The sequence below is a fragment of the Ectothiorhodospira shaposhnikovii genome (assembly GCF_022227765.1).
Classification (GTDB): domain Bacteria; phylum Pseudomonadota; class Gammaproteobacteria; order Ectothiorhodospirales; family Ectothiorhodospiraceae; genus Ectothiorhodospira.
The window spans coordinates 168,573-399,258 of record NZ_JAJMLZ010000001.1 but is presented as its reverse complement, the minus strand read 5'-3'; the positions used below and the strand labels follow the sequence as shown (position 1 = coordinate 399,258).

General features: G+C 63.4%; 213 protein-coding genes, 9 tRNA genes and 1 CRISPR repeat array (2 of these 223 only partly in view). Of the genes, 79 read left to right on the top strand and 143 right to left on the bottom strand.

Annotated elements, in window-relative coordinates:
* Positions 1 to 670, top strand: the 3' portion of a protein-coding gene (gene narI / locus LQD11_RS01935; protein ID WP_238616034.1) for a respiratory nitrate reductase subunit gamma. Its footprint begins 8 nt before the window's first position; 670 of the gene's 678 nt are visible here — the last part of the coding sequence; its start codon lies beyond the left edge, outside the window; its stop codon occupies positions 668 to 670.
* Positions 671 to 894: 224 nt separating this feature from the next.
* Here narI and LQD11_RS01930 read toward each other — a convergent pair whose 3' ends face one another.
* The 4 genes from LQD11_RS01930 to LQD11_RS01915 form a co-directional block, all read right to left on the bottom strand.
* Positions 895 to 2,556, bottom strand: a complete 1,662-nt coding sequence (locus LQD11_RS01930) for an ABC-F family ATPase (protein ID WP_238616033.1) — start codon at positions 2,554 to 2,556, stop codon at positions 895 to 897.
* A 225-nt stretch (positions 2,557 to 2,781) separates the two neighbouring features.
* Entirely contained in the window at positions 2,782 to 3,096 is a 315-nt protein-coding gene (locus LQD11_RS01925) for an HNH endonuclease (RefSeq protein WP_238616032.1), read from the bottom strand.
* Between the two features lie 663 nt (positions 3,097 to 3,759).
* A complete protein-coding gene (locus tag LQD11_RS01920; RefSeq protein ID WP_238616031.1) occupies positions 3,760 to 4,026 on the bottom strand; it encodes a DUF2442 domain-containing protein in 267 nt (88 codons plus the stop codon).
* A gap of 122 nt (positions 4,027 to 4,148) precedes the next feature.
* The gene (locus LQD11_RS01915) at positions 4,149 to 5,063 is read right to left on the bottom strand and encodes a LysR family transcriptional regulator (protein ID WP_238616030.1); all 915 of its coding nucleotides are present in this window, start codon (positions 5,061 to 5,063) and stop codon (positions 4,149 to 4,151) included.
* Between the two features lie 88 nt (positions 5,064 to 5,151).
* Between LQD11_RS01915 and wrbA the strand changes: the two genes are divergently transcribed.
* The 19 genes from wrbA to LQD11_RS01820 all read left to right on the top strand — a co-directional run bounded on the left by wrbA (position 5,152) and on the right by LQD11_RS01820 (position 22,108).
* Entirely contained in the window at positions 5,152 to 5,751 is a 600-nt protein-coding gene (gene wrbA, locus LQD11_RS01910) for an NAD(P)H:quinone oxidoreductase (protein ID WP_238616028.1), read from the top strand.
* Positions 5,752 to 5,971: 220 nt separating this feature from the next.
* Positions 5,972 to 7,894, top strand: a complete 1,923-nt coding sequence (locus tag LQD11_RS01905; protein WP_238616027.1) for a methyl-accepting chemotaxis protein — start codon at positions 5,972 to 5,974, stop codon at positions 7,892 to 7,894.
* A gap of 29 nt (positions 7,895 to 7,923) precedes the next feature.
* Complete coding sequence (locus LQD11_RS01900; RefSeq protein ID WP_238616025.1) at positions 7,924 to 9,537, top strand: chemotaxis protein CheW; 1,614 nt, start codon at positions 7,924 to 7,926, stop codon at positions 9,535 to 9,537.
* Positions 9,538 to 9,580: 43 nt separating this feature from the next.
* Complete coding sequence (locus LQD11_RS01895) at positions 9,581 to 10,669, top strand: protein-glutamate methylesterase/protein-glutamine glutaminase (RefSeq protein WP_238616019.1); 1,089 nt, start codon at positions 9,581 to 9,583, stop codon at positions 10,667 to 10,669.
* Positions 10,670 to 10,697: 28 nt separating this feature from the next.
* Positions 10,698 to 11,324, top strand: coding sequence for a HEAT repeat domain-containing protein (locus LQD11_RS01890; RefSeq protein ID WP_238616018.1), 627 nt, complete (start codon positions 10,698 to 10,700; stop codon positions 11,322 to 11,324).
* 5 nt (positions 11,325 to 11,329) lie between these two features.
* Positions 11,330 to 12,175: a CheR family methyltransferase gene (locus tag LQD11_RS01885; RefSeq protein WP_238616013.1), complete on the top strand. Its 846-nt coding sequence runs from the start codon at positions 11,330 to 11,332 to the stop codon at positions 12,173 to 12,175.
* Positions 12,172 to 12,549 carry a response regulator gene (locus LQD11_RS01880; RefSeq protein ID WP_200176117.1) on the top strand — a complete coding sequence of 126 codons (378 nt, stop codon included), beginning with the start codon at positions 12,172 to 12,174 and terminating at the stop codon, positions 12,547 to 12,549. Before LQD11_RS01885 ends, LQD11_RS01880 begins: the two co-directional genes overlap by 4 nt.
* A complete protein-coding gene (locus LQD11_RS01875) occupies positions 12,546 to 15,203 on the top strand; it encodes a chemotaxis protein CheA (RefSeq protein WP_238616011.1) in 2,658 nt (885 codons plus the stop codon). The genes LQD11_RS01880 and LQD11_RS01875 overlap by 4 nt, the downstream gene beginning before the upstream one ends.
* Positions 15,203 to 15,445, top strand: a complete 243-nt coding sequence (locus LQD11_RS01870; protein WP_238616010.1) for a hypothetical protein — start codon at positions 15,203 to 15,205, stop codon at positions 15,443 to 15,445. The genes LQD11_RS01875 and LQD11_RS01870 overlap by 1 nt, the downstream gene beginning before the upstream one ends.
* Positions 15,446 to 15,450: 5 nt before the next feature.
* Complete coding sequence (locus tag LQD11_RS01865; RefSeq protein WP_238616009.1) at positions 15,451 to 15,825, top strand: response regulator; 375 nt, start codon at positions 15,451 to 15,453, stop codon at positions 15,823 to 15,825.
* A 9-nt stretch (positions 15,826 to 15,834) separates the two neighbouring features.
* Positions 15,835 to 17,103 (top strand): methyl-accepting chemotaxis protein, encoded by a 1,269-nt coding sequence (locus LQD11_RS01860; RefSeq protein ID WP_238616007.1) that lies wholly within the window; start codon positions 15,835 to 15,837, stop codon positions 17,101 to 17,103.
* 38 nt (positions 17,104 to 17,141) lie between these two features.
* Complete coding sequence (locus LQD11_RS01855) at positions 17,142 to 18,014, top strand: STAS domain-containing protein (protein ID WP_238616006.1); 873 nt, start codon at positions 17,142 to 17,144, stop codon at positions 18,012 to 18,014.
* The gene (locus LQD11_RS01850) at positions 18,011 to 18,406 is read left to right on the top strand and encodes an STAS domain-containing protein (protein ID WP_238616004.1); all 396 of its coding nucleotides are present in this window, start codon (positions 18,011 to 18,013) and stop codon (positions 18,404 to 18,406) included. The genes LQD11_RS01855 and LQD11_RS01850 overlap by 4 nt, the downstream gene beginning before the upstream one ends.
* Positions 18,399 to 18,809, top strand: a complete 411-nt coding sequence (locus LQD11_RS01845) for an anti-sigma regulatory factor (protein WP_238616002.1) — start codon at positions 18,399 to 18,401, stop codon at positions 18,807 to 18,809. Before LQD11_RS01850 ends, LQD11_RS01845 begins: the two co-directional genes overlap by 8 nt.
* An 82-nt stretch (positions 18,810 to 18,891) precedes the next feature.
* A complete protein-coding gene (locus tag LQD11_RS01840) occupies positions 18,892 to 19,275 on the top strand; it encodes an ATP-binding protein (protein ID WP_238616001.1) in 384 nt (127 codons plus the stop codon).
* Positions 19,272 to 19,856: a SpoIIE family protein phosphatase gene (locus LQD11_RS01835; RefSeq protein ID WP_238615998.1), complete on the top strand. Its 585-nt coding sequence runs from the start codon at positions 19,272 to 19,274 to the stop codon at positions 19,854 to 19,856. The genes LQD11_RS01840 and LQD11_RS01835 overlap by 4 nt, the downstream gene beginning before the upstream one ends.
* Before the next feature lie 10 nt (positions 19,857 to 19,866).
* Positions 19,867 to 20,940, top strand: coding sequence for a sensor histidine kinase (locus LQD11_RS01830; RefSeq protein WP_238615997.1), 1,074 nt, complete (start codon positions 19,867 to 19,869; stop codon positions 20,938 to 20,940).
* A 17-nt stretch (positions 20,941 to 20,957) separates the two neighbouring features.
* Entirely contained in the window at positions 20,958 to 21,329 is a 372-nt protein-coding gene (locus LQD11_RS01825) for a response regulator (protein WP_238615996.1), read from the top strand.
* Positions 21,326 to 22,108 (top strand): ParA family protein, encoded by a 783-nt coding sequence (locus LQD11_RS01820; RefSeq protein ID WP_238615995.1) that lies wholly within the window; start codon positions 21,326 to 21,328, stop codon positions 22,106 to 22,108. Before LQD11_RS01825 ends, LQD11_RS01820 begins: the two co-directional genes overlap by 4 nt.
* A gap of 24 nt (positions 22,109 to 22,132) precedes the next feature.
* Here LQD11_RS01820 and LQD11_RS01815 read toward each other — a convergent pair whose 3' ends face one another.
* From LQD11_RS01815 to LQD11_RS01800, 4 genes are read right to left on the bottom strand one after another with little or no spacing between them, the layout of a single operon-like run.
* Positions 22,133 to 23,044 (bottom strand): diguanylate cyclase domain-containing protein, encoded by a 912-nt coding sequence (locus LQD11_RS01815; RefSeq protein ID WP_238615994.1) that lies wholly within the window; start codon positions 23,042 to 23,044, stop codon positions 22,133 to 22,135.
* The gene (locus LQD11_RS01810) at positions 23,044 to 25,779 is read right to left on the bottom strand and encodes a response regulator (RefSeq protein ID WP_338081460.1); all 2,736 of its coding nucleotides are present in this window, start codon (positions 25,777 to 25,779) and stop codon (positions 23,044 to 23,046) included. The genes LQD11_RS01815 and LQD11_RS01810 overlap by 1 nt, the downstream gene beginning before the upstream one ends.
* 30 nt (positions 25,780 to 25,809) lie before the next feature.
* Positions 25,810 to 27,588, bottom strand: coding sequence for a CBS domain-containing protein (locus LQD11_RS01805; protein ID WP_276315645.1), 1,779 nt, complete (start codon positions 27,586 to 27,588; stop codon positions 25,810 to 25,812).
* Positions 27,589 to 27,637: 49 nt separating this feature from the next.
* Positions 27,638 to 28,252: a BMC domain-containing protein gene (locus LQD11_RS01800; RefSeq protein ID WP_238615984.1), complete on the bottom strand. Its 615-nt coding sequence runs from the start codon at positions 28,250 to 28,252 to the stop codon at positions 27,638 to 27,640.
* Between the two features lie 109 nt (positions 28,253 to 28,361).
* Here LQD11_RS01800 and gloA point away from each other — a divergent pair, with 109 nt between their 5' ends.
* Together gloA and LQD11_RS01790 are read left to right on the top strand one after the other, a co-directional pair.
* A complete protein-coding gene (gene gloA / locus LQD11_RS01795) occupies positions 28,362 to 28,904 on the top strand; it encodes a lactoylglutathione lyase (protein WP_420828241.1) in 543 nt (180 codons plus the stop codon).
* A complete protein-coding gene (locus tag LQD11_RS01790; RefSeq protein WP_238615982.1) occupies positions 28,901 to 29,590 on the top strand; it encodes an MOSC domain-containing protein in 690 nt (229 codons plus the stop codon). Before gloA ends, LQD11_RS01790 begins: the two co-directional genes overlap by 4 nt.
* A 28-nt stretch (positions 29,591 to 29,618) precedes the next feature.
* Here the strand turns inward: LQD11_RS01790 and LQD11_RS01785 are convergent, their stop codons facing one another.
* Positions 29,619 to 30,107 carry an LEA/WHy family protein gene (locus LQD11_RS01785; RefSeq protein ID WP_238615980.1) on the bottom strand — a complete coding sequence of 163 codons (489 nt, stop codon included), beginning with the start codon at positions 30,105 to 30,107 and terminating at the stop codon, positions 29,619 to 29,621.
* Positions 30,108 to 30,191: 84 nt separating this feature from the next.
* Here LQD11_RS01785 and LQD11_RS01780 point away from each other — a divergent pair, with 84 nt between their 5' ends.
* The 3 genes from LQD11_RS01780 (at position 30,192) to LQD11_RS01770 (ending at position 32,851) form a co-directional block, all read left to right on the top strand.
* Entirely contained in the window at positions 30,192 to 30,743 is a 552-nt protein-coding gene (locus LQD11_RS01780) for a DUF2058 domain-containing protein (protein ID WP_238615978.1), read from the top strand.
* A gap of 111 nt (positions 30,744 to 30,854) precedes the next feature.
* The gene (locus LQD11_RS01775) at positions 30,855 to 32,345 is read left to right on the top strand and encodes an ammonia-forming cytochrome c nitrite reductase subunit c552 (protein ID WP_238615976.1); all 1,491 of its coding nucleotides are present in this window, start codon (positions 30,855 to 30,857) and stop codon (positions 32,343 to 32,345) included.
* Between the two features lie 50 nt (positions 32,346 to 32,395).
* Positions 32,396 to 32,851, top strand: coding sequence for a NapC/NirT family cytochrome c (locus LQD11_RS01770; RefSeq protein ID WP_238615974.1), 456 nt, complete (start codon positions 32,396 to 32,398; stop codon positions 32,849 to 32,851).
* Between the two features lie 16 nt (positions 32,852 to 32,867).
* Here the strand turns inward: LQD11_RS01770 and LQD11_RS01765 are convergent, their stop codons facing one another.
* Positions 32,868 to 34,061, bottom strand: coding sequence for a BaiN/RdsA family NAD(P)/FAD-dependent oxidoreductase (locus LQD11_RS01765; RefSeq protein ID WP_238615973.1), 1,194 nt, complete (start codon positions 34,059 to 34,061; stop codon positions 32,868 to 32,870).
* Between the two features lie 287 nt (positions 34,062 to 34,348).
* Between LQD11_RS01765 and LQD11_RS01760 the strand changes: the two genes are divergently transcribed.
* Genes LQD11_RS01760 through LQD11_RS01750 form a run of 3 tightly spaced genes read left to right on the top strand, consistent with a single transcriptional unit; the run spans position 34,349 to position 37,010 of the window.
* The gene (locus tag LQD11_RS01760; RefSeq protein WP_238615971.1) at positions 34,349 to 35,245 is read left to right on the top strand and encodes a metal ABC transporter solute-binding protein, Zn/Mn family; all 897 of its coding nucleotides are present in this window, start codon (positions 34,349 to 34,351) and stop codon (positions 35,243 to 35,245) included.
* 11 nt (positions 35,246 to 35,256) lie between these two features.
* Complete coding sequence (locus LQD11_RS01755) at positions 35,257 to 36,066, top strand: metal ABC transporter ATP-binding protein (protein ID WP_238615970.1); 810 nt, start codon at positions 35,257 to 35,259, stop codon at positions 36,064 to 36,066.
* A complete protein-coding gene (locus tag LQD11_RS01750; protein WP_238615969.1) occupies positions 36,063 to 37,010 on the top strand; it encodes a metal ABC transporter permease in 948 nt (315 codons plus the stop codon). The genes LQD11_RS01755 and LQD11_RS01750 overlap by 4 nt, the downstream gene beginning before the upstream one ends.
* Here LQD11_RS01750 and kdsB read toward each other — a convergent pair.
* The 6 genes from kdsB to LQD11_RS01720 are packed head-to-tail and all read right to left on the bottom strand — an operon-like array spanning position 37,007 to position 41,864.
* A complete protein-coding gene (gene kdsB, locus LQD11_RS01745) occupies positions 37,007 to 37,762 on the bottom strand; it encodes a 3-deoxy-manno-octulosonate cytidylyltransferase (protein ID WP_008932722.1) in 756 nt (251 codons plus the stop codon). The genes LQD11_RS01750 and kdsB overlap by 4 nt on opposite strands.
* A 44-nt stretch (positions 37,763 to 37,806) precedes the next feature.
* Positions 37,807 to 38,001: a Trm112 family protein gene (locus LQD11_RS01740; protein WP_238615968.1), complete on the bottom strand. Its 195-nt coding sequence runs from the start codon at positions 37,999 to 38,001 to the stop codon at positions 37,807 to 37,809.
* Positions 38,002 to 38,008: 7 nt separating this feature from the next.
* Positions 38,009 to 39,016, bottom strand: a complete 1,008-nt coding sequence (gene lpxK, locus LQD11_RS01735) for a tetraacyldisaccharide 4'-kinase (protein ID WP_238615967.1) — start codon at positions 39,014 to 39,016, stop codon at positions 38,009 to 38,011.
* A gap of 18 nt (positions 39,017 to 39,034) precedes the next feature.
* Positions 39,035 to 40,819: a lipid A export permease/ATP-binding protein MsbA gene (gene msbA / locus LQD11_RS01730; RefSeq protein WP_238615966.1), complete on the bottom strand. Its 1,785-nt coding sequence runs from the start codon at positions 40,817 to 40,819 to the stop codon at positions 39,035 to 39,037.
* On the bottom strand, positions 40,816 to 41,235 hold the full coding sequence (locus LQD11_RS01725; RefSeq protein WP_238615965.1) for an ExbD/TolR family protein: 420 nt from the start codon (positions 41,233 to 41,235) through the stop codon (positions 40,816 to 40,818). Before LQD11_RS01725 ends, msbA begins: the two co-directional genes overlap by 4 nt.
* A complete protein-coding gene (locus LQD11_RS01720; RefSeq protein WP_238615964.1) occupies positions 41,232 to 41,864 on the bottom strand; it encodes a MotA/TolQ/ExbB proton channel family protein in 633 nt (210 codons plus the stop codon). Before LQD11_RS01720 ends, LQD11_RS01725 begins: the two co-directional genes overlap by 4 nt.
* A gap of 67 nt (positions 41,865 to 41,931) precedes the next feature.
* Between LQD11_RS01720 and LQD11_RS01715 the strand changes: the two genes are divergently transcribed.
* Positions 41,932 to 42,432 (top strand): acyl-CoA thioesterase, encoded by a 501-nt coding sequence (locus LQD11_RS01715; RefSeq protein WP_238615963.1) that lies wholly within the window; start codon positions 41,932 to 41,934, stop codon positions 42,430 to 42,432.
* On the opposite strand, the gene LQD11_RS01710 is transcribed toward LQD11_RS01715, so the two are convergent.
* Both LQD11_RS01710 and LQD11_RS01705 read right to left on the bottom strand, forming a co-directional pair.
* Positions 42,427 to 43,050 (bottom strand): LysE family translocator, encoded by a 624-nt coding sequence (locus tag LQD11_RS01710; protein WP_238615962.1) that lies wholly within the window; start codon positions 43,048 to 43,050, stop codon positions 42,427 to 42,429. The genes LQD11_RS01715 and LQD11_RS01710 overlap by 6 nt on opposite strands.
* A gap of 74 nt (positions 43,051 to 43,124) precedes the next feature.
* A complete protein-coding gene (locus LQD11_RS01705; RefSeq protein WP_238615961.1) occupies positions 43,125 to 45,419 on the bottom strand; it encodes a DNA internalization-related competence protein ComEC/Rec2 in 2,295 nt (764 codons plus the stop codon).
* A gap of 89 nt (positions 45,420 to 45,508) precedes the next feature.
* On the opposite strand from LQD11_RS01705, the gene LQD11_RS01700 reads away from it, so the two are divergent.
* Positions 45,509 to 46,060, top strand: a complete 552-nt coding sequence (locus tag LQD11_RS01700) for a DUF2062 domain-containing protein (protein WP_238615960.1) — start codon at positions 45,509 to 45,511, stop codon at positions 46,058 to 46,060.
* On the opposite strand, the gene lolD is transcribed toward LQD11_RS01700, so the two are convergent.
* From lolD to sfsA, 3 genes are read right to left on the bottom strand one after another with little or no spacing between them, the layout of a single operon-like run.
* The gene (lolD, locus tag LQD11_RS01695) at positions 45,968 to 46,747 is read right to left on the bottom strand and encodes a lipoprotein-releasing ABC transporter ATP-binding protein LolD (protein ID WP_238615959.1); all 780 of its coding nucleotides are present in this window, start codon (positions 46,745 to 46,747) and stop codon (positions 45,968 to 45,970) included. The genes LQD11_RS01700 and lolD overlap by 93 nt on opposite strands.
* 13 nt (positions 46,748 to 46,760) lie before the next feature.
* Positions 46,761 to 48,008, bottom strand: a complete 1,248-nt coding sequence (locus tag LQD11_RS01690) for a lipoprotein-releasing ABC transporter permease subunit (RefSeq protein WP_238615958.1) — start codon at positions 48,006 to 48,008, stop codon at positions 46,761 to 46,763.
* Between the two features lie 30 nt (positions 48,009 to 48,038).
* Positions 48,039 to 48,755, bottom strand: a complete 717-nt coding sequence (gene sfsA, locus LQD11_RS01685) for a DNA/RNA nuclease SfsA (protein ID WP_238615957.1) — start codon at positions 48,753 to 48,755, stop codon at positions 48,039 to 48,041.
* A gap of 112 nt (positions 48,756 to 48,867) precedes the next feature.
* Here sfsA and LQD11_RS01680 point away from each other — a divergent pair, with 112 nt between their 5' ends.
* Together LQD11_RS01680 and LQD11_RS01675 are read left to right on the top strand one after the other, a co-directional pair.
* Positions 48,868 to 49,161 (top strand): hypothetical protein, encoded by a 294-nt coding sequence (locus LQD11_RS01680; RefSeq protein WP_008932709.1) that lies wholly within the window; start codon positions 48,868 to 48,870, stop codon positions 49,159 to 49,161.
* Positions 49,162 to 49,189: 28 nt separating this feature from the next.
* Positions 49,190 to 50,221: an agmatine deiminase family protein gene (locus LQD11_RS01675; protein ID WP_238615956.1), complete on the top strand. Its 1,032-nt coding sequence runs from the start codon at positions 49,190 to 49,192 to the stop codon at positions 50,219 to 50,221.
* Between the two features lie 52 nt (positions 50,222 to 50,273).
* Here LQD11_RS01675 and mrcB read toward each other — a convergent pair whose 3' ends face one another.
* The gene (mrcB, locus tag LQD11_RS01670) at positions 50,274 to 52,601 is read right to left on the bottom strand and encodes a penicillin-binding protein 1B (RefSeq protein WP_238615955.1); all 2,328 of its coding nucleotides are present in this window, start codon (positions 52,599 to 52,601) and stop codon (positions 50,274 to 50,276) included.
* An 87-nt stretch (positions 52,602 to 52,688) separates the two neighbouring features.
* Here mrcB and LQD11_RS01665 point away from each other — a divergent pair, with 87 nt between their 5' ends.
* The 4 genes from LQD11_RS01665 (at position 52,689) to LQD11_RS01650 (ending at position 57,694) form a co-directional block, all read left to right on the top strand.
* Positions 52,689 to 54,254 carry a bifunctional aminoglycoside phosphotransferase/ATP-binding protein gene (locus LQD11_RS01665; protein WP_238615954.1) on the top strand — a complete coding sequence of 522 codons (1,566 nt, stop codon included), beginning with the start codon at positions 52,689 to 52,691 and terminating at the stop codon, positions 54,252 to 54,254.
* Between the two features lie 13 nt (positions 54,255 to 54,267).
* Positions 54,268 to 54,747, top strand: a complete 480-nt coding sequence (locus LQD11_RS01660; RefSeq protein WP_008932705.1) for a C40 family peptidase — start codon at positions 54,268 to 54,270, stop codon at positions 54,745 to 54,747.
* Between the two features lie 14 nt (positions 54,748 to 54,761).
* Complete coding sequence (locus LQD11_RS01655; RefSeq protein WP_238615953.1) at positions 54,762 to 55,259, top strand: DUF302 domain-containing protein; 498 nt, start codon at positions 54,762 to 54,764, stop codon at positions 55,257 to 55,259.
* A gap of 77 nt (positions 55,260 to 55,336) precedes the next feature.
* On the top strand, positions 55,337 to 57,694 hold the full coding sequence (locus LQD11_RS01650; RefSeq protein ID WP_238615952.1) for a putative bifunctional diguanylate cyclase/phosphodiesterase: 2,358 nt from the start codon (positions 55,337 to 55,339) through the stop codon (positions 57,692 to 57,694).
* 42 nt (positions 57,695 to 57,736) lie between these two features.
* Here LQD11_RS01650 and LQD11_RS01645 read toward each other — a convergent pair whose 3' ends face one another.
* From LQD11_RS01645 to LQD11_RS01635, 3 genes are all read right to left on the bottom strand, one after another.
* Entirely contained in the window at positions 57,737 to 58,048 is a 312-nt protein-coding gene (locus tag LQD11_RS01645) for a hypothetical protein (RefSeq protein WP_238615951.1), read from the bottom strand.
* 83 nt (positions 58,049 to 58,131) lie between these two features.
* A complete protein-coding gene (locus LQD11_RS01640; protein WP_238615950.1) occupies positions 58,132 to 58,572 on the bottom strand; it encodes a nuclear transport factor 2 family protein in 441 nt (146 codons plus the stop codon).
* Positions 58,569 to 59,348: an SDR family NAD(P)-dependent oxidoreductase gene (locus tag LQD11_RS01635; protein ID WP_238615949.1), complete on the bottom strand. Its 780-nt coding sequence runs from the start codon at positions 59,346 to 59,348 to the stop codon at positions 58,569 to 58,571. The genes LQD11_RS01640 and LQD11_RS01635 overlap by 4 nt, the downstream gene beginning before the upstream one ends.
* Positions 59,349 to 59,414: 66 nt before the next feature.
* On the opposite strand from LQD11_RS01635, the gene LQD11_RS01630 reads away from it, so the two are divergent.
* The gene (locus LQD11_RS01630) at positions 59,415 to 60,389 is read left to right on the top strand and encodes a MerR family transcriptional regulator (RefSeq protein ID WP_238615948.1); all 975 of its coding nucleotides are present in this window, start codon (positions 59,415 to 59,417) and stop codon (positions 60,387 to 60,389) included.
* On the top strand, positions 60,386 to 61,843 hold the full coding sequence (locus tag LQD11_RS01625) for a cryptochrome/photolyase family protein (RefSeq protein ID WP_238615947.1): 1,458 nt from the start codon (positions 60,386 to 60,388) through the stop codon (positions 61,841 to 61,843). The genes LQD11_RS01630 and LQD11_RS01625 overlap by 4 nt, the downstream gene beginning before the upstream one ends.
* A 40-nt stretch (positions 61,844 to 61,883) precedes the next feature.
* On the opposite strand, the gene folE is transcribed toward LQD11_RS01625, so the two are convergent.
* Entirely contained in the window at positions 61,884 to 62,465 is a 582-nt protein-coding gene (gene folE, locus LQD11_RS01620; protein WP_238616143.1) for a GTP cyclohydrolase I FolE, read from the bottom strand.
* Positions 62,466 to 62,516: 51 nt separating this feature from the next.
* Between folE and LQD11_RS01615 the strand changes: the two genes are divergently transcribed.
* The 10 genes from LQD11_RS01615 to LQD11_RS01570 all read left to right on the top strand — a co-directional run bounded on the left by LQD11_RS01615 (position 62,517) and on the right by LQD11_RS01570 (position 71,320).
* The gene (locus LQD11_RS01615; protein WP_238615946.1) at positions 62,517 to 62,696 is read left to right on the top strand and encodes a hypothetical protein; all 180 of its coding nucleotides are present in this window, start codon (positions 62,517 to 62,519) and stop codon (positions 62,694 to 62,696) included.
* A gap of 150 nt (positions 62,697 to 62,846) precedes the next feature.
* The gene (locus LQD11_RS01610) at positions 62,847 to 64,190 is read left to right on the top strand and encodes an NAD(P)/FAD-dependent oxidoreductase (protein WP_238615945.1); all 1,344 of its coding nucleotides are present in this window, start codon (positions 62,847 to 62,849) and stop codon (positions 64,188 to 64,190) included.
* The gene (locus tag LQD11_RS01605) at positions 64,187 to 64,936 is read left to right on the top strand and encodes a DUF1365 domain-containing protein (protein WP_238615944.1); all 750 of its coding nucleotides are present in this window, start codon (positions 64,187 to 64,189) and stop codon (positions 64,934 to 64,936) included. Before LQD11_RS01610 ends, LQD11_RS01605 begins: the two co-directional genes overlap by 4 nt.
* Positions 64,937 to 64,951: 15 nt before the next feature.
* The gene (locus LQD11_RS01600; protein ID WP_238615943.1) at positions 64,952 to 66,184 is read left to right on the top strand and encodes an SAM-dependent methyltransferase; all 1,233 of its coding nucleotides are present in this window, start codon (positions 64,952 to 64,954) and stop codon (positions 66,182 to 66,184) included.
* On the top strand, positions 66,181 to 66,672 hold the full coding sequence (locus LQD11_RS01595) for a DUF3833 domain-containing protein (protein ID WP_238615942.1): 492 nt from the start codon (positions 66,181 to 66,183) through the stop codon (positions 66,670 to 66,672). The genes LQD11_RS01600 and LQD11_RS01595 overlap by 4 nt, the downstream gene beginning before the upstream one ends.
* Positions 66,673 to 67,041: 369 nt before the next feature.
* A complete protein-coding gene (locus LQD11_RS01590) occupies positions 67,042 to 67,362 on the top strand; it encodes a high-potential iron-sulfur protein (protein WP_238615941.1) in 321 nt (106 codons plus the stop codon).
* Positions 67,363 to 67,507: 145 nt separating this feature from the next.
* Complete coding sequence (locus LQD11_RS01585) at positions 67,508 to 68,302, top strand: hypothetical protein (protein ID WP_238615940.1); 795 nt, start codon at positions 67,508 to 67,510, stop codon at positions 68,300 to 68,302.
* 94 nt (positions 68,303 to 68,396) lie between these two features.
* Positions 68,397 to 69,203: a proteasome-type protease gene (locus LQD11_RS01580; RefSeq protein WP_238615939.1), complete on the top strand. Its 807-nt coding sequence runs from the start codon at positions 68,397 to 68,399 to the stop codon at positions 69,201 to 69,203.
* A 180-nt stretch (positions 69,204 to 69,383) separates the two neighbouring features.
* Positions 69,384 to 69,692: a DUF485 domain-containing protein gene (locus LQD11_RS01575; protein ID WP_238615938.1), complete on the top strand. Its 309-nt coding sequence runs from the start codon at positions 69,384 to 69,386 to the stop codon at positions 69,690 to 69,692.
* Positions 69,689 to 71,320, top strand: a complete 1,632-nt coding sequence (locus LQD11_RS01570; RefSeq protein ID WP_276315644.1) for a cation acetate symporter — start codon at positions 69,689 to 69,691, stop codon at positions 71,318 to 71,320. The genes LQD11_RS01575 and LQD11_RS01570 overlap by 4 nt, the downstream gene beginning before the upstream one ends.
* Positions 71,321 to 71,376: 56 nt before the next feature.
* Here LQD11_RS01570 and LQD11_RS01565 read toward each other — a convergent pair whose 3' ends face one another.
* From LQD11_RS01565 to LQD11_RS01545, 5 genes are read right to left on the bottom strand one after another with little or no spacing between them, the layout of a single operon-like run.
* Positions 71,377 to 72,252: a transglutaminase family protein gene (locus LQD11_RS01565; RefSeq protein ID WP_238615937.1), complete on the bottom strand. Its 876-nt coding sequence runs from the start codon at positions 72,250 to 72,252 to the stop codon at positions 71,377 to 71,379.
* Positions 72,252 to 74,810 (bottom strand): circularly permuted type 2 ATP-grasp protein, encoded by a 2,559-nt coding sequence (locus LQD11_RS01560; RefSeq protein ID WP_238615936.1) that lies wholly within the window; start codon positions 74,808 to 74,810, stop codon positions 72,252 to 72,254. The genes LQD11_RS01565 and LQD11_RS01560 overlap by 1 nt, the downstream gene beginning before the upstream one ends.
* Positions 74,811 to 74,834: 24 nt before the next feature.
* Positions 74,835 to 75,785: an alpha-E domain-containing protein gene (locus LQD11_RS01555; RefSeq protein ID WP_040405789.1), complete on the bottom strand. Its 951-nt coding sequence runs from the start codon at positions 75,783 to 75,785 to the stop codon at positions 74,835 to 74,837.
* A 33-nt stretch (positions 75,786 to 75,818) separates the two neighbouring features.
* Positions 75,819 to 77,270: a circularly permuted type 2 ATP-grasp protein gene (locus LQD11_RS01550; protein WP_238615935.1), complete on the bottom strand. Its 1,452-nt coding sequence runs from the start codon at positions 77,268 to 77,270 to the stop codon at positions 75,819 to 75,821.
* 48 nt (positions 77,271 to 77,318) lie between these two features.
* The gene (locus LQD11_RS01545) at positions 77,319 to 78,002 is read right to left on the bottom strand and encodes a class I SAM-dependent methyltransferase (RefSeq protein WP_008932683.1); all 684 of its coding nucleotides are present in this window, start codon (positions 78,000 to 78,002) and stop codon (positions 77,319 to 77,321) included.
* 180 nt (positions 78,003 to 78,182) lie between these two features.
* On the opposite strand from LQD11_RS01545, the gene LQD11_RS01540 reads away from it, so the two are divergent.
* Both LQD11_RS01540 and LQD11_RS01535 read left to right on the top strand, forming a co-directional pair.
* The gene (locus tag LQD11_RS01540; protein ID WP_238615934.1) at positions 78,183 to 79,220 is read left to right on the top strand and encodes a hydrolase; all 1,038 of its coding nucleotides are present in this window, start codon (positions 78,183 to 78,185) and stop codon (positions 79,218 to 79,220) included.
* Complete coding sequence (locus LQD11_RS01535) at positions 79,195 to 80,601, top strand: alanine/glycine:cation symporter family protein (RefSeq protein WP_238615933.1); 1,407 nt, start codon at positions 79,195 to 79,197, stop codon at positions 80,599 to 80,601. The genes LQD11_RS01540 and LQD11_RS01535 overlap by 26 nt, the downstream gene beginning before the upstream one ends.
* A 57-nt stretch (positions 80,602 to 80,658) precedes the next feature.
* On the opposite strand, the gene LQD11_RS01530 is transcribed toward LQD11_RS01535, so the two are convergent.
* A complete protein-coding gene (locus LQD11_RS01530; protein WP_008932680.1) occupies positions 80,659 to 80,853 on the bottom strand; it encodes a hypothetical protein in 195 nt (64 codons plus the stop codon).
* Between the two features lie 142 nt (positions 80,854 to 80,995).
* On the opposite strand from LQD11_RS01530, the gene LQD11_RS01525 reads away from it, so the two are divergent.
* Complete coding sequence (locus tag LQD11_RS01525; protein ID WP_238615932.1) at positions 80,996 to 81,355, top strand: cytochrome b5 domain-containing protein; 360 nt, start codon at positions 80,996 to 80,998, stop codon at positions 81,353 to 81,355.
* 55 nt (positions 81,356 to 81,410) lie between these two features.
* Positions 81,411 to 81,965 (top strand): glutathione peroxidase, encoded by a 555-nt coding sequence (locus tag LQD11_RS01520; protein ID WP_238615931.1) that lies wholly within the window; start codon positions 81,411 to 81,413, stop codon positions 81,963 to 81,965.
* 55 nt (positions 81,966 to 82,020) lie between these two features.
* Here LQD11_RS01520 and pnp read toward each other — a convergent pair whose 3' ends face one another.
* The 8 genes from pnp to LQD11_RS01480 form a co-directional block, all read right to left on the bottom strand.
* A complete protein-coding gene (pnp, locus tag LQD11_RS01515; RefSeq protein ID WP_238615930.1) occupies positions 82,021 to 84,111 on the bottom strand; it encodes a polyribonucleotide nucleotidyltransferase in 2,091 nt (696 codons plus the stop codon).
* A gap of 49 nt (positions 84,112 to 84,160) precedes the next feature.
* Positions 84,161 to 84,430, bottom strand: coding sequence for a 30S ribosomal protein S15 (gene rpsO / locus LQD11_RS01510; protein ID WP_008932039.1), 270 nt, complete (start codon positions 84,428 to 84,430; stop codon positions 84,161 to 84,163).
* A gap of 104 nt (positions 84,431 to 84,534) precedes the next feature.
* The gene (truB, locus tag LQD11_RS01505) at positions 84,535 to 85,461 is read right to left on the bottom strand and encodes a tRNA pseudouridine(55) synthase TruB (RefSeq protein WP_238615929.1); all 927 of its coding nucleotides are present in this window, start codon (positions 85,459 to 85,461) and stop codon (positions 84,535 to 84,537) included.
* Positions 85,458 to 85,847 (bottom strand): 30S ribosome-binding factor RbfA, encoded by a 390-nt coding sequence (gene rbfA, locus LQD11_RS01500; RefSeq protein ID WP_238615928.1) that lies wholly within the window; start codon positions 85,845 to 85,847, stop codon positions 85,458 to 85,460. The genes truB and rbfA overlap by 4 nt, the downstream gene beginning before the upstream one ends.
* A gap of 41 nt (positions 85,848 to 85,888) precedes the next feature.
* Positions 85,889 to 88,624 (bottom strand): translation initiation factor IF-2, encoded by a 2,736-nt coding sequence (infB, locus tag LQD11_RS01495; RefSeq protein ID WP_238615927.1) that lies wholly within the window; start codon positions 88,622 to 88,624, stop codon positions 85,889 to 85,891.
* Between the two features lie 96 nt (positions 88,625 to 88,720).
* A complete protein-coding gene (nusA, locus tag LQD11_RS01490) occupies positions 88,721 to 90,226 on the bottom strand; it encodes a transcription termination factor NusA (protein WP_238615926.1) in 1,506 nt (501 codons plus the stop codon).
* 68 nt (positions 90,227 to 90,294) lie between these two features.
* A complete protein-coding gene (gene rimP, locus LQD11_RS01485) occupies positions 90,295 to 90,750 on the bottom strand; it encodes a ribosome maturation factor RimP (RefSeq protein WP_008932034.1) in 456 nt (151 codons plus the stop codon).
* Positions 90,751 to 91,069: 319 nt separating this feature from the next.
* Positions 91,070 to 91,564, bottom strand: a complete 495-nt coding sequence (locus LQD11_RS01480; protein WP_238615925.1) for a disulfide bond formation protein B — start codon at positions 91,562 to 91,564, stop codon at positions 91,070 to 91,072.
* 191 nt (positions 91,565 to 91,755) lie between these two features.
* On the opposite strand from LQD11_RS01480, the gene LQD11_RS01475 reads away from it, so the two are divergent.
* From LQD11_RS01475 to LQD11_RS01465, 3 genes are all read left to right on the top strand, one after another.
* A complete protein-coding gene (locus LQD11_RS01475) occupies positions 91,756 to 93,849 on the top strand; it encodes a protein-disulfide reductase DsbD family protein (RefSeq protein ID WP_238615924.1) in 2,094 nt (697 codons plus the stop codon).
* 63 nt (positions 93,850 to 93,912) lie between these two features.
* Positions 93,913 to 94,527 carry a thioredoxin family protein gene (locus tag LQD11_RS01470; protein ID WP_238615923.1) on the top strand — a complete coding sequence of 205 codons (615 nt, stop codon included), beginning with the start codon at positions 93,913 to 93,915 and terminating at the stop codon, positions 94,525 to 94,527.
* A gap of 108 nt (positions 94,528 to 94,635) precedes the next feature.
* Entirely contained in the window at positions 94,636 to 95,898 is a 1,263-nt protein-coding gene (locus tag LQD11_RS01465) for an MFS transporter (protein WP_238615922.1), read from the top strand.
* 15 nt (positions 95,899 to 95,913) lie between these two features.
* On the opposite strand, the gene mobB is transcribed toward LQD11_RS01465, so the two are convergent.
* The 28 genes from mobB to rlmE form a co-directional block, all read right to left on the bottom strand.
* Positions 95,914 to 96,444 carry a molybdopterin-guanine dinucleotide biosynthesis protein MobB gene (mobB, locus tag LQD11_RS01460; protein WP_238615921.1) on the bottom strand — a complete coding sequence of 177 codons (531 nt, stop codon included), beginning with the start codon at positions 96,442 to 96,444 and terminating at the stop codon, positions 95,914 to 95,916.
* Positions 96,445 to 96,548: 104 nt separating this feature from the next.
* Positions 96,549 to 98,153, bottom strand: coding sequence for a sensor domain-containing diguanylate cyclase (locus LQD11_RS01455; RefSeq protein ID WP_238615920.1), 1,605 nt, complete (start codon positions 98,151 to 98,153; stop codon positions 96,549 to 96,551).
* A gap of 380 nt (positions 98,154 to 98,533) precedes the next feature.
* Positions 98,534 to 99,115 carry an RDD family protein gene (locus tag LQD11_RS01450; protein ID WP_238615919.1) on the bottom strand — a complete coding sequence of 194 codons (582 nt, stop codon included), beginning with the start codon at positions 99,113 to 99,115 and terminating at the stop codon, positions 98,534 to 98,536.
* 75 nt (positions 99,116 to 99,190) lie between these two features.
* A complete protein-coding gene (locus tag LQD11_RS01445; RefSeq protein ID WP_476700530.1) occupies positions 99,191 to 100,483 on the bottom strand; it encodes an arsenic transporter in 1,293 nt (430 codons plus the stop codon).
* Between the two features lie 36 nt (positions 100,484 to 100,519).
* Positions 100,520 to 101,005 carry a CBS domain-containing protein gene (locus LQD11_RS01440; protein WP_238615918.1) on the bottom strand — a complete coding sequence of 162 codons (486 nt, stop codon included), beginning with the start codon at positions 101,003 to 101,005 and terminating at the stop codon, positions 100,520 to 100,522.
* A gap of 290 nt (positions 101,006 to 101,295) precedes the next feature.
* Positions 101,296 to 101,372 (bottom strand) — tRNA-Met (locus LQD11_RS01435).
* Between the two features lie 67 nt (positions 101,373 to 101,439).
* Positions 101,440 to 101,766: a DUF2818 family protein gene (locus LQD11_RS01430; protein WP_238615917.1), complete on the bottom strand. Its 327-nt coding sequence runs from the start codon at positions 101,764 to 101,766 to the stop codon at positions 101,440 to 101,442.
* An 11-nt stretch (positions 101,767 to 101,777) separates the two neighbouring features.
* Positions 101,778 to 103,214 (bottom strand): NADH-quinone oxidoreductase subunit NuoN, encoded by a 1,437-nt coding sequence (gene nuoN, locus LQD11_RS01425; RefSeq protein WP_238615916.1) that lies wholly within the window; start codon positions 103,212 to 103,214, stop codon positions 101,778 to 101,780.
* An 18-nt stretch (positions 103,215 to 103,232) separates the two neighbouring features.
* On the bottom strand, positions 103,233 to 104,747 hold the full coding sequence (locus LQD11_RS01420) for an NADH-quinone oxidoreductase subunit M (protein WP_238615915.1): 1,515 nt from the start codon (positions 104,745 to 104,747) through the stop codon (positions 103,233 to 103,235).
* Between the two features lie 57 nt (positions 104,748 to 104,804).
* Positions 104,805 to 106,805: an NADH-quinone oxidoreductase subunit L gene (gene nuoL / locus LQD11_RS01415; protein ID WP_238615914.1), complete on the bottom strand. Its 2,001-nt coding sequence runs from the start codon at positions 106,803 to 106,805 to the stop codon at positions 104,805 to 104,807.
* A gap of 3 nt (positions 106,806 to 106,808) precedes the next feature.
* Positions 106,809 to 107,114 carry an NADH-quinone oxidoreductase subunit NuoK gene (gene nuoK, locus LQD11_RS01410; protein ID WP_090204636.1) on the bottom strand — a complete coding sequence of 102 codons (306 nt, stop codon included), beginning with the start codon at positions 107,112 to 107,114 and terminating at the stop codon, positions 106,809 to 106,811.
* 149 nt (positions 107,115 to 107,263) lie between these two features.
* On the bottom strand, positions 107,264 to 107,857 hold the full coding sequence (locus LQD11_RS01405) for an NADH-quinone oxidoreductase subunit J (protein WP_238615913.1): 594 nt from the start codon (positions 107,855 to 107,857) through the stop codon (positions 107,264 to 107,266).
* Between the two features lie 18 nt (positions 107,858 to 107,875).
* The gene (gene nuoI / locus LQD11_RS01400) at positions 107,876 to 108,367 is read right to left on the bottom strand and encodes an NADH-quinone oxidoreductase subunit NuoI (protein ID WP_238615912.1); all 492 of its coding nucleotides are present in this window, start codon (positions 108,365 to 108,367) and stop codon (positions 107,876 to 107,878) included.
* A gap of 14 nt (positions 108,368 to 108,381) precedes the next feature.
* Complete coding sequence (nuoH, locus tag LQD11_RS01395; RefSeq protein WP_412852785.1) at positions 108,382 to 109,434, bottom strand: NADH-quinone oxidoreductase subunit NuoH; 1,053 nt, start codon at positions 109,432 to 109,434, stop codon at positions 108,382 to 108,384.
* Between the two features lie 27 nt (positions 109,435 to 109,461).
* Positions 109,462 to 111,846: an NADH-quinone oxidoreductase subunit NuoG gene (gene nuoG / locus LQD11_RS01390; protein WP_238615910.1), complete on the bottom strand. Its 2,385-nt coding sequence runs from the start codon at positions 111,844 to 111,846 to the stop codon at positions 109,462 to 109,464.
* Positions 111,847 to 111,878: 32 nt separating this feature from the next.
* A complete protein-coding gene (gene nuoF, locus LQD11_RS01385) occupies positions 111,879 to 113,159 on the bottom strand; it encodes an NADH-quinone oxidoreductase subunit NuoF (protein ID WP_008932000.1) in 1,281 nt (426 codons plus the stop codon).
* A 6-nt stretch (positions 113,160 to 113,165) separates the two neighbouring features.
* Complete coding sequence (locus tag LQD11_RS01380) at positions 113,166 to 113,672, bottom strand: NADH-quinone oxidoreductase subunit NuoE family protein (protein WP_008931999.1); 507 nt, start codon at positions 113,670 to 113,672, stop codon at positions 113,166 to 113,168.
* Positions 113,672 to 114,925, bottom strand: coding sequence for an NADH-quinone oxidoreductase subunit D (locus tag LQD11_RS01375; RefSeq protein ID WP_238615909.1), 1,254 nt, complete (start codon positions 114,923 to 114,925; stop codon positions 113,672 to 113,674). Before LQD11_RS01375 ends, LQD11_RS01380 begins: the two co-directional genes overlap by 1 nt.
* Positions 114,918 to 115,643, bottom strand: coding sequence for an NADH-quinone oxidoreductase subunit C (locus LQD11_RS01370; RefSeq protein WP_238615908.1), 726 nt, complete (start codon positions 115,641 to 115,643; stop codon positions 114,918 to 114,920). The genes LQD11_RS01375 and LQD11_RS01370 overlap by 8 nt, the downstream gene beginning before the upstream one ends.
* A 27-nt stretch (positions 115,644 to 115,670) precedes the next feature.
* Positions 115,671 to 116,147 (bottom strand): NuoB/complex I 20 kDa subunit family protein, encoded by a 477-nt coding sequence (locus LQD11_RS01365; RefSeq protein WP_008931996.1) that lies wholly within the window; start codon positions 116,145 to 116,147, stop codon positions 115,671 to 115,673.
* Complete coding sequence (locus LQD11_RS01360) at positions 116,138 to 116,494, bottom strand: NADH-quinone oxidoreductase subunit A (RefSeq protein ID WP_008931995.1); 357 nt, start codon at positions 116,492 to 116,494, stop codon at positions 116,138 to 116,140. The genes LQD11_RS01365 and LQD11_RS01360 overlap by 10 nt, the downstream gene beginning before the upstream one ends.
* Positions 116,495 to 116,874: 380 nt before the next feature.
* Positions 116,875 to 116,959 (bottom strand) — tRNA-Leu (locus tag LQD11_RS01355).
* A 115-nt stretch (positions 116,960 to 117,074) separates the two neighbouring features.
* Entirely contained in the window at positions 117,075 to 117,425 is a 351-nt protein-coding gene (gene secG, locus LQD11_RS01350) for a preprotein translocase subunit SecG (protein ID WP_238615907.1), read from the bottom strand.
* Positions 117,426 to 117,432: 7 nt separating this feature from the next.
* Complete coding sequence (gene tpiA, locus LQD11_RS01345) at positions 117,433 to 118,194, bottom strand: triose-phosphate isomerase (RefSeq protein ID WP_238615906.1); 762 nt, start codon at positions 118,192 to 118,194, stop codon at positions 117,433 to 117,435.
* Between the two features lie 75 nt (positions 118,195 to 118,269).
* Positions 118,270 to 119,622 carry a phosphoglucosamine mutase gene (gene glmM / locus LQD11_RS01340; RefSeq protein ID WP_238615905.1) on the bottom strand — a complete coding sequence of 451 codons (1,353 nt, stop codon included), beginning with the start codon at positions 119,620 to 119,622 and terminating at the stop codon, positions 118,270 to 118,272.
* Between the two features lie 53 nt (positions 119,623 to 119,675).
* Positions 119,676 to 120,482: a dihydropteroate synthase gene (folP, locus tag LQD11_RS01335; protein WP_238615904.1), complete on the bottom strand. Its 807-nt coding sequence runs from the start codon at positions 120,480 to 120,482 to the stop codon at positions 119,676 to 119,678.
* A 128-nt stretch (positions 120,483 to 120,610) separates the two neighbouring features.
* Positions 120,611 to 122,530 (bottom strand): ATP-dependent zinc metalloprotease FtsH, encoded by a 1,920-nt coding sequence (ftsH, locus tag LQD11_RS01330; RefSeq protein ID WP_276315643.1) that lies wholly within the window; start codon positions 122,528 to 122,530, stop codon positions 120,611 to 120,613.
* Between the two features lie 47 nt (positions 122,531 to 122,577).
* Positions 122,578 to 123,201, bottom strand: a complete 624-nt coding sequence (rlmE, locus tag LQD11_RS01325) for a 23S rRNA (uridine(2552)-2'-O)-methyltransferase RlmE (protein ID WP_238615903.1) — start codon at positions 123,199 to 123,201, stop codon at positions 122,578 to 122,580.
* Between the two features lie 194 nt (positions 123,202 to 123,395).
* Between rlmE and yhbY the strand changes: the two genes are divergently transcribed.
* Positions 123,396 to 123,686, top strand: a complete 291-nt coding sequence (gene yhbY, locus LQD11_RS01320; RefSeq protein ID WP_238615902.1) for a ribosome assembly RNA-binding protein YhbY — start codon at positions 123,396 to 123,398, stop codon at positions 123,684 to 123,686.
* Between the two features lie 46 nt (positions 123,687 to 123,732).
* Here yhbY and greA read toward each other — a convergent pair whose 3' ends face one another.
* From greA to hrcA, 8 genes are all read right to left on the bottom strand, one after another.
* On the bottom strand, positions 123,733 to 124,209 hold the full coding sequence (gene greA / locus LQD11_RS01315; protein WP_238615901.1) for a transcription elongation factor GreA: 477 nt from the start codon (positions 124,207 to 124,209) through the stop codon (positions 123,733 to 123,735).
* Positions 124,206 to 127,427, bottom strand: coding sequence for a carbamoyl-phosphate synthase large subunit (gene carB / locus LQD11_RS01310; RefSeq protein ID WP_238615900.1), 3,222 nt, complete (start codon positions 127,425 to 127,427; stop codon positions 124,206 to 124,208). The genes greA and carB overlap by 4 nt, the downstream gene beginning before the upstream one ends.
* Positions 127,428 to 127,509: 82 nt before the next feature.
* Positions 127,510 to 128,652, bottom strand: a complete 1,143-nt coding sequence (carA, locus tag LQD11_RS01305; RefSeq protein WP_238615899.1) for a glutamine-hydrolyzing carbamoyl-phosphate synthase small subunit — start codon at positions 128,650 to 128,652, stop codon at positions 127,510 to 127,512.
* Between the two features lie 142 nt (positions 128,653 to 128,794).
* Positions 128,795 to 129,607: a 4-hydroxy-tetrahydrodipicolinate reductase gene (gene dapB, locus LQD11_RS01300; protein WP_238615898.1), complete on the bottom strand. Its 813-nt coding sequence runs from the start codon at positions 129,605 to 129,607 to the stop codon at positions 128,795 to 128,797.
* Complete coding sequence (dnaJ, locus tag LQD11_RS01295; RefSeq protein ID WP_238615897.1) at positions 129,604 to 130,749, bottom strand: molecular chaperone DnaJ; 1,146 nt, start codon at positions 130,747 to 130,749, stop codon at positions 129,604 to 129,606. The genes dapB and dnaJ overlap by 4 nt, the downstream gene beginning before the upstream one ends.
* Before the next feature lie 125 nt (positions 130,750 to 130,874).
* The gene (gene dnaK / locus LQD11_RS01290; protein WP_238615896.1) at positions 130,875 to 132,809 is read right to left on the bottom strand and encodes a molecular chaperone DnaK; all 1,935 of its coding nucleotides are present in this window, start codon (positions 132,807 to 132,809) and stop codon (positions 130,875 to 130,877) included.
* 114 nt (positions 132,810 to 132,923) lie between these two features.
* Complete coding sequence (gene grpE, locus LQD11_RS01285) at positions 132,924 to 133,487, bottom strand: nucleotide exchange factor GrpE (protein WP_008931981.1); 564 nt, start codon at positions 133,485 to 133,487, stop codon at positions 132,924 to 132,926.
* A gap of 97 nt (positions 133,488 to 133,584) precedes the next feature.
* Positions 133,585 to 134,643: a heat-inducible transcriptional repressor HrcA gene (gene hrcA, locus LQD11_RS01280; protein ID WP_238615895.1), complete on the bottom strand. Its 1,059-nt coding sequence runs from the start codon at positions 134,641 to 134,643 to the stop codon at positions 133,585 to 133,587.
* Between the two features lie 120 nt (positions 134,644 to 134,763).
* Between hrcA and LQD11_RS01275 the strand changes: the two genes are divergently transcribed.
* Together LQD11_RS01275 and recN are read left to right on the top strand one after the other, a co-directional pair.
* Positions 134,764 to 135,645 (top strand): NAD(+) kinase, encoded by an 882-nt coding sequence (locus tag LQD11_RS01275; protein ID WP_238615894.1) that lies wholly within the window; start codon positions 134,764 to 134,766, stop codon positions 135,643 to 135,645.
* 129 nt (positions 135,646 to 135,774) lie between these two features.
* Positions 135,775 to 137,445, top strand: a complete 1,671-nt coding sequence (recN, locus tag LQD11_RS01270) for a DNA repair protein RecN (protein WP_238615893.1) — start codon at positions 135,775 to 135,777, stop codon at positions 137,443 to 137,445.
* On the opposite strand, the gene fur is transcribed toward recN, so the two are convergent.
* Complete coding sequence (gene fur / locus LQD11_RS01265; protein ID WP_238615892.1) at positions 137,446 to 137,886, bottom strand: ferric iron uptake transcriptional regulator; 441 nt, start codon at positions 137,884 to 137,886, stop codon at positions 137,446 to 137,448.
* A 107-nt stretch (positions 137,887 to 137,993) separates the two neighbouring features.
* Here fur and LQD11_RS01260 point away from each other — a divergent pair, with 107 nt between their 5' ends.
* Positions 137,994 to 138,335 carry an outer membrane protein assembly factor BamE gene (locus LQD11_RS01260; RefSeq protein ID WP_238615891.1) on the top strand — a complete coding sequence of 114 codons (342 nt, stop codon included), beginning with the start codon at positions 137,994 to 137,996 and terminating at the stop codon, positions 138,333 to 138,335.
* Between the two features lie 26 nt (positions 138,336 to 138,361).
* Here the strand turns inward: LQD11_RS01260 and LQD11_RS01255 are convergent, their stop codons facing one another.
* The 3 genes from LQD11_RS01255 to LQD11_RS01245 are packed head-to-tail and all read right to left on the bottom strand — an operon-like array spanning position 138,362 to position 140,511.
* Positions 138,362 to 138,676, bottom strand: a complete 315-nt coding sequence (locus LQD11_RS01255) for an RnfH family protein (RefSeq protein WP_238615890.1) — start codon at positions 138,674 to 138,676, stop codon at positions 138,362 to 138,364.
* A complete protein-coding gene (locus LQD11_RS01250; RefSeq protein ID WP_008931974.1) occupies positions 138,666 to 139,103 on the bottom strand; it encodes a type II toxin-antitoxin system RatA family toxin in 438 nt (145 codons plus the stop codon). The genes LQD11_RS01255 and LQD11_RS01250 overlap by 11 nt, the downstream gene beginning before the upstream one ends.
* Before the next feature lie 16 nt (positions 139,104 to 139,119).
* On the bottom strand, positions 139,120 to 140,511 hold the full coding sequence (locus LQD11_RS01245) for a sodium-dependent transporter (protein WP_238615889.1): 1,392 nt from the start codon (positions 140,509 to 140,511) through the stop codon (positions 139,120 to 139,122).
* A 167-nt stretch (positions 140,512 to 140,678) separates the two neighbouring features.
* On the opposite strand from LQD11_RS01245, the gene smpB reads away from it, so the two are divergent.
* The gene (gene smpB, locus LQD11_RS01240; RefSeq protein WP_238615888.1) at positions 140,679 to 141,161 is read left to right on the top strand and encodes an SsrA-binding protein SmpB; all 483 of its coding nucleotides are present in this window, start codon (positions 140,679 to 140,681) and stop codon (positions 141,159 to 141,161) included.
* An 18-nt stretch (positions 141,162 to 141,179) separates the two neighbouring features.
* Here smpB and dnaQ read toward each other — a convergent pair whose 3' ends face one another.
* From dnaQ to LQD11_RS01225, 3 genes are read right to left on the bottom strand one after another with little or no spacing between them, the layout of a single operon-like run.
* Positions 141,180 to 141,899 (bottom strand): DNA polymerase III subunit epsilon, encoded by a 720-nt coding sequence (dnaQ, locus tag LQD11_RS01235; RefSeq protein WP_238615887.1) that lies wholly within the window; start codon positions 141,897 to 141,899, stop codon positions 141,180 to 141,182.
* 9 nt (positions 141,900 to 141,908) lie between these two features.
* On the bottom strand, positions 141,909 to 142,352 hold the full coding sequence (gene rnhA / locus LQD11_RS01230; RefSeq protein WP_008931970.1) for a ribonuclease HI: 444 nt from the start codon (positions 142,350 to 142,352) through the stop codon (positions 141,909 to 141,911).
* Complete coding sequence (locus tag LQD11_RS01225) at positions 142,345 to 143,109, bottom strand: class I SAM-dependent methyltransferase (RefSeq protein ID WP_238615886.1); 765 nt, start codon at positions 143,107 to 143,109, stop codon at positions 142,345 to 142,347. The genes rnhA and LQD11_RS01225 overlap by 8 nt, the downstream gene beginning before the upstream one ends.
* 98 nt (positions 143,110 to 143,207) lie before the next feature.
* Here LQD11_RS01225 and LQD11_RS01220 point away from each other — a divergent pair, with 98 nt between their 5' ends.
* The 4 genes from LQD11_RS01220 to LQD11_RS01205 all read left to right on the top strand — a co-directional run bounded on the left by LQD11_RS01220 (position 143,208) and on the right by LQD11_RS01205 (position 147,295).
* Positions 143,208 to 144,833 (top strand): LysM peptidoglycan-binding domain-containing protein, encoded by a 1,626-nt coding sequence (locus LQD11_RS01220; protein ID WP_238615885.1) that lies wholly within the window; start codon positions 143,208 to 143,210, stop codon positions 144,831 to 144,833.
* A 128-nt stretch (positions 144,834 to 144,961) separates the two neighbouring features.
* The gene (locus tag LQD11_RS01215; RefSeq protein WP_238615884.1) at positions 144,962 to 145,786 is read left to right on the top strand and encodes a Stp1/IreP family PP2C-type Ser/Thr phosphatase; all 825 of its coding nucleotides are present in this window, start codon (positions 144,962 to 144,964) and stop codon (positions 145,784 to 145,786) included.
* Positions 145,787 to 145,810: 24 nt separating this feature from the next.
* A complete protein-coding gene (locus tag LQD11_RS01210; protein WP_238615883.1) occupies positions 145,811 to 146,506 on the top strand; it encodes an FHA domain-containing protein in 696 nt (231 codons plus the stop codon).
* Positions 146,507 to 146,527: 21 nt separating this feature from the next.
* Entirely contained in the window at positions 146,528 to 147,295 is a 768-nt protein-coding gene (locus tag LQD11_RS01205) for an FHA domain-containing protein (protein WP_238615882.1), read from the top strand.
* 21 nt (positions 147,296 to 147,316) lie between these two features.
* Here LQD11_RS01205 and LQD11_RS01200 read toward each other — a convergent pair whose 3' ends face one another.
* The 40 genes from LQD11_RS01200 to LQD11_RS01005 all read right to left on the bottom strand — a co-directional run bounded on the left by LQD11_RS01200 (position 147,317) and on the right by LQD11_RS01005 (position 182,999).
* The gene (locus LQD11_RS01200) at positions 147,317 to 148,987 is read right to left on the bottom strand and encodes an ABC transporter ATP-binding protein (protein WP_238615881.1); all 1,671 of its coding nucleotides are present in this window, start codon (positions 148,985 to 148,987) and stop codon (positions 147,317 to 147,319) included.
* 2 nt (positions 148,988 to 148,989) lie between these two features.
* Positions 148,990 to 150,189, bottom strand: coding sequence for an ABC transporter permease (locus tag LQD11_RS01195; protein ID WP_238615880.1), 1,200 nt, complete (start codon positions 150,187 to 150,189; stop codon positions 148,990 to 148,992).
* Positions 150,182 to 151,564 carry an ABC transporter permease gene (locus LQD11_RS01190; protein WP_238615879.1) on the bottom strand — a complete coding sequence of 461 codons (1,383 nt, stop codon included), beginning with the start codon at positions 151,562 to 151,564 and terminating at the stop codon, positions 150,182 to 150,184. Before LQD11_RS01190 ends, LQD11_RS01195 begins: the two co-directional genes overlap by 8 nt.
* A 40-nt stretch (positions 151,565 to 151,604) precedes the next feature.
* Positions 151,605 to 153,476: a peptide-binding protein gene (locus LQD11_RS01185; RefSeq protein ID WP_238615878.1), complete on the bottom strand. Its 1,872-nt coding sequence runs from the start codon at positions 153,474 to 153,476 to the stop codon at positions 151,605 to 151,607.
* 141 nt (positions 153,477 to 153,617) lie between these two features.
* Complete coding sequence (locus LQD11_RS01180) at positions 153,618 to 155,510, bottom strand: SurA N-terminal domain-containing protein (RefSeq protein ID WP_238615877.1); 1,893 nt, start codon at positions 155,508 to 155,510, stop codon at positions 153,618 to 153,620.
* Positions 155,511 to 155,627: 117 nt separating this feature from the next.
* A tRNA-Asp gene (locus tag LQD11_RS01175) sits at positions 155,628 to 155,704 on the bottom strand.
* Between the two features lie 21 nt (positions 155,705 to 155,725).
* A tRNA-Val gene (locus LQD11_RS01170) sits at positions 155,726 to 155,801 on the bottom strand.
* 12 nt (positions 155,802 to 155,813) lie between these two features.
* Positions 155,814 to 156,086 (bottom strand): HU family DNA-binding protein, encoded by a 273-nt coding sequence (locus LQD11_RS01165; RefSeq protein WP_238615876.1) that lies wholly within the window; start codon positions 156,084 to 156,086, stop codon positions 155,814 to 155,816.
* Between the two features lie 337 nt (positions 156,087 to 156,423).
* Complete coding sequence (lon, locus tag LQD11_RS01160) at positions 156,424 to 158,865, bottom strand: endopeptidase La (protein ID WP_238615875.1); 2,442 nt, start codon at positions 158,863 to 158,865, stop codon at positions 156,424 to 156,426.
* A 281-nt stretch (positions 158,866 to 159,146) separates the two neighbouring features.
* Positions 159,147 to 160,421: an ATP-dependent Clp protease ATP-binding subunit ClpX gene (gene clpX, locus LQD11_RS01155; protein WP_238615874.1), complete on the bottom strand. Its 1,275-nt coding sequence runs from the start codon at positions 160,419 to 160,421 to the stop codon at positions 159,147 to 159,149.
* Positions 160,422 to 160,525: 104 nt separating this feature from the next.
* Positions 160,526 to 161,176 carry an ATP-dependent Clp endopeptidase proteolytic subunit ClpP gene (gene clpP / locus LQD11_RS01150; RefSeq protein ID WP_238615873.1) on the bottom strand — a complete coding sequence of 217 codons (651 nt, stop codon included), beginning with the start codon at positions 161,174 to 161,176 and terminating at the stop codon, positions 160,526 to 160,528.
* Positions 161,177 to 162,487, bottom strand: coding sequence for a trigger factor (gene tig / locus LQD11_RS01145; RefSeq protein ID WP_238615872.1), 1,311 nt, complete (start codon positions 162,485 to 162,487; stop codon positions 161,177 to 161,179).
* 163 nt (positions 162,488 to 162,650) lie between these two features.
* Positions 162,651 to 162,735 (bottom strand) — tRNA-Leu (locus LQD11_RS01140).
* A 121-nt stretch (positions 162,736 to 162,856) separates the two neighbouring features.
* Positions 162,857 to 162,932, bottom strand: a tRNA-Lys gene (locus tag LQD11_RS01135).
* Between the two features lie 75 nt (positions 162,933 to 163,007).
* Positions 163,008 to 163,083: transfer RNA gene (locus LQD11_RS01130), tRNA-His, on the bottom strand.
* A gap of 34 nt (positions 163,084 to 163,117) precedes the next feature.
* A tRNA-Arg gene (locus LQD11_RS01125) sits at positions 163,118 to 163,194 on the bottom strand.
* Positions 163,195 to 163,221: 27 nt separating this feature from the next.
* Positions 163,222 to 163,298 (bottom strand) — tRNA-Pro (locus LQD11_RS01120).
* A gap of 99 nt (positions 163,299 to 163,397) precedes the next feature.
* Positions 163,398 to 164,162: a CDP-diacylglycerol--serine O-phosphatidyltransferase gene (pssA, locus tag LQD11_RS01115; protein WP_238615871.1), complete on the bottom strand. Its 765-nt coding sequence runs from the start codon at positions 164,160 to 164,162 to the stop codon at positions 163,398 to 163,400.
* Positions 164,162 to 164,797 carry a phosphatidylserine decarboxylase gene (locus LQD11_RS01110; RefSeq protein ID WP_238615870.1) on the bottom strand — a complete coding sequence of 212 codons (636 nt, stop codon included), beginning with the start codon at positions 164,795 to 164,797 and terminating at the stop codon, positions 164,162 to 164,164. The genes pssA and LQD11_RS01110 overlap by 1 nt, the downstream gene beginning before the upstream one ends.
* Before the next feature lie 110 nt (positions 164,798 to 164,907).
* Positions 164,908 to 165,924 carry a ketol-acid reductoisomerase gene (gene ilvC, locus LQD11_RS01105; RefSeq protein ID WP_238615869.1) on the bottom strand — a complete coding sequence of 339 codons (1,017 nt, stop codon included), beginning with the start codon at positions 165,922 to 165,924 and terminating at the stop codon, positions 164,908 to 164,910.
* Positions 165,925 to 165,981: 57 nt separating this feature from the next.
* Positions 165,982 to 166,476 carry an acetolactate synthase small subunit gene (gene ilvN / locus LQD11_RS01100; protein WP_238615868.1) on the bottom strand — a complete coding sequence of 165 codons (495 nt, stop codon included), beginning with the start codon at positions 166,474 to 166,476 and terminating at the stop codon, positions 165,982 to 165,984.
* 7 nt (positions 166,477 to 166,483) lie between these two features.
* Positions 166,484 to 168,199 carry an acetolactate synthase 3 large subunit gene (locus LQD11_RS01095; protein WP_238615867.1) on the bottom strand — a complete coding sequence of 572 codons (1,716 nt, stop codon included), beginning with the start codon at positions 168,197 to 168,199 and terminating at the stop codon, positions 166,484 to 166,486.
* Positions 168,200 to 168,351: 152 nt separating this feature from the next.
* Positions 168,352 to 169,512: an aldo/keto reductase gene (locus tag LQD11_RS01090; RefSeq protein ID WP_238615866.1), complete on the bottom strand. Its 1,161-nt coding sequence runs from the start codon at positions 169,510 to 169,512 to the stop codon at positions 168,352 to 168,354.
* A 52-nt stretch (positions 169,513 to 169,564) separates the two neighbouring features.
* The gene (locus tag LQD11_RS01085; protein ID WP_238615865.1) at positions 169,565 to 169,954 is read right to left on the bottom strand and encodes a beta/alpha barrel domain-containing protein; all 390 of its coding nucleotides are present in this window, start codon (positions 169,952 to 169,954) and stop codon (positions 169,565 to 169,567) included.
* 10 nt (positions 169,955 to 169,964) lie between these two features.
* Entirely contained in the window at positions 169,965 to 170,333 is a 369-nt protein-coding gene (locus LQD11_RS01080; RefSeq protein WP_238615864.1) for a hypothetical protein, read from the bottom strand.
* 32 nt (positions 170,334 to 170,365) lie between these two features.
* Positions 170,366 to 171,517: a radical SAM protein gene (locus LQD11_RS01075; protein WP_238615863.1), complete on the bottom strand. Its 1,152-nt coding sequence runs from the start codon at positions 171,515 to 171,517 to the stop codon at positions 170,366 to 170,368.
* Positions 171,514 to 172,626, bottom strand: a complete 1,113-nt coding sequence (locus LQD11_RS01070; protein ID WP_238615862.1) for a geranylgeranyl reductase family protein — start codon at positions 172,624 to 172,626, stop codon at positions 171,514 to 171,516. The genes LQD11_RS01075 and LQD11_RS01070 overlap by 4 nt, the downstream gene beginning before the upstream one ends.
* Complete coding sequence (locus tag LQD11_RS01065) at positions 172,613 to 173,719, bottom strand: lipoate--protein ligase family protein (RefSeq protein WP_238615861.1); 1,107 nt, start codon at positions 173,717 to 173,719, stop codon at positions 172,613 to 172,615. Before LQD11_RS01065 ends, LQD11_RS01070 begins: the two co-directional genes overlap by 14 nt.
* Before the next feature lie 62 nt (positions 173,720 to 173,781).
* Positions 173,782 to 174,933 (bottom strand): radical SAM protein, encoded by a 1,152-nt coding sequence (locus LQD11_RS01060; RefSeq protein WP_008932753.1) that lies wholly within the window; start codon positions 174,931 to 174,933, stop codon positions 173,782 to 173,784.
* 78 nt (positions 174,934 to 175,011) lie between these two features.
* Positions 175,012 to 175,452, bottom strand: a complete 441-nt coding sequence (gene gcvH, locus LQD11_RS01055; protein ID WP_008932752.1) for a glycine cleavage system protein GcvH — start codon at positions 175,450 to 175,452, stop codon at positions 175,012 to 175,014.
* Between the two features lie 103 nt (positions 175,453 to 175,555).
* On the bottom strand, positions 175,556 to 175,966 hold the full coding sequence (locus LQD11_RS01050; RefSeq protein WP_238615860.1) for a DsrE family protein: 411 nt from the start codon (positions 175,964 to 175,966) through the stop codon (positions 175,556 to 175,558).
* A 5-nt stretch (positions 175,967 to 175,971) separates the two neighbouring features.
* The gene (locus tag LQD11_RS01045) at positions 175,972 to 176,412 is read right to left on the bottom strand and encodes a biotin/lipoyl attachment domain-containing protein (protein WP_008932750.1); all 441 of its coding nucleotides are present in this window, start codon (positions 176,410 to 176,412) and stop codon (positions 175,972 to 175,974) included.
* A 5-nt stretch (positions 176,413 to 176,417) separates the two neighbouring features.
* On the bottom strand, positions 176,418 to 177,329 hold the full coding sequence (locus LQD11_RS01040) for a CoB--CoM heterodisulfide reductase iron-sulfur subunit B family protein (RefSeq protein WP_238615859.1): 912 nt from the start codon (positions 177,327 to 177,329) through the stop codon (positions 176,418 to 176,420).
* Positions 177,322 to 178,038 (bottom strand): 4Fe-4S dicluster domain-containing protein, encoded by a 717-nt coding sequence (locus LQD11_RS01035; RefSeq protein WP_238615858.1) that lies wholly within the window; start codon positions 178,036 to 178,038, stop codon positions 177,322 to 177,324. The genes LQD11_RS01040 and LQD11_RS01035 overlap by 8 nt, the downstream gene beginning before the upstream one ends.
* Before the next feature lie 46 nt (positions 178,039 to 178,084).
* Complete coding sequence (locus tag LQD11_RS01030; protein WP_238615857.1) at positions 178,085 to 178,885, bottom strand: hypothetical protein; 801 nt, start codon at positions 178,883 to 178,885, stop codon at positions 178,085 to 178,087.
* Between the two features lie 7 nt (positions 178,886 to 178,892).
* Positions 178,893 to 179,942: a CoB--CoM heterodisulfide reductase iron-sulfur subunit A family protein gene (locus LQD11_RS01025; RefSeq protein WP_238615856.1), complete on the bottom strand. Its 1,050-nt coding sequence runs from the start codon at positions 179,940 to 179,942 to the stop codon at positions 178,893 to 178,895.
* On the bottom strand, positions 179,942 to 181,360 hold the full coding sequence (locus LQD11_RS01020; RefSeq protein WP_238615855.1) for a heterodisulfide reductase-related iron-sulfur binding cluster: 1,419 nt from the start codon (positions 181,358 to 181,360) through the stop codon (positions 179,942 to 179,944). Before LQD11_RS01020 ends, LQD11_RS01025 begins: the two co-directional genes overlap by 1 nt.
* 52 nt (positions 181,361 to 181,412) lie before the next feature.
* A complete protein-coding gene (locus tag LQD11_RS01015) occupies positions 181,413 to 182,078 on the bottom strand; it encodes a 4Fe-4S dicluster domain-containing protein (protein WP_238616139.1) in 666 nt (221 codons plus the stop codon).
* A 133-nt stretch (positions 182,079 to 182,211) separates the two neighbouring features.
* The gene (dsrE2, locus tag LQD11_RS01010) at positions 182,212 to 182,679 is read right to left on the bottom strand and encodes a sulfur carrier protein DsrE2 (RefSeq protein WP_008932743.1); all 468 of its coding nucleotides are present in this window, start codon (positions 182,677 to 182,679) and stop codon (positions 182,212 to 182,214) included.
* 89 nt (positions 182,680 to 182,768) lie between these two features.
* On the bottom strand, positions 182,769 to 182,999 hold the full coding sequence (locus LQD11_RS01005; RefSeq protein ID WP_008932742.1) for a sulfurtransferase TusA family protein: 231 nt from the start codon (positions 182,997 to 182,999) through the stop codon (positions 182,769 to 182,771).
* A 481-nt stretch (positions 183,000 to 183,480) separates the two neighbouring features.
* Here LQD11_RS01005 and LQD11_RS01000 point away from each other — a divergent pair, with 481 nt between their 5' ends.
* The 5 genes from LQD11_RS01000 to soxB all read left to right on the top strand — a co-directional run bounded on the left by LQD11_RS01000 (position 183,481) and on the right by soxB (position 188,300).
* On the top strand, positions 183,481 to 183,792 hold the full coding sequence (locus LQD11_RS01000; RefSeq protein ID WP_008932740.1) for a hypothetical protein: 312 nt from the start codon (positions 183,481 to 183,483) through the stop codon (positions 183,790 to 183,792).
* A 92-nt stretch (positions 183,793 to 183,884) separates the two neighbouring features.
* Positions 183,885 to 185,273 carry a M48 family metalloprotease gene (locus tag LQD11_RS00995; RefSeq protein WP_238615854.1) on the top strand — a complete coding sequence of 463 codons (1,389 nt, stop codon included), beginning with the start codon at positions 183,885 to 183,887 and terminating at the stop codon, positions 185,271 to 185,273.
* Between the two features lie 164 nt (positions 185,274 to 185,437).
* Positions 185,438 to 185,905, top strand: coding sequence for a thiosulfate oxidation carrier protein SoxY (gene soxY, locus LQD11_RS00990; RefSeq protein ID WP_238615853.1), 468 nt, complete (start codon positions 185,438 to 185,440; stop codon positions 185,903 to 185,905).
* 56 nt (positions 185,906 to 185,961) lie between these two features.
* Positions 185,962 to 186,270, top strand: coding sequence for a thiosulfate oxidation carrier complex protein SoxZ (soxZ, locus tag LQD11_RS00985; RefSeq protein ID WP_238615852.1), 309 nt, complete (start codon positions 185,962 to 185,964; stop codon positions 186,268 to 186,270).
* 242 nt (positions 186,271 to 186,512) lie between these two features.
* Positions 186,513 to 188,300 (top strand): thiosulfohydrolase SoxB, encoded by a 1,788-nt coding sequence (gene soxB, locus LQD11_RS00980; RefSeq protein ID WP_238615851.1) that lies wholly within the window; start codon positions 186,513 to 186,515, stop codon positions 188,298 to 188,300.
* 4 nt (positions 188,301 to 188,304) lie between these two features.
* Here the strand turns inward: soxB and LQD11_RS00975 are convergent, their stop codons facing one another.
* Entirely contained in the window at positions 188,305 to 189,960 is a 1,656-nt protein-coding gene (locus LQD11_RS00975) for a methyl-accepting chemotaxis protein (protein ID WP_238615850.1), read from the bottom strand.
* Positions 189,961 to 190,276: 316 nt separating this feature from the next.
* Positions 190,277 to 193,636, bottom strand: coding sequence for an EAL domain-containing protein (locus tag LQD11_RS00970; RefSeq protein ID WP_276315642.1), 3,360 nt, complete (start codon positions 193,634 to 193,636; stop codon positions 190,277 to 190,279).
* 149 nt (positions 193,637 to 193,785) lie between these two features.
* On the opposite strand from LQD11_RS00970, the gene LQD11_RS00965 reads away from it, so the two are divergent.
* The 7 genes from LQD11_RS00965 (at position 193,786) to LQD11_RS00935 (ending at position 201,622) form a co-directional block, all read left to right on the top strand.
* Positions 193,786 to 194,823 carry a sigma-54 interaction domain-containing protein gene (locus LQD11_RS00965; protein ID WP_238615848.1) on the top strand — a complete coding sequence of 346 codons (1,038 nt, stop codon included), beginning with the start codon at positions 193,786 to 193,788 and terminating at the stop codon, positions 194,821 to 194,823.
* A 137-nt stretch (positions 194,824 to 194,960) separates the two neighbouring features.
* Complete coding sequence (locus LQD11_RS00960) at positions 194,961 to 195,224, top strand: hypothetical protein (protein WP_238615847.1); 264 nt, start codon at positions 194,961 to 194,963, stop codon at positions 195,222 to 195,224.
* A gap of 205 nt (positions 195,225 to 195,429) precedes the next feature.
* On the top strand, positions 195,430 to 197,301 hold the full coding sequence (locus LQD11_RS00955; protein WP_238615846.1) for a peroxidase family protein: 1,872 nt from the start codon (positions 195,430 to 195,432) through the stop codon (positions 197,299 to 197,301).
* 3 nt (positions 197,302 to 197,304) lie between these two features.
* Positions 197,305 to 198,195: a hypothetical protein gene (locus LQD11_RS00950; protein ID WP_238615845.1), complete on the top strand. Its 891-nt coding sequence runs from the start codon at positions 197,305 to 197,307 to the stop codon at positions 198,193 to 198,195.
* Between the two features lie 4 nt (positions 198,196 to 198,199).
* Positions 198,200 to 199,549 carry an NADH:flavin oxidoreductase gene (locus LQD11_RS00945; protein WP_238615844.1) on the top strand — a complete coding sequence of 450 codons (1,350 nt, stop codon included), beginning with the start codon at positions 198,200 to 198,202 and terminating at the stop codon, positions 199,547 to 199,549.
* A gap of 1 nt (position 199,550) precedes the next feature.
* Positions 199,551 to 201,161, top strand: coding sequence for a c-type cytochrome (locus LQD11_RS00940; protein WP_238615843.1), 1,611 nt, complete (start codon positions 199,551 to 199,553; stop codon positions 201,159 to 201,161).
* 17 nt (positions 201,162 to 201,178) lie between these two features.
* Complete coding sequence (locus LQD11_RS00935; RefSeq protein WP_238615842.1) at positions 201,179 to 201,622, top strand: hypothetical protein; 444 nt, start codon at positions 201,179 to 201,181, stop codon at positions 201,620 to 201,622.
* Between the two features lie 117 nt (positions 201,623 to 201,739).
* Here LQD11_RS00935 and LQD11_RS00930 read toward each other — a convergent pair whose 3' ends face one another.
* The 15 genes from LQD11_RS00930 to LQD11_RS00860 form a co-directional block, all read right to left on the bottom strand.
* Positions 201,740 to 203,293 carry a sensor domain-containing diguanylate cyclase gene (locus tag LQD11_RS00930; protein WP_238615841.1) on the bottom strand — a complete coding sequence of 518 codons (1,554 nt, stop codon included), beginning with the start codon at positions 203,291 to 203,293 and terminating at the stop codon, positions 201,740 to 201,742.
* 128 nt (positions 203,294 to 203,421) lie between these two features.
* Positions 203,422 to 203,562, bottom strand: coding sequence for a hypothetical protein (locus tag LQD11_RS00925; RefSeq protein ID WP_238615840.1), 141 nt, complete (start codon positions 203,560 to 203,562; stop codon positions 203,422 to 203,424).
* A 538-nt stretch (positions 203,563 to 204,100) separates the two neighbouring features.
* Positions 204,101 to 210,472: a CRISPR direct-repeat array (repeat unit 28 nt; unit sequence GAAACACCCCCACGGGCGTGGGGAAGAC).
* 47 nt (positions 210,473 to 210,519) lie between these two features.
* Positions 210,520 to 210,807 (bottom strand): type I-E CRISPR-associated endoribonuclease Cas2e, encoded by a 288-nt coding sequence (gene cas2e / locus LQD11_RS00920; protein ID WP_238615839.1) that lies wholly within the window; start codon positions 210,805 to 210,807, stop codon positions 210,520 to 210,522.
* Positions 210,785 to 211,660 (bottom strand): type I-E CRISPR-associated endonuclease Cas1e, encoded by an 876-nt coding sequence (gene cas1e / locus LQD11_RS00915; RefSeq protein ID WP_238615838.1) that lies wholly within the window; start codon positions 211,658 to 211,660, stop codon positions 210,785 to 210,787. Before cas1e ends, cas2e begins: the two co-directional genes overlap by 23 nt.
* 1 nt (position 211,661) lies before the next feature.
* Positions 211,662 to 212,375: a type I-E CRISPR-associated protein Cas5/CasD gene (gene cas5e, locus LQD11_RS00910; RefSeq protein ID WP_238615837.1), complete on the bottom strand. Its 714-nt coding sequence runs from the start codon at positions 212,373 to 212,375 to the stop codon at positions 211,662 to 211,664.
* An 8-nt stretch (positions 212,376 to 212,383) separates the two neighbouring features.
* Positions 212,384 to 213,508: a type I-E CRISPR-associated protein Cas7/Cse4/CasC gene (gene cas7e, locus LQD11_RS00905; protein ID WP_238615836.1), complete on the bottom strand. Its 1,125-nt coding sequence runs from the start codon at positions 213,506 to 213,508 to the stop codon at positions 212,384 to 212,386.
* A gap of 14 nt (positions 213,509 to 213,522) precedes the next feature.
* Positions 213,523 to 214,167, bottom strand: coding sequence for a type I-E CRISPR-associated protein Cas6/Cse3/CasE (gene cas6e, locus LQD11_RS00900; RefSeq protein WP_238615835.1), 645 nt, complete (start codon positions 214,165 to 214,167; stop codon positions 213,523 to 213,525).
* A complete protein-coding gene (casB, locus tag LQD11_RS00895; RefSeq protein ID WP_238615834.1) occupies positions 214,164 to 214,715 on the bottom strand; it encodes a type I-E CRISPR-associated protein Cse2/CasB in 552 nt (183 codons plus the stop codon). The genes cas6e and casB overlap by 4 nt, the downstream gene beginning before the upstream one ends.
* 4 nt (positions 214,716 to 214,719) lie before the next feature.
* Complete coding sequence (gene casA / locus LQD11_RS00890; protein WP_238615833.1) at positions 214,720 to 216,225, bottom strand: type I-E CRISPR-associated protein Cse1/CasA; 1,506 nt, start codon at positions 216,223 to 216,225, stop codon at positions 214,720 to 214,722.
* Positions 216,222 to 218,810 (bottom strand): CRISPR-associated helicase Cas3', encoded by a 2,589-nt coding sequence (cas3, locus tag LQD11_RS00885; RefSeq protein ID WP_238615832.1) that lies wholly within the window; start codon positions 218,808 to 218,810, stop codon positions 216,222 to 216,224. Before cas3 ends, casA begins: the two co-directional genes overlap by 4 nt.
* Before the next feature lie 279 nt (positions 218,811 to 219,089).
* Entirely contained in the window at positions 219,090 to 219,893 is an 804-nt protein-coding gene (siaD, locus tag LQD11_RS00880) for a biofilm regulation diguanylate cyclase SiaD (protein ID WP_238615831.1), read from the bottom strand.
* On the bottom strand, positions 219,886 to 220,281 hold the full coding sequence (gene siaC, locus LQD11_RS00875) for a biofilm regulation phosphoprotein SiaC (RefSeq protein WP_276315641.1): 396 nt from the start codon (positions 220,279 to 220,281) through the stop codon (positions 219,886 to 219,888). Before siaC ends, siaD begins: the two co-directional genes overlap by 8 nt.
* A gap of 30 nt (positions 220,282 to 220,311) precedes the next feature.
* A complete protein-coding gene (gene siaB, locus LQD11_RS00870; RefSeq protein ID WP_238615830.1) occupies positions 220,312 to 220,860 on the bottom strand; it encodes a biofilm regulation protein kinase SiaB in 549 nt (182 codons plus the stop codon).
* A gap of 48 nt (positions 220,861 to 220,908) precedes the next feature.
* Positions 220,909 to 222,909, bottom strand: a complete 2,001-nt coding sequence (gene siaA / locus LQD11_RS00865; protein WP_238615829.1) for a biofilm regulation protein phosphatase SiaA — start codon at positions 222,907 to 222,909, stop codon at positions 220,909 to 220,911.
* Positions 222,910 to 222,927: 18 nt separating this feature from the next.
* On the bottom strand, positions 222,928 to 225,225 hold the full coding sequence (locus tag LQD11_RS00860; protein WP_238615828.1) for a putative bifunctional diguanylate cyclase/phosphodiesterase: 2,298 nt from the start codon (positions 225,223 to 225,225) through the stop codon (positions 222,928 to 222,930).
* 110 nt (positions 225,226 to 225,335) lie between these two features.
* Between LQD11_RS00860 and LQD11_RS00855 the strand changes: the two genes are divergently transcribed.
* Positions 225,336 to 226,280: a class I SAM-dependent methyltransferase gene (locus tag LQD11_RS00855; protein WP_238615827.1), complete on the top strand. Its 945-nt coding sequence runs from the start codon at positions 225,336 to 225,338 to the stop codon at positions 226,278 to 226,280.
* Here the strand turns inward: LQD11_RS00855 and LQD11_RS00850 are convergent.
* Genes LQD11_RS00850 through LQD11_RS00840 form a run of 3 tightly spaced genes read right to left on the bottom strand, consistent with a single transcriptional unit; the run spans position 226,277 to position 228,716 of the window.
* The gene (locus LQD11_RS00850; RefSeq protein WP_238615826.1) at positions 226,277 to 227,761 is read right to left on the bottom strand and encodes a helicase HerA-like domain-containing protein; all 1,485 of its coding nucleotides are present in this window, start codon (positions 227,759 to 227,761) and stop codon (positions 226,277 to 226,279) included. The two genes, LQD11_RS00855 and LQD11_RS00850, sit on opposite strands and share 4 nt — an antisense overlap.
* Positions 227,758 to 228,327 (bottom strand): lipocalin family protein, encoded by a 570-nt coding sequence (locus tag LQD11_RS00845; RefSeq protein ID WP_238615825.1) that lies wholly within the window; start codon positions 228,325 to 228,327, stop codon positions 227,758 to 227,760. Before LQD11_RS00845 ends, LQD11_RS00850 begins: the two co-directional genes overlap by 4 nt.
* Positions 228,327 to 228,716, bottom strand: a complete 390-nt coding sequence (locus LQD11_RS00840) for a nuclear transport factor 2 family protein (RefSeq protein ID WP_238615824.1) — start codon at positions 228,714 to 228,716, stop codon at positions 228,327 to 228,329. Before LQD11_RS00840 ends, LQD11_RS00845 begins: the two co-directional genes overlap by 1 nt.
* 219 nt (positions 228,717 to 228,935) lie before the next feature.
* Here LQD11_RS00840 and LQD11_RS00835 point away from each other — a divergent pair, with 219 nt between their 5' ends.
* Positions 228,936 to 229,265, top strand: coding sequence for a high-potential iron-sulfur protein (locus LQD11_RS00835; protein ID WP_238615823.1), 330 nt, complete (start codon positions 228,936 to 228,938; stop codon positions 229,263 to 229,265).
* Between the two features lie 203 nt (positions 229,266 to 229,468).
* Positions 229,469 to 230,686 carry the 5' portion of a thiamine pyrophosphate-dependent enzyme gene (locus LQD11_RS00830; protein WP_238615822.1) on the top strand. It continues 414 nt past the right edge of the window, so the window shows 1,218 of its 1,632 coding nt (coding positions 1–1,218); it begins with the start codon at positions 229,469 to 229,471; its stop codon lies beyond the right edge, outside the window.

Below are 230,686 nucleotides of genomic sequence, written 5' to 3'. Positions count from 1 at the left end.
CATGCACGAACTCATATTCGGTTACTATCCCTACGTGGCCCTGAGTGTCTTCCTGCTGGGCTCCCTGATCCGTTTCGAGCGGGATCAGTTCACCTGGAAGAGTCAGTCCAGTCAGTTTCTGCGCACCGCCAACATGCGTCTGGCCAGCAACCTCTTTCATGTAGGCATCCTGCTGCTGTTCTTCGGCCACCTGTTCGGCCTGCTGACGCCACCCGCGGTCTACCATGCCCTGGGCCTGTCCACCGAAACCAAGCAGTTGCTGGCCATCATTGTCGGCGGCATTTTCGGCATCATCTGCTTCATTGGTCTGACCATGCTGCTGCACCGGCGTCTTACCGACCCGCGCATCCAGGCCACCAGTAGCAGGGCGGACAACTTCATCCTGATCCTGCTCTACGTACAACTGATCCTGGGCCTCATTACCCTGCCCATCTCCATGACGCACCTGGATGGCGCCAACATGGTCGCACTGGCAAGCTGGGCCCAGCACATCGTCACGTTCCAGTCGGGCGCCGCCGCCCTGATCGCCGATACCAACTGGATCTTCAAGCTCCACATTTTCCTGGGACTCACCCTCTTCCTGGTGTTTCCCTTCACCCGTCTGGTCCATGTCTGGAGTGCACCGGTATCGTACCTGGGACGGACCTATCAGCTGGTACGCAAACGCTGACAACCGCCGGTCTCGCCCTTGGAGCCCAGCACCAAGAACTGGTCAGAGCGGGCGCGGCGCCACTCTGTGCGCCATTCATCAAGCGACGCATAGCCGTTGGCTGCCAGATCGAACTGCGCACGAAATCGCTTGCGGCGGCGCTCCTTGATCGAGGCGATCTTGCCCTTGAGGTGGATGGCGGTGGCATTGAACTGCCGCGCCGTGAGTCCGATTTCAAGAGCCTGTTAGGCCACCACGCCCAACTCACGCAGATAATCATCGTAGGTACCATTGAAATCCGTCACGCCGTTTTCGTTCAGCTCGATGATGCGTGTTGCCAGGCTGGAAACGAACTCCCGGTCATGGCTGACGAAAATCAGCGTGCCGGGGTAGTTCTCCAGGGCCAGGTTCAGCGCCTCGATGGATTCCATGTCCAGGTGGTTGGTCGGTTCGTCCATGATCATCACGTTGGGTTTCTGCAGGATCAGCTTGCCGAACAGCATACGGCCCTGCTCGCCACCGGAAATCACCTTGACCGATTTAAGGATGTCATCGTTGGAAAACAGCATGCGGCCCAGGGTGCCGCGCACCAACTGGTCGCCGCCGAGGGTCCACTGCGCCATCCAGTCGATCAGGGTCTCGTCGTTCTTGAAGTCGTCGGCGTGTTCCTGGGCAAAATAGCCCAGATCAGCGCTTTCAGCCCATTTGACCGTGCCGGTCATCGGTGGCAGTTCATTCACCAGGGTGCGTAGCAATGTCGTCTTGCCGATGCCGTTGGGGCCGATGATCGCCACGCGCTCACCGGCCTCGATGTGCAGACTCAGGTTCTTGAACAGCGGCTCGCCGTCGAAACCCTGGCTGACCTTGTCGAGGATCACGGCCTGACGGTGCAGCTTCCTGTACTGATCGAAACGGATGAACGGACTGACCCGACTCGAAGGCTTCACCTCATCCAGCTGGATCTTCTCGATCTGCCTGGCGCGGCTGGTGGCCTGCCTGGACTTGGAGGCGTTGGCCGAAAAGCGGCTGACGAAGGTCTGCAACTCGGCGATCTGCGCCTTTTTCTTCGCGTTGTCGGACAGCAGACGCTCGCGGGCCTGAGTGGCGGCCGTCATGTATTCATCGTAGTTGCCGGGGAACAGGCGCAGTTCACCGAAGTCCAGATCCGCCATGTGCGTGCAGACGCTGTTGAGAAAATGGCGATCATGGGAAATGATGATCATGGTGCTGTTACGCGAGGTCAGAATGCCTTCCAGCCAGCGGATGGTGTTGATATCCAGATGGTTGGTCGGCTCGTCCAGCAGCAGCACTTCCGGATCGGAAAACAGCGCCTGGGCCAGCAGGACGCGCAGCTTCCAGCCGGGCGCGACCTCGCTCATGGGCCCGCTGTGCTGTGCCAGCGGAATACCCAGGCCGAGCAGCAGCTCACCGGCACGGGCTTCGGCGGTATATCCGTCCATTTCGGCAAATTCGGTTTCCAGTTCGGCCACCTTCATGCCGTCTTCTTCGCTCATGTCCGCCAGGGAATAGATGCGGTCGCGCTCGGCACGCGTCTTCCACAGCGCCTCGTGCCCCATGATCACGGTGTCCAGCACGCTGTACTTTTCATAGGCGAACTGATCCTGGCGCAGTTTGCCCAGACGCACGTTCGGCTCAAGCATCACCTGGCCGCTGGAAGGTTCGAGATCGCCCCCCAGGATCTTCATGAAGGTGGACTTGCCCGAGCCGTTGGCGCCGATCAGGCCGTAGCGGTTACCCCCGCCGAACTTGACGGATACGTTTTCGAAGAGGGGCTTGGCCCCGAACTGCATGGTGATATTGGCGGTGGAAATCAAAAGAAAGTCCTGCGGGAAAAGGATGGTGTCGCCGTCGAACGGCGATGAGGGCCCGAAAACCGGACCGAGCATGGTACGGGCTCCGGCCCGTTATTGACAGGGTGTAAGCGAAAAGCGTTCAGGTGGCGGGGAAAATCGGGCGTCGATCAGCCCTGGCCTTGTCCTCCGTTTGGAAATGGCAGGCGTAAATACCGCCCGCGCGTGGCTCCCCTTGCAAGTGAACTACGACCTGGCTCAGGCCAGGCAAGCACCCGCAACCTCCGATCCGGGCATTACTGAGTGTTTTAAGGATGATCCCTATAGACCACGCTTAATAGCCCGCTTTATGATTGGCGCCACTGTTTGTGGTGTAATACCTCGGTCCAGGCAATATTTTGATTTTAGCCAAGCCGAGAGCGGCTTCTGGCCTTTACTTGCATTGCAGCCACAGCAGCACAGAGCGATATTTTCACTGGTAACGATGCTGGCATCATTGATGATGTGCTCCCAACTTGCGGCAGACTTTCTTGAAACTTTAACAGAGGTAAATTCGCTCCCGCAGTAAACACAAACCGTATCCCTTTCGCGAACAACCTTCTCCAGCCAATCGGGAATATTCCAGTTGTTTGCCATTTCATTAAATCTACCTATCTATCGCTTAACGCGGCCACAACCTGAGAGAATGAAGCTCAGGACAACCCCATTCACATGCATGGCGTTTCTCAACTTCATATTTCGATCTCTGATGGCAACCCAAGAAACTTCACTTCACTTTTTATCCGTACCATGATCGACTCTTCCGAGCCCCATCGCGGTGCAAGCATCATACCCCTATCCGGAATGTCACAACAGGGTGATTGTTGCTCGTACAAGGCATTCATGATTGCGGCTTCAATTCGCTCCAGGAGTCGAGGAGCACTGCCAACATCAGCAACAAATACTCGAAATGCAGCGAGCTGACATCGTGCCGCGGTAACCAACTCACACTTGCGACGCTCGTAATTCTCACGTTTCTCCGACGTCCAACCCCAGCCATGCCATATCTCTTCGCGTACCCCGCGACTCATTGCGGACATATCCAAGATAGTATACTCTCCAGTCAGGTACTTTCTCGTGTGCTCTCGGAGCCTGACGGAGACAGATCGCCGAGTAATTCCGGCAGCATAAATAATGTAGTCACCCCCACATTCAAATGTCCATAGATAGACGCCAGGATGCACAGGAACTGCTGGCAGATCCGCGTCTATCTCAAATTTTGGCCAAGCATATGGGCCATTCCATTGCACTTCCATCCGATCATTTTCTCTTTGCCATATTTGGAAACCGTTCTGGGTGCTCAATGATTTCTTGCGTGAGATCCACATCAATATCGGGCCAGTAGAAATGCCTCGGAGAAAGCTCCTCGACATGCAAAATTACTTTTACCGGCTGATCCTTAAACCACGGAAAATCATCGTAGGACATGAATAACTCTTGGTCATGCGACAACAGCCAGATTCCATGACTAGAAATATTTGTTACTTCAACCGCCGAAGCAACGGCGCCATGCGCTGACAAGCTCATGATGGTGTTCCTCGATAAGTAATTCGATCTCTTTCAACTGTTGTCGATTGTAGCGGTGGGCTTTTTCAATGTTTCACCCGCACTCGGATCCGGCCTCTCCGGAGGCCGCTTTCACGCCGCCCCTACACCCCACCTTCAAACCGCGCCACCAGAAAATCAATCAACGCCCGCACCCGGGGCGGCAGCCAGCGTCGGTCGGCATACACGGCATATACGGTCAGTGTCGGTGCGTGCCAGGCATCCAGACAGGTGACCAGCCGGCCCCGCGCCAGGGCATCGGCGGCCAGGAAGCGGGGCATCAGCACCAGGCCCAGTCCAGCCTCGGCGGCGGCCACCAGTACCTCGCCGTTGTCCGATCGCACCGAACCGTGCACCCGGACCACCTGTTCATCCCCATCACGGCAAAATCGCCAGTCATGGCCGGCGGGATCGTTGGTGTATACCAGACATTCATGATCCGACAGGTCACGGGGATGGGCCGGAGTGCCCCGTTCCCGCAGGTAGCCGGGACCGGCGCACAGCACCAGGTCCACCGTGGCCAGCGGCCGGGCCACCAGGGTGGGATTGAGCTGGGAGGCCACACGGATCGCCAGGTCGAACCCGTCCTCCACCAGGTTCACGATACGGTCGTTGAAGGTCACGTCCAGTGACACCTGGGGATGTTGCCGCTTGAACTCGGCCAAGGCCGGCGCCAGATGACGAATCCCGAAACTGACCGGCGCCGAAAGACGCAGACGGCCCCGTACCGTGCCGGTTTCCAGGGCCAGGTCCTGCTCCGCCTCGTCCACCAGTTGCAGGATGCGCACCGCCCGCGGATAAAAGGCGCTGCCGGCTTCCGTGAGGGACTGGCGCCGGGTGGTACGCTGTAGAAGTCGCGTACCCAGATGGCGCTCCAGCTTGCTCACATAGCGACTGGGCTGGCCCCGGGCCAGACCCAGCCGTTCCGAGGCGGCACTGAAGCCGTCGCATTCCACCACGGTCACGAAGACCCGTAGGGCGCGCACAAGATCAAAATCCGGCAGATTGATGTTTTTCATGCATCGATATTATGCCGATACCCGGGTTTATCAAGCACGGTAGAAGGGTTTCAATCAAAGCACACACCCATCTTTCAAGGAGATCGCCATGAGCAAGGTCCTGGTCCTGTATTACTCCATGTATGGTCACGTCGAGACCCTGGCCCAGGCCATTGCCGAAGGGGCGCGCAGCGTGGAAGGCACCACCGTGGACATCAAACGCGTGCCGGAGCTGATGAGTGAGGAAGATGCCCGCAACGCCGGTGCCAGACTGGATCAGGCGGCGCCGGTGGCCAATCCTGAAGATCTGGCCAACTACGATGCCATCATCTTCGGCACCCCGACCCGCTTCGGCAACATGGCCTCCCAGATGCGCAGCTTTCTGGATCGTACCGGCGGCCTGTGGGCCCAGGGCAGGCTGGTGGGCAAGGTGGGCAGCGTGTTCACGTCCACCGGTACCGGTGGCGGCAGTGAAACCACCATCACCTCTTTCTGGCATACCCTAGCCCATCACGGCATGGTGATCGTCGGCGTTCCCTACGTGATACCGGAAACCACCGACATTTCCGAAGTGCGGGGCGGCAGTCCCTACGGCGCCGCCACCATCGCCGGCGGCGACGGCAGCCGCCAACCCAGCGACAAGGAGCTGACGATCGCGCGGCTGCAAGGCAGCCACGTGGCGCGAATCGCGGGCAAGCTGCGAGGCTGAGCCTGGTCTCCAGGCCGCCGAAATACCGTTGACACCTCCCCGTCCGGCCGCATGGCATCCATGCGGCCGGACGGCGTTGCAAATCCCATGTACGTCCATCCAGAATCCTGACGCGACTATCCAGAATTGCGCCTTCCTGCCGATACCGGGTCTAGACTCGTTAAAGCGTCATTGCATACGCCCCTCCCCTTTGGTTGGTCACCCTGTCCAGGAACGCGCCATGGCCCTCGTAAAAAAGACTCCCAGCACATCGCCCTCATCCCCGGGTAGCGAGGATTCCCGCACCCACGCCGCCGCGGCCCGCGAAGCGGAAGCCCAACGCAAGCGAGCCCGAACCCTGGCCAAGCAGCAGCAAGCCGCCGAGCGCATCGCCTCGGCCACCGCCCAGTTGGCTTCCGGCATCAATGAGGCGGCCTCCGCCGCCGAGGAACTCAAGCGGGCCTCCGATCAGATCGCCTCCGGCGCCGAGGAGGCTTCCGGTGCGGCCCAGGAATCCCTTACCGCCTTCAAACAGGTCAACCTCGCCCTGTCCCGTCAGCTGGAAAACGCCAATAGCGCCCAGGCCAGGGTGGAATCCCTCAAGGAACTGGTCACCGGGGTCGGTGGCGAGATCGACGGTTTCATCACCAATGTGGGTATCAGCGCCCAGCGCCAGAGCGAATCGGTGAAGATGGTCAGCGAGTTGGAGCAGCAGGCCGCCAATATCGGCGACATCGTCAAGGCCGTGGCTCGCATCGCCGATCAGACCAACCTGCTGGCCCTCAATGCCGCCATCGAGGCGGCCCGGGCCGGCAAGCACGGCAAGGGTTTTGCCGTGGTCGCCGATGAGGTTCGCACCCTGGCGGAAACCTCGGAGAAGAGCGCCAAGCAGATCCAGGATCTGGTCGCCCAGATACAGAAGGATGTCAAGCAGATCTCCGAAGGCATCAACACTTCCGCCGGCAAGGTGCAGCAGGAAGTGGAAAACGGCAAGCAGATCACCCAGCAACTGAAGCAGATCCGCGACGATACCGCCGTGATCACCGGCGGCATCCAGGAGATCGCCACCGGCGCCCAGCAATCCGAAAGCGCTGCCAGACAGGCCCTCAAGGGTACCGAGGAGATCGCCACCGCCGCCGAGGAGCAGTCCGCCGCCGCCGAGGAATCCGCCAAGACCGTGGCGGAGCAGACCCAGGCCCTGGGGGAATGCGAACAGGCGGCCCAGAGCCTGTCGGAATTGGCGGAGGAGCTGCGCAGTTCCACCGACATCAGCAAGAGCGCCGAGGAAGTCGCCTCGGCCGCCGAGCAGCTGTCGTCGGCGGTACAGGAAATCAACCGCTCCGGGGCGCAGATCATGGCGGCGCTGGACCAGATCCGCAAGAGCGCCCAGCTGCAGTCTTCCGCCACCGAGGAATCCTCCGCCGCCGTGATCCAGATCGAAAAGGGCGTGGAGATTTCCCAGCAACGGGCAACGGCCACGGAAGAGAAGATCCGCCACATCACCCAACTGCTCAAGACCAACCAGCAGAGCATGGAAGAACTCATCCGGGGCGTTGCCGAATCCGCCGACGCCTCCCGCGAGAGCCTGCGTCAGATCAAGAATCTGGAACTGGTGTCACGGCGCATCGACAAGATCGTGGATGCCATCACCACCGTTTCCATCCAGACCAACATGCTGGCGGTCAACGGTTCCATCGAAGCCGCCCGGGCCGGCGAATTCGGCAAGGGCTTCGTGGTGGTGGCCACGGATATCCGCAACCTGGCCCATGACTCGGCGGAAAACGCCGACCGCATCAAGGATCTGGTGAAGGCGGTGCAGGACCAAATCGACACCGTCTGGCGCGACCTGGAGGAAAACATCAACGCCGCCAATACGGAGGCGCAGAAGGCCAGGAGCATCACCGCCGGCCTGCAGACGGCGGAAACCGACGTGGCCACCGTACAAAAGAGCGCCCGTGAAGTTCTCAATGCCGCCACCGAGATTGCCACCGCCATCGGTCAGGTGAAAACCGGGGTCGAGCAGATCGCCGCCGCCGCCGAAGAGGCGGAAAAAGCGGCCGCCGAGGCGGCTTCGGCGGCCGGTCAGCAGGCCCAGGGGGCCGAGGAGCTGGCGGCGGCCATCGAGGAAATCGCCTCGCTGGCCGATGAACTGCAAAGCGCCTGACACCAGCCACCGTATTGCGGGAGATCGTCATGACCAACGAAACGGTCGCATCGTCCCCCCCGGGCGGGGGTGATACCCAGTCAACGAACCCGGATCAGGAGTCCGACGTTCGTCAATTCGTGATCTTCATCTGCGGCAGCGAGGTGTTCGGGGTCGACATGGCCCCGGTACAGGAAATCATCCGTGTGCCCGAGGTCGTCCGCGTTCCCATGGGTCCCCCCGCCCTGGAGGGACTCTCCAACCTGCGCGGCAAGGTGCTGCCCATCATCAGTCTGCGCCGTCTGTTCGACTTTGACCGCCGCGACAGCGATGACGCCTCCCGTGCCCTGGTGATCGACCTGGGTCAGCCCCTGGGCTTCGTGGTGGACCGGGTCAGCAGCGTGGTGGCGGTGGAACCGGAACAGATCGAGGACGTCAGCAACCTGAGCACCACGGTGAATACCGAGATGCTGTCCGGCCTGCTCAAGGATGTCGGCGGCTTTCCCATGGTCATGGTGATGGATTTCGAGCGTCTGATCAGCGCGGAATTTGCCGACATCGCCCGGATGGCCCGCGGCACCGCGGCCCATGCCCTGGCCCAGGAACACTCCGACGATGAGGAAGACGGCGAGGATGCACAGGACGAACTCCAGCTGGTGAGCTTCGAAGTGGCGGAACAGGAATACGCCATTCCCATCGAGCACACCCAGGAGATCGTCCAATTCCCCGAGCAGATCGTGAAAGTACCCCGTTCCGAGGCCCATGTGCTGGGGGTCATGAACCTGCGCAACCGTCTGCTGCCCCTGGTATCCCTGCGCTGTCTGTTCGAGCTGCCCGATCGAAGCGCCGATGAACAGAGCCGCATTGTGGTGGTACGGCTGGGCACCATCACGGTAGGACTGGTCATGGACAGCGTCAATGAGGTCCTGCGCGTGCCGCTGAGCGCCGTGGAAGCCATGCCCGCCATCCTCTCCAGCACCGGCAACCTGGGCGAAATCTCCCGCATCTGCCGCCTGGGACAGGACGGCAAACGCCTGGTTTCCATCATTTCCATCGAGCACCTGTTCCGGCATTCATCCATTCAGGAGGCGATCAATACCGTGAAAGACATGCAGGAAGACGACCCGGCCATCCTGGACAGTCAGGAAGAGCAGGACGACGACGAGGAACAGGTGGTGGTATTCCGCCTCGACAGGGAAGAGTTCGGCGTGCCCATCGACAGCATCCAGGAGATCGTGCGGGTCCCCGAGGAACTCACCCGGGTCCCCAAGGCCCCCCACTTCGTCGAGGGCGTCATCAATCTGCGCGGCTCGGTGCTGCCGGTCATCGACCAGCGTCGTCGCCTGGGACTGCCCACCACCGAACGCAACGACCGTCAGCGCATCATGGTCTTCCTGCTGGACGGCATGCGCACCGGGTTCATCGTCGATTCCGTGGCCGAGGTGCTGAAAATTCCCCGCACCGCCATCGAACCCTCGCCCCGGCTTTCGGAGGAACAGGCCCGACTGATCGGCCGGGTCGCCAACATGGAGAAACAGAAACGCCTGATCCAGCTGATCGATCCTTCACACCTGCTCGCCCGGGAGCAGCGCGCAGTCCTGGCCGGCCTGACCGAGCAGCAACAAGACGAACAGCAAAATGTGCAAGGCACCAGTGGCACCTGAATTTCGCCTCTCCTCAAAATATACAGAGACTTAAGACAAGACCGTGATCAAGCTGCTGATCGTCGATGACTCCGCGCTGATGCGCCGCCAGCTCAAGGCCATCTTCATGGCGGAAGGCGATTTCCAGGTGGAAATGGCCCGCCATGGCCAGGAAGCGGTGGAACTCAACCGCACCTTCGAGCCGGACGTCATCACCCTGGACATCAACATGCCTCAGATGGATGGCCTGACCGCCCTGTCCCTGCTCATGGCGGAACGTCCCGTGCCCGTGGTCATGGTTTCCTCCCTCACCGAAAAGGGTGCCATCGCCACCCTGGAGGCCCTCAACCTGGGTGCGGTGGACTATATCCCCAAGCCGGGCGGTACCATTTCCCTGTCCATCGCCGAAGTGGAGGCGGAGATCATCGCCAAGGTGCGGGCCGCCGCCGGGGCGCGCATCAGAAAATCCCGGGGTCTGGCGGCCCGCATCCGCGGCAACCTGTCCGTCCGCGAAACGGCCAAGCCTTCTCCCCGGCCAAGCACCAGCCCACTGCCCATGGGGGAAGAAGCGGACGGTGACGGCCTGGTCATCATCGGTGTTTCCACCGGCGGTCCCCGCACCCTGGAAGAGATCCTGCCCCTGCTGCCGGCGGATTTTCCCTGGCCGGTCCTGGTGGCCCAGCACATGCCCCCCAGTTTCACCCGCCCCTTCGCGGAACGCATGAACAGCCTCTGCGCCCTGGAGGTGCTGGAACTCCGGCGACCGCTGGAACTGAGGCCCGGGCAGATTCATATCGGTCGGGGCGGTGCCGACATCGTGGTCGTACAACGCGCCGGCAAGCGTCTGGTCAGCGCCCGTCCGGAGTCGCCGGAGATGCTCTGGCACCCGTCCGTGGAACTGCTGGGACGCTCGGTGCTGCAACACTGCAACCCGCGCCGGGTGATCGGCGTCATGCTCACGGGCATGGGGTACGACGGGGCCGAAAGCTTTACCGAACTCAAGCGCCGGGGCGGCCGCACCATCGCCGAATCCGAGCAGTCGGCGGTGGTCTTCGGCATGCCCGCCGAACTCATCAAACGCGGTGGCGCCACCACCGTGCTGCCGGTGGAAAGGATTGCGGAACAGATCATCAAATGGGTCCATGCCAGCTGACTCAACCTTTTAACCCAAGGATTGCACCATGGCGTTGAAAAAGGGACAGCCCACCCCCCCCTGCCATAGTCCCGGCGAGCGTCAGGAGCCCAGAAACCTGGAAACCCTGCTGCAGACGCTGCTGGACGAAGATGTCATGAAACGCCGCTGGGCCGCCCGGGACCTGGCGGAACATCCGGCGGCGGCGGAAGCACTGGTCACACGGCTTCGCCACGAAAAGGATGCCACCGTGCTGCAGGTGATCGTCACCTCACTGGGCTGCATCGCCAACGAGGTGGCCATTTGCGGGCTGATCGACTGTCTGTATTCGGAACACACCCTACTGCGCAACGCGGCCATTGAAGTGCTCAAGGAACTGCCCGAGCCGGTCGCTCCCCACATGGGAAAGCTCCTGCACGATCCCGATCCGGATGTGCGCATCTTCGCCGTGAACGTGCTCGAATCCCTGCGTCATCCCCAGGTGGAGGCATGGCTGCTGGAGGTCATTCTCAAGGACGAACACATCAACGTCTGCGCCACCGCCGTGGATCTGCTGGGCGAGGTGGGCAGCCCGCAGTCCCGGGATGCCCTGCGGGCACTCAAACAGCGTTTTCCGGAGGAACCCTATATCCAGTTCGCCGCCGATCTGGCCCTCAAGCGCATCGGGGCCGGGTGATGTCCATGCAGAAACCCAGCGTCATCAGCGACGAGGATTTTCAGAAATTCCGGGAATTCTTCTATCGCAAGACCGGCATGCTGTTCGAGGACAGCAAACGCTATTTCGTGGACAAACGCCTGCTTGAGCGCATGGCCGCCACCGCCAATGAAAGCTTTCGCAACTACTTCACCATGCTGCGCTTCCAGGCCTCCGGGGCCGAACTGCAGACCCTGATCAATGCCATGACGGTGAACGAAACCTACTTCTTCCGCGAGGAGTACCAGTTTCGCTGTCTGGTGGATTCCATTCTCCCCGAACTCGTGGCCCGACGCTCATCCTCGCGGCCCATCCGCATCTGGTCGGTGCCCTCCTCCTCCGGCGAGGAACCCTACGGTATCGCCATCTACCTGCTGGAACACTGGCCGCTGCTCGAACAGTGGGACGTGGAGATCATTTCCTCCGATATCGATACCCAGGTTCTGGAGCAGGCCCGCAAGGGACTGTATGCCAGCCGGGCAATCCAGCACCTGCCCACCAATCTGCTGAAAAAATATTTTCACCGGGCAGGCAGCCATTACCAGATCAGCCAAAGCCTGCGGGAAGCGGTGGAGTTCACCCGTGTGAACGTCCACGATGCCGCCGACATGCGAGGTCACCGGCAGTTCGATGTCATCTTCTGCCGCAACCTGCTGATCTATTTCGACGACCTGTCCCGCAAGAAGACCGCGGAGTCCTTTTTCGATGCCCTCAACCCCGGTGGTTTCATCTGCCTTGGGCATTCCGAGTCCATGAGCCGCATCTCCTCGCTGTTCCAGATCCGGCGCTTTCCCGAAGCCATCGTATATCAGAAACCCCTGGAGGCGAGATGAAACGCATTCTCGTCATAGACGACGCAGCCACGGTCCGGCTCTATCACCGTGAAATCCTCGAACAGGCCGGCTTTGCCGTCATCGAGGCCATCAACGGACTGGAAGCCCTGGAAAAACTGGAGATGGAAGGCCCCTTCGACCTCTACCTGGTGGATATCAACATGCCCAAGCTGGACGGCTACGGCTTTCTCAAGGCACTGCGCGAGAAGGACATCCCGCAGGCGCCGGCCATCATGATCTCCACCGAGTCGTCGCCCCGGGACCGTGAGGCCGCCCTGGTCGCCGGCGCCAACCTGTACGTCGTCAAGCCGATCAGGCCCGAACAGCTACTGCCTCAGGTACGGGGCCTGCTTGGAGAGGGGCATCCGTCATGAATCCGTTACTGGATCAGTTCATCAGTGAATCAAGGGACGCCATCCAGTCCATCGGCGAACGGCTCATGCAGCTGGAAAACACGCCGGATGATCATGAACTCATGGATGAATTGTTCCGACTGGTCCACACCCTAAAGGGCAATAGCGGACTGTTCGACTTTCCCGAGATGACCCGTGTACTCCACGGTGCCGAGGACCTGATGGACACCGTCAGGGACGGCCGCATCGGCTATTCCCAGTCGCTGGCGGATCCACTGCTCGAGGCGATGGATTTTGTCTCGGCCCTGCTCGACGAGATCCTCGCCGGCGGCGACGGCAACCTGCCCGCCGATGCCGAACGCACCGCGGCCGCCGTGGCGCTGACCGATTCCCTGCGTCGACTCATCACGGCTCGGGCCGAGCAGGACGAACCCGAGACAACCGCCGCCGAACCATTGACGGCCTCGACCCCGGCAACACACGCCCGCCCCGATGACCCGGCCGACGACGTGACAGACCCGACGACGCGGATACCTGAAGCCGCGCGCATGGATGCATATCGTCGCATGGTCCAGGGGCAGTCCTGCTCGTGGCTCAGTTATCGGCCCGAGGAAGAATGTTTTTTCAAGGGGGAAGACCCGTTCTATCAGATCACCCAGCTGCCCGACCCCCTCTGGCGCCGAGTCAGTGCCCGGGAACCCTGGCCGGCCCCGGACGCCCTGGATGCCTACCGCTGCCTGCTGCATTTCGAGTGCGTCATTCCCATGGATCCGCGGGAGCTGACGGAACACTTCCGCTACATCCCGGACCAGGTGGAGATCATCCCCCTTCAACCGGCAATGCTGGCCATTCCTACCGGGGAAACGCACGACGGCCTGCCCGTGGCGGAATACCTTGAGACCGCGAAGTCACACCTGGAATCCGGCAACCATGACGGTCTGGCCCGGGCCAGCCGACTGCTGCTGGAACTATCATCACCCGAACTCAAAGTAGCCTCGGCGCTGCGCTGGCTGCTGCTGGTACTGGGCACCCAGCCGGACGACACCCGGCTCCAGCAAAAACTGCTGGACGACATCCGCCGTGGAGCAGGTATCGGTGACGACACGGCACCCGTCCTCGAAGACACCGCCGCCCCCGATGCCGACATCATCTCGACCCAGGCCGAAATCCTCGCTCTGGAGGATACACCGCCCTGGCTCCCCGGCCGCCTGCGGGCCGTCGCCGCCAGCCTGCGGGCAGCCTTCACTCAAGCGGGACAGCAGGCCCGCCTTGAAGGCATGGACGAGGCCCTGCGGGCGGCGCTGGAGCAGAAGGCATCCTCGCCCCTGGCCCGATGGCTGGCGGACCATGTCACGCCGGCACCGGTCGGCGTCGATCCCGCACCGGCGGCGCCCAGCACCGTCGCCACCGAGCCCGCCCCCACCCCCGCCACGCCGGGCGCAACAACCGGCAACGGAGAGGCCCGCAAGTTCGGCCGCCGCCTGGAAGACAACTATGCCAGCCCCAGCGCCATCAAGGTGGATCAGGCCAAGATCGACCGACTGATGAACCTCATCGGCGAGATGATCGTGGCCAAGAATGCCCTGCCCTATCTGGCCGCCCGCGCCGAGACGGTATTCGGCGTGCGGGAGCTATCCCGGGAAATCAAGGGACAGTACGGCACACTCAATCGCATCGCCGATGAAATGCAGGACGCCATCATGCAGGTTCGACTGCTGCCGGTGTCCTTCGTGTTCCAGCGTTTCCCGCGGCTGGTCAGGGATACCGCCCATAAACTGGGCAAGGAAGTGCGACTGGTACTGGAAGGAGAATCCACCGAGGCGGACAAGAACGTCATCGAATCCCTGGCCGATCCCCTGGTCCACATCATTCGCAACAGCCTCGACCATGGCCTGGAGACCCCGGAGGAACGTCGCGCCGCCGGCAAGCCGATGGCGGGACGGCTCACCATCAGCGCGCGTTCCGAATCAGACCGGGTGGTGATCGAGATCGCCGATGACGGTCGCGGCATCGACCCCGCGGCGATCCGCCGCAAGGCCTATGAAAAGGGTATCATCGACGAACAGGCCCTGGAGCGGCTCACGGATCAGGAGGCACTGAATCTGGTCTTCGCCCCCGGTTTTTCCACCGCCGCCCAGGTGTCCGACCTGTCCGGACGGGGCGTGGGCATGGACGTGGTGCGCACGGCGGTGGCGCGGGTCAACGGCAGCATCGATCTGAAAAGCCGACCGGGCGAAGGAACCCGCCTGCGGCTCTCCCTGCCCTTGTCCATGGCCGTGACCAACGTGATGATCATCGTCTCCGCCGGCCAGCGTTTCGGCGTCTCCATGGACGCGGTGGCGGAAACCGTACGGGTGGCACGGACCGACATCCAATGCATCAAGCACCAGATGACCACGGTTCTGCGCGGCCGCGTGGTGCCGCTGGTGGCGCTCAATGACCTGCTGGCCCTGGACGAAGCCCAGGTTCCCAACGATGATGGTGAAATGGCGGTGGTGGTGGTGCGCATCGAAAACGATTTTCTCGGCATCATCGTGGATGACTGTCGCGAGACCGTGGACATCATTCTCAAACCCCTGGCCGGATTCCTCGGCAACCTGCGGGGTTATGCCGGCTCCGCCCTGCTGGGGGACGGATCGGTTCTGCTGGTGCTCAATCCCCGGGAGTTGCTGTGATGGGCATTGAAATCGATGACAACACCTTGCGGGTCACCGACATGCTTGGCGTCGAAGATGCCGAAATCCTGCTCGACTGGCTGCTCAAGCATCCCGAGGGCAACCTGGATCTGGCCGGCTGTACCCACCTGCATGCCGCCAACTTGCAGGTCCTGATGGCCACCCGCCCCCGGATCACCGCCTGGCCCGAAGACGCCCGGCCGGCAGACTGGCTCAGACACGCACTCAATCAAGAGGAATGAATTCCATGCCCAAGACCATTCTTGTGGTGGATGACTCAGTCACCATGGTCATGAGCCTGAAAACCAGCCTGCAGATCGCCGGTTTCACCGTGGAGACGGCCCACGACGGTCAGCAGGCCCTGGACAAGCTCAAGTCCGGCGTCAAGCCGGACCTGATCATCACCGACATCAACATGCCCCGCATGGGCGGGATCGACTTCATCCGTCATGCCCGCGCCCTGCCGGGCATGCGCTTCATCCCCATCCTGGCCCTGACCACGGAAAGCCAGCAGGCCAAGCGGGACGAGGCCAAGAAACTGGGTGCCACCGGCTGGTTGCTCAAACCCGTCAGTGGCGCCGACCTGATCAAGGTCATCAAGCAAGTCCTGCCCGGCGCCTGAGGACACCCCATGACGGTCCTGACCGAGCAGCGCCGGAAACTGGCCGAAGCCTCCCTGCAACAGGCGCGCACCCTGCGTCGCAACATGGCCGTCTCCACGGTGCTGGGCACCCTGCTGCTGTCCCTGCTGGTGTATCACACCCATGCCTGGCCGGCGCGGCTGTCGCAATGGCTGGGCATCAGTGAAGCCGCGGTACTGGCGATCATGGTGGCCATTGCCCTGCTGGGGACCAACTTCCTCGCCGGACTGGTGTTCTTTCGCACCAGCTACCGCAACGCCGGTTCCCTGTGCCGCACCCTGGAGGCGCTGGACGAGGAACTGGTCAAGACCGAGACACAACTGGCAGCCAGCCGCGATTCCATGCATGCCACGGCCGATATGGATCAGGCCTTTCAGGACGCGCTGCGGCAGAACCTGCAGGACAGCGAGACCTACACCCTGGGCATCATCGAACGCACCGGCCGGCTCAACGAGGCGGCCGGAAAGCTGCTGGACTATCTGCACCACTCCAGCACCAACGCGGCCACCATGGCGGTGGACATCCAGCAGGGTGTGGAGGACATGAACAGGATTGCCAGCTTTGTGCGCGAACTGCCGGACAAGATCCGTCAGGATGCCGAGGTGATTCACCACATCCTCCAGGAGGTCAAGCAATTGGAAGGGCTCGCCGCCTCCATCAAGGAGATCAGCCAGCAGACCAACCTGCTGGCCCTCAACGCCGCCATTGAAGCCGCCCGGGCCGGCGACTCGGGGCGCGGATTTGCCGTCGTGGCCACCGAGGTACGCGCCCTGGCCAATCGTGCCTCGACGGCGGCCGACACCATCGAATCCGGCCTCAATCAGGCCCTGATGGCGGTGGAAAACAGCCTGGCCAACAGCAACCTCGGCGACTCTCACCACCACCTGGAAAAGGCGACCCAGGTGGTTGATGCCTTCCAGGCGTTGCAGCACAGTTACGAGGACATGCGCCAGTTCTACAAGACCCTGTTCTCGGTGGTCACCCGGCACAATACCGAACTGGCGGAACAGATTGCCGACATGCTGGGGCTGATGCAGTATCAGGATGTGGAGGGACAGCGGTTGACCCGCATGACCGACACCCTGGCGGAGCGTTGCCGGCTCTATGCCGGCGTGGATCAGTCTCCCACGGGTTTTGCGCCCCTCCCGGAGGAGTTGCAGCAGCTGCTGGCCCGCTATCTGGAGGACGAGGCCCGTCACAGCCACCCCGACCACCAGACCACCACCCCCGATGCGGGACCGCGTATCGAACTTTTCTGATGCCGCGCATCGGCATCCGTGACCCGACGAGAATGCCCATGACCGTTTCCCTGTCACAACACCTGCAAACCCATCGGGATGAGATACTCGCCGAATGGTTCGCCAAGTGGTTGCCCGCCGATAACAGCGGTCAACCGGGCTGGGCATCACCGGCACAGACCCGACACATCATGCAGACGCTGTTTGACCAGATCCTGTCGGCGCTGACGACGGCCCCGCCGGATCAGCTCCCCGACCTGGACGAGCAGGCCCCCCTGTGCGTACATCTGCGACATCTGGCCGCCGAACAGGCCCGCAACCCGGAACAGGCCACAGATCCCTTGCGCCTGCTCTTCAGCCTTCGGCAACTGCTGCTGCGTCATGTCACGGCCTGGGACCGGAAGAGCGAAACACTCTCGATGGCGGAACCCATGCTTCGGCTGGATCGCTATTTTGACCGGATTGCACTGTTCGCCTTCAACAGCATACTCAGCCTGCGGGATCGCCATATTTCGGAACAGAATCTGTCACTGATGGAACTGTCCACTCCCGTGCTGCGCCTGTGGCATCAGATCCTGCTGCTGCCTCTGGTGGGCATCATCGATACCGGACGGGCCCGTCAGATCGCGGATCATCTGCTGGAGGCCATTGCCCGTCATGAAGCGCGGGTGACGGTCATCGACCTGACCGGCGTCCCCATCATTGATACCAGCGTGGCCCAGCACATCATGAAGACCATCGACGCCGCCCGTCTGCTGGGTAGCCGGGTGGTGCTCACCGGCATCAGTCCGGAAGGCGCCCAGACCCTGACCAAGCTGGGCATCCGCTTCGGCGATGTCATCTGCCGCGCCAGCCTGCGCGCCGGTATTGCCGAAGCCCTGATGATCACCGGCAAGCGCATCACCGCCATGGAGGATCCGGCACACCCATGAAAAAAATTCCCATCCTGCGTCTGGGGCGAATCCTGCTGGTCTCCATTCAGGAAGACCTCACCGACAACGAGGCCATGCAGTTCCAGTCCGATCTGGTCAACAAGGTCGCGGAGATCGAGGCCCTGGGCGTGGCCGTGGACATCACCGCGCTGGACGTGGTGGACTCCTACATGGCACGGGTCATCAACGATACCGCCAGCATGGTGCGCCTGCTGGGCGCGGAAGTGGTGATCTGCGGTATCCAGCCCTATGTCGCCATGACCCTGATCGAGATGGGCAGGGATCTGATCGGAGCCGACTGCGCCTTCAACCTGGATCAGGGTCTGGAGATGCTCAGGGAGCGCATCGCCCACCGCGGCGACATCCGTTTCACCGGTGACGGGGATGAATGAACGACGACCGTCCGTACGGCTTGCCATCGGCAACAGCAGCGACATCGTCACCGCCCGCCAGGCCGCCCGCGAGCTCAGTGCCCATCTCGGCTTCGGCAAGGCCCACCAGACCCGGCTGGCCACGGCGGTCTCCGAACTGACCCGCAACGTGATCCAGTATGCCGGGGCAGGCTCCTGCCTCATCGAAGACCTGTCGGACCCGGGCGAACGCATGATCCGGATCACCATCGAAGACCACGGCCCCGGCATTCCCGATCTCACCCTGGCCCTGCAGGACGGCTTCAGCACCAGCGGCGGCCTGGGCGCCGGATTGCCCGGGGTCCGCAGACTGGTGGACAGTTTTCATATCAGCTCGAACCCTGGGCTGACCCGCATCGTCATCGCCATTCGCAAGCCCGTCTGACATGTCACGACAGCCCCCGCCCCACACCCACTGCACGACTGCCCCCGCACAGATCATACCGATCCACGGTGAACAGGATGTCATGCAAGCCGCGCGCGCGGCCCGGCAGATGGCCGAACACCTGGGATTCGGCCGGGCGCAAGCCTATCACGTGGCCACGGCCGCCTCGGAGCTGACCGCCAACATGGCGGTACATGCCGGCGGCGGCACCCTCCACCTGCAGCCACTGACCGACAACGACGGCAGCATCATCGGGCTTGAAATGAGGGCGGAAGACCAGGGACCGGGCATTCCGGATCTTGATCTGGCCATGACTGAAGGGTACAGCACGGCAAGGCGGCTGGGCTGCGGTCTGCCCGGAGCCAGCCGCTTGATGGACGAATTCAGCATCAGTTCCACCTTCGGACAGGGGACCCGCATCAGGGCCATCAAATGGTGCCGTCACCGGCCCGTGGACAGATCATGAAATCATGCAGCGACAATCTGGGTCGAGCCATCCGGCCGATGCCGGGTGAAACACTCTGCGGGGACCAGGTCGGCTGCTGGCGGCAGGGCGAGACACTGTACATGGCGCTTGCCGATGGATTGGGACACGGCCCGGAGGCTCACCATGCCGCCCTCAGCACCATGCAGCATCTGATGGCGTTGGGATCGTTGCCGCCCACCCGACTCCTCGGCCGGTGCGACACCCTGTTGCGAGGCACCCGCGGCGTTGCCTTGGCCATGGCGCTGATCGATGATCAGGGGACACTGACCCACGTCGCCGTCGGCAACATCCGCGCCCTGCTGCTGCAACAGGATCGACTGACAAGACTGGGGGGCGCACGAGGCATTGTCGGTGCCGGTTTCCATCGTCTCTACGCAGAGCGTCATCTGCTGCGGCCGGGTGACTGGCTGGTCATGTTTTCCGACGGTATCAGCGAGGATATCCCCATTTCCGATGCCCTGAAGGATGCCTCGCCGACGGACCAGACCGCCCGGACACTGTTGCAACGCTGGGCACGGGACAACGACGATGCCGCCATCCTCCTCTACCGACATGCATGAATCCGCCGACTTGGATAGCGATGACGACATCACGGCGCGCTACACCCGGCTGCTGCTGCAGGCCGTCCTCACCGACGACCCGCTGACCACGGAGCAGGCCCTGACCGATGCCGCCGCCCTTGGCCGGGAAATGGTGAGTCGCGAACTTCCGCTGGAGGAAGTCAGCGAGATCCATCATGCCGCCCTGGTGGCGCTGGCCCAGGCACATCCGGAACTGACGCTGGCAACGGTGGCGGACAAGGTCACGGCCCCGCTCATGGAGGCCTACATGGCTTACAGCCTGGCCTTTCGCGAGCAACTGGAACATCGCACCCAGGCCATCCTGAGCGCCCGTCTCGATCAGCTCCGCCGTCTGGAGGCCATCGGCACCCTGGCTTCGGGCGTGGCCCACGAATTCAACAACATATTGGGCAGCATCATCGGTTTCAGTGAACTGCTCACGGACGAGGTACAGCCCGACTCCAGCGGCGCCCGGTATCTGGGCCATATCCTCAAATCCAGCTTCAAGGCCCGTGACCTGACCACCCGGTTGCTGGATTTCGCCCGCTCAATGCCCGAGATCCTTGAGCCCGTCAATGTGGTTCCCGTCGTCGGCGAAACCATCGAGCTACTAAGGGCTACCCTGCCCGTGCACATTCGACTGGTCATGGACGAGGGTCCCGGGCAGGCCTGGGTGATGGCAGAGCACAGCCAGATCCAGCAGATCGTCATGAATCTTTGCATCAACGCCGCCGATGCCATCCAAGGGCGGGCCGGGATGATACGGGTCGGCATTGATACCCTGCCGCGGACATCGGATCAGCCCGGCCCCATCGTCCGCCTGAGCGTCACCGACAACGGCGAGGGGATGACACCGGAGATCCAGGCACGTATCTTCGATCCCTTCTTCACCACCAAGCCCCCCGGCAGGGGAACCGGGCTGGGACTGTCGGTGATCCATGGCCTGGTGACCAGCCTGGGCGGTACGATCACCCTGGAGAGCACCTCCGGTGCGGGCACCCGGTTCAGCATCGACCTGCCCGCCCTTGGCGGACATACCCCGGGTCCGGGTCACACGGCTCCCCCCAAAGACCTGTCCCCATGACAGACACGGAAAAGACCATGACCACAATCCTGGTAGTTGATGACGACAACACTTTCCGGACCATGTTGCAGGAAATGCTGAGCAAGGAAGGGTTCCGCGTACTCGGCGCCGCCAGCGGCACCCAGGCCCTCACACTCCTGGAGTCCCATTCGCCGGACCTGATCATGACCGACATCCTGATGCCGGACGGCGATGGCATCGAACTGATCAATGCCCTCAATCAGCGCAACAGCCCCATTCCCATCATTGCCATGTCCGGCGGGCGCCGTTCCATCAGCCTGGAATTCAACCTGGAGTCCGCCGAACTGATGGGCGTGAAGGCCACCCTGCCCAAGCCCTTCACCCGTGAGTCACTGCGCCGGGTTCTTGAGGAAACCCTGCATCCATGAGCGCGGCGGGGGGAACGGGGCCCACCGTGCTGGTGGTCAGCAACCGCAAGGGGGGTACCGGCAAGACCACCACGGCGGTCAACCTGGCGGCGGAATTCGCCGCGACGGGCCGTCGCACGCTTCTGATCGACCTGGACACCCAGGGGCACTGCGCCCTGGGCCTTGGGGTCACGCCTTCCCCCACTCGACCCACGGTGCACCATCTCTTTCAGGACCACGACATCGGTCTGCTGGACGCACGCTATCCCACCTGCTGCCTGGGCCTGGACCTGGCCCCCGCCAATCCGGATTTTCAGCACGGCAGCGCCCCCGATGACGAGCAAGTGCTGGCACGGGCACTGGCGGATCCGGCACTGACATCCCGCTATGATCAGGTTGTCATCGACTCGCCGCCCTCCCTGGATCATCTGCTGCTCAATGCCCTGGCGGCCGCCCACTGGGCGGTCATCCCGTTCATGCCGCACCCCCTGGCCGGTGAAGGGGTCAAGCAACTGTCGAAGGTCTTTTTCAAGGTGGCCATGCGCAGCAATGCCAACCTGCGTCTGATGGGGGTGTTGCCGGTGATGCTGGACATGCGGGTCCGGCAGCACCAGACCGTCCGCGATCAGGTGGCCCGGCAGTTTGGCGAGGACCGGGTACTGGGCGGGATTCGCAACGACATCAAGCTGGCGGAATCCTTCGCCGCCGGGCGACCCATCCGGCTGTATGCGCCCCGCAGCCGCGGCAATGAGGATTACAGGACAGTCTTCGGAGTCATCGAACAACGCATGCGAGCCTGAAAGCCGGATCGTTCATTCAGGCGCTCACTCCATCACCCGGTCGCGCCCATGGGACTTGGCCCGATAGAGTGCCTGATCCGCCGCCTGCTTGAGTGCTTCCGCGGACGGCAGCGGTGCCGGGGCGGCATGGGTGGCAACACCAACACTGACGGTCAGGCAGGAAGAGACGCCGGAATACTCATGGGGAATCATCAAGTCTCTCACCGCCGCCACCATGCACTCCCCAACGTGCCGGGCACCCTGGGCATCCGTATCCGGTAGCAGGGCAACGAACTCCTCTCCCCCGTATCGGGCGACAAAATCCGAAGGTCTGGCGATACTGCCTTTCAGCACCTGCGCCACCCGGCGCAGGATGACATCTCCCGCGCCATGGCCGTAATGATCGTTGTAGGATTTGAAACAGTCGACATCGATCATGAGCAGGGACAGGCAGGAAGGGACATGACGGGACAGGCGTGACCATTCCTCCGCCAGTGTCTGGTCGAAATGACGCCGGTTCGGAAGCTCCGTCAGACTGTCCTGAAGCGATATCCGCTCCAGCTGGTCGGCCTTGAGTTTGTAATTGATGTGATTACGTACCCGGGCACGGACAATGGCCGGATTGAAAGGCTTGGAAATGTAATCCGCCGCCCCCAGGTTGAAACCCTTTTCCTCGTTGACATCATGATCCAGCGCCGTCACGAAGATCACCGGGATATGCCGGGTACGCGCATCTTCCTTGAGCCGATAGCACAACTCATAACCATCCATGTCCGGCATGAGCACATCCAGCAGGATCAGGTCCGGAGCCGGTTCCCTGCCGGCCAGGATCAGGGCCTTTTCCGCCCGGGTCGCGGTCAGAATACGATACTCACTGCTCAACAGATTGGCCAATACATGAATGTTGGCGGGCTGATCGTCAACGATCAGCACCGTGGCCTTGACCTCGTTCAACATCAGACTTCAATCTCCAGACCGGCGTCGCATGCCAGTTTCCGTAACAGATCAGCGGCCCTCTCGTGCTCAAGATCAGCCAGTAACTGCTCCAACTCCTTCACCCTGGCCTCGCCGACACGTCGCCGCAGGCAGTCGGTCACCCGATGTATGGTATCGGCGGCCACCCACTCGCCGGCCAACAGGGAGGCATGCACCCTCTGCATCAACACCCTCACGGACTCGGGGTCATCAACCGTGTCCCGTTCGACCACAGGCGCCACCGGCAAGGTGGTCAGACTTTTACGCACTTCGTTCAGGGCTTCGATGAACGAGGCACGCAGTCGCCGGGGAACATCGCCATCTTTCTCCAGGGCCTGCTCCATGGCCCTTGCGCGTCTCTGCAGACGATTTGCGCCCAGAGTTCCCGCCAGCCCCTTGAGGGTGTGAAGGCTGCGCCGCAACATTTCGGCATGGGGTGGCTTCAAAACCATATCGATATCGGAGAAACCGGTCTGCAGCTCCAGATTGAAACGACGCAGCATGTTCAGATACAAGGAGGCATTGCCCTCGAAGGTCCGCAGACCACGATCCAGATCGAACCCCGGCAGGTCGGAGGGCAGCGCGCAATCAGGAGACGAGGCAGCCGTGTCACCGGCCCGCATGGTATCTTCATGCAGCCAGCGCCTCAACATGGCAAACAGGGCCTGGGTATCGATCGGCTTGGCCAGATGGCCGTTCACGCCCGCCGCCCGGGCGCGTAGCCGGTCATCATCCATCGCCGCCGCGGACAACGCCACGACCGGCAACTCCGGAAAACGCTGACGAATACGCCGTGTCGCTTCAATACCGTCCATCACCGGCATCTGCAGATCCATGAGCACAAGATCGACAGGCTGCTGCTCCAGCAGATTGACGGCCTCCAGACCGTTACAGGCCACCATGACTTCGACACCGGTATTTTTGAGTATCTGCATGGCCACCTCCTGATTGATGGCATTATCCTCCACCAGCAAGATGGTCTGGCCGGGAAAGGTGGGGACCCTGCCTTTCCCGTGAATCAGACCGTTGGTGGTTGCTGCCTTGGAGACGTGGCCGGATAGAGGAAGCTGAAGTTCGAACTGGAACAGACTGCCCTGGCCGGGCGCGGAGTAAAGCGCCAGTTCCCCGCCCATCTGCGCCACCAGGCGACGACTGATCACCAGACCCAGACCGGTGCCGCCGTATTTGCGGGTGGTGGAAGAATCCGCCTGGGAAAAGGGAAGAAACAGCTTGGTCTGTTGCGGCTCGCTGATCCCGATGCCGGTATCCCGAACCTGGAAACGCAATCGCACCGAGGTACCCTCGTCGCCCAAGGCAAGCTGATGAATTGCCAGGGTCACCCGCCCCTGTTCGGTGAACTTGACGGCATTGCTCAACAGATTGCTCAGAACCTGGCACAGGCGCAGGAAGTCTCCCTCCACCATCAGCCCGCCATCGGTTTCCTGTTGCAGTATCAGCTCGATACCCTTGGTTTCCGCCGTGAGGGCAAACAGGGCTCGCATGCGATCCAGCAGTTCATCGAGAAGGAAAGGATGACAGTCCAGTTCCAGCCTGCCGGCCTCGATTTTCGAATAGTCCAGGATGTCGTTGATGATGCCCAGCAGCATGCGTGAAGCATCACGTATCTTCGCAAGATAATCCTGCTGCCGCTCATCCATGGGGGTGTTGAGCAATAACTCCGTCATGCCGATGACCGCGTTCATTGGCGTGCGGATCTCATGACTGATGTTGGCCAGAAACTCACCCTTGGCCCGATTGGCGCGCTCGGCCGCCTCCTGGGCCTGCCTGATGTGGGAAATATCCTGAATGATGGACCAGATCACTTCCCGCCCATCCTGATCCGTAGTCTTGAATCCATGGAGCAGTACCGGGTAGCGACTGCCGTCCTTGCGAATGTATTCCTTTTCGAAGGGACCGTAGAAGCCCGTCGCTTCCATGGAGGCCAGAGCCTTTTCTTCCTCGGGCAGGTAAGACGCGGGCGTCAGCTCCCAGTAGCTGAGTCGTCTGAACTCTCCGGGGGTATAGCCGGCAGGTTCGTTGATCGCCCGATTGAATTCGAGAAACTGCCCGGTCCTGAAATCATTCATGGCGATCCCGACCGGTGACAGCTCGAACAAACCTCGAAACTTGGCTTCCTGTGCCGCCAGTTCCCGGGCGGCCATGACCCGACCCGTGATGTCCTCGTTGACGCCGACCACACGTACCGCCTCTCCAGCCTCGTTGCGCCTGACCTGGGCCAGACCACGCAATGTCCTGTGTGCCCCATCCCGGTATCGCTGTATCTGGAACTCCACGTCGAAACGGACATCCTCCTTCAGCAGGCGCTCGAATGCCCCCAGCACGGTCGGGAGCGATTCGGGCAGGACCCGTGCCTGCCAGTCCTTGAAGCGACCGCCGAAGATCTGCTGATCCACGCCATAAACCCTGAACATCCCTTCGTCCCAGAGCAGCACGTCATTGGCGATGTCGTAGTCCCAGATACCGATATTGGCCGCCTCGGTGGCGAGCTTGAGCCGTTCCCTGCTCTCAAGCAGGTGCATTTCATTGTTTTTCTGCGCCGTGACGTCCCTGAACACCACCAACAGACAGGGTCCGGAACTCAATTCCATGGCAACCACGGAAATATTTGCATGGATCAGACTGCCGTCCTCGCGGCGCATCCGGGTTTCGAAATCATCTCGTCCCCGCGCCATGATCTTCGACACATGCGCCTCCACCTCATCCGGAGTTTCCAGGGCCTCGTAATCCTAGATACGCAATCGGGAGAACGCATCGGCGTCATAACCCAACGTCTGGTGAGCGGCGGCATTGAACTGCAGGGGCAAGGTGGTCTTCGGGTCGAGCAGCAAGACGCCGTCCGGATACAGATCGAACAGCATGCGAAACTTGCGCTCCTCTTCCTCCAGCGCCTTTCGGGTCCTGATCTCCTGGGTCTGATCCAGCAGGTACCCCCGCAGCATGAGCGGATTGCCCTCATCATCGTACTCCGGCACCGAGTATTCATAAAACCACTGATACCGACCGGCCTTGTTACGCAATCGATAATGCTGCTCGATGGCGGGCGCACGACCGGCCAGCTCCATGGCCGTGTCCCGTTCCAGTCGGGGCAGATCCTCGGGATGGACCAGATCCGCGAACAGAAAATTCGGCGCCAACATGGACTCGACCGAAAAGCCAAGCACACTCAGAACATTGCTGGACACATAACGCATTGGCCAACCTGGTCTGGGATGCCACACACAGACCATGACCGGCCCGCCCGTAAACAGCCTCAGCTCCCGCTCCAGCTGCCGGGAACGAACGACCGCGGCACTGACGTCCTGCAGCAGGAACAGGAAGTGACCGGATCCGCCCAGGGGCTTTGCCTTGAGTTCCACCGCCACCCCCAGACCATCCTTGCGCATCATCACTTCATCGCCCTGATAGGCCTGCCCCTGCTCCAGGCACTGCAATACCCGGCACTGGCCCCGGGGAATGAAAGTATCGGTCTGATCGCAATGCAGCCACCCTGACAAACCGGGCTCGGCGTCGTCAGGGTGGCTGCATTGAAAGAAATCCATCACGGGCCGACCCAGCATTTCCTCGACCCCATAGCCCAATAACGCCGATACCGCCTGATTGACCCGGATGACCAGCCCCTTCCCGTCGACAACAACCAAAGCCGCAGGCACCTCATCGGTCAGTGTCGTGAGCGCCTGGTTGATTTCCGCAAGCTTGCGGTTGAGCAAGTCCAGTTCTTGCTGATGATTCCTGAGCAGAGTGAACCAGCGGTTGTAATAGAGGCTGACCAGATCTTTCTGGCTGACAAGGCCGCTGAGGCGCCCCTTGGCATCCACGACAACCACCCGCTTGATCCGTCTTTCACGGCAAAACGTCAGTGCCTCGGCGATGGTGGCGTGCTCGTCCAGAGTCAGCACGGGGTGAGTCATGTAATCCGCCAAAGCCCCGTTCAGATCAGCACCGGATTGCAGCAGGCGAATCACGTCCCGCTGGGTCAGGATACCCACGGGCCTGTCGTGACGAATGGCAACGGTGGCGGTACATTTTCCCAGGTCCATCAGGCGCATGACATCCTTGACGGGCAGTTGATCATCCACCGCCAGCGGCTGACCACCCTGTAACAGCTCGCCCAGACTCTGGGTCTCGGCCAGCATCCTGGGGTCCAGGCTGGCAGCCAGATCGCTGTAACTGACAATGCCGGCCAGTTTGCCTCCCTGATCCACCAAGCAGACATGCTCGCAACGATTGCGTATCGCCTTGAGTCCGTCCAGAACGGAGTCTTCCTGATCAAGCATGGGAGCTTCGGGCAGATCCAGCGCCGACAGTGGCGTGGACATGGCCACACCCTTGACCTGGAATGACAGCAGCATGCTCGAAAGGATCAGGCGATAGCCATCCGCGGCAATAATCACCACGGTGCGGATGTTATGCCGATTCATGCTGTCGAGTGCGTCGGCCAGGGTGGCCGTGACGGGCAATGTCACCAAGCGGCGTGTCGCAACACTGTGCAGTCGGGGAAAGAACATTGGCCTACCTCACAAACGCGAAGCCCGAGTTCACGCCGAGGGACCCGGCTCAGATCCCCGCCGGATGCCTCACCGCCGCCAGTGCCGCTTCCGCCGCCTCGTCCACATCCGCCTCGCTGCCCGAGAGGGTAAGGCGACCGAAGGCACCGACGGCACGCACATCGATCAGGGTGATGTTGGCCGCCTTTTCCGCCTGATTGGCGGCGTAGACCACGTAACCCGCCGGTTCCGTTTCCAGAATGAACAGACTCTCCCCCGGCAGGATCATGGACCCCCGGCGGTTCTGTCGGTTGATCAAAACACTGTGATCCGGGGTGATGCCGCGGATGGTTTCCTGCCAGGCGACCCGGCAGGTCTCACGGTCTTCCTGGCGTGCCCCAAGGCGGGATAGCAGCACCCGGCCCGCCTCGCGCACGTCGCTCTGGTCCCGCTGGTGAATCACCATCGAGCCGTAGGCCCGCTCCACCACCTGCTGGGCCAAACGCACCCGCGTCGCCTTGAGGGCCATGTCGGTGAGCCGGTGCACCGCCATTCCCGGCGAGACCTCGATCCACAAACAGGCATCCCCCGGTACCGGCAGAAACCCCTGGGAGACCGTGGCCATGTAGGCCGCCAGCTGCGGCTGCAGGGAATCCATGAATACATAGGTTCTAAGCTTGATCATCTCGGGCGGGCGCCATCCGGAAGCGGGACGTAAGAATGTCTTAATGAAACCCGAGCCCTCCTGGCCCGGTCAAGTACACTGTACACCCAACAACCATGGAGCTCATCACATGGCTTTTGAAACCGAGCATGAACCCGGCATGACGGCCGCGCCCGCGCCCCGGACCGAGGGGTTTCGTCTCAACCACTGCATGTTGCGCATCAAGGCGCCGGAACGGTCCCTGGACTTCTACAGCCGGGTATTCGGCATGCGTCTGCTGCGCAAGCTGGACTTCCCCGAACTGGAATTCTCCCTCTATTTCCTGGCCCGCCTGGACCCGGACGAAGTCGTTCCCGAAGACCGGGACGAACGCACCCGATGGACCTTCAGCCAGCGCGGCATCCTGGAACTGACCCACAACTGGGGTACCGAAGACCAGCCCGATTTCAGCTACCACGACGGCAATGAAGAACCCCGGGGATTCGGCCACATCTGTTTTGCCGTGCCGGACCTGGATGACGCCGTCCGCTGGCTGGACGAAAACCGGGTTCCCTTCGTCAAGCGGCCCGAGGAAGGGGCCCTCAAGGACGTGGCCTTCGTCACCGACCCGGACGGCTACTGGATCGAGATTCTGGAACCGGCCCGTCTGGGCAAGCTGGGCAACGGCGCATGAGCGAGACCTGGCCCGCCCGGGGCCCCTTCCTGCGGGACCGACCGCTGATCGTGGAAGCCAGCGGTCGTCCTTCCGCCATGGACAAGCAGGCGACCGATACCCCGACCTGGCTGGACCGGGACGGGTTCAAGGGGGATCGGGTGGTCAATGTACAGCATCACGGCGGCCCCGACCGGACCGTGTGTCACTACCCGGCCCAGCACTATGCCCTGTGGATCCGGCACTACCCTTTTCTGGAGGGTGAACTGGCGCCGGGCGCCTTTGGCGAGAATCTCAGCACCGAAGGCCTGTCGGAAAGGGAGGTCTGCATCGGTGACTGCTTTCGCTGGGGCGAGGCGGTGATCCAGGTGAGCCAACCCCGCTCCCCCTGCAGCACCCTGGAGGCCCGGCATGAAGCACCGAGACTGAGCCGGCGCATGTCCCACAGCGGCGCCATCGGCTGGCTCTACCGCACCCTGGAGCCGGGATGGGTGGCGCCGAATGCACCACTGGAACGCATCGAGCCCCATCCCGCCCGGGTGAGTGTTGCCCGGGTCTGGGCGGTCCACATGGACACCGAGGCCGACAATGCCGGCCTCCAGGCCCTGGCCGAGCTGGCGCCGCTGGCGAAGGTGTACCGGGACCGGTTCCGCCAGCGACTGGATTATCGGCGCCGGCAGGCGGACCAGGGTCGCCTGTTCCCCTGATCCGCCCTCTCGCCGGCGGGGATGCGCATCACCGCCGCATCCCCGCCAGCGAGATCTCCCCCGCCTCCTCCAGGGTCAGGAACCGGCTCAGTCCCCCCGTGTCCATCCGGGCCTTCAGGGTGTAACGGAAGGTATCCCGCTGGGTCTGGCCGAGCAGGTCATTGAACAACCGCAGCCCATTGATGAGATCGATCCCCGCCTGCACCTCGATGAGCTGCTCCCCGTAGGCGGGCACCGTCTTCAGGTCACTGGCCACGCCGGTGATCAGCCGCCGCCCCTCCAGCTCCACGTGGTAGCTCATGCCCCGCAGGGGCAGCGGCGTCGGATTGGGATTGACCACCCGCAGCCCGATGAGAAACCGGGGCGAGAGGGAATCGGAAGGCAGGGGCCGGAAGGAGTCCAGCAGCAAGGACGGAGTCTCGTAGCCGGGCCGCATGCCGGCACAGCCGGATACCAGCAAGGCGCCGGCGGACAGAAGAAAAAGACGACGACGGGGCGAGAACGGATGTTTGCTCATGGGGCGGGCCTGTGCATCTGCACTTTGAGACGTGAGCGGGTAGAATAATCCACCCACTCCCATCGCCCAAATCCCGGAATTGCCATGGCCAACCCCTTTCAAGAACAGCTCCTCAAAGCGGGGCTGGTGGACGAGAAGCGTGTCAAGAAGGTGCGGCACGACGAGGCCCGCAAGCGCAAGGGCAAGGCCGGCCAACCGGCCGACACCCCCCCGGACCCGGCACTGAAGGCGGCGGAAGAGGCCCGTCGCCTTGAAGCGGAAAGGTCACGGGAACTGAATCGCCGGCAAAAGGAAGCGGCCGAGCGCCGCGCCCTGGAAGCCCAGGTGCGACAGCTGGTGGACACCCATCGGCAGTCCCGGGAAGGCGCGGAACTGCCCTACCACTTCCAGCACGGCACCACCGTCCGGCGCATCCTGGTGACCCGGGAACAGCGGGACCGACTGGGCAACGGCCGCCTGGGCATCGTCACCCTGGATGACGAACACTACGACATCGTACCCAGGGACGCGGCGGAAAAGATCCGCGAACGGGATGCCTCGCGGCTGGTGCTGCTCAACGAGCCGGCGCAAAAAACGCAGAAGGACGAGGATGACCCCTACGCCGGGTATGAGGTGCCGGACGACCTGATGTGGTAACGGGTCGCGGAGTGAAACACCTGCTATTCTCAGGGTCAAGGGCATTCATCCACCCCGCCGTGACAGCAGGTGTTCTGGGCCGTCCCGCGGGCATACCCTGGGGAGGGCGTCATGCGCAGTCTCATTACCCTGCTTGCCGTCACCGGCCTGGTTATCCTGCCGCCATGGCTCATGGCCGAAGACCTGGACCCGGGAGAAGGCAATGCCGCCTTCCGGCATCTGCCCCAGTACCAGTCCTACCTGGAGAACCGGGACGACACCCGGATGACCGAATTCGGCGGTTCCGTCCCCCATCGAAAACATGATGACTTCAATCCCCTGCCCAAGGGCTACAAGCACGCTCAGCCCTATCTGAAGAACCTCTGGCTGGGCTATCCGTTCATGTATCACTACGACCGCGCCCGCGGCCATACCTTTGCCCTGCGGGACGTCACCCATACCGACCGGGTCAACCGCTACGATGAACACGCCGGTCTGCCCGCCACCTGCTACAACTGCAAGACCAACGCCATGCCCCAGCTGCTGACCCGTTACGGTGACGACTTCTGGGCCATGAATTTCCACCGCTTCCGCACCGTCCTGGACCCGGACCGGCACACCATCGGCTGCACCAACTGCCACGACCCGTCGGATCACATGCGCTTGGTCATCACCAGCGTCCCGCTGACCGAAGCCCTCGAACGCCAGGGACGAGACTGGCGACAGGCTTCGCGGGACGAGATGCGCACCCTGGTCTGCGCCCAGTGTCACGTGGAGTACTACTTTGAAACCGGCGAACACGGGGTTGCCGCCAAGCCCCACCTGCCTTGGGATGAAGGCATGAATCCGGAAGACATCTACCGCTTCAAGTCTGCCGGAGACCCGGACCGGGACGGCTTCAGCGGTCAGTTCCGGGACTGGGTGCACGCGGTGTCGAAAACCCCCATGCTCAAGGCCCAGCATCCGGAATACGAAATGTTCCATGACAGCGTCCATGCCCAGGCCGGGGTCAGCTGCGCCGATTGCCACATGCCCCGGGTTCGGGTGGGACCGGCCACCATCACCTCCCATCACTGGACCTCGCCCCTCAAGAGCGAGGCGATGATCCGCAGCGCCTGCCTGGGCTGCCACGATCAGCTCACCCCGGCCCAACTCAGGGAACGCACCGAATACAATCAGGCCCGGGTATGGCGTCAGCTCAACATCGCCCAGGAAAAATCCGTGCGCGCCCATGAGGCCGTGCGTCAGGCCATGGAATGGCCCGGTGTGGACCAGGCCCTGCTGGCCCAGGCCAGGGAAAAGGTACGCAAGGGGCAATGGTTCTGGGACTACGTCTCCGCCGAGAACAGCGCCGGTGCCCACAACCCGGTGAAGGCCCTGGATACGCTGGCCTCTTCCCAGCAGTACAGCGACGAGGCGGTGCAGCTGGCGATTCGGGCCACCGGCCATGCCATCGCCGAATCCATGGACCGCCCCATCGGTGAACTGGTCCCGCCCATCCGGGAACACAGCCGCAAGCTGCAGCAGGATCCGGCCCATCTGGAGAGCCACCCCTGGCTCGGCTATCTGCCCCTGCTGCCGGAGGCAGAGCTGATCTGGGACGGTAACCAGCGTCTGCGTTGAGACCGAGACCACCGGCGGGCCGATCGGCCCGCCCGAGCGGGGAGGACAGAATGATGAAGATGTTCCGGACCATGGCCGCGCTCCTCATCCTGTTGGCATTGCTGGCCTTGGGGGGCACCGCCGGGCACCACATGACCACCACCGATGCCTTCTGCAGCAGTTGTCATGCCTATGAGAAGGTCTCCTGGGATCAGGGGCAACACCCCGAGGTGGGTTGTCTGGACTGCCACACGGGAGGCTTCATGCGGGACAAGGTGCAAGGCGCGCGCAAGATGTTCCTGGTCTTCACCGGACAGCGGGATCCCCACCACGACCGGCTGCCCTCATACCCCGAAAAGACCCAGGCCAACTGCAAGGGCTGCCACCTGACGGAGACGGCGGCGGTCCACCAACCCTTCTTCCTGGCCCGGCATGAGGGCTATATGGCGGCGACGGGCAGCTGCATGGCCTGCCATGAGTCGGGCCATGTGGCGGCGGTGAGGGAACAGCGCCATGGGCGACGGTAGGCGGGCCGGACGAGTCCTATACGCACTGCCCCGCCGCGTGGCCCGATGACCAGGCCCACTGAAAGTTGTAACCGCCCAGATGCCCCGTCACGTCCATCACCTCGCCGATGAAATACAACCCCGGCCGATCCCGGCAGGCCATGGTCTTCGACGACAGGGCCTCCGTGTCGACCCCGCCCACGGTCACCTCCGCGGTCCGGTAGCCCTCTGTGCCGGAGGGCCACACGGTCCAGCGCTTGCAGGCGGCCTCCACCGCCTCGATATCCCCGGTGGTGAGTTGCTCCAGCGGCTTGTCCTCCACCCAGCACTCGCACCAGCGCTGGGCCACCCGCCGGGTCAGATGCTGCCCCAGCCAGGTCTTGAGGGCCATTTTGGGCCGCTCCCGACGCAGACGTTGGAGATGGGCGGCCAGATCCAGCTCCGGCAACAGGTCGATCTCCACCGGCAGACCCGGTTCCCAGTAGGAAGAAGCTTGCAGCACGGCGGGACCACTGAGTCCGCGGTGGGTGAACAGGAGGTTTTCCTTGAAGCTGTGGCCCGCCACGGTCACCCGTGCCTCCAGGGCGATGCCGGAGAGATCGCGCACCCGTTCCAGGGTGCGTCCGGACAGGGTCAGGGGCACCAGGGCGGGCCGGGGCGGATGCACCGTCATGCCCAGAGAGCGCGCCAGCGCCATGCCGAAGTCGGTGGCCCCGAGGGTGGGGATGGAACATCCGCCGGTGGCGATCACCAGGGACTCGCAGCTCACCGGCCCCTGGGGGCAGAACAATTGATGGGGTTCGCCGATCCGCAGGTCGCTGACCGGACTGCGGGTCTCGATACGCACACCGCCGGCCCGGCATTCATCCAACAGCATGCGGAGAATATCCTTGGCGGAATGGTCGCAGAACAGCTGGCCGTGGCTGCGCTCGTGATAGGCGATGCCGTGACGCTCCACCAGGGCAATGAAGTCGGCCGGGGTATAGCGGCTCAGGGCGGATTTGACGAAATGGGGGTTACGGCACAGATAGTTATCCGGTCCCACATGACGATTGGTGAAATTGCAGCGCCCGCCGCCGGACATGAGGATCTTCTTGCCCACCTTGTTGGCATGGTCCAGCACCAGCACTCGCCGGCCGCGGGCGCCGGCGACGGCGGCGCACATGAGCCCGGAGGCACCGGCGCCGATAATGACCACATCGAAGTGGCGAGCCATAGGGGAATGATTCATGGGGGGCGATTCTAGATCAGACAGGCGGAAAAATGATAAGCCCCCCTCACCCAGGTGTCATTCCCGTGCAGGCGGGAATCCCGGTCGAATATGTGGGCAAGCAGGACCGGCACCGCGGTCATTCCCGCGAAAGCGGGAATCCAGGAACGAACCCAAAAGCCCCTGGGCTCCCGCTTTCGCGGGAGTGACAAAGGGGCATTAGAGCGACCAAAGGAGAACAACGTGGAACTTATAATGTGGAATAAGTCCAATTATCATAAAGCCAAGCCACCCAAAAGGATTGCCCCATGTTCCGCGCCAGCCTGCTCACCCTACTCGTACTTCTGATCGCCTGGACCGCCCCCGTCGGGGCACGGGAGGGCCGGGTGGTGGCCACCTTTTCCATACTGGGCGACCTGGTCAGGGAAGTCGCCGGTGAAGACATCACCGTTGACGTGCTGACCCCGGTGGGCGCCGAGGTCCACGACTGGGAACTCACGCCACGCAACTTCATGAGCCTGGAACGGGCGGATATCGTCTTCTACAACGGTTTGGATCTGGAACAGTGGATGCCTCAGGTGAAAGGCACCGTGCGCAACCAGACTCCCGTGATCGCTGTCGCCGAAGCCTCCGGATTCGAGACCCGGCCCATCATCACCGGTGAATTCGCGGGCGTGCCCGATCCCCACCTGTGGATGGACCCGCGGGCGGCAGCCGCCTACGGCCATGCCATCGCCGCCGCCCTGGCCGGACAGTGGCCGGAGCGGGCGCGGGATTTCCAGCAACGGGCCAACCGGCTGGAACAACGCCTTTTGGCCCTGCATGAAGAACTCGAACAGACCCTGGCCGACATCCCCGATGATCAGCGCCTGCTGATCACCAGCGAGGCCGCCTTCGTCTACTTTGCCGCCGCCTATGGTTTCGAGCATGACGGGGTCTGGGGGACCAATGCGGAAACCGAGGGCTCCCCCAGACAAATCATGCGCATCGTGGATCGGGTCCGCGAAAGCCGGCCCCGGACCCTGTTCTGGGAAAGCACGATTTCGGACCGGCATGTGCGTAGCGTGGCCGCCGACACCGGCGTGGCCGTGGCCGGACCGCTCTATGTGGACTCCCTGGGAGAACCCGGTAGCGGTGCCGAAGATTATGCCGCCATGATGCGCCATAATGCCGCCTTGCTGCGCCGGCATCTGGGCACACCATGAGGAAACCCGACGTGGTCCTGAGACTGACACCCAAACCCATGGCCGTCGAGGTGAAGCGCCTGAGCGCCGCCTATGACGGCCAGCCCGTGCTGGAGGATGTGGACATCGCCCTGCCCGCGGGCAAGTGGACCGCCATCATCGGCCCCAATGGGGCCGGCAAGTCCACCCTGTTCCGCATCCTGCTGGGGGTGATGAAACCGCTGCGCGGGGAGGTCACGGTGCATGGAGAGGACCCGGCCCGGCAGCGCCGCCTGGGGCATATCGCCTACATGGCCCAGCAGGAAGCGGTGGAATGGGACTTCCCCATCTCCGTGCAGGACACGGTGCTGACGGGACGTTTCGGCCACATGCGCACAGATCCCTGGTGGCGCCGGCTGCTGCCGCCCCGCTGGGCCGAGTCCCGTCACTGGGACGTGGTGCACCGGTGCCTTGAGGCGGTGAACATGCGGGATTTCGCCAGCCGCCCCATCGGCGCCCTCTCCGGGGGACAGAAAAAGCGCGTGCTGCTGGCCCGGGCCCTGGCCCAGGAAGCCCGGCTGCTGCTGCTGGATGAGCCCCTGGCCGGGGTGGATGCCGCCAGTGAACGGCTGATCCTGGACCTGCTGGCCCGGCAGCGGGCCGCCGGTCGCACGGTGGTGATGGTCACCCATGACATGGACAGTGCCAGACGCTATGCCGATCAGGTACTGCTGATCAATCGCACCATCGTGGGCATGGGTGCGCCCGACAACATGCTGGTGGACGAGATGCTGGCATGCACGGCGGTGGCCGGATGGCGCCCGGTGGCCCGGCGCGACCCACCCCTGGAGGCCTTTCCATGATGGAGATCCTGGAAACCCTGGGCATCGGGCTGATCGACGCCCTGCTGTGGGTACTGATGCTGGGGGTGGGCCTGCTACCCGATGCCCTGGCGGAACCCTTCAGTTACAGCTTCATGCAGCGGGCCCTGCTCACCGCCATCCTGGTGGGCGCCATCTGCGGCCTGCTGTCCTGCTTTGTGGTGCTCAAGCGCTGGTCGCTGCTGGGAGATGCCATCTCCCATGCGGTCCTGCCCGGCGTGGCCATTGCCTATCTGCTGGGCTGGCCCTTTTTCATCGGCGCCTTCATCGCCGGCGCCCTCACCTCGGTGGGCATCGGCGCCCTGGAGAGACACACCCGGCTCAAGGCGGATGCCGCCATGGGGCTCATGTTCACGGCGGCCTTTGCCCTGGGCGTGGTCATCATCGGCAAGATCGCCACCAACACCCACCTCATGCACATCCTGTTCGGCAACGTGTTGGGCGTCCAGTACCCGGCCCTGCTGCTGACCCTGTTCGCGGGACTGCTGGCATTACTGGCGGTATGGGCCTTCTACCGGCCGCTGCTGCTGTACACCTTCGACCCCATGCAGGCCCAGGCCCTGGGCTTCAACACCGGGCTGATCCATTACGGGTTGATCCTGCTGCTGACCCTGACCATCGTCGCCAGCCTGGAAACCGTGGGGATCATCCTGGTGGTGGCCATGCTCATCACGCCGGGGGCCACCGCCCACCTGCTGACGGAACGGCTGACCACCATGATGATGCTGTCGGTGGCCGTCGGCGTGACCGCATCGGTGGTGGGACTTTACCTGTCCTTCCGGCTGGACGTGGCATCGGGGGGCGCCATCGTGCTGGTGGCGGCGGCGCTGTTCCTGATCACCCTGCTGCTGGCACCCCGCCATGGACTGTTGGCGCGGTGGTGGCGTGCCCGACGTCTGCGGGCACCCTCCCCGGCCGCCGGCTAGGCCTGCCGCAGCACCAGGGTGACCCGCTCCACGTCCTCCTGGGTGTCCACCCCCGCCGGCGGGGTTTCCAGGGCCACGTCCACATGGATCCTGGCGCCATGATAGAGGGCCCGCAACTGCTCCAGGCTCTCAAGCCGTTCCAGGGCACAGCTCTCCATGCAGGTGAAGCGCTTCAGATACCCCACCCGGTAGGCGTAGAGGCCGATGTGGCGCTTGCAGACCTGCAGGGCCGGTGACACTTCCATATCCAGGGCATCCCGTTCCCAGGGAATCGGGGCACGGCTGAAATAGAGGGCGAAATCCCGGGCATCCCGCACCACCTTGACGGTGTGAGGATCATACAGTTGGGCAGCCCGGGTGATGGGGGTGCACAAGGTGGCGATCATGGCTTCCGGACGGGCGGCCAGATTCTCCGCCACCTGGCGCACGATGCAGGGCGGAGTCAGGGGCTCGTCCCCCTGCAGGTTCACCACGATGGCATCGTCCGGCCAGTCCATTCGCGCCGCCACCTCCGCGATTCGGTCGCTGCCGGAAGCGTGATGCACCGAGGTCAGGCAGACCCGGGCGCCGAAGGCCCGGGCGGCCGCCTCGATCCTGGCATCGTCCGTGGCCAGGACCACGTCCTCGGCTCCGCTGGCCTGGGCCCGCTCCCAGACATGTTGCACCATGGGCTTGCCCGCCAGGTCCACCAGGGGCTTGCCGGGCAGGCGCGTGGAACCGTAACGGGCCGGGATGACCACCTTGAAGGACATTCAGTACCTCTCCGTGACTGCAACCATGGATGATCCCCGACGGATCACTTGTCCTTCCACTTCTCCAGTTCCTCTTCCGTCAGCCGGCGGGCCTCGTCTTCCAGCATCACCGGAATGTCGTCACGGATGGGATAGGCCAGCCGGGCGCCGCGGGAGACGAGTTCGCTCCGTTCCTTGTCATGGATCAGGGGACCCTTGGTGACCGGGCAGACCAGAATATCGAGCAAGCGTTTGTCCATCGTTCCATTACCTCAAGCTGTGAAGGCGGTCCAGGGCCTGGACCGCGCGCAGTATTGCCGATGCCAGGGCCGGCTCGGGCACGGCGCTGACGGGTACGAACCAGTGTTCGGGGCCGGCCATGCCCCGGCATTTTACGGCATCCTTCTCGGTCATCAGTACCGGAAGACCGTCGTCAAAGCGTATCTCATCCACCGTGTAGGGATGATGATCCGGAAAAGCATGGGGGATCACTTCCAGACCGGCCGCCGTGAGCATGTCGAAGAAACGGGGCGGGTGCCCGATCCCCGCCAGGGCATGGACCCGCCGGCCGCACAGCGCCGCCAGGGCCATGACCTGTTCCGGCCGTTGCACCGACAGGGCCAGGGTGCCGGTGAGCTGCATGGCCCGCTCCCCGGGTCGGGGCGGACCGTTGACCACCACGAAGTCCACCTCGTCCAGTCGTCCCGGCGGCTCGCGCAACGGACCCGCCGGCAGGCACAGACCGTTGCCGAAGCGTCTTTGGCCATCCACCATGACGATCTCCAGATCCCGCCGCAGGGCATGGTGCTGCAGGCCGTCGTCGGCGACGATGATGTCGCAGTCATGGGCCGCCAGCAGCGCCCGCGCCGCCCGATTGCGATCCGGGTCCACGTAGACCGGACAACCACCGCGGATGGCGATCAGCACCGGCTCGTCTCCCACCTGAGCCGGATCGCTCTCCGGCGTCACCGGCTGGGGCCAGTGCCGGGCCTGCCCCCCGTACCCCCGGCTGACCACTCCGGGCCGGTAGCCGTGGTCCTTGAGCAGGCCACAGAGCCAGACCACCATGGGGGTCTTGCCGGTCCCCCCCACGGTCAGGTTGCCCACCACGATCACCGCCCGCACCGGCAGCCGGGGACGATAGCGGTTGCGGTGACGATGCCGGGCCCGGTTGAGCAGGACCACGGCGGTATACAGCAGCGACAGCGGATAGAGGGCCAGGGCGACCGGGTTGCGGTCGTTCCAGTAATGATCCAGGGATTTCACCGGCCCCATGTCTCCTGCCCCACACCCTTACAACCCATCGTCACTGAACTGCAGACGGTGCAGGTGGGCATACATGCCGTCCCGGGCCAGCAGGTCCCGATGGGTGCCGGTCTCCAGGATGCGGCCATCCTGCATCACCACAATGCGATCGGCCTTTTCCACCGTGGACAGACGGTGGGCGATGACCAGGGTGGTACGATTTTGCAGCAGGTGATCCAACGCCTTCTGGATGTGCCGTTCAGCCTCCGTGTCCAGGGCCGAGGTGGCCTCGTCCAGGATCAGGATGGGGGCATCCTTGAGCAGGGCCCGGGCGATGGCCAGGCGCTGACGCTGACCACCGGAGAGCAGGACCCCGTTATCCCCCACCAGGGTGTTGAGTCCTTCGGGCAGACGACGGATGAACTCCATGGCCTGGGCCGCCTCCGCCGCTTCCAGGATGCGGCGTTCATCGGAGGGGTCCACCTGGCTGCCGTAGGCGATGTTGTTGGCGATGGTGTCGTTGAACAGGGTCACGTGCTGCCCCACATAGGCGATCTGGCGACGCAGATCCGCCAGGCGGTACTGGCGAATGTCCACCCCGTCCAGCAGCACCTCGCCCCGCTGGGGTTCATAGAAGCGGGGCAGCAGGTTGACCAACGTGGTCTTGCCGCTGCCGGAACGGCCCACCAGGGCCAAGGTTTCTCCCGGGGCCACGTCAAGGTCGATCTGCCGCAGCACATCCCCCTTGGCGGCATCGTAGCTGAAGCTCACGCCCCGCAGCCGGATCTCGCCCCTGGCCCGATCCAGGGACAGGGTGCCCTGGTCCCGCTCCAGGGGCTCATCCAGCAGACCGAAGATGTTCTGTCCGGCGGCGATGCCCTTCTGCAGCATGGCGTTGACGTTCACCAGACGGCGAATGGGTGTCAGCAGGAGCAGCATGGCGGTGATGAAGGACACGAAGGTCCCCACCGACACATCCTGGAGCAGGGATTCGTGGGTGGCGATCCACACGATCAGGGCCAGGGCGATGGCGACGAAGAACTGGATGATGGGCAGATTGCTGGCCTGGGTGGCCACCATCTTCATGTGCAGGCGACGGTTGCGTTCGTTGATCTCGTCGAAGCGGGACTGTTCGTAGTCCTCGCCGCCGAAGATCTTGACCACCCGGTTGCCGTCCATCACCTCGCCGGCCACGTGGGTCACATCCCCCATGGAGGCCTGGATGCGACGGCTGATCTTGCGGAACCGGCGGGTCACCCGGTCCACCGCAAAGGCCACCGCCGGGGCCACGATGAGTACCGCCAGGGTGAGCTTCCAGTTCAGGTACAGCATCCAACCGAGCAGACCCAGGACCGTGACCGTATCCCGGATCAGGATGGTGATGCTGTCGGTGGAGGCCGCCGCCACCTGCTCCACATTGTAGGTCAGACGGGAGATGAGCTGACCGCCGGCATTGCGGTCGAAATAGGACACGGGCATCTGCAACAGATGCCGGAACATGCGCCCGCGCAGTTCCTTCACCACCTGCCGCCCCACCCACTTCATGGTGTAGTTGGACAGGAATTCCGCCACGCCGCGGATGAAGAAGATGCCGATGATGGCCAGAGGAATCCAGCGGATGGCATCCGGGTCCCGGTCCACGAAACTGCCGTCCATCAGGGGCCGCATGAGGGCGGCAAAGCCGGTCTCGGTGGCGGCGGTGATGAGCATGGCCACCAGGGCCATCAGCAGGTAGGGCCAGTATTTCAGGGAATGGGACAGCAGCCGGCGATAGACCTCCACGCCGGGGATCTGATACTGGGTCTGTCCGGGAAGTGATGAAGGACGGCTCATTCCGGCTCACCGCCCAAGGTGGCGATGGACAGGCGGGACACACCGAGGCGCCCGGCCACGTCCATGGCGGTGACCACGGACTGGTGCGGGGTGCGGGCATCGGCCCGGATCACCAGGGGAATGTCCTCCCGACCGCCGAGGAACTCCGTCAGTGCCGCCCGCAGGGTCTCGGGGCGGGTATTGATCAGCTCGGCGCCGTCGAGGAAATAGCGTCCCTGGGCATCGATCACCAGATCCAGGGCACGGGGCGGACTCTCCTGCTCCAGGGAGTCGGCCCGGGGCAGTTCCAGCTGCAGCACGGAATGACGGTCAAAGGTGGTGGACACCATGAAGAAAATCAGCAGCAGGAACACCACGTCGATCAAGGGCGTAAGGTTGACCCCGATCTCCTCGGTCTGTCGACGACGGAAATTCAAGACGGCTTCACCCCGGGGGCGGCCACCCGTTCACCCTTGAGCACTTCCACCAGCTTGATGGCCTCTTGCTCCATGTCCAGCACCAGCTCGTCCACCCGACCGCGAAAATAGCGGTGAAAGATCATGGCGGGAATGGCCACGGAGATCCCCGCCGCCGTGGTGATCAGGGCCTGGGAGATGCCGGCGGCCAGCTCGCCGGGGCTGCCCACGCCCACTGCCGTGATGACGGAAAACACCTGTATCATGCCAACGACGGTACCCAGCAGTCCCAGCAGGGGGGTGATGGCGGCAATGGTGCCCAGGGTATTGAGAAAGCGTTCCAGCTCATGAGCCACGCGACGGCCGGTTTCCTCGATGGTTTCCTTCATGACCTCCCGGGAACTGCGCCGATTCACCAGCCCGGTGGCCAGGATTCGCCCCAGGGGAGAACCTTCCCGCAGGGCGCGAATGCGGGCTTCGTCCAGTTCACCGGCCTGAATCCATTGCCAGATCTGCACCACCAGCTGGGGTGGGACGACCCGACGGCGGCGCAAGGTCCAGAATCGTTCGATCACGATGGCGAGCGCAATCACCGAACATGCGATGATGGGCAGCATCAGCCAGCCACCGGCCTTGACCAGTTCAAACACGTCTTGCGTCACTCCGGGTTGATTCGACTGGAGGGCATGATACTTGAAACAGGGGCTTGAAGGAAAAATGGAAAAACAGCAGAAGACCCTCACCATGAGCGTGCTGATGACCCCGGACATGGCCAACTTTTCCGGACATGTCCATGGCGGCGCCACGCTCCGGCTGCTGGATCAGGCCGCCTATGCCTGCGCGGCCCGTTACTCCAACAACTATGTGGTCACCCTGTCGGTGGACCAGGTCTTTTTCCGCGAACCGCTCAGAGTCGGCGAACTGGTGACCTTTCTGGCCTCGGTCAATTACACCGGCAAGACCTCCATGGAAGTGGGCATCCGGGTCATCGCCGAAGACATCATCAAACACCACAGCCGTCATGCCATGACCTCCTACTTCACCATGGTGGCGGTGGACGGAAACGGCCGCCCGGTCCGGGTGCCTTCACTTGACATCGAAACACCCACCGAGCGGCGCCGCTACGAGAATGCCGCCATGCGCCGGGAACTGCGCCAGGAGATCGAACGCCGGCACGAGCAGATTCGCCAGCAGTACCGGCCGACGCCGGCATCATGAAGCGGCACTGATCAGTTCCCAGCCTTCGTGGAGCAGCAGCAGGGCCAGCACCAGCAACATCCCGCCCAGGGCGCGCATGGTGTGGATGTAGGGTCTGCCGGAGAGCAACCGTCTTGATCGGCCCACCAGCACGGCGATGCCGATCTTGGCACCCACCAGCAGCAGATAAAAGCTGCCGATGAAGGCCGCCGCGGCAAACCAGGTCTGCTCCAGCGCCCTGACCGTCAGGGGGCCTCCCACGGTCAGCCAGAACAGGTAGGGATGGGGACTCAGGACATTGACCAGCACCGCCTTTTGCAGCGACCGCTCCCGGGGCGCCGCTTCCGCCCCCATGGGGCTGCCGGAAAACGTCAGTCCCTGCCAGGCCAGGTAGCACAGGAACACCCCGCCGCCCAGGGAGATCAGGCCCAGCAGGGTATCCAGTCCGGAAAGCCGGCTGAGTACGAAGAGGGTCAGCAGAATGATGGGAAGATCCGTCAGTACCGGCGCCAGGGCCACCTTGATCCCGGCGCGGGCACCATGTTGCAGGGTTTCGGAGATCACCAGGGCCAGCAGGGGACCCGGCGCCATGCCGGCGGAAAATCCCAGGATCATCCCGGTGCTTAGGCTGGTGATCATCGATGTGACCTTTTTGTTCCTGTATTCGATCAATGGATTCCCGCTTTCGCGGGAATGACGTATTCAAAAAAACCTCAGCGGTGCCAGTGGCGGCGGGCCGCGTGACGATGCCCCGACTGCACGATGACCCCCTCCCCCGGCACAAAGTCCACCCGCAGGGCGCCTTCATGGGCGGGGTCCAGCAGCGGAATGCCACGGACCCGAAGCCGTTCGAGGGTTTCTTCATGGGGATGCCCCAGGCGGTTTTCAAAACCGGTGCTCACCAGGGCCAGCCGGGGTGAAACCCGGTCCAGCAGGGCCTCCGACGAGGACGTGCGCGAACCATGGTGAGGCAACAGCAGCACGTCCGCGGACAGTCCCTCCCCTTCACCGCGCACCAGTACGGCCTCTCCCAGTCGCTCCACATCCCCGGGCAACAGCACCGAACCCCCGGGGCCGCTCACATGGAGCACACAGGAAGACTCGTTGTCATCCCCCCAGCCCGGCGGTGGATGCAGCATGCGGAACGTCACCCCGTCCCATTGCCAGGTCTCGCCCCGCAGACACTCCCGGCTCAGGGCATGGGGCAACCGCTCCGGAGACCGGCTCAGCACCTCGCCCACCCGAAGACTGTCCAGGATGGCCGGGGCGCCGCCGATATGATCGTTGTCGCCGTGGCTGACCACCAGCCGATCCACCCGCCCCCGTCCCTCGTGCCGCAGATAGGGCACCACCGCCGCCGATCCGGCATCAAAGCGCGGGCTGAAGCGCGGGCCCGTGTCGTAAACCAGGGTATGGTCACGGGTCTGCACCACCGTGGCCAGCCCCTGCCCCACATCCAGCACGGTGAGCCGAAACTCCCCCGGCTGCAGTGACGGCCTGGCCGGCCAGAGCATGGGCAGCAGCAACAGCACTCCCAACCAGCGGGCAGGCAGGGCTCGGGGCGCCAGGATCAGGGCCAGCCCCAGCAGGGCCGGCCACAGGGTCCAGAACGGGGGCGCCGCCCGCCACAGGGACCAGGGCCATGATCCCATGTGCTCCAGCAACGGCCACAGGAGGCTGACGGCCAGATGGGCCGCCAGCCAGCACCACTGGGCGGCCCAGGGGATCAGCGGGGCCAGCAACACACCGCCCAGGGTGAGGGGAACGACCACCACGCTGACCCAGGGCACGGCCACCAGGTTGGCCAGCGGGGAAACCAGCGAGCCATGCTGGAACATCACCAGGGTCAGGGGCAGTAGCCCGACCCCCGCCACCCACTGGATACGCAGCACCGCCCTGATCCCGCCGGGTCTTTGCAATCGACCCGTCATGGCATACAGGATCACCCCCACGGCGGCAAAGGAGAGCCAGAATCCGGCATCCAGCACCGCACGCGGGTCCAGCCCCAGCACCACCAGCAGCGCCAGCGCCAAGGTCCGGCCCGGCCGGGCCACGCGCCCGAGCCAAAGGGCACCCAGGGCCACCACGAGCATGGCCAGGGCCCGCTGGGTGGGGACGGCAAATCCGGCCAGGGCCGCATAACCGGCGGCGCAGATCAAGGCACCGATCACCGCCGCCCGCTGGGCGGGCAGCCTCAGTGCCAGCGCCGGCACCCGTCGCCAGCCCCAGAGCATCAAGCCGTATCCCATCCCCGCCATCAGGCCCACATGCAGGCCGGAGATGGCCATCAGGTGATTGGTGCCGGTATCGATCAGGGTGGTCCACTGCTCCGGCGCGATACCGGAACGGTCCCCGACCGCCAGTGCCCGCAGGATCCCGGCGTAGGGGCGCCCGTCCAGCCCCTGCCCCATCCGCTCGACCAGATCGGCCCGCAGGCGATGCAGCCGATGGATCGGGCGGTCATCCATGCCGAGCCGTAGTGCCGAGTCCGGCTCACGCACATAGGCGGTGGCACCGTAACCCTGGCGAAACAGCCAGCCCTCATAATCGAAACCACCGGGATTGCGAAACCCCGTGGGCCGGCGCAGGCGCAGGGTCAGCTGCCAGCGCTCCCCGGGTACCATGTCGGGAGACTGCCCGTACCAGGCCACCCGTACCCGTCGGGGCAGCCGCTCATCCGGGTCGTACATGCCGTCCGCCCGGCCTTCGACCCGAAAACCGAAGCGAACCCCGCGGTCCAGTGCTTCCGGCAGGGAGTCCACCACCCCAATCAGGGTCATGTCCTGTCCGGAGAGTCCCGCGGGCAGCCACGGACCGGCCACCAGATGAGTGTGCAACAAAGCCCATGAAAAGCCTAACAGGGCGATGGCCGGCCATCGCGCCAAAGGCATGAATCTGTAGAATAGGGGCACGGCCAGGCAGACAACGACCCACGCAAGCGTGGGCAGATGGGGAAGGCTGTGGAGGACCAGCACCCCGAGAAGAAACGCCAAGGCCTGGCTTTGCATCTTCCGCTCCCTGGAAAAGCATCCATAATGGGCGGCCCGCCCGAGGCATCCGCCGCGGGACCGTGGCCCCCCGAACCGTGCAAGAATCCATGGCAAAAAAGCTCATCAAGAGCCTGTTTCCAACCTACCACAAAGTACGGGAACATGAATCCCTGCGCTTCTTCGGCGCGGTACTCAATGATCCCAACCTGTGGCACCTGAACCGACGGTCCGTGGCCGGGGCGTTCGGCGTCGGCCTGTTCGTGGCCTTTCTGCCCATCCCGGCCCAGATGCTCACCGCGGCTGCCCTGGCGATCATCGTGCGGGTGAACCTGCCCATTTCCGTGCTGCTGGTCTGGATCAGCAACCCCCTCACCATGGCCCCCATCTACTACGTCGCCTACACCATCGGGCGTTTCCTGATGGGCGAGCCGCGGCGGGGATTCTCCTTTGAACTGAACCTGTCCTGGTTCACCGGGGAACTGGTGGTGATCTGGAAACCGCTGCTGCTGGGCAGTCTGGTGATGAGCGTGGTCGCCGGGCTGGCGGGGTACATCGCCATACGGTTGCTATGGCGACTGCACATCGTGCGCCGTCTGGACCTCAAGCGGCGGCGCCTTCCCCGGCTCGGACGCCGCGGAGGACCGGCGCAGGGGCCTTAGCCGCCCTTCTTCCAGCATCATGACCCGGTCCATGCGCTCCGCCAGTTGCATGTCGTGGGTCACCACCACAAAGGCGGTGCGCAACTGGCGATTCAGACGCAGCATCAGCTGGAAGATCTCCTCCGCCCGCCCTCGATCCAGATTGCCGGTGGGTTCATCCGCCAGCACCGCGTGGGGCTCGGTGATCAAGGCGCGAGCAATGGCGGCCCGCTGACGCTCCCCGCCGGAGAGTTCACCCGGCTTGTGGGCCACGCGGTTGGTCAATCCCACCCGCTCCAGCAGGCTGCGGGCACGGTCCGCCGCCACCCCCGGATTCTCACCACGGATCAGCAGCGGCATGGCCACGTTTTCCAGCGCCGTGAATTCCGGCAACAGATGATGAAACTGATAAATGAACCCCAGATGCCGATTGCGCAGTTTGCCGCGTCTGGCGTCGGAAAGGCGGGCCACGTCCTGGCCACAGATGCTCACCGTGCCCTGGGTGGGCAGATCCAGCCCCCCCAGGAGATGCAGCAGGGTACTCTTGCCGCTACCCGAGGCACCAACGATGGCCACTTTCTCCCCCGGCTGCACCTCCAGATCGACGGCGCTCAGGACATCCACCTTGAGTCCGCCTTCATCGAAGGTCTTGCCAAGGCCGCGGCACTGGATCACCGGGCCTCGGGTATCGATCTGCCAATCCACCATGAAAGTTCTCCCGCTACTCGTATCGAAGGGCATCGGCCGGCTGGGTGCGGGAGGCCCGCCAGGCCGGATACAGGGTGGCAATCACCGTCAGACCAAAGGCCAGCAGGCCCACCCGCGTGACATCGTGCAGCTTCAGGTCGGACGGCAGGTCGGAGATGTAGTACACATCCGGCGACAGGAACTTCAGGCCCAGCAGGGATTCGATGGCGGGAACGATGGTTTCCACGTTCAGGGCCAGCGTGACCCCGCCAATCACCCCGAGCACCGCGCCGACCACGCCGATCAGCGTCCCCTGGACCATGAAGACCAGCATCACCGAGAACGGTGTCATGCCCAGGGTGCGCAAGATGGCGATGTCCGACTGCTTGTCGATCACCACCATCACCAGAGTGGAGACGATGTTGAAGGCCGCCACCGCCACGATCAGCGACAGAATGATGAACATGACGGTCTTTTCCGTCTGCACGGCACGGAAGAAGTTGGCGTGCTGGCGGGTCCAGTCATTGACCCAGAAGCGTCCCTCCAGCTCGGAGGCCACCTGACGGGCAATCAGCGGTGCCCGCATCATGTCATCCAGCTTCAGACGCAGGCCGGTGACGGCATCATCCATCCGGTAGATCTGTTGGGCATCGTCCAGATGGATGAAGGCACTGCTGCGGTCATATTCGAACATGCCCACCTCGAACACCCCCACCACGTCCAGACGACGCATGCGCGGCAGCACGCCCACGGGGGTCACCGCCGCCTGGGGAGTGATCAGCGTCACCTTGTCGCCCACGCCCACGCCCAGCGCCAGCGCCAACTCCCGTCCCAGCACCACGCCGAACCGTCCCGGCTGCAACCCATCCATGCTGCCGAGGATGATGTGTTCACCCACCTGGGAGACACGGGCCTCCAGATCGGGCACCACGCCGCGGATCATCGCCCCGCTGACCTGCCGGCCACTGGAAAACATCCCTTCCGCCTCCACGAAAGGCGCCACGCCCACGACACGGTCGGCCCCTTCCACCTGGGCCATCACCTCGGGCCAGTGGCGCAGGCGGCCATCGAATTCGGCAATGGTGGCGTGGGACGCCATGCCCAGGATGCGCTCCCGCAGCTCCTTCTCGAACCCGTTCATCACCGACAGCACCGTGATCAGCGCGGTGACGCCCAGGGCAATCCCCAGCATGGAAATGAGGGAGATGAAGGAAATGAAGTGGTTGCGGCGCTTGGCACGGGTGTAGCGAAGGCCGACGAAGATCTCAAGGGGTCGAAACATGGGCGGATTAAATCACAGGCCAAGGTGAATTCATATGTGGATCGACAGGTCCACCGGCAGGGGACGCATGAGTTCAATCCCGCAAGGCGAGACCCGGGCACCCAGTGCCAGCACCTCCACCCCGGCCGCATGGGCCCGGCGCAGCCAGATCCCGTATTCCGGATCGATGGCATCCGCCGGACGGACACCGTGGACATCCTCTCGCTGGACGCAGAAGATCAGGGCTGCCCGATGCCCCGCCTCCACCATGGCGATCAGCTCCCGCAGGTGCTTGCTGCCACGACTGGACACGGCATCGGGAAACAGGGCCACGCCCCCCTCCTGTACGGCCGCCGTAACGTTCTTCACTTCCACGTAGCAGTCCACGCCGTCCAGATCCAGCAACAGATCGATGCGACTGTTGTGCAGACCGTACTTCACCTCCCGTCTCAGGCCGGTGAAGTGTGCCAACTCCGGCACCCTGCCGGCACGGATCGCCTCCTCCACCAGCGTATTGGCGCGACCGGTATGGATGCCCACAATGACCCCGTCGGCCTCCACCAGTTCCCAGGTATGGGGGTATTTCCGCTTCGGATCCTCGGAACGGCTGAGCCAGACCCGGGACCCCGGCGTCATGCAGCCCAGCATGGAACCGGTATTGGGGCAATGGGCGGTGATCGTCTCGCCGTCATCCATGAGCACGTCGGCCAGAAAACGCTTGTAACGCCGCTGCAGGATGCCGGAAGCCAGGGGCTGGGAAAAGATCATCGGACAAAGGGTCTCCATCGGGGAACGGGCGGGAACGAGCAGTATTTCCTCACCCTGGGTGCGGTGCTATATTCAGACACATCAAGCCAGTCCGGAGACCATGATGCCAAGAATGCCCGCCTTCTGTGCAGTCCTTGCCGGGGCCCTGTTCATGGTATCCACCGCGACCGCCGACATCCTCGTCATGCCCGACGGCACCCCCCGGGTGGTACAGCAACCGGAACAGCCCGTTCGTGGCATGCACAAGAACACGGTACTCCATCGCCATGGCGAACCCGAAGTCCGTCATCCCACGGTGGGCCGGCCTCCCATCACCCGTTGGGACTACCACGACTTTTCCGTGGTTTTCGAAGGCCGTTACGTGATTCACACCGTGGTGCGCGGCAGCCGAGCCCCGCATCCCTGATCCCCGCATAACCCCCGAAGATACGTCCATGTCCCGCACCCTGCTCCCCGAGTGGGCGCCTCAGAGCGCCGTGATGCTCACCTGGCCCCATGAAGACACCGACTGGGCACCGATCCTGGAGGAAGCCGAAACGGTCTTCTGCCGGATCGCCCATGAAGTCACCCTGCGCCAGGGCCTGGTGGTCACCTGTCAGGATGAGACCCACGAGGCCCATGTCTGTCGGCGTCTGACCGAGGCGGGCGTGGACATGACCCGGGTGATCACCGGGCTGGCTCCCGCCAACGATACCTGGGCGCGGGATCATGGCCCGATCACCGTGCTGGCCGACGGCGCCCCGTTGATGCTGGACTTCACCTTCAACGGCTGGGGCGGCAAGTACCCGGCGGAGGCGGACAACGCCGTCACCCGTCGACTGCACCAACAGGGAGCCTTCGGCAATCTGCCCCTGACCACGGTGGACTTCGTGCTGGAAGGCGGTTCCATCGAGTCGGACGGTCTGGGCACCCTGCTCACCACCCGTCAGTGCCTGCTGACGCCCACCCGCAATCCCGATCTGGACGAAGCCGGCATCGAGGCCGTGCTGCGGCGGGAACTGGGCGTGGAGCGGATCCTGTGGCTGAGCGAGGGTCATCTGGCGGGGGATGATACCGATAGCCATGTGGACACCCTGGCACGGCTGTGCAGCCCCGACACCATTGCCCATGTGGTCTGCGATGACCCCGAAGATCCCCACCATGCCCCCCTGGCGGCGATGACGGCGGAGCTGGAGGCCTTCAGAACCCCGGAGGGCAAGCCCTACCGGCTGATCCCCCTGCCCCTGCCGGCCCCGATTCATGACGAGGAAGGGCGGCGACTGCCGGCGACCCATGCCAATTTCCTGATCATCAACGGGGCGGTGCTGGTGCCGACCTATGGGGATCCAACCGATGCGGTGTCCCTCACCCGCCTGGCGGAAGCCTTCCCGGAGCGGGAGATCGTGGGCATCGACTGCCGCCCCCTGATCCATCAGTTCGGCAGTCTGCATTGCGTGACCATGCAACTGCCGGCCGCCATCGACTGACAAAAGATGGCTTATTGAGTCCCTGTGGGAGCCTGTCCGCCGGCGAACGGGGCTATGGCATCATCCCGCAGGGGGAATACTCCCGGGGGGCCGAGCCACGGATGAACGGCATCCAGCGCGCGGTCTCGCACTGCTCCAATGCCCGCAGACCGTAGGCCGGGTCCACCAGCAACCACTCGATCTCCTCCGGCGGGGTCTGCGACAGCCCCCGTCGGGCCACCCGGGCCATCACCTCGCCCCAGACCGGCAGGGCGCCGCTGGCACCGGTCAGCCCGGTGGGCTGGTTGTCATCCCGCCCCACCCAGACCACGGACAGGACATCCCCGCTGTAGCCGGCAAACCAGGCATCCCGCAGCTCATCCGTGGTGCCCGTCTTGCCCGCCACCGGCAGATCCGCCGGCAGCCGCCGCTGCAGGGCGCGACCGGTACCGCCGCGGGTCACCTCATGCAACGCCGCCGTCACCAGATAGACCGCCTCGGGATCCGCCGCCAGGCGCAGGGACAGGGGGTAACGCTGCAACAGTTGACCCTCCCGATCCACCACTTCCCGGATCGCCCGCAGGGGGACCTGGTAGCCACCGGAGGCCAGCCCCTGATAGAGGGCCGTCACTTCCAGCGGCGTCATGTCCACCGCCCCCAGCACCAGCGAGGGAAACGGCGGCACCCGACGCTCCAGCCCCAGGGCGTTGAGCTGATCCACCACGTTGGCGATGCCCAGATTCAGACCCAGCCGGGTCGTGGAGATGTTGTAGGACTGGACCAGGGACTCCTGGGCGGTGACCCAGCCATGGTACTGACGATTGGCGTTGCGCGGGGTCCAGGTATCGCCGTTCTCCAGACGCACGGTCAGGGCCTCGTCATCCAGCAGGGTGGCCAGGGTGAAACGTTCCGGCCGGGACAGGGCGGCCAGATAGACCATCGGCTTGATCACCGAACCCACCGGCCGACGGGCCTGCAGGGCCCGATTGAAGGCGGCCTGACGCATCTGCCGATCTCCCACCAGGGCCAGAACCTCGCCATTGTCCGCGCTGGTGACCACCACCGCCCCCTGCAGACTCCCCGCCTCCAGACGCCGCTCCCGCTCCAGCCGGTCCAGTTCCCGGGTCAGGGCCTGCTCGGCCGCCAGCTGGGCCATCGGATCCAGGGTGGTGAAGATCAGCAGCCCCTCTTCCCGCAGGTCTTCATCCCGATAATCCCGACGCAGCTGCTCCCGCACCAGCTGGATATAGGCCGGGAACGGGCTGACACCGGACGGGGCCTGGGCGCTGACATTCAGCGGCCGGGCCTGGGCCCCGGCCAGTTCATCCGCACTCAGATATCCCGCCTGTCCCATCAGTCCCAGGACCAGGTTACGACGGTTCATGGCCCGCTCCGAACGCCGCCTGGGTTCATAGAAATTCGGCCCGCGGATGATGCCCACCAGCAGGGCCATCTCCGCCACCTCCAGCTCATTGAGACGGCGCTGGAAATAGAACTGACTGGCCAGACCAAAGCCGTGAATGGCGCGCGCGCCGTCCTGCCCCAGATAAACCTCGTTCAGGTAGGCCTCCAGGATCTCGTTCTTGTCATAGCGCCGTTCCAGCAGCAGGGCCATGATGGCCTCGTCGAACTTGCGCGCCAGGGTACGGTCCTGCGTGAGGAAGTAGTTCTTCACCAGCTGCTGGGTCAGGGTGCTGCCCCCCTGCACGGTACGTCCCGCGCGCAGATTGGCCAGGGCGGCGCGGGCAATGCCCATGGGGTCGACCCCGAAGTGCCGGTAGAACTTGCGGTCCTCCACCACCAGCAGGGCCTGAATCAGCGCCGGCGGCACGTCTTCCAGGCGCACCAGCACCCGGTCCTCCCCGTGGGAGGGATAGATATTGGCGATCAGCGCCGGCTCCAGACGCAGCAGCGAGACGGGTCCGCCGGCGTCCAGATCCTCCAGGGCCGAGACCTGACCACCGCCGAAGCTCACCCGGACCCGCCGCGGCGGCTCATGACCATCGGCGAACGGGAACCCCCGGGTACGGATCACCAGGCTGTTCCCCTGACGTCGATACTCGCCTTCCCGATCCCCTTCCCGGTAGTGGAGCAGGCTCAGTTCCCGAACCAGGGCATCGGCATCCAGCGGCAACCCCACGTACAGCTCCAGGGGGCGGGCAAACACCCGCGCCGGTAGCGCCCAGCGCTTACCCTCGAACTGGGCCTGGATCTGTCGATCCAGTTGCACTGCGTGATGCCCCAGCAACACCCCTCCCACCACCAGGATCACCAGCAGCAGGGGCCAGAGCCGGAACCGACGGGGAGGACGGGACTTGCCGCCCTTGCGGGATGCGGTACGGGTACGCGCCTTGCCGCGGCCGGGGCGGCTGGAGGTGGAAGGCTTGCGGGTCTTGGTCATGACTCTGATCGACAGGAAGGCTGCGGTTTCGTGCCCTACACTATACCCTTGAATCCAGTTTCCCATCCGGAGCCTGTTCACACCCTCATGCACCCCGACCAGACGACGCAACAGACACTCATCCGGAGCCTGAAGCATCCGGCGGCCTATCCCCATCCCGTGGCGCAGGTGCAGTGCATCGAGACCCACATCTCCACGGTGCTGCTGGCAGGCGAGTTTGCCTACAAGATCAAGAAGCCGGTCAGCCTGGGATTTCTGGACTTTTCCAGCCTCGAACAAAGACGGCATTTCTGTGAAGAGGAACTGCGCCTGAACGGTCGTCTGGCGCCGAAGATATACGATGGCGTCGTCGCCTTTTCCGGCGATCCGACGCACCCCGCCTTCAACGGCACCGGCCCCGTCTTCGAATATGCGGTGCGCATGCGCCGCTTTGATCCCGACGATACCCTGGATCATCTCCATGACCGGGGGCGCTTGACCCCGGACCTGATGGACGCCATTGCCGCCCGGCTGGCTCGCTTCCACGCCGACATCCCGGCCACCCGGGACCATGGCCGCCCGGCGCAGGTACTGGCCCCCATGCTGCAGAACTTCGAACACATCCGGGGCCTGCGGCCGGTCGGGCTGGATCTTGCGCCGCTGGCGCGCCTGGAAGCCTGGACCCGGGCACAACACCGGGCACTCACCCCCCTGCTGGAGCAACGGCATCGGGACGGTTTCATCCGCGAGTGCCACGGCGACCTTCACCTGGGCAACATCGCCCTGGTGGACGGGGAACCCACCCTGTTCGACGGCATTGAATTCAATCCGGCCCTGCGCTGGATCGACATCATCAGCGAAGTGGCCTTTCTCACCATGGATCTCATCGACCGGGGCGCGGAAGCCCATGCCCACCGGTTTCTCAATGCCTGGCTGGCGTCCACCGGAGACTACGAAGGCATGCCCCTGCTGCGTTTCTACCAGGTCTATCGGGCCATGGTGCGGGCCAAGGTGGCCGCCATTCGCCTGGACCAGCCGGACTTGTCCGATGCGGAGGTCCGGACGACCACGGCAGCCTGCCGTGACTATCTGCAACTGGCGGAGCGCTTCACCCGGCCGGGCGCGGTTGCCCTGTTCATCAACCACGGCTTTTCCGGCAGCGGCAAGACCACCCTGAGTCAGCCTCTGGTGGAAGCCACCGGCGCCATCCGCATTCGCTCCGACGTGGAGCGCAAGCGCCTGGCGGGCATGGATGCCCACGAGCGCGGCAAGGACGAGTACCAGCAGGGCCTGTACAACCAGGACCGAACCGCCCAGACCTACGACCGGCTGGCGGCGTTGTCCACCTTGCTGCTCCGGGCCGGATACCCGGTGATCGTGGACGCCACCTTTCTCAAGGCGGACGCCCGCGCCCGGTTTGCCGACCTGGCCCGGGATCTGGGTGTTCCATTTCGGGTGCTGGATTATCAGGCGGACCCGGACTGTCTGCGGGAACGAATCACCCGCCGCATGACCGCGGGCGATGATGCCTCGGACGCCGACCTGGAAGTGCTGGAGATGCAGTTGCAACACCATGACCCGCTGGGACCGGATGAGCCCGTCATCACCCTCCGGGCAGACCACCCCCCACCGGTGAATCAGATACGGGAACTGCTGTATACCCCATCAAACTGACGAGGCAAATCCGATGAGTCCATGGCTTCGCCTTGCCCTGGTTGCCGCGACCCTGCTGCTGGGGGCCTGCGGCACCAGCCCGACACGTCCGCCCGCGGACCCCGAGACCCTGGACCCCCAGCGCTCTCAGGTCGTGTTTCATGCCCTGTCCATGGTGGGCAAGCCCTACCGATACGGCGGCACATCACCGGAGGACGGGTTCGATTGCAGTGGACTGGTGTGGTTCACCCACCATCACGCGGGCATCCCGGTACCTCGCACCACCACCACCCAGAGTGAGGGCGTACGGCGGATCTCGACTCAGGCACTGACACCAGGTGACCTGCTGTTCTTTCGCACCGGCCGTGCCGGTCCCGGCCATGTGAGCATCTATATCGGTGACGGACGTTTCGTACACGCCCCGTCCAGCGGACGGCCCGTCACCACGGAAGACCTGGATCATCCCTACTGGAGCCGGCGGTTCCTGCATGCCGGCCATTTCTACTCACCCTGAAGGAGCGCCCGACCATGATGCCGACGTCCGTCCGTGCCCTGTGCCTCGTCCTGCTGGGCTGCCTGACCCTGGGCCTGCCCGTCCAGGCCGTGGAGCCGAGGATCGTGAATGAACACCTGAAGGTCTATAGCATCGAGGGCGACTATGCCCTGTACCGGGAAGCCCTGGAGATGGCCATCATCGACCGCGGCATCGTCATCAACAATGTGGCCCATATCGGCGCCATGCTCTCCCGCACCGGAGCGGACATCGGCGGGGAAGCGATTTTCATCCAGGCCGAGGCCCTGGAGTTCTGCAGTGCCGTGCTGTCGCGGCGCATGATGGAGGCCGAACCTCACCACATCGTCTTCTGCCCCTACGTCATCAGCGTGTACGAGTTGGCGGATGCACCGGGCACCATCCACCTGGCCTACCGGCGCCCCACCCTGCCGGGTGACGCGCAATCCCGGGAGGCCCTGGAAGCGGTGGATACCCTGCTGGACGAGATCGTTCGGGAGGCGCTGGCGTTCTAAGCGGGGTCGGTATGGACACTCGGACAACGACGCAGGATACTGTCGGCATCAGTGGATCACCCCCCTCCGGAGGGCTCATGGATCGACTTGGCCCCCGCATCAGCCTGGCCATCGGCGCCCCCATCATCGCCTTCATGGTGATCGCCGGGATGGCACTCTTTGACCGGCAACAGTTCAGCCATGATGTATCCGAGGGCCTGGCTGTCGCCGGTCTCGCCCTGGAGAGCAAGCGACTGATCCACGCGCTGCAGGCGGAACGGGGCAGTTCCGTGGGTTTTCTGAGCGCCCGAGACAACGATTTCCAGATCATTCTGGAAGAAGCCCGCCGGAGCACGGATGCCGGCATGGCGCGCTTCATGCCCCTGGCAAGAGAAGCCCTGGATATCGAAGACCCCGTCCTTCAGCAACTGATGGGAAGGCTGCTGATCGATCTGGATCACCTGGAAAACCACCGCGTCGAGGTGGATCACCTCGGTTTGGAGCCTGTCGAGGCCCTGCTCCTTTACAACCGCCTGGTGGAGGCGACGATCCTGATCGCCACCCACATCCCCGAGACACTGCCCAACGCGGATATCCGAAAACTCATCACGGCCTACCGGCCATTGCTCCTCCTCAAGGAGTATTCAGGTCTTGAACGGGCATTGGGCAGCGCCTGGCTGAGCGCACGGGAACCGGATTCACTGGTGTTCCAGCATTATGTCAGTGCGGTTGCCATTCAGGGCAATCATCGCGGCCAGTTCATGGCGCTCGCACCACCCCATCTGGCCGACCGCCTCGTCACCATCGAGGCCCAACCGGCCAATCAGGAATTGCTGGCCGCGCGCGCGGCCATCCTCAATTACGGCGTGGCGGCCAAACCCGAATACCTGAGCGCCGTTCGATGGTTCAATGTCACCACCGAACGGATCAATGCCCTGCTGGAGCTTGAGATAACCCTGACCGGGGAAATCATGACCCAGGCCGGGAACGCCCGGAAACGGGCCCAGCATGAGGTCATCGTGCTGCTGAGCACGATTTTGTTGTTGCTGGGTCTGAGCCTGGGGCTCTCGGTCGCCATTGCCCGGGATCTCGTCCACCGATACAGGATGCATCAGGCATCCATGGACCGGATCGCTCACATGGCCCGCCATGACCCCTTGACGGACCTGCCCAATCGACGTTACTTCACCGAACTGCTGGAGCAAAGACTGCAATCCGCCAGGTCGACCCACACCCCATGCACCCTTTGCCTGCTGGACCTCAAGGGATTTGCGGACGTGAACCGGATCTGGGGCGAGTCGGTGGCGGATCAGGTACTGATGCAGGTGACCGACAACATCCGGGTCACCAACCCCCCCGACATACTGCTGGCCCGGATCTATGGTGACCAGTTCGCCCTGTTCACCGAACACCAACCGGGTTCCTGGGATTCAGCAGCCTTCGCGGAGCGGATTCTTAAAGTGCTGGACGCCCCCTTGAAGGTGGGGCAAAGACGGATCGACACAAGCGGCAAGGCCGGCCTGATCACCTGCCCGCCCTACCCCGAACACGCCACTGAACTGCTGGCCCTGGCCGGCTTCGCGCTGGAGCATGCCAAATCCGACCACCGGCGGCAGTTCCGCTCGTATGAACCGGTGATGCTGGCCAATCACACCGCGCTCAAGCAACTGGACCATGACCTGGAAAAAGGACTGAAGGAAGGGCAGTTCACCCTGCACTACCAACCCAAGATTGACCTGCAAACGGGTCTTGTCGTCAGTGTGGAAGCGCTGTTGCGATGGCATCACCCTGATCGGGGAAACGTCCCCCCGGACATGTTCATCCCCAGGGCCGAGGCTAACGGTACCATCATTGAAATCGGAGATTACGTACTGAGGGAAGCGTGTCGTCAGGCTCAGCACTGGCGGGAACACGGTCATCCGACACTGACCATGGCGGTCAACCTGTCCACCGTGCAGGTCTACCAGGCGGACCTGCTGGAAAGGGTGAAACAGGCGCTGACACAGTCGGGACTGCCCGCCGAAGCCCTGGAACTGGAACTGACCGAAAGCGGCCTGATGCAAGACATGGACACCGCGGTCTCCGTGCTGCGGCAGCTGGTGGAACTGGGTATTTCACTGTCCGTGGATGACTTCGGTACCGGTTATTCTTCCCTGGCCTATCTGAGACGTTTCCCGGTGGACGCCCTGAAACTTGACAAGCGTTTTGTACAGGATCTGGAAGCCGGGGCCGGAGAAGAAGCGGAAACCGTTGCCGAGGCGGTGCTGGCCATGGCCAGGAGCCTGTCCCTGATCTGCGTGGCGGAGGGCGTCGAGACCCCGGCACAGGCTGCCTGGTTGAAGGAGAGGGGATGTCAGCAGGCACAGGGATACCTCTACGGCCGGCCACTCCCCCCGGAGCAGTGTGAAAAACTGCTTGGCCCGCAAGCGGGATCATCCCTTTCCGCCGAGCCGTGATGACCACCCGCGCGAGCGGCCGTCACGGCCCGGGATTGGCGGCTATCTGACGGGGCGCTCCCGCAAGGCCGCGGCGCCGTCATGGGACTGGCGATCGGCCCCGAGCAGCATCGGCAACTCTTCCACCTCTTCGGTCATGAACTGATCGCCGTCCATCCAGGGGGGCGGGTTGCCGGGCCACATCTCCAGGGTCCGGGCCAGGGTGGGGCTCTCCATGCCGCTGAACAGATCGGCCATGGCGTCCTGTGACACGGGCGTCTGCAGGGTCAGCACCAGCCCGGTCAGCATCACCAGACCACCCAACAGAAAGGGGCGGTCACCGGAAAGGGCTTGGGAACGAATGGGGTCGGACATGATACCAGCCTCAAGCTTGAGTCGTTTGCAGGGTATAGCCGATTTGGACCCGGATTCAAGCCAAAGATTCCTCGCCCGCCGGCTCAACTCCCGATCCGGCGCCGCACAAACCGGAGCAGGCCGCCCAGCAGGGGGATCTGGTCATACAGGTATTCGGCCGGGTCCCAGTAGTCGATATGGCTGAAGACCTTGCCCTCGTCGTTGAACAACACCCGGCTGATGCCGTCCACGTCCAGATGTAGCCGGCCGTCGGCACCCTCGTCCCGGTCCATGAAACGCCAGTGGAAAAAGGCCGTATTGCCCTGGACGGCCCAGCAATGCACATAGAATCGCGGGGCCGGACACTGACGGAACATGTGCCGGAACACCGCGGCAATCTGCTCCAGCCCCGTCACGTCGTTGAAGGGGTCCTTGAAGCGGGCATCCGCCGTGAAGAACTCGTCCAGCCGGGCCAGATCCGGCTCCCTGAGCTGAGAGAAAAATTCGGCATACCGCCGCGCCCATGCATCCATTGATTCGCTCATCGGCCGTCCACCATGCGTCGGGTCAGCGCCAGAAAGAGGCGATGGGGCAATATTCTGAGGCTTTTCATGATCAGGGCAAAGGGGCGAGGGAAACTGATTTCGAAACCCTTGCCCTCCAGCCCCTTCATGATGGCGTCCACGGCCGCGTCCGACTCCATGAGAAAGGGCATGTGGAAGCGATTCTTGTCGGTCATGGGGGTCTTCACGAACCCGGGATTGATCACCCGCAGCTGCACCCCCCGCATGGCCAGTTCCGGTTGCAGGGACTCGGCCATGTTGATCACCGCCGCCTTGGAGGCCCCATAGGGCGCGGCCCTGGGCAAGCCCCGATAGCCGGCCAGGCTGGCGGTCACCAGGATCCGCCCCTCGCCCCGTGACAGCATGAAGGGCATCACCGCCGCCAGTCCGTTCACCACGCCCAGATAGTTGACCTCCATGATGCGCCGGAACAGGTCGGGATCGAAGTCCTCCAGGCCCATGGGCTCATAGTCGCCGGCGTTGAAGATGGCCGTCCCGATGGGACCCATCCGGGACTCGATCTGCGCGGCCACGTCGGCCAGTCCCCGGGTATCGGTGACGTCTCCCGGGAAGACCTCAATGGCACCGGGTACCGGTGATTGCTCCGCCAGCGCCTGCAACCGCTCGCGGCTGCGGGAGGTCACCGCCACGCGCCGACCGGTGGCGGCCAGACGCAGGGCCAGTGCCTTGCCGATGCCGGTGCTGGCCCCCACCAGCCAGACCAGCGGTGGGGTCGTTACGGTTTGTACCTGATTCATTACCGTCTTCCTCCTGTCCCGCAAAGGTCTACACAAATATTATACAACGATTGTACAATCCTGCTCATGAATCCTGCTCCGGCTCTCCCCATTCCCGCTTCGGACGAAGACGGGCTCTACCCCATCCGCACCGTGTCTTCGGTCACCGGTGTCAACGCGGTGACACTGAGGGCATGGGAGCGACGCCATGGGCTGATCTCGCCCCAGCGGACACCCAAGGGACACCGGCTTTACAGCATCCAGGACATCGAACGCATCCAACAGATACTAGCCCTTCTGGAACAGGGGATTTCCATCGGCCGGATTCGTGGTGTACTGGAACAGGACCTGTCCCCGGCCACCGCATCAACACCCTCCCCTGTCGTGACACCACAGACGGCCTCGCCCCGGATCACGGCGGATGCCTGGCGGGACTACCGCTATCGGATGGAACACGCAGTACGGCAATTCAGCACCCGGAGACTGGAAAAGGTCTATGGCGATGCCATGTCCCTGTTCCCCCCTCAACAGGTGATATGCCGCCTGATCCACCCGTTGCACCAGGCCCTGGCACAACACACGGCTCAAGGCGCCGAGGCAGAGGCGGAAAGCCGATTTTTCCAGGCCTGGGCCTGCCAAGCCCTGTGTTCCCGACTGCGTCATGAGTTGCACCACGGCTCCGGACCCTTGCTGGGCATTGCCCCCCTGCCCCATGAAGCCGATCACCTGGAATTGCTCATGCTGTCTCTGCTGCTCGCCATCCGTGGGCTGCGGGTCACGCGGCTCTCGGGCCCGGTCTCTCTGGCGGCCATCGAATCCCTATCCCGCCAGGTCGCACCGGCGGGCATGGTCCTGTGCGGACAGCACCCTCGGGCCGCGCAGCTTGAACCGTGGGCCACCACCCTGAGCATCCCGGTCTTCCTGGCCCTGACAGACAACGGACACCTCCCGTCGGCCTGGCATGGCCGAGGCATTCACCTGCTGCCCCCGGATCCCCAAGCGGCCGCCGAACACATCGGCAGTCGTCTCCAGCCATCGAACTCCCCCATGGAATCCCCATGAAACCCATCCTGCTGTGGCTGCGCCGCGACCTGCGCCTGGCGGACAATCCGGCCCTGGCCCACGCCCTGCGGACAGGGCTGCCGGTGATCCCTGTCTACATCCACGCACCGGAGGAAGAAGCCCCCTGGTCCCCCGGGGCCGCCTCCCGCTGGTGGCTGCATCACAGTCTGGTCGCCTTCTCCCGCGCCCTGGAGGCAGCGGGCTCACGGCTGATCCTGCGCCGGGGAGCCAGCCTGGAAACGCTCCTGCGGCTGGTCGACGAGACGGGGGCCGGGCAGGTACTCTGGAACCGGGTGTATGAGCCCGCTCTGATCGAACGGGATCGCCGGATCAAGGCGGCCCTGAAGGACCGGGGACTGGTGGCGGAGAGCTTCAACAGCGCCCTGCTGTTCGAACCCTGGACGGTCAGCAACAAGAGCGGCGAACCCTACCGGGTGTTCACCCCCTTCTGGAAGGCCTGCTGCGCCACGGGGCTCCCCGATGACGTGGAAACCACACCGGAATCCATCACGGCGCCGACATGCTGGCCCGACGGCGATCACCTGGAATTCTTTGATCTGCTGCCCCGCATTCCCTGGGACCAGGGCATGGCTGCCTGCTGGCAGCCGGGCGAGGACGGTGCCCACCGGGCACTGGAACATTTTCTGGCGGGCGCCGTCCTGACCTACAAGACCGACCGGGACCTGCCGGGACAACCGGGCACCTCTCGCATGTCGCCCCATCTCCATTTCGGCGAAATCGGCCCAAGACAGCTGATCCGGGCCTGCCGGCGCCTGCAGGCGCAGGGAGCGGGGGCCGCCGCCGGCGCCTCGCTGGAGGCCTTCATGCGGGAGATCGGCTGGCGGGAATTCGCCTTCCACCTGCTGTTTCATTTCCCCCACACACCCGAACAACCGCTGGATGAACGATTTGCGGATTTTCCCTGGCGTGATGCCCGGGACTACGCGGCGGATCTGGAAGCCTGGCGACGGGGTCGCACCGGCATCCCCTTGGTCGACGCCGGGATGCGGGAGCTCTGGCACACGGGCTGGATGCACAACCGGGTACGGATGATCGTCGCCTCGCTACTGGTCAAGAACCTGCGCATTCCCTGGCAGACGGGGGCACGCTGGTTCTGGGACACCCTGGTGGACGCCGACCTGGCATCCAATACCCTGGGCTGGCAATGGACCGCCGGTTGCGGGGCTGACGCTGCCCCCTACTTCCGGGTGTTCAACCCGGTGCTGCAGGGAGAGCGCTTTGATGGCCGGGGTGAGTACATCCGGCGCTGGGTACCGGAGCTCAAACCTCTGCCGGATCGGTATCTACAGGCTCCCTGGACCGCCCCCGCGGGCCTAGTGCCAAGGGAGTATCCGCGCCCGCGGGTCGACCTGAGGGAAAGTCGCAAGGCGGCCCTGGCGGCATGGGAGCAGCTCAAGGGCGCCTCGCGGTCCGAAGCATCGGGGACGCCCTGAATTCCCCGTCACGCCTCTCTCCCACGTGAACCCGTCACTCTCAGCCGCGACGGATCAGGTCCATGAACTCCGACCGGGTACGGGCATCCTCCCGGAAGGTGCCCAGCATCACCGAAGTCACCATGGTGGAGTTCTGCTTCTCCACCCCCCGCATCATCATGCACATGTGACGGGCCTCCGCCACCACGGCCACGCCCTTGGCACCGGTCACGTCCATGATGGCCTGGGCGATCTCCCGGGTCATGCTTTCCTGAATCTGCAACCGACGGGCGAACATGTCCACGATGCGGGCCACCTTGGATAGCCCCAGCACCTTGCCGTCGGGCAGATAGGCCACGTGGCACTTGCCGATGATGGGCAGCAGGTGATGCTCACACAGGGAATACAGCTCAATGTCCTTCACCAGCACCATCTCGTCGCTGCTGGAAGCGAACAGGGCGCCGTTGACCAACTCTTCCAGTGACTCATGGTAACCCCGGGTCAGGTACTGCATGGCCTTGGCGGCCCGCAAGGGCGTGCCCTTGAGGCCCTCCCGTTCCGGGTCCTCACCCAGACCCACCAGCATCTTCCGATAATGGTCCGCCAGGGCCTCGGCCGACATCAGCTTGAGCGGGGCTTTCATGGTGCCGTCTCCGGCAATCTGCGCAACTGGCTTCATGGTCTTGATCTCCTGATGATTCATGAAATGACCACCGTCCCGGAGGAAGTGGTGCGTTGCCTTTTTCAAACCATCTTCACAGGTGTTCCGGCTTTCCCGGCCTTGCTGATGCTGGCTTCCAGTGTTCTAGCAGCTATGCTCGCCAATGGGGCGTGCACGGCAATCGGTATCGTCGGCACGGATCAGGAACGTTGACGCGGCATCGGGTGTCGAACCACTCTGTCAGGCCCGGCCGAGGGCGGCACGCAGGCCGTGCAAACGTATCCCGAGTTAGCTTGTACAGCATTTTACAATCCTTGTACAGTTAATGTATAAGAACAATTCCAGATCTGAGGAAATGAGCACATGGCCCGTGAACGTATCGCCGTCGTTGGTGCAGGCATCTCCGGACTGGCCGCCGCCTGGCTGCTGTCCCGTCACTATGACGTCACCCTGTTCGAAAGGAATGATTACATCGGCGGACACACGAACACGGTGGACATACCGGGACGCAACGGCCCCCGCGGCGTGGACACGGGCTTCATGGTGTTCAACCACCGCAACTATCCGCACCTCACCGCCCTGTTCCAGCACCTTGGCATCACCAGCCAGCCCACCGACATGTCCTTCTCCGCCTCGGTGGGCAATGGGCGCCTGGAATATGCAGGATCGGACCTCAATACCCTGTTTGCCCAGCGCCGCAACCTCACCAGTCCGCGCTTCCTTCGGATGCTGGCGGATATCATGCGCTTCAACCGGGCCGGCAAGCGCCTGCTGGAAACCGGCACCAGCACGGACATGACCCTGGGGGGCTATCTGCTCAATGAGGGCTACGGACCCGGCTTCCGGGATGACTACCTGCTGCCCATGGCCGCGGCCATCTGGTCCTGCCCCACCCACAAGATGCTGGACTTTCCGCTGCTGTCCTTCCTGAACTTCTTTGCCAATCACGGCCTGCTGGACCTGAGCAACCGCCCCCAGTGGCACACCGTCACCGGCGGCAGTCGGGAATACGTGAGAAAGATGCTTGCCGCCCTGCCGGAGAATGTCCATGTGGCCCGCCGGGTGGTGGCGGTGCAGCGTCAGGAAGCCCGGATCCGCCTGATCATCGAGGATGGCTCGGAGGCCTTTTTCGATCAGGTCGTGTTCGGCTGCCATGCCGACGAAACCCTGGACATGCTGGAAGCGCCTTCCGAGGACGAAACCCGGATCCTGAAGGCCTTCCAGTATCAGCCCAACCGGACCATCCTGCACACCGACACCCGCCTGATGCCGAAGCTGCGCAAGGTCTGGTCTTCCTGGAACTACCTGGCCCGTCACCGTCTGACCGATGCCCCGGCCAACGAGGTTTCCGTCACCTACTGGATGAATCGCCTCCAGGCCCTGGACGAGCCGGAGGAATACCTGGTCAGCCTCAATCCTCTGGAAGAACCACTGCCGGAGAAGGTGATACAGGAGATCATCTATCACCACCCGGTCTTCGATCAGGGGGCCATGGACGCCCAGCGGATCCTGCCCACGATCCAGGGCCGTGACCGACTGTGGTTCTGTGGTGCCTGGACCGGCTACGGCTTCCACGAAGACGGACTGCGCTCCGCCCTGCAGGTGGCCGCTCAGCTCGGTGTCAATCCACCCTGGACCGTGGCGCCCCAGGCCGAAAATGCCCTGCCGGTTCGCACCCTGCCCCGGGTCGAGGCATCCGAGGTATGACGCAACCTCACCGCCTCTACCGCACCCGGGTCATGCACCGCCGGCTGTTCCCGGTGGAATATCGCTTCATCTACCGGGTCTTCAGCCTGTTGGTGGACGTGGACCGGCTGGATGATCTGGACCGATCCCTGCGCCTGCTTTCGGTCAACCGCTTCAACCTGCTGAGCCTGAATGTTCGCGATCACGGCCCCCGTGACGGGTCGCCCTGGCGACCCTGGGTGGATGCCTGCCTGGGCCGGGCAGGGATCGACCTGGAAGGGGGACAGGTGCAGCTACTGTGTTTTCCCAGAGTGCTGGGATACACCTTCAACCCGCTGAGCCTCTGGTACTGCCGGCACCGGGACGGCAGTCTGCGGGCCATCATCTGCGAGGTCAGCAACACCCTGGGAGACTGCCATCACTATCTCCTGCACGCCGACGGTGCCCCCATGACATGGCCGGTGCGCGCCTCACAGGAGAAGCTGTTCTACGTCTCCCCCTTCATCGAGATGGACGCCCGCTATCAGTTCCGGCTGTCGGAGCCCGATGAGGCATTGAATGTCCTGATCCACGAATACCAGGATTCCCGACTGATGCTGTCCGCGGCTCAGACCGGCCACGCCCGTCCCCTCACCGACGGTGAACTGCTCAGGGCGACGGTCGCCGTTCCCTTCATGACCCTCAAGGTCATTGCCGCCATCCACTGGCATGCCCTGAAGATCTGGTGGAAAGGTGGACAGTACTACAGCAAGCCGACGCCGTCCTGAAGAGGAGAAACACCGATGTCCCTGGAACAGACCCCCACCCAAGGCAGCACCAGCACCCTCGCCTCCCGCGCCCCGTCCCTGGCCCTGCGTCTGCTGCTGCGCCATCTTCGGCACCTGCATCAGGGGGATCTCACCATCGAGACGCCGGATGGCCATCGCTGGACCATCGAGGGCCGGCATCCCGGCGGCAGCGGAGAAATCCGCATCCACCGCCCCTTCGCGCTGGTACGGCGCCTGCTCACCCGAGGGCTGGTGGGATTCGGTGAAGGCTACATGGTGGGTGACTGGGACAGCCCCGATCTGCCCGCCCTGCTCAACATGGGCGCGGTGAACCAACCCCACATTCCCCATCTGGTGAACGGTTCAAGGCCGGCCCACCTGTGGGACAGCCTGCGCCATCGCCTGCGGGGCAACAGCCGTCCCGGCAGTCGCCGCAACATCGCCTTTCATTACGACCTGGGCAATGACTTCTACCAACAATGGCTGGACCCCACCATGACCTATTCCGCGGCCGTGTTCGAGCAGCCGGAGGAATCCCTGGAGACGGCACAGACACGCAAATACGCCCGGCTGCTGGAACGCCTGGAGGCCGCGCCCGGTGCGCATATCCTGGAGATCGGTTGCGGCTGGGGCGGCTTTGCCGAACATGCGGCCCGCCAGGGCTACCGGGTGACCGGCATCACCCTGTCCCGGGAGCAACTGGACTACGCCCGCCGACGCATCAAGGCCGCCGGACTGTCGGATCGGGTGGAACTGCGACTGCAGGACTACCGCGACCTGAAAGAGCAGTTCGACCACGTGGTCTCCATCGAGATGTTCGAGGCCGTGGGAGAACGGTGGTGGCCCACCTGGTTCCGGATCGTGCGGCAATGTCTGCGTCCCGGCGGCCGTGCCGCCGTTCAGGTCATCACCATCGACGTCAAGGCCTTTGACTACTACCGCACCCATGCGGACTTCATTCAGCTCTACATCTTCCCGGGAGGCATGCTGCCCTCGGTACCGGCCTTTGAACAACACGCCACCGAGGCGGGGTTGAAGATCAGGGAAACCGCCTTCTTCGGCCAGGACTATGCGGACACCCTGCACCACTGGTACCAGCGGGTGTGCGAGCAGGCACCGGCCATCCTGAGTCTGGGCGGTTATGACCAGCGATTCCTGCGCACCTGGCGTTTCTATCTGGCCTATTGCGAAGCAGGATTCCGCTCCCGCAACACGGACCTGATGCACGCCGTGCTGGAGGCGAAATGATGAAACCCGAAGACTATGCGAACACCACACCGGCCCTGGATCTGGAGGCCTATTTCACCGGCGACGTGCGGGCCTGGGGACTGTTCCAGGATCGTTTCGGCAAGGTCAGGCGCCAGTTCACGGTGGATATCCGGGGATACGTGGAAGACGGCGAACTGGTGCTGGAAGAGGATTTCGTCTACCTGGACGGTGAAGAGGACCGACGGGTCTGGCGCCTGAGACGCCTCGACGAACACACCTATGAAGGCCGTGCCGCCGATGTGGACGGGGTGGCCGTGGGCAAGCTTTACGGTCAGGCCTTCAACTTCCGTTACGTGCTGAACCTGCCCATCGGTACCCGGGTGGTGAAGGTCAATTTCGATGACTGGATGTTCATGCACGAGGACGGGGTGCTGGTGAACCGGGCCGTGATGAGCAAGTTCGGCATCCGCCTGGGGGAAGTGACGCTGTTCTTCCAAAAGCAGGACAGGGAACCGGAGTCTGCATGAAATGGAAAAACCGTGCCGTCGCTCTCTCTGCACTGCACCGTCGCTCCCGCGAAAGCGGGAGCCCAGACGCTTTCACTCCATCCCCTGGATTCCCGCTTTCGCGGGAATGACCGATCCGGCACATCCACGTTTTTTTTGACACACACCAAGCTTCCGGACTAGCCCTTGGCATCACAATGTTGGATACTACCGGCCGTCATATTCCGTTATATTTGTAAGCCCATCAGGAATGGCGACACACATTCTTGTCGGGATCTTCAGTGGCGGATCGATTTCCGCCACCTCCTGAGGCACAGACCAGGATCGGGCCATGTACCCGCGGCTGCGCCCCATGATGTAAACATCGCGAGACGTTAGGAGAAGACCATAATGAAGAAGCAAGACCTCAGCCGCAGAAGCTTCCTGAAGTTCGGTGCCGCCGGCCTGGCCGCCATCCCCGTCGTGAGCATGGGCATCAGCACCGCCGTGGCCGCCGAGCGCCTGGATGAGAACTCCCCCGAGGCCCTGGCCCTGAACTACAAGCATGACGGCGCCAGCGTGGACCACCCCTCTCACGCCGCGGGTCAGAAGTGCATCAACTGCCTGCTGTACACCGACCCCAGCGCCACCGAGTGGGGCGGCTGCGCCGTGTTCCCCAACAAGCTGGTGAACGCCAACGGCTGGTGCACCGCCTACGTGGCTCGCGGCTGATCCCGCCACGACCGCTGACGGTTGCAGGCGGCCCTTTCGGGCCGCCACCCGGAGAAGACCCGCCTTGCGCGGGTCTTCTCGTTTGCGGGGAATCTTCCCCGTCCGGTACAGTCGTAATGGTCATGACCCTTGGGGAGATCCACCCGTGACATCACCCTGCGCCGGACTGAGCAAGGCCCTGATCCTGACGCTGGTCCTGCTCCTGCCCGGGATCGCCGGAGCCGCCGTGCCCACTGCCCAGGTCATCACCCTGGAACATCGCCCCGCCGAAGAGATTCTGCCCCTCATCGAACCCCTGCTGGGTCCCCGCGATGTCATCACCGGCAGCGGCTTCACGCTCATCGTCCGCAGCCGTACCCAGACCCTGGCGGAAATCCAGCGGGTCATCGCCGACCTGGACACCCCGCCACGCAATCTGTACATCAGCGTGCGCAGGGGAAGCGCAAACCAGGATGCCGCCCCGGCACTGCCGATGGCGCCCGAGCCCCCCCGCATCGCCCGCCGTACCACCACCGACCGGGGCGTGGAGCATCAAACCCTGAGGGTCCTGGAAGGCCATGCCGCCTTCATTCGCAGCGGCGAATCCATCCCCGTGGGCAGCCAGCGCCTGGTTCCCGTGCCGGGCGGCTTCGCCCTGGAGACATCCGTGGAGTACCGGGACCTGGGACGCGGCTTCCTGGTGCGTCCCCGCCTGCTGTCCGGCGATCGGGTGCACCTGGACATCCGCACGGTGTACGAGCGGGAAAGTCCGACCGGCGGGGGACGCCTGGACCTGCAGGCCAGCGAAAGCACACTTTCCGGCCCGGTGGGTGAATGGATACCCCTGACCCATGCCGGCACCAACCGCAGGGAAGACGCCGCCCGCGTCAGCGGTACCCGACGACAGCAGGACTGGCAGGACATGCCGTTATTCGTGCGGGTGGACGTCATCCACGATTGACTCCCCTGCTCTCGGCCCGAGACCGGCGTGATTGACGCCCGTTTCCCCCACGCCTACTATGCCTAGCGACGCTTGAGCCGGACTCCCTCCCTTCATGACCTATTGCCTTGCCATCACCCTTGACGACGGACTGGTATTCGCTTCCGATTCACGCACCAACGCGGGTGCGGATCAGGTGGCGATGTATAGCAAGATGCACACCTTCGAACTGGAGAAGGAACGCGTCTTCGTACTGCTGACCGCGGGCAATCTGGCCACCTCCCAGGCCGTCCTCGCCCGAATCAAACGGGATATCGAGGACGAGGCCGAGGAGAGCCTGCATTCCGTGCGGGGGTTGTCCGACGCGGCCGCCTACCTGGGACGCATCAACCGGGAAGAACGGGAAAAGCATGAGGACACCCTGACCAAGGCCGGCTTCAGCGCCGATGCCTCCTTCATCCTGGGAGGGCAGATCGGCCGGCAGGCGCCGGAAATCTATCTCATCTATCCCCAGGGCAACTTCATCACCACGTCAAGCCATACCCGTTTCCTGCAGATCGGTGAAAGCAAGTACGGCAAGCCCATCCTGGACCGCATCGTCGCGCGGGAAACCTCGCTGGGAGACGCAGCCCGCTGCGCCTTGGTATCCATCGACTCGACCATGCGTTCCAACGTGACCGTGGGTCCGCCGATCGAGGTGATCGTCTACGAAAGGGACACCCTGGCCTTCGAACACTACCTCTGCCTGGACGCGGACGATGATTATCTGATGGATCTCAAACGGGCCTGGGACGACAATATCCGGCGGGCCTTTCAGGATCTGCCCCGTTTCGATTGGGAAGGCACCCGTGGCCAAAAACGTCGCAGCACGCAAATCACCACGTTGCGCAAAGCCGCCAAAAAGACGGTCAAAAAGGGCTGAGTCAGCCTCTCCCCCCTGTCCACGCCACCGGCATCCCTGTTTTCTGCGGACATTGTCTCCAATTTCCGCATTTTTTTTCCATGTTCAGTCGCATGTGGGTAAACTGCGCAACAGACTTTTTGCGGTGCAACAAAAAGTTATTTGATCATAACCAAAATCAACCTGATAGAGGGGAGGTCCATGGACCAAAGTACGATCGATCGTATCAAGGCGGATCCCGATTTCCAGACGCTCGTCAAGAAACGGGCAAGGCTGGCCTGGGGACTGAGCGCGCTCATGCTGCTGGTGTACTACGCCTTTATCATGCTGGTGGCCTTCGCACCCTCCGTGCTGTCCATCCGCCCCTTCGGCGACAGCATCATCACCCTGGGTGTTCCCATGGGCGTGGGCATCATCGTGTTTGCCTTCCTGCTGACCGGCATCTACGTCTACAAGGCCAACACCGAGTTCGACAAGCTGAGTGACAAGGTGAGGGAGCTGGCACGATGAAGATCCTTATTGCTCTGACGGCAGCCGCCCTGCTGATGGCCTCGGCCAACGCCTATGCGGGTGAAGGCATCAGCTATGCCTCCACCATCATGTTCCTGATCTTCGTGGTCGCCACCATGGGGGTCACCTACTGGGCGGCCCGGCGCACCAAGACCGCCTCCGACTTCTACACCGCCGGGGGCGGCATCACCGGCTTCCAGAACGGCCTGGCCATCGCCGGTGACTACATGTCCGCGGCATCCTTCCTGGGGATCACCGCGCTGGTCTACACCTCCGGCTTCGACGGCCTGATCTATTCCATCGGCTTTTTGGTGGGCTGGCCGGTGATCATGTTCATCATGTCCGAACGCCTGCGCAACCTGGGCAAGTTCACCTTCTCCGACGTGGTGTCCTTCCGCTTCCAGCGCACTCCCATCCGCGTGTTCTCGGCCTTTGCCGGCATCACCATCGTCCTGCTCTACCTGATCGCACAGATGGTAGGCGCGGGCGCCCTGATCCAGACCCTGTTCGGCCTGCGCTTTGAAGTGGCCGTGATCATCGTGGGTATGCTGATCATCGCCTACGTGACCTTCGGCGGCATGCTGGCCACCACCTGGGTGCAGATCATCAAGGCGGTACTGCTGCTCTCCGGCGCCACCTTCATCGCGGTGATGGCCCTGTATCTGTCCGACTTCAGCCTGGAAACCCTGTTCCGCACCGCGGCCGAAACCCATCAGAAGGGGGAAAGCATCTTCAATGTGGGTGGTCTGGTGAATGACCCGATCTCCGCTATCTCCCTGGGGATCGCCCTGATGTTCGGTACCGCCGGCCTGCCGCACATCCTGATGCGCTTCTTCACCGTGCCCAGTGCCAAGGAAGCCCGCAAGTCCGTGTTCTATGCCACCGGCTTCATCGGCTACTTCTATGTGCTGACCTTCATCATCGGCATGGGCGCCATCGCCTTCGTGATGGGCAACCCGGCCTACTTCGACGAAGCCGGCAACATGCTGGGCGGTTCCAACATGCCGGCGGTCCACCTGTCCCATGCCCTGGGCGGCGACCTGTTCCTGGGCTTCATCTCCGCCGTGGCCTTCGCCACCATCCTGGCGGTGGTGGCCGGCCTGACCCTGGCGGGTGCCTCGGCCATCTCCCATGACCTGTACGCCAACGTGATCAATAAGAACGCCACCAGCCAGCAGGAAGTGCGGGTATCCCGCGTGGCCACCCTGGTGCTGGGTGTGATCGCGGTGCTGCTGGGGATCGCCTTCCAGAGTCAGAACATCGCCTTCCTGGTGGGTCTGGCCTTCACCATTGCCGCCTCCACCACCTTCCCGGTGCTGATCATGTCCATGTACTGGGGCGGCATGACCACTCTGGGCGCGGTCCTGGGCGGCACCCTGGGCCTGGTCTCTGCCGTGGTGATGGTGGTCCTGGGCCCGAACGTGTGGGTGCAGGTGCTGGGCAATGAACAGGCCATCGTGCCCTACAGCAACCCGGCCCTGTTCACCGTGACCATTGCCTTCGTCGGCATCTGGGTCTTCTCCCTGATGGACAAGTCCAAGCGGGCGGCGGTGGACAAGCAGCTGTTCGAAGCCCAGTACATCCGTGCCCAGACGGGCATCGGCATCGACAAGGCCTCGCAGCACTAAGGTCGTTCCCTTCAAGGCCCTTCTCCTTCGGGAGAAGGGCCTTTTTTTGTGCCCGTCTACCCTTCCCGCACCACGTCCACCTGGACCTCCAGGTCGTGGGAGTCTCCGCCCCCGAACAGCACCCCCTTGACCGGGGTCACATCCGTGTAGTCCCGTCCCCAGGCCAGGGTGATGTGCCGGTCCATGGGAATCAGGTTGTTGGTGGGATCCAGATCCAGCCAGCCCTCGCCCGGTATGTAGACGGAAAACCAGGCATGGGAGGCATCAGCCCCTTCCAGCTTTTCCTGTCCCGGCGGCGGCAGGGTTTCCAGATAGCCGCTGACATACCGTGCCGCCAGCCCATGGCTGCGCAAACAGCCCAGGGCCAGATGGGCAAAGTCCTGGCAGACACCGCAACGATGACGCATCACCACGGGCAGTTCCGTACTCACGGAAGTGAATCCCGGCCGATACTCGAACTCCTGGAAAATCCGTCCCATCAGATCCGCCACCGCTTCCCCCAGGGGCCGTCCCGGCAATAGAGAGGCCGCACCATAGTCCCGCAATTCCGGCAACAGCGGCACCTGAGGCGACGGCAGGACATATTGTCGGGCGTCCAGGATCTCCGGCGTCACCTCCCGTTCCAGCCGGTCACGCACCGTTTCCCAGGACTGCAGACCAAGGGGCTCCACTCCGGACGGCTGCAAGGTCACTTGGCTGCTGGCGGTGATTTCCAGTTCCAGATGGCTCTGCTGGATACTGAAGTGATGGACCCGGTTGCCGAAGAAATCCACCCGCTCCCCCTGGTAGCCCGGCAATGGGCTCACCTGCAGGGCCAGGGATTGCAGGGACTGGGTCGCCGTATCCCTCGGTGCCAGGTGAAGCTCGTTGTGGCACAGACCCACGGGACTGGGATAGCGGTAGCGGGTGACGTGCCGGATGCGGTAAATCATCAAATCCCAGGCTCGGGCAGATTGGAAACCAGCAGATGCTGGCTGCGGGTGAAATCAAAATAGGATCGGCTCAGGGCATCGGAGGCGCTGCCGAGCAAGTGCTGCTGGCGCGCCAGACACTGATCCAGGGCCTGGCGATGACCTTCCGTGTCCGGCAGGGCCAGTTCACGCAGATGCAGGCGACGCAGTTCATTGCGCGCCTCCAGGATCAGACGCTCCGCCGGGGTCAGGCGCTCATCCCGCTCGGTCCGGGGCATGGCGGCGCCATGGCACTCCAGGGCGGCCAGCTGGAACCCCAGGGAACGCGGATTGCGTTCATCGAGGAGCAGACTGTCCAGCAGGGCCTCGGGACGCAGGGCGTGGGGATCGGCGGCGGTGTTCTCGGCATAGTTCAGGACCGCTTCCAGCAAGGCCGGCTCGTCCTCCGGGGCGCAAGGGCGCACCAGGGTGGCCCGCAGCAGGCCGGCCAGCATCAGGCCCCGCTCCAGGCGGCGTCCGGCATCCAGGAAAACCCAGTTCAGATGCCGGGGCGTGCTCTCCTGGGCCAGGCCGGACATGGCCAGCAGGTGGGTGATGAGTTCATCCAGGTGGCGCACCAGATGTTCCGGATCACGGGGTTGCCACTGCCCCAGGGCGTTGCTGCGCTCCCGCAGGGCCGAGATGACCCGCCAGCTATCACCGGAGATGCGATCCCTGAGTTCATGTCCGGCCCGCAGCAAGGACTGCAGGGTGAAGCTCAGGCTCCCGATGCGTTCACGGTCCAGGATCAGTGCCAGCAACTCCGGCGCCGGATCGGTCAGGGCGGTCTCCGCCCCTTCCAGGACAAAGCCGGGATAAGTGGCCGTCAGGTGGGTCAGTGCCCGCAGCAGGGTACGCAGGGTGGCATCCCGGGCACCGCTCCCGCCGGATTCCCTCACCAGGCGACGGCGCATCAGCACCACCAGCATGAGTCGCAGGGTACCCTCCGCCCGCTCCGCATAGCGCCCCATCCAGAACAGGTTTTCCGCCACCCGTCCCGACAACGATACCGGGGTACCCAGTCCACCCACCATGGGCATGGCCCCCACCAGGGCCGGTGACGGCTCGGCCTCGGAGGCCAGCACCCAGGTATCCTTGCTCACCCCGCCCGCCTGATTCGAGACCCAGGCAGCATCCCTGGCGCCGGCCACTCGGGACAGGCCGCCGGGCATCACCACGTAATCACCGTCCCGGGCACACAGATAGGTTCGCAACCAACCCCGACGGGGCTCCAGGTCGCCCTCGGGGCCGAAGGCCGGCAGGGTGGACAGTTCCAGACGCTCCTGGGCTACAAAGCCGCCGGGGTTGGCGCGGATGCGCGCTTCCAGGGATTCCCGTTCCGGTCGGGACAGCGCATCACCGAACACGGCGCTGCTGCGACCCGGTTCCAGATCACGGATCACCAACCGTTCCAGCCGGGACAGGACATGATCCCGTTGCCGGGGATCACCGCACCACCAGGTCTCCACCGTCGACAGGATCAGATCCTGCCCCAACAGGTGGCGGGCAATGGCGGGCAGATAGGCGGACAGGGCGGGACATTCCAGTACGCCACTGCCCAGGGGATTGACGATGGCCACCCTGCCCCGTCGCGCCACTTCCAGCAGGCCCGCCACCCCCAGCCAGGAATCCTGGCGCAGTTCCAGCAGGTCGCAGAAGCCGTCATCCACCCGTCGCAGGATCACGTCCACCGGCTCGGGGCCGTTCAGGGAACGCAACCAGACCCGTCCCTCGGAAACCACCAGATCCTGCCCCTGTACCAGGGTGTATCCCAGGTAGCCGGCCAGGTACACATGCTCGAACCAGGTCTCGTTGAGGGGGCCGGGGGAGAGCAGCACCACCCGCGGTTCATTCTGTCCCATGGCCGGTGCGCGCAGGGTGGCCAGGGTGCGGCGCAGGGTCTGGAAAAACCGGGTGAGCCGATGGGCCTGGGCATCCCGGTACAGGCTGGGGAATACCCGGGACAGAATCACCCGGTTCTCCAGGGCGTACCCTGCCCCGGAAGGGGCCTGGGTGCGATCTCCCAGGACCACGAAATGCCCGTCGGGACGGCGAACCAGATCGGCCGCGTACAGGGCCAGGGGGTTGGGGATGGCGGGCAGGCTGCCGACGCAGGGACGCAGGAATCCCGGATAGCCGTAGATCAGGTCCAGGGGCAGCAGCCCCTTGCGGATCAGTTCCCGGGGACCATAGAGATCCTTGAGGATCAGGTTCAGGAGTTCCGCCCGCTGGATCAGACCGGTCTCGATGACGGCCCATTCCTTGCTCTCCAGCACCATGGGCACCGGGTCCAGGGGCCAGGGCCGCTCCGCCCCCCGGGGATCGGAATAAACGTTGTAAGTGACCCCGCTCTCTCGCAGCAGACGCCCGATATCCGCAGCCCGTTCCGCCAGCCCCTCCGGCCCCAACTGCACCAGCGCCCCCATGATCGGCTCCCATTGCGGACGCAGGACACCCTCGGGGGTGAGCAGTTCGTCAAAACGGTTCCCGGACAGGGCATATTCCGGGGCCAGCAGCGACAGGGGCGTGGGGGTGGACATGAGACGGGCCGGGCGAAGGCCCGGTCAGGCAGCCCTGTCCAGGCTGAACCAGGTGTCGGCGATCATGTCGTGCAATTCGTTCATCTCCTGCTGCAGCTGGTCGATGAAGCGGTGCAGCTCATCCGCCTCCAGGAGCTTGTCCACATTGGCTTCCATCACATGACGCCGGACCTGAATCGCCAGTCGCAACGGTGTCTCGTTGCGAGGCAGGTTGGTCAGGCTGATTTCCACCTCGCCCAGGGCATGGGCCACGGCACGGGGAAACTCACGGTCCTGGAAGATGTATTTAAGCACATCCTCGCCGTTCACACGTCGCCGCACATGCTGGCGATACATCTGGAAGGCGCTGAGGGACTTGAGGATGTTCACCCACAACAGGCTCTCGAACTGGGCCATGGCGGCCTCGTCCTGGGGATCATTGCTCAAAAGCCCCATGGCGCCCACATCCAGCAGGCGGGTGGTCATGTCCGCCCGCTCCAGATTGCGGCCGGCGCGGATGAAGTCATAGGCGGCGTCATGGCTCATGGTGCCCGCCAGCATGCCGGTCAGCTGCTGGCAGTGGCTGATCACCTTGACCAGATATTGATAGCGCCCCCGTTTGCTCATCCCCGTGTCCAGGGCGGAGTCGGCGTGATGATACAGCTCGTTCACCGTCTCCCAGACCTCGCTGGGGACCAGATCCCGGGTGGTGCGCACGTTTTCCCGGGCCGCCCGCAGGGCATTGAGAATGGACCCCGGGTTATCGTCGTCCGCCAGCAGGAACTTCACCACGTTGCGCTCGTCGTACTTGCGGTAATTCTTCTCGTAGATCGATTCATTGCCGGTGATGGACACCATGCCCCGCCAGGACAGGCGCACGCTGCGCGGCATGTCCAGGGCCAGATGATTGAAGGCCGTGACCATGCGCGCGGTATTCTCCGCCCGCTCGATGTAACGGGCCATCCAGTAAAGACGTTCGGCAACACGTGAAAGCATGGTGTCAGGCCTGCAGGTTGGTAAGAAGCGGGTTCAATCCGTGTCCGTATCCACGATCCAGGTGTCCTTGCTCCCCCCGCCCTGGGAGGAGTTGACCACCAGGGAGCCCTTGCGCAGGGCCACCCGGGTCAGACCGCCGGCGGTCACATCGGTGCGCACCCCCTGCAGGATGAAGGGACGCAGGTCCAGGTGCCGGGGTTCGAGCCGGCCATCGCACAGGGTGGGCGAGGTGGACAACTTCAGGGTGGGTTGGGCAATGTAGTTGCGCGGATCCTTGCGGATCAGCTCGGCGAACTCCTGGCGCTGCTTGCGGGTGGCATGGGGACCGACGATCATGCCGTAGCCACCGGACTCGTTGGCGGGCTTGACCACCAGATGCTCCAGGTTGGCCAGCACGTACTCCCGCTCCTTGGGGTCCATGCACAGATGGGTGGGCACGTTGGGAATGATCGGGTCCTGATCCAGATAGTAGCGGATCATCTTGGGCACGAAGGCATAGACCACCTTGTCGTCCGCCACGCCGGCACCGGGGGCGTTCACCAGGGCCACGTTGCCCTTGCGCCAGGCCCGCATCAGCCCCCTCACCCCCAGCATGGAATCGGGATTGAAGGCCTCCGGGTCCAGAAACAGGTCATCGATCCGACGATAGATCACGTCCACCCGCTCCAGGCCCGCCACCGTGCGCATGTAGACACAGTCATCATCCCCCACCATCAGGTCGGATCCCTCCACCAGTTCCGCCCCCATGCGCTGGGCCAGATAGGCATGTTCGAAATAGGCGGAGTTGTAGATGCCCGGCGTCAGCACCACCACCTCCGGATAATCCAGCGGGCGCGGTGAGAGGGCCGCCAGCATGTCGAAGAGCTGGGAGGGGTACTCATCCACCGGGCGGATGCTGTAGTTGTCGAACAACTCGGGAAAGACCCGCTTGGTGACCTGACGGTTTTCCAGCATGTAGGACACCCCCGACGGTACCCGCAGGTTGTCCTCCAGCACGTAGAAGGTGCCGTCGGCATCCCGCACCAGGTCGGAACCGCAAATATGGGCCCAGACACCATGGGTGGGCTGGATGCCGATGCACTGCTCGCGAAAGTTTTTGGACTTGGCCAGGATCGACTTGGGGAAGACCTTGTCCTTGATGATGCGCTGCTCGTTGTAGAGATCGTTGATGAACAGGTTCAGGGCGGTGAGGCGTTGAGCCAGTCCCGCTTCCACCCGGGCCCATTCGTGGCGGGAGATGATGCGGGGAATGATGTCGAAGGGCCAAGCCCGGTCGATATTGCCGCCTTCGGTGTAGACCGTGAAGGTAATCCCCATTTCCACAATGGCGTGCTCGGCCGCCGCCTTGCGTTCGTGCAGCTCTTCATCGCTCAGGGAGCGCAGATAATTGGTCAGGGTGAGCGCGGCCTCGCGGGCCTGACCCGGGGCGGCGATGAGTTCATCATAGAATCCGGCCGGGTCGTAGGACTTCCAGTCGATGGTCATGGGGTGTTCCGTGGTTCCAGAATGGGACCCGCTGGTGACGGGCGTGCTTCAGCCGGGTTGGTCGGCGGCGGCCTTGACCGCGACCGTCTCCCCGCCCTGCAACGGCACCGGCGCATCGCTGCTGCGGTAATGGACCAGCTTCCAGTAACCGAACAGGTTGGTCTTGTGTACCGCCACGCGATGTAGATCCGGCCACTCCGGCAGGCTGTCCAGTTCCATGTCGGGACGAAAACCCATGAGGCGGGACAGCGGACGCAGCATCTGCTCCAGCCGCCGCAGGAAGGGATGGCGGGAGGCAAAATGGTTGATCACCACCACATCCCCGCCGGGCACACAGACCCGCCGCATCTCCGCCATCAGTTTGTCAGGATTGGGCACCACCGAGGCCACGTACATGGCCACCACCCCGTCAAAGCTGTTGTCCGGAAACGCCAGCGCCTCCGCGTCCATCTCCAACAAGGCCTCCACCTGGGGCAGCGCCCCGTCCCGGGCCCGTTCCCGGGCCAGCTGCAGCATGTCGGGGCTGATGTCGATGCCGACCACACGGGCATCCTGGCGATATTCCGGCAACGACAGACCGGTGCCGACGCCCACTTCCAGAATGCGTTGACCGGGGCCATTGTTGACCAGATGCACGGCCATGCGGCGGCCCCCGGCGAAGATCGGCCCGAACACCCGGTCGTAGTAGCGAGCATAGCGGCGGTAGGCACTGCGGATCGAGGAGAGGTCCATGGGGTCTGATCACAATTGGAGTGTTAGGCTGTTTTAACGAGTCGAGACGACAGATTCAAGTCGGGATACCATCTACCTCTCCTCATCGGGATGGGGACATCCGGATATGAGAGGGAACGAAGCAAAGCAGTAACATGACGCTGTTGAACCACGATGACACACGCCAAGGATTCTGGACCGATGCTGATCGACGGTGACTTTCGCCCCGCCTGGTGGTTGCCGGGTGCCCACCTGCAGACCCTGGCCCCCACCCTGATGCGGCGGCGGCCGCCGATCCCCCTGCGACGGCAACGGCTGGAGCTGCCCGATGGTGACTTCATCGATCTTGACTGGGCCCCGGAACAGCCCGGCCCCCGGGTGATCCTGTTCCACGGACTGGAGGGCTCAAGTCGCTCCCCCTACGCCGGGGGACTCATGCGACGGCTGCACGACCAGGGATTTCAGGCCCTGACCATGCACTTCAGGGGCTGCAGCGGCGAACCCAATCGTCTGCCCCGCAGCTATTTTGCCGGTGATACCGGAGACATGGCCTGGCTGGTGGATCATCTGCTGCGGCAGGAACCGACACGGCCGGTGGCCGCCATCGGCGTCTCCCTGGGCGGCAATGCCCTGCTCAAATGGCTGGGGGAAACCGGCCCGGACAACCCGCTGGCCGCCGCCGTCGCCATCTCCGTTCCCTTCGATCTTGACCGCTCGGCGCGACGCATGGAGCAGGGCCTGTCCCGATTTTATCAATGGTATCTGGTGGGGCGACTGAAGCGCTCGGCCCTGAGAAAGTGCCGGCTCATGCCCATGCCCCTGGACTGCGCCGCCCTGCCCCGACTGAGGACTTTCCGGGAGTTCGACGATGCCGTCACCGCCCCCCTGCACGGCTTCGCCGACGTGGATGATTACTACACCCGCTGCAGTTCCCGACCCTATCTGCGCGGCATCCGGTGCCCGACCCTGATCCTGCATGCCCGTGATGATCCGTTCATGACACCGGAGACGGTTCCCACCCCCGATGAACTTTCCCCGAGCATCCGCCTGGAACTGAGCCGGGCCGGCGGGCATGTGGGTTTCGTCGAAGGCGTGGGACGTTACTGGCCGGAGCGGCGGATTGGAGACTGGCTTGGAGACATCTTTTCGAGCACGCAGGATCAGAACGGCGTTACAACATTAACACCCCGAGGCCCCACAAGGAGAACAATTGATGCTTCAAACCTTGATCGACTTTAACAATTGGCTCAATGGGATCGTCTGGGGCCCTCCCTTCATGATTCTGCTGGTGGGCACCGGTCTCTATCTCACCTTCCGCCTGGGTTTTTTCCAGTTCACCCATCTGCGTTTTGCCTGGCAACGCACCTTTGCCACCCTGTTCCGTAGAAAATCCGACCAGGACAAGGGCGCCATCACCCCGTTCCAGGCCGTGTCCTCGGCCATGGCGGCCACCATCGGCGTCGGCAACATCGCCGGCGTGGCCACCGCCATCGCCCTCGGAGGGCCGGGGGCCGTCTTCTGGATGTGGATGGTGGCCCTGGTGGGCATGGCCACCAAACTGGCCGAGGCCACGCTGGGCCTGAAATATCGACGCGTGGACGATGACGGCCGGGTCTCCGGCGGCGTCTTCTATTACATCGAGAACGGCCTGGGCAAACGCTGGAAATGGCTGGCCATGGTCTACGCCATCCTGGCGGGACTGGCCGCCTTCGGCATCGGCAACATGGTACAGGCCAACACCATGGCCCATGCCATGGAAACCGGACTGGGCATCCCCAACTGGGTCACCGGCATCGGCGTCATGCTTCTGGTGGGCGCCGTCACCCTGGGGGGTATCAAGCGCATCGCGGTAACCGCGGAGCGCATCGTGCCCACGATGGCCCTGATCTATGTGATCGGCGCCGTCGGCATCCTGATCAGCTATTACGACCAGATCCCCGGTGCCTTCGCACAGATCATCAGCGGCGCCTTCACCCCAGCCTCGGCCATCGGTGGTTTTGCCGGCGCCACGGTGGCCGGCGCCATCCGCTACGGCATTGCCCGCGGCATCTTTTCCAACGAGGCCGGTCTGGGCTCCGCTTCCATCGTCCACGCCCAGGCCCGCAACAAGCCCTTTGCCCAGGGCCTGTGGGGCATGTGGGAAGTATTCATCGACACCCTGGTGATCTGCACCATGACCGCCCTGGTGATCCTGGTGACCGGGGTGATACAGACCGGCCAGACCGGGGCCGAACTCACCACCAGCGCGTTCTCCCTCGGCCTGCCCGGCCTGGGTGGCTGGGTGGTGCTGTGCGCCATCGTGCTGTTTTCCTACACCACCATGCTGACCTGGAACTTCTACGGGGAAAAGAGCTGGGAATATGCCTTCGGCAAACGGGTCATCCTGCCTTACCGCATCATTTTCATAGGGGTGCTGTATCTAGGTGCCATCGGAGGCCTGACCACGGTCTGGGATATCTCGGACACCCTCAACGGCCTGATGGCGGCGCCCAACCTGATCGCCCTCCTCCTGCTGGCGGGAGTGCTTGCCAAGGAGAAGGTGCAATACCTCAAGGAGCAGAAGGAGGAAATGCGCAAGGAGAAAGAGAACGGGCAGGACGAGAAGGAAGGCCCCGGCTGAAGCCGCAAGCCCCCTGCCCTTCACCCCTCTCCCCCTTGGGGAGAGGGGTTTTTATCCTTACTGACGCTCGATGGGGGCGTCCTCGCTGCGACCGTAGGCAAAGATGCCCAAGCCCACGATCATGACCCCCAGGTAGGGAGACAGCTGCCACAGCACCCCGAACATGCCCAGTTCCGGGGGTACCCTGGGCAGGGCGTAGAAGATGCCGGCCAGGCCGGCGAGAAAGACCAGGATTCCAATACCGATACGCACGACATAGACCCTCTTGTTCCGATGGCGCCCGTCACCCTAGCAGATCCGGCCCCGGGCATCCTTGCGCTGACGCATGGCTTTGGCAGGCAAATCGGTGCATGCTGGAGATGAAGCCTCCCTCCCTCAAAGAAAAAGGCCTGCCATGAGACTCCCGCACCCACGTCTTCCCTTCACGCTGCCGCCGATGCTCTGTCTGCTGGCGGCCATGGCCTTCACACCGGCCACGGCGAATGAAACCGAAGCCACGCTCCCCGTCTTCACCCTCGAACAGGTGGCGGAGCACCACAGTCCGGATGACTGCTGGATGGCCATTCACGGCAAGGTCTATGACCTCACCCCCTACGTGCCGAATCATCCCGGACCGGCGGGCATGATGCTGGTCTGGTGCGGGCAGGAGAGCACCGAGGCCTGGGAAACCAAGAGCTACGGCGAACCTCACAGCAGTCTCGCGGCACGTCTGCTCCAGCGCTATCTCATCGGCACCCTGGAAGAAACCGACTAGAGAACTTGGGCTTTGCGCCGGGGTCTGAAAGCTCACACCCATCCGGAGCCCCGCCATGCGTCGATTTTTTCTGACCGCCCTGCTGATCACCCTGCCCTGGGGTCCCGGCCTCCTTGCCCGGGAGGCGCCTGGCTATGGCGATCTGTTTGACCATGAACTGCGGCGCCTGCACTCCAGCGAGGTGGTCAACCTGCGGGAGCGGTTCGCCGGGCACCCCCTGCTGATCGTGAACACCGCCAGTCATTGCGGTTTCACCGGACAGTTTTCCGCTCTGGAGGCCATGCATCGCAAGTATGCGGACCAGGGGCTGAAGGTGGTGGGATTTCCGTCCAACGACTTTCGTCAGGAAGCCGATGATGAAGCGGACACGGCCCGGGTCTGCTTTCAGAACTTCGGCGTGAGTTTCGACATGTTCGCCCCCATCAGCGTGCGGGGTGACACGGCCCACCCCATCTTCCAGGAACTGGCACGGCAAAGCCGGGCGCCGAGATGGAATTTCTACAAGTACCTGGTGGACCGGGAGGGACAGGTGGTGGCCACCTTCTCCAGCATGGTGTCGCCGGATTCCCGGCGTTTTGAGGCGGCGGTGGAAAGACTGCTGCGGGAATAAAAGACAAAAAAAAGCCCCTCTCCCCTTGATCAGGGAGAGGGGCTTTGGGGACTTATCAGGAAGCCTCGTTGACCGCCTTCATGCTCAGGCGGATGCGACCCTGCTTGTCCACTTCCAGGACCTTGACCTTGACGGTCTCGCCTTCCTTGACACGCTCGGAAACGCTTTCCACGCGCTCTTCGGAAATCTGGGAGATATGCACCAGACCGTCACGACCGGGGAGGATGGTGACGAAGGCGCCGAAGTCCATGATCTTGGCCACGCGACCTTCGTAGATCCGACCCACCTCCACGTCGGCGGTGATCTCTTCGATCCGACGACGGGCTTCTTCACCGGCTTCCTTGTCCACGGAGGCAATCTTGACCACACCGCTGTCATCGATGTCGATGGTGGCGCCGGTCTCTTCGGTCAGGGCACGGATGGTGGCGCCACCCTTGCCGATCACGTCGCGGATCTTCTCCGGATTGATGCGCAGGGTGATGAAGCGCGGTGCATAGGCGGACATCTCAACCCGCGGCGTGCTGATGACCTTGTTCATCTCGCCCAGGATATGCAGGCGACCTTCCCGGGCCTGGGCCAGGGCGGTCTCCATGATGTCACGGGTGATGCCGTCGATCTTGATGTCCATCTGCAGAGCGGTGACACCCTCTTCCGTGCCGGCCACCTTGAAGTCCATGTCACCCAGGTGATCTTCATCACCCAGGATGTCGGTCAGCACCGCAAAGCGGTCGCCGTCCTTGATCAGGCCCATGGCCACACCGGCCACCGGTGCCTTCAGGGGCACGCCGGCATCCATCAGGGCCAGGCTGGTACCGCAGACGGAAGCCATGGAGCTGGAACCGTTGGATTCGGTGATCTCGGACACCACGCGCAGCACATAGGGGAAGTCGCCTTCCGCCGGCATCACGCCCTGCACGCCACGCTTGGCCAGACGGCCATGGCCGATCTCACGGCGCTTGGGCGAGCCCACCATGCCGGTTTCACCGGTGCAGTAGGGCGGGAAGTTGTAGTGCAGCATGAAGCGTTCGCGACGCTCACCCTCGATGGCATCGATGATCTGGGAATCCCGATCCGTGCCCAGGGTGGCGGTGACGATGGCCTGGGTCTCGCCGCGGGTGAACAGGGCGGAACCGTGGGTACGGGGCAGCACGCCGACGCGCACGTCGATGGGACGCACGGTGCGGGTGTCGCGGCCGTCGATACGGGGCTGGCCGTCCAGGATGCGATCGCGCACGATGCGCTTTTCCAGACCGTGGAAGATCTCCTTGACCTCTTCGGCCAAGGGGGAGCCTTCCTCGCCATCGGCAAGGCGGGCCACCACGGCTTCACGGACCTCGGCGATGCGCTGGGTGCGTTCCTGCTTTTCGGCCACCTGGTAGGCGGCGGTCAGGTCGGCATGACAGGCTTCGGCCACGCGGGTACGCAGATCGGTGTTGTCCTGCGCGGGCTGCCAGTTCCAGGCCGGCTTGCCGGCTTCGGCGGCCAGTTCCTGGATGGCCTGAATCGCCACCTGCATCTGCTCGTGACCGTAGATCACGGCACCCAGCATCACCTCCTCGGAGAGCATGGCGGCTTCGGATTCCACCATGATCACGGCGTTGGCCGTACCGGCCACCACCAGATCCAGGGCGGATTCCTTGAGTTGGGACAGGTCGGGGTTGAGGACGTACTGACCCTCCACATAACCCACCCGGGCAGCACCGATGGGGCCGGCGAACGGCAGGCCGGACAGGGCCACCGCGGCGGAGGCGCCCAGCAGGGCCGGGATGTCCGGATCCACTTCCGGATTCAGGGACATCACCGTGGCCACCACCTGGACTTCATTGGTGAAGCCCTTGGGGAACAGCGGACGCAGGGGGCGATCGATCAGGCGGGAGGTCAGGGTCTCCTTTTCGGAGGGGCGACCTTCACGCTTGAAGAACCCACCCGGGATACGGCCGGCGGCATAGGTCCGTTCCTGATAGTTCACGGTCAGGGGGAAGAAATCCCGGCCCGGCACGGCCTCCTTGCGACCGACGGCCGTGACCAGCACCACGGTGCCGGCCACATTGACCATGACGGCACCGGAGGCCTGACGGGCGATTTCGCCGGTTTCGAGGGTAACGGTATGCTGACCGTACTGGAACGACTTGCTTATTGACGGCACGTTGAATCCCGGTTTTGACTGGTTCTTGTTCGAAGGCTCCGGCCGAGACTCAGCGGCGCAGGCCGAGGCTGCTCACCAGCTCCTGGTAGCGTTCCTGGTCCTTGCCCTTGAGGTAGTCCAGCAGCTTGCGGCGCTGGTTGACCATCTTCAGGAGACCACGACGGGAGTGGTGATCCTTCTTGTGCTTGGCAAAGTGGTCCATCAGGTGCTGGATGCGTGCGGACAGCAGGGCCACCTGGACTTCCGGGGAACCGGTGTCGGAAGAACCGCGCTGGTACTTTTCCACGATACCGGACTTGATTTCACTGCTAAGGGACATGCTCTAAGACTCCTGGCATTGATCCCGGCACCCTCTTGGCCGGAATCGTTACATTCGTTGAAGGCCCGCGATTCTATCACGCGCCCCCTGTTTGGAACAGGGCCTTACCCTGAATTGGAAGGGATCATCAGCCGCTTGGGCGCCACCTTGCCGTCGTCCTGAAGCTCACCAATGCCCATGAAGCGATCGCCGGGACCATAGACCCGCAACCAGCCGGTGCGGGCAAGGCCCGGCACGAACACCGCCTGACCCTGGGCGAGATAGAAGGCGCTGTCCGCATCCAGGCGCACCTCGGGCCAGTGCATCAGGGCCTCGTCGGCCGGATGCAATACCGCATCCAGGGCCTCGGGACCCTGCTCGGCCAGGGCTTCAATCTGCTCCAGCGTCACCATCCGGGGGGCATCGAAGGGCGTCAGCCCCAGCCGCCGCAGCTCGATCACATGCGCCCCGCACCCCAGCGCCCGACCGATATCTTCCACCAGCGTGCGGATGTAGGTTCCCTTGGAACAGGAGACGTCCAGGGTCAGGGTGTCCGCGGTCCGGGCCAGGCAATGCAATTGGTGGATGGTCACCGGGCGTGATGCCCGTTCCACTTCCTGCCCCTTGCGAGCCAGATCATAAAGCCTCTGGCCCTGATGCTTGAGCGCGGAATACATGGGTGGAACCTGCTCGATGGGACCCCGGAACCGGTCAAGGACGGCCTCGATGCGATCATCGTCCAGTTCAGGTACCGGAAGGGTCTCGATCACCTCCCCTTCCGCGTCCGCCGTGGTGGTGGTCACCCCCAGGCGGCAGACGGTGCGGTACTGCTTGTCCGCGTCCAGCAGGAAGGCGGACACCTTGGTCGCCTCGCCGAAACACAGGGGCAGAAGACCGGTGGCCAGCGGGTCCAGACTGCCGGTATGCCCGGCCTTTCTGGCCTTGAATAGATACTTCACCCGCTGCAAGGCCTGGTTGGAGGTATACCCCATCGGCTTGTCCAGCAGGATCAGGCCGTGCACGTCACGGCGCTGGATTCTTGGCTTGCTCATGAAGGGTCGTCGGCATCATCCCGATGGCGGGCCTTGTCTTCGGCCACGGCCCGATCGATCAGCGCGGAGATGCGGGCCCCTTCGCGCTGGGTGTCGTCATAGTGGAAGTGCAGCTCGGGCACGGAGCGGATGCGCATGCGCCGCCCCAATTCCCGACGCAGAAAGCCGGCCGCCTTGCGCAGACCCTCGGAGGTCACCTTGATGGCCTCGTCATCCCCGAGCACGGTGAAGAAGACCTTGGCATGGGCCAGGTCCCGACTCACCTCCACTCCGGCGATGGTGAGCATCCCCACCCGGGGGTCCTTGAGCTCCTCGCGCACCAGCTCGGCCAGCTCCCGCTGGATCTGATCTCCCACGCGCTGGGCGCGGGAATATTCTCTAGGCATTTCGCAACCTCTCCGGGCCGTGGTGTATCAGGTGCGGACGATCACAGCGTCCGCGCCACTTCCACCCGCTGGTAGACCTCGATCTGGTCGCCGGGCTTCACATCATTGTAGTTCTTCACCGCGATGCCGCACTCGGTGCCGGTCCGGACTTCATTGACGTCGTCCTTGAAGCGGCGCAGGGACTCCAGTTCACCCTCGTAGATGACCACGTTGTCACGCAGCACACGGATGGGGTTGCCGCGGCGCACCGTACCCTCGATGACCAGACAGCCCGCCACCGCACCGAACTGGGACGACTTGAACACGTCCCGTACCTGGGCCAGACCCACGATCTCCTCCCGCAGTTCGGGGGAGAGCAGACCGGTCAGGGCCTGCTTGACGTCGTCGATGGCCTCGTAGATCACGCTGTAGTAGCGCAGATCCACTTCCTGCTCCGCCACCGCCTTGCGGGCGCCGGAATCGGCACGCACGTTGAAGCCGATGATGATGGCATTGGAGGCCTTGGCCAGGTTGACGTCGGACTCGGTGATCCCGCCCACGCCGGCGGCCACGATCTTCACCTTGACCTCGTCGGTGGACAGCTTCTCCAGGGAGTCGCGCAGCGCCTCGGCGGAACCCTGCACATCGGCCTTGAGCAGGATGTTGACCACCGAAGCGGCGCCCTCCTGCATCTGGCTGAACAGATTCTCCAGCTTGGCGGCCTGCTGGGTGGCCAGCTTGGACTCGCGGAACTTGCCCTGACGGAACAGGGCCACTTCGCGGGCCTTGCGCTCGTCGGCCACCACCAGCATGTCGTCACCGGCATTGGGCACACCGGACAGACCCAGCACTTCCACCGGGATGGAGGGACCGGCCGTCTTTTCGGGCTTGCCGTTCTCGTCGAACATGGCACGCACGCGGCCGAACTCCTGACCGGCCAGGATCACGTCACCCTTGTTCAGGGTACCGGCCTGCACCAGCACGGTGGCCACGGGGCCACGACCCTTGTCCAGACGGGATTCGATGACCACGCCCCGGGCCGGACCTTCCTTCGGCGCCTTGAGTTCCATCAACTCGGCCTGCAGATGAATGGCTTCCAGCAGACGCTCCATGCCGTCACCGGTCTTGGCGGAGACATGAACGAACTGGGTTTCACCACCCCATTCCTCGGAAATCACGTTGTGCTGGGACAGCTCGTTCTTCACCCGGTCCGGATCCGCCTCGGGCTTGTCGATCTTGTTGACCGCCACCACCATGGGCACTTCACCGGCCTGGGCATGCTGAATCGCCTCCAGGGTCTGGGGCATGACGCCGTCGTCGGCGGCCACCACCAGCACCACCACGTCGGTGACCTTGGCACCGCGGGCACGCATGGCGGTAAAGGCCGCGTGGCCGGGCGTATCCAGGAAGGTCACCCCGGTACTCTTCTTGAAGGGGACGTGGTAGGCACCGATGTGCTGGGTAATGCCGCCCGCCTCGCCCGAGGCCACCTTGGTGCGACGGATGTAGTCCAGCAGCGAGGTCTTGCCGTGGTCCACGTGACCCATGACGGTGACCACGGGAGGACGCGGCAGGGCTTCGCCCATCTCCTCGGTCTCCAGGGCCAGTTCCTCGCCCACTTCGGCCTCCTGCATGGGCTTGGCGACGTGTCCCATCTCCTCCACCACCAGGGTGGCGGTATCCTGGTCGATGGACTGGTTGATGGTGGCCATCACACCCATGCCCATCAGGGTCTTGATCAGTTCGGGCGCCTTGATGGCCATCTTCTGGGCCAGTTCGCCCACCGTCAGCATCTCGGGGATGCTGACCTCGCGCACCACCGGCGCGGTGGGGCGCTCGAAACCATGCTTGCCGGTCGGAGCCGCGGCGGAGCCGGCGCGTCCTGCCTTGCCCTTGCCACGACGACCACGCTTGTCGCTGGCCACGTGCAGTTCTTCCCGCTTGGACTTGCCGACCTCTTCGCGCTCCTTGCCACGGCGACGACGACGGGGATTGTCCGATGCCGGTGCCGCGGGGGTTGCCGCAGGAGACGCGGGGCCGGGGGCTGCCGCAGCGGCCGCCGCGGCAGCGGCGGCGCGCTCCAGGGCCTCCTTGCGAGCGGCCTCCTCGACGGCCTGGCGTGTCTGTAGCTCCGCTTCACGGCGGGCCATGGCCTCGGCTTCCCTGATCATTTCCAGCTCACGGGCCTTGAGGGCTTCCGCCGCCTTGCGCTCGGCCTCTTCGGCGGCGCGACGTTCCTCCTCGGCGCGGCGCAGCTCCGCTTCGGCGGCAGCCCGCTCGGCTTCCCTGGCCTGGATTTCCAGCTCTTCGGGGGTCGGCTGGGGCTGCGGCGGGGCCGGCGGCACCTCTTCCGCCACGGCCGGCGCAGCGACAGGCGACGCCGCATCATCAACGAGGGGCTTGACCACGGGAGACGGCGGTTGCGGTGCCTCGGCAATGTTCTCCATCGCCGGAGACTCGGAGGCTTCCTCAACCACCGCGGCCTCGGTCTCACCCTGCTTCACATAGGTGCGGCGCTTGCGCACTTCCACGCTCACGGTCTTGGCACGCCCCTGGGCGCTGGTCACCTTGAGTTCCGTGGTGCTCTTGCGCCGCAGCGTAATGCGCCGGGACTGGCCGGCTTCTGACGTCTTGCCGTGAACCTTGCGCAGATGCTCCAGGAGCTGCAACTTCTGCTCCTCGGTGACGGTCTGATCGGGATCCGCAACGGGCACTCCCGCCTCGGACAACTGCTCCAGCAGTCGTTCCACGGGCGTCCCCACTACTTCGGACAATTGTTTCACCGTAACGTCGGTCATGTGCCGTTACCTCCGATCTGAATGCTTCCGCGAACCCTGGCCGCGACCCGGGGTCGCGGGGCGTGCGCACGGCTGGCGCACGCCGGTCCAACTGTCTTATGCGTCTTTTGGCTGGTCCGCAAACCAGGGGGCACGGGCAGCCATGATCAGGCCGGCGGCCTGATCGGCATCGATCTGTGCCAATTCCACCAGGTCATCCACCGACTGTTCCGCCAGGTCTTCCATGGTGCAGACACCACGGGATGCCAGCCGGTAGGCCAGTTCACGATCCATGCCGTCCATTTCCAGAAGATCCTGCGCCGGCTCGCCCGTGGTCACCTTTTCTTCGGTGGCAATGGCCCGGGTCAGCAGGGCATCACGGGCCCGGCGTCTGAGTTCCTCGACCATGTCCTCGTCGAACTCCTCGATCTGCATGATCTCCGCCGTGGGCACGTAGGCCACTTCATCGATGCTGGAAAAGCCTTCCTGCACCAGAATGGCGGCCACTTCCTCGTCCACGTCCAGACTGGCCATGAACATCTGCTGCAGTTCGGCGGATTCGCTCTCGCTCTTTTCCACGGCCTGCTTTTCGCTCATGACATTGAGTTCCCAGCCGGTCAGCTGGGAGGCCAGGCGGACATTCTGCCCGCCGCGGCCGATGGCCTGGGAAAGCTTTTCTTCCGCCACGGCGATATCCATGACCCGGTTGTCCTCGTCCACCACGATGGACAGGACCTCGGCCGGAGACATGGCGTTGATAACGAACTGCGCGGGGTTGTCATCCCAGAGAATGATATCAATACGTTCGCCGGCCAGCTCATTGGACACGGACTGCACCCGCGAACCACGCATGCCCACGCAGGCGCCCACCGGGTCAAGCCGGGGATCCAGGGAGCGTACCGCGATCTTGGCGCGCATCCCCGGATCACGGGCCGCGCCCATGATCTCGATGAGACCCTGCCCCACTTCCGGCACCTCCAGCTTGAACAACTCCACCAGAAACTCGGGGGCGGTCCGGCTGACGAACAACTGGGGACCACGGGCCTCGGTGCGGACATCCTTGAGATAGCCACGCAGGCGGTCGTTGGGGCGCACGGACTCACGGGCGATCATCTCATCCCGGGGGATGAAGGCCTCGGCATTGCCCCCCAGGTCCAGGAACACACCGTTGCGCTCGGAGCGCTTGACCACGCCCATCACCAGCTCGCCGACACGGCTCTGGAACTCGTCCACCACCTTGGCGCGCTCGGCCTCGCGCACCTTCTGCACGATCACCTGCTTGGCGGTCTGGGCGGCAATGCGGCCGAACTCCACCGACTCGATGGGCATCTCGACGTAGTCACCCACCTGGACATCGGGGTTCTTCTGAATGGCGTAGGAGTACAGGATCTGCCGATCCGGGGATTCGAACTCGGGGTCTTCGTCATCCACCACCAGCCAGCGGCGAAAGCTCTCGTAATCCCCGGTGTCCCGATGGATGCTGACGCGCACGTCAATGTCGCCGCCGTGTTTCTTGCGCGTGGCGGAAGCCAGCGCAGCCTCGATCGCCTCGAAGATCACGGCCTTCTCGACGCCTTTCTCGTTGGAGACGGCGTCCACCACCAGCAAGATTTCTTTGTTCATCAGTACGTCTCCAAAGGACTGTCCCGCTGGGCCGGGATACAGCCCCCGCCGGACAGGACACGGATTGTCTAGAATTTGGGCACCAGGCGGGCCCGGGAGATGGCTTCCAGGGGCAGTCGCACGGGATTGCCCTCCACCTCCAGGATCACCGCGGCCTCCTCGACACCGGCGATCCGGCCACGGTAGTTGCGCTGTCCCTCGACCGGCCAGTTCAGACGCGCCCGAACGTCCTCGCCCTGGTAGCGGCGGAACTGTTCCGGGGTAAACAGCGGCCTGTCCATCCCCGGGGATGACACCTCAAGCCGGTAGGGCACGGGGATGGGATCTTCCACGTCCAGAACACCGCTGACCTGGTCACTGACCGCGGCGCAGTCATCCAGGTTGATGCCGTCGGGACCATCGATGAAGATACGCAGCAACGCACTGTTGCGCTGCACGCGGTATTCCAGCCCCCAGAGCTCGAAACCGAGTCCGGCAACGACGGGAGCAATCAACTGCTTCAGTTCCTGGGCGTCGTGACTCACGCACTCTCCACAAACAAAAAATGGGCCTGCGGCCCATTCAAGAATACTTGCCGGCCCGGCACCGCACCGGATGCCACCCTGCCATCCCGCCCTGTCGGACGATCGACGACATTACTGGCCAGCTAACAAAAAAACCCCCTCGGGGGCCTTGAACAAACAGTCACTCAAGACTCAATCCGGACCAAGCACCGGAACCATGACAGGGATCAACCTACCGGATTCATCGTGCTTGGCGCCGCCAACGGCCCGGACCCTTGATCTAAAGGCGACGCGATCAGGGATACGTATCCTAACGCACTTACACGCACCACGTAAAGGGCTATCGGCTGCGCCACAACGCCCAGGCCGCCAGACAGAATACCAGCAGATAGCCCGCCAACGCGGCATTGGCAAAGGAAATTCCCAGCCACTGCGGACCCATCTCATCACACAGGCCCGTGGCCAGGAACAGGGTGGGCACCTGCTGCCCCAACCCTTCCACCAGACGCTCGATCAGACCCATCTCGGGCCCCACGCAGGAAAATCCGAGATCCGGCGGCTGGCGTTCAAGCCAGCTCTGGTAGCCCGCCACCCCCATGCCCATGCTGGCCACGACCAGCACCAGCAGACCGGGAATCGCCCCGGCCAGGGATGCCCCGAACACCACGCCGGCCAGTGCCAACACCGCCAGCACCATGAACAGCAGGCGCTGGAAGATGCACAGGTGACAGGGATGCAGACTGAACCACTCGGTCAGACCGATGCTCAGCGCCGCGGACGTCGCCGAAAACAGGGCAATCAGCAACCAGATGGGACGAACCGCAGGTGCGTACATGCATGTCTCCCGTAGACGGGCCATGACCCTTGCTTGAACTTGCGGCACATGATGACCGAATCGGCGGACGGGGAAAAGGGGCGTGCCGGACACGGCACACCCCATGGAACCAAGAAGTCGCCATGGCACCAAAGACTCATGTGAGCACTGACCGTCGCACTGATCATCCACCAACCCCCATGGGATGCCTGATGACCATGCCCACCCGGCAACTGCCAATGCTCTGTCTGCTGCTGTGGCTCCTCCCGGGCCTGGCCATGGCCCAGACCGACACCGGTCCCGTGCATCGCGACCACATCGAGGTGGAACTGATCGCGGCTACCACCAGCGTGCAACCGGGAAGCACCCTGCATGCAGGGCTGCGACTGCTCCCCGACCCCGGCTGGCATACCTACTGGAAGAACCCCGGTGATTCGGGGCTACCCACTCGCATCCACTGGACCCTGCCGGAAGGCATCCAGGCCTCCGGCATAGACTGGCCCTACCCCGAAGCCATTCCGTTCGCCCACCTGATCAACTACGGTTATGAGGGCGAACACCTGTTGCCGGTGACGTTGCAGATACCGGACACCCTTGAAGCCGGTGACCGTGTTGTCCTGCAGGCCAAGGCCGAATGGTTGGTCTGCGAGGAAATCTGCATCCCGGGAGACGCCCGTCTTCAGCTCAGCCTGCCGGTGGAGATGTCACCCCCGGCCAGAAATGAACACACCGCGCCGTTGTTCGAGTGGGCGGAGCAACGCCGTCCAGGACCGGTCGACTGGCCGGCCCGCTTCACCACCGAAGGCGGCCGGCTCAATGTCCTGATCGGACCGGATCAGTTCCTGCCCCAGGAACCGCGGCGCTGGGCGGTGTTCGTCGCCGAAGACAACCTGGTGGACCATTCCCGGCCGGCTGACATCCACATCAATAACGACCAAATCAGGGTGACCCAGCCACTGTCCCCCTTTGCCGCCGAAGTTCCGGACGCCCTGCGTCTGGTGCTGGTGGATATCGACAATGCCAGGGCCTACGCACTGAGCGCCGCGGGGGAGACATTCACCACTGATGCCAACGAGGCCCCCCATCCCCTCCCCGACCACCAAACCGGCTGGCTGGTCGCCCTGCTGCTGGCCCTGGTCGGCGGGATGCTGCTGAACCTCATGCCCTGCGTCTTTCCCGTACTGTCCATCAAGGCCATGAGCCTGGTGGCCGGGACCGGACATGACCAGCGCCTCCATGGCCTGGCCTATACCGCCGGCGTGGTACTGAGCTTTGCCGTGCTGGCCGCCCTGCTGCTGGGCCTGAGGGCGAGCGGTGAGGCCATCGGCTGGGGTTTCCAGCTGCAATCCCCCCTCTTCGTGGGTGTCCTTGTCTACCTGCTGTTTGCCCTGGGCCTTTCCCTGTCCGGGGTATTTGATTTCGGCACCCGCATCATGGGCCTGGGCCAGGGGCTGACCCGGCATTCCGGCCTGAGCGGATCCTTTTACACAGGGATACTGGCCTGCGTGGTCGCCAGTCCCTGCACCGCACCCTTCATGGGCACCGCACTGGGCGTGGCGGTACTGATGCCCTGGCCCATGGCCATGGGGATCTTCCTGGCCCTGGGCGTGGGACTGGCCCTGCCGATGCTGGCGTTGAGCTTCAGCCCCCGCCTGGCCAGGGCCATGCCGCGACCGGGCCCCTGGATGGAAACCTTCAAGCAGGCCATGGCCTTTCCCCTCTATCTGGCCGTGGTCTGGCTGCTCTGGGTACTGGCCCGCCAGACCGACGCCAACGCCCTGGCCGTGATCCTGACCGGCATGGTGCTGCTGGCCTTCGCCCTGTGGCTCGTCGGCAGGCCCGCCGGGGGCACCGGCACACGCCTGCTGCGGCATGCCCTGGTGGGCCTGGGCCTGGGCCTGGCCGCCATGGCCCTCATCACCGTCGCGCAAATCGAGGCTGAACCGAGGGTTCAGGCCGAAGCCCACTGGGAGCCCTGGAGTGCCGACCGGCTGGAGGCCCTGCGTGCCGATCCGCAACGGGCCGTTCTGGTCAACATGACCGCCGACTGGTGCGTCACCTGCCTGGTGAACGAGCGGGTGGCCCTGAACACGGAGACCGTCCGTGAGGCCCTGAATACGCATCAGGTCAGCTATCTCAAGGGGGACTGGACACGGCGTGACCCGGCCATCACCGCCTATCTGGCGGAGCATGGACGAAACGGCGTCCCCCTCTATGTGCTCTACCCCCGGGAAGGCGGCGACCCACAATTGCTGCCCCAGGTCCTGACGCCCGCGCTGGTGGTCCAGGCCCTGGAATCACTGTGAGGATCGGAACCGGCCCGAAACCGGCTCCATCCCGTTTCTGCCAACATGATGAGGAGATAAACCATGAAACATCCGAGCTTCCGTCTGCTGCTGGCCATAGCCCTGCTGCTGGGGCTGACCATCCCGGCCTTCGCCGCGCCCCGGGTGGGGGAACCGGCACCGGATTTCAGCGTGGTGGATACCGCCGGCAATACCCACAGCCTGGCCGACTACCGAGGCCAGATGGTGGTGCTGGAATGGACCAATCACGAATGCCCCTTCGTCATCAAGCACTACCAGCCGGGCAACATGCAGAACCAGCAGCGGCTGGCCCGGGAGACGCATGACGCAGTCTGGCTAACCGTCATTTCCTCGAAACCCGGCTCCCAGGGGCATGTGTCGGCGGCCCGGGCCGATGAGCTGACCCAAAGCCGGGAGGCGTATCCCTCGGCGGTACTCCTGGATGAATCCGGCGACATGGGCCGGGCCTATGACGCCCGCGTCACCCCGCACATGTACATCATCGACGCGGAAGGCATCCTGCGTTACATGGGCGGCATCGACTCCAACCCCAGCAGCAACCCGGAAGACATTCCGGAGGCCACCCAGTACGTGGTGGCGGCACTGGAAGATCTGGCGGCCGGTCGCGATGTGGCACAGCCTGTCACCCGCCCCTACGGCTGCACCATCAAGTACTGAAACCACCCCCGGACCCTTCCAGGCCGCCCGCTCACGCGGGGGCCTGGAACTTGACGCATGGGCCAGCATCCGGATACTGAAAAACAAGCCCATGCGCCGATTTTCGACATGGTTGAACATCTCCCCATCAGAACCCGGGCCCTGCTGCTCGGGGCAGGCCTGCTGTTTGCCGCCGGTGCCATGCTGGGCCTGGTGCTGCCCATCCGCGCCGAACTGGAGGGCTTCCCCACCGCCCTGATCGGCCTCATCGGCAGTGCCTTTGCCGCCGGCTACGTGGCCGGCTGTCTGTACGTGCCGCGCCTGGTGGCCAAAGTCGGTCATATCCGGGTGTTCGGGGTGATGGCGGCGCTGGTGGCGATGACCGCCCTGATCAATGTCCTCTACGTTTCGCCCCTGGCGTGGATTCTGGTCCGCGCCATGACCGGTTTCGCCTTTGCCGGCGCCACCATGATCATCGAAAGCTGGCTCAGCGAGAGCGCCAGCAGCGAGACCCGAGGACGGGTCTTTGCCCGCTACATGGTGGTCAACCTGGCCAGCTCGGTGCTCGGCCAGCTGGCGGTGATGCTCTATCAGCCGGGCGGCTTCGAACCCTTCGTGATCGTGGCGATCCTGGCCTGCCTGGCCCTGATCCCCACCGCCCTGAGCTCCAGCCGGGCACCGGCACCGCTGCACGAAGTCAAGCTGGACTTCAAGCGGCTCATCCGGGTGTCTCCCATTGCCGTGGTGGCCTGTTTCGGCGTCGGCCTGGCCAACGGGGCCTTCGGCACCCTGGCACCGGTCTATGCCAACAGCATCGGCCTGCCGGTCTGGGCCGTCGCCCTGCTGGTGGCCGGGGCCATCGTCGGCGGGGCACTCATGCAGGTGCCGATCGGCCGCCTTTCCGACCGACTGGACCGGCGCTGGGTGGTGGTGGGCATCGCCCTGGCCGGGGCAGGCATGTCCTTCCTGCTCTACAGCCTGGAGCTTCGTGAACCGGCCCATGTGATCCTGATGGTGGCCTTGCTGGGGGGCGCCATGCACACCATCTATCCGGTGGCCGTGGCCCATGCCAACGACCGGGCGGCGGAAGGCAATTTCGTCGCGGTATCCAGCGGGCTGCTGCTGATCTTCGGCGCCGGCGCCACCCTGGGTCCGGCGGTGGCGGCGCCCTTGATGCAATGGGGCGAACCGGGCTGGCTGTTCCTGTTCCTGGTCTTCATTTATTCCGGCATGGCCGTACATGCCGTATGGCGAACCCGTGTCCAGCCGCCGGTGGAGGAAGTACGCCATACCTTCGTCGGCCTGGAGGCCATCCAGGGCGCCACCCAGGAAACCATGCATCTGGATCCCCGGGCCGAGGAACCGGGCGAGGAGGCAACGCGGTCGTCGTGAGATGGGTGCGGGCGGCTATCCCACGGCGCCCTCCCGCCTCATCCAGCCCAGTATGAAATCCCGGATACCCGTCACGTCATTGAGCGGCAGCACGGGCAAATCGGTCTGCAGCGACGCCGGCTCGTCCGTGGCCACGGCGATGATGTCCGGATCCCGGGGGTAGCGGGCGGGTTTGCCCAGGGAGGGACGAAACAGTTCCAGCTTGGGGAAGGCTTCCGCCTTGAACCCCTCCACCAGAATCAGATCGGTGCGGGACGCATCCAGGCGCCCGATCAGTGCCCACAGATCCGGCTCCCGGGGCTCGGGCTGCTCCACCATCAGGGCAAACCGCTGAGTGGAGGCAATGAGCATCTGCTCGGCACCGGCCTTGCGTAGTGCGTGGCTGTCCTTGCCCGGTTGATCCACATCGAAACTGTGATGGGCATGCTTGATGACCGCAATCCGGATGCCCCGCTCCCGCAGCAGGGGAATCAACTGCACCAGCAGGGTCGTCTTTCCGGTACCGCTCCAGGCGGCAAAACCCAGGATGGGCGGGGTATCCGTCATGCGCTGCTCTCCTTTTCCGATCGCTCACCGCCCTGAAGGACGGTGCTTCCCATTTAAGGGATAGCGGGTTTGACCAGTTGCCTGCCCGGGGCCGGGGCATTGACTTATTCGGAATCTCCCACGCAGATGCGGTTACGCCCCCCGGATTTGGCCTGATAGAGCCGCTTGTCGGCGGCAATCAGCAGTTCCTGCAGGTTCGTATCCGGCCTGTGCTGACAGATGCCGATACTGACCGTGACCGGCCGGGGAACCGGGAATCGATGGGCGGCGATGGCGGCCCGGATCTTCTCGGCAATGACCATTGCCGCGGCCTGATCCGTTTCCGGAAACAGGATGAGAAACTCCTCGCCCCCCCACCGCGCTACACTGTCGGTGGCGCGAACCATGCCGCGCACCAGGGCCGCCAGTTCCTGAATCACGAGATCGCCCACATGATGGCCATGGGTGTCGTTGATCTGCTTGAAATGGTCGATATCGAAGAGCATCAGTACGAAGGTGCCCTGATAGCGACAGACCCGCGAATATTCCTGCTCCAGCTGTTCGTTCATCTTGCGACGATTCATCAGACCGGTCATGGAGTCGGTCTGGGACAGCCGCTCCAGCAGCGCATTATTGCGCTGAAGTTCCTGATTCTTCTGATACAGGGCATGTTCCGTCACCGCCTCGATGGCCTGCGAAATGGTGCCGATCTCGTTTTTCAACTCTGCCAGCGGCACTGACTTTCGCGTCTGGCCCAAGGCCTTGCCATCGACCACATCCCGAACCCGCTGCTCCAGCAGACGCAACGGCCCCACGATATGGGCACTCAGGTTTCGCGCCATGAAGGCAGACAGCAACAACGCGATACACAGCACCACGGCCACGCTTTGCAGGATGCGCCACATGATGGGCAACAGGACTTCCCGCTTCTCCACCATGGTGACCACGGTCCAGTTCAGGGGCTCTTCATGAATGAACTGCACCATCCAGGTCCTTTGATCCACTTCCAGGAAGCGCTGACCGCTTCCCTCCCCCACCATCGGAGCCAGGCTGTCCCAACCGGCAAACCGGGTACCAATCAAGCCATCCTGCGCATGAAACAGTATCCTGCCCTCATGATCCAGCACCAGGTTGCGGGCAGTGGTGAAGGAGGGATCGCGGGCGCCGATGACCTCCATCACCGCATCCACCAAAGCATCAATTGCCACCACGCCGCGTAGCCCGCCATCCTCGTCCAGCAATACCTGACTGAACGACACCAGCCACTCGTCCGACTTGATTTCACGGTAAGGGATGCCGCCCGACAATGCCGGGCCCGCTCGCACCCCCGCCTCATACCAGGGGCGGACACGGGGATCGAATCCGGGAGGCGGCACATAATCATTGATGACCAAACGGCCGTCCTCGTAGGCGGCGAAGATGAAGTGTATGGTCGGATTGGCATCCTGCAACACACGGAACAGTTCCAGGAGCCGCGACTCATCACGGTAGTCCGTATCCATGGCCTCACGGACGAAATCCTTGGCGGCCAGATACTGCACGACGGACCGCAACGGCTGCACATAGCCGCGAATATGGTGAGCGGCAGCCAGATTCTTGTTGCGAATCACCGCCTGGGCCGAGTCGAGGCCACTGTGATAGAGCACGACCGAGACCAGGGAGCCCAGCAGGATCACCATGGCCAACGTCAGCAAGAGCAGTTTTCCGAACAGCGTCTTCTGGAGGCTCATGCCGCCGGTATCTCTGCTTTGGCTGGTTGCCCCCGGATTGTGGGGGAACGTGGAAGGAAGGTATGCCGCGGGCGCCATGCCGGCGACCGGATCCCGCTCATCTTACCAAACAGCGCCGGCCCGACGCCGCCACTCATCCCCGCCAGCCCCGCCGTTACTCATCCTCACCAGCTCCGCCGTCACTCATCTTGGCCAGCCCCCGTCGTCACTCCCGCGAAAGCGGGAGCCCAGGGAGCCACCGCCACTGGATTCCCGCTTTCGCGGGAATGACGGGCTGGATAGCTCCTGCATCACACTTCCGGAATGCCGCCTTTGCGGGGATGCCACACCCGGAACCTCCCTGGGCCTTCAGATGAGACCGCTGATCAATGAGGGCAGGTCTACGACTGCCTGACCACCAGGGTGGAGGCAATCATGTCATGGAGACCTTGCTTGCGCCGGGTAAAGGCGATCATCAGATAGCCGATGAACAGCAAAAGCGCCGAAAGGATCTTGGACCAGTAGCGTCCATTGGCACGGCCAAAGCCGATCCGGTTGCCGTCCATGTCCGTCACCCGCAAACCCAGCATCCGCTTGCCGGGGGTGGATTGCCATTTCGAGGACTCGAACACCGTGTAGTAAAGCCAACCGAGCAATAAGGACAGCAGATTGCCCATGCCTTCCGCAACCAGGTTGATTTCCTGCCCCGTGGCACCGCTTGCGGCCATGGATGCCCCCAGGGCAAAGCCCAGCGGAACCGCCACCACGACGGTGATCAGGGTCAGGATGATCATGTCGATCACGAACGCCAGCAGGCGATACCAGAATCCGGCATCCCTGACCGATGCCGAGACAGACGTGACAGCGGCGCCCGTTCCCGCCGCCATGCCGGCCGCCATCGGCTGCGTGCCGAGGGACACCCCGCAACCGGAGCAGAAACGTGCTGAATCATCGTTATTGTGGCCACATTGCGCGCAGTACATGGTGACGCTCCCTGTATCGTCGAAGCCGGCTAGAACAAGGATTGTACCTCGCTCAATCTCTGCCTGCCGGGTTGATCAGCGAATCAACGACAGCCACCCGGCCAGGGCCAGCAGCGTGACCAACAGTACCGGCGGCGTGATCAGGATGCCGATCCTGAAATACTGCCCCCAGGTGATCTTGATGCCGCGCCGTGCCAGCACATGCAGCCACAACAGGGTGGCCAGACTGCCGATGGGGGTGATCTTCGGCCCCAGGTCGGAACCGATGATGTTGGCATAGATCATTGCCTCCTTGACCACGCCGGTCACATTGGCCTCGTCGATGGACAGGGCCACCACCATCACCCCGGGCATGTTGTTCATGATGGAGGAGAAGAAGGCGGCGATGAAGCCGGTCCCCACCGCCGCCGCCGTCACCCCATACTGCCCGATCCAGTCCAGGGCTCTGGCGATGTCCGCCGTCAACCCGGCATTGCGCAGGCCGTAGACCACCAGGTACATGCCCACGGAGAAGATCACGATCTGCCAGGGGGCGCTGACGAAGACCCGGCGGGTGGAAATCACATGTCCCCGGGCGGCCACCGCCAGCAGGATGGCGGCACCCAGACCCACCATGGCGGAAATGGGCACGCCCATGGGCTCGATCACCAGAAAGCAGAACAGCAGCAAGGCCAGCACGCCCCAGCCCGCCTTGAACACGGCCGGGTCCTTGATGGCCTGTTCAGGCCTGCGCAAGCCATCCAGGCTGTAGGTGCGGGGGATCTGTTTGCGGAAGAACAGATACAGGATACCCAACGAGGCGGTCACCGAGACGACGTTGACCGCCATCATCACGGCGGCGTACTCGCGGAAGTTGATGCCGAAGAAATCCGCCGAGACGATGTTCACCAGGTTGGAGGTGACCAGGGGCAGACTGGCGGTGTCGGCGATGAAGCCCGCGGCAATGACGAAGGCGAAGGCCGCCCCGGCGGTGAAGCCCAGGGCCAGGAGCATCTCCAGCACGATGGGGGTGAGCATGAGGGCGGCGCCGTCGTTGGCGAACATGGCGGCCACCACCGCGCCCAGCAGGATGATGAAACCGTACAGGCGCAAGCCGCTCCCCTTGCCCCAGCGGGCCACGTGCAGGGCCGCCCATTCAAAGAAACCGGCCTCGTCCAGGATCAGGGAGATGATGATGATGAAGACAAAGGTGAGCGTGGCGTTCCAGACGATATCCACCACAATGGGTACGTCGGAAAACTGCACCACCCCCGTGGCCAGGGCCAGGGCCGCGCCGCCCAGGGCACTCCAGCCGATGCCCAGCCCCTTGGGCTGCCAGATGACAAGGGTGATGGTGACGATGAAGATCGTCAGGGCGGTCAACAACATGGAGGCGTCCTGTGGTCGGGTTCGGTGGTTGCGGGTTCAGGTATCGGCACGAAACGGATTGCAGCAGCCGGGGTCATCCGCCAGGCACTTGAGCAGATCAAAGCGGGACACGATGCCCACCAGCCGTCCCTCCACCACCACCGGCAGCGCCTGGATACCGTGGTTGATGAACAACCGGGCGGCCACGCTCATGTCATCTTCCGGTTGCAGAGTGAGTAGCTGTCGGGTCATCACCTCGCCCGCGGTCCGACCGCCGATGCGGTTGGGGTCGTCGCTGGAGGCACCCCCCAGGGGAGAACGGTACAGGGACTCCTTCCACCAGGCCGTCCGCGGTTCCACCCGCTCATCCGCCATGCGGTGAGTCAGGTCGCCGGTGGTGATGATGCCCACCAGCACATCGCCCTCATCCACCACGGGCAGGCCGTTGATGCGGTGCTTCACCAGCAGGCGGGCCACCCGCTGAATGGGGGTATCCGGTCTGACGCTGAGCGGGTCCGGCGTCATCAGATCCTGTATATGCATGGTTGTCTCCTCGGTCCGGAAGGCGGGCCATTCAATGATATTGAACATGATTTCCCGCCCGCCCGACTCACAAGCCCGTCACGGACCACACAATATACCTCCACCCATATATTCACAAGAGCGCATATTCATTCACTCACCGGAACATGCCGGATGACCACCAGGCCCATGCAGACACGGCGGGAGATCCGGGCCGGCTGGAAGCCTTATCGCGCGGTGATGAAATCGTGAGAGGCTGAAATGCAAGAAGCCCGCATCGGGATGACCGATACGGGCTTCTTGTCTTAATGTGGTAGCGGGGGCAGGATTCGAACCTGCGACCTTCGGGTTATGAGCCCGACGAGCTGCCAGACTGCTCCACCCCGCAACTGAGGCTGTGTATACTAATGACCTTTCCCGGATAATGCAAGGGTTTCATCTCACTTTTTTGCAACTCATGCACCACGGTGGATCAGGTGCCGGCGCAGATCATGTCGATAGATGAATCCGGGCATGGCGAACACGGCAAACATGGACAGGGTGATGGCATAGAACTGCCAGCCCTGGACATGGATCGTGCCGGTGACCAGGCGCTCCAGCCCGAGGCCGATGGCCACCACTAAAGCGTAGAGTATACCCCACTCCAGGAAACGAATGAAGGCCGGCTTGTCGCCCCCACGGGGCGTCATGACGAACAGGACCCGCTCATTGAGCCACGGGAGGTTGGCCGCCACCAGGGCGATCAGAAGATAGAGCCAAACAGAAACCTGCAAAAGATCCATATTCTCCTCCCCTATCGGACTGCCGCGGTAAGAGACATCAGGATACCGGGAAAGATCCCCAGTCCCAGCATCAGCAGGCCATTGACCGACAGCACCACATTGACATCCATGCCCCGGGACAACTCGGTCCGGTCTTCCGGCTTATCGAAGTACATGAACTTGATGATGCGCAGGTAGTAGAAGGCGCCGATCACCGACATCAACACGGCGAACACGGCCACCCAGATGAAGCCCACCTGCACCACGGCCTGAAGCACCGCCAGCTTGGCATAGAAGCCCAGGGTGGGCGGCAGACCCGCCATGGCGGCCATGAGCAGCAGCATGATGAAAGCAAACCAGGGGCTACGCTCATTCAGGCCACGGAAATCCTGAATGTTATCCGCCTCGAAGCCCTGGCGGGACAGATACAGCACCATGCCGAAGCCGCCGGCCGCCATCAGGGCATAGGCGATCACGTAGAACAAGGCCGCCGCGTTCCCCTCCGTTGTCCCGGCCATGATGGCCAACAGCACGAAGCCGACATGGGAAATGGTGGAGTAGGCAAACATGCGCTTGATGTTGGTCTGGGCGATGGCCACCACGTTGCCCACCGCCAGGGAAAGCACCGCCAGGATCAGCAGCATGCCCTGCCAATCCGCATGCAGCGGCCCCATGCCGTCCACCAGCAGGCGCATGATGATGGCCAGACCGGCGATCTTGGGTGCCGTGCTGATGAACAAGGTCACCGGGGTGGGGGCGCCGTGGTACACATCCGGCAACCACATGTGGAAGGGCACCGCCCCCAGCTTGAAGGCCAGGGCCACCACGACGAAGGCCAGGGCGAATACCAGGGCCATGTTGAATTCACCGGAGGCCGTGAGGATGCCCGCCGTCACGCCGGCGATATCCAGGGTGCCCGTGATGCCGTAGAGCATGGACATGCCGTAGAGCAGCACGCCCGATGCAATGGAGCCCAGCACGAAATACTTCATGGCGGACTCGGCCGCCTGGGTGGAATCCCGATTGAAGGCCACCAGGGCATAGAGGCACAAAGACAGCAACTCAAGACCCAGGTAGAGGGTGAGCAGGCTGTTGGCCGAGATCATCACCATCATGCCCAGTACGCCGAACAGCCCCAGGACATAGAACTCACCCCGGTAAAGATCCCGGGTCATCAGATAGGGCCGGGCGTACAGGAAGACCACCGCCGAGATCAGCAACACCACCGATTTGAGCAGGTCCGACATGGGATCGGCCACGAAGGTACCGGACATGGTGATACGCACCTCCGGGGCGGCCAGCCACACGGTCAACACCAGGGCGCCCAGCACGGAGAACTGGGTCAGTCCGTAGGTGATGTCCCGACGGGCCTGGGGGATGAAAAGATCCGCCACCAGGATGAAGCAGGCCATGCCCAGCAGGAAAAGCTCGGGAATGACGGGGATGAAATCCGGAATCTCAAAGGTCATATCGGCATCCAGGAGAGCTTAGAGCTTGGAAACGGCGATATGCCGCACCAGGTTGTCCACGGTGGCGTCCAGCACATCCAGCAAGGGCGCCGGCCAGACCCCCAGAAGGAGCACGGCAAAGGCCAGCACGCCCAGCACCCAGAACTCACGCCGGTTCACATCCGTCAGTTTGGCCACGTTGTCATTGGCCACCTCGCCGTAGACCACCCGCTTCACCAGCCACAGGGTATAGGCCGCGGCCAGGATCAGGGTGGTGGCGGCCAGCAGGGCAATCCAGAAGTCGGCGCGGAAGGCGGCCAGGATCACCATGAACTCGCCCACGAACCCCGAGGTACCCGGCAGTCCCGTGTTGGCCATGGCAAACAGGACGAAGAAGGCGGCGAACCAGGGCATGGTGTTGGCCACGCCGCCGTAATCGGCGATCCGGCGGCTGTGCATGCGGTCATAGAGCACCCCCACGCAGAGGAACATGGCCGCGGAGATCAGACCGTGGGAGATCATCTGCACCATGCCGCCGCTGATCCCCAGGGCAGCCCCCTGCCAGGAACCGGTGTTGTTGTAGATCATGAAGACGATGAAGAAGCCCAGGGTCACGAAACCCATATGGGCGATGGACGAGTAGGCGATCAGCTTCTTCATGTCCTGCTGCATCAGGGCCACCAGGCCGATGTAGACCACGGCGATCAGGGACAGGGTGACCATCAGCCAGTCCAGGGCCATGGCCGCGTCCGGGGCAATCGGCAGGGAGAAGCGCAGGAAGCCGTAGCCGCCGATCTTGAGCATGATCGCCGCCAGGATCACCGACCCCCCGGTGGGTGCCTCCACGTGGGCATCCGGCAACCAGGTATGGACCGGGAACATGGGAATCTTCACCCCGAAGGCCAGCAGCATGCCCAGGAAGATCAGCATCTGGGCGGTCATGCCCAGGGGCAGATGGTGGAAGTCCAGGATGGCGAAGCTGCCGGACTGGGTATACAGATAGATCAGGCCGATGAGCAGGAACACCGAGCCCAGGAAAGTGTAGAGGAAGAACTTGAGGGTGGCGTAGATCCGGTTGGGGCCGCCCCAGATGCCGATCACCAGGAACATGGGGATCAGCATGGCCTCGAAGAAGACGTAGAACAGCACCGCGTCCAGGGCCGAGAAGACCCCGTTCATCAGGCCCTCCATGATCAGGAAGGCAGCCAGGTACTGGGACACCCGATGCTGTATCACTTCCCAGGCGGCAATGACCACCAGCACCGTGATGAAGGTGGTGAGCAGGATCAGCGGCATGGAGATCCCGTCCACGCCCAGGTGGTAATGGATGTTGAAGGTGCTGATCCAGGGGATCATCTCAACGAATTGCATCTCGTGGGTGCCGCGGTCGAACTGGGTGAACAGCGGGATGCTCACCAGGAAGGTCAGCACCGCGAAGGCCAGGCCCACGCGCCGGGATGCCTCGGGCATCCGGTCACCCATGGTCAGGACGATCAGGCCGCCGAGAATCGGCGTCCATATCACAAGAGAGAGCAGTGGCCAGTCAGCGAACATTATTTCTTCCCAGTGGAATCCTGCGTTGATCCTGTCGTTGCACCCAGCACGACCGCGCTAGAAGGCAAACGCCATGATGAGCACCAGCAGACCGATGATCATGGCGAAGGCGTAGTGATACACATAGCCCGTCTGCACATGACGCACCTGCCGGGACAACCAGCCCACCGTCCTGGCACTGCCGTTGACGATGGCCGTATCGATCACCAGCGTGTCACCAAAGCGCCACAACCACTGCCCCAGGCGCTGGGTCCCCTTGGCGAACACCGCCTCATTGAACTGGTCGAAGCCATAGCTCCGGTTGAGCAGGTCGTAGGCCCAGGGCGCACGACGGCGGGCGCTGTCGGCAATGTCCGGGCGCTTCATGTAGACGTACCAGGCCGTGGCCAGACCCGCCATCGCCAGCCAGAAGGGCGGCATCGCCAGGCCGTGGGCGATGAAGCCCGTGACGCCGGTGTAGCCCTCGCCCAGACGGGCCAGTACATCCCGGGTCTCGTCCACATGGATCACGCCGGCAAAGAAATCGCCGAACAGCATGGGACCGACGAAGTAACCCGCCAGCACCGAGGGAATCGCCAGCAGGATCAGGGGCACGGTGACCACCCAGGGTGACTCCTTCGGATCTCCCTTCAGGCCGTGACCGTGGCCCTCATGGTCGTGTCCGTGATCGTGGTCGGTGCCGGGTGCCGCATGGCGGAAACGCTCCTCGCCGTGGAACACCAGGAAGAACATGCGGAAGGTGTACAGGGCGGTGACGAACACCCCCAGCAATATCAGCACGTAGGCAATACCCGCCCCCGGAATCTCCGACAGTGACACGGCCTCGATGATGCCGTCCTTGGAGAAGAAGCCGGCGAATCCGGGGAAGCCGATCAGGGCCAGGGAGCCGATCAGGGCGGTGGCATAGGTGATGGGCATGTACTTGCGCAGCCCGCCCATGCGACGGATGTCCTGCTCATGATGCATGGCCATGATCACCGAACCGGCGGCCAGGAACAGAAGGGCCTTGAAGAAGGCATGGGTCATGAGGTGGAAGATGCCCGCCGCATAGGCGGAGGCGCCCAGGGCCACCGTCATGTAACCGAGCTGGGACAGAGTGGAATAGGCCACCACCCGCTTGATGTCGTTCTGCACCAGCCCCACCAGCCCCATGAAGAAGGCGGTGACGGCACCGATGATGAGCACGAAGCTCAGGGCGGTCACGGAGAATTCGTACAGGGGCGACATGCGCGCCACCATGAAGATCCCCGCCGTCACCATGGTGGCGGCGTGGATCAGGGCCGAGATGGGGGTGGGGCCTTCCATGGAGTCGGGCAGCCACACATGCAGGGGCACCTGGGCCGACTTGGCCATGGCACCGATGAACAGCAGGATGCAGGCCACGGTCAGCAGGGACCATTCGGTGCCCGGCAGGACACTGATGCCGGCCTGGGACATGCCTTCGGCCTGACCGAAGACGGTGGCGTAGTCCAGGCTGCCGGTGTAGAAGACGATGGCGGCAATCCCGAGCACGAAGGCAAAGTCCCCCACCCGGTTGACGATGAAGGCCTTGAGGTTGGCATGGATGGCGGTGGGCCGCTTGAACCAGAAGCCGATGAGCAGGTAGGACACCAGGCCCACGGCCTCCCAGCCGAAGAACAGCTGCATGAAGTTGTTGGCCATCACCAGCATCAGCATGGAGAAGGTGAACAGGGAAATCAGGGCAAAGAAGCGCTGATAGCCCGGGTCCTCATGCATGTAGCCGATGGTGTAGATGTGCACCATCAGGGAGACGAAGGTCACCACCAGCATCATCAGGGCGGTGAGGTTGTCGATCAGGAACCCCACCTCGAAGCGGATGCCGTCACTGACCAGCCAGGTGTAGACGGTCTCGTTGTAGACCTCGGCCCCGCCGATCACGTGGTGCCAGAACACCACCAGCGAGAGCAGGAAGGAGACGGCCACCCCGGCGATGGTGGCGGTATGCGCCCCGGTCCGCCCGAGCTGCTGGCCGAACAGACCGGCGGCGATGGCCCCGAACAGGGGGGCGAGTACGATGAGCAGATAGATAGTATCCATGCCCTACCCCTTCATCTCGTCCAGATCCTGGACGTTGATGGTCTGTCGATTACGGAACACCAGCACCAGGATGGCCAGGCCGATGGCCGCCTCCGCCGCTGCCACGGTGAGGATGAAGAACACGAAGATCTGCCCCGCCAGATCCCCCAGGTAATGGGAGAAGGCAATGAAGTTCATGTTCACCGCCAGCAACATGAGCTCGATGCACATGAGCAGGAGGATCAGGTTTTTCCTGTTCAGGAAGATCCCGGTGACGCTCAGCGCGAACAGGATCGCCCCAAGGATGAGGTAATGCGACAGAGGAATCATGCTTGGTCCCGTTTTTGGCCCAGCGCAGGTCTCGCCACGGCGCCCGCTTGGGTGTTTTCATTCAGCCCTGTAGATTCAGTCCTGAAATCCGCCCGCCATGCCGATCCGGCCATGACAACAGGATCCAGGGTCCATCGGCCCATGTGACGCTACTTCTTTTCCGCTTCCATCTTGATCAGGCGCACGCGGTCCTTGCGCTGCACCTTGATCTGTTCCGCCGGATCCATGTAGAGGCTATCGGGCCGGCGCCGCAACGTCAGCACGATGGCCGCGATGATGGCCACCAGCAGGATCACGGCAGCGATCTCGAAGGGATACACGTACTCGGTATAGAGCAACTGGCCGATGGCCTCGGTATTGCTGTAGTCCGCATCGGCGCGGCCCGGAGATTCCACCTGGAACACCCTGGCCCCCACCACCATGGCCATCACCACCATCATGCCCACCGCCACCACCAGTCCCACCGGCAGCAACCTGACAAACCCCTCCCTGACCCGGGCCACGTTGATGTCCAGCATCATGACCACGAACAGGAACAACACCATCACCGCCCCCACATAGACCAGCACCAGCAGGATGCCGAGGAACTCCGCCTCCAGCATGATCCAGTGGGCGGCGCTGGTGAAAAAGGCCAGCACCAGGAACAGGGCCGCATGCACCGGGTTGCGCACCGTGATCATGGCCACGGCCGAACCCACCAGGATGGCGGAGAAGAAGTAGAACAGAAACTGTTCGAAACTCATGAAAGGCAGTCCCCCTGATCAGCGGTAGGGCGCATCGACGGCACGGGCGGCGGCAATCTGCGCCTCGTACTTGTCACCGATGGCCAGCAGCTTGTCCTTGGTCATGATCTGCTCGCCACGGTTTTCGAAGTGGTAGTGCATGATGTGGGTCTCGACGATGGAATCCACCGGGCAGGCCTCCTCGCAGAAGCCGCAGAAGATGCACTTGAACAGATCGATGTCGTAACGGCTGGTCCGGCGGGTGCCGTCATCCCGCTCTTCCGACTCGATGGTGATGGCCAGCGCCGGACACACCGCCTCGCACAGCTTGCAGGCGATGCAGCGCTCTTCCCCGTTGGGATAGCGGCGCAGGGCATGCAGGCCGCGAAAACGGGGCGAGATCGGCGTGGTCTCGTCCGGATACTGGACGGTGATCTTGCGGGCAAAGAAGTGCCGACCGGTGAGCTTCATGCCCAACAGCAGCTCCCACAGCAGGAAGGTCTTGAAGAACTGGCGAATCGCCGTGCTCATGATGAAAGCCTCCCTTATGCGAACCAGGGACCGATGCCCAGGGCAAAGGCCACGCCCAGGACAAACAGCCACACGATGGTCACGGGAATCAGCACCTTCCAGCCCAGCCGCATGATGTGGTCATAGCGGTAGCGCGGGAAGGTGGCGCGGAACCAGAGGAAACAGAACAGGAAGAAGGCCGTCTTGATCAGCAGCCAGTGAATACCGCTGTCCAGCAGCCAGCCGATCACCGGCAGGGCAAAGGCGCTCTCGGGCAGGATGCCCTCAAAGGGCGACAGCCAGCCCCCCAGGAACAGCAGGGCAGTCAGCGCCGAGATCAGGATCATGTTGGCGTATTCGGCCAGGAAGAAGATGGCAAAGGCCATGCCGGAGTATTCCACATGGAAACCGGCCACGATCTCCGACTCCCCTTCCGCCACGTCGAAGGGCGCACGGTTGGTCTCCGCCACCCCGGAGATCAGGTAGACCAGGAACAGGGGGAACAGGGGCAGCAGGAACCAGTGATAGACACTGCCCTGCTGCGACATGACGATCTCACCCAGATTCAGGCTGCCGGCGGCCATCACCACGCCCACCAGGGCAAACCCCATGGCGATCTCGTAGGACACGATCTGGGCGGCGGATCGCATCCCCCCCAGCAGGGCGTAGCGGGAGTTGGAGGCCCAGCCGGCGATGATGATGCCGTAGACACCCACCGAACTCAGGGCCAGCAGATACAGCAGGCCGGCGTTGATGTCGGCCAGCACCATGCCGTCATCGAAGGGGATCACCGCCCATACCGCCAGGGCCGGGGCAATGGCCAGTACCGGGGCGATCAGGAACAGATACTTGTCCGAGTTGCTGGGAATGATGACTTCCTTGAGCAGCAGCTTGAGGGAGTCGGCGATGGGCTGCAGCCACCCTCGCGGCCCCACCCGGTTGGGTCCCACCCGCACCTGCATGTAGCCGATCACCTTGCGCTCGGCGAAGGTGGTGTAGGCCACCACCAGCAACAGGGGGCCGACGATCATCATGATCTTGGTCATGATCTGCATGATCACGGGCAACCCGTCCCAGAATTCCATCATGGCTTGCTGCATGCTCGGACCCCGACCTTAAACCTTGTGCAGTTCCACCGGCCCGTATGCGGGGCCGAGGGTGCTTGTTTCCGTGATGCCACCCGGCAGCCAGACACAGCCGGCGGGTACCGTATCGTCGATCATCAGCCTCATGCGGGCAGTCAACTTGCCCTGGCGCACCACCACTTCCTCGGCCCCCAGCAGATCCAGGCCGCGGGCCTGTGTCTCGCTGATGCGGGCCGCGCGATCGAGGGCCTCCGGCGTCTGCTGCAGAGGCAGGGACCGGCGCACCAGGCTGTCCACCCCGTACATGGCGGTGGCGGAAACCCGTTGCAGCCCGGCAGGCCTGGGCGGCAGGGCCAGGTGACGGCCCTCCAGGGAAACCCGGTTGTCGAAACCGGAGATGCCCGCCTCGGCCAGGCGGGCCTTGAGTTCATCCCTCACCTCTTCCGAGGACAGGTATTCAAACCCGGCCAGATCGCTCATGTTGCCCAGTACCCGCAATACCTTCCAGGCGGGACGGGTGTCCCCCGGCGGGGTGGCGGCGCCGGGCACGCTCTGCCAGCGGCCTTCCCCATTGACCCAGGTGCCGGAGGTCTCGGCAAAGGTGGCGATGGGCAGCAGCACATGGGCATGGCGACGCAGGGTCTCGGTGACGAACGGTGTCATGGCCACCACGAACTCCGCTCCCTGCAGGGCCTGCAGGGCCTGGGCGGGATTGTCGCAATCCAGTTCCGGTTCCACGTTCAGCAGGACACAGGCCTTCATGCCGTCGGCCAGCAGGCTTTGCACATGACGTCCCTCCGTCTGCAGGGCCGCCCCGGCAGCGCCCCGGTGAGGCACCGCACCCGCCAGCCAGGCACCGGCGGCATTGCCGCCTTCGGGCAGGTATCCCAGGCGGGCACCGGTGACCTCGCACAGGGCACCCGCCAGCGCGCGCAGCAAGGTAAACCGGGGATGGTGCATGGCCTGGGTACCCAGCAGCACCTGTCCCCGCGCCCCGGCCTGGGCCAGCACCTCGGCCATGGCGGTATCGACGGCATCGGGCTTGACGGCCTTGAGCACGTCGACCAGGGCGGCCGGCGCCGATTGTCCCGCGCCGGCCAGTGCCGCCCGCAGTACCCCGGCCAGGGCCGTGAGCATGCCGTGAGGGTCGGTGACCCGCTGGTGCGCGAGGGGGAAGTGGAAGCCGAAATCCCGCGGATTGATGGCCATCACCGGCCGCCCCTTGAGGGCCGCCTTGCGCAGGCGGTGGGCCAACATGGGCTGTTCCTTGCGGACGTCGCCGCCCACCAGCAGCAGACCGCCGGTCTCCTCCAGATCCTCCAGGCTGCTGCCCAGATAGGGGAACAGGGGCGCCTGGTCCTGATCCGAGAAGTCAGTCTGCCGCAGGCGATGGTCCAGGGACTGGATCCCCATGCCCCGCAGCCACTGCTGGGCCAGATAGAGTTCTTCCAGGCTGGACTGGGGGGACAGCAGGACACCGCACTCGGTAGCCGGCTGTGCCCGCAGCCCCTCGATGACGCGGGTCATGGCCGTTTCCCAATCGGTGCTCACCCACTCTCCCCGGTCGCGGATCATGGGCGTGGTGAGGCGATCTTCCGACTGCAGGCCGGCATAGCTGAACCGGTCGCGGTCCGCGATCCAGGTTTCGTTCACGCCGTCATTGCGACGGGGCACCACTCGCTTGGCCTGACCGTTGTCGGTGTGCAGGAACAGGTTGGAGCCCACGCAGTCATGGGGAGACACGGTGGGGTGCTGGATCAGTTCCCAGGCCCGGTAGGTGAAACGGGACGGCTTGGCGGTCAACGCCCCCACCGGACACAGGTCGATGACATTGCCCGAAAGCTCGGACACCACGGTACGCTGGACAAAGGTCCCGATCTCCAGCCGTTCGCCACGACCGGTGGCGCCCAGTTCCCGCATGCCGGCGATCTCCTCGCCGAAACGCACGCAGCGGGTGCAGTGAATGCAGCGGGTCATCTCGGTGGCGATCAGGGGGCCGATGTCCTTGTCCCTGACCACGCGTTTGGCCTCGCTGTAGCGGGACAGGTCCTCGCCATAGCCCATGGAGACATCCTGCAGTTCGCACTCCCCGCCCTGGTCACAGACCGGGCAGTCCAGGGGGTGATTGATGAGCAGGAATTCCATGACCGCCTTCTGGGCGGCCAGGGCCTTGGGCGACCGGGTGTAGACCTTCATACCCTCGGCCACCGGAGTGGCGCAGGCCGGCATGGGCTTGGGTGCCCGCTCCACCTCCACCAGGCACATGCGGCAGTTGGCCGCCACCGACAGCTTCTCGTGGTAGCAGAAGCGCGGGATACGGATACCGGCGGCATCCGTCGCGGCGATCAACATGCTCCCCTTCCTGGCTTGCAGGGGGATGCCGTTGACCTCGAAGTTGACCAGATCGTCACTCATGCTTCACTTCCCGTTGCCCCGTTCCGCACCCGTCAGGCCGCGTCCGCCACCAGGCTGCGACCGTGCTGAATGTAGTGTTCGAACTCGTGTCTGAAGTGCTTCACAAAACTGCGCACCGGCATGGCGGCGGCATCGCCCAGGGCGCAAATGGTGCGTCCCTCGATCTTGGCCGCGACCTCGTCCAGCCGCGCCAGGTCTTCCATGCGGCCCTGGCCTTCCACGATGCGCGTGACCATGCGATAGAGCCATCCCGTGCCCTCGCGGCAGGGCGTGCACTGACCGCAGGACTCGGCGAAATAGAAGCGGGAGATACGCTGCAGCACCTTGACCATGTCGGTGGTCTCATCCATGACGATGACGGCACCGGAACCCAGCATGGAACCCACCTTGGTCACGCCGTCATAGTCCATGGTGGCGGTCATCATGAGATCCCCCGGCACCACCGGCACGGAGGAACCCCCGGGGATCACCGCCTTGAGCTTGCGCCCCTTCCAGACCCCGCCGGCCATGGCCAGCAGGTCGGCAAACGGCGTACCCATCGGCACCTCGTAGTTCCCGGGGCGTTCCACGTGCCCGGACACCGAAAACAACTTCTCGCCGCCGGAGCGTTCCACCCCCAGGGCGGCAAACCACTCGCCGCCCTCACGGATAATGGCGGGCACCGAGGACAGGGTCTCGGTGTTGTTGATGGTGGTGGGCCGGCCGTAGAGACCGAAGTTGGCCGGAAACGGCGGCTTGAACCGGGGCATGCCCTTCTTGCCCTCCAGGGATTCCAGCAGGGCGGTTTCCTCGCCGCAGATGTAGGCGCCGGCGCCCAGGGTGGGATACAGATCGAAATCAATACCGCTGCCCTTGATGTTCCGCCCCAGCCAGCCGTGGTCATAGGCCTCCTTCACCGCCTGGCTGAAGCGCTGATAGGGCTCGTCCATGAACTCGCCGCGCATGTAGTTGTAGCCGACGGTGGCGCCGATGGAATAACCGGCGATGATCATGCCTTCCACCAGGGCGTGGGGATTGAAGCGCAGGATGTCCCGGTCCTTGCAGGTGCCCGGCTCGGATTCATCCGAGTTGCACACCACGTACTTCTGGCCCGGCGCCGTGCGCGGCATGAAGCTCCACTTGAGACCCGCGGGGAACCCGGCCCCGCCGCGGCCCCGCAGATTGGAGGCTTTCACCTCTTCGATGACCTGGTCCGGGGTCATCTTCTCGGCGATGATCTTTTCCAGGGCCTTGTACCCGCCCACCTTGAGGTAGTTGTCATAGGTCCAGGGTTCATCGAACTGGCGGGTGATGAAGCAGATGCGGTTGGTCATGGGCGTCTACTCCAGCTTGTCCAGGATCTCATCCACCTTCTCGGGGGTGAGATGCTCATGATAGACGTGGTTCACCTGCATCATGGGGGCGCCGCAGCAACCCGCCAGGCACTCCTCTTCCTTCTTGAGGAAGAAGCGGCCGTCCGGCGTGGACTCCCCCAGCTTGATGCCCAGCTTGTTTTCCACGTGGTCGAGGATCTTGTCGGCGCCGCGCAGCATGCAGGAGACATTGGTGCAGACGGAGATGCTGTGACGCCCCACCGGCTCCAGCTCGAACATGGAGTAGAAACTGGCCACCTCGTAGACGGCGATCTCGGGCATGCCGATGTACTCGGCCACCGCATCCATCATCTCGGTACTCAGATGCCCCTGCTCATGCTGGACGGCCCGCAAGGCCCCCAGCACCGCGGAGCGGCGCCGGTCTTCCGGATAGCGGGCCAACCACTGATCGATCTCCTCGCGCAGATGCGCATTGAGCAGGCTGGCCTTCCCCTTGGTCTGGTTGGCTGACATCAGCGGTCAATCTCCCCGAACACGATATCCAGGCTGCCGATCAGGGTGACCACGTCGGCGAGCATGTGACCCCGGGACATCTCGTCCAGGGCTGACAGATGGACGAATCCCGGCGGCCGGACCTTGACCCGGTAGGGCTTATTGGCCCCATCGGAGATCAGATACACCGCGAACTCCCCCTTGGGATGCTCCACCGCGGAATACACCTCGCCCTCGGGCACACAGTAACCTTCGGTGAAGAGCTTGAAGTGATGAATCAGGGACTCCATGTCCGCCTTCATTTCCTCCCGCGGCGGCGGTGCGACCTTGTGATCGTCGATCATCACCGGACCCGGGTTGGCCTTGAGCCATTCCACGCACTGACGAATGATGCGGTTGGACTGACGCATCTCCTCGATCCGGACCAGATAGCGGTCGTAGCTGTCGCCGTTGACCCCCACCGGAATATCGAAATCCATGCGGTCATAGACGGCGTAGGGCTGTTTCTTGCGCAGATCCCAGGCCACTCCGGAGCCGCGCAACATGGGACCGGTCAGACCCATCTGCAGGGCGCGCTCCGGGCTGACCACACCGATCCCCACGGTACGCTGCTTCCAGATGCGGTTATCCGTGAGCAGGGTTTCATACTCGTCCACGCAGGTCGGGAAGCGGTGGGTGAAATCCTCGATGAAATCCAGCAGGGAGCCGGAGCGGCTCTGGTTGAGGCGCTTCACATCCGCCGCGCTCTTCCAGCGGGAAGGCTCATATTGGGCCATGGTGCCGGGCAAATCCCGATAGACGCCGCCGGGACGGTAGTAAGTGGCGTGCATGCGGGAACCGCTGACCGCCTCGTAGCAGTCGATCAGGTCCTCGCGTTCGCGGAAGCAGTACAGGAACATGGTCATGGCGCCCACGTCCAGGGCGTGGGTGCCCAGCCACAGCAGATGGTTCAGGATCCGCGTGATCTCGTCGAACATGACCCGGATGTACTGGGCACGCAGCGGCGGCTCAATCCCCATCAGGCGCTCGATGGCCTTCACGTAGCCGTGCTCGTTGGCCATCATGGACATGTAGTCCAGGCGATCCATGTAGCCGATGCTCTGGTTGTACGGCTTGCTCTCGGCCAGTTTTTCCGTGCCCCGGTGCAGCAGACCGATATGGGGATCGGCACGCTGCACCACCTCGCCGTCCATCTCCAGCACCAGTCGCAGCACCCCGTGGGCGGCCGGGTGCTGAGGGCCGAAGTTAAGCGTGTAATTGCGAATCTCAGGCATCGGCGGACTTCTCCTCGGCGGCATCGTCCAGATAGCGATGGTCCTTGCGGATCACCCTGGGCACCAGGACCCGGGGGGTGATGGTCACGGGCTGGTAGATCACCCGGCGCTGTTCCGGGTCGTAGCGCATCTCCACATGGCCCACCAGGGGGAAGTCCTTGCGGAAGGGATGGCCGACAAAGCCGTAGTCGGTGAGGATGCGACGCAGGTCCGGATGACCATTGAAGACGATGCCGAACAGGTCGAAGGCCTCGCGCTCGAACCAGTTGGCGCTGTTCCAGACCTCCACCAGGGACGGCATGGTGGGAAACTCGTCATCCTCGCAGTACACCCGGATCCGCAGGCGGTGATTGTGGGCCACCGAAAGCAGGTGGTAGACCACGGCGAAACGGGAGCCGGAGCGGCCGGAGGCAGGCGGGGCTTCATCAAAGGTGAAACGGCCGAAGGTGGCCTTCTCCACCCCGCGGCTAAAGCCCTCGGCAGTGGAGGACTCGGTGGTCCATTCCGTCACCCCGTAGGCGGAATAGTCCACCCCGCAGACATCCACCAGCATGTCGAACCCCAGTTCCGGGTCCCTGCGCAATATCCCGGCAACACCCGGCAGGTCCCCGGCGGAGACTTCGAGGGTCAGTTCGTCACAGGCCTGGTGCAGGCTCCTGATCCGGCCCTTGATCTTTTCTTCCAGGCACGCGGCCAGTCTGTCGAGTTTCTCGCTCATCGTGAAGTCCAGGCTGGAGACCGCCGGCTAGCGGGCAATGGTCTGAGTGCGACGGATCTTGTTCTGCAATTGCAGAATGCCGTACAACAGGGCCTCCGCGGTGGGAGGACATCCGGGGACATAGACATCCACGGGCACGATGCGGTCACAGCCGCGCACCACCGAGTAGGAGTAGTGATAGTACCCTCCTCCGTTGGCGCAGGATCCCATGGAAATGACCCAGCGGGGCTCGGCCATCTGGTCATAGACCTTGCGCAGGGCGGGTGCCATCTTGTTGCACAGGGTACCGGCCACCACCATGACATCGGACTGGCGCGGACTGGGACGGAAAATCACCCCCATCCGGTCCATGTCGTAGCGGGCGGCACCGGCATGCATCATCTCGATGGCGCAGCAAGCCAGGCCGAAGGTCATCGGCCAGAGCGATCCGGTCCGGGCCCAGTTGATGAGCTTGTCCGCAGAGGTGGTGACAAAGCCCTTTTCCAGGACGCCCTCTATTCCCATTCCAAGGCCCCCTTCTTCCACTCGTAGATGAAGCCGATCACCAGGATGCCGAGGAACATGGCCATGGCGAGCAGGCCGAACATGCCGATCTCATCCAGGGCCACGGCCCAGGGGAAGAGAAACGCGATTTCCAGATCGAAGATGATGAAGAGAATGGCCACCAGGTAGAACCTGATGTCGAATTTCATGCGGGAGTCTTCAAAAGCCTCGAAGCCGCACTCATAGGGCGAGTCCTTGGCACTATCGGGCTTGCGTGGCCCCACGGCCATGCCGATCGCCAGGGGAATGACGCCGACAAGCAGCCCGATGCCAATGAACACCAGTATTGGCAGGTAGTTTTCCAGCATTTCCCTCTCCTCCTGACCCAGCGCTGAATGACCTGGGGCAGGACTTGGTGATTTTTCGTGTGCCCGTGATTCAAGTCCAGGCACATCTTTTTATTAGTTATTTGAGCCGGCGTAAAGTGCCAATGCTTCAGAGGTCCGGGCGAGTCTAGGACACCCATAAAAAAAGTGTCAAGCTCCCAATAAAACTAATGCATTGATAAGTCAGTAAATTATTTTGACAAGTCGCAATATTTCGCCCTCCCGAGGGAGGCCGAGCGGTCGTCACGAAAATCCTGCCAGGCGGGCAAGACCCCGCGCGGGGAAGACGCGCCCCGCACAGAAAAGAGGTGCGGGAAAATTGGCGCTGGATGCAGGATCAGGACTGACAAGGACAAAAAAGATGGTGCAGATGGTCGGACTCGAACCGACACGGCTTTCGCCACCGCCCCCTCAAGACGGCGTGTCTACCAATTCCACCACATCTGCAATATCGAGCAACGAGGTTCCGGCGGTTAGCCGAGCCATGTCAGCTTGCCCGCCGGACCGGCATTCTATCAGAAACCGCGCCGGGGTGAACCCCAAATTTCGCTTTATTTTCCAATCAATTCGGCACGTCGGCCGGGACGTCGCGCACGCGATCGGCAGGCACCTGTTCCACCGGCTGCTCGATGACGCGAGGGGCGGCATCGATCAGATCGATGACACTGGGCGCCTCGGGCCGATTGGCCACCAGATAGGCCAGCGCCAGACTATTGACGAAAAAGGCCGTGGCCGTGAAGGCGGTGGCGCGACTGAGGGCGTTGGCGGAGCCACGAGCCCCGAACACGGTGGCCGAAGCCCCGCTGCCGAATGCCGCGCCGGCGTCCGCCCCCTTGCCATGCTGCAGCAGGATCAGGGCGATCAGTCCAATGGCCAGGATGACCTGGATAACGAGCAAAATGCCATACAGCATGACGATTTCAACCTGCTTGTTCTGCGGCCTTGCAGATTGCCAGGAAATCCGAGGCCTTGAGTGAGGCGCCGCCGATCAGGCCGCCATCGATATCGGGTTGTGCAAACAGCTCGGCGGCGTTATCGGCTTTGACGCTGCCGCCATACAGGATACGCACCTTCCGCGCCACGTCCGGATCCCGGTCCGCCAGACGGGCACGAATGAAGGCATGCACCGCCTGCGCCTGTTCGGGCGTGGCGGTCCTGCCGGTACCGATGGCCCACACGGGCTCATAGGCAATCACGGCATCGGACAGGGCTTCAATCCCCTCCACCGCCAACACCGCATCCAGCTGGCGCGCCACGACGGATTCGGTGACGCCGGCTTCACGCTCTTCCAGCAGCTCACCCACACACAGGATGGGGGTCAGACCATGGCGACGGGCAGCGGCGAACTTGCGCGCGGTAAAGGCATCATCCTCGCCGTACAAGGTACGGCGCTCGGAATGGCCCACGATCACACAGGTGCAGCCCATCTCCCGCAGCATGTCTCCGGACACCTCGCCGGTGAAGGCACCATTGTCCTGATCCGACACGTCCTGGGCACCCAGTGCGATGCCGCCGTCCCGGCACAGCCCCGCCACCTGTTCCAGGTAGACAAAGGGGGGACAGACCGCCACGTCCACCTTGCCCAGTCCGCTCACGGGACCCACCAGCGCCTGCATCAGGGTCTGGTTGGCACTGCGTGAACCATTCAACTTCCAGTTACCGGCTACCAGGGGCCTGCGCATGAATCTGCTCCTGAGTTCGCACTGCGTGTTGTATGGAGCCGGGAATCCTACCTTCGCGGCGCGGATAAATCAATTTCATCCTGCCTCGGCGGCCCGGCGCACCACATCGGCCAGATCCTGGGCAATCCGCCCCACCAGGCGCAGATCGGAACCTTCCACCATCACGCGGACCAGGGGCTCGGTGCCCGACGGGCGCAGCAGGACACGTCCGCGACCGGCCAGGGTGTCCTCGGCCGATTGCAACGCCGTGGTGATCTCCTGGTGGTCCAGCAGGGACGCACGAGATGTGGCGGCGTTGATGGGGACATTCACCAGGGTCTGCGGATACTTCTCCATCACCGCCTTCAACGCCGACAGGGGTCTGCCGGAGGCGCGCATGACCTCCAGAATCTGCAGGGCCGCCACGATCCCATCTCCGGTACTGGTGCGGTCCAGGCAGATCAGATGTCCGGAGGATTCCCCACCCAGCACCCAGCCTTCCGACTGCAGGGCCTCCATCACATAACGATCCCCCACGGCGGCACGGCGAAACGGGATCCCCTTGGCCGACAGGGCTTGCTCCAGCCCCAGATTGCTCATGAGGGTGCCTACCACCCCGCCCTGCAGGATGCCGTCCGCATGCCGGGCCAGGGCAATGATGCACAGGGCCTGGTCACCATCCACCACTTCACCCTTTTCGTCCACCAGGATCAGGCGATCGCCGTCCCCGTCCAGGGCGATGCCCAGATCCGCCTGATGGGTCAGCACCGCGGTCTGGAGCTGCCGAGGATGGAGGGAACCGCAACCCTCGTTGATGTTGAAGCCGTCCGGCTCCACGCCGACGGGAATCACCTCGGCGCCCAATTCCTCGAACACGTGGGGCGCCACCGCATAAGTGGCGCCATGGGCACAGTCGACCACGATCTTCAGTCCGCGCAGGGTCGTGCCGGTGGGGATCGTACCCTTGCAGAACTCGATATAGCGACCGGCGGCGTCCACCATTCGCTCCACCTTGCCCAGCTTGGCGGAATCCACCGTCTCCATGGGTTTTTCCAGCTCCGCCTCGATGGCCTGCTCCACCGCATCCGGGAGCTTGTTGCCGCTGCTGGAAAAGAACTTGAAGCCGTTGTCGTAATAGGGATTGTGCGAGGCACTGATGACGATGCCGGCCGAGGCGCGGAAGGTACGGGTCAGGTAGGCCACGGCGGGCGTGGGCATGGGCCCGAGGAGACGGATATCCACGCCGGCGGCGGACAGGCCGGCCTCCATGGCGGACTCGAACATGTAACCCGAAACCCGGGTGTCCTTGCCGATCAGGACCAGGCCCTTGCCGTCCTGCGCCAGCACCCGTCCAACCGCCCAGCCCAGGCGCAGGGCAAAATCCGGGGTCATGGGATGCTGTCCGACGCGGCCGCGGATGCCGTCGGTACCGAAATATTGTCTTTCCATGGTCGTACCTGAGTCAGTGAATGAGCCTGGCGGGGCAGTGCTGTCGTCGTTGGCTATGCCAGGGCAGCCAGCACGCGCAGTGCATCCCGGGTCGCGCCCACGTCGTGGACACGCAGAATCCGGGCCCCGCGCTGGGCTGCCAGCAAGGCCGCCGCCACACTCCCCGTGATGCGCTCCCGGGGCGGGCGGTCATCGCCGAGCATTTTACCGATCATGCTCTTGCGGGACACCCCCACCAGCAAGGGCAACCCATCCACGACCAGCGCCGGCAACTGCCGGAAAAGGGCGAGATTGTGTTCATGAGTCTTGCCGAAACCAAACCCCGGATCCAGCACCAGGTGATCCCTCGGAATTCCCGCCTCAAGACAGGCGGCCACGCGGGCGGCGAGAAAATTCCGCACCTCCGCCACCACATCGTCATAACGGGGATCGACCTGCATGCCGCGGGGCTCTCCCTGCATGTGCATCAGACAGACCCGCGCCTTCGTCCCGGCCGCCACGGCCAGGGCGCCGGGGGCCTGCAGGGCGAAGACATCATTGATCATGCCGGCACCGGCGGCGCAGGCCTCGCGCATCACTTCCGGCTTGCTGGTATCCACCGAGATCAACGCATCCACCCGTGCGGCAATGGCCTCAACCACCGGGATGACCCGATCCAGTTCTTCCTGGAGGGACACCCCGGCCGCCCCGGGACGGGTGGACTCCCCCCCAACGTCGATGATGTCCGCACCCTCCTCCACCATGGCGAGCGCTCGCTCGATGGCCTGCCGCGGCGCCAGGAAACGGCCACCGTCGGAAAATGAATCGGGGGTGACATTGAGAATCCCCATGATCTGGGGCAACGCGGCGTGATGGCTCATGTCATGCATCCGGGGTACGGGATCGATCGATGAAGGGGGCAGGTTTGAAACAAAGAAGCCGCCCTCGAAAAGGCGGCTTCTCCAACGGGCCGTTCATCAACGGCCCGTTTCACACAGTGATGACGGCATCAGGTCTGGCTGGCGGGGCCGCCGATGACACCCTTGCTGTCACCCTTTTCCTGATCACGACCGGCCGCGCCACCGGGACCGGATTCACTGCCGCCGGTCCAGCCACCGGGCTCACGGGGCTCGCGCCCTTCCATGATGTCGTTGATCTGATCCACGTCGATGGTCTCGAACTTGATCAGGGCGTCGGCCATGGTATGGAGCCTCTCCATGTTGGCTTCAAGGATCTCCTTGGCACGCTCGTAGCTGGTGTCGATGACGCGACGGATCTCCTCGTCGATGGCGTGCGCCGTCTCGTCGGACATCTGCTTGCGCTGGGTCACCTGGCGGCCGAGGAACACCTCGCCCTCCTCCTCGCCGTAGGACAGCGGACCGAGGCGATCGGACAGGCCCCACTTGGTCACCATGTTGCGGGCAATGGCCGTGGCCCGTTCGATGTCGTTGGAGGCGCCCGTGGTCACCTTGTCGGCGCCGAAGATGATCTCCTCGGCGATGCGGCCGCCGAACAGGGAGCAGATCTGGCTCTCGAGTCGGGTCTTGCTGTGGCTGTAGCGGTCCTCGTCGGGCAGGAACATGGTCACACCCAGGGCACGCCCGCGGGGGATGATGCTCACCTTGTAGACCGGATCATGCTCGGGCACCAGGCGGCCGACGATGGCGTGACCGGCCTCATGATAGGCGGTCAACTTCTTCTCGTCGTCGCTCATCACCATGGACTTGCGCTCGGCGCCCATCATGATCTTGTCCTTGGCGCGCTCGAAGTCGATCATCTCCACCAGTCGCTTGTTGGAGCGCGCCGCAAACAGGGCGGCCTCGTTGACCAGGTTGGCCAGGTCGGCACCGGAAAAGCCGGGCGTACCGCGGGCGATCAGGTCGGCGCGCACGTTCTCGGACAGGGGTACCTTGCGCATGTGGACCTTGAGGATCTGCTCGCGACCGCGCACATCCGGCAGGGGCACCACCACCTGACGGTCGAAGCGACCGGGACGCAGCAGTGCCGGGTCCAGCACGTCGGGACGGTTGGTGGCGGCAATGACGATGATGCCTTCGCTGCCCTCGAAACCATCCATTTCCACCAGCAACTGGTTCAGGGTCTGCTCGCGCTCGTCATGCCCTCCCCCCAGACCGGCGCCACGATGGCGGCCCACGGCATCGATTTCGTCGATGAAGATGATGCAGGGGGCATGCTTCTTGGCCTGATCGAACATGTCGCGGACCCGGGAGGCACCCACGCCCACGAACATCTCCACGAAATCGGAACCGGAGATGCTGAAGAAGGGCACCTTGGCTTCGCCGGCAATGGCCTTGGCCAGCAGGGTCTTGCCGGTACCGGGGGAGCCCACCATCAGGACGCCGCGGGGAATCTTGCCGCCCAGCTTCTGGAACTTGCTGGGGTCGCGCAGGAAGTCCACCAGCTCGGCCACGTCTTCCTTGGCCTCGTCACAGCCGGCCACATCGCCGAAGGTGACCTTGATCTGGTCCTCGCTCATCATGCGGGCCTTGCTCTTGCCGAAGGACATCGCCCCCCGACCGCCGGCACCACCCTGCATCTGGCGCATGAAGTAGATCCAGACCGCGATCAGCAGCAGCATGGGGAACCAGCTGATGAGGATGTCCGTCAGCAGGGAACGCTGGGCGGGTTCCTCGACGCGGATCTCCACATTGCTGGCCAGCAGGTCGCCGATCAGACCCGGATCATTGGGGGCGTAGGTATTGAAGCGCTCGCCGCCGATGGTACGGCCGTGGATGGTCTTGTCCTCGATGAAGACGCTGTCGATGCGTCCGGCCTTCACCTCGTTGAGGAATTCCGAATAGGACCAGGCCTGGGGCTGAGGTTGCGTCGGGCTGAAGTTGTTGAACACCGACATCAGCACGATGGCGATAACCGCCCAGATAATCAGGTTTTTTACCAGCTCGTTCAAGGGTCTACCTCGACTTTGTCTGTCGTGTGCTCGTGGTTTAGCTGACCTTACACCAGTTTGGCGCCCCTGGCCAACGCATAAACCTCCCGCGATCGGGACCGTGACGCCTCGGGCTTGCGGATCTGCACCTTGTCGAACTGTCCGCGCAGGGTCTTCACATAGTCGTCAAAGCCTGTCCCATGGAACAGTTTGACCAGGAAATCACCACCGGGTTTCAGCACCCGGCCCGCCGTATCCAGGGCCAGCTCCGCCAGATACATGGCCCGGGGCTGATCCACGGCCTCCACACCACTGGTATTGGGGGCCATGTCGCAAATTACAAGGTCTGCCGGCTCATCGCCGAGGGCGGCGAGGATGGCTTCAAGCACCGCTTCCTCGCGAAAATCCCCCTGGATGAAGGCCACCCCCTCGATGGGATCCATGGGCAGGATGTCGGAAGCGATCACCCGCCCCTTGCGCCCCACCTCGCCGACGGCGAACTGGGTCCAGCCACCGGGAGCAGCCCCCAGGTCCAGTACCCGCATGCCGGGTCGGATGATCCGGTCACGGGCCTGGATCTCCTGCAGCTTATAAACGGCGCGGGAGCGCCAACCTTCCTGTTGCGCCTTCTGGACGAAGGGATCGCTGAAGTGTTCCTTGAGCCAGCGGCTGCTGGTCTTGCTACGTGCCATGGGTCAGGATTTCCGGGGTTGCTTCCCTGTGTGAAGTCGGTGCCGCGGGGGAATATTGCCCGGGGTCGGACTCCTACAGCGGGTATGCGCATGCTAGACTCGGCGACTTGAGGAACGGCCCGCATGCCCCGGCCGTCCTGTCACCTCGCGGGATGCTCCCGCGTCCTGGTTATTCTTGCGGATTTTTCCCTGACATGCCCATTGAAAGACACATCAAGCACCTGCGTGCCCTGGCGCACTCCCGTAAACCCGTGGTCAGCATCGGCCGCAACGGCCTCACCGAGCCGGTCATGGAGGAAATCCGCAAGGCGCTGGACCACCATGAACTCGTCAAGATCAAGGTCGCCATCGGCGACCGGGAACAGCGGGACGCGGCGATCCATGAGATCTGCGGGCAGACCGGGGCGGAACTGGTACAGCGGGTGGGATTCATCGCCACCCTGTTCCGGCGCAACCCGGACAAGCCGGTGATCGAACTCCCCTGAGCGTCCCGGCCCTTCCCCCGCCCGGGGGAAGGGCCGGCCGTGGCCGTCAGCGGTAGTGTACCGCCACGATCTCGAAGTGCTTTTCCCCGCCCGGGGCACTGAAGTGGATCTCGTCCCCTTCATGCTTGCCGATCAGGGCTCGGGCGATGGGTGAATTCACCGAAATCAGGCCCATCTTGATATCGGCCTCGTCGTCACCCACGATCTGATACGTCACCTCCGCATCCGAGTCCAGGTCCACCAGTTCCACGGTGGCGCCGAAGACCACCTTGCCGCCGGCGTTGAGGGTGGTCACATCAATGATCTGGGCATTGGAGAGCTTGGCCTCCAGTTCCTTGATGCGCCCCTCGATGAAGCCCTGCTGCTCACGCGCGGCATGGTACTCGGCATTTTCCTTCAGATCGCCGTGGGCACGGGCCTCGGCGATGGCGGCGATCACCCGTGGACGATCCTCGCTCTTGAGGCGCTGCAGCTCCGTCTTGAGCAATTCGGCCCCGCGTACCGTCAGAGGCGTCTTGTTCATGAGCGGGTCTCCTTGTGCATGTCCTGCAGGCAGTACACCAGGTCGCTGTCCAGATACTCCAGGGCCTGGACCGTGGCATAGGCACCGGCCAGGGTGGTGGTATAGGTCACCTTGTGCTGCAGGGCTTCACGACGGATGGTGAAGGAGTCGGCAATCGCCTGCTTGCCCTCGGTGGTGTTGATGATCAGGCTGATCTCGTCGTTCTTGATCATGTCGACGATATGGGGCCGACCCTCGGTCACCTTGTTGATGCGCTCGCAGGTCACGCCGGCGGCCTCCAGGGCCTGGGCGGTACCGTGGGTGGCGATCAGCTCGAAGCCCCGGGCCGCCAGCTCCTTGGCCACCTGGATGATGCCGGGCTTGTCCACCTCGCGCACGCTGATGAAGGCCTTGCCGGTCTCGGGCAGCTTGACGCCGGCACCCAGCTGGCTCTTGGCAAAGGCCTCGGGGAAATTGCGGCCCATGCCCATGACCTCGCCGGTGGACTTCATCTCGGGGCCGAGGATGGGGTCCACGCCGGGGAACTTGATGAAGGGGAAGACCGCTTCCTTCACCGAGTAATAGTCAGGCACCACGGTTTCGGTGGCCCCCTGCTCCACCAGGGAGCGGCCGGCCATGCAGCGAGCGGCGATCTTGGCCAGGGGCATGCCGATGGCCTTGGAAACGAAGGGCACGGTACGGGAGGCACGGGGGTTCACCTCCAGCACGAAGATGCGATCCCGCTGGATGGCGAACTGGGTGTTCATCAACCCCACCACGCCCAGGGCCAGCGCCATCTTGCGCACCTGTTCGACGATCTGATTCTGCAGCGCCATGCTCAGGCTGTAGGGCGGCAGGGAACAGGCGGAGTCACCGGAGTGCACGCCGGCCTGCTCGATGTGCTGCATGATGCCGCCGATGAGCACGTCCTTGCCGTCGCAGATGGCATCCACGTCCACCTCCACGGCATCGTCCAGGAAGCGATCCAGCAGCACCGGGGCATCATTGGACACCTTCACCGCGTCGCGCATGTAGCGGCGCAGGTCGGTTTCGTTATAGACGATCTCCATGGCACGACCACCCAGCACGTAGGAAGGACGTACCACCACCGGATAGCCGATGGCCTCCGCGTGGCGTACCGCCTCGTCCACGCTGCGGGCGGTGCGGTTGGGGGGCTGAACCAGCTCCAGCTTCTCGATCAGCTGCTGGAAGCGCTCCCGGTCCTCCGCCAGGTCGATGCAGTCCGGGGTGGTGCCGATCACCGGCGCGCCAGCGGCCTCCAGGTCCCGGGCCAGCTTCAGCGGGGTCTGACCGCCGAACTGGATGATGATGCCCTTGGGTTTTTCCAGGTGCACGATCTCCAGCACGTCCTCCAGGGTCAGCGGCTCGAAGAACAGCCGGTCGGAGGTGTCGTAATCGGTGGAAACGGTCTCCGGATTACAGTTGACCATGATGGTTTCGTAACCATCCTCGCGCATGGCCAGAGCGGCATGCACGCAGCAGTAGTCGAACTCGATCCCCTGCCCGATCCGGTTGGGGCCGCCGCCCAGGACCATGATCTTTTCGCGGCTGGAGGGATTGGCCTCGCACTCCTCCTCATAGGTGGAGTACATGTAGTCGGTGGTGGAGGCGAACTCGGCGGCACAGGTATCCACCCGCTTGTAGACCGGGTGGATGCCCAGTTCATGACGGTAGGCACGCACGGTCCGCTCGGTCTCGTCGAGCAGCTTGGCCAGGCGGCGGTCGGAGAAACCGTACTGCTTGAGGGTGAACAGGGTCCGGCGATCCAGATCCTTCAGGGAGCGGCTCTTGAGGTCCTGCTCGATGTCCACCAATTCCTGGATCTGGGCCAGGAACCAGGGATCGATGCGGCTGAGTTCATGCACCTGCTCCAGCGTCAGGCCGAAGCGGAAGGCATCGGCCACGTACCAGATGCGCTCGGGACCGGCATCGGCCAGCTCGCTGCGGATGATGGATTCGGCATCTTCCGCGTTCAGATCCACCATCTCGTTGAGGCCGTCACTGCCGGTTTCCAGGCTGCGCAGGGCCTTCTGGAAGGATTCCTGGAAGGTGCGGCCGATGGCCATGGCCTCGCCCACGGACTTCATCTGGGTGGTCAGCTTGGCCTTGGCGGTGGGGAACTTCTCGAAGGTGAACCGGGGGATCTTGGTCACCACGTAGTCGATGGACGGCTCGAAGGAAGCCGGGGTCACGCCGCCGGTGATCTCGTTGCGCAGTTCATCCAGGGTGAAGCCCACGGCCAGCTTGGCCGCCACCTTGGCAATGGGGAAGCCGGTGGCCTTGGAAGCCAGGGCCGAGGAACGGGATACCCGGGGGTTCATCTCGATGACCACCAGACGGCCATCCTCCGGGTTCACGGCGAACTGCACGTTGGAGCCGCCGGTGTCCACGCCGATCTTGCGCAGCACCGCCAGGGAGGCGTTGCGCATGATCTGGTATTCCTTATCCGTCAAGGTCTGGGCCGGGGCCACGGTGATGGAGTCACCGGTATGCACACCCATGGGGTCCAGGTTCTCGATGGAGCAGATGATGATGCAGTTGTCCGCGCGGTCGCGAACCACCTCCATCTCGTACTCCTTCCAGCCCAGCACGGATTCCTCCACCTGCACCTCGTTGACCGGAGACAGGTCCAGGCCGCGCTTGACGATCTCTTCGTATTCTTCCCGGTTGTAGGCAATGCCGCCGCCGCTACCGCCCATGGTGAAGGAGGGACGGATGATGATGGGATAGCCGATCTCCGGCTGCACCCGTTGGGCCTCTTCCCAGCTGTTGACCATAAAGGCCTTGGGCGAGGCCAGGCCGATCTCGTCCATGGCCTGACGGAAGCGCTCCCGGTCCTCGGCCATGTCGATGGCGTCTTCGGTGGCGCCGATCAGCTCGACGCCGAACTTTTCCAGCACGCCGTTGCGGGCCAGATCCAGGGCACAGTTGAGGGCGGTCTGTCCGCCCATGGTGGGCAGCACCGCATCCGGGCGCTCCCGCTCGATGATGCGGGCGACGGTCTTCCACTCCACCGGCTCGATGTAGACGGCATCGGCCATCTCCGGGTCGGTCATGATGGTGGCGGGGTTGGAGTTGACCAGGATGACCCGGTAACCCTCTTCGCGCAGGGCCTTGCAGGCCTGGGCGCCGGAGTAGTCGAACTCACAGGCCTGGCCGATGACGATGGGGCCGGCGCCTATGATGAGGATGCTCTGGATGTCGGTTCTCTTTGGCATGCGTGTCCTACCGTGAACAGCCCGGCGCCGTTGAAGGCGCCGGCGGGCAAAATGGGGGGCGGTCTTTAATGCGGAACCAGGACTAGGCGCCGGAACCCCGACGGGCTCTCATCATCTCGATGAACCGATTGAACTGCGGGGCCACGTCCTCGGGGCCGGGACTGGCCTCGGGATGGCCCTGGAAACTCACGGCGGGCCGGTCGGTCAGTTCGATGCCCTGCAGGGTACCGTCGAACAGGGAACGATGACTGGTCCGGGCATTGGCCGGCAACGTCTTCTCGTCGATGGCAAAGCCGTGGTTCTGACTGGATATCATCACCTTGCCGGTGGCCAGATCCTGAACCGGATGGTTCGCGCCATGATGGCCGAACTTCATCTTCATGGACTTCGCACCCACGGACAGCCCCAGCAGCTGATGCCCCAGACAGATCCCGTACAGGGGGATGTTTCTTTCCAGCAGCCCCTGAATGCCGCGGATGGCGTAATCACAGGGCGCCGGATCACCGGGACCATTGGAAAGCAGGACACCGTCCGGATTCAGGGCCAGGATCTCCTCGGCGGTACTGGTGGCGGGCACCACGGTGACACGGCAACCCCGATCCACCAGCAGACGCAGCATGTTGCGCTTGACGCCGAAGTCGTAGCAGACCACGTGGAAAGGGCGCTCGACGGGTTCTTGCCGATAGCCTTCACCCAGGCTCCAGCCACCCTCGGTCCACTCAAAGGTGGTATCGGTGGTGACGGTCCGGGCCAGATCCATGCCGTTGATGCCGGGGAAGGCGCGGGCAGCTTCCAGGGCCTTGGCCTCGTCCACCTCGCCGGCCATGATGCAGCCGTTCTGGGCACCCTTTTCCCGCAGCAGACGGGTCAGGCGACGGGTATCCACGCCGGTGATGGCGACGATGCCGTGGCGCTTGAGGTAATCGGGCAGGGTTTCGGTGGCACGCCAGTTGGACATGCGCTCGGGCACATGGCGGACGATCAGTCCGGCGGCCTGGGGGCCTTCGGCTTCCTCGTCCTCGGGATTGATACCGGTGTTGCCGATGTGGGGATAGGTGAGCGTCACCATCTGACGCGAATAGGAAGGATCCGTGAGGATTTCCTGATAACCGGTCATGGATGTATTGAACACGACTTCACCCACGGTGGTTCCTTCCGCACCCAGGGCGTAACCGTGAAACAGACTGCCATCTTCCAAAGCCAGCAAGGCGGGTGTGGTTCTCAAAGAGTCCTCCGGCACACATAGAAACAGGGCGGGTTGGGAGACCCAACCAGCCCTGTCAGGGATTTCAAGACCTGTTGAATGGCGTAAATTCTAGCGGATCAGGGCCATTTCGTCCAATGAAGCCCCTGCCTGGGGAGACGCCCTATCCGGCCAGTCCCAGCACGTCCTGCATGTCGTACAACCCCGCCGGACGGCCGTTGAGCCAGGCGGCGGCGCGCATGGCGCCCTTGGCGAAGGTCATGCGGCTGGAAGCCTTGTGAGTGATTTCCACCCGCTCCCCCAGACCGGCAAACATCACCGTGTGCTCGCCGACGATGTCACCGGCCCGAATGGTTTCGAAACCGATGGTCTGCCGATCCCGTTCGCCCGTCACCCCTTCCCGGCCATAGACGGCGCAGGTCTTGAGGTCACGCCCCAGGGCATCCGCCACCACCTCGCCCATGCGCAGGGCGGTACCGGAAGGGGCATCCACCTTGTGCCGGTGATGGGCCTCGACGATCTCGATATCCACCTCGTCACCCAGCACCCGGGCCGCCAGATCCAGCAGCTTGAGACACAGGTTGACCCCTACGCTCATGTTGGGTGCAAAGACCACGGGAATCTCTTCAGCGGCCTTGCGGATCACGGCCTTCTGCGTGTCGGTGAATCCGGTGGTCCCGATCACCATCGCCTTGCCCGCCCGACGACAGATTTCCAGATGCGCCAGACTGCCCTCCGGACGCGTGAAGTCCACCAACACATCGAACCGGTCGACGGCGGCCGCCGGGTCCGCCTCCAGGGTCACCCCCAGGCGCCCCAGGCCCGCCAGTTCACCGGCATCCGCCCCCAGCAGACTGCTGGACGGCATCTCGGTGGCCACGGTGGGCTCAAGCCCCGGGGCCAGGACCGCCGCCTCGATCAGGGTGCGCCCCATGCGCCCACCGGCGCCGACAATGGCTACGCGTACCGCGCTCATGACTTTCTCCAGAACTTGAGATCTTCAAAGAAACCCTTCACCCCGTCCAGCCAGCCCTCATGCTGGGGGCTGTGCTTCTGGCCGCCCGCCTTCATGGCGGCATCGAACTGCTCCAGCAACTCCTTCTGCTCCTTGGTGAGATTCACCGGCGTCTCCACCTTGACGCTGCAGATCAGGTCGCCCTCGGCACCCCCATGCACGGACTTGACGCCCTTGCCCCGGAGGCGGAACAGGCGGCCGGACTGGGTCTCGGCGGGGATCTTCAGGGCCACCCGACCCTTGAGGGTGGGGATCTCCAATTCGCCCCCCAGGGTGGCGACGGCGAAGCTGATGGGCACTTCGCAGAACAGGTCGCTGCCCTTACGAGTGAACAGCTTGTGGGGCTTGACATGGACCTGCACGTACAGATCCCCGGACGGTCCGCCGTTGACACCGGCTTCCCCTTCTCCGGACAGCCGGATACGGTCGCCGCTGTCCACACCGGCGGGAATGGCCACGCTCAGGGTGCGACGCTCCTCCACCCGGCCCTGCCCCCGGCAACTCCCGCAGGGCTTGGCGATGATCTTGCCGGTACCGCGACAGCGGGGGCAGGTCTGCTGTACCGAGAAGAAACCCTGCTGCATGCGCACCCGCCCCACCCCGTTACAGGTGGGACAGGTTTCGGGGCTGGTACCCGGCTCGGCACCGGAACCGTGACAGGCCTTACAGGTCACCAGGGTGGGCACACGGATCTTCACCTCGGTGCCGAAGACGGCCTCTTCCAGGGTCATCTCCAGGTTGTACTGCAGATCCGCGCCGCGGAAGGCATTGCTGCCGCCGCGACCACCGGCACCACCAAAGATGTCGCCGAACAGATCCTCGAAGATATCGCTGAAACTGGCGCCTCCCGGTCCCCCACGGCCGGCACCGGCGGCCCCTTCCACGCCGGCGTGACCGAACTGGTCATAGGCGGCCCGCTTGCGGGCATCGGACAGCACTTCGTAGGCCTCCTTGGCCTCCTTGAAATGCTCTTCCGCCTGTTTGTCGCCGGGGTTCCGGTCGGGATGATATTTCATGGCCAACCGGCGGAAGGCCTTCTTGAGTGCGTCCTCGCTGGCGTTCTTCGCCACCCCCAGGACTTCGTAATAGTCGCGTTTTGCCATGATTACCGTGGGTCTTGCAGAAACGTGAAAGCCCGTGGACCGGCACATGCCCCGGTTGCGGGCACCTGCCGGTCAACGGACCCGGATGCAGTGGGAAAGGCCCGTCCTGGGACGGGCCTTGGCCGTTACTTCTTCTTATCGTCCACTTCTTCGAACTCGGCGTCCACCACATCGTCCTGGGCACCCTTGGTACCGGCCTGACCCTGGGCATCACCGGCGCCTTCGGCGGCGGCACCCTCGGCCTGCTGGGCATACATGCGCTCCGCCAACTTGCCGGAGGCCTCGGCCAGCTTCTGGGTGCGGTCCTCGATGGTCGCCTTGTCGTCACCCTTCATGGCATCCCGCAGGGCACTGATGGCGGATTCGATGGCGCTCTTCTCGCCGGCCTCCACCTTGTCGCCCATGTCCTTGAGGGTCTTCTCCACCGAGTGGATCAGGTTGTCCGCCTGATTGCGCACGCCCACCAGTTCGTGGAAACGCTTGTCTTCCTCGGCATGGGCCTCGGCATCCTTGACCATGCGTTCGATCTCGGCATCGTTCAGACCGGAAGAGGCCTTGATGACGATGGACTGCTGCTTGCCGGTGGCCTTGTCCTTGGCGGACACATTGAGGATGCCGTTGGCATCGATGTCGAACACCACCTCGATCTGAGGCACGCCACGGGGAGCCGGCGGGATATCCGCCAGATCGAAGCGACCCAGGGACTTGTTGGCATGGGCCACTTCGCGCTCACCCTGCAGCACGTGCACCGTCACCGCGGTCTGGTTGTCCTCGGCGGTGGAAAACACCTGGGAGGCCTTGGTGGGGATGGTGGTGTTCTTTTCGATCAGCTTGGTCATCACACCGCCCAGGGTCTCGATACCCAGGGACAGGGGCGTGACGTCCAGCAGCAGCACGTCCTTGACGTCGCCGCCCAGCACGCCACCCTGGATCGCGGCGCCCACCGCCACCGCCTCGTCGGGGTTGACGTCGCGACGGGGTTCCTTGCCGAAGAAGTCCTTCACCGCCTCCTGCACCTTGGGCATGCGGGTCTGGCCGCCCACCAGGATCACGTCGTCGATCTGGGACACGGACAGGCCGGCATCCTTCAGGGCCACCTTGCAGGGCTCGATGGTGCGCTTGACCAGTTCTTCCACCAGGGCTTCCAGCTTGGCGCGGGACACCTTGATGTTCAGATGCTTGGGTCCGGTGTTGTCGGCGGTGATGTACGGCAGGTTGACGTCGGTCTGCTGGCTGGAGGAAAGCTCGATCTTGGCCTTCTCGGCGGCCTCCTTCAGACGCTGCATGGCCAGCGGGTCGCCGGTCAGGTCGATGCCCTGCTCCTTCTTGAACTCGGCCGCCAGGTATTCGATCAGGCGGGAGTCGAAGTCCTCGCCGCCCAGGAAGGTGTCGCCGTTGGTGGCCAGCACCTCGAACTGGTGCTCGCCGTCCACTTCGGCAATCTCGATGATGGAGATGTCGAAGGTGCCGCCGCCCAGGTCATAGACCGCCACCTTGCTGTCACCGCGCTTCTTGTCCAGGCCGTAGGCCAGGGCCGCGGCGGTGGGCTCGTTGATGATGCGGCGAACTTCCAGGCCGGCGATCTTGCCGGCGTCCTTGGTGGCCTGACGCTGGGAGTCGTTGAAGTAGGCCGGCACGGTGATCACCGCCTCGGTGACCGGCTCGCCCAGGTAGTCCTCGGCGGTCTTCTTCATCTTCTGCAGCACGCGGGCGGAGATTTCCGGAGCGGCCATCTTCTTGCCGCGCACGTCCACCCAGGCGTCGCCGTTATCCGCCTTGACGATCTTGTAGGGCACCAGCTTGATGTCCTTCTGCACTTCGGGTTCTTCGAAGCGGCGCCCAATCAGGCGCTTGACCGCAAACAGGGTGTTCTGGGGATTGGTCACCGCCTGGCGCTTGGCGGACTGGCCCACCAGCACCTCGCCGTCCTCGGCGAAGGCCACGATGGAGGGGGTGGTACGACCGCCCTCGGCGTTTTCAATGACCTTGGCATTGCCGCCTTCCATGATGGCGACGCAGGAATTGGTCGTGCCCAGGTCGATACCGATGATCTTGCCCATGTGTGTCTCCAAAAGTGTTCAGGTTTCTGTCAATGCCGTGAATCCGGGATTACCCGCTTGATGGGGGTGCCGCCGGGCCTTTTCAAGCCCCGGCGAAAAATCCGTCCCTCGGGGTCATTCGCTGCCGGCCGCCGGTGCCTTGCTGACAATCACCATGGCGGGGCGCAGCAGACGATCATTGAGGGCATACCCCTTCTGCAGCACGGTCATGACGGTGTTGGGTTCCAGTTCGGCATTTTCCTGCATGGACATGGCCTGATGGCGCTCCGGATCGAAGCGCTGGCCGGCGGGGTCCACCACTTCGATGCCCTGCTTGGCCATCACCTGCTCCAGCATCTTCAGGGTCAGCTCCGTACCCTCGCGAATCTTGTTCAGGTCGGCCTCGCCGCGCGCGGCATCCAGGCCCATTTCCAGGCTGTCCTTCACCGGCAGCAGCTCACCGGCGAAACGTTCCAGGGCATACTTGTGGGCATTTTCCACATCCCGGCTCATGCGCTTGCGCAGGTTTTCCAGCTCCGCCTGGGCGCGCACCAGCTTGTCCCAGTGGTCCTGAGCCTGTTTCTGTGCGTCTTCAAGCTGCTTGAGCAGTGCCCCGGGGCTGAATTCCGGCGTCGTCTCTTCAGGGGCCGCGGGCGCCTGTTCATGCTGGGGTTTATCGACTTGTTCCTCGTTCGCCATGGAAAACTCCGATCTGCTCATGTCTTTGGTGTATTCGGCAAAAAAGCCCCTCTCACCGCTGATGACCCGGTGAGGGCATGCCTTCGTATGTGGGACTTCAGTTACGGGAATTCAAGGCCGCGCCCAGCAGCCTGGCGGTGATGTCCACCGCCGGAATGATGCGTTCGTAGGCCATGCGGGTGGGGCCGATCACCCCCAGCACGCCCACGATCCGGCCGCCCACGCTGTAGGGAGCCGTGACCACGCTGCAGTCATCGAGCACCTGATGCCCCGACTCCTGGCCGATGAAGATCTGGACCCCCTCGGCACTGATGCAACTGTCCAGCAGGGTGAGCAACTGCCTTTTTTCGTTGAAGGCCTCGAACAGGTTGCGCAATTTCTCCACGCTGGAAAGTTCCGCGTAGTCCATGAGGTGGATCTGACCGGCAAAGACCAGATCATCGCCGCCCTCGTCGTCGCAAAAGGCCTTTTCGCCCAGCTCGATGGCGGCCAGCATGAGGGTGTTCATGTGCTCGCGGACAGCCTTCATCTCCTTGAGCACCTGCTCCCGGGCCTGTCGCAGGTCGCGCCCGGCCAGATGCTGATTGAGATAATTGGCCATCTGCTGCAGCTCGGCGTGGGAATACTCCCGCTCCAGCTCCAGGATGCGGTTCTGTACTTCCCGCTTGTTCATCACCAGGATCGCCAGCACCTGGCGCCCGGACAGTTTGAGAAACTCGATCTGACTGAGGGCGGCATGATCCCGCCGCGGCACCCTGACCATCCCGGCCATCTGGGTGATGGCCGAAAGCAGGTCCGAAGCGGACTCCACCAGGGCCTTGGTGTCCATGTCGGGGGTAAGGCGCTGCTTGAGCGCGCGCACCTCGGCACTGTCCAGGGGTTTGACTTCCAGCAGGCAATCCACGAACAGGCGATAACCCAGGGAGGTGGGAATCCGTCCCGCCGAGGTATGAGGAGAGCTGACCAGCCCGAGGTCTTCCAGATCCGCCATGACATTGCGGATGGAGGCGGGACTGAGATCCAGACCGGCGGTACGAGCCAGGGTACGGGAGCCCACCGGCTGTCCGTCGCGCACATAGCTCTCCACCAGCGCCCGCAGCAGCAGCCGGGCACGTTCGGAAAGAGCCTGAGATTGTGTTGTCGGGGATGTCTTCATGGTCCACCCTGGCACTCGTTGAGTGTGAGTGCCAGACACCGCATGTTACTCAAGGAAACGGCGGGTGGCTAGCCTGCCGGCACTCGCCACCCGCCACGCATTTCCACCATAATCCCCTGCATGAATCCTTCTTTCCACACCATCGGCATCATTGCCAAGACCCAGGAACAGCGCCTGGGACACATCCTGGAGGCCCTGATCGGGCATCTGCAGCACCATCAGCGCCGCATCCTCCTGGATGACAGCGTGCTGCCCTGGCTGGATGACACCTCCGCCGGTGAGCCGGTGACACGGGCACACATGGCCGCCGAAGCGGACCTGGCCATCGTGGTGGGTGGTGACGGCACCTTCCTGGGCGCGGCCCGTACCCTGGCGGATGCCGAGGTACCGCTGCTGGGTGTCAATGCGGGTCGCCTGGGCTTCCTGGTGGACGTCTCCCCTCACGAGATGCTGGGGCGGCTGGACGAGATCCTGTCCGGTCTTTATGTGGAGGACCGACGCAGCATGCTGCATGCCCGCCTGATGCGGGGGGATGACGTGGTGGCGGCCCAGGATGCCCTGAACGATGTGGTCATGCACATTCGTGACGCCGTGCGCATGATCGAGTTCGACACCTGGATCAACGGCCGTTTCGTCAACACCCAGCGGGCCGACGGCATGGTGGTGGCCACCCCCACCGGCTCCACCGCCTATGCCCTGTCGGGCGGCGGCCCCATTCTCTCTCCCTGCCTGGAGGCCGTGGTCATGGTGCCGATCTGCCCCCATGGACTGAGCAATCGCCCCCTGGTGGTCCCCGCCGGCAACCGCATCGAGATCGCCGTCAACGAGCATAGCCGCACCCTGGCCCAGGTGGCCTTCGATGGCCAGGACACCTTTGACATGGAGCCTCTGGACCGGATCGTGATCGAGCCCAAACCCCGCAAACTGCGTCTGATCCACCCCACCGGCTATGACTACCTGCAGATCCTGAGGGTGAAACTGGGCTGGGGGGAACAACCCTGAGCACTGTTCAAACATACAATAAAATCCCTGCTCCCCCCTTCCTTCGGGGAGATTTACTCTTTACCCTCTCACGGTGACCCGGGCCGTCACCCTCGACATGCCCATAACCCCCAACCGCGAATCCCGACCGTGCTGACCCACATCCAGATCCGAGATTTCGCCATCGTCGATGAACTGACCCTGGACCTGTCCACGGGCATGACCGCGCTGACCGGGGAAACCGGGGCGGGCAAATCCATCCTGGTGGATGCCCTGGGCCTGGTACTGGGCGACCGGGCCGACAGCACCACCGTGCGCCACGGCGCGGAACGGGCCGAGATCAGCGCCCGCTTCGACATCAGCCGGGAGGCGGAGGCCCGCGCTTGGCTGGAGTCACAGGACCTGGACACGGAAGAATGCCTGATCCGGCGGGTCATCGCCCGGGACGGCAAGAGCCGAGCCTGGATCAACGGTTCGGCGGTGACCCTCCAATCCCTCAAGTCCCTGGGCGAGATGCTGGTGGACATCCATGGGCAGCATGCCCATCAGTCCCTGCTGCGACGGGAAGTCCAGCGCCGCATCCTGGACGACTACGCCGACCACCCGGAGCGACTCGCCGCCATGGCCCGTGATCACGGCACCTGGCAGAAGGCCGCCCGACGCCTGGCGGAACTGAGCGAGGACGGCGAAGCCAGGGCGGCCCGCCGGGACCTGTTGCGATTCCAGACCGACGAACTCAGGGCCCTGGACCTGGCGGAGGGGGAACTGGAACGGATCGAGGAAGAACACGGCCGCCTGGCCCATGCCGGGCGCCTGCTGGAGATGGCCGAAACCGCCTACCAGGGCCTCTATGAAGCCGACGGCAGCGCCGAATCCGTGGTGGGACGGTTCTGCACCGACATCGAACATCTACAGTCCCTGGACAGCCGTCTGGCGGAACCTAGGGAGCTGTTGGCGGCCGCCCAGATACAGATCCGCGAGGCCGCCGACTGGCTGCGCCGCTATGCCGACGGCATGGACATGGATCCGGCACGGCTGAATTTCCTCGAATCCCGCCTGGCCGCCGTCCAGGATCTGGCCCGCAAGCACCGGGTGGACCCCACGGCCCTGCCCCGCCTGCTGGAAACACTGGAAACGGAACTGGGCCGACTGGAGGAAGGCGGTGAAAACCTGGAGGCGCTCACCCGGGCGGTGGAACAGGCGCTGCAAACCTGCCTGCGTCAGGCAGCCGAACTCTCGGACGCCCGCCGCCGGGCGGCGGAAAGACTCTCGGAGGCCGTCACCCAGGCCATGCAGGCGCTGGGCATGGAAGGCGGACGGTTCGCCTGCAGCGTGGAGGATGACGGCAGGGGACAGCCATCGGCCCACGGCATGGATCGGGTGGAATTTCTGGTCAGCGCCAACCCGGGGCAACCCCTCCAACCCCTGGCCAAGGTGGCCTCCGGCGGTGAACTCTCCCGCATCAGCCTGGCCATCCAGATGATCGCGGCCCACGCTCTGCCCATCGCCACCCTGGTCTTCGACGAAGTGGATACGGGGATCGGCGGCGGCGTGGCCGAAGTGGTGGGACGTCAGCTGCGCAGCCTGGGCGGGCATCGGCAGGTGCTGTGCGTGACCCATCTGCCTCAGGTGGCGGCCCAGGCCCACCGGCACCTGCAGGTGAAGAAGCACAAAGGCAAGGACCATACCACCACGCGCATCCGCTCACTGGCGGACGAGCACCGGGTACAGGAGCTGGCCAGGATGCTCGGTGGCGTCGAGATCACCGAACAGAGCCTGGCCCATGCCCGGGAAATGATCACCCGGGCAGCAACCAGTTGATCAATCCGCGCCGTCGGCCGCCTGCTTTTTGGGGCAACCGCCCTGACTGCACTCACCGTAGATGATCAGGGCATGGTCCTGGATGGTGTACCCCAGCTTGTCGGCAATCGCCCTCTGGCGTTCTTCTATGATCGGGTCCACGAACTCATCCACGCGCCCGCATTTCACGCAGACGATGTGATCATGATGACGTCCGCGCTCCAGCTCGAACACGGCCTGATTGCCCTCGAAATGATGACGACTGACCAGGCCGGCCGCCTCGAACTGGGTCAGCACCCGGTAGACCGTTGCCAGACCGATCTCCTCGCCCGCCGACAACAGCTGGCGATAAATGGTCTCGGCGCTCATATGGTGGTCTTCCGCAGTCTCCAGGATCTGCAGGATCTTCACGCGGGGAAGCGTTACCTTGAGTCCGGCCTTCTTGAGCTCTTGGGTTTCCATGGGAGTTGATCTCCATGCGAGATGATCCGACACCTGGTGTAGAATCCCGCGCTATTGGTTTTCGGAACGTGGCCCATCTTGCAACTCACGGCCTACAGGACGCAATTATGGCAAGACTGATTCTTTATTCTATCCTCATTGGCGGATTACTGCAGGGTTGCGGCAGCGGACTGCTGTCCGTGCACCGGCCGGACGTGCAACAGGGCAATGCCATTGAGGAGAGCCGACTGGAACAGGTTCAGATCGGCATGACCCAACGACAGGTCCGATTTCTGCTGGGAGAGCCGCTGTTGAGGGACCCCTTCCAGGGCGATGGCCGATGGGATTACGTGTACTACCATCGTCCAGGGAACGGCACGGCGGTGCATCGACGGGTCATCATCTTCTTCGAAGACGGCCTGGTGTCGAGGATTGAGGACAGCGGCTTGCGGGAAGTGGCGCAAACATAGTCGATCCCGGCATGCCGGGGAGGCGATCAGGCCTCCCCGGCGCCCTTCTTCATGACCTTCCCTTCGGCGGCGCGCTTCTTGCGCACCTGCTTGGGATCCGCGATCAACGGCCGGTAGATCTCCACCCGGTCGCGATGATGGAGCGCGGCATTGAGCTTGGCGAGTTTGCCATAGACACCGACCTTGTTCACCGCCAGGTCGATCTCCGGCACCTTGTCCAGGATACCGGACTGACGGATGGCATCTTCCACCGTCGCCCCCTGGGGCAGGGACACTTCCAGCACCCACTGCTGGTCGGAGCGGGCGTAGGCCACCTCCACCCGGAGACGTTCATCGGACACCGTAGACCTCCCTCGCCCGCTTGACGAAGGAATCCACCAGGGTGTTGGCGATCTGGTGAAACACCGGGCCAAAGGCCATGCTCATGATCCGGTTGGAGAACTCGAATTCCAGGTCCAGGGAGACCCGGCTGGCGGTATCGCTCATGGCATCGAAGCGCCAGAAGCCTTCCAGATGCCGGAACGGCCCCTCCACCAGGCGCATCTCGATCATCTTGTTGCGCTGCAGGCGGTTGCGGGTGGTGAACGACTTGCGCACGGCACCCTTGGCCAGCTCGATGCTGGCCTTCACCTCATCCTCATTGGCGAACAGCACCGCGGAGCTGCGGCAACCCGGCAGAAAGCGCGGATAGGCCGCCACGTCGTTCACCAGATCAAACATCTCCTTGGGCGTGTAGGGCACCAGCGCATGACGACTTATGGAAGGCATGAAGCTCCCCTGGTTATCAGATGAGATTGACCGCCTTGAGGAAGACCAGCAGGATGCCGATCGGGGCGGCGAAGCGCAGCACATAATACCATGCCTTGAAAAGTACCCGGCTGTGCAGGCCCAGCTCATCCTCCACGGAACGCTGGGTCATCCGCCAGCCCACGAACAGGGCAATCAGCAGCCCCCCCAGGGGCAGCATGATGTTGGAAGTCAGGTAATCGGCCATCTCGAACAGAGTGCCGCCGATGAAGGTGGCCTCGCCGCCGATGGTCAGGCTGAAGCCGATGGGATTGGACCAGAGGCTGAATGACAGGATGGTCCCCAACCCCAGGAACCAGGCAATGCCGCCCACGATCACCGCTGCCATGGGCCGGTCAAAGCCCCGGTTCTCCACCAACCAGGCCACCGCCGGCTCCATCAGGGAAATGGACGAGGTCCAGGCCGCGGTGACCAGCAACAGGAAGAACAGGGTGCCGAAGATCAGCCCACCCGGCATCTCCGCAAAGGCCATGGGCAGGGTGATGAAGATCAGACCGGGACCTTCACCGGGCGCCAGACCGCTGGCAAAGACGATGGGGAAGATGGCCAGACCGGCCAGCAGGGCCACGGCGGTATCCGCCGACACCACCGTGGCGGACGTCTTGAGGATGGAAGCCTTGGAACTCAGATAGGAGCCGTAGATCATGATGGCGCCCATGCCCAGGCTCAGGGTGAAGAAGGCCTGCCCCATGGCCAGCAGGATGGTGTCACCGCTCACCTCACTCCAGTCCGGCTTGAACAGGAAACTGACCCCCTCCATGAAGTGACCCTGGCTCATGGAATAGCCCACCAGCAACAGCAGCAAGCCGAACAGTGCGGGCATGAGGAACTTGACCGCCTTCTCAAGCCCCGAACGCACCCCTCGGGCCACCACCAGGACATTCATGATCATGAACAGGGTATGCCAGGCCAGCAGCCGCTCCGGATCGCTCACCAGGGCGTTGAACATGCCCCTGACCCCGTCGGCATCCAGACCGGTGAAAGCGCCGCCCGCGGCCCTGAAGACGTAGGACAGGGACCAGCCCGCGATCACGCTGTAGTAGGAGAGGATGATGAAGCCCGCCGCCACGCCGAGCCAGCCGACGAACCCCCAGGCCCGATGCAGTCCTTCCTCCCGGGACAAGGTGGCCATGGTGTTGATGGGACTCTGCCGGCCCCGTCTGCCCAACGCGATCTCCGCCATCATGATGGGCAGGCCGATCAGCAGGATGCAGGCCAGATAGATGAGCACGAAGGCGCCGCCGCCGTTCTCTCCGGCGATGTAGGGAAAACGCCAGATGTTGCCCAGGCCGACGGCCGAACCGGTGGCCGCCAGGATGAAGACCAGCTTCGAGGACCACTGGCCATGAATCGAGCTTTCTCTTCTCATTGATGGTTTCCCCCACGCGATCGGCGCATTTTGCGGAATTTACCGCCACGGCTCAACGTCCGGCGGTTTCCGGTCGCACATCCCCGGGTATCGCACACGGCAAAAGGGCCACTGGAAAACGAATGTCGGCAGTCCATTGGATCAGACAGCTCGTTTATAATCGCCCGATGAGCAAAAAATCAAAAAATGCCCCGGGCGGCAGCACCATCGCCCTGAACAAGAAGGCCAAGCACGAATACTTCATCGAGGAGCGTTTCGAGGCCGGCCTGGCCCTGGAGGGCTGGGAAGCCAAGAGCCTTCGGGCCGGACGGGTGCAGCTCAGTGAGAGCTATGTCCTGATCAAGGCCGGAGAGGCCTGGCTGTTCGGTGCCCATCTCACCCCGCTGGCCACCGCCTCCACCCACATTCACCCGGACCCCATGCGCAGCCGCAAGCTGCTGCTGCACCGGGCCGAGCTCAACAAGCTCATCGGGCAGGTGGAGCGCAAGGGGTACACCCTGGTGCCGCTGGCCCTGTACTGGAAGCGGGGCCGCGCCAAGCTGGAAATCGGCCTGGCCAAGGGCAAGAAGGAACACGACAAGCGGGCGGTCTCGAAGGAGCGGGACTGGCAACGGGAGAAAGCCCGAGTGGTCAAGACCGTGACCCGCTAACCGCCGGCGCCAGGCCTGTTACCAGGCCTGAATCTCACCCGCCTTGGCCAGCACCTTGAGATAGGCCTCATGGGCCTCCTGCTCCGCCTCGGTGGGGCGGATGACCGCCAGCGGGGGTCGGTCGACCGGTAGCCGGCGGATGCGGGTATCCGCCGAGGCGCCCCCCTGCCCTTCCGACTCCATGCCCAGGGACAGGCTTTTCTGGCCGCCGGTCATGGCCAGGTAGACCTCCGCCAGGATGCGGGCGTCCAGCAATGCGCCGTGGAGCTCCCGGCCCGAATTGTCGATCTGGTAGCGCTTGCACAGAGCATCCAGGCTGTTGCGCTGCCCCGGGTGCATCTTGCGCGCCATCGCCAGGGAGTCGGTGATGGTGCAGTAATCCTCCAGCCGGCCCCAGTCCCCGTCCAACCGGGACAGCTCGTGGTTGATGAACCCCACGTCAAAGGGGGCGTTGTGGATGATCAGCTCCGAGCCGCGGACAAACTCGATGAAATCCTCCACCACATCGGCAAAGCGCGGCTTGTCGGCGAGGAATTCGTTGGTGATGCCGTGGACTTCCACCGCCCCGGCATCCACTTCCCGGTCCGGCTGCAGATACTGGTGGTAATGACGCGAGGTATGGCGACGTCGCACCATCTCCACGCAGCCGATTTCGATGATGCGGTGGCCGTCGGACGGCTCCAGGCCGGTGGTTTCCGTATCCAGGATCACGATCCGGTCATTGGCTTGCAGAGTCACGGTCGTTCCTCACTTCACTCGCAGGGCATCGATGGCTTCGTTGGCCAGACGATCGGCCAGTTCATTTTCGGGATGTCCGTTATGTCCCCGTACCCAGTGCCAGCGCACCTGATGCCGTGAAGCCGCCTCATCCAGGCGCTGCCACAGATCCTGGTTCTTCACCGGCTCACCCGCCGCGGTACGCCAGCCGCGACGCTTCCAGTTGGGTAACCATTGATTGATCCCGTTCTTGACGTACTGGGAATCGGTGGTCAGATCCACCACACAAGGGCGCTTGAGCAGTTCCAGCGCCGCAATGGCCGCCATCAGCTCCATCCGGTTGTTGGTGGTCTGGGACTCGCCCCCCTTGAGCTGTTTTTCATGGGGGCCGAAGCGCAGCAACGCCCCCCAGCCACCGGGCCCCGGGTTGCCCCGGCAGGCGCCATCGGTAAAGATTTCCACCACGTCAGTCACGATCCGTTCTCCGGCAAAAGGGGCTGGCCAGGCCGCCGGGCACCATGTTCCGGGACGGTCGCCAGCGTGTTCGCAGAGGCAGTACATTGGCCACGCGCTTGCGGGCCAGAATCACGTAGCCGGCCCCCAGATAGGGCAGATGACGCCCCCCCAGACACTCCACCACCCGCAGGCGGGCCTTGAATCCGGAACGGCCCTCCGGCGGGCGAAAGCCCGCGTAGGCACGCGCCAGGACCTCGAACCCCAGCAAGGCCAGCCAGTCCCGGACCCGACCCGTGGCGTGGCACTGACCGGACCAGGGCGCCCCCTTGCCGCCGAGGCGCCCGGGCAACATCCCCCGGAGTCCCGGCAGACTGAGGGGGTTGAAACCGATGATCAGGACATGGCCCTCGGGCACCAGGATGCGATCCGTCTCGCGCAGGACCTGGTAAGGATCTTCCACCTGTTCCAGACAATGTACCAGCGCCACCAGATCCATGCTGTCGGTGAGGATGGGGAGGGCATCGGCCAAGGCACTGACATCCCCGCGACCGGGGTCGCATTCCAGGCGTACCCGATGGTTGATCCGGCTGGCGGCCAGCAGGTCATGGTTCGGATCCAGATGCCCGATCTGCAGGGCATGATAGCCGAACAGTTGCGGTACGAAACGGTCCAGATGGGACTGCAGGGCCGCCTGCATGGCTCGCCCCGGCGCAGACCCATACCAGGCTTGCAGGCATTCCCGGTGCCGGGCACATGAGGTTCTGGGTGACGACATCAGGTGAGCATAGAATCTTCCGGGGGGGCATGGCCAGCGATAATAAGTCTCCCGCCGGGGTTGAGGGCACGGGGATGCCCCGCTATCCTAGCGTCCCTATGAAAAAGAACAAGCCGAAAGGTCTTGGGGGCGTCCTGCTGGGGGCAACGTTGCTGCTATCCGCCTGCGCCAGCCTGGATGGAGGACACGCCGTTCAGGAGGCCCCGCTTCTTGCCGGAGCGGACCCTGTCGCCAAGAGCACCCGGCTCGCCTCTCAAGGGGAGACGGCGGCCAAGCCCAGGCCCCGGATCAACGTGGCAAAGCCACTGGCCGATACCTCGCCCTCGCCCACCACGGATGAAACCATCTGGGGACGGGTCCGCGAAGGGTTCGGCCTGCCGGATGAGCGGGATCACGAACGGGTCCAGCATTACATTCAGTGGCACCAGGCCAACTCCGATTATCTGGGCCAGGTCCTGGCCAGGGCGGAACCCTACCTGCACTATATCCTGGAAGAAATCGAAGCCCGGGACCTTCCCGCCGAACTGCTGCTGCTGCCGGTGGTGGAAAGCGCCTACCGTGCCGATGTCTATTCCTCGGGACAGGCGGCGGGCATCTGGCAGTTCATCCCTTCCACGGGCCGTCATTTCGGCCTCCATCAGAACTGGTGGTACGACGGCCGCAAGGACATTCACACCTCCACTCATGCGGCCCTGGACTACCTCACCCAACTGAATGAACGCTTCGACGGCGACTGGCTGCTGGCCCTGGCAGCCTACAATGCCGGACAAGGCACCGTCAGCCGGGCCATCGCCCGCAACGAATCACTGGGACAGCCCACCGACTACTGGAACCTGGACCTGCCCCGGGAAACCCAGCACTACGTCCCCAGGCTGCTGGCCCTGCAGGCCATCGTGGCCGATCCGGAGCACTACCAGGTCGGACTCTGGCCGGTGGCGGACGAGCCGCGCCTGGCCCTGGTGGATCTGGGCGGACAACTGGAACTGAGCGTCGCCGCGGAGCTGGCGGACCTGTCCCTGGACGAGATCATGCAACTCAATCCGGCCTTCCACCGCTGGGCCACGGACCCGGACGGCCCCCATCACCTGCTCCTGCCGCTGGACCGGGTGGAATCCTTCCAGATTGCCCTCGCCGCCCTGCCCCGCGAACAGCGGGTGTCCTGGCTGCGTCACCAGGTTCGGCCCGGCGAGACGCTGGGGCATATCGCGACCCGCTACAATACCAGTGTCGCACTCCTGCAACGGACCAATGAACTGAAAAGTCACCTGATCCGGGTTGGAGATCACCTTCTCATCCCCACCGCCGAGCCCTCCACCCAGGAGGTTGCCGCGGGGCGGCAGGACGAAAACCGGCAGGCGTCACGAAGCCGCACGCTCCATCACCGGGTACAACCGGGTGATACTCTCTGGGGCCTTGCCAGGACCTACGGCGTCACCCTTCAGGAACTGGCGGCCTGGAACCGCATCTCCAGCGATGCCACCCTGCGGCCGGGCCAGACCCTGCTGATACGCCAGGCGGAAACCGCCATGGCGGCAGCGGCCGGCAGTACCCGGGGGAATGTCCTGACCTATGCCGTTCGTCCCGGTGATTCCCTGTCCTCCATTTCCCGACGCTTCGGCGTGCGTATCAGCGACATACAGGACTGGAATCAGCTGGATGGCCATCTGATCCGCCCTGGCCAGCAGCTCAATCTCTACGTGGACGCCAACCCGCGGGAAAGCTGACCCCGATGTCGGCGCTTCGGCGGCATGGTGATACCTTTTGGACCAAGATCCATGGCGTCCCGGGTCGCTCCAGCCTATGATTCGTGGATACCGACTTCCACCGCTGCCCGATGGTCAAAGCCGCCTCCATGTCTTCTTCCGAAACGCTGCAGATATTCGGCCGCACCCATCCCGGCAAAATCCGCCCTCACAACGAGGACTGCATCGGCGAAGACCCTGAACTGGGCATCGTCGTGGTTGCCGACGGCATGGGAGGCCACTTGGCCGGCGAGGTCGCCAGCCGGCTGGCGGTGGATACCGTGTTGCAGAACCTCAGGCAGTGTCTCGCCGGCCACGGCATCCACCGCCGGAACGGAGGCACCGAGCCTCGAGATGACAGCCTCGCCGTGCGACGGGCCATCATCGACGCCAACACGGCCATCCAGCAGGCGGGCAGGAACAATGCCGGTCATGCCGGCATGGGCACCACCCTGGTGATGGCCCTGTTCAATCACCACCATGTGATCCTGGCCCACGTGGGCGATTCAAGAATCTATCGATTTCGAGAGGATCATCTGGAACAGATGACCACGGATCACACCCTGATCCAGGAAATGGTGGATCGCGGCTTTTACTCCCATCAGGAAGCACTGGCATCGGTCAACCGCAATCTGGTCACCCGCGCATTGGGTATCGACACCACGGTGGCCGTGGATATCCGGAATGAAATGCTGCTCCCCGGAGACCTTTACCTGCTCTGCTCCGACGGTCTCAACGACATGCTCGACGATGCCCTCATCGAGGATATCCTGCGCAATCATCCCGGTGATCTGGAACAGGCAACCCATCTGCTGATCGACAAGGCCAACGAATACGGCGGCCGGGACAACATTTCCGTAGTCCTGGCAAGGCCGGCGCTGCCGCTGCCCCGCCGGATGCCCTGGTACCGACGCATGATCGATTTCTGGCGTTGATTTGCAGGAGGCGAACCGTCAACCATGCCCAGACTCTGCATTTCCTGTGGTGACACCTTCATCGCCGACTATCCCCTGGGGCACAAAACCATCACCCTCGGTCGTCGGCCGGACAACGACATACGGCTCAACAATCTGGCCGTCAGCGGCTACCATGCCCAGGTGATCAGCCTGCTGAACGCCGCCTTGGTGGAGGATCTGGGCAGCACCAACGGCACCGTGGTCAACGGTGCCCGGATTCGCAAGCGGGTGCTGCGGGAGGGAGACGTCATCGTCATCGGCAACTATCAGATCCGCTTCACCGAACTCGGCACCACCAGGGAGGACGGCCGACACGGTGTCGACGAAACCCTGATTCTTCCCGCGGGCGCCCCCCTCGTCCCGCCCCCCGTCGGCGGTGCCGTGCCCGAGGACCCGATGAGGGGGCAAAGGTCATCCACCGCCCTCGCCAGGGCCAGGGTGCAGATACTCAGCGGCGCCAACGCAGGCCGTGAACTTCCCATCACCAAGGCCGTGACCACACTCGGTCATCCGGGGGTGCAGGTGGCAGCGATCCTGCGGCGCGGCCCGGACTACTACATCACCCATGTGGAGGGTGGCTCCAGGGCCAGCCCGCCGCGGCTCAATGGCGAGGAACTCACCACCCAGGCCCGTCCGCTCAGAAACCATGACATCATCGATGTTGCCGGGGTACGGATGGAGTTCATGATGGTGCAATAGGCGATCCACGAGGAGCGTTCCATGGCATACCTACAGGCCTACCTCAACCGCCGGCCCGCCGGTGAATACCCGCTGCAGGAAGGCACCACGACCATCGGTCGCCGACGGGGCAACCTGATCCGTCTGGATGATCGCTCGGTCAGCGGACACCACGCCCGTCTACGCTTTTACCGGGGTACCGCCACCCTGCACGACCTCGACAGCACCAACGGAACCTTCATCAACGGCGAAAGGATCCAGGAAGCCACGCTCCATGACGGAGACTTCATCGTCATCGGGAAATTCCGGCTTCGTTTCTGGCTTGATCAACAGGTCTCACCGCCGCCCCCCGAACCGGACACCCCGGATGATGCAGGCACTTACATCCTGCGCTTGGCTACCCCCGGGATGCCGCCCATCCGGGCAAACCCGGAACTCACTCACCGGATTCGAGATACCCGGGCACAGGCGGAGGCCGCCCCGGTGCCCGACGCCGGCCACGGGGACAGGCCAGCGGCCCGTATCTCGCTGCGCATCCTCAGCGGACGCAACCAGGGCAGACACCTGGACCTGCTGTCTGCGGTGAACGCTCTGGGGGAGCCGGGACGGCAGGTGGTGGCCCTGATCCGGGATGAAGACAAGCTGTTCCTTCAGCCCCTGCAGTCCGAACTGGGCCCGCCCCTGATCAACCACCGGCCGATCGAGGACCACGACCGGCATCCACTGCAACAGGACGACCTGCTGGAGGTGGCCGGCGTACAGATGGTGGTCACCATCGACGCACCCATCCGGGAAGCGCCCGCCCCCTGAGAACGGGCGACACGGAACCCGTCAGTCCAGCACCACCCGCGGCACCGCCGACAGCAGTTTTCGGGTGTATTCATGCTCGGGCGCCCGACAGATCCGGCGTGCCTCCCCCTGTTCAACCACCCGCCCCTGATACATCACCGCCATGGTGTCGGCCAGGTATTCCACCACCCCGATGTTATGGGTGATGAACAACAGGGTCAGCCCCCGCTCCCGGGTCAGGCGGCCGAGAATCTGCAGCACCTCCGCCTGCACCGAGACGTCCAGGGCGCTGGTTACCTCGTCACAGACAATGAAGGCCGGGTCCAGCACCAGCGCCCGGGCAATGCCGATACGCTGGCGCTGCCCCCCGGAGAACTCATGGGGATAACGCCACAGGCTTTCCGCCGGCAATTGCACCTGCTCCAGCACCCGGGCCGCCAGGGCCAACCGCTCATCCCGATCCTTGCCGATCCCGTGCACGGCCATAGGCTCGGTCAGGGTGGCCGCCACGGTCAGGCGGGGGTTCAGGGATGACATGGGGTCCTGGAAAATGATCTGCATGCGCCGACGGTAGGGCTTCATGCCCTTGGCCGGCAGGCGGGTGATGTCCTCGCCGGCAAACAGGATGCGTCCGCCGGTGGGCTCCAGCAACCGGATGATGGCCCGGCCCAGGGTAGTCTTGCCGCAACCGGACTCCCCCACCAAGGCCATGACCTGCCCCTTGGGGATATCCAGGCTCACCCCGTCCACCGCCCGCACATGGTCCACCACCCGGCGCATGAGTCCCTTGCGCACCGGGAAATGGATCTGCAGGTCCCGCAGACGGACCAGAGGCACCGCCTCCGGAGCCTGTTGTCCGGCAGCCCCGTCCGCCCCCCGGGCGGCCTCCCGGCGACGGCTGAGATTCTCCGGCAGGGCATCAATGAGCTGCCGGGTATAGGGATGCTCCGGACGCCGCAGTACCTGCCGCACGGTCCCCTCCTCCACCAGTTTCCCCAGACGCATCACCCCCAGGCGGTGCCCCATCCGGGCCACCACGCCGAAATCGTGGGTGATGAAGAGGATGGCCATGCCGTTACGGTCCTGCAGTTCCCGCATCAGACGCAGGATCTCCGCCTGTACCGTCACGTCCAGGGCCGTGGTGGGCTCGTCGGCGATCAGCAGGTCCGGTTCGCAGGCCATGGCCATGGCGATCATCACCCGCTGGCGTTGCCCGCCGGAGAGACGGTGCGGAAATTCGTCCGCCCGTTCGGCGGGATGGGGAATCTGCACCTGGGCCAGGGCCTCGATGGTCCGCTCTCGGATCTCCGCCTCCGACAATTCCGGACGGTGGAGCCTGAGCACTTCGCCGATCTGCTCCCCCACCGTGAACACCGGGTTGAGGGAGGTCATGGGCTCCTGGAAGATCATGCTCATGCGGGCGCCGCGGATGCGGCGGCGTTCCGTCTCCGGCAGATCCAGCATGTCCACGGTCCGGTGACTGCCGTCGGCGAGGCGTTCCTGGAACAGGATCTGTCCCCCGGGATGATCACTGATGCCCCGGGGCAGCAACTGGATCACCGACAGGGCCGTGACCGACTTGCCGCTGCCCGACTCCCCAACCAGACAGAAGGTTTCCCCCCGCTCGATACCGAAACTGACATCATCCACGGCCTTCACGGTGGCACCGCCGGCCTGGAGATGGGTCTGCAGGTTTCTGACCTCCAGCAGCATGTTCAGGCCTTCTTTTTCAGATAAGGGTCAAGGGCATCCCGCAGGGATTCCCCCACCAGGTTGTAGGCAAACACGGTGAGGAAAATGGCGCCACCGGGGAAGGCGGCCATCCACCAGTTGAAGGAGGAAGACTGTACCGCCTGATTGAGCATCTGCCCCCAGGAGGGATCATCCACCAGCCCCAGTCCGAGAAAGCTCAGGGTGGCCTCCGCCAGGATCGCCGAGGCCACGCCGAAGCTGGCCGCCACCAGGATCGGCGCCACGCCGTTGGGCAACATGTGGCGGAACAGCACGGAACGCAACGGCAAGCCGCAGGCCACCGCCGCCTGCACATAGTCCTGCTCCCGCAGCTTGAGGAACTCGGCGCGCACGTAGCGGGCATAACCGGACCAGGAGGTGATGCCGATGATGATCATCATCATGTAGAGACTGCGGCCGAAGAAGGCGACAAAGGTGAGCAGCAGGAACAGGGTGGGAATGGCCTCGAAGATCTCCACGATGCGCATGCCGATCATGTCCACGATGCCCGAGAAATACCCCATCAGCCCGCCGACGATGACCCCGATCACCAGGGCGATGCCGGTGGCGATGAAGCCGATGGCCAGGGCGATGCGGGAGGCATGGACCATCCGCGACAACACGTCGGCGCCGTTTTCCTCCGTGCCCAGCCAGTGCCGGCGCAGGTCATCGGCCAGGGGCGGCTCCATGCCCGTGTCGCCGAAGTCCCGCAGGTAATCCTTGGGGGAATACGGGATCGGGGCACGCAGCACCCAGTCGTACTGGCCGGCCGCTTCCGCCTCCCGATACTGTTCATGAATCACCAGCTTGGGGGGAGAGACGGTGACGGCACTGATCCCGCCGGCCACCACCAGCACCCCCAGCAGGATCAGCAGTTTCCTGGGCAGGGAGAGGCGCAGGAACAACAACACCAGACCGGTACAAAAACCCGCCATCAGGGTCACATCGGTGGGCGTCAGGTGACGCAGCACCGGACTGGACCAGTTGCCCTCCTCCAGGATCAGCCACGGATGGCTGCTGGCCAGGAAGGGGGCAAACACGGCCACCGCCGCCAGAATGCCGATCCAGGCCAACCCCACCCGCGCCCCCCAGCGCAGCAGTACCTCCCGGGCCACCTGGGCCGCATAGCCGCGGGAGCGCCGGGTGGGTGGGGTCAGTGTCGGCGCCTGTACCGTGTCAGTCATAACTCACCCGCGGGTCCGCAATCGCATAGCACAGGTCCGCCAGCAGGTAGCCCACCAGCGTCAGCACACCACTGATCAGGGTGACCGACAGCACCAGCTCCCGGTCACGGGTCTGCACCGCCTCCACCGCCAGCTTGCCCATGCCATCGATGGAAAAGATGGTCTCGACGATCACCGAACCCGCCAGCAGGCTGGGCAGCAGGGTGGCGGACACGGTGATCAGGGGCAGCAGGGAGTTGCGAAACACGTGTCGCCAGAGCACGTCGCTTTCCCCTACCCCCTTGGCCCTCGCGGTGCGGGCATAGTCGGAGAGCAGATTTTCCAGCACCGCCGAACGAGTCAGCTTGGCCAGGAAGGCGAACCCGCCGTAGGACAGACACAACACCGGCAGAATCAGGTGCCAGGCCCGGTCCAGCACAAACCCCCGAATGAATTCACCCTGGGCCAGCCCCGCCGCCAGGGCGATGCCCACCCCCATGCCCAGCAGCCCGAGGATGCCGACCCGCAGGCCGGTGAACGTGGAGGCCGCCACCAGACCCACCACCCCGGCCACCAGCAGCATCAGGACCACGTGCAGCGGACCGAAGGTGACCACCGACACCCCGTTGGCCATCAGCACCCCCAGCCCGCCGCCCAGGACCGCCCCAAGCAGGATGCGCCAGTGACGGGCCAGTTTCAGCGCGCCCCAGATCATCAACGCGGCACACAGCCCGGCCAGCAGGAACAGCAAAAGCAGGTCGGTGGCCACGGTCCAGTGGGGCAGGAACGGCATGTCCAGGGCCTCGCGCCGGTTAATGCCGCCGGTGGGGAACCAACGCCAGAACTGCTCCGAGGCAAAGAACCCGATCAGCAGCACACCGGCCAGCATGGTGGGCACGGACCACAACCCCAGCAGGACCATCCCCGAACCGGTATCGAAGCGGCTGCCGCGCCGGGTGGCCGCCTGCACCCCCACGGCAATGGCGATGACGTAGATGAGGGGAATGGACAGGATGTTGAGCAACAGGGTGATGGGCAGGCGCTCGGCGATCAGATCCCCCACCGGTCGGCCGTAGCGGAAACTGGTGCCCAGTTCGGAGCCCTTGAACAGGGAAAAGCCGCTGATCGCCCCGTCCTGGTCGAAGGTGAAACCCGCCGGGGAGACATTGTTGAGCCAGCGCAGATACTGCACCGGCGCCGGCTGATCCAGGCCGTACATGCGGTTGTAATACTCCTCCAGCGCCTTCTTGGCCTGGGGCTCCAGATTCATGCCGTCCACCAGGGACTGGGCACTGATGCCACCGGGGGCGGCGGCCATGACCACGAACACCACCACGGTGATCCCGATCAGAGTGGGAAACATGAGCAGCAGGCGACGGACGATATAGGTCAGCATGGCCGGGTCCCGGGGTCTGCGTGGATGCCGCCGGGCATGGTCAGCGCGCGTATTTCTGCTGGATCGCCGGCACGTAGACCTCCACCGGGATGCTGGTCAGGTTCAGGCCCAGCCGGGTCTCCTGCAGGTTGGTGATGCGCTCGTCGATGAAGGCCAGGGTCATGCGCCGCATGAGGAAGGTGTAGGGCTGGTCCTCGTGCAGGATACGCTCCGCCTCGTGCCAGATGGCCATCCGCTGCTCGTCGTCCACCGTGGCCCTGGCCCGCTCGATCACCGCATCCAGTTCCGGGTTGCGGTAGTTGATGAAATTGTCGCCCCCGGATACGGTCTGGCTGGAATGGAACATCTGGTAGATGTCCGTTTCCACCCCGCTGGTCCAACCCAGGGTGATGGCATCGAAGTCCTTGCGGTTGAGCAGGTCCAGCATCACCGACCATTCGGTGGGGCGGGGACGCATCAGGATACCGGCACGGGCATAGAGATCCCGCAGGAACAGCACCATTCGGCGGGTGTCCTCGTTGTCCTGGAAGAACACCAGGTCGAACTCGAAGGCGCGGCCTTCCGGATCCTGGAGGATGCCGTCGCCGTTGCGATCCTCGAAGCCCGCCTCCCGCAGCAGGGCGCGGGCCCGTTCCAGGTTGAAGTCATAGGGTTCAAGCGTGCTGTCATGCTGGGGACTACGGGGATTGAAGGGGCTCACCGCCGGCTCGGCATAACCCAGCATGATTTCGTCGATGACCCGCTGGATGTCCGTCAGATGACTCATGGCCTGGCGTACCCTGCGATCGGCGAACCGGGTGGGCCGGCCGTCCCGTTCCTGGTTCCAGCCGATATAGGAATACCCGGCGGTCGGGCTCATGTACTCGAAGTGATGGGTACGCTGGCGCAGGCGGGCATCATCAAGGAGCTGCCCGTATTCCCGCGGCCGGGCGCCATAGACGTCCAGTTCCTGGTTGCGGAAGGTGGTCAGGCGGGCGCTGTCGTTCTCGATCACCCGCCACAGCAGGCGGTTGAAGGGGGGATCCACCGGCCCCCAGTAACGGGGATTGCGCTCCAGTTCCACCAGACCCTGGTCCGGGGTCCAGCCCCTGGGGTCCGCCAGACGATAGGGGCCGGACCCCATCAACAGGCCACGGGACTGGTTGAACTGCTGGGGATTCTCCAGGAAGGGCGCGTAGAAATGGCGGGGCATGATCTGCATGCCACCCGCCAGGGAGAGGCTGTTGAAGTAGGGCTCGGAAAAGGTGAAGGCCACCTCGTGGGTCCCCAGGGCTTCCACCTTCTCCAGTTTCTCCAGGAAGGCCCGCGCCCGGGGGGCGGCGATGGCATCGGTCATGATGAAGTCGTAGGTGAACACCACGTCCGCGGCGGTCAGCGGCTCACCATCGGAGAACTCGACCCCTTCCCGGAGCTGGAACGTGATGGTCAGGCCGTCCTCGCTGAAGGACCAGTCCCGGGCCAGCAGACCCTGCCACTCCAGGGTGTCCGGGTCACGGATCAGCAGGGACTCCAGCACATAGCTCTGCACCTCCGAGGAATAGGCGTCGGAAGACACCAGCGGTGTCAGCGTCGCCAGGCCGGTGCCGAAGGCCCTGACCAACCAGTCTCCCTGGGCATAGTCCGGCTGCCGGGTGGCGGCCCAGGCCCGCGCGAAGGCGGGCGGCACTTCCGCGTGGGCATCCGGACCGCCGTCCTGGGCGGCAATGGCCCCGGCCCTGAGCCGTGCATCCAGGGACTGCATCACCGCCCGCATGCGCCGCATGTCATCGGCCTGCTCCTGCATGGCCCGCTGCATCTCGGACAGCCGGTTCCATTGCCGGTCCACCTGGTACATGAGCAGTACCACCAGCAGGGCGATCCCCAGCAGGAAGACCATCAGGACGGCATCTTTGGACGTGAAGCGCTTTTCCATGGATCGCGGATTCTTCTCGGGGTGCGTGACGGGTCCAGAGTATAGAGATTGCACCGGGGCCCACAAGTTTCCCGAGCAGAACCGACGCGGGCGGGTCCGCTCCCACGAGGTCCCTTCCACAGGGACCTCGTCATTGAGGCATTACAGGTTGTCGCGATAAATCTTGATCTTGGCCGCGGCCTCCATGGCATTGAGCACGGCCTCGAAATCCAGCGCTCCATAGAGCCCTTCCAGGTGACTCCGGGCACGGGCCAGCTCGACACGGCTCGGCTCCACATCCCTCACCCCGTGCAGCTTCACCAGGGCATAATCCCCACTGTCCAGCGCCACACCCGCCGAGCCCGAGGCCGACAGGCCAAAGGCCGCCGTGATGACCCCGCCCGGCACCTCGGTGCTGTCCCGGGTAATGGTCCGCTGCTGCTCCAGACTGCCCGGCAACCCTGCCACCGCCACGGCCAATGCCTCGCCGCCACGCAAGGCCTCCAGCACCGCCTCGCCGGCCTCCCGGGCCAAACGGCCGGACTGCTCTCGCCGGATCAGCGCGCGGATGTCATCCGCGACCTCGGCCAGGGCACGCGGGGCCGCCGGTTCATGCTCCAGGACCCGTACCACGGCGGAACGGCCATCGGGCAGATCGATCACATCACTATTACGTCCCTCCCGCAGCACCTCCTGGCTGAAGGCGGCCCGGCGCACCATGGGGAAGCTACCCAGCCCCGGCCCCTGATCACGGGTGATCCAGTCGGAGCGGCGGATTTCAAGGCCCGTGGCATCGGCCGCGGCATCCAGGCTGCGGGGGTGCTCATAGCTTTCGGTGAGCAGGCGTTCCATCAACTCGATCTGACGGGATTCCACCTGACGGGCGCGCAGCTCCTCCGCCACCTGCTCACGCACATCCTCGAACGGTTCCGCATAGGCCCGCTCGATATCGGTCAGCAGAATCAGATGAAAGCCTTCGCTGGTTCGCACCGGCTGACTCAGGTCACCGACGGACTGGGTGAACAGCACCCCGTCCAGGGCCGGCCCCAAATCACCTCGCTGGACATAACCCAGATCCCCGCCCCGCTCCGCGGTCAGGCGGTCCTCGGAGGCATCCGCCGCCACCTGGGCAAAGTCCTCGCCACCGGTCACCCGGGCGCGCAGGGCCTGGGCACGGGCCCGGGCATCGGCCACCGCATCGGCATCGGCATCGGCATCGGCGCCGACCCGGACCAGGATATGGGCGGCACGGCGCTCCTCGGGGGTCGTGAAACGGTCGATCTGCTGCTGATAATGGCGACGCAACTCGGACTCGGTGGGGGTGATGCGGGATTCCAGCTGCTCCAGATCCAGCACCAGATACTCCAGTCGCACCCGTTCCGGCGTCCGGAAACGGTCCCCATGGGCAGCGTAGTAGGCCTGGATGTCTGCGTCGCCGATCTCCACGCCGGCAGCATATTCCGCCGCCGGGATGACGAAATAGCTCAGCTCCCGTTCCTGATCCCGCAGACGCAGGTATTCGCGCACCTCGGCATCGGTCACGAAGGCGGAAATCCTGACCCCACCCTCGAACTGCTCCATCAACAGCCCCAGGGCCACATCCTGCTCGAAGGCACCACGGCTGATGCGCTGGGCTTCCAGCAGCTGGGTATACCGGACCGGGTCAAAGACCCCGTCCCGCTGGAATGCCTCGAAACCGGCCAGTTCACGGGCCACGGCCTGCTGACTGACCCTAAAGCCCTGGGCATCCACCGCCTGCTGCATCAGTTCACGGCGAATCAGGGTCTGCAGGGCATTTTCACGCAGACGCTCGTCATCCACCAGTTCCGGCGGCAGGCGTCCACCGAAGAACTGGGCCACCTGCTGTCTTTGCTGCTGTACCTCCCGCTGGAAGGCCCGGGTGGTGATCTCCACCCCGTTCACTTCCACGGCCACCAGGCGGGCGCCGCCGCCGAAGTATTCATGCACACCCCAGAGGGCGAAGGGAATGGCGATCATGATGATGATCGCATAGGCCAGCCAGCCGCTGGCTTTATCACGAATTTTCAGGAGCATGGGAACAAGCTATCCATCTGCCATTGGGAAAATGACCGTCATGATACCGGATAAGCGGGGCGGACAGGCAAAGACAGGACAACAAAAAAGGGTGCCCTGGGGCACCCTTTCGATAGATGGCGGAGCGGACGGGACTCGAACCCGCGACCCCCGGCGTGACAGGCCGGTATTCTAACCAACTGAACTACCGCTCCAGATACTGCTGTAAAGAACCTTGGTGGGTGCTGAGGGGATCGAACCCCCGACATTCGCCTTGTAAGGGCGACGCTCTACCAGCTGAGCTAAGCACCCATCTAAAGCACGCTAGTTTACAGCATCCTTCAGCGCTTTACCAGCCTTGAAACTGGGAACATTGGAAGCCGCGATCTCGATGGTCTCGCCGGTGCGGGGGTTGCGGCCGCTACGGGCTTCACGCTTGCGCACCAGGAAGGTCCCGAATCCGACGATCGTCACCTGGTCACCCTGACGCAGGGTGGCAGAAATCACGTCGATCATGGAATCCACCGCGCGCGCAGCCGCTGCCTTGGGAAGATCGGCGGAGCTGGCTACGGCGTCAATCAGTTCGGATTTATTCATTCAGTTTTACCTTCGCTTGGGCAGAGGGTGGAGAAGTGGTGTGAGAGTCGCGCGAGTCTGGAGAAAAACACATACGGATGCGCCTGACTCTCGTGGTCGGCGCCATGACTCGGGCAATGAAAGGTTCTAGGTATAGTTATGAGTGCTGCGACAAGAACGCGGACTTTATACCAAGTGGATTTCAGACCTGTCAACAAGCCTTCATGAGGGGCTGAAACAGGCGACGGACGGCACTGCCGGCAAGGCCGGGCACGAACCGGCGACCGGAAGAACACCCCTTCCGGCCGCCGCGTTTCATGGTGCGTTTGCCCCGCCCGTCAGCATCGGAAAGGGCGCATCAGTGATGGGGCACTCCCCGCTGGGTGGCCTCCTCCGATCCCTTGGAGACCACCTCGGGCTTTTCCGGCTTGTCACCCGCCTCATCGGCGGCCGGGCGCTCCTTGAGAGCAATGGCCAGGACCTCGTCAATCCAGCGCACGGCACGGATATCCAACTTGCTCTTGATGTTCTTGGGGATATCCACCAGGTCCTTCTCGTTTTCCTTGGGAATGACCACCGTCTCGATCCCCCCCCGGTGAGCCGCCAGCAGTTTCTCCTTGAGACCGCCGATGGGCAGGACTTCACCGCGCAGGGTGATTTCCCCGGTCATGGCCACATCGGATCGCACCGGAATGCCCGACAGGGCCGACACGATGGCGGTGCACATGCCGATACCGGCGCTGGGACCATCCTTGGGTGTCGCCCCTTCCGGCACGTGGATGTGGATATCCTTCTTCTCGTAGAAATCCTCGGCAATGCCCAGGGTGCGGCAACGGCTGCGCACCACGGTCATGGCCGCCTGAATCGACTCCTGCATCACGTCGCCCAGCTTGCCGGTATGCAGGCACTTGCCCTTGCCGGGCACCACCGCCGCCTCGATGGTCAGGAGTTCGCCCCCCACCTCGGTCCAGGCCAGACCGGTCACCTGCCCCACCTGGTCGTGCTCCTCCGCCAGACCATAGCGGAAACGACGCACGCCCAGGTACTTGTCCAGATTCTTCGGCGTGACCTGGGTCTTGCGCTCGGTGCCCTTGAGCAGGTGCTCCTTGACCACCTTGCGGCAGATCTTGGAAATCTCCCGTTCCAGATTACGCACCCCCGCCTCCCGGGTGTAGAAGCGAATGATGTCGCGGATGCTGGCCTCGGTGACCACCAGCTCGCCCTCCTTGAGACCATTGTTCTTCATCTGCTTGGGCAGCAGGTAGCTCTGGGCGATGCTGGTCTTTTCGTCCTCGGTATAACCGGGCAGTCGAATGACCTCCATGCGGTCCAGCAAGGGTCCGGGGATGTTCAGGCTGTTGGCCGTGGCCACGAACATGGTATCCGAGAGGTCAAAATCCACCTCCAGGTAATGATCGGCGAAGGTACTGTTCTGTTCCGGATCCAGCACCTCCAGCAGGGCCGAGGCGGGATCGCCCCGGAAATCCATGGCCATCTTGTCGATCTCGTCCAGCAGGAACAGGGGATTGCGCGTCCCCACCTTGGACAGGTTCTGCACGATCTTGCCGGGGAGCGCCCCGATATAGGTCCGACGATGGCCCCGGATCTCGGCCTCGTCACGGACCCCGCCCAGGGACATGCGGGTGAACTTGCGATTGGTGGCCCGGGCGATGGAGCGGCCCAGGGAGGTCTTGCCCACCCCCGGCGGTCCCACCAGGCACAGGATCGGTCCCTTGAGCTTGCGCACCCGCTGCTGCACGGCCAGGTATTCCAGAATGCGCTCCTTGACCTTTTCCAGACCGTAGTGGTCCTCGTCCAGCACCCGCTGGGCCTCGGCCAGGTCGTTGCGCACCTTGCTGCGCTTCTTCCAGGGCATGTTGGCCAGCCATTCCACGTAGTTTCGCACCACGGTGGCCTCGGCGGACATGGGGGACATCATCTTGAGCTTGTTGAGCTCGTTCTGGGCCTTCTGCTTGGCCTCCTTGGGCATGCCGGCGCCGTCGATGCGCCGCTGCAGCTCCTCCAGCTCGTTGGGTGCGTCCTCCATGTCGCCCAGCTCCTTCTGGATCGCCTTCATCTGCTCATTGAGGTAATACTCCCGCTGGCTCTTCTCCATCTGCTGCTTCACGCGGCCGCGGATGCGCTTCTCGATCTGCAGGATGTCGATCTCGCCCTCGATCATGGACATGAGATGCTCCAGACGGGCACGCACGTCATCGATCTCGAGGATCTTCTGCTTTTCCTCGATCTTCAGGGACATGTGGGCGGCGATGGTATCCGCCAGCCGGGCCGCGTCATCAATGCCGGCCAGGGAGGTAAGGATCTCCGGCGGGATCTTCTTGTTCAGCTTCACGTACTGATCGAACAGGTTCAGGACCGACCGGGTCAGCACTTCCATCTCCCGCTCATCCCCGCCCGGCAACTGTGCCACGCGGGTGATCTGGGCGGTGAAGTGTTCCTCGGCATCCACCAGTTCGATCACACGGGCGCGCTCGGAACCCTCCACCAGCACCTTGATGGTACCGTCGGGCAGCTTGAGCAACTGCAGGATGGAAGACAGGGTGCCCACGCGGTGGATTTCCGCCGCGGAAGGTTCATCCACCTCGGCGCTCTTCTGGGCCACCAACAGGATCTGCTTGTTGCTGGCCATGGCCGTATCCAGCGCCCGGATGGATTTCTCCCGACCGACGAACAGAGGGATGACCATGTGGGGATACACCACCACATCACGCAGGGGCAGCACCGGGACGGTCTGGATCGGGTCATCCATGGCTGCCTGGGGTTTTTGATCATTATCCATGGTGTTCGTCTCTCAATAAGGATTTGGTGATAGATTCCACCAAGACCGGGACCGGCCCGGGATTGGCAATCCGCCATGACCTATTTGATGGGTATGTTCCCGGGGAAATCAAGGCGCCGGGAGACAAAAAGGCTGCAAATCGGATAAAGGGAGGGATAAACAGTCAGGACAGGTGAGCAAATACGCAGTGCCATGCCCGTCACGGGCATGGCACTGCGTCACGATCCGTGACACGCCCCGCGACCTCGTGGTCGGGACGCATCCCGGCAAGCGGCAGGCATTCAGTCCGAAGCGGCCTTCTGATAATCGGAGTTTTCGTAAATCAAGTAGGGATTGGCGTCGCCCATGATCACGGCGTCGTCGATCACCACCTTGGAAACGCCTTCCACCGAAGGAATCTCGTACATGGTGTCCAGCAATACCTGCTCCAGGATGGTCCGCAGACCACGGGCACCGGTCTTGCGTTCCATGGCCTTGCGTGCCACGGCGCGCAGGGCGTCTTCCCGGAACTCGATCTCCACGCCTTCCATGTCGAACAGCTTGCGATACTGTTTGGTCAGGGCGTTCTTGGGCTCGGTGAGAATACGCACCAAGGCCGCTTCGTCCAGTTCCTCCAGGGTGGCCACCAGAGGCAGACGACCGACGAATTCGGGGATCAGACCGAACTTGATCAGGTCTTCCGGCTCCACGCCGAACAACAGCTGAGTGGAGGACTGGCCACTGTCCCGGCTCTTGACCTCGGCGGAGAAACCGATGCCGCCCTTTTCGGTACGATCCCGGATGACCTTCTCCAGGCCGGCAAAGGCACCCCCCACGATGAAGAGGATGTTGCGGGTATCCACCTGCAGGAATTCCTGCTGGGGATGCTTGCGACCACCCTGGGGCGGGACCGAGGCAACCGTGCCCTCGATCAGCTTGAGCAGGGCCTGCTGCACGCCCTCACCGGAGACATCCCGGGTGATGGAGGGGTTGTCGGACTTGCGGGAGATCTTGTCGATCTCATCAATGTAGACGATGCCGGTCTGGGCCTTTTCCACATCGTAGTCGCACTTCTGCAGCAGCTTCTGGATGATGTTCTCCACGTCCTCGCCCACGTAACCCGCCTCGGTGAGGGTGGTGGCGTCGGCGATGGTGAAGGGCACGTTCAGCAGGCGTGCCAGAGTCTCGGCCAGCAGGGTCTTGCCGGAACCGGTGGGACCGATGAGCAGGATGTTGCTCTTGGCCAGTTCCACGTCGTCCTTGCCCCCGCGGGCTTCCAGGCGCTTGTAGTGGTTGTACACCGCCACGGACAGGATCTTCTTGGCCCGCTCCTGACCGATGACGTATTCATCCAGGATCTGCTTGATTTCATGAGGACGAGGCAACTTGCTGCCTGCCACGGCGCCCTGTTCCTGCATCTCCTCGCGGATGATGTCGTTGCACAGCTCCACGCACTCATCGCAGATGAACACCGACGGACCGGCGATCAGCTTGCGCACTTCGTGCTGGCTCTTGCCGCAGAAGGAACAGTAAAGCAGTTTGCCGCTGTCCGAATCCTTGCCTTTCTTGTCGCTCATGAGCGGACCTCAAGTAATACCATTCGGTTACACCTTGCCCCTTTTCGGGACAAGATGCAAGCCGCAACCGGACGCGGTTTTCCTGTCGTCCGGAACCTTCCGGATCAGGAACCCTGGAGCAGACTCCGGCTCTCCAGAACCTTGTCGATGATGCCGTATTCCTGGGCGTCGGTGGCGCTCAGGAAGCGGTCGCGCTCGGTATCCTGCTCGATACGCTCCACCGGCTGGCCGGTGTGCTTTGAGAGGATGCCGTTGAGCTGGTCACGCACCTTGAGGATCTCACGGGCATGGATATCGATATCCGTCGCCTGACCCTGGAAACCACCCAGGGGCTGATGAATCATCACCCGGGAATGGGGCAGGCAGTAGCGCTTGCCCGCGGCCCCACCGGCCAGCAGAACGGCACCCATGCTGGCCGCCTGACCGATGCACAGGGTGCTGACATCGGGTTTGATGAACTGCATGGTGTCGTAGATGGCCAACCCGGCGGTGACCACACCGCCGGGGGAGTTGATGTAGAGGCTGATGTCCTTGTCGGGGTTTTCAGACTCCAGGAACAGAAGCTGCGCCACGATTACATTCGCCATGTAGTCCTCCACCGGACCCACGACGAAGATCACCCGCTCCTTGAGGAGTCGGGAATAGATGTCGTATGCACGCTCCCCCCGGGCGGTCTGTTCGACCACCATGGGGACCAGATTCAGTGCCCGGGTATCCAGGGCACCGCCCGCTGCTGCAAACCCACGATCGCTCATTTAGGCCTCGGTCTCCTGCGACGGGTTCATGAGACGGTCGAAGCTGATGGACTCATCCTTGACCTGGCACTGTTCCAGCACCCGCTCCACCACCTGCTGCTCAAGAACCATGGCTTCCAGGCCGCTCATGGCCTGCTTGTTGTTACGATAGTACTTCATCACCTGTTCCGGGTCTTCATAACCGGCGGACATGGCTTCCAGTTCTGCCGTGACACGGGCCTGATCCACGCGGATTTCATCGCGACGGATGATCTCGCGAATCACCAGCCCCAGGGCCACCCGGCGACGGGCCTCTTCCTCGAACAGCTCATCCGCCAGATCCGGCACGCCCTGGGCACTGCGACCGAAGCGGGAAATGGCCTGCTCCCGCAGACGGTCGATCTCGTCCTTCACCACCGCCTTGGGCAGATCCACCGCATTGCGATCGAACAGTGCCTGCATCACCTGATCTTTGACCTTGGCCTTGACCGCCTGTTCCATCTCTCGGCCCATGTTCTTGCGCACTTCTTCGCGCAGTTTTTCCACGCCGCCGTCCTCGACGCCGAAATCCTTGGCGAATTCGTCATTGACCTCGGGCAGCACGGATTCCTGCACGGCCTTGACCGTGACGGCAAACTCAGCCGGACGACCGGCCAGATGCTCGGCCGGGTAATCTTCTGGGAAGGTCACGGAAATGGTCTTCTGATCACCGGCCTTGAGCCCTTCCAACTGTTCTTCGAAGCCGGGAATCATGCGGCCTTCGCCCAACTCCAGATTGGCATCCTCGGCGCTACCGCCCTCAAAGGCCTCGCCGTCCAGGGTGCCGATGAAGTCGATGACGATGCGGTCGCCCTTGGCCGACTCACGCGCCACGTCGGACCACTGGCGGCGCTGCTTGCGCAGGGACTCGATCACCTTGTCCACGTCGGCATCGGTGATCTCCACCTGGGGACGGCTGATCTCCACACCGCTCATGTCGGCGGGCACCACGTCGGGGAAGACCTCGAACACGGCCACGTATTCGAGCGCCTGACCGGCTTCGACGGACTTGGGTTCGATGTCCGGCGGACCAGCGGGAATCAGGCTTTCCTGGTTCAGGGCGTCCTGGTAGGAGGACTGCATCAGTTCACCCAGAACTTCCTGGTAGACCCCGTCGCCATAGCGCTGCTGGACCACCTTGAGCGGCACCTTGCCGGGGCGGAAGCCATCAATCTTCACCCGCTTCACCAGGGATTTGAGACGACGATCCACTTCTTCCTGAATCCGCTCGGCAGGCACCTGAACCGTCATGCGCCGTTCCAGGCTGCTCAAGGACTCCACTGATACTTGCATGGACTGAAAACCTCTTCGCGTCGTTCGCGTCTATTTCAGAATTCTTGGACTTGGCAAGACCCGGGACCCGAGGGCACCGTGCGTGCGCCCTTCATGCCACCCGGCCAATCGCCGAATCCCTGAGGGTGTGTCTGCCGGACACGCATTGCCGATGGCTTGAACATGGTGCGAAAGGAGAGACTCGAACTCTCACGGGTTACCCCACTGGAACCTAAATCCAGCGCGTCTACCAGTTCCGCCACTTTCGCCAAACACCGTCATTGCCGGACGTAGCAGGGCATTATACAGGCACGCCCGCCGCTTCATAACCCTGCCCCACAATGCAAAAAGGCCCGACAATCGTCGGGCCTCCTGCATATCCGGACAAATTGGTGGGCCGTGTAGGAATCGAACCTACAACCAATGGATTAAGAGTCCACTGCTCTACCAATTGAGCTAACGGCCCGGGAACACGACTTCTCGCCTCAACTCTCCCTGGCGGGGCATCCTGAGAATGCCTGCACGATCTTCCCTGTCAAAATGGGGTGGCCGACGGGGCTCGAACCCGCGACAACCGGAATCACAATCCGGGACTCTACCATCTGAGCTACGGCCACCATAAAACAGCACTACTATCACATCAAACCAAATTGGCGCGCCCGGCAGGACTCGAACCTGCAACCCTCGGCTTAGAAGGCCGATGCTCTATCCGGTTGAGCTACAGGCGCCTGAATCACACCGCCCGGCGGTTCAAATGGTCGGGGTAGAGGGATTCGAACCCCCGACATCCTGCTCCCAAAGCAGGCGCGCTACCAGACTGCGCTATACCCCGGATTTCCCGAGCATCGCAAGCAGTCGACGGCGATGCCGAAGGCGCACATAGTACGCATATCCGACACCATCGTCAATCCCATATTTCACCCGAATCGGGTCAGCCCTCCCCCTCCTCGGAAGTGGTCCGCTGCAGACGCTTGCGCCGCCAGCGGAACAGCATCAGCGCGGGTCCCGACAGCGCGTAGACCACAAACCCGACCCACAGCACCTTCGGCGGATCGATGGCCGTGAGCATCACCGCCAGCACCACCGCGATGACCACGAAAAAGGGGACCCGATGGCGAAAATCCATGTCCTTGAAACTGAAATAGGTGAGATTGCTCACCATGGCCGCCCCGCACAGGACGGTGACCAGCAGCGCGGGCAACATGATCCCGGCGCCGGAAAACTCCAGATCGTTCCAGACCCAGACCAGCCCCATCATGACGGCGGCGGAGGCGGGACTGGGCAAGCCCTGGAAAAACCGCTTGTCCGCCACCCCCAATTTGGTATTGAAACGGGCCAGGCGCAGGGCCGCGGCGGCGGTATAGAAGAAAGCGGCCACCAGCCCCAGCTGGCCAAGCCCGTTCAACACCCACAGATACATGACCACTGCCGGCGCCACCCCGAAGGAGACCATGTCCGCCAGGGAGTCATACTCGGCCCCGAAGGCACTTTGGGTGTTGGTCAGTCGCGCCACCCTTCCATCCACGCCATCGAGCACCATGGCGATGAAGACCGACACCGCTGCCGCGATGAAGTCCCCGTTGATGGCCGCCATGATGGCGAAAAACCCGGCGAACAGGGCCGCCGTGGTGAACAGGTTGGGCAGGAGATAAATCCCCTTGCGCCCCTTGGGATGTTCGGGCTGCGACTCCATCATCATGAGCCTCCCGTCGGCTCTTTCTTGTGCAGCAAGGTGGCAATGACATTGACCCCCGCCAGAACCGTCTGACCGGGCTTCACGTCCACTCTGGCATTATCGGGCAGATAGAGTTCCACCGGGCGCCAGAAACCCAGAAACCCGCAGCGCCTGCCCTGCCCCAGCCGCTCGCCGGCATGCACCAGGATACTCAGGCGATGGGGCCAGCGCCGACGGTCCGTGGCCAGTACCACGTCCTCCTTCTCGTCGGTCTGCAGCCAGATGGCGAAACGACCCTCGGTCTCCGCCACTTCCTGACCCTCGCCACCCGCCCAGTACTGCTGGAACTTGCCCTCTATCGGACTGTGGACATTGAACTCGCCGAAACGGCGCTGCTGCAGGGTAACACGGGTGGTCCGACGATCCAGGAACGGATCATGACATTCCCGCACCTCGGTCACCACCGCATCCACGGGACTGACCACCGCCAACGGATTGGGCGGGGTCTTGCGCGGCATGTCGCGGAACATCACCAGGGCGGCGATCAGCAACAACCAGGTCGGCAAGGCCCAGACGCCGAGAAAAAAGTGTGCAAGAGCCACCAGGACGGCGACCTGCGCCAGATAGGGACGTCCTTCCGGAGCGATGGGAAGCATGGATGTATCCCGTACGACAGGCTCGAAGGGCATGGTCGCCTCGAGCCGGATGACACACACGACGGGGGCTGCGCCTGGCGCAGCCCCCGTCATCACAACACCGGCAAAGATCAGTTCTTGGACTTGTCCACGATCTTGTTGGCCTTGATCCAGGGCATCATGTCACGCAGACGGGAGCCCACCACCTCGATGGGATGCTCGCGGGCGATGCGACGGCTGGCCTTGAGCTTGGCATTGCCGGAAGCACTTTCCAGGATGAATTCGCGGGCGAAGTCACCGGTCTGGATCTCGCGCAGGATCTTGCGCATCTCTTCCTTGGTCTGCTCGTTGACCACGCGGGGGCCGCGGGTGATGTCACCGTACTCCGCCGTATTGGAGATGGAGTAGCGCATGTCGGCGATGCCGCCCTCGTACATCAGATCGACGATCAGCTTGAGTTCATGCAGACACTCGAAGTAGGCCATTTCCGGCGGATAGCCGGCTTCCACCAGGGTTTCGAAACCGGCCTGAACCAGGGCGGAGGCGCCACCGCAGAGCACGGCCTGCTCACCGAACAGGTCGGTTTCGGTCTCGTCCTTGAAGGTGGTCTCGATCACGCCGGCGCGGCCACCGCCATTGGCGGAGGCATAGGACAGGGCGATATCACGGGCACGACCGCTGGCGTCCTGGTAGACGGCGATCAGGCTGGGCACGCCGCCGCCCTGCTTGTAGGTGGAGCGCACCAGATGGCCGGGACCCTTGGGCGCGATCATGATCACGTCCAGATCCTCACGGGGCTGGATCTGCTCGAAATGGACGTTGAAACCATGGGCGAAGGCCAGGGCACCGCCTTCCTTCAGGTTGGGCTCCACCAGATCCCGGTAGAGGGCGGCCTGGTGCTCGTCGGGTGCCAGGATCATCACCAGGTCGGCGTTCTTGACCGCCACTTCGATGTTCTTGACGTTCAGGCCGGCATCTTCGGCCTTCTTGGCGGAGATCGAGCCGGGGCGCAAGCCCACGGTCACGTCGACACCGGAATCCTTGAGGTTGTTGGCGTGGGCGTGGCCCTGGGAGCCGTAGCCGATGATGGCCACCTTCATCCCCTGGATGATGGAGAGATCGGCGTCTTTGTCGTAATAGACCTGCATGGTAGGTATCCCCGAAATACGGATAAGGAGTAAAGGTTCAGATGAAGAAAAATGGGATCAAAGCCTGAGGGCCACGTCGCCGCGGGCAATGCCCATGACGCCGGAGCGTACCACTTCAACCACCTCGAAACCGCGTACCGCGTCGATGAAGGCATCCAGCTTGGGGCTGTCGCCGGTCAGCTCCACCACATAGGTGGTGTTGCTCACATCGATGATGTGGCCGCGAAAGATCTCGGTCATGCGCACGACCTCGGCCCGCTGTTCACCGTCCTGGACCTTGAGCTTCACCATCATCATCTCGCGTTCGATGTGTCGATGCTCGGTCAGGTCCAGCAGCTTGACCACGTCCACCAGCTTGTTGAGCTGCTTGGTGATCTGCTCGATCACCTCGTCCGACCCCCGGGTCACCAGGGTGAGACGGGACAGGGTCGGGTCCTCGGTGGGGGCCACGGTGAGGGACTCGATATTGTAGCCACGGGCCGAGAACAGTCCGGCCACCCGGGAGAGGGCGCCGGACTCGTTTTCCATCAGGATTGAGATTATGTGTCTCATGGTCGCATCACAGGAGGATCATTTCGTTCTGGCCCGCACCGGCCGGAACCATGGGATAGACGTTCTCGCTCTGGTCGGTGACGAAGTCCATGAACACCAGGCGATCCTTCATCTTCAGGGCCTCCTGGATGGCGCCTTCCACGTCACCCGGCTGTTCGATGCGCATGCCCACGTGGCCGTAGGCCTCCGCCAGCTGCACGAAATCGGGTAGCGCATCCATGTAGGACATGGCATAGCGCCCCTGATAGAAGAATTCCTGCCACTGGCGCACCATGCCCATGTAGCGGTTGTTCAGGGCCACCACCTTGATGGGCAGATGGTACTGCAGGGCGGTGGACAGCTCCTGGATGCACATCTGGATGCTGGCCTCGCCGGTGACGCAGACCACGGTCTCGTCCGGATGGGCGATCTGGGTGCCGATGGCTGCCGGCAGACCGAAGCCCATGGTGCCAAGGCCGCCGGAGTTGATCCAGCGATTGGGCTTGTCAAAGCCGTAGAACTGGGCCGTCCACATCTGGTGCTGACCCACGTCGGAACAGACGAAGGCATCGCCCTTGGTCAGGCGCCAGAGGGTCTCCAGCACGTGCTGGGGCTTGATCAGCTCGCTGGTCTTGTCGTACTTGAGGCAGTCCATGGCCCGCCATTCGTCGATCTGCTTCCACCACTTGGCCAGGGCCTCCTGATCGGGCCGGGCCTCGCCGGCCTTGATCTCCTTGATCATGGCCTTGAGTACCGGGTCCACCTGTCCCACGATGGGCACGTCCACCTTCACGTTCTTGGAAATGGAGGCCGGGTCCACGTCCACATGGACGATGCGGGCATGGGGGCAGAATTTCTCGATGTTGCCGGTCACCCGGTCATCGAAGCGGGCGCCGATGGCAATGAGCACGTCGGCATGATGCATGGCCATGTTGGCCTCGTAGGTGCCGTGCATGCCCAGCATGCCCAGGAACTGGCGATCGGAGGCCGGATAGCCACCCAGACCCATGAGAGTGTTGGTAATGGGGTAGTTCAGCAGACGGGTCAGTTCGGTCAGAGACTTGGCCGCATTGCCCAGGATCACGCCGCCGCCGGTATAGAGCATGGGCTGTTTTGCGGACAGGATCAGGTCCACCGCCTTGCGGATCTGCCCGGAGTGCCCCTTCACCGTGGGGTTGTAGGAGCGCATTTTGATGCTCTTGGGATAGCTGAACTCGCAACGGGCGGCGGTGATGTCCTTGGGGATGTCCACCACCACGGGACCCGGGCGACCGGTGGTGGCCACGTAAAAGGCCTTCTTGATGGTGGTGGCCAGATCCTTGACATCCTTGACCAGGAAGTTGTGCTTCACGCAGGGACGGGTGATACCCACGGTATCCACTTCCTGGAAGGCATCGTTGCCGATCAGGCTGGTGGGCACCTGGCCGGTGAAGACCACCATGGGCACGGAATCCATGTAGGCATCGGCAATGCCGGTGACGGCATTGGTGGCGCCGGGACCGGAAGTCACCAGAACCACGCCGGGCTTGCCGGTGGACTTGGCGAAACCTTCGGCGGCATGCACCGCCCCTTGTTCATGTCGCACGAGGATGTGCTTGACCTTATCCTGCCGGTACAGGGCGTCGTAGATGTGAAGTACGGAGCCGCCGGGGTACCCGAATATCAGATCAGCACCTTCCTCCTGCAGACAGCGGACGAAAATTTCGGCACCGGTCAATTCCACGGTCTTGGTCTCCTGCTGCATAAGAAGCTTGCCTGCTATGGGCTGACTCCGTCCCGGAACAGCCCAAGGTGGGGTTTGCCCGCGGAACGAAGGGGAAAAGGCTCGATCATAATATGTCGGGGCATGAATTTCATCTATTCGCCGGCAGGCCGGCCCCCATGATTACCCGGACCTCATACATCGGCACGCTGGTACATCCCCAGATAGGCCTGCCGGGGCATCACCGGCCGGCACGCCACGGCCAGCACATCCTCCAGATGCCCGGGCGAACTGATCCCCACCAGGGTGGTGCCGATCCCCGGGGTGGAACGACAGAACTGCAGCGCCCGCTGGGCCGGATTGGGCAAATCCCCGAAGCGCTCCGCCACCACCGCCACCGACTGTCCCGCCAGATGCCCCTTGAGCAGGGCATGAGAGGCCAGCATGTAAACCTTGAGCTGATGGGCCGCCTGCACCGGTGACGCCACGTTGCCCTGCCCCGTGGCCGTATTGAAACGGGTGAAGCCCTCCGGCATCACCTGATTGAAGGGCATGGACACCACCCGGAAATGATGGCCGGCCCCGGCATCTCCGGTGACCGTGGACGCAGCCCGCTGCGCCAGCCCCACCAGCGCCGTCATGGACTGAAACAGCGGCGCATCCGTCTCCACCCGCAAGGCCTCGAAGGTACTGATGCCGTAACAGCGGATACGCCCTTCGGCCACCGCCCGCTCCAGCATGACAAAGACCGCCTCCAGTCGCCGGTGGGTTTCCTCCTTGCCGCACTCGGGGATGTGCACTTCCGGCTGATCCACCAAAAAGGCATCCAGGGTTGCCACCCCCATGAGATGACGGGACAGCTCCAGCTGATAATTCAGGTATTCGGGCGTGAGCAAGTGCCCGCCCTTGGCCAGCAGCGCCCGGGTACCCAGCCCCTGTGCCTCGATCTCCGCCGCAAACCAGGCATCCCGGTCCCGGGGCGGCCCACCCCGCCAGGTCAGAAAACCGCCCTTGGAGATCAGGAACAGGGCCTCCCGGGGCACGCCGGCGGCCAGGGCCGTGCGCACCCCGGCACCGACGGCGGCCAGGGAACGGCCGTAACGGTAATGGGCCGCCGTGTCGATCACGTTGACGCCGCGGGTCAGGGCCCGGGCCACCACCGCGGCAATGGCCGCATCTCCCAGCGGATCGGGCGCTCCGCCGAACGTACCGACACCCAGACTGGAAAGCCTCAGGCGCTCATGGGGAAACTCGCTGAAATGCCCCTCCGCCGTGTCGGCGGGGGCGTGAAGCCGGGCATACGCAACCGTGCCTGGCTGGGTGGCATGCCCCGGGATCAATGGCGTCTGGTTCATGGACCTCCGTCTGGGGATGTACGGGAGCACACCTGAGTGGGGTGATTGACCCCTACCCGCCCCAGCCGTATTGCTCGAAGAACCTGGGCAGCATGTCCAGCATCTCGTCCCGGGTAAAGAAACGGTCTGCCCGTGCCAGGCGCATCTGATCCTGCAGGTCCTCGTTCCCGCCGAAGCAGAATACCGGGATGTTGATCTGATACTCCATCCGCAGGGTCCGGATCACGTCCAGGGGATCGAACGTACCGTCCTCATCCAGGTCCAGCAGCACAAAGCGGTGCAGCAGGATGTCGTTCCAGTCGCCCAGTTCCGCCAGATCCGTGGCCACCACACGGGTCCAGCCGATGGGGGCCACCATGTCCAGGTCGGACAGCAGTGACTCCCGGGATGTCATGACGATGAACCTGCGATCCAGACGGGATTGAATGGTGGGTCGGTTCATGCCTGACTGTTCACGAAAAGTGCCTGAAGTAGAAATCACTGTGCGCCAGCTCCTCGTATAGCCTGACCCGTTCCTCCATCCCCAGTTTGAGGATCTGGACCAGGGCCAGGGCCTGTTGACCATCGACGATGTGCATCCGCCCCACCAGATCCTCATCCGGCTCAAGGCAGTGTGCCGTCAGAGGGTCGGGCGCTTCCACATAGAGCAGGAAGGATTCGCAATCCTTGTCGTCCGGGTCCAGGGGTTGCATCACCACCTTGCCCAACCAGGCCAGGCGTGCCACCTGATTGAACTGGCGGATATCGAACTTCTTGCCCTTCCGGTAACGGTTGAGCTCGTTGCGGATATCACTGACCCGGTCAATCCTGACTTCTTTCATAAGCTTTAACTCTAGACTTATTCCAGAAAAGGTCAAGCCTCGCCGTCGTGGTCAAAGGTACCGATGTCCTCGCCGGCCATCTGGCGGCGCACGAATGCCACATCCCGATCCGACAGGGCAAACGGGAAGGACATGATGTCCGTGGGACTCGAATCCCCGTAGGGACGGTTGCAGGCCGAGATCTCGTCGTCGGAATGCCCGGGGCAACCGGAGGTCTGGAACGGGCGTCCGGAAGCAATCAGGGCCTCCAGTTCCTGCCGATCCAGGCCGAAATCGGTCACCTGCCCCTGCCCATTGAAGCGCATGTCCTGCACCCGCACCCCGCGGTAGTCGATCAGGAAACGGGCCAGCTGCACCCGCCGCCACTGGTCCCGGGGCACCGGCGACCAGTCCTCCATCAGGGAACCCTGTTCCGGGAAGAAGGCAAACAGATGATTGTGCCCACCCATGTCACGGATGCGCTGACAGACCGCCAGCATCTCCTGCTCCGTCTCCCCCATGCCGCAGATGAGATGGGCACCGAAACGCTCGGGGCCGTAGATCTCGGCGGCCCACTCCAGGGCCCGCCAGTAGGTGTCCCAGCGATGGGGGCTGTCCACCGCGGCGCCCCGGGTGCGCTCGAAGACCCCGGGCGTGACGGCGTCCAGGGCCACGGTGAAGATCTGGGCACCGATGTCCCGCAACCGCACCAGATCGGTACGGTCCATGGTGGTGGGATTGGACAGGATGGAGGCCGGGATGTGGGGCACCGCCTTCACCCATTTTTCCAGCAGGATCGCGGTGTCCTCGTCCGAATCCGGGTGGGTGATCATGGAAATGCACATGCGTTCGAAGCGTCCCTGATCGGCTCCGTTGCGGATGCGCTCGATCACGTCATCGTAACGGGCCGTGGGCCAGTCCACCCGGATGAAGTTGCGGTCGGCATAGTCGCGGGACTCCTCCCGATGCCGGGCAAGGCCGCAATAACTGCAATTGGCCCGGCAGCCTTCCGGATAGGTCACCAGCAGATTGAGACAATGGGTACAGCCGGTACGGTGCATCCAGCCCTTGACCAGCCCCAGGGTGATGGCGGCGGCGGTGGACATCTGCACGTATTCCGGGGAACGCATCCTGGGCGTCCGGAGGTAGGGATCGGGACGATAGAAGTTGACCGGGATGTCCCGGGTATCGGCGAGAGTGCTCATGTGAGTGTCCGCTCCTCGGAGGTCTGTGCGTGTATGTGTGCCTGATTCGCGGCCTGCAAATATTCCGGAAAGGCGATCCAGCCACGACGGTGGGGGGCGTCCTGATCCAGTGCCGATGCCCGCCAGGCGGCGATCAGTTCCCGCCGCCGGATCACGGCCCGGTCCAGGCCGGGCTGATAGAGGTCGCGGATCTCCTCGTCATACTCGGCCAGGGCCCCGTCCTCGCCCCGCAGGCAGGCCAACGCCGCCGCCCCGGCCCGCTCGCCGGAGATCACCGCCGGGGCGATGCCGCCGCCGGTGATCGGATGGGTCAGGCCCGCCGCATCGCCCACGAACAGCACCGCCCCATGGACCAGGGCCTCGCGCATGCCGCCCACGGGAATGGCCCCACCGGTACGACGCAGTATCTCCGGCCCGACCCGCCCTTCCCGCACCAGCGTCCGATGCAGGGCATCCAGGGGCGCCTTGAGATCCGGAGCCAGGCGCTTGTCGATCCCCAGGCCCAGATTGGCTTCCGTCCCCTTGGGAAAGAGCCAGGCATAACCCCCGGGATAGTCCCTGGACAGCCAGATGTCCGTCTCCTGATGGGCCTTGAGCAGCGGCACGGTGTACTGCCGGGTCTGTACCGTGGCCAGGGCCGGCAGCCCCAGATGGGCCGCCACCGGAGAATGGGGGCCATCCGCCGCCACCAGCACCCGGTAAGTGACGCCATGGGTTTCCTTCCCGCGCCGGATCCGGGCCACCCGCGCCGCCGGGTCCAGCCCCACCAGGGTCGCGCCGGTCCAGAGTCCGGCGCCGGCCTGTTCGGCCCGCCGGGCGATGGCCCGGTCAAAGGCCGCGCGGTGAATCATGATCCCGGGAAAGTCACTGTCGTGACGCATGCCCGAGGGCAGATAGGTGGTCATGCCGGTGATGGGCTGGCAGTACACCGACGCATCCCGGGCATGACGCCCCATGGGCAGGGGGATGAACTCGGCACACTGCACCGGCTCCCCCACCACGGCCCGACGGTCCACCGCCAGTACCCGGACACCGCCCTCGGCCGCGATCCGGGCGGCGCTGCCGCCACCGGGCCCCAGCCCCACCACCAGCACGTCAACCGGCGGCATGGGTCCCCGCCCTTGTCGATGCCGGGTCACGGGAGTCCAGGGCCTTGCGCAGGACCTGCAGGAAGTCCTCCCGGGAGAGCATCAGCATCTCCACCCGGTAGGCGTCGAAGAAACGATGAATGTTCGCTTCCAGCTCCGCCACCGGCGTCTCCTTGAGGGACGCCTCCAGATCCACCAGCATGCGGCGGGGATTCATGAAGAAGTCACCGGTGATCCAGACCTGGCGGATGATGTCCCGGGCCTCGTCCAGCATCACCCCGGCCCGCATGAGGCCGCCCGGACAGCGATGCACCGCCTCCAGCAGGGGCATGCCCCCCGCCGGGCGATGACGCTGGTAGACCCAGTCTTCGCTGTCGATCTCCGCCAGGGCCTGGGCAAAATGGGTCTGCTCCCGTGGGTTCAGGTCATCCGCCGGTACCAGATCCACCTGGAAGGCCTCGGCAAAGGCTTCGGCCAAGGCGGACTGGACCCGCGCCAGGGGCGGCGGCTCGCCCAGCAGCTCCCGCAGGTTCGTCACCCGCTCCCGGGCCGAGGCAATGGCCTTGTCGGAGAGTTTTTCCGCCGGGATGCGCAACACCCTCAGCATGCGTTCCACGTCGAAGTCGATGAGCAGGGTGCCCTGATACATGATGGAGTTGCCGTCGAAGGCCCCGCCGGTGCCGGAGATCTTGCGGCCGTCCACCTCGATGTCGTTGCGGGGACGGTAGCGGGCATCCACGCCCAGACGACGGATGCCGTCCGCCGCGGCCTCGCAGATGTGGCGGGCTATCTCCCCCATGTCGGCGGTGCCCAGAAAACGGCGATCCACGTACAGTTCCCAGCCGATCTGACCCGGATCGAAATAGATGGCACCACCGCCGGTGATGCGCCGCTGGATGTCGATGCCCTCGACCCGGCAGTGATCGACCCGCAACTCCTGCTCCACGTTCTGATGGAACCCCACCAGGGCGCAGGGCGTAAAGCGCAGAAAGCGCAGGGTATGGGGACTGTCTCCCGCCTGATGACATTCCAGCAGGGTCCGGTTCAAGGCCATGTTCTCGGCCGCCCGGCGCAGACCGGTGTCCAGGACTCTGAGATTGATCTTTTCCGACATCACTCCAACTCCCATTGCATGACCTTGATGTCCCCCCTCACCCCGGGGAGAGTGGCTTGGGATCATGAGCGCGCCATGGCGGCCGGTGCCTGGGCGACGACGGGGATGCCGGCCAGCCCGCGGGGCATCCGGCGCCGACGCTCATCCTCAAGGATGGCCTCCAGGTCCAATTCCAGACCGGCCCGTTCATCCCCCAGCACCTCCTCGCCCACGGCCATGGAACAGCAGGAGGGGATGACGCGGACCCGGTATCCCAGGCGGGCCGCCAGCTCCACGGTGCCTTCGGCCGGATGGGCCAGCCCGTTGATGCCCGCCATCACTGCATAACTGTCGATCATGGCCTTCACCTCGCCCGGGGGACGGGCACACCCCAGCAGCAGCGGTGTCCCCGGCAGGGCCTGACGGGCATCCAGGAAAAATCGACCCACCGCATCCGGATCCGGCGTCTCGAAAGGCCGTTTCGGATTGGCATGAAACGGCATCACCACCACCAGCACCACCGCATCGGGGGTATGACGCCGGAGCATGTCCAGGGCATGCCACTCCCCCAGAAAGCGTCCGTAATGCAGCCCCATGACGATATGAGGCACCACCTTCATGGGGGTCTTCACCAAGTGCTCCAGGGTGGCCTCGAAATCCTCCACCCTGCGTCGCAGGTGGTAGACCTGGGTGATGGTTTCCTGGGCACCGATCACATCCATCATGGCGGCATCGATGCCCGACTCGGCCATGCAGCGGGCGGCATCCTCGTCCACCAGGGCCGTGTGCAGCGCGATGCGAAATTGGGGAAATTCATCCTTGATGCGGCGAATGGTGTCGTAATAGGGGCCGTACTCCACCTCGTTGCGGTGGTTGGAGCCGCCGGTCAGCAGCATGCCCTGCCCTCCCGCCTCCACCAGCCGGTTCACCAGTGCCCACAGGGCGTCGGGAGAACGGGCGGGGATCATGGGTTCCAGCAACTTGGCCTTGCAGTGATCGCACTGCAGCTTGCAGTCGGCACCGGTGATGGACACCGCGGGCCAGGCATGGCCGGCGCAGCGGCTGATCTCGGTGGTCTGGTAGGACTTGAAGCTGGGGGTGTAGAAATCGATCCGGGCATCCGAGGCCAACCCATCGGCCGGATGCCGGGCCTGGAAACGACGCACCAGATCGGGATTCAGGGGCAGATCTTCCAGGGCCTCGATACGGGCGGCCAGCGGGTACCAGTCGGTCATGGGAATCCTTGCTTGACGGTGGTTCTGTCCAACCCCTCTCCCAGGGAGAGAGGGGCTTGGGTCGGCCGTCGCCGACGATCAGGCACAGCCCTTGAAGCCGTCCGCATCCATCTTGGCCTGGAAGGCCGCCAGGGCATCGGCGCCGGTCTTGAGGTCGACGGCGTCGGCATCCCAGTCGGCGGGCTTGATCTTCACCAGCCAGCCCTGACCGTAGGGGTCCTGATTGATCAGACCCGGACTGGCGGAAACGGCGTCATTGACGGCCACCACCTCGCCGCTGATCGGGGTCTTGGCGGGGCCCACCCACTTGCCGGACTCCACGGTGGCGCAGGACTTGTCCTTCTTCACGTCCTTGCCGGCCTTCTTCGGGGTGTAGGACACCACCTGACCCGCCAGGGAACAGGCATAGGCGGTCATGCCCACGGTCACGTTGCCGTCATCCTCCCTGCGTACCCAGACGTTGTTGTCGATGCTGTAGTGAAGTTCTTCCGGCAGATCACAGCCCTTGACTGCGCCCATGATGGTCTCCTTTTTCGATTATTTGAATATTACCTGTTTTAGTATATCCAGTATCCCGGCACCGGCGACGGCCTTGGGTGATGCAGGTCAAGGCCTGCCACGGTCAGAAGGTGATCAGCTTGTCGCAGCCCAGGATCAGGTCCGCCAGATCGCTGGCACGGGCCACATGGTCCACCTCGGGGATCAGGTCGGTATCCGGATTCATGTCGTAACCGGGCATGGCCGGCTCACAGACATGCAACACCACCCCGGCCCGTTTTGCGTCGCGGATGAAATCGATGATGAGGCGTCCGCCCTCCATGGCGCGCAGTGACTCCGCCACCCCCGACTGCATCAGCCTGACCCCCTCCATGGTGAAGAAGACATGCACCCGGGCATCCATGGAGGCCAGTACCGCCCCCAGATAGAAGGGGGTGGCACAGCGCGCAGGCGTGGATGGGCCGCTGGTCATGATGAAGACCACGGTCTGATCCGCCTCCACGTCCTCCAGGGTTGCCGACGGCGCCTGCCCCATGACACTCATCCCCGTCCGCAGTGGATGTCGTCCCGCTCGGCGCGGGCACGGTAACCTGCCCGCGCCGCCTCCCCGGTCACGAATCGCTCCAGGGCCTGGTCCAGGGGTTCATGCACCTCCACCTTGGCGATCCAGGCACCGAAAGGGTCCTGGTTCAGCAAGGCCGGGGTCGTCATCACCGCTTCGTTCACCGCCACGATGGTGCAGTCCACGAAATTGGGGATGGGTCCGGCCCACTTGCCGCTCTCGATGGTGGCCACCGGCTTGCCGGCGGGGCGACGGCTGCCCGGCCGGCGCACGCGCACATGCAGGATCTTGCCGGCGATGGCCTGGGACAGGTCGGTCATCCCGATGGTCAGGATGTTTCCGGACTCCCGACGCAGCCACACCTGATACTCGTCGTCGTAGTAAAGATCCGGATGAAATTCGCAGCCGTTGCACTCCATGAACCTTAAATGACCCCCTTGTCCTTCAGAAAACCGATGGAATCACTGACATTCTCGTGCACTCCCAGCTTGCGCGGCGACAACCCCAGGGACAGGCCCAGCAACTGGGTGAAGTAGACGATCTTCACATGGGTCTTGATACCAAACTCCGTCTCCGCGCGCACCTGATGCATCTCCAATCCCGAGTGACAGGTGGGGCATTCAGTGGCGATCACCTGGGCACCGGAATCCTCCGCCGCCTGCAACAGGTTCAGCACCAGCTGGGTGGAGGTATCGGAATCCGACAGGGTATGGGCACCGCCGCAACAGGCCGTCTTCAGCGGGAAATCCATGTTCTCGGCGCCGGCGGCCTCCAGCAGATCATCCATGAAGTGGGGCTTGTAGGTGGACTCGGAGCCGGGGCCCTGATCCTTCTCCGGAAAGATCTGCCGGGGCCGGGTGTACATGCAGCCGTAGTAGTTGGCGATGCGGATGCCGTTCAGGCTCTTCTTCATCCGCGCCTTGATGCCCTCCGGTCCCTTCTCCTCCATCAGCCACTCCAGCAGATGCACCGTGCGCACGTTCCCCTTGTACACCGGGTCACCCGCCTTGCGGGCCAGGTCCTGCACCGTTTCCATGGTCTTTTCGGAGGTGGTGGTTTCGTATTCGGCCTTCTTCAGGTTGTGGTAACAGCCATTGCAGGGGGCCATCACCGTGTCCAGCCCCATCTGTTCGGCGGCAATGGCCAGGTTACGGGCGGACAGATAGGTCTGCAGCATGGGATGGATGTTCTTCACTTCCATGGCGCCGCAACAGTTGTAGTCCTTGAGGTTGACCATCTCCATGTCCAGGGCCTTCACCAGCACCCGGGTGGACTTGTCGTAGGGGCCGGCGGAACCTTCCAGGGCACAGCCAGGATAGTATGCAACCTTAGCCATGGGTGGCCTCCTTCTGTTCACGCACATACTGCCGGAGCACCTCGCCGGTGCGTCCCCAGGAGCGGGTTCTGGGGGCAATGAGGACATTGCGCGCAAAGCGCATCCCCAGGCCTACCGGCAGATGCTGCATCAGACGCACGCCGAACACCCGCAGCCACTGGGGCACCAGGGGCTGACCGGTCTTCCTGAAGAAATTGAGCAGCACCAGGCTGTCCTCGATGCGGCCACGGGCATAGATCTGCTCGGTGAACTCCTCGTCAAAGACCCGGGACGGCGACTTGGGCATGTGACCCTCGTCCTCCAGCCAGTGGGCCAGGGCCTTCATCACCCCTTCCGGACGCACGTCCTTGGGGCAGATGCTGGTGCACTTGTTGCACGAGACGCACTGCCAGATGATGTCCTTGTCCTTGATGATTTCCTCCTTGAGCCCGGTGCGTACCGCATAGATCCAGTAACGGGGATTGAACTGCACGTTCTGGGCATACATGGTGCAGGAATTGGTACAGGAACCGCACTGCCAGCAGCGGTGCACGTTCTCCGCGCCGGGATAGCGCTGGATGACGGCCTCGAAGTCATCATCGTAATCGGTGATGGTCCGGGGCGTGATCATGGTGTTCCAGTGGCCGGACACATCCACGCCGTCCACCACCAGGGTTTCGTGGCGGAGCAGGCGCTCCGGTTCGATCAGGGATTTTTCATGTATCGCCATGCTTTTCTCCGCAACTCATCGCGCATCAGGGTCAGGCCGGGCCTGCCTAATGCCAAGTCTCTTGACCCGCGGCGGCCATTGCACCACGCCGCTCGTCGATACCCAGCAGTTTGACCACCAGCTCCATCGGATCCTGTCGGGCGCCGAAATCCCCCTGCAGGATGCCCAATCCCCCGGAGACGGAACGCACATAGTCCGCATAGGCCCGGGCCAGGATCAGATCCGTGATAAAAGGCAGATCCCGGTAGAAGCCGCTGGCGGTCAGATGTTCGGCAAACCACTGTCGCACCCCTTCCAGGGCCTCCGGTGTCAGCGCCAGGGGCAGGCTCTGCAGACTGTCACTGCCCGGCACGAACTCCCGCACGGCACCGCTCATGGTCCCGGTATCCCAGACCCAACGGGTCATCAGGGGGATTGTCTCCGGTGACCGAAAATGCAGCAGTTCCGCCGCCAGATCCCAGGCCGCCCGCCGCAACTTGCGCTCCGGCACCGGCAGACGGTCACAAAAGGCCTCCATGCGCCCGAGCAGGCGGCCCGGGCCGTAGACCAGTTCCAGCACGGCCTCGGCCAGGGCCGCCGGCGGCATCTCCCGCAGCACCGGCCCCAGTCGTCGCCGGGCGGGAAACACGCATTCCAGCAACAACAGGGGCACTTCCGCGGACAGGGATGCCGGACGGGCCTCGGGCAGGACACGGGCAAACAAGGCGTGCTTGCCGCCCAGGGCAGTGAGATAGCGCTCCACTCCCCCCCGCTCGCTCATGTCCTCCAACAGGGCCGCCAGCTTGCCGGCGACCACCTTCTCATCCAGGCGGATGGCCAGGGGCGCCGGGGTGATGGGCTGGGTCATGGGCATCTCAGCTCGCCTTGCGTGTCATGCCATGCAGGTCGGCAATGGCGCGGGCGCCGGCGGCCATGCCCTGAGAGATGGAGTCATCAATGGTCTCCGGCCCATAGGCGGCCCCGCAGGAATAGATGCCGGGACGGGTGGTGCCGCAGGTATTGGTGTAATGCTCGCCCCGTTCGATAAAGCCGTGCTGCTCCAGACCCACGCCGAACACCTTCGAAATCTCCGGATTGTCCATGTTGGGGTCCATGCCCACCGCATGCACCACCATGTCGAAGGGAATGACGATGGGCCGCTTCACCAGGGTGTCCTCCCCCTTGAGCAACAGGCGGCCGTCGGGCGCGGCGGTAACCTCGGCGATACGGGCCTTGACGAACTTGGTGCGGAATTCCTCCTGGGACTTCCAGTAGAAACGGTCCTCATAAAGACCGAAGGTGCGGATGTCCATGTAATAGATGAACACCTGGGTCTTGGGCGACAGCTCCTTGATCTCCATGGCCAGATTGGCCGAGACCGTACAGCAGATCTTGGAACACCACTCACGGCCGATCTGCCGGTCGCGGGAGCCCACGCACAGCAGGATGGCTACCCGCTCCGGTGTCCGCCCGTCGGAGGGACAGGCGATCTTGCCGGCGGTCACCATCTGCTCCACCTGGGTGGTGGTGACCACGTCCGGGAAGGTGCCGAACCCCCACTCGGGCTTGTTGACGGAATCAAAGTGGGTGAAGCCGGTGGCCAGCACCACGGCACCGGCCTTGACGCTCTTGCCGTTGCTCAGCTTGGCGGTGAACTTGCCCGCCTCCCCGTTGAGCTGCGTCACCTTGGTACCCTTGTGGATGGTGACATTACCGTCTTCCTCCACCCGCTTGACCATGCGCCCGATGGCGTCCTTGGCCCATTCGCCGGAGGGCACCAGACGGGCATAGCCGGAGATGATCGGGGCACCGCCCAGCACGTCTTCCTTTTCCACCAGCACGGCCTTGTAACCGGCACTGGCCACCTGGGCCGCCGCCGACAGGCCGGCGGGTCCCGCACCGACGATCAGAACGGTATCCTGCATCACGCATTCCCCCCATAAGCGAGTTCGGGTTTGTAGAGATATTCGATGTTGCCCTGCTCGACTTCCTTCAGATAGGCCTGGAAGTTCTTCTTGGCCTCGGACCAGGAGATCCCCATCTTCTCCACCAACTCCTCGCAGGGCGAGGCATGCCACTGGAGCTGCACGATCTTCAGGGGGTCCGCCCCGCAGGCCAGGGCGGCGAACTGCACCTCGGCCATGATGGGGATCTGGAAGTTCTGGTCATGGGCCTTGCCGATCCACTGGTTCTTGTCCATGGTGGTGACGCAGCCGGTGTCGTTGGCCAGCATGACATCGGCATTGGCCTCTTCCCGGGCCACCCGGATCTTGCGGTTCATGGTGAAGGAACGGGTGAACTCCCGCTCGGAGATGATGTGCCTGAAGCCGAAGCCGCAGCAGTCATACCAGGTGGAATAATCGATCACCTGGGCGCCCAGGGCCTGGGCCATGGAAGTGATGATGGCGGTGCGATTGCCGCCCAGGACATCGGCGTCGTAGACGGCATCCTCGTGGATCATCTTGTAGTAATGGCAGGCCACGTGGGCAGTGGTGCGGATGTGGGAGACATCGATCTTCTGCAGCTCCGAGGCGATGCGATGGCGCATCACGTGCACCCATTCCGAGTAATGGATGATCTCCTCGGGGATCACCAGCTTGCCGTCCACCAGTCGACCCAGCTTGTCCAGAATCTTCGTGACCTTCTCCCGCAGCTGGGGGGATTCGATCAGGTACTTGCGGATCTCCTTGTAATTGCCGAAGGAGGTGCCGCAGTGAACCAGGGGATAGAAGTGGCCCAGCCCGTGGCCGTGCTGCTTGCCGGACACATAGGACTGGTGGAAATTCCTCAGGAACACCGCCGCCAGGGACTCCACGTTGCCAATGCCGGAACCGTGATAGTTCCAGGCGGTACAGGAGGTCTGATCGGTCTCGTCCAGGTAATCCTTGCCGGGCACGAAGCCGAACTCGTTCATGAACCACAGCAGGGAGGTGGGATAGCCGGGGATGTTGCCGCACTGACCACAGGACTTGTGATGCCAGAGCTGTCGGGTGGGGATCTTCTTGTCCCAGCCGAACAGGGTCTTCACCCTCTTGGGCTCATGCTGGTCCTCCACCCGATGAATGATGATGTGACCTTCCTTTTCCAGTTCGTACATGTGTTCGCGCACGTCATCCATGCGGTCGCCCAGATCGACGGTGCGGCGATCCACATGCTTGCGCACCCAGTCGGTGGCCTTGACGGCCTCGTCCCGGGAGAGCTGGGTCTGCTGGAAGAAGGAGCCGTGGCCGGCCACGCCTTGGCCATCGGTATTGTGGAATCCGGGCTTCATGGCCCCGGGGCCGGCCCCTTCGGCGGTGGCATTGTGCCCGCCGGGGGTATGATCTTTCTTCTTGGAACTCATGTGTGCCACTCCTCTACTACGCTCGGCTTTGGTGCTCAGGCAAGGATCCGGCTCAGTCTTCTTCTTGTTCTTCGAGCCATTCCTCGTATTCCTCCCGCTTCTCGTCGATGAAGTCCTCGATCACGTCAAACAGGTTCTCGTCCATCAGTTCCAGGGATTTGAGTACCCCGGTCATCTCCCAGATGGTGTACATCTCCACCGAGGTCTTCAGGGAGATTTCCCAGGCGGTATCGGTGGTTTGCAGGGTCTTCATGGGGATGGCCTTGCGCAGGATGCGCAGGTCGCCGTCCACCTTCTGGATGTTCGGTCCCCAGTCGGGGAAGTGATCCGGCTGGATCATGTCCGGAGAGAGCTGGTTGCCGGTGGTGATGAGCTTGAGCATCACCCGACCGAAGGGCCGCAGCACGTCCTTGGCGGATTGCATCTCATGCTTGATGGCCACCTCCCGCATGATGGCCACCAGGCCACCGGGGGAGTTCTTGAAGGGACAGCGCGCGGCGCAGGTCATGCACTGGGCACAGGCCCAGATCTTCTCCTGCATGGCGTCGTACACCTGCTCCACGTTCTCGGTCCACAGGAGTTGGACGATCTCCCGGGGGCTGTAGTCGTAGAACTGGGCCGATGGACAGGTGGCGGTGCAGATCCCGCAGTTCAGACACCCGTTGAGCTCGTGGTCATAGCGAAAGTCGCTGCGGATATCATCGTATATCTGCTGCATTTCGGCGTAAGTTGCCATGGCGTACCTCGTCTTTCATTGCCCGGGGAGATATCCTTACACCCAAGCAAATTTGTCAACTATTAGCGTTCAGCGAGTGTAGTTCATTTTCCGGGTACGGAGAGGCCGGCAGCCGCTAGATGAAAAGGCAGATGTCGGACTCGCCCGCAAACTCAAAGAAAGTGGCGGCACCGCCGTATTCCACGCCGTCGATGAAGTCGTCCCGCGACATGTCGAACAGATCCACCGTCATCTGACAGGCGATCATCTTCACCTCCGCCTCCTGGCACATCTCGCGCAGTTCTTCCACGCTGGCCACACCCTTGGACTTCATCTTCTGCTTCATCATGTGGGTCATCATGCCCTGCATGCCGGGCAGGGCCTGCAGCAGGACCGGCATGGGCATCGGCATGGGCATGCCGGGATTGCCCAGGGAGGTCACTTTCAGATCGGGTTTCTTCTTGAGCAGTTGCAGGCCGTAAAAGGTGAAGAACACCTGCACCTGGTAGCCCAGGGCGGCCGCGGTGGAAGCCAGGATGAAAGGCGGATAGGCCCAGTCCAGGGTTCCCTTGGTGGCAATGATGGCCAGCTTCTTCTCGGACACGTGGCATCCCCTCCGTTATGCCTTTGACGATGATCTGCCCGGGGTGTGCGTCCTGCCGCGGCCATGGCGCGGCAGGACGGCTCCCCGGATCAGGATTTGCGCATCAAGAAGAGGAACTTGCCGCCCTCTTCCCGGTGTTCCAGCAGTTCATTACCGGTCTGTTTGGCAAAGGCCTCGAAGTCCTTCACGGAGCCCGGGTCGGTGGCGATGATCCGCAACACCTGACCGCTGTCCATGGAGGCCAGGGATTTCTTGGCACGCAGGATGGGCAGGGGGCAGTTCAGCCCGGAGGCATCCAGTTCCTGGTCAAAATCGGACATCTCGATTTTCTCCTCGTCTATCAAGTGGTCTGGGGGCATCTTCGCCGGCAACCCGCGAGGTCCCGCCGGCGCCCACCCCGATCATCTCACGAAATTTCCCGTCATCGGACAGGGGAAACTTCAGTATTTTTTATCCGCCTACCAGAACAACTTGGGGAAGCCGCCATTCCCACCCAACCTCGTCACTCCCGCGAAAGCGGGAGTCCAGCACCTATGCTCCGTCACTGGATTCCCGTTTTCACGGGAATAACCGGCCCGGGCGGTCCCTTGACATGACATCCGGCACCAGTCTTCCTTATTTGCTTATTCTCAATAACAATATAGCGATATTCTTCTGAACGTCCAGCTTATGCGGAAAGAAGGATATGAGAACGATTCCCACAGCCAATGAACGAAGAATCAGGGCCGCTGTCTCACCGGGAACACGCATGATACTGTTCCCATTACCGGCCCGGCCGTCCCAAGCGGAGGAACCCTCATCGTGGACAAGAAGCATTTTGCCGCCGATACCCAGTATGCTGTCACGCTGCGTGACGAACATCGGCGCTTGCGCCCCGCCAACCTTTACGTGCATCGGCTCTTCGATGACAGCATGATCGTGCGTCGGACCGACGGCCCCCAATCAGGGCAGTTGTTCAAGATCCGCTACGAGGATGTGGTTCGGATTGCGCGAACCATCCCGGTGGACCAGTCCAGGCGCTTCATGCTGCCGGAGGCCATGCTTATGCCGAAACTATGGGAAAACCGCACCACCATGAATGCCTACGCCTCGGCCCCCGGCCTGGGCAAGTAGCCGGCGCAAGCCCCGCATCCAACCGACCGGTACCCGGCCGTCAGCCGGGTACCGGTGTCCTGCGCGGATTCCTGACCCTTGGGCTCTGCCTGTTGCTGGCCGTCGCCAGCCCGCTCCAGGCAGGCATCAACCTGCCGGAAATCGGAGATCCCTCCTCCGCCCTGCTGTCCCCCTCCCAGGAACAGCAACTGGGCCGCACCCTGCTGCGGGAGGTGCGCCGCACCCTGCCCCTGAGCAAGGACCCGGTCCTTCTGGGCTATGTGGAAGCCCTGGGACAGCGACTGGTCTCCAGCGCCCCGGACGCCCACCCCAACTTCACCTTCCTGGTGGTGGAAGACCCCCGCATCAATGCCTTCGCCATGCCCGGGGGCATCATCGGCATCAACACCGGGCTGATCGACGCCGCCCGCAATGAAGGCGAGCTGGCCGCGGTCATCGCCCACGAAATCGCCCACGTCACCCAGCGTCACATCGCCCGTGCCTATGCAGGCAGCACCCGTATCGACCTGGCCACGGGGCTGGCCATCCTGGCCGGCATCATCGCCAGCGCCTACGCCCCGGAAGTGGGCCAGGCGGCCATCATCGGCGGCATGGCCGGCGGTGCCCAGGCCCGGATCAACTTCACCCGGGCCAACGAACAGGAGGCGGACCGGATCGGCATCGGCATTCTGGCCGCGGCCGACTACGACCCCCAGGCCATGCCCGGCTTCTTCGAACGCATGCTCCAGCTCAGCGGCGGTGCCGGCGAGGCAGTGCCCGAGTACCTGCGCACCCACCCGGTGACCAGCAACCGCATCACCGACAGCCGCCTGCGGGCCGATCAATACAGCGGGGACTTTCGCACCGACTCCCAGGCCTTTCGCATGATCCTTGCCCGGGTCCAGGCCCTGCAGGACCCGGCCCGGGTCATCGACCTCCATACCCGTGACCGGAGCGGCGACCCGCAGGATGCCGCCAGGCGCTACGGCTACGCCATCGCGCTCATCCAGCGCGGCCAGACCGAACAGGCCCTGCAGGCGCTCCAGGGTATTTCAGGACAGGACGGCGCGGACCTGTATCTGGAACTGGCCCGGGCCGAGGCCCACATGGCGGCCAGGCCCACCAACCACCAGGCGGCCCTTCAGATTCTGGAAAGACTGAACGATATCTACCCCAGACACCTGCCGGTCACCCAGACCTACGTGCAGGCACTGATCGGCGCCGGAGACCACACCCGGGCCATGCAAGTGGCCGACGGCCTGCTGTCGGCCGATGCCAAGGCGCCCGAGTTGCTGCGTCTCAAGGCCGATGCCGCCTCGCGCCTGGGCCGGCAGGCGGTCAGTCATGAAAGCATGGCGGAATATTATTTCCATCACGGCCAGTATCGTGAGACCGTCAGGCAACTGGACATGGCCCTGACCGCCCAGGATCTAACCCCCCATGTGGAGGAGCGGGTCAGGAGCAAACGTGCCATCGCGTTGCGGTTTTTGGACGATCGCTGAGCCGGAGCCAGGTATTGACCGACATCAACCCGCCTATATAACTAAAAATTACTTGTAAAAAAGATTTAGTTAGGTAGGCTGTAACCCCAGAGAGCCCGCGGCCATACCCCGAGCCGAAACCGGGCATCTCCAACCATGAGACGTGAGAGAGTGGAGGAGACCGCATGAACAGCAAGCGTCGAGTGTTTCTCAAGGGCACCCTCGCGGCAGGCACCGTGGGTGTCGCCGTGGGTGCCAGCCTGCTGACCCCCAGTACCGTCCTCGCCGACTGGCCCAAGGCCGCTTTCCAAGCCAATTCCCTGAGTGATGCGCTCAAGTCCGCCCTGGGTTCGGACAGCCACAGCAGCGGCGACATCACCATCCGGGCACCGGATATCGCCGAAAACGGCGCCGTGGTCCCGATCACCGTGGAATCCACGCTGTCCGGCGTTACTGACATTGCCATCCTGGCGGTTGCCAACAACGCGCCCCTGACCTCCAGCTACAAGCTGGGCGAAGGCACCAAGGCCTTCGTTGCCACCCGCATCAAGATGGGTGAAACCTCCGATATCGTCGCGGTACTCAAGGCCAACGGCCAGCTCTACAGCGGCACCAAGGAGGTCAAGGTCACCATCGGCGGCTGCGGCGGCTAAGCAAGGCAAGCCCCCGGCAACCGAGGCATCAAGGCGAATTCGCAGGAGAAAGCACCATGTCCAGCATCCGAGTCCGAGCCCAGATCGAAGGCGGCGTCACCAATGTGCGTGCCCTCATCAGTCACCCCATGGAAACCGGCCAGCGCCGGGACCAGGGCGGCAACACCATTCCCGCCCATTTCATCACCGAGGTCAAGGCCGAGTGCAACGGCAAGCATGTACTGACCGCCAACTGGGGTCCCGCCATTTCCCGTAACCCTTATCTGTCCTTCCAGTTCGAAGGGGCCGCCGCCGGCGACACCCTGAAGCTTTCCTGGGTGGACAACAAGGGTGATTCGGACACCACCGAAGTCCGCATCAGCTGATCCAAAGAAGATCAGTCATCAGTAGAACGGAAGTACGCAGGAGGTTTGTCGCGCCAAGGGTCCCGGTTAGACCGTGACCACCACCAAAGAGGAATACAGAGACCAGACCCGGGTGACCGGCACAGGTCCAGGCAGGAACACATAAAACGACACCTGCCAGATTCAGCAAGCCCGGTAAAAGCCGGGCTTTCTTTTGGCCGGGATCCGCCGGCCCGCGTTCAATCATCGTGTGAGGAGAAGGCATGAACCTGACCCGCAGAGAATTTCTCCAGGTACTGAGTGCCGCCGGCATGGCCGGATTCGCCCTGTCCGCCTGCGGTCGTGGCAACGGCAACGGCGCTACCCTGCCCCGCCCGGATGCCACCGGCAGTCCCTATGAGCTGCGCCCCTACGGCAATGTCTCGCTGCTGCACTACACCGACTGCCACGGCCAGTTGCTGCCCGTGTACTTTCGCGAGCCCCACGTCAACCTGGGCATCGGCGAAATGCAGGGCCGCCCACCTCACCTGGTGGGCCGGCATCTGCTGAACCACTACGGCCTGGAACACCCCAACCTCTGGTCCCATGCCTATACTCACCTGGATTTTGTCCACCTGGCGGAGCAGTACGGCCGCGTGGGCGGATTTGCCCACCTGGCCACCCTGGTCAAGCACATCCGCGCCCAGCGCCCCGGTGCCCTGCTCCTGGACGGCGGTGACACCTGGGGTGGCGGTTCCGGCACCGGCGTCTGGACCCATGCCCAGGACATGGTGGACGCCCAACTACTGCTGGGCGTGGACATCATGACCGGTCACTGGGAATACACCTTCGGCGCCGACCGGGTACAGGAAATCCTGCGGAACGACTTTGCCGGACGCATCGACTTCGTGGCCCAGAACGTGGTGGACGTGGACTGGGAGGAGCGAGTCTTCAAGCCCTATGTGATCCGCGAGATCAACGGCGTCAACGTGGCAGTGATCGGCCAGGCCTTCCCCTACACCCCCATCGCCAATCCCAGGCACTTGATGCCGGAGTGGTCCTTCGGCATCCGGCATCGGGAGATGCAGGAAAGTGTCGATCAGGCCCGTGCCGAAGGCGCCGAGGTGGTGGTGGTGCTGTCCCACAACGGCATGGACGTGGACATCAAGATGGCCGGACTGGTCAACGGCATCGATGCCATCATGGGCGGTCACACCCATGATGCGGTCCCGGCCCCCCTGGAAGTCAGAACCCCCGCCGGCGGCACCTGCCTGGTCACCAATGGCGGCTCCAACGGCAAATTCCTCGCCGTCCTGGACCTGAACTTCGCCAACGGCCGGATCGAGGGATACCGTTACCATCTGCTGCCGGTGTTCGCCAACCTGATCGACCCCGACCCGGAGATGAGCCGATACATCGAAGACCTGCGCCATCGCACCGTCACCTTCGACGGCGAGACCTTCCGCATGGCGGACAAGCTGGGCGAGGCGCTGGCGGTCAGCGACGACCTGCTCTACCGCCGCGGCAACTTCAACGGCACCTTCGACCAACTCATCTGCGATGCCCTGATGGAACAGGTGGACGCCCAGATCTCGTTTTCTCCCGGCTTCCGCTGGGGCACCACCGTCCTGCCGGGCATGCCCATCACCTTCGAGCATGTGATGGACCAGACCGGACTCACCTACCCGGCGGTGACCCGCAATGAAATGCGCGGCGAGATGATCAAGACCATCCTTGAAGACGTAGCCGACAACCTGTTCAACAAGGATCCGTTCTACCAGCAGGGCGGCGACATGGTGCGCGTGGGCGGACTGCGCTATGCCATCGACCCCACCCGGGACATCGGCGAACGCATCACGGCCATGGAACTGGACGGCAAGCCCATCGACCCGAACGGCACCTATGTGGTGGCGGGCTGGGCCAGCGTGCAGGAACAGCCGATGGGAGACACCGGCCGCAAGATCTGGGACGTGGTAGCCGATTATCTGCGGGACCACCAAACCGTACGCATCACCGACCTCAACGAGCCGGTGCTCAAGGGCGTGGACGGCAATCCCGGTATTGCCGCGTAAAACATCAAACCTTGAATCGCCCCACCAGGTTCTGCAAATCCGCCGCCAGCCTGGCCAGCTCGTCGCTGGCCAGGGCAATCTGATCGGAACCGGATGAAGTCTGCTCCACGGCCTGGGCAATATTGGTGATATTGCGGTTGATCTCCTCGGTCACGGCCGACTGCTCCTCGGCGGCACTGGCGATCTGGGCATTCATGTCATTGATATTGTTGACGGCGCCGCTGATGACCTTGAGCGACTCACCGGCACGGGCGGCCTGGGTCACGCTCTGACGCGCCCTGCCCCGGCCTTCCTCCATGGCTTTCACCGCGCCGGAGGCGCCCGACTGCAGTCGCTCGATCATGGCCTGGATCTCCGTGGTGGAGGTCTGGGTCCGGCTGGCCAGGGTTCTCACTTCATCGGCCACCACCGCAAATCCCCTGCCCTGCTCACCGGCCCGGGCGGCCTCGATGGCGGCATTCAGGGCCAGCAGATTGGTCTGTTCGGCAATGCCCCGAATCACTTCCAGCACCTTGCCGATATCGTCACTGTCCTCGGACAGCCGGGTAATCACCTGGGAGGCATTCTCCACCTCCCTGGCCAGCGCCTCGATGGCACGGATCGTCTCCTTGACCTCCTTCTCACCCTCGGCGGCTTCCCGACGCGTGGAAGCCGCCGCATGCGCCGCCTCGGAAGCGTTGCGGGAGACCTCGTGCACCGTGGCCGTCATCTGGTTCATGGCCGTGGCCACCTGATCGGTTTCGGAGTGCTGGCGCCGAACCTGCTCGCGGGTGGCCTCCGTGGTACTGGATAACTCCTCGGCCGCCGCCGCCAGCTGGCTGGACGCCGCGCTTGCCTGCCGGACCAGTTCGCGGATCTTGCCGACAAATTCGTTGAAGGCCCTGGCCAACTCGGACAGCTCATCCCGCCCTCGGGCATCCAGTTGTCGCGTCAGATCTCCCTCCCCCCGGGAAATGTCGTGGAGGGCATTGGACAACTGGAGGATGGGACCGACAATAACCCGGGCCAGAAGAATGGCCACGACCACTCCGACCGCCACCAGCAACAAGATACCCATCACCAGGCGGGTCACCATCTGGTTCACGCCCTGACTGACGATGGCATCGATCTGCTGTCGCGGAATGCCCAGGAACAGGATGCCGATGACCTGATTGGAGGCGTCCTTGATCGGCTCATAGACCGTGAGATGGGATACGCCGAGGATCTGGGCCTCACCGATGTAGCGCTGCCCTGCCGAAACAGGCACAAAGGCCGAACTGGCCTCTCCCAATTGGGTGCCCACGGCGCGACGCCCATCGGGCAGGCGGATACTGGTGGTCACCCGAGTGAAGTCCCTGCCGTCCCGGGCAAATACCGTTGCCAGCACACCCAGCTCCTGCCCCAGCCTGTCCACCACCTCGAAACGGTCATTGATCGGCCTGCCCTGGGCATCCACCAGTTTCCCGTCCACCAGTCGCAGCGTGCCCCACTCGCCGGCGACGTAATTTCCCGCCGACCAGATGTCACCTTCGATCTTCATCCTCAAGGTATGGTCCACCAATACGTGGCCCATGCGTCCAGCCCCCTGACTGGCGATGAGCAAGCTGGCCACACCGATCAGGATCAGCAGGGTCACGGTGACGGCGATCAAGCGCGTGCGGATGGTCAGGTGATTCCACATGGTGTCGGCCCTTGAAAGGCGAGAGTCAGGAAGATTCAGACTGTCACTGGATTCCCACTTGCGTGGGAACGATGCATTCACAGGCATCCCATCCCGGTGCGGTAAACCGCGTACCACCGTCAGTACACGCGCACAGCCACCATTCCGAGACCGGCACTCCCAACATTAAGCCGGTATCTGAATGAGCATGATTCTTTTAATAACAATTAAAATCAATGAGTTGAGATTTCAAACCAAAGATCCCTGATCCACCACTTTAATAATGATTCTAAATTTTACACCCGGTTTCCGCGCGTACAATGCCGCTTGGTGGTGATTATTCCGCATCCGTCGGATAAGCCCTTTCCAAACCTGTATCGGCCTTGCCGGCAAACGCTGAAATATAGGCATAGCAGGTATGGGCGTCCTCGGCCAGTTCCAGCAGGCTGATGGTGCGGCGCTGCCACTGGCTGAAATCCAGTTCCCCCGCGGATCGGGACATGTCCTGGAAGCCCATGCTCCAGTCCGAAAACACCCTTGAACGTATCTCCCCCTCCGCCACGATGCGAACATCCTCATGCCGGGGATCCAGACGGATCCGTGCCATCGTCGCATCCACCTGCGCCCTGGGCCCCTCCAACATCTGCATGAACTGGCCATCCTGATAAATCAGAAATCCGGTCACGCCGGAGCGGGCATTGGCGGTGCGCGCGGTTCGCAAAATCGCCTGCAGGGAATCGCCATCCAGCGGCTCGACGGTACGACTGACATACAGCACGAAACTTTCCTCGCCCTGATCCTCCCCATGATCAAAATCAGACTGTGCATCCATCAGGCGCACGAAATCCTCCGGCTTCATGGGGGCGTGAAACAGATATCCCTGAAACAACCCGCATCCCCCGTTGAGCAGTTCCAGATGCTGCCCCTGGGTCTCCACCCCTTCCGCCACCAGGGTCAACCCCAGCGACCGTCCCAGGCCGATGACGGCCCTGACCACCGCGCGGCTCTCATGACGGGTTTCGATCCCATCCACGAAGGCACGGTCAATCTTCAGAATGCTGACCGGCAGACGCGTCAGCTGAGCCAAAGAGGAATACCCCGTGCCGAAATCATCCACGGCCAGGCGCAGCCCCAGATCCGCCAGCCGGCGAAGCACCAGAAGATTGGCGTCGATATCCGCCATCAATGCCGTCTCCGTCACCTCCAGCACAATACGGGACGGATCGGCCTCGGTTTCCCGCAGCACGCGAGACATGTCATCCACCAGAGACTCGTCACTCAACTGGCGGGCGGAGAGGTTGACCGAGACATACGGTGCGTGCGTTCCCCAACGACGGCGCCACTCCACTTCGGCCAGGCATCCGGCCCGAAACACCCAAAGGCCGATGGGCAAAATGGCACCGCTCATCTCGGCGATGGGGATGAAGACGGCCGGAGACACTTCCCCCTGGGGAGGAAACCAGCGCAGCAGCAGTTCAGCCCCGACAATCCGCCCGCGATCCGAAGACAGGATGGGCTGGAAGCGGGCCTGCAATTCCTGATTCTCGATGGCACCCCGCAACCCCAGGGTCACGTTCAGCCGCTGCAAGGCCTGGTGATGCTGATAGTCATTGAAAAATTGCCAACCGTCGCGCCCTTTCTGCTTGAGGGCATGCAACGCCGTCTCCGCGCAGCGCATGACATCATCGGCACTGTGAGTGCTGCCCTGCCCCGTCGCCACCCCGATGCTGGCGGTCACGATCACCGGCACTCCGTTGACCTCGAACGGCTGGCGCATGGCCTCGTTGAGGCGCTCGGCAAGACCGGCGATGGCCGCCGGCTGACCCACCTGCTCCGCCAGGATCGCAAACTCATCTCCGGCCAGGCGGGCCACCGTATCGCCGGGACGGACCTGTTCCAGCAAACGTCGAGTCACCGCCATCAGCAACGCATCACCGGTCTGCCGGTCATGACTGTCATTGATCAGCTTGAACCCATCCAGCCCCAGATGCAGCAGGGCGACGTTCAGACCATGGCGGCGGGAGCGTGCCAGGGCGTTACTCAGGCGCTCATGCATCAGGGCACGGTTGGGCAAGCCGGTGAGGACGTCATGGGTGGCGCGCCAGAGCAGTTCCTTCTCCGCCTGCTTGCGCGCCGAGATATCCAGCACGGTCACCACCAGATTCCAGGCGCCTTGCTGATGGAACTTGGCAATGGAAGCCTCCAGGGACAGGAAACTGCCATCCTTGTGATATCCGGTGATTTCCGACCGCTCCGCCATCCGCCGCTCATCTTCCGGGCCTTCGAGGAATCGCCGGTAAAACAGCGCATGACGTTCCCGCAGGTGCGGCGGCACCAGCAGATGCACGGACTGCCCGATCAGTTCGCCGTCCTCATAGCCGAACAGTTCACAGGCCCGCCGGTTGACGTGGGTCAGGATTCCCTGCGCATCCGCCGTCAGGATCGCGATATCCGCCCAGGCCAGGATGTGCCGGGCCAACCCGCCCACTGCCCGATCAACCGTCTCGGTGGTCTTGAACGCACCGAGCGGAGTCCGCGGCGGCAAACCGGGTACCGGGGAAGAGGACCGATAGCGTTCAGGAATCTCCGGGGGAATGGGACCGAAGCTTTCAATGATGCTGAAACCACCGTTACCATTGCTGCGTGCCAGATAGGCGTTGATCTCGGCATGTCGCAGTACCGGGTCCATACTCACTTGCCCCTGAGGTGCCGATACCCGCACACGGGCAAGGGCTGAACACAATGCATCCGTCGCGCACGTGCCGGCTTGCCGGACGGCCTGGGCAAACGCCTGCACACAGACATGGGTGCCTTCGCCGAAATGGGTGAGGACACCATTACCCCGAGGCCAGATACCGGTCATGCCCGGCAGCCCGGACAGACGCCGGAGAACGTCGCGGTTGGCCAGGGTATCCACCGACATGAAATAACTGTTGACGACATGGATTCCCTGGCGCGCTTCCCGGGACAACTGACCGGCCATGACCTCATCGAAATGGCTGGTAGCCAGGGCCATGCGCCGGTTCAGCCCGAGGGCGGCACAGCGGCGGAACACCCTGACCTGATCCCAACCGGAAAAATAGGGTACGAACACATCGGCACCGGATCGACCGACCTGCTCCAGCAGGATCGCCAGATCCTGTTCACTCGCCTCAAAGGGCAAGTACTCCTCCCCCACCACGTCTCCCCCCAGGGCGAGCAAAGACCGCTTGGCGGCATCGATGGAACCCCGGGGCCATTCGTAGTTATTGCCGGCAAAAAACATCTTCACGCCATGACGCCGGGCCATGAATGGAATCATGGGCTCGATCTGCTGATTGGGTAGGGCGGAAAAACTGAAGAAGAAGGGCTCGTGAATGCTGCCCTCATAGAAGGAAAAATTCAGCAGGGGCACGCGCCGGGCCGTGGCCACCTGGGTGGCCACGGCAATGCGGGAATTGGACAGGAGATTACCGATCATGGCCGCGCAGCCATGCTCGTCCACCAGGCGCTGGGCTGCGGGCACCGCCGTTTCGGGCTGACTGCCGTCATCCTCGACCACCAGCGCCAGGGGACGCCCCAGAAGGCCGCCGCTTTCGTTGACCTCGTCCACGGCCATTCGGGCGGCCCGGCAGATTTCCTCGCCATAAAGACCGGCAATCCCGGTCAGAGGGGCCATCAGACCTAGACGGATGGGACCAGAGACAGATAGGGACATGGCGGATATACCAGGTAACGCGCCATCAAGGCATCAGCACGTCAATGATAACTGATTCTGCCGACATTACCCGCCCCAGCCCCGGCTCGACCTTGACTCCCCCGGGTCAGAACCTACACTCGGTAAAAGGTCAAGCTCCGAGGTGGGTCATGACGGCTGCATGCCACGTCGATCTGGCCGACCGGTTCCGGCGCCTTCATCTGGTGGGAGACTCGCCGCCCTTTCGCACTTTGCTGAAGGCGATAGAGCAGGTCATGCATTCGGACATACCGGTCCTGATCCAAGGGGAGACAGGGACCGGCAAGGAACTGGTCGCCCGAGCCCTGCATTACCTTGGGCCACGCAGAGGCGCTGGATTCATCCCCATGAATTGCGGCGCCCTGCCGACCGATCTAGTGGAATCCGAACTCTTCGGCCACGAACGGGGCGCTTTCACCGGCGCACATCAACGCCGGCCGGGGCTGGTGGAACTGGCTCGCCACGGGACCCTGTTCCTGGACGAGGTCGACGCCCTGGACTTGCGCGCACAGGTCAGTCTGCTGCGCTTTCTGCAAAACCAGGAATACCGGCTGGTGGGCGGACGGGAGTTTCGCCATGCGGATGTCAGGATCATCGCTGCCAGCAACCGTTCTCTGAGTGGCCAGATCCAGGATAATCAGTTCAGGGAGGACCTTTATTACCGGCTCAACCTGCTCACCCTGTGCGTTCCCCCCCTGCGCGAACGAGGTGACGACATCCTGCTTCTGGCAAACTATTTCCTGGCCCATTTCGATGCCCAGTACGATCGAGGCAGCCGCGGCATTACCTCCGAGGGGATCGAGTGGCTCAAGAATCATGCATGGCCCGGCAACGTACGGGAACTGGAAAATGCCATGCATCGTGCCAGCCTGCTGTGTCTTGAAGGCCCGATTCACCTTGAAGCCCTCTGCTTCAGCAACCCGACGGCACTGCCCACCGGTGCCGCAACCCCGGCCACAAGCCATGACAGCCCGATACCCTTCACCCAGGCCAAAAAGCAGGCGATCGATCGCTTTGAAAAAGGCTATCTGCAGGTGATGCTGCGACGGGCAGGGGGGAACGTCACCCTGGCGGCACGGATGGCCGGCAAGGAGCGAAGGGCATTTGGCAAGCTGCTCAAGAAACACGGTATCCGTGGCGACCGGGTCAAGATCGCCCCAGAGGGTTGAGTTCGACCCAAGGGAAATGACGGTGAACCGGCCTGTACACTCACGGTGCGCCACTCCCCCGGGGAGTCAGGGCCGCAACGAAACTGGTGTGGCTGTTGCTTGCTTTCAAAGCCCATGCACCCAAGAGGACAGCCCCCTTGAACCCGTCAAGCCGTGTCTCACCCCAGCGCATTGCAAAAGTCATAGAAGACTACCTGGAAGCCCATCCGGGGGCCGCCGACAACCTTCAGGGCATCATCAGCTGCTGGCTGCCACCGGAGTATCGTCATGTCTCCCCGGAGGTGGCGGAACACGCCGTGGAGATGCTCTGCAAGCGGGACATTCTCAGGGCCGAGCCCCATCTCTCCGGGCAGGTGGTATTTCGCAGACCGCCTCAAGACCCGGCAGATGACGCTTCCTGATGGATCAACGGCCCTCCCGTAACCCCGCCGCACCCATCGGGCCACCGGGACAAAATTGCCCCACCCCCCTGCACGCCACCGCCACATCAATCCCAACCACATGATTTAAAAAAGCTTTACAAATCACGGCCTGAAACTTGCCCCACCCTTTTTGAAGGAGACACCGAACCCGTCCTGATCATCCCCCAACTATGGAGGGCGAGCGATGCGCCGAGGATCATCATTTCAGGCTTCCTGGTACGAGCGGTTGCTGGGCACGCTGACCACCCGCCTGGCCCGCCGTCGTCCCTGGTTTCAGTGGCCGTTCTTCATCGCCATGGCGATGATCGTGGGTCATCGAGTCAATCTCCGCCGACACAACCTCACCGACACCCAGACCGTCCCTCCCCCGGTGCCCCCCAACCAGGATTTCGATGTACGCGGGATGCGAACGGCGGACGGCAGCTACAACGACATGAGCGAGCCGTGGATGGGCATGACCGGCACCCGATTCGCCCGCAACATGCCCCCCGAAGCCGCTTTCGGCGAAGTGCCGCCCCGTCTTTACGAACCCAGTCCGCGACTGATCAGCAACGCGCTACTGGCCCGGCGCGAGTTCATTCCGGTGCCCCACCTCAACGTGCTGGCCGCCGCCTGGATTCAGTTCATGGTCCACGACTGGCTCAGCCACGGCCCCAACAACAAGAACGAACCCCCTCACGATATTCCCCTTCCCGAGGGAGATGACTGGCCGGAAGGAAAGATGACGGTACTGCGCGCCCACGCCGACACGCGACATCCCCAGGATCAGGGGCTACCCGACGCCTATACCAACGTGGAGACAAGCTGGTGGGACGCCTCCCAGATCTACGGCTCCTCCCTGGAGCGCCAGCGTCTGGTTCGCACCGACCCCACCACCGGTGCCTTTCTGGAAGATGGCAAGCTGGGCGTGCAGCCCGACGGTGCCCTGCCGATCGAAGGCAAGACCCAACATGGCAAACCGACCAAGGATCTGGAACTGGCCGGCGTCAACGGCAACTGGTGGGTCGGCCTGTCGGTCCTGCACCGCCTGTTTGTGCACGAACACAACGCCATCGTGGACCGGCTGCGCATTGATCACCCGGACGCCACCGGCGAATGGCTGTTCCAGAAGGCCCGGCTGGTCAACGCCGCCCTGCTGGCCAAGATCCACACCGTGGAATGGACACCGGCACTGATGAACTCCCCGGAAGGCCGCATGGCCATGCGGGGCAACTTCTGGGGTCTGCTGGGCGAACAGTACCATCGCGCCTTCGGACGCGTGGGCCAGGGAGAGATCCTGTCCGGAATTCCCGGCTCCCCCGCCGACCACCACGGCGCCGCCTACGCCATGACCGAGGAATTCGCCGCCGTCTACCGACTTCACTCACTGATGCCGGATGAATACTCGTTTCGCCGCCGTGAAGACGACCAGGAATTGCTTCACCTGGACCTGACGGGAGTTTCCGCCGGCGAGGTCACCCGGATCTACCGCCAAGTGGGATTTGACGACGTGGTGTATTCCCTGTGCACCAGTCATCCCGGCGCACTGGTCCTGCACAACTTCCCCAACGGGCTGCGCCGCATCGACCGCATGGGAACCAAGGGCGTGTTTCTGGACCTGGCGGCCATCGACGTGTTGCGGGACCGGGAACACGGAGTACCGCGCTATTGCGAATTCCGGCGCCATATCGAATGCCATGCCCCGCGCAACTTTCAGGAACTGACGGACAACCCCCACTGGCAACGGGAACTCCAGGAAGTCTATGCCAGCGTGGAAGACGTGGATCTGTTGGTAGGCACCCTGGCGGAGAGTCAATGCAAGGCACACGGCACGCCACCGGGCTTCGGCTTCTCCGACACCGCCTTTCGCATCTTCATCCTCATGGCCTCGCGACGGCTCAAGAGTGACCGTTTCTTCACCGATGATTTTCGCCCGGAGATCTACACGCCCGCAGGTTTCGACTGGATCAGGGACAACTCCCTGCGCACCGTCATCGCCCGCCACTGCCCCCAACTCAAGGGCCATTTTGCCGATGTACGCAACGTGTTCTTCCCCTGGGCCAGGACGGAGGATTGAGCCATGGCCCGACGCTTGAAGCTGGCAGGCCTGATCGACCTGCTCTGGGTGGAACAACCCGGGGAAATCCTGGAACTGGCTCGGGATCAGCGTCTGGACCGTGAATTCCTTTCCAGCGGTCCCTGGCTCAATCGATGGCTTGCAAGGGGCATTCGGCGACATCTGCAGTTGGACGGCCACCCTCTGCCCCCGGTGGCGCCCATCGGCGATGAGCGTCCCAATGCCACCCAGACCACCCTGGCCCGGCACCTGGAAGGACCGCCATGCTCCCAGGCCGACCTGGAGGCACTGGCAGCCTATCTTGCCCGGGGCGATGCCCCGGACGGACCCGGGGTACTGGTACAGGGAATCATCGGACGGCGGTTCAACGGCGATTACCGGGCAAACCCGCAGAGCTACCAGGATGCCTGCCTGCTGGACAGGGCGGCCCGCACCCTCAACCCCTGGCGCCAATGGCGCTGGCGGCGGAGCGGCGACGTGGATCAGGCACGTGCCCGACTGGCGGAAAAGGTGCAAAGGGACGCCACCGCACTACATGCCACCGCCATTGCGCTGCATAACCTGGTCGCGGCCCTGGAACGGATGCGTCAGCTGGTTGTGGAACACCCCCACGCCCTCGCGCGCATCACACCCGCCGCCGCGGCCTCCCGTTGTCTGGTGGCGCCGGAAACGGTGCTGCGTCAGGCCAGAACGCACGGCAACCACGGGGCAGGCTCCTTCGCCCCCGGCACCCTGGCCCTGTTTCGACTCGAAACGGCCAGAGCGCGCAGCCTGCGCCATGACATCGCCTTCCTCACCCACACCTGGAGCCACTGCCCCGCGGCGGCCTGGGTGCCCCGACTACTCTCCGAAGCCTGGCGCAAGGCGGGGGAGAGACCCGCGCAGGGAGGATGAAGGCATGAGCCCGGATCAGGACCCGATCTTCACCCCGCTGGTCTTTCGCAACCTGACACTGAAAAACCGGATTCTACGTTCCAATATCTCGGGACGCTTCGACAATGAAGACGGCTCCCTGACCCAGACCCGGATCAACTGGGAATGTCGCTTCGCCCAAGGCGGCGTGGGTGCCATCCTGTCATCCTATGTGCCGGTGGCCATGCACGGCAGAATCATCGCCGGATATGCCACCATCCACCGCAACGACTTCATTCCCCTGTGGGCCCGCCTGGGGGAAGCGGTGCATCGTCACGACTGCCGATTCATTCTCCAGCTGAGCCATTCGGGGCGACAGATGGACCTCCCCGGCATTCACAACCAGCATCGCCCCGCCCCCAGCCCCACCCACCGCAAGGAACCCCTGCACGGTTTTCTCTGCCGCGCCATGGGCGAGGGTGAGATCGAACGCCTGGTGAATGCCTTCGCCCAGGGGGCCTGGCGCGCCCGGGAGGCGGGGCTGGACGGTGTCGAACTGCACGCCGCCAACGGCTATCTCTTCACCCAGTTCCTGAGCTCGGCCATCAATGACCGCACCGACCGTTACGGCGGCTCGCTCACCAACCGGGCAAGATTCCTGCTCGAAGTGATCGAGGCGATCCGTCGGCGCGTGGGGCGCGACTTCCATCTGCAGGTCAAATTGAGCGCCATCGACCGCAATCAGGTGCTGCCCTGGGAGAAACCCGGCAATACCCTGGCCGACACGATACAGGTGGCCCGATGGTGCGAGGCCACCGGCGCGGATGCCATTCACGTGTCCACCGGGGCCATGTTCCCGCACCCGCTGAACCCACCCGGCGAACTCCCCCTGGAAACACTGGCGGTGACCTACGACGCCATGATCTCCGCCGGCGTCAACGGATTTCGCAACTACCTGCTGTTCCGCTACCCGCTGCTGCGCCCCCTGTTCCGCTGGCTGTGGCACCGCATGCAGCGGGGCCTGCCCATCGAGGGCGTGAGTCTGGACGAATGCCGGGCCATCAAACGGGCCGTGAACATCCCCGTCATCACCACCGGCGGTTACCAGAGCGCCGATTTCGTCCGCGCCGCCCTGAGCGAAGGTGCCTGCGACGGTGTCGCCATCGCCCGCTCCCTGGTGGCCAATCCCGATCTGGTGCAGCAATGGCGGGCCGGCCGGAATCTACCGGAACGCCCCTGTACCTACTGCAACAAATGCCTCACCAACGCCCCCAAGAACCCCATGGGTTGCTATGAGCAGGCACGGTATCCCAGCCGTGAGGCCATGATCGAAGACATCATGAGCATCTATCGCACCCGGGCCGAGTTGCGCATCCCCGAACCGGAGGGTCACTGACATGGCTGCGGATACCCATCTCACGGCCGTCGAAGCGGCCCGCGCACGCCGGCGCTGGTGGACCCTGCCGCTGGCCGTGATCCTCATCATCGCCCTGGTGATCGGCCTGATCATCCTGCTGGTGGGCACCGTGGCGCTGATACGCTATACCGGCGAATCCACCCCCCACTACCGCTCGGACCTGGCACACTTTCACCACGGCTCCATCGGTGCCGAACGCAGCAGCGGGATTCCCGCGCGGGTCTGGAAGACACTGCCGGCCCTGTTTCCCGACACCTTCGAAACCGCCCTGTCGCAAGGAGACGGGGCCTACGCCGCGTTCGGCTTTCTCTATGAATACGATCGGCGTGGCCGCCCGGCGGACCTGCCCATCGGCCTCTCCCAGCGTCGCGTCAACGGCGTGGATCTGGTCTGGTTCAACTGCTCGGTCTGCCACACCGGCACCTGGCGTGCCCCCGGCTCCGACACCCCGGACATCTTCGCACCGACCGGAGAAAGACACCGGGTCAGCGGCATGCCCTCCAACAACCTGGATCTGCACCGGTTCATCGGCTTTCTCGGCCACATCGCCACTGATGAACGCCTGGCACCGGATCAACTGCTACCCGTGCTGGAAGAGAACACCGGGCCACTGGGCAGGCTGGAACGACGGATTTGGCGCTGGGTGGTCCTGCCCCGGTTGCGGGAAGGACTCATCATGCAGGCCCAGCGACTGGGACCCATGATGGCCGGACAACCGGCCTGGGGTCCGGGCCGGGTCGATACCTTCAACCCCTACAAGCTCATTCAACTGCGCCAGACCTGGGCCGAACTGAGCCCCGAAGAGCGCATCGGCGCAGCCGATTTCCCCTCCATCTTTCACCAAGGCCCCCGGGAAGGCATGCATCTGCACTGGGATGGCAACAACCCCAGCCTGCGTGAACGCAACCTCTCCGCCGCAGTGGGCGCCGGACTGGATCTGGCCACCGCCACCGAGGCGGACCACCGGGCCATCCAACGCGTGGCCAACTGGCTCAAGGATCTGGCTCCTCCTCCAAGCCCCCTCCCCGGACTGATGCCCGAGCCCGTGCCCCCACAGGTACTGGAGCATGGCAAGTCACTGTACATGGAACACTGCGCCGCCTGTCACGGCCATCAGGGCGACCGGGGTTATGTGTTTGAAGGAGACCGTCTCGGCCAGGTGGAGCCCATTGAGACGATAGGGACCGATCGTGCCCGCCTGGACTCCTACACGGAATCCTTCCGGCAGGCCCAGCGGGAATACCTGGGCTTCAGGGCGTTCGTGAAAACCCAGGGATATGCCAACCATCCCCTGGATGGCCTCTGGCTGCGCGGACCGTTTCTGCATAACGGTTCGGTTCCCACCCTGTATCACCTGCTACTGCCCCCGGAACAACGACCCACCACGTTCCTGCGGGGAAGCGACATCCTGGACCCGGAACGGGTGGGATTCGTCTCCCCGCCCTGTGATCCGGAAGAGCCGGTTCCGACGGGATTTTTCTGCTTCGATACACGCCTGCCGGGTAACGGCAATGGCGGTCATGACTACGCCACCGCCAGTCTCACCGCCGCCCAGCGGTCAGCGGTGCTGGCCTACCTGAGAACCTTCTGACGCGGAGGGCTGCAATCATGGATCACACCTTGAATCTGGGCTGGACCCGGGGACAGGCCCGCACCCTGGAAAAGCGCTACCGTCAGGTACTGGGCATCAACCTGCTCCTACTGGTCCTGGTCGGCCTATGGGCAATCCTGTCCCCCACCACTCTGGCACGGGCCGCCGGCCTGCCACTGGAAGAGACGATGCACATGTTCCGTGCCTGGGGCGGCATGCTGCTGCTGGCGGTGATGCTCTACCTGCCCGGCTGGCTATCCCCCCTGAAAACCCGATGGCCCAACATGGTGGGGATACTGGGACGATTCGGCATGGGGACGCTGTTTCTTCTCATGGCACTGTTCGGCGGCGCCGCCCTGCGTGGGCTGCTATGGTTTGCGCTATTCGACCTGATCTTCGCCGCGGCCCTGGCGATCCTCTATTTCCGCCTTGCCGAAGCGGAACTGATGTCTCGACCATAGAGATCCCGGATCACACCGAGGCAGGGCATCGTCCGTGATGCCCCATTACGGCAGGTACGATGTTGGGCAGCCGCCATCCTTGCGAATCATGGGCGTTTCGCAGGACATTGACCCGATTTACCGAGGGCCGGTGAACGGCGGCGGTCCGCGGCGCCGGATCTTCTCCACATACATGGCCTTGTCCGCTCGATGCAGCAAGGCCTCGATGTCCTCGTCCGAGTCCCAGATCACCACACCGATACTGGGTCCCCTGTAGTCGATGACCGCCCCCTCCAAGTCGAATGTTCCCATGAGGGCAAGACCGATACGGTCCGCAAATTGCCTTGCTTGCTGTTGGGACACCGCATCCTCACCCGAACCCGGCGTCACCGCCAGAACGACGAACTCATCACCTCCATAGCGGGCGGCAAAGTCACCCTCCCGCAAGGCCGCGCTCAGACGCCGGCCGAACTGCACCAGAAAATAATCACCGCTACGATGCCCGAAACGATCGTTGATCTGCTTGAAACCGTCCAGATCGATGAACAGCACCACCACCGACTCCCCCAGCCGGGCAGCCTGCGACACCAGGCGCTGGACCGTCTCGAACAGATAACGGCGATTGGGCAGCCCCGTCAGGGGATCATTCAGCGCAAAACGAGTCAGCTCACGATTGGCGGCCTGGAGCTGTTCGTAATCCCTGAGCCGGATCGCCAGCAGGGAAAGATAGTTGGATACGGCAATCAGCAACAGACCATCCCCCCCGGTCGGAGCCACCGGCTCATCCGCCAGGATCAGGATGCCGCCCTCCAGATCCTTATGGGTGGCCGCGGTGAGCACACCCACCGCTCCCCTGCCGCCAAGACCCAGCCTGGCCCGCAACTCGGCAGTGACCTCCACTTGCTCGGCCCCCTGCAGCAAGGGGGGATTGTCTCTGGAGTGCATGTATTGCACCGAATCGCCCAACTGCTCCAGCACCACCCTGATAAGCTGCTCGTAATCGCCCGGTTGCTGCCCCTCGTCCACCACGGGGCGGCCGGCCTGCATGCGAAAACAAACGACATGCCGCCAGACCGGGACGGCCTCCAGACGCCGGGCCACCTGCTTCAGGGTCTGATGAAGATCGCGGGCCTCAAGACACAGATTGCCGATCTCCGAGGCGATGGCCATCTTGTGCACCAGCGCCTCGGCCCGCTCCGCCCGATGGTAAGCGGTATCAAGATTGATCTCTCGCAGCAACTGTGCGGAGATGACTTCGGCAAACATGCCGACGATGGCCATGGCCTCGGGCGTCACATCCACCGGCTGACAACTGGCACCACAGAGGGTGCCCTGAACCGTACCGTCGGCACCACGGATGGGGAACGTGAGGTAAGTCTTCACGCCCAGGGCATTACCGGCCTGTGAATCCGGCCAGCGTTCATCCACATCATTGACCAACAGGCGCTCATCAGCCAAGGCACGGCTGCAGAGGGTGTCTTCCCAGGGAGCCGACATACCTGCAAGGATCTGCAACTGGTCGGTGTTATGGGAGAACAGGACCGTCTGAGTGCCCCTGGAAATCCGGGTGAGGAACACCGACTCCAGACCCGTGACCCGCTGGAGGATCCCCAGCAGAGGTTGGATGGTCGCCGCCACGCCTGGTGCCGTGGCGGCCCCGGCGGCAAACTGTTGGATCTCTTGCAGCCACATTCCGCAATTATAGGTCGTTATCCGTCAGCAGATCGAGGGAGGGGTATGGGCGCTATGGAAAGGATTTGATCCTGCAAATGGAGGTTCTGCGCGGGACCCAGTTCGAACCCGTGTACCACCGAACCCGCTTATGTCAAAAACGCCCGGACCAAGCCCGTAACGATCACGCCCAGGGCAGCGAACAAAACCATCACCGCCAGATCCACCGAGGCTGCAGCCAACCCTATGGCGGCCAGCATGAGCAGAGCGCCCTGAACCACTAATTTCACGAATCACCCCGCTCCGGAAGCAAGTAGTAGTAAGGATAACCACCGACATGGGCGAGGTCACCTGCGGGGAGCGCATGATGTCGGCGAGGCGGCTCATCCAGCCGAACGGTTTATCCCAACATATCATGGGTTTTCAGGACTCCGGTCGCCTGACCCAGGCGCTCCAGCGCGGCGGTCACCTCGCTGGCGTCGATCTGCACTTCGATCACTTGCTATACTCGTGTTGGACTTGGCGAGCGCATCGAACCGTCGTGCTCATACCACGAAACGTTGCGGACGTTGCGGCAGGGGTGCCGTCAGGTCATTTCATTTCCTTCGGCTATACACCTGTGACGACTTGGCCGGGCATGGGGCCGTTGTGCTCATACCATGGATCCGTTTCGGACGTGGGCCCTTGGGCGGCCAAGTCACTCCTGTTTTTTCCTGCCAATATAAAGTCGTTTCCAACGCCAGCAGCATCCGGCGCTTCTTGAGTGCGCTAAACACAGTGACAGGCAGGGGGTGTGAGTAGTTACCCGAAAAAATAACCCCCTTCGTAGAAATATCCCCACGAGCGTGGGGAAGACATCGACGCCGGTCAGTTCCGCCACCCCCATCTGGAAACACCCCCACGGGCGTGGGGAAGACCACCTTCAAAAGGGCGCCTAATCCTCGGTGAGGGAAACACCCCCACGGACGTGGGGAAGACCCCCGGACGGCAGCCTCAAATTCATGGCCCGAGGAAACACCCCCACGGATGTGGGGAAGACGTCTCGTTGACCGAGAGGCCGGCCCGGGCCAGGGAAACACCCCCACGGGCGTGGGGAAGACCGAAACCCTGACCGGAGACCTGTCCGAGGTGAAGAAACACCCCCACGGGCGTGGGGAAGACGGGGCGCGGCTTGGCTCGTCTGGTCACAAGTCAGAAACACCCCCACGGGCGTGGGGAAGACTACCGGGAGAACATGCCCCAGCTCAAGGCCGCGGAAACACCCCCACGGGCGTGGGGAAGACCTGCCATCGGGCTTTCATGCGCTCGATAGACGAGAAACACCCCCACGGGCGTGGGGAAGACGCCTTCCATCGCCGCTTTAGAGGCATGTCGTCGGAAACACCCCCACGGGCGTGGGGAAGACTTCCGCGCCCGGGTAGCCCATTGCCGCGACCTGGAAACACCCCCACGGGCGTGGGGAAGACACCGGACCGTGCCCTACCAGCTCACCCAGGGCGGAAACACCCCCACGGGCGTGGGGAAGACGGCCGCAAGCCCGTTCTGCCGTCGTCGGAGCAGGAAACACCCCCACGGGCGTGGGGAAGACCCCGTCGCCCTGCTTCTGTCGAACCCGGCAGCGGAAACACCCCCACGGGCGTGGGGAAGACGACCCCTCATTGCCGTCTGCACCTTCGCGCTGGGAAACACCCCCACGGGCGTGGGGAAGACTCACTGGTCCGCTTCCCGCGCCTGACTCAGATAGAAACACCCCCACGGGCGTGGGGAAGACCGTGTGATGAACCGGCTGGGCCGGGGCTACTCGGAAACACCCCCACGGGCGTGGGGAAGACCACCCGCTAGGGGCTTGACCTATCTCTGCGGGGGAAACACCCCCACGGGCGTGGGGAAGACCACCCGCTAGGGGCTTGACCTATCTCTGCGGGGGAAACACCCCCACGGGCGTGGGGAAGACCTGCTCGGCCTCAGCCTTCTCCCGCGCCTTGCGGAAACACCCCCACGGGCGTGGGGAAGACCTCTCCTTATGCCGCTTCGGCGGCGAGTTGGTGGAAACACCCCCACGGGCGTGGGGAAGACTCCAGGTCGTAATCCCCATCGACGAGGAAGAAAGAAACACCCCCACGGGCGTGGGGAAGACGCTGGGCTGGCCGCTCTCAATGCCGGGGCGTCGGAAACACCCCCACGGGCGTGGGGAAGACTCGCCAGCCGGATCTTCAACACGCCGCTACTCAGAAACACCCCCACGGGCGTGGGGAAGACGTCAATACCAGTCCGACAACAGCACCGACAGGGGAAACACCCCCACGGGCGTGGGGAAGACGCTACACCCCGAGAGCCAGCGACGAGCCGCTGGGAAACACCCCCACGGGCGTGGGGAAGACCACCCCCGGAGAGCCTCCCAGACCCATCTGGTAGAAACACCCCCACGGGCGTGGGGAAGACACACCCACGGTCGGCCCGGTTGACCTCGCGTGAGAAACACCCCCACGGGCGTGGGGAAGACCGTCCTGGCTCACCGCACGCGCATGAACGCGGAGAAACACCCCCACGGGCGTGGGGAAGACGGGCTGGCCGTGGACAGCCAGGACGAGACGCTGGAAACACCCCCACGGGCGTGGGGAAGACGGCCAATCGTTTTCTTTGATTGGTGGGGTAATCGAAACACCCCCACGGGCGTGGGGAAGACGGTCTAGTTCTCCTGCAAGAGAATAGGGCTGGGGAAACACCCCCACGGGCGTGGGGAAGACCGACGGCCCAGGTCCGTGCTGTGCCGGTCCCCAGAAACACCCCCACGGGCGTGGGGAAGACAGACTTCAGGGTACACCCCCAGGCCCAGCGTGGGAAACACCCCCACGGGCGTGGGGAAGACCCGAGACCGGCATCATCCTGCCCGGCCAGCTCAGAAACACCCCCACGGGCGTGGGGAAGACTGGTCATCGTCCAGCACCCGGCGCTGAAGGTTAGAAACACCCCCACGGGCGTGGGGAAGACTCGCCGGGGCGGATGTGCAACTCTCCGGACTCGGAAACACCCCCACGGGCGTGGGGAAGACATGCCGGGCATGAGAATCTCAAATCCTTTGCCGGAAACACCCCCACGGGCGTGGGGAAGACGCAAGGCAAGGGCTGTAATCAGCCGGTGATGGAGAAACACCCCCACGGGCGTGGGGAAGACCTCAAGGGCCTCAGACCCGCCAACTTCAGGGAGGAAACACCCCCACGGGCGTGGGGAAGACCAAGCGGTCAGCGAGGCCATCCAGGCCGCCGAGGAAACACCCCCACGGGCGTGGGGAAGACGTGATGCCCGTCACGCCGCCAACGGCCAGGCGGGAAACACCCCCACGGGCGTGGGGAAGACGTACTTCTCCGGGGGTGAGCCCACTAGGCCGCAGAAACACCCCCACGGGCGTGGGGAAGACCTGGCGGCCTACCACGGGCAGCGGGTGCAGGTGGAAACACCCCCACGGGCGTGGGGAAGACACGGAGACGGGGTACTTGTAAGTCCGGGTCTGAGAAACACCCCCACGGGCGTGGGGAAGACCTTCGAAAAATCAGGCCAGGCGGGGCGCGACCAGAAACACCCCCACGGGCGTGGGGAAGACTTTTCGGTGAGCGTGAGCTGCTGCAGGCGGGCGGAAACACCCCCACGGGCGTGGGGAAGACCGCTGATCGGTGGCGCTGCCGTCCCGCTCCGGGGAAACACCCCCACGGGCGTGGGGAAGACGTGCCATGACGGCGGGTGCGGCTGTGGCGGTGGGAAACACCCCCACGGGCGTGGGGAAGACGTGGCAGGGGCAGTAGCGGCAGGGGCAGTCCCAGAAACACCCCCACGGGCGTGGGGAAGACACGACCACATCACGCTTACGACCGCCACCACCAGAAACACCCCCACGGGCGTGGGGAAGACGCACGATCAGCAGCTTCTCCATCGCCAGCCTTGGAAACACCCCCACGGGCGTGGGGAAGACATCTCCTCGGACGCAGCAGATTGCCGACTCATAGAAACACCCCCACGGGCGTGGGGAAGACACCTCCTCAAGGAAGCCGTGGCAGACGGTCACAGAAACACCCCCACGGGCGTGGGGAAGACGCCCTGCTCACCGGCACGGTGCTGCATCACATGGAAACACCCCCACGGGCGTGGGGAAGACTGCAGACTGCGTGGATGGCCGCCCACGGACTGAGAAACACCCCCACGGGCGTGGGGAAGACGCTTGGTCGGCGGCCACGGATGAAGAGAGGATAGAAACACCCCCACGGGCGTGGGGAAGACCGCGTCAGCCTGGTCGAATGGTGGGCGCGTGTAGAAACACCCCCACGGGCGTGGGGAAGACAAAACTCAGCCTCAACATGCGCCCTGGCCGAGAGAAACACCCCCACGGGCGTGGGGAAGACCCGGGTCATTCAGGTCGATGTAGTAAGTCGTCAGAAACACCCCCACGGGCGTGGGGAAGACGGCTTTTGGTGCTAACGAACCGGATGCCTGGAAGAAACACCCCCACGGGCGTGGGGAAGACGGTCGAGGGCGGCAGACATCAGTTCGCGAAGAGGAAACACCCCCACGGGCGTGGGGAAGACGATCGCATCGGCGAGTGGCTGTACGGCGCGCTGGAAACACCCCCACGGGCGTGGGGAAGACCCAGCGAAGCCTTTTGAGGCCAATGCGCTAGCAGAAACACCCCCACGGGCGTGGGGAAGACTCAAGCTCATGCCCGAGTCCTTCAGGCGAGCGAGAAACACCCCCACGGGCGTGGGGAAGACTCCGCACCCTCACCGGTCAATGACAGGATCTTGGAAACACCCCCACGGGCGTGGGGAAGACTCCCTGATGGTTTTCGAGTCCTGGGCGCCGCGGGAAACACCCCCACGGGCGTGGGGAAGACTGGGCAGTACGCGGCCGCCTGCCGTGCGCCCCGGAAACACCCCCACGGGCGTGGGGAAGACCGCATGTGTGGCGATCCTTTCACGCCCAAATGGGAAACACCCCCACGGGCGTGGGGAAGACCGAGCATGACCGCCATCCTGATCCTCACCCACAGAAACACCCCCACGGGCGTGGGGAAGACGTGACGATCACATATCCCGCCGTGGATCGTCCGGAAACACCCCCACGGGCGTGGGGAAGACGATGTACTGAATCAGTCGGTGGGTCATCTGCCGGAAACACCCCCACGGGCGTGGGGAAGACCCAGTTATGCTGCGGTCACAAACTTGTCGCAGGGAAACACCCCCACGGGCGTGGGGAAGACCCAGCGTGTGCGGCCAACTTGATGGCAGATGAAGAAACACCCCCACGGGCGTGGGGAAGACCTCATTGGCCTCGCTGCTTCGGAAGGCGCCGAAGAAACACCCCCACGGGCGTGGGGAAGACGCTGCCATGGCCACCTCCAGGCCGGCGGCGGGAGAAACACCCCCACGGGCGTGGGGAAGACGCTTGGCGCGTACACTTTAATCCCGACGCGTCGGAAACACCCCCACGGGCGTGGGGAAGACAGCGTGCGATCCCCCGGGAAATGCCCGGCGTCGGAAACACCCCCACGGGCGTGGGGAAGACTGATCGACGAGCGCCGCAATGGGCGGTTCGTCAGAAACACCCCCACGGGCGTGGGGAAGACCGGCTGGGTGGCATCTTTGACGCCGGACGTGAGGAAACACCCCCACGGGCGTGGGGAAGACACTTGGGAAGCGGGGTTGCCTGTTACTGCATTGGAAACACCCCCACGGGCGTGGGGAAGACCACGGCGGGATATGTGATCGTCACCGGGCGCGAGAAACACCCCCACGGGCGTGGGGAAGACCATCGCCGGACTGGCGGTGAAAATCGCGGGCGAGAAACACCCCCACGGGCGTGGGGAAGACTCAACCCGAACACTGGCGTGCCGTACTTCGTCAGAAACACCCCCACGGGCGTGGGGAAGACGAACCACTACAGGCACCATGTGCCTCTCATACGGAAACACCCCCACGGGCGTGGGGAAGACGGCATCCAATACCCTGACCCATTAACTGGAAAAGAAACACCCCCACGGGCGTGGGGAAGACGATCACCGTGCAGACACGACCGTCGGACGCGGAGAAACACCCCCACGGGCGTGGGGAAGACGTCTCAATGCGCACCTCTGGAGACAAGCCCGCAGAAACACCCCCACGGGCGTGGGGAAGACGGTATTAGGCTGCACGGGCCTCACACGATCCAGGAAACACCCCCACGGGCGTGGGGAAGACGATGGTGACGTTGGTGAGGATCTGGCCGGTGTAGAAACACCCCCACGGGCGTGGGGAAGACCCTCTAGCTATATAGCACCCGGAAGCAGGTGAAGAAACACCCCCACGGGCGTGGGGAAGACAGCATCAGGCCCGCAAGCGAGGGGCGCTACTGGGAAACACCCCCACGGGCGTGGGGAAGACCAGTTCATTTCCCGGATCGCGTCCTGGATGAAAGAAACACCCCCACGGGCGTGGGGAAGACCCCTGGCCCAGCGGTTGCCCCCGGCACCGATGGGAAACACCCCCACGGGCGTGGGGAAGACGCTTCCAGGGGCAGGTAGCGCAGGGCCACAATGGAAACACCCCCACGGGCGTGGGGAAGACACAGAGCTTCCCCCCACTCTCTCGGTGATGATGGAAACACCCCCACGGGCGTGGGGAAGACGAGCGGCGCAGGCCGCAGCGGATGAATACGGTAGAAACACCCCCACGGGCGTGGGGAAGACACGTACCCTGACCACTGGAATGATATCGCCGGGGAAACACCCCCACGGGCGTGGGGAAGACGAGCGGCGCAGGCCGCAGCGGATGAATACGGTAGAAACACCCCCACGGGCGTGGGGAAGACCCCTCGACCACACCCGCACCTACAACGCCGCCAGAAACACCCCCACGGGCGTGGGGAAGACTGACGGCCCAGCAGGTGAGCGTGCAGCTTCATGGAAACACCCCCACGGGCGTGGGGAAGACTCATCCTGGAAGAAAAGACCGTCACCCACCCCAGAAACACCCCCACGGGCGTGGGGAAGACTCTTCCCAGCTGTCCTCATCTGCGGTGTAGTCGGAAACACCCCCACGGGCGTGGGGAAGACTGCATGAAGATGGTTCCATCTGACACGCTGATGGAAACACCCCCACGGGCGTGGGGAAGACGCGGCGATCGGACCAGAGGGCGGCCTGCATCAGGAAACACCCCCACGGGCGTGGGGAAGACAGCAACAAATTGTTAAAGAGCGTACATGAACACACAATATGTGCCAATCAACTCGATACAAGGGTTTCGATCACCAGCTGTAAACCCGAGATGTTTGTCATCGGCTTTCGGGGCGGGCCGATGATTCTGATCTCGTAGCCGGGAGGCTGTGGCAGGGAGCGGAACATCATCAACCCTGACTCGGGTGGGCAATGCTTGTAAAGGTACTCGATAACCGTGGAAGCCACCGAGTCCTTGACTCCAGAGACGAAAACATTGGGCCTTGGTTCGATAAACCAAAGCTTCATCCGTCCCCGCACGGCGGGCGGCAGGTCATTTGCGACGACGACGAGCATTGCCTCCTCCGAACGTATCCTGGATGTCTTCTCCAATCCTGGCCAACAAATCCATCTCGATCACCCGCTGACGGAATGCGGCCGAAACCTTGTGCTTGTCGTAGCGACCGGCCAGATCACGGGTGAGCGAAAAAGCCAGGTCGATACACAGTGACTCCTTGTAGAGATCGGCCAGATCGTAAATGAATGGCAGCGGACTGCCGGAATGGATGAAACCGATATGCGGCGAGTAGCCCATGCTGTGTACCGCCGAGCAAAGGATGCCGTACAGAGCCGCATTGGTGGCGGTCAAGATCTGGTTGGTCACATCGCCCAGTTCGAATTTTCCCGGCGTGAATTGGCGCCCCTTCCAGCCGACCTGATACTCCTCAGCCTTCTGTTGGTACAGAGCACGTACCCGATAGCCCTCCATGCCCATCATTTCCTTCAGGGTCTTGCCCTGCAACTCGGCCTCTGGAAAACGCCGGGCAAACATTCTCCGGGCCACTTCCAGCGATTTTTGTGTATCCGAGGCCAGTTCGATCTGCTGCTTCAGATTCCGGGTATCGGCCGTCGGTAGAAACCCTGCCGCATAGAACAGCAGGCTATCCTCCCCCACCCAGCAGATCGAGCAATTGGCTGATACCGCAGTCTTGACCGCATCATGGGTGACCGTGGTACCCGGCCCCAGTAGCAACGCATTGAGGGTCGCCACTGGCAGGGGCACCACGTTTTTGTCGGCATCGATCCACTTGATGCTGCTGTCGTCGATCTCCAGACGGCCGCGTTCCAGATACAAGAATGGGTACTTATCCTTCACTTGGGGCAGGGAGTCGCGGGTGACCTTAACGAACAGACGTTGCCCGGCAGTCATCTCATTCCTCCCACTTCTGCACGGTCACCTGACGATCCCGGTATTTCTTGTGCGGGCCGAATTGCAAAGGCACATCGTTGAGGGTCAGCACCTCACCTTCGTGCTCGCCCTGAAGCACCCGAAACGCGAAGACGCGTTTCTTCTCGGCCGCCAGTGCCGCGCCAGCCTTTGCAGCCAGTTCTGCCTCTGCGTAGCACCCCTGGTAAACGAACTCGGTAGGCACGCAGTTCTTACGGCCCAGATACAAGTCCCAGACTGGATTGATCAGCGCTTCGGTTACCGCCTCGACCTGCCCGACCGGCGCCTGCAGGATCACGGCATAGGCCATGTCCTGCAGGTAGTAGCGATAGGTCATCTTGGTACCGCCACCGACAGCCTTTTTGCCTTCACTGGTCTTCGGGATCAGCAGGGTCTGCCAAGGATCCTGATCATCGTAACCGCTGCCAACCATGTGGAAGTCGCGCAGTAGCGGCTGACGCGGGAGCGGCATACCGTGACGATCCTGCGGTACATAACCCACCAACTGCATGTCCAGATCGGCCCATTCAGCCAGCCAGTCGCATTCCTCGCCGCCGGCACCACGGGCGCAGCACAGCAGCCCCATCACACCGGACTTGGTAGGAAAGTCGAGACTATCGCGCCGGCCAAAGCGGGAGTCATGTCCCCAAGACTGCAGTGGCGCCTCCAGCCATAGCAACAGATAGGATTCGCTCATCGCGCACCTCACTGCACATGGCTTTGCAGCTTGGCGATCAGCGCATCAATACTGAACGATTTGTCCTCACCCCAGTCGTAACTCCCCAGCTTGCCAAACAGCGAACCAAAGAGTTTTTCCTTTGTATCCAGATACTTTTTCAGCTCCTCTATACTTGGCTGCAGATACCCGCCGTCACGGCCTTTCTGTACTGGCTTCTCAAAAGGCACCTGCAGACGCTGGCCCTTGCGTACCAGCACACGGGCAAACTCCCAAGGACTGGCACCGGATTGGGTGGTCTGCCGGGCATTGGGCACGGCGACAAACAGCGCCTGAGAGAAGGCAGCGATTGCCTTCTTCAAATTTTCTTCGCCAAGGGTTTGCGCCAGTTGGCCAAGATCAAGGCTGACATAACGGTAGTAAGTCGCCGAATTGAACTCCAGGCTACCCATGTGTGCCGACCCCGGTTCGATCTGCAGGTCGTCCAGCGCCGTAAAAAACTCCACCTCGTTACTGACCCGATGGGTGGAGATGGCATGAGCGAATGACGCTGCTGCCTCGACGTTCATGTCAGCGGCCTTGGCGACCATGCGGCCGAACAGAGCGATGTCAACCGCATTCACCACCTCATCGGGCTTACCAATGAGTTTGGCTAGCTCTGCAGCCTGCTTCTTCTGCTCCTTTGCAGTAATTACACCCTCAGAAGAAAAACCATTCTCGTGAAACGCACCGGCAATGATTTCAACTTCTCGGGGGCTCAGGAACAACAGGGTGTCATTGTCGTCGTCAGTGGCGGCTACTTCCTCAACCTCTTGCTCCTTCTTCTTGCCTTTAGCCTTTTTTTCCTCCTTGATAAAGATCTTCTCGATCACTTGACCACATGCATTGGCCTGTTCATCTGAAGCACCAAGTTCTTTGCACTTCCGAGCAATCAGCAAGCCAATGAGCTTGGTACGGGTTCCCATCGGCAAGCCTAGCTCTTTCATGGCCAGGCGCACTTGACGCTTCCAGCACTGCGAACTGACTCTGGCGCGGGTTACGCCGCCGACCAAGGCGGTTTTCGGTGCACCAACATCATCGCGGTTCAGACAGGTCACCGGGAATGACTGCAGGATGTGATACTCAATGCGGGTGTTGGTATAGGCGTTGTTCATGATGAAAATCCTTTTCAGGAGAAGGGATTATTGATGAGGGGGACGACCTGAAGCAGGCCACAGCCGAAGGCGCGCGCACGGCCGATGCCTCGGGTAAAGCTGTTTTGGAACTGTGCACGGTCGGTGACCTCCAACTGGCCCTGGACATGGGCCTGCACAAGGGTCACCGGGTGTTGCTGTTTGTCCTTGAAACGCAGGACGTCGACCCGGTCCACCTGAAGGTGCTCACGGGATACCCGGAAGCCCCAACTCTCCAGGGCGCGCTCGCAGAACCAGTCACCGATGGCCTCACGGCCCTTGACCGGCATCAACTTACGGCTGGCATTATTACGCCGGGTTGGGTTGACGATCACTTTGAAGCGATAGCGATCATGTTCCAGAAAGCTGTCCGGAAGCGGCTTGCTCTGCACCTGACCATACTGACCATCGATGCACGCGGCCGGTATGCGGTCGGCGAGCAGCAGGATGCGCCGACTGTGGAAGTCGCCACCCTGGTCGGCATAGAGGATGCCGCTGGTCTGGCTGGCGCTTTTTTCCTCGGCACTGCGCACGTCCTCGTAGAGGCTGTAGACCACCCGGTGCAGTGAGTAGGGATCGGTGATCCGCAGCGCCTTGCTGGCTTGGCGGTCGAGGTATAGCATGCCGACGACCAAGCTCATGCGACCTCCTCCTCGGCACTTGAGACCTGCGCGTAGAATTCCTGCGCCCATTGCGCCCTGACCTGCTGGGCGTTGAACGAAAAATGTCGCAGTTGCTTGAGCAAGCGGATGTAATCGAGCCCCTGGCCCACCTTGCTGTCAATCAGAGAGAGCAGCGGGCGCAAGATGCGGCACAGCTCGGCCAGATCGTCGCAGGCCAGCAATCGCCGCAGGCGAGCCTTGGCCTGGTCACTGGCGTTTCCGCTCTCGTAGCAAGCCGCCAGGGCACGCCCCAATCTCAGGCTACCGTTGTGCTCGGCCTTTGCCTTGGCAATGGCCGCCGCCACGGTGACGAAGGGCAGGCGTTCGCGCTCCTGGTCCAGCTCGATACCATAGGCCGCCAACAGCTCCCAGCTCTGATATTCGGTCGCCGGGTTATCGGCCCGGCGCAGGCGGGCGGCCATACCCTTGTTTTCGGTGCAGACCTTGAGCACTCCGGTAACAAATCGCTCCTCCCGGCTGGGTGGTTTTTTTTCCGGCTGTTGTTCCTGGGATTGCATAGGCTCCATCCCCTTACGCCTCCTGACGCAGATATTTGCTGTTGTTCGGTCGACACTTTGCCCAGGCATCCAGCTGCCGGGCGGTTTCCTTCGGGCAGAAGCGGTCGTAGGCCTGTTGAACATAACCTGCGAAAATCAACCGCAGTTGGCGGCGCTGTTCGGCCCCCTGCTCGTCCGGCTCGCAGGCATCTACCAGTTGCTGGAAGTGGCGCTCACAAAGTTGCCAGAATAGGGTCGAGGCCTGGGTAGCCAGCTTGCCCCCGTCCACATTTTGTTCCTTGAAGAAGGCCATCACCCGACCGTATAACTTTTTGGCCAGTTCCCCCAGCGCATTCATCTCCATCTTGAGATGGATAAGCCACGGTTCACCGAGCATGTTGCTATGTAACCAAACCTGGGACTCGACGAAATCGTCAACGCCGGAAGCGTACTGCTCCCCGGCATTGCTGCTGACCCGCAAACCACCCGACCAGATGGCAAAGACCTTGGTCACGTCGCGAGCACGGTCCAGCCCTGCGCGCAGTTGCAGGCTCTGAAAGCCTCGCGGATGCCCCTGTTCAATGAAACCCAGCAGAGAAGTCAGTTCGCGCCAAGGGCGCTTTTCCGGATCAACCCACAGCGCCTTGGGCTCCTTGCCGGAATGATTGACCGCCATACTGGGGTCATAGACACCTTCCTTGTAACCGGCATGTGCCAACCCTTCCGAGTAGTGCAGGCCTTCCTCAGCCAGCAGACAGAATCGACACAGCGGCACTAGGCGGCCCATCAACGACTGCTTGAGATCCTGGGCAACCGGGCAATCCTCGCCCACCGGCATGCACTCCCAGGGTGCCGTACCGACTCCGCCCGGGAAGATCATCGCCTGTTCGACCTGACGGTCCGTCAACAGATTGAGCCACAAGGTTTCCTGCAGGTTGCTACCGATCAAGAAGCTGTGCAGCAGGCCCATGTGCGCCACCGCAGGTCCCGGCTTACTGGATGAAGGCTTGCCCTTGTCGTTGCGCTTGCCGGCATAGCCGGGGGTCAGCACCACACTGTTGTCAGTCTTCTTGCCCGACAGGGCAAAGGCCATCAGGCTGACCAGCAACAGCGCTTTTTCCCCGTCATCCAGCCGACGCTCGACCTGTCCGTGGCTGAGTACCGTGGTATTACCGGTAGAGATCTCCGGTAATACTGCACCATAGCGCTGCAGAGCCGCTGCGCGAACGGCCGGCATCTGCAGGAACGGTCGTTCGCCATACAGGTAGAAATACTCATGCCAGCGATCCAGATAGGCCAGGCAACTACGCGCCAGTCCTTCGGCGCCAAGTGATCGCCAGGCTTGTTCATCAGCCGGTGTTGCTGCCGCTTGGGCGATGGCCAGCAGCAATTTCATCAAGGCGATCCGCTGTACCGGATGACCACCGAGACTGCGATACTGCGGATTCTCGAAGATTTTCCGAAGACCGACGCGCCCGATACCGGCGACTGGTATCCAGGGTTCTTGAACCAGATTGAAGTGGTTTTCCATATTGCTCATCCATGCTCCTTGATCACCCGATAGCCCAGGTCGTCACGATATTCCAGGATATGTTTCCGATGCACCTGGGCGCCCTGCAGACCCTGCAGCACACTGGTTTCATCGACCAACACAACTCGCAAGACGGATTCTTCCTGGACAGGATTGCCCAGATAAAAACAGTGCTGCAGGCCCATCTTCTTCAAGGTATCAACAGGCAGACATTCCGGCGCCGCCTGTACAGGCACCGGCACGATCTGCCGCATCAGGCAGACACTGAGTTCGCGCCATCCACGCTTGTCCAATTTATGTCGGTCCCAGGGCAACAGCAACTGCCGACCATCAAGTAGAATCAGACGCGTCGTCCTCTGCTCCGGCAGTGGCATGGTGGCACGCAGCAGCAGCACCTCTTCACCTTCCGATTCGCTGTGGCGGGTTTGAGCCTCACTGTCCGACAGGTTTTTACCATCCTCGGCCAGGGTCACTCGGGCCAGCTGGGCCAGGGCCCTGCGACCCTTGCGCCGCGGCGTGCCGTTGTCCAATTCGTGCAACCACCGCGCCATGGCCCCGTCTTCCTGACGCTGGGCATAGGTCTGCTCGATCAGCGCGCGAATATCCTGCGGCAGGCGCAGCGAGTCGATCCCCTGCCAAACCTCCAGGCTTCGGCACAACACATAGGCGCTATAGACATGAGCACTGCTGCCAAACGCGGAGAGCGGCGCGTCAATCGCCTGCGCTAGGTCGGGCGCCAATATCCAGGCTTCGCAACGGGCCTCAGGCTCACGCGGTGTTCCGATATGCCGCCACAGTCGGCCCAGGCGCTGCAGTAGCATGTCGGTCGGTGCAAAACGGCTGACCAGAAAGTCGGCGTCGATATCCAGCGACTGTTCGAGGATCTGTGTGCCGACCAGAATCCGACCCTGCCTTGTCCTCTCCTGCCAGCCCCTCTTGCCGAACAGGCTGACCCAAGACGCCTCAATGCGCTGGCGATCCTCGGCGGTAAAGCGGGAGTGCAACAGGCCACAGGCGACACCCAGTTCGGCAGCGCGAGCAGCCAAGTCAAGATAGCGCTCCTGCGCTTCCACTACGGTGTTCTCGATCCATAGTACTTGCTGGCCGCGACTGGCCCGATCCAGGGCCTCGGCCAGTGCCGCGTGCTGCGCGTCGCGCAAATGCACATTCACTGTATGGCTCGCTCCACTAGGAACGGGCCACTCACTCACAGGCTGCCGGCGCGGCACAGCGGTAATCAGCGGATAGGACTCATTCCTGACCACGGCACCCGCCAGTTGCTGGCGGCGCTCACGATTCAGCGTGGCGCTGAGGATGATGACGGTGCAATGGAGTTCGCGCAGCAGTTCGACCAAGGCATTCAGCAGGGTGCTGGTATAGGCGTCGTAGGTGTGCACTTCGTCGAGAATAACCACCTTGCCAGCCAACCCGAAGGCACGTACAAATCCATGCTTGACGTTCATCGCCGCCATCAGCGCCTGGTCAATGGTACCGACCGCGAAAGGTGCCAGCAGTCCCCGCTTGGCCTGATTGAACCAGGCGCCACCCGGTCCCCCTTCCTCCCCCATTTCGGTATCCATCAGCCAGTTCTTACCGTGCAGCAGGAGGGTGCGGTGGCGACACTGAGGAGCAAGAATGCCCTTCAGGAATTCGTTGAAGCGCTCGTAGATCTTGTTGGAGGTTAACTGGGTTGGAAGGGCGAAATAGATGCCACTGGCCTGGCCGCCAGCGAGCATACGGTAAGCGACATACAGTGATGCCTCGGTCTTGCCCACGCCCATCGGTGCTTCCAGCACATAGACTCCTGGGCCGGCCACCGCATCAATCAACTGCTGTTGAGCCGGGTAAGGAGTAAAGCCGAAGAGCTGTTCAAACGAAAGGCCTGTTTGATAGTCGGGACGGATGAAACCGGCGTCATCCAGTGCGGGTTCGATGCGTTCCCGCCACGGCTGCGCTGGGTCTTCAAAAAAAGACCCCGAGCCGATCCAGTCGGCCACCGAAGTCAACCCAGCCAACAGGCGTGCCTGCGACACTGATTCGATGAGCGGCCAGTCACTGTCGAGCAACGTCTTCAGCTTGGCCACCAGCGCTGCGCGTTCCTGCTGCCAAAGTGGCCCGCCAAAAATATCATCACCCGCCTTGAGACCTGCAACAGGTGGAGAGAAGCCATGATGCTGACCGAGAATCTCTGCCACATACGGCGGCGCATCAAGTGCCTTGGCAGTCACTTGACTGACACCTGCATGGCCACCCCATTGTTTTTCAAGATCCGGGTTGATGTTGGGCAGAGGCTCAAGGACTGTCTGCCCTTGGCTGCAGGCACGGCGCAGTTTTTCGTAGAAGCAGGGACTGACCTTGCCGATATCGTGCCCAGACGCGGCCATCTCCGCGCCCGGCGGAAACAGGGCGTTACGCAGCACAGATGGATAGCGAGCAATCAGCGCTCGTGCCACCTCGCCGACGATCTGGCAGTGCTCAAGAACAGAGTGGCCTTCAATTTTGACCCCATCAACTCTCTGGTAGGTCTTGGCAGGGCACTTTTCGAAAGAAACTGCCCTACATTCAGAACCCCTAGACACACGTTTTCGCAACATGAGAATTTCCTTATTCGTCAAGCGTAATGTGTTACAAAAAGCCGCAATTCATTCAAATTCGACTGACTCCACCTGACTGCGCCAGATGCTCAGCGAAGCGCGCGCCGAAGAACACTGCACTGCCTCCATCTCCCGCTGCTGGTCTCCCGCTTTCGCGGGAGTGACAGGAAAAGACCCGAACAGATATTTCGCGGGAGTGACGGGAAAAGACCCGAACAGGTATTTCGCGGGAGTGATGGGCAAAGACCCGAACAGGTATGCAGCGCCGGTGAATCGCCTTCAATCCCCCACCACCACCCGGTCCCGCCCTGCCCGCTTGGCCTCGAACAAGGCGTCATCCGCCCGCTTCAGCGCTTCGTCCACGTCTTCTCCCGAGCGCAGCAGGGTGACGCCGAAGCTGGCGGAAAGCCGGATGGGATCATCCTCGCCCACGGTGAGGGTGGAGATGGTCTGCCGGATGCGCTCAAGCACCATCATCGCTTCATCCCGCCTCGTATCCGGCAACATGAGGAGGAATTCTTCCCCGCCCCAACGGCCATACACATCGTAACGCCGCACGCCTTGGCGAACGGCACCGGCGATCTCGCACAGGGCCACGTCGCCCACTTCGTGGCCGAAACGGTCGTTGATCTGCTTGAAGTGGTCCACGTCCATCAGGGCAATGGCGAGACGCGTATCCTTGCGGGTGGCGCGCTGGGTCTCGTCCTTGAGCCGCTCCATCAGAAAACGTCGGTTGGCCAGTCCGGTCAGGGAATCCTGGTTGGCCGCCTGACGCAGGGTTTCAGTGACTTCCCAGAGATTGCGCTGGTACTGGTCCGAAATGCGGGCGAGCTTTTCCATGCGCCTGAGCTGTTTTTCGCAGCGCTCGGCCAGGGTCAGGCTCTGGTTGTGTTCGAGCAGATGGTAGCCGTCCGATATCCTCAGCAGTCGCTCCATGCGCTGATTCTGACCAAGGATGTGAGCACTCACTTCCTCCAGCAAGGGTCTGAGGGGATGACGGGCGTGGTCGGGCTCTTCCAACGCGGCCTGGATACGTTCCAACAGGATCTTGCCATCCTTGATCGAACCGGATGGCCTAGTCATCGGCGGTGGGGAGGATCTGGAACGGGAAGGTGTAGTCCTCGCGGAATTCTTCCGCCATTTCCATGACCCGTTCATTGCGGGGATCGTAATACCAGTTCACCCGGACTTCCCGGGATTGGGCATGGGCTTCTTCGAGCATGTCGAAGACGTCCATCATGGCCTTCACACTGCTGGTGTTCATGTAGATGAGTTCCAGCTCCAGGTGCAGGGGGCCGTCCGTCTCATCCAGGTACTGCTGGATCCAGGCAAAAATCCGGGCAAAGAATTCGAAGGAGTTCTCGGGATAGGAATTACCCGCCATGTGCAATCGCCCCCGCGCCCGGTCGGTGGCAATGGCGGGGGTGGACTGAGTGCCGGGGATTTCCAGTTCGTGGATCACTGACGACATAAGCATGTATCTTTTTTTGATAATGATAGTTCAGATGACGGCACGCAGGCTGAAGAACACCCGGTCGTCGCCACCATTGACCGGCGAGATCCTGGCGCACAGCGGCTCCAGGGATTTCCGCGCCACATCCACCAGCCCCAGGCCGGCGCCGCTGAGCACGCCCTCGTCACGGGGCTTGCGCAACTGGGCCTTGTAGGCCGCCTTGAGTTCCGCCTTGTCCATGGCCGCCAGTTCCTCCACCCGGTTTCGCAGCAGTTCGCCGTCTTCCCGTTCCACCATGTTACCGGCCATGATGACGTAACGCCCGGCACCGTTGCGGGCAACGATGACGGTGGCGGAGCCATCACGCTCATCGTAGCCCATGCGGGTGACGTAGTGGCGGATGTTCTGGGTCAGTTCAATATAGATGCCGAAGACATCCATCGCCGCGCCGGGGAGTGCGTTATCCGCCTCCAGATAGTTTCTCAGGGCATTGCCGATCTCTTCGATCAGGCTGCGGGAGATGGGGCCGTTGAAGCACAGGAGGATATGGTCCTCGTTGAACTGGCGTCGCAGGCTGAACAGGTCGATCTCGGACATAAGGTGTGTTACCCCGTTGCGTATTTGACTTGCGGCATTTCCACTGGATCAGGATTGGTCGACGCGAAAGGCCAATACCGTGACGTCATCCCGCTGATCATGCTTGCCACGGTAATCATCCAGGGCCTGATCCAGGGCGGCGGCCTGCTCGGCCATGGGGCGGCGGGCGTGGGCCATGAGCAGCGCCTTGAAACGGCTCGTCCCCAGCCCGAAGCCCAGATCCCCCCCGGATTGGTCCAGGTAGCCATCGGTCACCAGGTAGTAGGTGGCGGCCGGGTCCAGTCTGAGTTCGGTATCTTCGTACTGCCCCACCCGACGATCCCCCAGGGCTCGGCGCCCGCCCTTGACGATCTCCACCTCGTGGCCATCGCTATGATAAAGACTGATGCGCGCCCCCGAGTAACGCAGGATACCCCGTCCCCGATCCACGAACACCAGTCCCGCATCCATGTGGGTGGCAATGGCCTGGGTGGTCTCGGCATCCTTGAGCATTTCCCGCACGATGCCGTCCGCATGGTGCAGCACGGCCGCCGGTGAGGCCATGCCCCGGGTGTTGATGGCCTGATCCAGGGCGGCCCGAGCGAGCATGGTCATCAGGGCGCCGGGTACCCCGTGTCCGGCACAGTCCACCACGCCGATCAGATAGCGTTCGCCGTCATTGTGGAACAGGTAGAAGTCGCCTCCCACCACGTCCCGGGGACGCCAAAGCACGAAGTGATGGGGACCCAGCAGATCCGCCATGCGGTTATCCGGCAGGATGGCCCGCTGGATGAGGCTGGCATAGTCGATGGACGCCTGAATCTGGCGCTGGGCCGTGGCCATTTCCTGGTTGGCCTGGCGCAGTTCCGCGGTGCGCTCCTCCACCCGCCCTTCCAGTTCATCGGTATGACTTTTCACCTGTTCGGCCATGCGCCCGAAAGCCCGAGCGAGATCGCCGAGCTCGTCCTTGCCGGCGCGGGGGAGCTGGAGGTCGTAGCGCCCCTGGGACATGGCGCTGGCGGATTGCTGCAGCTCACGCAGGGGACGCAGCACAATGCGATCCACGGCCAGACCAAACCCGATCAACAGGATCAGCAGTACCAGGGCCACCACCAGCAGACCGGCCCGCAGCCAGGCTTCCCGAATCACCGCGGCCGCGGCCAGATCCACCGCGGTGACCACATACCACTGAAGCTCCGGGATGTAGGCCAGGGCCAGCAACTGTTCACGTCCGTCCAGGGTCACCGACAGCAGGGGCACGGTATCGATCCGTTCCCGGGCCTGCTGCATGGCCTGGGCCAGCTCGGTGCGTTGCAGGTCGTCCGGCAGGCGTCGGGCCAGGGTGTATCCGTTGACGGCGCCCGTGGTGGTGGAGGCGAAGCTGATCAGCGTCGGGTCCGGGTGGGCCTGGATGGCACCCCCGTGATCCAGGATCATTGGTGTCACGCCCACCGGGCGGGTATGGATGAAATCCTCCAGAAAGCCGCTCAGGTCAAGGCCTGTTCCGGCCAGGCCGATGCGGCGTTCGCCATCCAGCACCAGGACATTGAGCCAGACCCGGGTGGTACCCAGTTCCAGATCCGGATTGACGTTGATGTTGTAGTCGGCCGCCTGTTCCAGGGTGTTGAAGAACCAGGCATCACTGGGCTTGTCCGGGTCCAGGGTGTAGCGGGGTTGATCACTGAATGGCTGGTCGGCACTGTTGAAATAGTAATGGCTGGTCAGGGCACTGATCAGAAAATAGGAAGCGTCACGAAAGTCGCGACGGTACCCCTCCGCCTCCAGGAAGAACATCGCCCGCTTTTCGGCATTGTCTTCATCCAGCAGCCACCGGCGTGACAGTTCCGAGTCCGCCAGGCGCATGGACAGGGCCAGGTCCCGGGAGACGGGGGCCAGAATCCGTTCCCGGTTCAGGCGCGTGAAGTTCTCGGCAAAGGCCTCGCCGAAGTATTGACGAACACCTTCCAGCAGTTGCCAGCCCAGGAGACCGGCGGGGACCAGGGCCACCAGGCAGGCCAGTGCCAGGGCCAGTATGGACTTGGCTCTGAGGCCCTGGGGGTATTTCAGCATGCGGTATCTCCGGGGACGTCAGGGCACATCGAATGCCTCCCGTTTTTGCATCAGGGTCAAGCACGCGGAAGCCGGCATGGGGCGGGCATAGAGATACCCCTGGGCCTGGTGGCAGCCCCGCTCATGCAGCCACTTGGCCTGATAGTGGTTTTCCACGCCTTCCGCCACGGTGATCAGCGACAGGCTACGGGCCAGGGCCAGCACGGCCCCGGCGATCAGTTCGGCCTCCCCGCCCATTTCCAGCTCCTTGACGAAGCGCTGATCGAGCTTGAGGCTGCTCACCGGAAAACGACGCAGGTAGGCCAACGAGGAGTAACCGGTGCCGAAATCATCCACCGACAAGCTCACCCCGAGCGTGCACAGGGACCGCAGTATCCGTTCCGCCACGTCCATGTCTTCCATCAGGCAGCTCTCCGTCAGTTCCAGCTCCAGCGCCTCGGCGGGCAGGCCGGTGTCGGCCAGGGCACGCTCCACCTGTTCGACGAAGTTGGCCTGGTAGAGCTGGACGGCGGACAGGTTCACCGCCACGGTGAGATCTTCAAACCCCTGCTCGCGCCATGCCTGACATTGCAGGCAGGCCTTGCGCAACACCTGTTCGCCCAGGGGGATGATACTGCCGTTGGCCTCTGCGCGGGGGATGAAGACGTTCGGGGGAATCATCCCTTGATCGGGATGGTTCCAGCGCAACAGGGCTTCGACACTGACGATCGCGCCGGTAACCAGATCCACCTTGGGCTGGTAGTACAGCTCGAATTCGTCATGTTCCAAGGCCCATTCCAGGTCACGATCCATCTGCAGCAATTCGCTATGACGGGACATGATCACGGGCTCGAAGATGCTGTGACGACGCAGCAGGTCGTCCTTGGCGTTCTGCACGGAAAAGGCCAGATAGGCCAGCAGTTCCGAGGCATCAGTGGGATACGGCGGGCACAGGACGATGCCGATGTTGCCCTTGACCTCGATGCGTCGGGGGCCGATCTCCACGGGGGGCCGGAGGGCCCCCAGCAGATCCGCCGCCAGGTGTTCAGGGTTGTCCAGCTGGGGAGAATCGTAGAGCACCACGCCGAACTGATCACCATAGATGCGGGCCATCAGGACATCCGGCCCCATCAGTCTGCATAGACGCTCCGATACCCGGCACAGCAGTTCATCCGCCACCGACTCCCCCCAGATGCGGTTGATGTCGGTAAACCCTTCCAGGTCCAGCAGGAAGACGCCCAGGGACCGCTTTTCCGATCTAGCCAGGAACAGCAGTTGGTTCAAGTGTTCCTTGAAGTGATCCCGATTGGGAAGGCCCGTGAGGGCGTCGTGGGACGCCAGAAACTGGATGCGCTGCATGGCCTGTGCGTGTCGGTCATGGCGTTGCAACAGCGTCCTGGCAATGGTCAGGGACAGCGCCAGGGTGAGAATCAGGAGAGCCAGGGTGACGCCGAGCAAGGTGATCCATTGACGCTGACTGGCGGCCTTGATGTCGCGGCCGGTATCGAGGATGTCGCGCACCAGCGTTCGCTCCAGCTGATGAAGTCCGTCGATCCGCTCCGAGGTGACCTGGAACCAATGCAAACCGTTCAGCCCGGCCGGCTTTTGTGTCTCGCCCTGCTGGGTGATGGCGGCGCGGATGGCCATCACTTCCTGGTGAGCCGGCTGTTGCTCCAAGGCATGGAGTCTGTCCACGTAAATGTCGGGCGCAAGCTTGAGAAACTGGCTGCGTTGCAGTTCCTGGACCGCCACCCGCTGCAGGTAATTACGAAAGATGACCGGATCCGGGGTGCCGGCGGTCAGCCAGGCACTGCCCAAGGAACGTTCACGGGCGGCCTGTTCCTTGAGCATGAGCAAGCGACGGTAGGCGGCCAGAAGGCTCAGCATGCCCGGGGTGGCGCCGGCCTCGGGCGTGGAAGAGGCGATCAGGATCAGGGGATCGATCAGACGGCCATAGGGCTCGGCGCTTTCCAGGGGATGGAGCAGATGGCGGTCCACCCGCTCGCGATGGGCCTCCAGCCGGACCGCGCCTTCTTCCAGTTGCCGTCGGAACACCGCCAGGTCGGCGCCGGTCACCCGCTGATAAATGGTTTCATCCCGCTGATAGCGGCGCAGTGCCTGGTCCGTGGCATCCCGATGCTCGTCCAGGATCGCGCGAAAGTCATTATCCAGGGCACTGAGATAACCGACCGTGCTGCCCCGTTCCGCCTGCAACGCATGAATGAGGGCCTTGCCGTCCAGGGCCAGTTGGGCCACCTGGATCATGCGGGTGCGCTCCTCGTGGCGTTGATGATGCTCCCCAAGGGCAATGGTCGCCATGATCAGAAATGCCGTCATGGGTATTGCCACAGTGGCAGCGATGCGAAGCCACAGCCTGTCCATGCCTCCCCCGAGTGGTGATAAAACCGCTTGATTCACAGGATACATAATCGCAGCATATCCGAACCATGAATTCACCTTTTCACAACCGTTTATCCAAGAACTTTCGCCACTGGTCAAAATGGGCCAGACGGCGAGGCGTCGAGTGCTTCCGCGTCTATGACCGGGACATCCCGGAGTATCCCGTGGCGGTGGATGTGTACGCCGGCATCCCCCATGTGCAGGTTTACGAGACCCGTTGGGAGGCGGATGACGCCGCCTATGACACCTGGCTGAAGGAGGTCCGCGAGACGGTGGGGGCCGTTTTCGGGCTGTCGCCGGAGGCGCTGGCGATGAAGGTCCGGCGGCGCCAGAAAGGGACCGAGCAGTATGAGAAGACCGGGCAGGAAGGTGATGAGCTGATCGTGTCGGAGGATGGACTGAGGTTCTCGGTGAACCTGCACGCCTATCTGGACACGGGGCTGTTCCTGGATCATCGCCAAACCCGGGCGATGGTGCGGGAACGCAGTCAGGACAAGCGGTTTCTGAATCTGTTTGCCTATACCGGGAGTTTTTCCGTGCATGCGGCGGCCGGGGGCGCCTCGGAGAGTCTAACCCTGGACCTGTCGCGGACCTATCAGGAGTGGTCGTTGCGGAATTTCCAGCTCAACGGGCTGGACCTGACGCGTCATCGGCTGGAGCGGGTGGATGTGATGCAGTGGCTGGAGGATGCGCCGCGACTGGGCCGGCGCTATGACCTGATCGTGATGGACCCGCCGTCCTTTTCCAATTCCAAGAAGATGACGGCGACACTGGATGTGCAGCGGGATCATGCCTGGATGATCAACCGCTGCCTGGGTCTGCTTTCGGCCCATGGGGAGCTGTTCTTTTCCAACAATCGGCGCGGTTTCAAGCTTTATGAGGACGAACTGGCCCCCTGCCGGGTGGAGGAGATCACCCGGCAGACCGTGCCCGAGGATTTCGGTCGCGGCCGACCGCACCGATGCTGGATCATCCGGCGGTTGGAGGATTAGCGCCGCTTCCCCGTTAGAGAACCCAGCAGGCCCCGCACGATCTGGCGCCCGATCTGGGTGCCTACCGCCCGGGCGGTGCTCTTGGCGGTGGCCGCCAGCACGCTGTCGCCCCGCCGGGATGCACCGCCGCCACTGCCGCGACGACTGCGCGCCGCCTGCTGGGTGGTGACCGTCGTGGTGGGTTCGCTCAGGGCCGCTTCCGCCTGTCGCTGCAGGATTTCATAGGCCGATTCCCGATCCACCGGGGTGTCGTAGACACCCGCCAGGGGCGAGGACTGAATCAGCGCCCGCCGCTCGGCATCGTTCAACGGGCCAATGCGGCTGGCGGGGGGGCGAATCAGGGTGCGCTCCACCGGCGTGGGCTGGCCCCGCTCGTCCAGCACGGAAACCAGAGCGGTGCCGGTGCTCATGGACAGGATCTCCGCCTCCGTATTCAGGCCCGGCTTGGCCCGGAAGGTCTGTGCCGCCGCCCTCACCGCCTTCTGATCCCGAGGGGTGAAGGCCCGCAGGGCATGCTGGATGCGGTTGCCCAGTTGCCCCAGCACCGGTTCGGGCAGATCCAGGGGATTCTGGGTGACGAAATACACCCCCACCCCCTTGGACCGGATCAGCCTCACCACTTGCTCGATGCGGTCGGTCAGGGACTTGGGGGCATCCTTGAACAGCAGGTGGGCCTCGTCGAAGAACAGGACGAAACGGGGCTTGTCCGCGTCGCCCACCTCGGGCAACTGCTCGAACAGCTCCGACAGCAGCCACAGCAGCAAGGTGGAGTACACCAGGGGACTGGCCCGGTACAGACGCTCCGCGTGCAGGATGTTGACCACGCCCCGCCCCTGCTCGTCGGTCTGCAGGAAATCCTCCAGGGTCACCGCCGGCTCACCGAAGAACTGCTCCGCGCCCTGGGACTCCAGGGTGAGCAGACTGCGCTGGATGGCCCCCAGGCTGGCGGGGGCGATGTTGCCGTAGGTACGGCTCAAGGTCTGACGCTGCTCCCCCACCCAGTTGACCATGGCGCGCAGGTCCTTCAGGTCCAGCAGCAGCCAGCCGTTGTCGTCGGCCACCCGGAACACCAGCTGCATCAGCCCGCTCTGGGTCTCGTTGAGGTTCATCAGCCGGCTGAGCAGGGTGGGTCCCAGGTCGGCGATGGTCAGGCGCAGGGGATGGCCCTGTTCGCCGAACACATCCCAGAACACGGTGGGGGCGCCGTGCATGTCCAGGTCATCCAGGCCCACCTGCCCTGCCCGTTCCCGTACCCGGTCATTCATCTGGCCGGGGACGGCGATGCCGGAAAAGTCACCTTTGATGTCCGGCACGAACACCGGCACCCCCAGGTCCGAGAAGGACTGGGCCAGCGTCTGCAGGGTGATGGTCTTGCCGGTACCGGTGGCGCCGGCGATGAGGCCGTGGCGATTGGCCATGCGCGGGGTGATGGCCACCGGGTGGCCGTCCGCGGCACCGATCAGCAGGGGATGTGCGTTCAAGGGCGGTCTCCTTGTTCATGGGTCACGTAGATGAGTCCGTCCACGTCGTAATCCAGTTCCCGGGCCTGCGCGACCAACCGCCGGACCACGTCGGGGTCCAGTTCGGGGCTGCGCGCCAGGATCCAGAGATAGGAACGGGTGGGACCGGTCACCATGGCGTACTGGTAGTCGTCCTTGTCCAGGGCAATGATGTTGTAAGCGCCATGAAACGGTCCGAAGAAGGATACCTTGAGGCGGCCCACGGTGGGAGACTCAATGAACCGGGCCACGCCTCGCGCCTCCCGCCAGACCTCCCGATCCGGGTGATAGCCCCGGTTGAGCACGCTGATGGCGCCGTCTTCGCGCAGTTCGTAATGGGCCGTGACATCGGTCAGGCGCCGTTCAAAGGAATGATCCAGCCGGGCGATGGAGTACCAGGTACCCAGATAGCGTTCGGCCTCCAGCCCCCGGACCGGCTCCACGCCCTTGGGGATGCCGGTGCAGCCGGCCAGCAGGAACAGGGCCGTCGCGGACAGGCACAGACGCGCCCACACGGACAGGGTGTTGTGGGAAAGCCCGTAGTTCATCAGTTTGCCTCGCTTTCAAACAGGATGCGGTAGGGATGGGCGTCGAACAGGGCTTCGATCCTTGCAATACGCCCTTCCCTGACCTGCACCCACTGCACCACGTCGACCTTCATCTTTTCGGAGATCTGGACATGGAACACCATGAAATGGCACACATCAGGCCCATCCACGAACTGCTTGCGGATCTCGATGCGCTGCAGGATGCCGCCGGTCAGCGACATGTGTTCGATGAAACGCTCGACGTCATCGAAGCGACTGATGGGGCTGACGTAGCGGAATGAGCGCTCGTCCAGCAAGGCGCGCGCACGGTCATAGTCATGCCGCTCGATGGCTTGCAGATAATGATCGACCACCGTTGCCGGGGCCGGATGTTCGGCAAATGACGTCATTGGATCCAGGCAACCTCTCACGGTAGCGATTGACGCTAGCCCGGGCACCCGGGGGTGTCAAGGGAGCAAGGCACGACCCACGTGCCGGGTCCGACACGTGGCCTTCGTCTCGTTCATGTTGTGTTCAGCCATGCGGGAGGAAACTGTACCCGAGGCTGGAGGAAGGACCGTCATCTCCCCGGCCAGTGTTCTGAAACTTCAGCGAGAAGGAGAATGACCATGAAAACCCTGAACGACAACGTGAGCCGCCGCCGTTTCCTGCAGTTCGGTGCCTATGGCCTGGTGGCTGTTCCGGTGGTGGGCGCCCTGGGCTGGGCCACCGCCGCACAGGCCGCCGCCAAGGTGGACGAGAACTCGGACACGGCCCAGGCCCTGGCCTATCGCCATGATGCCGCCACGGTGGACCATCCGGCCTTTGTGGAAGGTAGCAACTGCGCCAACTGTCTGCTGTACACCGATACCGGTGGTGACTGGGGTCCCTGTGCCGTGTTCCCCGGCCAGCAGGTGGCCGCCAAGGGCTGGTGCACGGCCTGGGTGGCGCGGTCGTAAGGTCGCCCCCCTCCCCTCATCTCCTTCTCCCCTCGCGGGAGAGGGATTGGGGGGAGAGCCATGGATTTGAGGGCACGCCAAAATTGACCCAGCCAAGGGTGGCCCCACACGCTGAATGATGTAGACTTCCGGGCTGTCTGCCCGCCTTTCCGGCCTGCCGGACAGTGGGTGTGGCCCCAATGTCTACATAGAGCAGCTAAACCATGGCATCGACCGAACGTCTTTTGTTGAGCGGCAACGAGGCAGTCGCGCTGGCCTCCCTGCATGCCGGTGTACGCCTCGGAACCGGATACCCGGGCACCCCCTCCACCGAGATCCTGGAAGCCTTCTCCCTGATCGGCGGACCCGCCCAGTGGTCCCCCAACGAGAAGGTGGCCCTGGAAGTGGCCCTGGGCGTCTCCTTTGCCGGCGGCCGCACCCTGGTCACGATGAAGCACGTGGGTGTGAACGTGGCCGCCGACCCCCTGTTCACCGCCGCCTACATCGACCTGACCGGCGGCCTGGTGCTGATCTCCGCCGATGATCCGGGCATGGCCTCCAGCCAGAATGAGCAGGACAACCGCCACTACGCCCGTGCCGCCATCGTGCCCATGCTGGAGCCCTCCGATTCCCAGGAGGCCTATGACTTCACCCTGGCCGCCTTCGAACTCTCCGAGCGCTGGCGCGTCCCGGTGATCCTGCGCATGACCACACGCATCTGTCACGCCAAGACCGAAGTGATTCCGGGTGAACCCCGGCCGTCCACCATGGCGCCTCATTTCGAGCGGGACATCCCCGGCCGCGTGATGATTCCCGCCTATGCCCGTCCGGCGCACCACAAGGTCCGCGCCAAAATGGAAGAAATCGCCCGCTGGAACGAAGAGAGCGGTCTGAACCGCATCTATCCCGGCGACAAGTCCCTGGGCATCATCACCTCGGGCATCTCGGTGATGCACGCCCGCGAGGCCGCGCCCGATGCCACCGTGCTGGCCCTGGGACTGACCTGGCCGCTGCCCATGCAGATGATCACCGACTTCGTCAACAGCGTGGACCGCTGCATCGTCATTGAGGAAGGGGATCATTTGCTGTACGAAGCCCTCACGGTGGCCGGACTGAAGGTGGAAGGCAAGCCGGAGATGTACCGCTTCAGTGAACTGAACGTGACCCGGGTGCGTCGCATCATCGCCGGCGATGTGAGCCCCGAGGCGCCCCGTCCCCGCGGCAAACCCCCGGAACTGTGCCAGGGCTGCTCCCACCGGGAGGTGTTCGAGGCCCTGAGCCGCCTGGACTGCATCGTCGCCGGCGACATCGGCTGCTACACCCTGGGCGTGCTGCCTCCCTTTGAGGCCATGGACACCTGCGTGTGCATGGGCGCCGCCATCGGCGTGGGCCTGGGCCTGCGGCATGTGCTGCCCGAGGCCGAGGCCCGGCGGGTGGTCAGC

Coding starts and splice junctions, on each gene's coding strand:
- LQD11_RS01930 (WP_238616033.1), bottom strand. CDS start 2,556: ATGCTCGGTCCGGTTTTCGGGCCCTCATCGCCGTTCGACGGCGACACC.
- LQD11_RS01925 (WP_238616032.1), bottom strand. CDS start 3,096: ATGGCAAACAACTGGAATATTCCCGATTGGCTGGAGAAGGTTGTTCGC.
- LQD11_RS01920 (WP_238616031.1), bottom strand. CDS start 4,026: ATGAGCTTGTCAGCGCATGGCGCCGTTGCTTCGGCGGTTGAAGTAACA.
- LQD11_RS01915 (WP_238616030.1), bottom strand. CDS start 5,063: ATGAAAAACATCAATCTGCCGGATTTTGATCTTGTGCGCGCCCTACGG.
- wrbA (WP_238616028.1), top strand. CDS start 5,152: ATGAGCAAGGTCCTGGTCCTGTATTACTCCATGTATGGTCACGTCGAG.
- LQD11_RS01905 (WP_238616027.1), top strand. CDS start 5,972: ATGGCCCTCGTAAAAAAGACTCCCAGCACATCGCCCTCATCCCCGGGT.
- LQD11_RS01900 (WP_238616025.1), top strand. CDS start 7,924: ATGACCAACGAAACGGTCGCATCGTCCCCCCCGGGCGGGGGTGATACC.
- LQD11_RS01890 (WP_238616018.1), top strand. CDS start 10,698: ATGGCGTTGAAAAAGGGACAGCCCACCCCCCCCTGCCATAGTCCCGGC.
- LQD11_RS01885 (WP_238616013.1), top strand. CDS start 11,330: ATGCAGAAACCCAGCGTCATCAGCGACGAGGATTTTCAGAAATTCCGG.
- LQD11_RS01880 (WP_200176117.1), top strand. CDS start 12,172: ATGAAACGCATTCTCGTCATAGACGACGCAGCCACGGTCCGGCTCTAT.
- LQD11_RS01875 (WP_238616011.1), top strand. CDS start 12,546: ATGAATCCGTTACTGGATCAGTTCATCAGTGAATCAAGGGACGCCATC.
- LQD11_RS01870 (WP_238616010.1), top strand. CDS start 15,203: ATGGGCATTGAAATCGATGACAACACCTTGCGGGTCACCGACATGCTT.
- LQD11_RS01865 (WP_238616009.1), top strand. CDS start 15,451: ATGCCCAAGACCATTCTTGTGGTGGATGACTCAGTCACCATGGTCATG.
- LQD11_RS01860 (WP_238616007.1), top strand. CDS start 15,835: ATGACGGTCCTGACCGAGCAGCGCCGGAAACTGGCCGAAGCCTCCCTG.
- LQD11_RS01855 (WP_238616006.1), top strand. CDS start 17,142: ATGACCGTTTCCCTGTCACAACACCTGCAAACCCATCGGGATGAGATA.
- LQD11_RS01850 (WP_238616004.1), top strand. CDS start 18,011: ATGAAAAAAATTCCCATCCTGCGTCTGGGGCGAATCCTGCTGGTCTCC.
- LQD11_RS01845 (WP_238616002.1), top strand. CDS start 18,399: ATGAATGAACGACGACCGTCCGTACGGCTTGCCATCGGCAACAGCAGC.
- LQD11_RS01840 (WP_238616001.1), top strand. CDS start 18,892: ATGCAAGCCGCGCGCGCGGCCCGGCAGATGGCCGAACACCTGGGATTC.
- LQD11_RS01835 (WP_238615998.1), top strand. CDS start 19,272: ATGAAATCATGCAGCGACAATCTGGGTCGAGCCATCCGGCCGATGCCG.
- LQD11_RS01825 (WP_238615996.1), top strand. CDS start 20,958: ATGACCACAATCCTGGTAGTTGATGACGACAACACTTTCCGGACCATG.
- LQD11_RS01820 (WP_238615995.1), top strand. CDS start 21,326: ATGAGCGCGGCGGGGGGAACGGGGCCCACCGTGCTGGTGGTCAGCAAC.
- LQD11_RS01815 (WP_238615994.1), bottom strand. CDS start 23,044: ATGTTGAACGAGGTCAAGGCCACGGTGCTGATCGTTGACGATCAGCCC.
- LQD11_RS01805 (WP_276315645.1), bottom strand. CDS start 27,588: ATGTTCTTTCCCCGACTGCACAGTGTTGCGACACGCCGCTTGGTGACA.
- LQD11_RS01800 (WP_238615984.1), bottom strand. CDS start 28,252: ATGATCAAGCTTAGAACCTATGTATTCATGGATTCCCTGCAGCCGCAG.
- gloA (WP_420828241.1), top strand. CDS start 28,362: ATGGCTTTTGAAACCGAGCATGAACCCGGCATGACGGCCGCGCCCGCG.
- LQD11_RS01790 (WP_238615982.1), top strand. CDS start 28,901: ATGAGCGAGACCTGGCCCGCCCGGGGCCCCTTCCTGCGGGACCGACCG.
- LQD11_RS01785 (WP_238615980.1), bottom strand. CDS start 30,107: ATGAGCAAACATCCGTTCTCGCCCCGTCGTCGTCTTTTTCTTCTGTCC.
- LQD11_RS01780 (WP_238615978.1), top strand. CDS start 30,192: ATGGCCAACCCCTTTCAAGAACAGCTCCTCAAAGCGGGGCTGGTGGAC.
- LQD11_RS01775 (WP_238615976.1), top strand. CDS start 30,855: ATGCGCAGTCTCATTACCCTGCTTGCCGTCACCGGCCTGGTTATCCTG.
- LQD11_RS01770 (WP_238615974.1), top strand. CDS start 32,396: ATGATGAAGATGTTCCGGACCATGGCCGCGCTCCTCATCCTGTTGGCA.
- LQD11_RS01765 (WP_238615973.1), bottom strand. CDS start 34,061: ATGAATCATTCCCCTATGGCTCGCCACTTCGATGTGGTCATTATCGGC.
- LQD11_RS01760 (WP_238615971.1), top strand. CDS start 34,349: ATGTTCCGCGCCAGCCTGCTCACCCTACTCGTACTTCTGATCGCCTGG.
- LQD11_RS01750 (WP_238615969.1), top strand. CDS start 36,063: ATGATGGAGATCCTGGAAACCCTGGGCATCGGGCTGATCGACGCCCTG.
- kdsB (WP_008932722.1), bottom strand. CDS start 37,762: ATGTCCTTCAAGGTGGTCATCCCGGCCCGTTACGGTTCCACGCGCCTG.
- LQD11_RS01740 (WP_238615968.1), bottom strand. CDS start 38,001: ATGGACAAACGCTTGCTCGATATTCTGGTCTGCCCGGTCACCAAGGGT.
- lpxK (WP_238615967.1), bottom strand. CDS start 39,016: ATGGGGCCGGTGAAATCCCTGGATCATTACTGGAACGACCGCAACCCG.
- msbA (WP_238615966.1), bottom strand. CDS start 40,819: ATGAGCCGTCCTTCATCACTTCCCGGACAGACCCAGTATCAGATCCCC.
- LQD11_RS01715 (WP_238615963.1), top strand. CDS start 41,932: ATGGAAAAACAGCAGAAGACCCTCACCATGAGCGTGCTGATGACCCCG.
- LQD11_RS01710 (WP_238615962.1), bottom strand. CDS start 43,050: ATGATCACCAGCCTAAGCACCGGGATGATCCTGGGATTTTCCGCCGGC.
- LQD11_RS01705 (WP_238615961.1), bottom strand. CDS start 45,419: ATGCAAAGCCAGGCCTTGGCGTTTCTTCTCGGGGTGCTGGTCCTCCAC.
- LQD11_RS01700 (WP_238615960.1), top strand. CDS start 45,509: ATGGCAAAAAAGCTCATCAAGAGCCTGTTTCCAACCTACCACAAAGTA.
- lolD (WP_238615959.1), bottom strand. CDS start 46,747: ATGGTGGATTGGCAGATCGATACCCGAGGCCCGGTGATCCAGTGCCGC.
- LQD11_RS01690 (WP_238615958.1), bottom strand. CDS start 48,008: ATGTTTCGACCCCTTGAGATCTTCGTCGGCCTTCGCTACACCCGTGCC.
- sfsA (WP_238615957.1), bottom strand. CDS start 48,755: ATGATCTTTTCCCAGCCCCTGGCTTCCGGCATCCTGCAGCGGCGTTAC.
- LQD11_RS01680 (WP_008932709.1), top strand. CDS start 48,868: ATGCCCGCCTTCTGTGCAGTCCTTGCCGGGGCCCTGTTCATGGTATCC.
- LQD11_RS01675 (WP_238615956.1), top strand. CDS start 49,190: ATGTCCCGCACCCTGCTCCCCGAGTGGGCGCCTCAGAGCGCCGTGATG.
- mrcB (WP_238615955.1), bottom strand. CDS start 52,601: ATGACCAAGACCCGCAAGCCTTCCACCTCCAGCCGCCCCGGCCGCGGC.
- LQD11_RS01665 (WP_238615954.1), top strand. CDS start 52,689: ATGCACCCCGACCAGACGACGCAACAGACACTCATCCGGAGCCTGAAG.
- LQD11_RS01660 (WP_008932705.1), top strand. CDS start 54,268: ATGAGTCCATGGCTTCGCCTTGCCCTGGTTGCCGCGACCCTGCTGCTG.
- LQD11_RS01655 (WP_238615953.1), top strand. CDS start 54,762: ATGATGCCGACGTCCGTCCGTGCCCTGTGCCTCGTCCTGCTGGGCTGC.
- LQD11_RS01650 (WP_238615952.1), top strand. CDS start 55,337: ATGGATCGACTTGGCCCCCGCATCAGCCTGGCCATCGGCGCCCCCATC.
- LQD11_RS01645 (WP_238615951.1), bottom strand. CDS start 58,048: ATGTCCGACCCCATTCGTTCCCAAGCCCTTTCCGGTGACCGCCCCTTT.
- LQD11_RS01640 (WP_238615950.1), bottom strand. CDS start 58,572: ATGAGCGAATCAATGGATGCATGGGCGCGGCGGTATGCCGAATTTTTC.
- LQD11_RS01635 (WP_238615949.1), bottom strand. CDS start 59,348: ATGAATCAGGTACAAACCGTAACGACCCCACCGCTGGTCTGGCTGGTG.
- LQD11_RS01630 (WP_238615948.1), top strand. CDS start 59,415: ATGAATCCTGCTCCGGCTCTCCCCATTCCCGCTTCGGACGAAGACGGG.
- LQD11_RS01625 (WP_238615947.1), top strand. CDS start 60,386: ATGAAACCCATCCTGCTGTGGCTGCGCCGCGACCTGCGCCTGGCGGAC.
- folE (WP_238616143.1), bottom strand. CDS start 62,465: ATGAAAGCCCCGCTCAAGCTGATGTCGGCCGAGGCCCTGGCGGACCAT.
- LQD11_RS01615 (WP_238615946.1), top strand. CDS start 62,517: ATGATTCATGAAATGACCACCGTCCCGGAGGAAGTGGTGCGTTGCCTT.
- LQD11_RS01610 (WP_238615945.1), top strand. CDS start 62,847: ATGGCCCGTGAACGTATCGCCGTCGTTGGTGCAGGCATCTCCGGACTG.
- LQD11_RS01605 (WP_238615944.1), top strand. CDS start 64,187: ATGACGCAACCTCACCGCCTCTACCGCACCCGGGTCATGCACCGCCGG.
- LQD11_RS01600 (WP_238615943.1), top strand. CDS start 64,952: ATGTCCCTGGAACAGACCCCCACCCAAGGCAGCACCAGCACCCTCGCC.
- LQD11_RS01595 (WP_238615942.1), top strand. CDS start 66,181: ATGATGAAACCCGAAGACTATGCGAACACCACACCGGCCCTGGATCTG.
- LQD11_RS01590 (WP_238615941.1), top strand. CDS start 67,042: ATGAAGAAGCAAGACCTCAGCCGCAGAAGCTTCCTGAAGTTCGGTGCC.
- LQD11_RS01580 (WP_238615939.1), top strand. CDS start 68,397: ATGACCTATTGCCTTGCCATCACCCTTGACGACGGACTGGTATTCGCT.
- LQD11_RS01575 (WP_238615938.1), top strand. CDS start 69,384: ATGGACCAAAGTACGATCGATCGTATCAAGGCGGATCCCGATTTCCAG.
- LQD11_RS01570 (WP_276315644.1), top strand. CDS start 69,689: ATGAAGATCCTTATTGCTCTGACGGCAGCCGCCCTGCTGATGGCCTCG.
- LQD11_RS01565 (WP_238615937.1), bottom strand. CDS start 72,252: ATGATTTACCGCATCCGGCACGTCACCCGCTACCGCTATCCCAGTCCC.
- LQD11_RS01560 (WP_238615936.1), bottom strand. CDS start 74,810: ATGTCCACCCCCACGCCCCTGTCGCTGCTGGCCCCGGAATATGCCCTG.
- LQD11_RS01555 (WP_040405789.1), bottom strand. CDS start 75,785: ATGCTTTCACGTGTTGCCGAACGTCTTTACTGGATGGCCCGTTACATC.
- LQD11_RS01550 (WP_238615935.1), bottom strand. CDS start 77,270: ATGACCATCGACTGGAAGTCCTACGACCCGGCCGGATTCTATGATGAA.
- LQD11_RS01545 (WP_008932683.1), bottom strand. CDS start 78,002: ATGGACCTCTCCTCGATCCGCAGTGCCTACCGCCGCTATGCTCGCTAC.
- LQD11_RS01540 (WP_238615934.1), top strand. CDS start 78,183: ATGCTGATCGACGGTGACTTTCGCCCCGCCTGGTGGTTGCCGGGTGCC.
- LQD11_RS01535 (WP_238615933.1), top strand. CDS start 79,195: ATGCTTCAAACCTTGATCGACTTTAACAATTGGCTCAATGGGATCGTC.
- LQD11_RS01525 (WP_238615932.1), top strand. CDS start 80,996: ATGAGACTCCCGCACCCACGTCTTCCCTTCACGCTGCCGCCGATGCTC.
- LQD11_RS01520 (WP_238615931.1), top strand. CDS start 81,411: ATGCGTCGATTTTTTCTGACCGCCCTGCTGATCACCCTGCCCTGGGGT.
- rpsO (WP_008932039.1), bottom strand. CDS start 84,430: ATGTCCCTTAGCAGTGAAATCAAGTCCGGTATCGTGGAAAAGTACCAG.
- truB (WP_238615929.1), bottom strand. CDS start 85,461: ATGAGCAAGCCAAGAATCCAGCGCCGTGACGTGCACGGCCTGATCCTG.
- rbfA (WP_238615928.1), bottom strand. CDS start 85,847: ATGCCTAGAGAATATTCCCGCGCCCAGCGCGTGGGAGATCAGATCCAG.
- infB (WP_238615927.1), bottom strand. CDS start 88,624: ATGACCGACGTTACGGTGAAACAATTGTCCGAAGTAGTGGGGACGCCC.
- nusA (WP_238615926.1), bottom strand. CDS start 90,226: ATGAACAAAGAAATCTTGCTGGTGGTGGACGCCGTCTCCAACGAGAAA.
- LQD11_RS01480 (WP_238615925.1), bottom strand. CDS start 91,564: ATGTACGCACCTGCGGTTCGTCCCATCTGGTTGCTGATTGCCCTGTTT.
- LQD11_RS01475 (WP_238615924.1), top strand. CDS start 91,756: ATGACCATGCCCACCCGGCAACTGCCAATGCTCTGTCTGCTGCTGTGG.
- LQD11_RS01470 (WP_238615923.1), top strand. CDS start 93,913: ATGAAACATCCGAGCTTCCGTCTGCTGCTGGCCATAGCCCTGCTGCTG.
- LQD11_RS01465 (WP_238615922.1), top strand. CDS start 94,636: ATGGTTGAACATCTCCCCATCAGAACCCGGGCCCTGCTGCTCGGGGCA.
- mobB (WP_238615921.1), bottom strand. CDS start 96,444: ATGACGGATACCCCGCCCATCCTGGGTTTTGCCGCCTGGAGCGGTACC.
- LQD11_RS01455 (WP_238615920.1), bottom strand. CDS start 98,153: ATGAGCCTCCAGAAGACGCTGTTCGGAAAACTGCTCTTGCTGACGTTG.
- LQD11_RS01450 (WP_238615919.1), bottom strand. CDS start 99,115: ATGTACTGCGCGCAATGTGGCCACAATAACGATGATTCAGCACGTTTC.
- LQD11_RS01445 (WP_476700530.1), bottom strand. CDS start 100,483: ATGTTGTTGACCGCCCTGACGATCTTCATCGTCACCATCACCCTTGTC.
- LQD11_RS01440 (WP_238615918.1), bottom strand. CDS start 101,005: ATGCATATACAGGATCTGATGACGCCGGACCCGCTCAGCGTCAGACCG.
- LQD11_RS01430 (WP_238615917.1), bottom strand. CDS start 101,766: ATGGATCTTTTGCAGGTTTCTGTTTGGCTCTATCTTCTGATCGCCCTG.
- nuoN (WP_238615916.1), bottom strand. CDS start 103,214: ATGACCTTTGAGATTCCGGATTTCATCCCCGTCATTCCCGAGCTTTTC.
- LQD11_RS01420 (WP_238615915.1), bottom strand. CDS start 104,747: ATGTTCGCTGACTGGCCACTGCTCTCTCTTGTGATATGGACGCCGATT.
- nuoL (WP_238615914.1), bottom strand. CDS start 106,805: ATGGATACTATCTATCTGCTCATCGTACTCGCCCCCCTGTTCGGGGCC.
- nuoK (WP_090204636.1), bottom strand. CDS start 107,114: ATGATTCCTCTGTCGCATTACCTCATCCTTGGGGCGATCCTGTTCGCG.
- LQD11_RS01405 (WP_238615913.1), bottom strand. CDS start 107,857: ATGAGTTTCGAACAGTTTCTGTTCTACTTCTTCTCCGCCATCCTGGTG.
- nuoI (WP_238615912.1), bottom strand. CDS start 108,367: ATGAGCACGGCGATTCGCCAGTTCTTCAAGACCTTCCTGCTGTGGGAG.
- nuoH (WP_412852785.1), bottom strand. CDS start 109,434: ATGATGGAATTCTGGGACGGGTTGCCCGTGATCATGCAGATCATGACC.
- nuoG (WP_238615910.1), bottom strand. CDS start 111,846: ATGAGTGACGATCTGGTCAACTTCGAGGTCAACGGCATCCCCCTGCAA.
- nuoF (WP_008932000.1), bottom strand. CDS start 113,159: ATGACCAACCGCATCTGCTTCATCACCCGCCAGTTCGATGAACCCTGG.
- LQD11_RS01380 (WP_008931999.1), bottom strand. CDS start 113,672: ATGTCAGCCAACCAGACCAAGGGGAAGGCCAGCCTGCTCAATGCGCAT.
- LQD11_RS01375 (WP_238615909.1), bottom strand. CDS start 114,925: ATGCCTGAGATTCGCAATTACACGCTTAACTTCGGCCCTCAGCACCCG.
- LQD11_RS01370 (WP_238615908.1), bottom strand. CDS start 115,643: ATGAGCGAGAAACTCGACAGACTGGCCGCGTGCCTGGAAGAAAAGATC.
- LQD11_RS01365 (WP_008931996.1), bottom strand. CDS start 116,147: ATGGGAATAGAGGGCGTCCTGGAAAAGGGCTTTGTCACCACCTCTGCG.
- LQD11_RS01360 (WP_008931995.1), bottom strand. CDS start 116,494: ATGCTGGAAAACTACCTGCCAATACTGGTGTTCATTGGCATCGGGCTG.
- secG (WP_238615907.1), bottom strand. CDS start 117,425: ATGCTGTATGGCATTTTGCTCGTTATCCAGGTCATCCTGGCCATTGGA.
- tpiA (WP_238615906.1), bottom strand. CDS start 118,194: ATGCGCAGGCCCCTGGTAGCCGGTAACTGGAAGTTGAATGGTTCACGC.
- glmM (WP_238615905.1), bottom strand. CDS start 119,622: ATGGAAAGACAATATTTCGGTACCGACGGCATCCGCGGCCGCGTCGGA.
- folP (WP_238615904.1), bottom strand. CDS start 120,482: ATGAGCCATCACGCCGCGTTGCCCCAGATCATGGGGATTCTCAATGTC.
- rlmE (WP_238615903.1), bottom strand. CDS start 123,201: ATGGCACGTAGCAAGACCAGCAGCCGCTGGCTCAAGGAACACTTCAGC.
- yhbY (WP_238615902.1), top strand. CDS start 123,396: ATGCCCATTGAAAGACACATCAAGCACCTGCGTGCCCTGGCGCACTCC.
- greA (WP_238615901.1), bottom strand. CDS start 124,209: ATGAACAAGACGCCTCTGACGGTACGCGGGGCCGAATTGCTCAAGACG.
- carB (WP_238615900.1), bottom strand. CDS start 127,427: ATGCCAAAGAGAACCGACATCCAGAGCATCCTCATCATAGGCGCCGGC.
- dapB (WP_238615898.1), bottom strand. CDS start 129,607: ATGAGCGCGGTACGCGTAGCCATTGTCGGCGCCGGTGGGCGCATGGGG.
- dnaJ (WP_238615897.1), bottom strand. CDS start 130,749: ATGGCAAAACGCGACTATTACGAAGTCCTGGGGGTGGCGAAGAACGCC.
- dnaK (WP_238615896.1), bottom strand. CDS start 132,809: ATGGGCAAGATCATCGGTATCGACCTGGGCACGACCAATTCCTGCGTC.
- grpE (WP_008931981.1), bottom strand. CDS start 133,487: ATGGCGAACGAGGAACAAGTCGATAAACCCCAGCATGAACAGGCGCCC.
- hrcA (WP_238615895.1), bottom strand. CDS start 134,643: ATGAAGACATCCCCGACAACACAATCTCAGGCTCTTTCCGAACGTGCC.
- LQD11_RS01275 (WP_238615894.1), top strand. CDS start 134,764: ATGAATCCTTCTTTCCACACCATCGGCATCATTGCCAAGACCCAGGAA.
- fur (WP_238615892.1), bottom strand. CDS start 137,886: ATGGAAACCCAAGAGCTCAAGAAGGCCGGACTCAAGGTAACGCTTCCC.
- LQD11_RS01260 (WP_238615891.1), top strand. CDS start 137,994: ATGGCAAGACTGATTCTTTATTCTATCCTCATTGGCGGATTACTGCAG.
- LQD11_RS01250 (WP_008931974.1), bottom strand. CDS start 139,103: ATGCCTTCCATAAGTCGTCATGCGCTGGTGCCCTACACGCCCAAGGAG.
- LQD11_RS01245 (WP_238615889.1), bottom strand. CDS start 140,511: ATGAGAAGAGAAAGCTCGATTCATGGCCAGTGGTCCTCGAAGCTGGTC.
- smpB (WP_238615888.1), top strand. CDS start 140,679: ATGAGCAAAAAATCAAAAAATGCCCCGGGCGGCAGCACCATCGCCCTG.
- LQD11_RS01225 (WP_238615886.1), bottom strand. CDS start 143,109: ATGTCGTCACCCAGAACCTCATGTGCCCGGCACCGGGAATGCCTGCAA.
- LQD11_RS01220 (WP_238615885.1), top strand. CDS start 143,208: ATGAAAAAGAACAAGCCGAAAGGTCTTGGGGGCGTCCTGCTGGGGGCA.
- LQD11_RS01215 (WP_238615884.1), top strand. CDS start 144,962: ATGTCTTCTTCCGAAACGCTGCAGATATTCGGCCGCACCCATCCCGGC.
- LQD11_RS01210 (WP_238615883.1), top strand. CDS start 145,811: ATGCCCAGACTCTGCATTTCCTGTGGTGACACCTTCATCGCCGACTAT.
- LQD11_RS01205 (WP_238615882.1), top strand. CDS start 146,528: ATGGCATACCTACAGGCCTACCTCAACCGCCGGCCCGCCGGTGAATAC.
- LQD11_RS01200 (WP_238615881.1), bottom strand. CDS start 148,987: ATGCTGCTGGAGGTCAGAAACCTGCAGACCCATCTCCAGGCCGGCGGT.
- LQD11_RS01195 (WP_238615880.1), bottom strand. CDS start 150,189: ATGACTGACACGGTACAGGCGCCGACACTGACCCCACCCACCCGGCGC.
- LQD11_RS01190 (WP_238615879.1), bottom strand. CDS start 151,564: ATGCTGACCTATATCGTCCGTCGCCTGCTGCTCATGTTTCCCACTCTG.
- LQD11_RS01185 (WP_238615878.1), bottom strand. CDS start 153,476: ATGGAAAAGCGCTTCACGTCCAAAGATGCCGTCCTGATGGTCTTCCTG.
- LQD11_RS01180 (WP_238615877.1), bottom strand. CDS start 155,510: ATGCTCCTGAAAATTCGTGATAAAGCCAGCGGCTGGCTGGCCTATGCG.
- LQD11_RS01165 (WP_238615876.1), bottom strand. CDS start 156,086: ATGAATAAATCCGAACTGATTGACGCCGTAGCCAGCTCCGCCGATCTT.
- lon (WP_238615875.1), bottom strand. CDS start 158,865: ATGGATAATGATCAAAAACCCCAGGCAGCCATGGATGACCCGATCCAG.
- clpX (WP_238615874.1), bottom strand. CDS start 160,421: ATGAGCGACAAGAAAGGCAAGGATTCGGACAGCGGCAAACTGCTTTAC.
- clpP (WP_238615873.1), bottom strand. CDS start 161,176: ATGAGCGATCGTGGGTTTGCAGCAGCGGGCGGTGCCCTGGATACCCGG.
- tig (WP_238615872.1), bottom strand. CDS start 162,487: ATGCAAGTATCAGTGGAGTCCTTGAGCAGCCTGGAACGGCGCATGACG.
- pssA (WP_238615871.1), bottom strand. CDS start 164,162: ATGATGGAGTCGCAGCCCGAACATCCCAAGGGGCGCAAGGGGATTTAT.
- LQD11_RS01110 (WP_238615870.1), bottom strand. CDS start 164,797: ATGCTTCCCATCGCTCCGGAAGGACGTCCCTATCTGGCGCAGGTCGCC.
- ilvC (WP_238615869.1), bottom strand. CDS start 165,924: ATGCAGGTCTATTACGACAAAGACGCCGATCTCTCCATCATCCAGGGG.
- ilvN (WP_238615868.1), bottom strand. CDS start 166,476: ATGAGACACATAATCTCAATCCTGATGGAAAACGAGTCCGGCGCCCTC.
- LQD11_RS01095 (WP_238615867.1), bottom strand. CDS start 168,199: ATGCAGCAGGAGACCAAGACCGTGGAATTGACCGGTGCCGAAATTTTC.
- LQD11_RS01090 (WP_238615866.1), bottom strand. CDS start 169,512: ATGAACCAGACGCCATTGATCCCGGGGCATGCCACCCAGCCAGGCACG.
- LQD11_RS01085 (WP_238615865.1), bottom strand. CDS start 169,954: ATGAACCGACCCACCATTCAATCCCGTCTGGATCGCAGGTTCATCGTC.
- LQD11_RS01080 (WP_238615864.1), bottom strand. CDS start 170,333: ATGAAAGAAGTCAGGATTGACCGGGTCAGTGATATCCGCAACGAGCTC.
- LQD11_RS01075 (WP_238615863.1), bottom strand. CDS start 171,517: ATGAGCACTCTCGCCGATACCCGGGACATCCCGGTCAACTTCTATCGT.
- LQD11_RS01070 (WP_238615862.1), bottom strand. CDS start 172,626: ATGCCGCCGGTTGACGTGCTGGTGGTGGGGCTGGGGCCCGGTGGCGGC.
- LQD11_RS01065 (WP_238615861.1), bottom strand. CDS start 173,719: ATGTCGGAAAAGATCAATCTCAGAGTCCTGGACACCGGTCTGCGCCGG.
- LQD11_RS01060 (WP_008932753.1), bottom strand. CDS start 174,933: ATGACCGACTGGTACCCGCTGGCCGCCCGTATCGAGGCCCTGGAAGAT.
- gcvH (WP_008932752.1), bottom strand. CDS start 175,452: ATGGGCGCAGTCAAGGGCTGTGATCTGCCGGAAGAACTTCACTACAGC.
- LQD11_RS01050 (WP_238615860.1), bottom strand. CDS start 175,966: ATGGGGCAGGCGCCGTCGGCAACCCTGGAGGACGTGGAGGCGGATCAG.
- LQD11_RS01045 (WP_008932750.1), bottom strand. CDS start 176,412: ATGGAGTGCAACGGCTGCGAATTTCATCCGGATCTTTACTACGACGAC.
- LQD11_RS01040 (WP_238615859.1), bottom strand. CDS start 177,329: ATGGCTAAGGTTGCATACTATCCTGGCTGTGCCCTGGAAGGTTCCGCC.
- LQD11_RS01035 (WP_238615858.1), bottom strand. CDS start 178,038: ATGGCGATACATGAAAAATCCCTGATCGAACCGGAGCGCCTGCTCCGC.
- LQD11_RS01030 (WP_238615857.1), bottom strand. CDS start 178,885: ATGACCCAGCCCATCACCCCGGCGCCCCTGGCCATCCGCCTGGATGAG.
- LQD11_RS01025 (WP_238615856.1), bottom strand. CDS start 179,942: ATGCAGGATACCGTTCTGATCGTCGGTGCGGGACCCGCCGGCCTGTCG.
- LQD11_RS01020 (WP_238615855.1), bottom strand. CDS start 181,360: ATGAGTTCCAAGAAGAAAGATCATACCCCCGGCGGGCACAATGCCACC.
- LQD11_RS01015 (WP_238616139.1), bottom strand. CDS start 182,078: ATGCAGCAGATATACGATGATATCCGCAGCGACTTTCGCTATGACCAC.
- LQD11_RS01005 (WP_008932742.1), bottom strand. CDS start 182,999: ATGTCCGATTTTGACCAGGAACTGGATGCCTCCGGGCTGAACTGCCCC.
- soxY (WP_238615853.1), top strand. CDS start 185,438: ATGAACAGCAAGCGTCGAGTGTTTCTCAAGGGCACCCTCGCGGCAGGC.
- soxZ (WP_238615852.1), top strand. CDS start 185,962: ATGTCCAGCATCCGAGTCCGAGCCCAGATCGAAGGCGGCGTCACCAAT.
- soxB (WP_238615851.1), top strand. CDS start 186,513: ATGAACCTGACCCGCAGAGAATTTCTCCAGGTACTGAGTGCCGCCGGC.
- LQD11_RS00975 (WP_238615850.1), bottom strand. CDS start 189,960: ATGTGGAATCACCTGACCATCCGCACGCGCTTGATCGCCGTCACCGTG.
- LQD11_RS00970 (WP_276315642.1), bottom strand. CDS start 193,636: ATGTCCCTATCTGTCTCTGGTCCCATCCGTCTAGGTCTGATGGCCCCT.
- LQD11_RS00965 (WP_238615848.1), top strand. CDS start 193,786: ATGACGGCTGCATGCCACGTCGATCTGGCCGACCGGTTCCGGCGCCTT.
- LQD11_RS00955 (WP_238615846.1), top strand. CDS start 195,430: ATGCGCCGAGGATCATCATTTCAGGCTTCCTGGTACGAGCGGTTGCTG.
- LQD11_RS00950 (WP_238615845.1), top strand. CDS start 197,305: ATGGCCCGACGCTTGAAGCTGGCAGGCCTGATCGACCTGCTCTGGGTG.
- LQD11_RS00945 (WP_238615844.1), top strand. CDS start 198,200: ATGAGCCCGGATCAGGACCCGATCTTCACCCCGCTGGTCTTTCGCAAC.
- LQD11_RS00940 (WP_238615843.1), top strand. CDS start 199,551: ATGGCTGCGGATACCCATCTCACGGCCGTCGAAGCGGCCCGCGCACGC.
- LQD11_RS00935 (WP_238615842.1), top strand. CDS start 201,179: ATGGATCACACCTTGAATCTGGGCTGGACCCGGGGACAGGCCCGCACC.
- LQD11_RS00930 (WP_238615841.1), bottom strand. CDS start 203,293: ATGTGGCTGCAAGAGATCCAACAGTTTGCCGCCGGGGCCGCCACGGCA.
- cas2e (WP_238615839.1), bottom strand. CDS start 210,807: ATGCTCGTCGTCGTCGCAAATGACCTGCCGCCCGCCGTGCGGGGACGG.
- cas1e (WP_238615838.1), bottom strand. CDS start 211,660: ATGACTGCCGGGCAACGTCTGTTCGTTAAGGTCACCCGCGACTCCCTG.
- cas5e (WP_238615837.1), bottom strand. CDS start 212,375: ATGAGCGAATCCTATCTGTTGCTATGGCTGGAGGCGCCACTGCAGTCT.
- cas7e (WP_238615836.1), bottom strand. CDS start 213,508: ATGAACAACGCCTATACCAACACCCGCATTGAGTATCACATCCTGCAG.
- cas6e (WP_238615835.1), bottom strand. CDS start 214,167: ATGAGCTTGGTCGTCGGCATGCTATACCTCGACCGCCAAGCCAGCAAG.
- casB (WP_238615834.1), bottom strand. CDS start 214,715: ATGGAGCCTATGCAATCCCAGGAACAACAGCCGGAAAAAAAACCACCC.
- casA (WP_238615833.1), bottom strand. CDS start 216,225: ATGAGCAATATGGAAAACCACTTCAATCTGGTTCAAGAACCCTGGATA.
- cas3 (WP_238615832.1), bottom strand. CDS start 218,810: ATGTTGCGAAAACGTGTGTCTAGGGGTTCTGAATGTAGGGCAGTTTCT.
- siaD (WP_238615831.1), bottom strand. CDS start 219,893: ATGACTAGGCCATCCGGTTCGATCAAGGATGGCAAGATCCTGTTGGAA.
- siaC (WP_276315641.1), bottom strand. CDS start 220,281: ATGTCGTCAGTGATCCACGAACTGGAAATCCCCGGCACTCAGTCCACC.
- siaB (WP_238615830.1), bottom strand. CDS start 220,860: ATGTCCGAGATCGACCTGTTCAGCCTGCGACGCCAGTTCAACGAGGAC.
- siaA (WP_238615829.1), bottom strand. CDS start 222,909: ATGCTGAAATACCCCCAGGGCCTCAGAGCCAAGTCCATACTGGCCCTG.
- LQD11_RS00860 (WP_238615828.1), bottom strand. CDS start 225,225: ATGACGGCATTTCTGATCATGGCGACCATTGCCCTTGGGGAGCATCAT.
- LQD11_RS00855 (WP_238615827.1), top strand. CDS start 225,336: ATGAATTCACCTTTTCACAACCGTTTATCCAAGAACTTTCGCCACTGG.
- LQD11_RS00845 (WP_238615825.1), bottom strand. CDS start 228,327: ATGAACTACGGGCTTTCCCACAACACCCTGTCCGTGTGGGCGCGTCTG.
- LQD11_RS00840 (WP_238615824.1), bottom strand. CDS start 228,716: ATGACGTCATTTGCCGAACATCCGGCCCCGGCAACGGTGGTCGATCAT.
- LQD11_RS00835 (WP_238615823.1), top strand. CDS start 228,936: ATGAAAACCCTGAACGACAACGTGAGCCGCCGCCGTTTCCTGCAGTTC.